General features: G+C 48.8%; 205 protein-coding genes and 2 tRNA genes (1 of these 207 running past the window's edge). 104 read left to right on the top strand and 103 right to left on the bottom strand.

Translation table 11 applies throughout. The features are described from left to right. The 4 genes from GWC95_RS12995 to GWC95_RS12980 all read right to left on the bottom strand — a co-directional run. A protein-coding gene (locus tag GWC95_RS12995) for a DUF1573 domain-containing protein (protein ID WP_161819158.1) crosses the window boundary here: on the bottom strand, window positions 1-398 show its 5' portion. The gene continues 88 nt to the left of window position 1, outside the view; only the first 398 of its 486 coding nucleotides appear in the window; it begins with the start codon at window positions 396-398; the stop codon falls past the left edge of the window. Between the two features lie 199 nt (window positions 399-597). Continuing rightward, window positions 598-1131 (bottom strand): hypothetical protein, encoded by a 534-nt coding sequence (locus GWC95_RS12990; RefSeq protein WP_161819157.1) that lies wholly within the window; start codon window positions 1129-1131, stop codon window positions 598-600. Between the two features lie 143 nt (window positions 1132-1274). After that, a complete protein-coding gene (locus GWC95_RS12985) occupies window positions 1275-1799 on the bottom strand; it encodes a DUF2911 domain-containing protein (protein WP_161819156.1) in 525 nt (174 codons plus the stop codon). Window positions 1800-1932: 133 nt separating this feature from the next. Next, complete coding sequence (locus GWC95_RS12980; protein ID WP_161819155.1) at window positions 1933-3567, bottom strand: Na+/H+ antiporter; 1635 nt, start codon at window positions 3565-3567, stop codon at window positions 1933-1935. Window positions 3568-3675: 108 nt separating this feature from the next. Between GWC95_RS12980 and GWC95_RS12975 the strand changes: the two genes are divergently transcribed. Beyond that, window positions 3676-5634, top strand: a complete 1959-nt coding sequence (locus GWC95_RS12975; protein WP_161819154.1) for a glycoside hydrolase family 127 protein — start codon at window positions 3676-3678, stop codon at window positions 5632-5634. 206 nt (window positions 5635-5840) lie between these two features. Then, entirely contained in the window at window positions 5841-6578 is a 738-nt protein-coding gene (locus GWC95_RS12970; protein ID WP_161819153.1) for a hypothetical protein, read from the top strand. Window positions 6579-6725: 147 nt separating this feature from the next. On the opposite strand, the gene GWC95_RS12965 is transcribed toward GWC95_RS12970, so the two are convergent. Continuing rightward, window positions 6726-7088, bottom strand: coding sequence for a hypothetical protein (locus GWC95_RS12965; protein WP_161819152.1), 363 nt, complete (start codon window positions 7086-7088; stop codon window positions 6726-6728). Between the two features lie 98 nt (window positions 7089-7186). On the opposite strand from GWC95_RS12965, the gene GWC95_RS12960 reads away from it, so the two are divergent. The 4 genes from GWC95_RS12960 (at window position 7187) to GWC95_RS12945 (ending at window position 9569) form a co-directional block, all read left to right on the top strand. After that, on the top strand, window positions 7187-8125 hold the full coding sequence (locus GWC95_RS12960; protein WP_161819151.1) for a YihY/virulence factor BrkB family protein: 939 nt from the start codon (window positions 7187-7189) through the stop codon (window positions 8123-8125). A 163-nt stretch (window positions 8126-8288) separates the two neighbouring features. After that, window positions 8289-8708, top strand: coding sequence for a hypothetical protein (locus GWC95_RS12955; protein ID WP_161819150.1), 420 nt, complete (start codon window positions 8289-8291; stop codon window positions 8706-8708). A gap of 222 nt (window positions 8709-8930) precedes the next feature. Next, complete coding sequence (locus GWC95_RS12950; RefSeq protein WP_161819149.1) at window positions 8931-9386, top strand: NUDIX domain-containing protein; 456 nt, start codon at window positions 8931-8933, stop codon at window positions 9384-9386. Between the two features lie 39 nt (window positions 9387-9425). Then, window positions 9426-9569, top strand: coding sequence for a hypothetical protein (locus tag GWC95_RS12945; protein WP_161819148.1), 144 nt, complete (start codon window positions 9426-9428; stop codon window positions 9567-9569). Window positions 9570-9603: 34 nt separating this feature from the next. Here the strand turns inward: GWC95_RS12945 and GWC95_RS12940 are convergent, their stop codons facing one another. Genes GWC95_RS12940 through GWC95_RS12930 form a run of 3 tightly spaced genes read right to left on the bottom strand, consistent with a single transcriptional unit; the run spans window position 9604 to window position 10512 of the window. After that, on the bottom strand, window positions 9604-10125 hold the full coding sequence (locus GWC95_RS12940; RefSeq protein ID WP_161819147.1) for a cupin domain-containing protein: 522 nt from the start codon (window positions 10123-10125) through the stop codon (window positions 9604-9606). Beyond that, the gene (locus GWC95_RS12935) at window positions 10126-10302 is read right to left on the bottom strand and encodes a DUF3606 domain-containing protein (RefSeq protein ID WP_161819146.1); all 177 of its coding nucleotides are present in this window, start codon (window positions 10300-10302) and stop codon (window positions 10126-10128) included. 27 nt (window positions 10303-10329) lie between these two features. Then, window positions 10330-10512, bottom strand: coding sequence for a hypothetical protein (locus GWC95_RS12930; protein ID WP_161819145.1), 183 nt, complete (start codon window positions 10510-10512; stop codon window positions 10330-10332). Window positions 10513-10712: 200 nt separating this feature from the next. On the opposite strand from GWC95_RS12930, the gene GWC95_RS12925 reads away from it, so the two are divergent. Continuing rightward, on the top strand, window positions 10713-11120 hold the full coding sequence (locus GWC95_RS12925) for a VOC family protein (RefSeq protein ID WP_161819144.1): 408 nt from the start codon (window positions 10713-10715) through the stop codon (window positions 11118-11120). Window positions 11121-11129: 9 nt separating this feature from the next. On the opposite strand, the gene GWC95_RS12920 is transcribed toward GWC95_RS12925, so the two are convergent. The 4 genes from GWC95_RS12920 to GWC95_RS12905 all read right to left on the bottom strand — a co-directional run bounded on the left by GWC95_RS12920 (window position 11130) and on the right by GWC95_RS12905 (window position 15189). After that, window positions 11130-11717, bottom strand: coding sequence for a methyltransferase domain-containing protein (locus GWC95_RS12920; protein WP_161819143.1), 588 nt, complete (start codon window positions 11715-11717; stop codon window positions 11130-11132). Window positions 11718-11781: 64 nt separating this feature from the next. Further along, window positions 11782-12963 (bottom strand): DUF1624 domain-containing protein, encoded by a 1182-nt coding sequence (locus GWC95_RS12915; protein ID WP_161819142.1) that lies wholly within the window; start codon window positions 12961-12963, stop codon window positions 11782-11784. A 200-nt stretch (window positions 12964-13163) separates the two neighbouring features. Continuing rightward, on the bottom strand, window positions 13164-14042 hold the full coding sequence (gene dapA, locus GWC95_RS12910) for a 4-hydroxy-tetrahydrodipicolinate synthase (RefSeq protein ID WP_161819141.1): 879 nt from the start codon (window positions 14040-14042) through the stop codon (window positions 13164-13166). A 169-nt stretch (window positions 14043-14211) separates the two neighbouring features. Further along, window positions 14212-15189 (bottom strand): acetyl-CoA carboxylase carboxyltransferase subunit alpha, encoded by a 978-nt coding sequence (locus tag GWC95_RS12905; RefSeq protein WP_161819140.1) that lies wholly within the window; start codon window positions 15187-15189, stop codon window positions 14212-14214. Between the two features lie 119 nt (window positions 15190-15308). On the opposite strand from GWC95_RS12905, the gene GWC95_RS12900 reads away from it, so the two are divergent. Both GWC95_RS12900 and GWC95_RS20070 read left to right on the top strand, forming a co-directional pair. Continuing rightward, window positions 15309-15382: transfer RNA gene (locus tag GWC95_RS12900), tRNA-Asp, on the top strand. Between the two features lie 881 nt (window positions 15383-16263). After that, complete coding sequence (locus GWC95_RS20070; protein ID WP_161819139.1) at window positions 16264-16539, top strand: GIY-YIG nuclease family protein; 276 nt, start codon at window positions 16264-16266, stop codon at window positions 16537-16539. 311 nt (window positions 16540-16850) lie between these two features. Here the strand turns inward: GWC95_RS20070 and GWC95_RS12890 are convergent, their stop codons facing one another. The 3 genes from GWC95_RS12890 to GWC95_RS12880 are packed head-to-tail and all read right to left on the bottom strand — an operon-like array spanning window position 16851 to window position 19423. Next, a complete protein-coding gene (locus tag GWC95_RS12890) occupies window positions 16851-17771 on the bottom strand; it encodes a helix-turn-helix domain-containing protein (RefSeq protein ID WP_161819138.1) in 921 nt (306 codons plus the stop codon). Between the two features lie 31 nt (window positions 17772-17802). Beyond that, window positions 17803-18519 (bottom strand): SIP domain-containing protein, encoded by a 717-nt coding sequence (locus tag GWC95_RS12885; RefSeq protein WP_161819137.1) that lies wholly within the window; start codon window positions 18517-18519, stop codon window positions 17803-17805. Beyond that, complete coding sequence (locus GWC95_RS12880) at window positions 18512-19423, bottom strand: SDR family oxidoreductase (RefSeq protein WP_161819136.1); 912 nt, start codon at window positions 19421-19423, stop codon at window positions 18512-18514. The genes GWC95_RS12885 and GWC95_RS12880 overlap by 8 nt, the downstream gene beginning before the upstream one ends. A gap of 326 nt (window positions 19424-19749) precedes the next feature. On the opposite strand from GWC95_RS12880, the gene GWC95_RS12875 reads away from it, so the two are divergent. Continuing rightward, the gene (locus tag GWC95_RS12875) at window positions 19750-19917 is read left to right on the top strand and encodes a hypothetical protein (RefSeq protein ID WP_161819135.1); all 168 of its coding nucleotides are present in this window, start codon (window positions 19750-19752) and stop codon (window positions 19915-19917) included. 19 nt (window positions 19918-19936) lie between these two features. Here GWC95_RS12875 and GWC95_RS12870 read toward each other — a convergent pair whose 3' ends face one another. After that, window positions 19937-20620, bottom strand: coding sequence for a DUF1345 domain-containing protein (locus GWC95_RS12870; RefSeq protein ID WP_161819134.1), 684 nt, complete (start codon window positions 20618-20620; stop codon window positions 19937-19939). 395 nt (window positions 20621-21015) lie between these two features. Here GWC95_RS12870 and GWC95_RS12865 point away from each other — a divergent pair, with 395 nt between their 5' ends. Beyond that, a complete protein-coding gene (locus GWC95_RS12865; RefSeq protein ID WP_161819133.1) occupies window positions 21016-21459 on the top strand; it encodes a hypothetical protein in 444 nt (147 codons plus the stop codon). A 150-nt stretch (window positions 21460-21609) separates the two neighbouring features. On the opposite strand, the gene GWC95_RS12860 is transcribed toward GWC95_RS12865, so the two are convergent. Both GWC95_RS12860 and GWC95_RS12855 read right to left on the bottom strand, forming a co-directional pair. Further along, window positions 21610-22368: a methyltransferase domain-containing protein gene (locus tag GWC95_RS12860; protein ID WP_161819132.1), complete on the bottom strand. Its 759-nt coding sequence runs from the start codon at window positions 22366-22368 to the stop codon at window positions 21610-21612. 54 nt (window positions 22369-22422) lie between these two features. Continuing rightward, window positions 22423-24696, bottom strand: a complete 2274-nt coding sequence (locus tag GWC95_RS12855) for a DPP IV N-terminal domain-containing protein (RefSeq protein WP_202630288.1) — start codon at window positions 24694-24696, stop codon at window positions 22423-22425. Between the two features lie 121 nt (window positions 24697-24817). Here GWC95_RS12855 and GWC95_RS12850 point away from each other — a divergent pair, with 121 nt between their 5' ends. Next, window positions 24818-25345: a VOC family protein gene (locus GWC95_RS12850; RefSeq protein WP_202630287.1), complete on the top strand. Its 528-nt coding sequence runs from the start codon at window positions 24818-24820 to the stop codon at window positions 25343-25345. 21 nt (window positions 25346-25366) lie between these two features. Here GWC95_RS12850 and GWC95_RS12845 read toward each other — a convergent pair whose 3' ends face one another. The 7 genes from GWC95_RS12845 to GWC95_RS12815 form a co-directional block, all read right to left on the bottom strand. Further along, a complete protein-coding gene (locus GWC95_RS12845) occupies window positions 25367-25786 on the bottom strand; it encodes a response regulator (protein ID WP_161819131.1) in 420 nt (139 codons plus the stop codon). A 49-nt stretch (window positions 25787-25835) separates the two neighbouring features. Further along, window positions 25836-26696: a universal stress protein gene (locus GWC95_RS12840; protein ID WP_161819130.1), complete on the bottom strand. Its 861-nt coding sequence runs from the start codon at window positions 26694-26696 to the stop codon at window positions 25836-25838. Window positions 26697-27007: 311 nt separating this feature from the next. Beyond that, window positions 27008-28804 (bottom strand): NRDE family protein, encoded by a 1797-nt coding sequence (locus tag GWC95_RS12835; RefSeq protein WP_161819129.1) that lies wholly within the window; start codon window positions 28802-28804, stop codon window positions 27008-27010. Next, window positions 28792-29298 (bottom strand): DinB family protein, encoded by a 507-nt coding sequence (locus GWC95_RS12830; protein ID WP_161819128.1) that lies wholly within the window; start codon window positions 29296-29298, stop codon window positions 28792-28794. Before GWC95_RS12830 ends, GWC95_RS12835 begins: the two co-directional genes overlap by 13 nt. Then, window positions 29295-29708, bottom strand: coding sequence for a DoxX family protein (locus tag GWC95_RS12825; protein WP_161819127.1), 414 nt, complete (start codon window positions 29706-29708; stop codon window positions 29295-29297). Before GWC95_RS12825 ends, GWC95_RS12830 begins: the two co-directional genes overlap by 4 nt. Continuing rightward, the gene (locus tag GWC95_RS12820) at window positions 29705-30145 is read right to left on the bottom strand and encodes a YHS domain-containing (seleno)protein (RefSeq protein ID WP_202630286.1); all 441 of its coding nucleotides are present in this window, start codon (window positions 30143-30145) and stop codon (window positions 29705-29707) included. Before GWC95_RS12820 ends, GWC95_RS12825 begins: the two co-directional genes overlap by 4 nt. A gap of 25 nt (window positions 30146-30170) precedes the next feature. Next, a complete protein-coding gene (locus GWC95_RS12815) occupies window positions 30171-30632 on the bottom strand; it encodes a YHS domain-containing (seleno)protein (protein ID WP_161819126.1) in 462 nt (153 codons plus the stop codon). Window positions 30633-30784: 152 nt separating this feature from the next. Between GWC95_RS12815 and GWC95_RS12810 the strand changes: the two genes are divergently transcribed. Together GWC95_RS12810 and GWC95_RS12805 are read left to right on the top strand one after the other, a co-directional pair. Continuing rightward, window positions 30785-31369 carry a sigma-70 family RNA polymerase sigma factor gene (locus GWC95_RS12810; RefSeq protein WP_161819125.1) on the top strand — a complete coding sequence of 195 codons (585 nt, stop codon included), beginning with the start codon at window positions 30785-30787 and terminating at the stop codon, window positions 31367-31369. A gap of 10 nt (window positions 31370-31379) precedes the next feature. Continuing rightward, the gene (locus GWC95_RS12805) at window positions 31380-31649 is read left to right on the top strand and encodes an anti-sigma factor family protein (protein ID WP_161819124.1); all 270 of its coding nucleotides are present in this window, start codon (window positions 31380-31382) and stop codon (window positions 31647-31649) included. 20 nt (window positions 31650-31669) lie between these two features. Here GWC95_RS12805 and mutS read toward each other — a convergent pair whose 3' ends face one another. Next, window positions 31670-34306, bottom strand: a complete 2637-nt coding sequence (gene mutS, locus GWC95_RS12800) for a DNA mismatch repair protein MutS (protein ID WP_161819123.1) — start codon at window positions 34304-34306, stop codon at window positions 31670-31672. A 148-nt stretch (window positions 34307-34454) separates the two neighbouring features. Here mutS and GWC95_RS12795 point away from each other — a divergent pair, with 148 nt between their 5' ends. Beyond that, window positions 34455-34793: a hypothetical protein gene (locus tag GWC95_RS12795; RefSeq protein ID WP_161819122.1), complete on the top strand. Its 339-nt coding sequence runs from the start codon at window positions 34455-34457 to the stop codon at window positions 34791-34793. 196 nt (window positions 34794-34989) lie between these two features. Here the strand turns inward: GWC95_RS12795 and GWC95_RS12790 are convergent, their stop codons facing one another. Beyond that, window positions 34990-36582, bottom strand: coding sequence for a M28 family metallopeptidase (locus GWC95_RS12790; protein ID WP_161819121.1), 1593 nt, complete (start codon window positions 36580-36582; stop codon window positions 34990-34992). A 95-nt stretch (window positions 36583-36677) separates the two neighbouring features. Between GWC95_RS12790 and GWC95_RS12785 the strand changes: the two genes are divergently transcribed. The 5 genes from GWC95_RS12785 (at window position 36678) to GWC95_RS12765 (ending at window position 40375) form a co-directional block, all read left to right on the top strand. Continuing rightward, window positions 36678-37214, top strand: a complete 537-nt coding sequence (locus tag GWC95_RS12785) for an RNA methyltransferase (RefSeq protein ID WP_237722151.1) — start codon at window positions 36678-36680, stop codon at window positions 37212-37214. A gap of 95 nt (window positions 37215-37309) precedes the next feature. Continuing rightward, window positions 37310-38266 (top strand): UbiA-like polyprenyltransferase, encoded by a 957-nt coding sequence (locus GWC95_RS12780; RefSeq protein WP_161819120.1) that lies wholly within the window; start codon window positions 37310-37312, stop codon window positions 38264-38266. 34 nt (window positions 38267-38300) lie between these two features. Continuing rightward, the gene (gene ruvX, locus GWC95_RS12775) at window positions 38301-38711 is read left to right on the top strand and encodes a Holliday junction resolvase RuvX (RefSeq protein ID WP_161819119.1); all 411 of its coding nucleotides are present in this window, start codon (window positions 38301-38303) and stop codon (window positions 38709-38711) included. A gap of 156 nt (window positions 38712-38867) precedes the next feature. Beyond that, complete coding sequence (gene def / locus GWC95_RS12770; protein ID WP_161819118.1) at window positions 38868-39446, top strand: peptide deformylase; 579 nt, start codon at window positions 38868-38870, stop codon at window positions 39444-39446. Next, window positions 39446-40375 (top strand): hypothetical protein, encoded by a 930-nt coding sequence (locus tag GWC95_RS12765; RefSeq protein ID WP_161819117.1) that lies wholly within the window; start codon window positions 39446-39448, stop codon window positions 40373-40375. Before def ends, GWC95_RS12765 begins: the two co-directional genes overlap by 1 nt. A gap of 4 nt (window positions 40376-40379) precedes the next feature. Here GWC95_RS12765 and GWC95_RS12760 read toward each other — a convergent pair whose 3' ends face one another. The 5 genes from GWC95_RS12760 to GWC95_RS12740 all read right to left on the bottom strand — a co-directional run bounded on the left by GWC95_RS12760 (window position 40380) and on the right by GWC95_RS12740 (window position 46140). Further along, window positions 40380-41396, bottom strand: coding sequence for a hypothetical protein (locus GWC95_RS12760; protein WP_161819116.1), 1017 nt, complete (start codon window positions 41394-41396; stop codon window positions 40380-40382). A gap of 48 nt (window positions 41397-41444) precedes the next feature. After that, entirely contained in the window at window positions 41445-43292 is a 1848-nt protein-coding gene (locus tag GWC95_RS12755; protein ID WP_161819115.1) for an outer membrane beta-barrel protein, read from the bottom strand. Window position 43293: 1 nt separating this feature from the next. Beyond that, window positions 43294-43833, bottom strand: coding sequence for an RNA polymerase sigma factor (locus GWC95_RS12750; RefSeq protein ID WP_202630285.1), 540 nt, complete (start codon window positions 43831-43833; stop codon window positions 43294-43296). Between the two features lie 218 nt (window positions 43834-44051). Next, on the bottom strand, window positions 44052-45161 hold the full coding sequence (locus GWC95_RS12745) for a carboxylate-amine ligase (RefSeq protein WP_161819114.1): 1110 nt from the start codon (window positions 45159-45161) through the stop codon (window positions 44052-44054). A gap of 25 nt (window positions 45162-45186) precedes the next feature. After that, entirely contained in the window at window positions 45187-46140 is a 954-nt protein-coding gene (locus tag GWC95_RS12740) for an ATP-grasp domain-containing protein (RefSeq protein ID WP_161819113.1), read from the bottom strand. Window positions 46141-46308: 168 nt separating this feature from the next. Between GWC95_RS12740 and GWC95_RS12735 the strand changes: the two genes are divergently transcribed. Further along, a complete protein-coding gene (locus GWC95_RS12735) occupies window positions 46309-47121 on the top strand; it encodes an alpha/beta hydrolase (RefSeq protein ID WP_161819112.1) in 813 nt (270 codons plus the stop codon). Window positions 47122-47309: 188 nt separating this feature from the next. On the opposite strand, the gene GWC95_RS12730 is transcribed toward GWC95_RS12735, so the two are convergent. Together GWC95_RS12730 and GWC95_RS12725 are read right to left on the bottom strand one after the other, a co-directional pair. Continuing rightward, window positions 47310-50633, bottom strand: coding sequence for a TonB-dependent receptor (locus GWC95_RS12730; RefSeq protein ID WP_161819111.1), 3324 nt, complete (start codon window positions 50631-50633; stop codon window positions 47310-47312). Window positions 50634-50851: 218 nt separating this feature from the next. Next, window positions 50852-54082 (bottom strand): TonB-dependent receptor, encoded by a 3231-nt coding sequence (locus GWC95_RS12725; protein WP_161819110.1) that lies wholly within the window; start codon window positions 54080-54082, stop codon window positions 50852-50854. 229 nt (window positions 54083-54311) lie between these two features. Between GWC95_RS12725 and GWC95_RS12720 the strand changes: the two genes are divergently transcribed. Then, entirely contained in the window at window positions 54312-55514 is a 1203-nt protein-coding gene (locus tag GWC95_RS12720; RefSeq protein WP_161819109.1) for a bifunctional 3,4-dihydroxy-2-butanone-4-phosphate synthase/GTP cyclohydrolase II, read from the top strand. Window positions 55515-55610: 96 nt separating this feature from the next. On the opposite strand, the gene GWC95_RS12715 is transcribed toward GWC95_RS12720, so the two are convergent. From GWC95_RS12715 to GWC95_RS12705, 3 genes are all read right to left on the bottom strand, one after another. Further along, window positions 55611-56606, bottom strand: a complete 996-nt coding sequence (locus tag GWC95_RS12715) for a PhoH family protein (protein ID WP_161819108.1) — start codon at window positions 56604-56606, stop codon at window positions 55611-55613. A 175-nt stretch (window positions 56607-56781) separates the two neighbouring features. Further along, complete coding sequence (gene rpe / locus GWC95_RS12710; RefSeq protein WP_161819107.1) at window positions 56782-57429, bottom strand: ribulose-phosphate 3-epimerase; 648 nt, start codon at window positions 57427-57429, stop codon at window positions 56782-56784. A 75-nt stretch (window positions 57430-57504) separates the two neighbouring features. After that, the gene (locus GWC95_RS12705) at window positions 57505-58314 is read right to left on the bottom strand and encodes a tetratricopeptide repeat protein (RefSeq protein WP_161819106.1); all 810 of its coding nucleotides are present in this window, start codon (window positions 58312-58314) and stop codon (window positions 57505-57507) included. A 95-nt stretch (window positions 58315-58409) separates the two neighbouring features. Here GWC95_RS12705 and GWC95_RS12700 point away from each other — a divergent pair, with 95 nt between their 5' ends. From GWC95_RS12700 to GWC95_RS12685, 4 genes are all read left to right on the top strand, one after another. Next, a complete protein-coding gene (locus GWC95_RS12700; protein ID WP_161819105.1) occupies window positions 58410-59489 on the top strand; it encodes a TolB family protein in 1080 nt (359 codons plus the stop codon). A gap of 78 nt (window positions 59490-59567) precedes the next feature. After that, window positions 59568-60002 (top strand): hypothetical protein, encoded by a 435-nt coding sequence (locus GWC95_RS12695; protein ID WP_237722150.1) that lies wholly within the window; start codon window positions 59568-59570, stop codon window positions 60000-60002. A gap of 167 nt (window positions 60003-60169) precedes the next feature. Continuing rightward, complete coding sequence (locus GWC95_RS12690) at window positions 60170-62143, top strand: acyltransferase family protein (RefSeq protein ID WP_161819103.1); 1974 nt, start codon at window positions 60170-60172, stop codon at window positions 62141-62143. Between the two features lie 5 nt (window positions 62144-62148). Beyond that, complete coding sequence (locus GWC95_RS12685) at window positions 62149-64155, top strand: acyltransferase family protein (protein ID WP_161819102.1); 2007 nt, start codon at window positions 62149-62151, stop codon at window positions 64153-64155. Here GWC95_RS12685 and GWC95_RS12680 read toward each other — a convergent pair. Further along, window positions 64152-64934 (bottom strand): DUF3108 domain-containing protein, encoded by a 783-nt coding sequence (locus GWC95_RS12680; protein WP_161819101.1) that lies wholly within the window; start codon window positions 64932-64934, stop codon window positions 64152-64154. The genes GWC95_RS12685 and GWC95_RS12680 overlap by 4 nt on opposite strands. A gap of 179 nt (window positions 64935-65113) precedes the next feature. On the opposite strand from GWC95_RS12680, the gene GWC95_RS12675 reads away from it, so the two are divergent. From GWC95_RS12675 to GWC95_RS12665, 3 genes are all read left to right on the top strand, one after another. Then, on the top strand, window positions 65114-66130 hold the full coding sequence (locus GWC95_RS12675; RefSeq protein WP_161819100.1) for a sensor histidine kinase: 1017 nt from the start codon (window positions 65114-65116) through the stop codon (window positions 66128-66130). Continuing rightward, window positions 66127-66834 (top strand): LytR/AlgR family response regulator transcription factor, encoded by a 708-nt coding sequence (locus GWC95_RS12670; RefSeq protein ID WP_161819099.1) that lies wholly within the window; start codon window positions 66127-66129, stop codon window positions 66832-66834. The genes GWC95_RS12675 and GWC95_RS12670 overlap by 4 nt, the downstream gene beginning before the upstream one ends. A gap of 95 nt (window positions 66835-66929) precedes the next feature. Further along, a complete protein-coding gene (locus GWC95_RS12665; protein WP_161819098.1) occupies window positions 66930-67421 on the top strand; it encodes a hypothetical protein in 492 nt (163 codons plus the stop codon). Here the strand turns inward: GWC95_RS12665 and GWC95_RS12660 are convergent. Beyond that, on the bottom strand, window positions 67418-67924 hold the full coding sequence (locus GWC95_RS12660) for a metallophosphoesterase family protein (protein WP_161819097.1): 507 nt from the start codon (window positions 67922-67924) through the stop codon (window positions 67418-67420). The genes GWC95_RS12665 and GWC95_RS12660 overlap by 4 nt on opposite strands. A 73-nt stretch (window positions 67925-67997) precedes the next feature. Here GWC95_RS12660 and GWC95_RS12655 point away from each other — a divergent pair, with 73 nt between their 5' ends. Together GWC95_RS12655 and GWC95_RS12650 are read left to right on the top strand one after the other, a co-directional pair. Continuing rightward, window positions 67998-68693, top strand: coding sequence for a 3-keto-disaccharide hydrolase (locus GWC95_RS12655; protein ID WP_161819096.1), 696 nt, complete (start codon window positions 67998-68000; stop codon window positions 68691-68693). A 73-nt stretch (window positions 68694-68766) separates the two neighbouring features. Further along, window positions 68767-69579 (top strand): hypothetical protein, encoded by an 813-nt coding sequence (locus GWC95_RS12650; protein WP_161819095.1) that lies wholly within the window; start codon window positions 68767-68769, stop codon window positions 69577-69579. Window positions 69580-69604: 25 nt separating this feature from the next. On the opposite strand, the gene GWC95_RS12645 is transcribed toward GWC95_RS12650, so the two are convergent. Both GWC95_RS12645 and GWC95_RS12640 read right to left on the bottom strand, forming a co-directional pair. Continuing rightward, window positions 69605-70117 (bottom strand): DinB family protein, encoded by a 513-nt coding sequence (locus GWC95_RS12645; RefSeq protein WP_161819094.1) that lies wholly within the window; start codon window positions 70115-70117, stop codon window positions 69605-69607. Further along, entirely contained in the window at window positions 70117-71850 is a 1734-nt protein-coding gene (locus GWC95_RS12640) for a S8 family peptidase (protein ID WP_161819093.1), read from the bottom strand. Before GWC95_RS12640 ends, GWC95_RS12645 begins: the two co-directional genes overlap by 1 nt. 314 nt (window positions 71851-72164) lie before the next feature. On the opposite strand from GWC95_RS12640, the gene GWC95_RS12635 reads away from it, so the two are divergent. After that, window positions 72165-72656 carry a CHRD domain-containing protein gene (locus GWC95_RS12635; protein ID WP_161819092.1) on the top strand — a complete coding sequence of 164 codons (492 nt, stop codon included), beginning with the start codon at window positions 72165-72167 and terminating at the stop codon, window positions 72654-72656. Between the two features lie 56 nt (window positions 72657-72712). Here the strand turns inward: GWC95_RS12635 and GWC95_RS12630 are convergent, their stop codons facing one another. The 15 genes from GWC95_RS12630 to panC form a co-directional block, all read right to left on the bottom strand. Next, the gene (locus GWC95_RS12630) at window positions 72713-73894 is read right to left on the bottom strand and encodes an MFS transporter (RefSeq protein WP_161819091.1); all 1182 of its coding nucleotides are present in this window, start codon (window positions 73892-73894) and stop codon (window positions 72713-72715) included. A gap of 97 nt (window positions 73895-73991) precedes the next feature. Next, window positions 73992-74366: a VOC family protein gene (locus GWC95_RS12625; protein WP_161819090.1), complete on the bottom strand. Its 375-nt coding sequence runs from the start codon at window positions 74364-74366 to the stop codon at window positions 73992-73994. Between the two features lie 22 nt (window positions 74367-74388). Then, the gene (locus GWC95_RS12620) at window positions 74389-74571 is read right to left on the bottom strand and encodes a hypothetical protein (protein ID WP_161819089.1); all 183 of its coding nucleotides are present in this window, start codon (window positions 74569-74571) and stop codon (window positions 74389-74391) included. Between the two features lie 35 nt (window positions 74572-74606). Continuing rightward, on the bottom strand, window positions 74607-75473 hold the full coding sequence (locus GWC95_RS12615; RefSeq protein ID WP_161819088.1) for an MBL fold metallo-hydrolase: 867 nt from the start codon (window positions 75471-75473) through the stop codon (window positions 74607-74609). 96 nt (window positions 75474-75569) lie between these two features. Then, window positions 75570-76079 carry a DinB family protein gene (locus GWC95_RS12610; RefSeq protein WP_161819087.1) on the bottom strand — a complete coding sequence of 170 codons (510 nt, stop codon included), beginning with the start codon at window positions 76077-76079 and terminating at the stop codon, window positions 75570-75572. Between the two features lie 99 nt (window positions 76080-76178). Further along, window positions 76179-77705, bottom strand: a complete 1527-nt coding sequence (gene amaB / locus GWC95_RS12605) for an L-piperidine-6-carboxylate dehydrogenase (RefSeq protein ID WP_161819086.1) — start codon at window positions 77703-77705, stop codon at window positions 76179-76181. Window positions 77706-77942: 237 nt separating this feature from the next. Continuing rightward, window positions 77943-78641, bottom strand: coding sequence for a LytR/AlgR family response regulator transcription factor (locus GWC95_RS12600; protein ID WP_161819085.1), 699 nt, complete (start codon window positions 78639-78641; stop codon window positions 77943-77945). Then, window positions 78641-79738: a sensor histidine kinase gene (locus tag GWC95_RS12595; protein ID WP_161819084.1), complete on the bottom strand. Its 1098-nt coding sequence runs from the start codon at window positions 79736-79738 to the stop codon at window positions 78641-78643. The genes GWC95_RS12600 and GWC95_RS12595 overlap by 1 nt, the downstream gene beginning before the upstream one ends. Before the next feature lie 27 nt (window positions 79739-79765). Then, a complete protein-coding gene (locus tag GWC95_RS19905; RefSeq protein ID WP_262886304.1) occupies window positions 79766-79897 on the bottom strand; it encodes a hypothetical protein in 132 nt (43 codons plus the stop codon). A gap of 90 nt (window positions 79898-79987) precedes the next feature. Then, window positions 79988-80803: a 3-methyl-2-oxobutanoate hydroxymethyltransferase gene (gene panB / locus GWC95_RS12590; protein ID WP_161819083.1), complete on the bottom strand. Its 816-nt coding sequence runs from the start codon at window positions 80801-80803 to the stop codon at window positions 79988-79990. Window positions 80804-80950: 147 nt separating this feature from the next. Then, complete coding sequence (locus tag GWC95_RS12585; protein ID WP_161819082.1) at window positions 80951-81847, bottom strand: Ppx/GppA phosphatase family protein; 897 nt, start codon at window positions 81845-81847, stop codon at window positions 80951-80953. After that, a complete protein-coding gene (gene ppk1, locus GWC95_RS12580) occupies window positions 81828-83921 on the bottom strand; it encodes a polyphosphate kinase 1 (RefSeq protein WP_161819081.1) in 2094 nt (697 codons plus the stop codon). Before ppk1 ends, GWC95_RS12585 begins: the two co-directional genes overlap by 20 nt. A gap of 168 nt (window positions 83922-84089) precedes the next feature. Then, window positions 84090-84587, bottom strand: a complete 498-nt coding sequence (gene rfaE2, locus GWC95_RS12575) for a D-glycero-beta-D-manno-heptose 1-phosphate adenylyltransferase (protein ID WP_161819080.1) — start codon at window positions 84585-84587, stop codon at window positions 84090-84092. After that, window positions 84574-85587, bottom strand: a complete 1014-nt coding sequence (locus GWC95_RS12570; RefSeq protein ID WP_161819079.1) for a lysylphosphatidylglycerol synthase transmembrane domain-containing protein — start codon at window positions 85585-85587, stop codon at window positions 84574-84576. Before GWC95_RS12570 ends, rfaE2 begins: the two co-directional genes overlap by 14 nt. Window positions 85588-85743: 156 nt before the next feature. Then, on the bottom strand, window positions 85744-86598 hold the full coding sequence (panC, locus tag GWC95_RS12565; protein WP_161819078.1) for a pantoate--beta-alanine ligase: 855 nt from the start codon (window positions 86596-86598) through the stop codon (window positions 85744-85746). A gap of 105 nt (window positions 86599-86703) precedes the next feature. Here panC and GWC95_RS12560 point away from each other — a divergent pair, with 105 nt between their 5' ends. From GWC95_RS12560 to GWC95_RS12520, 9 genes are all read left to right on the top strand, one after another. Beyond that, entirely contained in the window at window positions 86704-87522 is an 819-nt protein-coding gene (locus GWC95_RS12560; RefSeq protein ID WP_161819077.1) for a glycogen/starch synthase, read from the top strand. A 10-nt stretch (window positions 87523-87532) separates the two neighbouring features. Further along, a complete protein-coding gene (locus GWC95_RS12555; RefSeq protein ID WP_161819076.1) occupies window positions 87533-89017 on the top strand; it encodes a DUF4270 family protein in 1485 nt (494 codons plus the stop codon). Between the two features lie 60 nt (window positions 89018-89077). After that, on the top strand, window positions 89078-90328 hold the full coding sequence (gene metK, locus GWC95_RS12550; protein ID WP_161819075.1) for a methionine adenosyltransferase: 1251 nt from the start codon (window positions 89078-89080) through the stop codon (window positions 90326-90328). An 83-nt stretch (window positions 90329-90411) separates the two neighbouring features. Further along, the gene (locus tag GWC95_RS12545) at window positions 90412-90903 is read left to right on the top strand and encodes a hypothetical protein (protein ID WP_161819074.1); all 492 of its coding nucleotides are present in this window, start codon (window positions 90412-90414) and stop codon (window positions 90901-90903) included. A 2-nt stretch (window positions 90904-90905) separates the two neighbouring features. Further along, window positions 90906-91460: an NUDIX domain-containing protein gene (locus GWC95_RS12540; RefSeq protein WP_161819073.1), complete on the top strand. Its 555-nt coding sequence runs from the start codon at window positions 90906-90908 to the stop codon at window positions 91458-91460. Window positions 91461-91505: 45 nt separating this feature from the next. Further along, window positions 91506-92252: a 23S rRNA (guanosine(2251)-2'-O)-methyltransferase RlmB gene (gene rlmB, locus GWC95_RS12535; protein WP_161819072.1), complete on the top strand. Its 747-nt coding sequence runs from the start codon at window positions 91506-91508 to the stop codon at window positions 92250-92252. 53 nt (window positions 92253-92305) lie between these two features. Next, complete coding sequence (locus tag GWC95_RS12530) at window positions 92306-93208, top strand: hydroxymethylglutaryl-CoA lyase (protein WP_161819071.1); 903 nt, start codon at window positions 92306-92308, stop codon at window positions 93206-93208. Window position 93209: 1 nt separating this feature from the next. Beyond that, window positions 93210-93683 carry a hypothetical protein gene (locus GWC95_RS12525; RefSeq protein ID WP_161819070.1) on the top strand — a complete coding sequence of 158 codons (474 nt, stop codon included), beginning with the start codon at window positions 93210-93212 and terminating at the stop codon, window positions 93681-93683. Then, window positions 93680-94681 (top strand): GSCFA domain-containing protein, encoded by a 1002-nt coding sequence (locus tag GWC95_RS12520; RefSeq protein ID WP_161819069.1) that lies wholly within the window; start codon window positions 93680-93682, stop codon window positions 94679-94681. The genes GWC95_RS12525 and GWC95_RS12520 overlap by 4 nt, the downstream gene beginning before the upstream one ends. A gap of 3 nt (window positions 94682-94684) precedes the next feature. Here GWC95_RS12520 and GWC95_RS12515 read toward each other — a convergent pair whose 3' ends face one another. After that, window positions 94685-95059 carry a hypothetical protein gene (locus GWC95_RS12515; protein WP_161819068.1) on the bottom strand — a complete coding sequence of 125 codons (375 nt, stop codon included), beginning with the start codon at window positions 95057-95059 and terminating at the stop codon, window positions 94685-94687. Between the two features lie 66 nt (window positions 95060-95125). After that, entirely contained in the window at window positions 95126-95734 is a 609-nt protein-coding gene (miaE, locus tag GWC95_RS12510; RefSeq protein WP_161819067.1) for a tRNA-(ms[2]io[6]A)-hydroxylase, read from the bottom strand. A 117-nt stretch (window positions 95735-95851) separates the two neighbouring features. Between miaE and GWC95_RS12505 the strand changes: the two genes are divergently transcribed. From GWC95_RS12505 to GWC95_RS12430, 16 genes are all read left to right on the top strand, one after another. After that, window positions 95852-96940 carry an aminotransferase class I/II-fold pyridoxal phosphate-dependent enzyme gene (locus GWC95_RS12505; RefSeq protein ID WP_161819066.1) on the top strand — a complete coding sequence of 363 codons (1089 nt, stop codon included), beginning with the start codon at window positions 95852-95854 and terminating at the stop codon, window positions 96938-96940. A 5-nt stretch (window positions 96941-96945) separates the two neighbouring features. Continuing rightward, the gene (locus tag GWC95_RS12500) at window positions 96946-97518 is read left to right on the top strand and encodes a pentapeptide repeat-containing protein (RefSeq protein ID WP_161819065.1); all 573 of its coding nucleotides are present in this window, start codon (window positions 96946-96948) and stop codon (window positions 97516-97518) included. Window positions 97519-97565: 47 nt separating this feature from the next. Beyond that, entirely contained in the window at window positions 97566-98882 is a 1317-nt protein-coding gene (locus GWC95_RS12495; protein WP_161819064.1) for a DEAD/DEAH box helicase, read from the top strand. Window positions 98883-99056: 174 nt separating this feature from the next. Continuing rightward, window positions 99057-100307 carry a homogentisate 1,2-dioxygenase gene (locus GWC95_RS12490; protein ID WP_237722149.1) on the top strand — a complete coding sequence of 417 codons (1251 nt, stop codon included), beginning with the start codon at window positions 99057-99059 and terminating at the stop codon, window positions 100305-100307. A 103-nt stretch (window positions 100308-100410) separates the two neighbouring features. Then, window positions 100411-100815, top strand: coding sequence for a hypothetical protein (locus GWC95_RS12485; protein ID WP_161819063.1), 405 nt, complete (start codon window positions 100411-100413; stop codon window positions 100813-100815). A 104-nt stretch (window positions 100816-100919) separates the two neighbouring features. Beyond that, window positions 100920-103736 carry a TolB-like translocation protein gene (locus GWC95_RS12480; RefSeq protein ID WP_161819062.1) on the top strand — a complete coding sequence of 939 codons (2817 nt, stop codon included), beginning with the start codon at window positions 100920-100922 and terminating at the stop codon, window positions 103734-103736. Window positions 103737-103865: 129 nt separating this feature from the next. Beyond that, window positions 103866-104084, top strand: a complete 219-nt coding sequence (gene infA / locus GWC95_RS12475; protein ID WP_026752042.1) for a translation initiation factor IF-1 — start codon at window positions 103866-103868, stop codon at window positions 104082-104084. A gap of 53 nt (window positions 104085-104137) precedes the next feature. Further along, the gene (gene ykgO / locus GWC95_RS12470; protein WP_161819061.1) at window positions 104138-104254 is read left to right on the top strand and encodes a type B 50S ribosomal protein L36; all 117 of its coding nucleotides are present in this window, start codon (window positions 104138-104140) and stop codon (window positions 104252-104254) included. A gap of 68 nt (window positions 104255-104322) precedes the next feature. Continuing rightward, on the top strand, window positions 104323-104703 hold the full coding sequence (rpsM, locus tag GWC95_RS12465; protein ID WP_161819060.1) for a 30S ribosomal protein S13: 381 nt from the start codon (window positions 104323-104325) through the stop codon (window positions 104701-104703). A 183-nt stretch (window positions 104704-104886) separates the two neighbouring features. Beyond that, window positions 104887-105297 carry a 30S ribosomal protein S11 gene (rpsK, locus tag GWC95_RS12460; RefSeq protein WP_161819059.1) on the top strand — a complete coding sequence of 137 codons (411 nt, stop codon included), beginning with the start codon at window positions 104887-104889 and terminating at the stop codon, window positions 105295-105297. A gap of 173 nt (window positions 105298-105470) precedes the next feature. Next, window positions 105471-106076, top strand: coding sequence for a 30S ribosomal protein S4 (gene rpsD, locus GWC95_RS12455; protein WP_161819058.1), 606 nt, complete (start codon window positions 105471-105473; stop codon window positions 106074-106076). Window positions 106077-106195: 119 nt separating this feature from the next. After that, window positions 106196-107197 carry a DNA-directed RNA polymerase subunit alpha gene (locus GWC95_RS12450; RefSeq protein ID WP_161819057.1) on the top strand — a complete coding sequence of 334 codons (1002 nt, stop codon included), beginning with the start codon at window positions 106196-106198 and terminating at the stop codon, window positions 107195-107197. Between the two features lie 99 nt (window positions 107198-107296). Beyond that, entirely contained in the window at window positions 107297-107824 is a 528-nt protein-coding gene (rplQ, locus tag GWC95_RS12445; protein WP_161819056.1) for a 50S ribosomal protein L17, read from the top strand. Between the two features lie 183 nt (window positions 107825-108007). Next, the gene (gene carA, locus GWC95_RS12440; protein ID WP_161819055.1) at window positions 108008-109114 is read left to right on the top strand and encodes a glutamine-hydrolyzing carbamoyl-phosphate synthase small subunit; all 1107 of its coding nucleotides are present in this window, start codon (window positions 108008-108010) and stop codon (window positions 109112-109114) included. A gap of 53 nt (window positions 109115-109167) precedes the next feature. Then, the gene (gene aroQ, locus GWC95_RS12435) at window positions 109168-109590 is read left to right on the top strand and encodes a type II 3-dehydroquinate dehydratase (protein ID WP_161819054.1); all 423 of its coding nucleotides are present in this window, start codon (window positions 109168-109170) and stop codon (window positions 109588-109590) included. Window positions 109591-109703: 113 nt separating this feature from the next. Next, on the top strand, window positions 109704-111239 hold the full coding sequence (locus GWC95_RS12430; RefSeq protein WP_161819053.1) for an ArnT family glycosyltransferase: 1536 nt from the start codon (window positions 109704-109706) through the stop codon (window positions 111237-111239). A gap of 61 nt (window positions 111240-111300) precedes the next feature. On the opposite strand, the gene GWC95_RS12425 is transcribed toward GWC95_RS12430, so the two are convergent. From GWC95_RS12425 to GWC95_RS12415, 3 genes are all read right to left on the bottom strand, one after another. Then, a complete protein-coding gene (locus GWC95_RS12425; RefSeq protein ID WP_161819052.1) occupies window positions 111301-116211 on the bottom strand; it encodes a translocation/assembly module TamB domain-containing protein in 4911 nt (1636 codons plus the stop codon). 73 nt (window positions 116212-116284) lie between these two features. After that, window positions 116285-116953, bottom strand: coding sequence for a hypothetical protein (locus GWC95_RS12420; protein ID WP_161819051.1), 669 nt, complete (start codon window positions 116951-116953; stop codon window positions 116285-116287). A 2-nt stretch (window positions 116954-116955) separates the two neighbouring features. Next, window positions 116956-117453: an RNA polymerase sigma factor gene (locus GWC95_RS12415; protein ID WP_161819050.1), complete on the bottom strand. Its 498-nt coding sequence runs from the start codon at window positions 117451-117453 to the stop codon at window positions 116956-116958. A 173-nt stretch (window positions 117454-117626) separates the two neighbouring features. On the opposite strand from GWC95_RS12415, the gene GWC95_RS12410 reads away from it, so the two are divergent. Continuing rightward, on the top strand, window positions 117627-119528 hold the full coding sequence (locus GWC95_RS12410; protein ID WP_161819049.1) for a beta-N-acetylhexosaminidase: 1902 nt from the start codon (window positions 117627-117629) through the stop codon (window positions 119526-119528). Between the two features lie 92 nt (window positions 119529-119620). Here GWC95_RS12410 and bioB read toward each other — a convergent pair whose 3' ends face one another. After that, a complete protein-coding gene (bioB, locus tag GWC95_RS12405; protein WP_161819048.1) occupies window positions 119621-120616 on the bottom strand; it encodes a biotin synthase BioB in 996 nt (331 codons plus the stop codon). Between the two features lie 60 nt (window positions 120617-120676). Then, on the bottom strand, window positions 120677-121735 hold the full coding sequence (locus GWC95_RS12400) for an RluA family pseudouridine synthase (protein WP_161819047.1): 1059 nt from the start codon (window positions 121733-121735) through the stop codon (window positions 120677-120679). A gap of 192 nt (window positions 121736-121927) precedes the next feature. Between GWC95_RS12400 and lipB the strand changes: the two genes are divergently transcribed. Beyond that, window positions 121928-122635, top strand: a complete 708-nt coding sequence (lipB, locus tag GWC95_RS12395) for a lipoyl(octanoyl) transferase LipB (RefSeq protein WP_161819046.1) — start codon at window positions 121928-121930, stop codon at window positions 122633-122635. A 5-nt stretch (window positions 122636-122640) separates the two neighbouring features. Here lipB and GWC95_RS12390 read toward each other — a convergent pair whose 3' ends face one another. Together GWC95_RS12390 and GWC95_RS12385 are read right to left on the bottom strand one after the other, a co-directional pair. Continuing rightward, entirely contained in the window at window positions 122641-123759 is a 1119-nt protein-coding gene (locus tag GWC95_RS12390) for a hypothetical protein (protein WP_161819045.1), read from the bottom strand. Window positions 123760-123784: 25 nt separating this feature from the next. Continuing rightward, window positions 123785-124678 (bottom strand): 1-aminocyclopropane-1-carboxylate deaminase/D-cysteine desulfhydrase, encoded by an 894-nt coding sequence (locus tag GWC95_RS12385; RefSeq protein ID WP_161819044.1) that lies wholly within the window; start codon window positions 124676-124678, stop codon window positions 123785-123787. 57 nt (window positions 124679-124735) lie between these two features. Between GWC95_RS12385 and GWC95_RS12380 the strand changes: the two genes are divergently transcribed. Then, window positions 124736-125638 carry a glycosyltransferase family protein gene (locus GWC95_RS12380; RefSeq protein ID WP_161819043.1) on the top strand — a complete coding sequence of 301 codons (903 nt, stop codon included), beginning with the start codon at window positions 124736-124738 and terminating at the stop codon, window positions 125636-125638. A gap of 128 nt (window positions 125639-125766) precedes the next feature. Beyond that, the gene (locus GWC95_RS12375) at window positions 125767-126450 is read left to right on the top strand and encodes a TMEM175 family protein (protein ID WP_161819042.1); all 684 of its coding nucleotides are present in this window, start codon (window positions 125767-125769) and stop codon (window positions 126448-126450) included. Window positions 126451-126504: 54 nt separating this feature from the next. On the opposite strand, the gene GWC95_RS12370 is transcribed toward GWC95_RS12375, so the two are convergent. Continuing rightward, window positions 126505-127608, bottom strand: a complete 1104-nt coding sequence (locus GWC95_RS12370) for a S1C family serine protease (RefSeq protein WP_202630284.1) — start codon at window positions 127606-127608, stop codon at window positions 126505-126507. A 4-nt stretch (window positions 127609-127612) separates the two neighbouring features. Next, window positions 127613-128179 carry an RNA polymerase sigma factor gene (locus tag GWC95_RS12365; RefSeq protein ID WP_161819041.1) on the bottom strand — a complete coding sequence of 189 codons (567 nt, stop codon included), beginning with the start codon at window positions 128177-128179 and terminating at the stop codon, window positions 127613-127615. Window positions 128180-128328: 149 nt separating this feature from the next. Here GWC95_RS12365 and GWC95_RS12360 point away from each other — a divergent pair, with 149 nt between their 5' ends. From GWC95_RS12360 to GWC95_RS12310, 11 genes are all read left to right on the top strand, one after another. Continuing rightward, a complete protein-coding gene (locus GWC95_RS12360) occupies window positions 128329-128523 on the top strand; it encodes a hypothetical protein (RefSeq protein ID WP_161819040.1) in 195 nt (64 codons plus the stop codon). Window positions 128524-128989: 466 nt separating this feature from the next. Beyond that, a complete protein-coding gene (locus GWC95_RS12355; RefSeq protein WP_161819039.1) occupies window positions 128990-129871 on the top strand; it encodes a prephenate dehydratase in 882 nt (293 codons plus the stop codon). A gap of 2 nt (window positions 129872-129873) precedes the next feature. Beyond that, the gene (locus GWC95_RS12350) at window positions 129874-131031 is read left to right on the top strand and encodes a pyridoxal phosphate-dependent aminotransferase (RefSeq protein WP_161819038.1); all 1158 of its coding nucleotides are present in this window, start codon (window positions 129874-129876) and stop codon (window positions 131029-131031) included. Between the two features lie 101 nt (window positions 131032-131132). After that, window positions 131133-131972, top strand: coding sequence for a prephenate dehydrogenase (locus tag GWC95_RS12345; protein WP_161819037.1), 840 nt, complete (start codon window positions 131133-131135; stop codon window positions 131970-131972). A 148-nt stretch (window positions 131973-132120) separates the two neighbouring features. Continuing rightward, the gene (locus GWC95_RS12340; protein ID WP_161819036.1) at window positions 132121-133842 is read left to right on the top strand and encodes a DEAD/DEAH box helicase; all 1722 of its coding nucleotides are present in this window, start codon (window positions 132121-132123) and stop codon (window positions 133840-133842) included. A gap of 215 nt (window positions 133843-134057) precedes the next feature. After that, window positions 134058-135041, top strand: coding sequence for a chorismate mutase (locus tag GWC95_RS12335; RefSeq protein WP_394351263.1), 984 nt, complete (start codon window positions 134058-134060; stop codon window positions 135039-135041). A 44-nt stretch (window positions 135042-135085) separates the two neighbouring features. Continuing rightward, window positions 135086-136111 (top strand): 3-dehydroquinate synthase, encoded by a 1026-nt coding sequence (gene aroB, locus GWC95_RS12330; RefSeq protein WP_161819034.1) that lies wholly within the window; start codon window positions 135086-135088, stop codon window positions 136109-136111. A 112-nt stretch (window positions 136112-136223) separates the two neighbouring features. Further along, window positions 136224-137507, top strand: a complete 1284-nt coding sequence (gene aroA / locus GWC95_RS12325) for a 3-phosphoshikimate 1-carboxyvinyltransferase (protein WP_161819033.1) — start codon at window positions 136224-136226, stop codon at window positions 137505-137507. A 78-nt stretch (window positions 137508-137585) separates the two neighbouring features. Further along, window positions 137586-138584: a chorismate synthase gene (locus GWC95_RS12320; RefSeq protein ID WP_161819032.1), complete on the top strand. Its 999-nt coding sequence runs from the start codon at window positions 137586-137588 to the stop codon at window positions 138582-138584. A gap of 97 nt (window positions 138585-138681) precedes the next feature. Then, window positions 138682-138987, top strand: a complete 306-nt coding sequence (locus tag GWC95_RS12315) for a DUF952 domain-containing protein (protein ID WP_161819031.1) — start codon at window positions 138682-138684, stop codon at window positions 138985-138987. A gap of 5 nt (window positions 138988-138992) precedes the next feature. Further along, on the top strand, window positions 138993-139289 hold the full coding sequence (locus GWC95_RS12310; protein WP_161819030.1) for a thiamine-binding protein: 297 nt from the start codon (window positions 138993-138995) through the stop codon (window positions 139287-139289). 21 nt (window positions 139290-139310) lie between these two features. Here GWC95_RS12310 and GWC95_RS12305 read toward each other — a convergent pair whose 3' ends face one another. Continuing rightward, window positions 139311-140327: a hypothetical protein gene (locus tag GWC95_RS12305; protein ID WP_161819029.1), complete on the bottom strand. Its 1017-nt coding sequence runs from the start codon at window positions 140325-140327 to the stop codon at window positions 139311-139313. A 232-nt stretch (window positions 140328-140559) separates the two neighbouring features. On the opposite strand from GWC95_RS12305, the gene GWC95_RS12300 reads away from it, so the two are divergent. Then, window positions 140560-141819, top strand: a complete 1260-nt coding sequence (locus tag GWC95_RS12300) for a septal ring lytic transglycosylase RlpA family protein (RefSeq protein WP_161819028.1) — start codon at window positions 140560-140562, stop codon at window positions 141817-141819. Between the two features lie 80 nt (window positions 141820-141899). Then, entirely contained in the window at window positions 141900-143267 is a 1368-nt protein-coding gene (locus tag GWC95_RS12295; protein ID WP_161819027.1) for an OmpA family protein, read from the top strand. A gap of 97 nt (window positions 143268-143364) precedes the next feature. Here the strand turns inward: GWC95_RS12295 and murB are convergent, their stop codons facing one another. From murB to GWC95_RS12250, 9 genes are all read right to left on the bottom strand, one after another. Next, complete coding sequence (gene murB / locus GWC95_RS12290; RefSeq protein WP_161819026.1) at window positions 143365-144378, bottom strand: UDP-N-acetylmuramate dehydrogenase; 1014 nt, start codon at window positions 144376-144378, stop codon at window positions 143365-143367. Window positions 144379-144380: 2 nt separating this feature from the next. Next, entirely contained in the window at window positions 144381-146819 is a 2439-nt protein-coding gene (gene priA, locus GWC95_RS12285) for a replication restart helicase PriA (RefSeq protein WP_237722148.1), read from the bottom strand. Between the two features lie 166 nt (window positions 146820-146985). Next, window positions 146986-147741 carry a lysophospholipid acyltransferase family protein gene (locus GWC95_RS12280; protein ID WP_161819024.1) on the bottom strand — a complete coding sequence of 252 codons (756 nt, stop codon included), beginning with the start codon at window positions 147739-147741 and terminating at the stop codon, window positions 146986-146988. Between the two features lie 195 nt (window positions 147742-147936). Further along, window positions 147937-148974 (bottom strand): outer membrane beta-barrel protein, encoded by a 1038-nt coding sequence (locus tag GWC95_RS12275; RefSeq protein WP_161819023.1) that lies wholly within the window; start codon window positions 148972-148974, stop codon window positions 147937-147939. A gap of 103 nt (window positions 148975-149077) precedes the next feature. Then, on the bottom strand, window positions 149078-150439 hold the full coding sequence (locus GWC95_RS12270; protein ID WP_161819022.1) for an ammonium transporter: 1362 nt from the start codon (window positions 150437-150439) through the stop codon (window positions 149078-149080). Between the two features lie 228 nt (window positions 150440-150667). After that, window positions 150668-152140 (bottom strand): glutamate synthase subunit beta, encoded by a 1473-nt coding sequence (locus GWC95_RS12265; protein ID WP_161819021.1) that lies wholly within the window; start codon window positions 152138-152140, stop codon window positions 150668-150670. A 78-nt stretch (window positions 152141-152218) separates the two neighbouring features. Then, window positions 152219-156739 carry a glutamate synthase large subunit gene (gltB, locus tag GWC95_RS12260; RefSeq protein WP_161819020.1) on the bottom strand — a complete coding sequence of 1507 codons (4521 nt, stop codon included), beginning with the start codon at window positions 156737-156739 and terminating at the stop codon, window positions 152219-152221. A gap of 173 nt (window positions 156740-156912) precedes the next feature. Beyond that, the gene (gene ispE / locus GWC95_RS12255) at window positions 156913-157731 is read right to left on the bottom strand and encodes a 4-(cytidine 5'-diphospho)-2-C-methyl-D-erythritol kinase (protein WP_161819019.1); all 819 of its coding nucleotides are present in this window, start codon (window positions 157729-157731) and stop codon (window positions 156913-156915) included. 77 nt (window positions 157732-157808) lie between these two features. Further along, complete coding sequence (locus GWC95_RS12250; protein ID WP_161819018.1) at window positions 157809-158405, bottom strand: bifunctional nuclease family protein; 597 nt, start codon at window positions 158403-158405, stop codon at window positions 157809-157811. Window positions 158406-158545: 140 nt separating this feature from the next. Here GWC95_RS12250 and abc-f point away from each other — a divergent pair, with 140 nt between their 5' ends. Beyond that, complete coding sequence (abc-f, locus tag GWC95_RS12245) at window positions 158546-160483, top strand: ribosomal protection-like ABC-F family protein (protein WP_161819017.1); 1938 nt, start codon at window positions 158546-158548, stop codon at window positions 160481-160483. 72 nt (window positions 160484-160555) lie between these two features. Here the strand turns inward: abc-f and GWC95_RS12240 are convergent, their stop codons facing one another. Then, complete coding sequence (locus GWC95_RS12240) at window positions 160556-160990, bottom strand: FKBP-type peptidyl-prolyl cis-trans isomerase (RefSeq protein WP_161819016.1); 435 nt, start codon at window positions 160988-160990, stop codon at window positions 160556-160558. Window positions 160991-161177: 187 nt separating this feature from the next. Here GWC95_RS12240 and GWC95_RS12235 point away from each other — a divergent pair, with 187 nt between their 5' ends. From GWC95_RS12235 to GWC95_RS12225, 3 genes are all read left to right on the top strand, one after another. Next, window positions 161178-162080 (top strand): GLPGLI family protein, encoded by a 903-nt coding sequence (locus GWC95_RS12235; protein ID WP_161819015.1) that lies wholly within the window; start codon window positions 161178-161180, stop codon window positions 162078-162080. Window positions 162081-162205: 125 nt separating this feature from the next. Further along, window positions 162206-163075 carry a GLPGLI family protein gene (locus GWC95_RS12230; RefSeq protein ID WP_161819014.1) on the top strand — a complete coding sequence of 290 codons (870 nt, stop codon included), beginning with the start codon at window positions 162206-162208 and terminating at the stop codon, window positions 163073-163075. A gap of 67 nt (window positions 163076-163142) precedes the next feature. Continuing rightward, entirely contained in the window at window positions 163143-165806 is a 2664-nt protein-coding gene (locus GWC95_RS12225; protein ID WP_161819013.1) for a TonB-dependent receptor, read from the top strand. Between the two features lie 185 nt (window positions 165807-165991). Here GWC95_RS12225 and GWC95_RS12220 read toward each other — a convergent pair whose 3' ends face one another. From GWC95_RS12220 to GWC95_RS12205, 4 genes are all read right to left on the bottom strand, one after another. Continuing rightward, a complete protein-coding gene (locus GWC95_RS12220; RefSeq protein ID WP_161819012.1) occupies window positions 165992-167038 on the bottom strand; it encodes an NAD(P)-dependent alcohol dehydrogenase in 1047 nt (348 codons plus the stop codon). A 71-nt stretch (window positions 167039-167109) separates the two neighbouring features. Next, on the bottom strand, window positions 167110-168369 hold the full coding sequence (locus GWC95_RS12215) for a serine hydrolase (protein ID WP_161819011.1): 1260 nt from the start codon (window positions 168367-168369) through the stop codon (window positions 167110-167112). Between the two features lie 50 nt (window positions 168370-168419). Continuing rightward, window positions 168420-169277, bottom strand: coding sequence for a dienelactone hydrolase family protein (locus tag GWC95_RS12210; protein WP_161819010.1), 858 nt, complete (start codon window positions 169275-169277; stop codon window positions 168420-168422). Between the two features lie 64 nt (window positions 169278-169341). After that, entirely contained in the window at window positions 169342-169602 is a 261-nt protein-coding gene (locus tag GWC95_RS12205; RefSeq protein WP_161819009.1) for a hypothetical protein, read from the bottom strand. 231 nt (window positions 169603-169833) lie between these two features. Between GWC95_RS12205 and GWC95_RS12200 the strand changes: the two genes are divergently transcribed. After that, window positions 169834-170256 carry a hypothetical protein gene (locus tag GWC95_RS12200; RefSeq protein ID WP_161819008.1) on the top strand — a complete coding sequence of 141 codons (423 nt, stop codon included), beginning with the start codon at window positions 169834-169836 and terminating at the stop codon, window positions 170254-170256. Between the two features lie 275 nt (window positions 170257-170531). Here GWC95_RS12200 and gcvP read toward each other — a convergent pair whose 3' ends face one another. Both gcvP and GWC95_RS12190 read right to left on the bottom strand, forming a co-directional pair. Then, complete coding sequence (gene gcvP / locus GWC95_RS12195; RefSeq protein WP_161819007.1) at window positions 170532-173405, bottom strand: aminomethyl-transferring glycine dehydrogenase; 2874 nt, start codon at window positions 173403-173405, stop codon at window positions 170532-170534. A 179-nt stretch (window positions 173406-173584) separates the two neighbouring features. Further along, on the bottom strand, window positions 173585-174562 hold the full coding sequence (locus tag GWC95_RS12190) for a sterol desaturase family protein (RefSeq protein ID WP_161819006.1): 978 nt from the start codon (window positions 174560-174562) through the stop codon (window positions 173585-173587). A gap of 127 nt (window positions 174563-174689) precedes the next feature. Between GWC95_RS12190 and GWC95_RS12185 the strand changes: the two genes are divergently transcribed. Beyond that, the gene (locus tag GWC95_RS12185; RefSeq protein ID WP_237722147.1) at window positions 174690-175190 is read left to right on the top strand and encodes a YkgJ family cysteine cluster protein; all 501 of its coding nucleotides are present in this window, start codon (window positions 174690-174692) and stop codon (window positions 175188-175190) included. Here the strand turns inward: GWC95_RS12185 and GWC95_RS12180 are convergent. The 4 genes from GWC95_RS12180 to folK all read right to left on the bottom strand — a co-directional run bounded on the left by GWC95_RS12180 (window position 175180) and on the right by folK (window position 178631). Beyond that, window positions 175180-176067, bottom strand: coding sequence for an MBL fold metallo-hydrolase (locus GWC95_RS12180; RefSeq protein WP_161819005.1), 888 nt, complete (start codon window positions 176065-176067; stop codon window positions 175180-175182). The genes GWC95_RS12185 and GWC95_RS12180 overlap by 11 nt on opposite strands. Window positions 176068-176158: 91 nt before the next feature. Then, on the bottom strand, window positions 176159-177394 hold the full coding sequence (locus GWC95_RS12175; RefSeq protein WP_161819004.1) for an MFS transporter: 1236 nt from the start codon (window positions 177392-177394) through the stop codon (window positions 176159-176161). Between the two features lie 73 nt (window positions 177395-177467). Then, a complete protein-coding gene (locus tag GWC95_RS12170) occupies window positions 177468-178100 on the bottom strand; it encodes a deoxynucleoside kinase (protein WP_161819003.1) in 633 nt (210 codons plus the stop codon). A gap of 36 nt (window positions 178101-178136) precedes the next feature. Further along, window positions 178137-178631, bottom strand: a complete 495-nt coding sequence (gene folK, locus GWC95_RS12165) for a 2-amino-4-hydroxy-6-hydroxymethyldihydropteridine diphosphokinase (protein WP_161819002.1) — start codon at window positions 178629-178631, stop codon at window positions 178137-178139. Between the two features lie 59 nt (window positions 178632-178690). Between folK and sppA the strand changes: the two genes are divergently transcribed. The 3 genes from sppA (at window position 178691) to GWC95_RS12150 (ending at window position 182160) form a co-directional block, all read left to right on the top strand. After that, the gene (gene sppA, locus GWC95_RS12160; protein ID WP_161819001.1) at window positions 178691-180445 is read left to right on the top strand and encodes a signal peptide peptidase SppA; all 1755 of its coding nucleotides are present in this window, start codon (window positions 178691-178693) and stop codon (window positions 180443-180445) included. 91 nt (window positions 180446-180536) lie between these two features. Beyond that, window positions 180537-181643 carry an ABC transporter permease gene (locus GWC95_RS12155; protein ID WP_161819000.1) on the top strand — a complete coding sequence of 369 codons (1107 nt, stop codon included), beginning with the start codon at window positions 180537-180539 and terminating at the stop codon, window positions 181641-181643. Between the two features lies 1 nt (window position 181644). Next, entirely contained in the window at window positions 181645-182160 is a 516-nt protein-coding gene (locus GWC95_RS12150; RefSeq protein WP_161818999.1) for an SRPBCC family protein, read from the top strand. Between the two features lie 73 nt (window positions 182161-182233). Here GWC95_RS12150 and bioA read toward each other — a convergent pair whose 3' ends face one another. Further along, the gene (gene bioA / locus GWC95_RS12145) at window positions 182234-183502 is read right to left on the bottom strand and encodes an adenosylmethionine--8-amino-7-oxononanoate transaminase (protein WP_161818998.1); all 1269 of its coding nucleotides are present in this window, start codon (window positions 183500-183502) and stop codon (window positions 182234-182236) included. Window positions 183503-183770: 268 nt separating this feature from the next. Here bioA and GWC95_RS12140 point away from each other — a divergent pair, with 268 nt between their 5' ends. Then, a complete protein-coding gene (locus GWC95_RS12140; RefSeq protein ID WP_161818997.1) occupies window positions 183771-184328 on the top strand; it encodes an RNA polymerase sigma factor in 558 nt (185 codons plus the stop codon). Further along, window positions 184318-185769: a hypothetical protein gene (locus GWC95_RS12135; RefSeq protein WP_161818996.1), complete on the top strand. Its 1452-nt coding sequence runs from the start codon at window positions 184318-184320 to the stop codon at window positions 185767-185769. Before GWC95_RS12140 ends, GWC95_RS12135 begins: the two co-directional genes overlap by 11 nt. Before the next feature lie 30 nt (window positions 185770-185799). On the opposite strand, the gene queG is transcribed toward GWC95_RS12135, so the two are convergent. Further along, window positions 185800-186729, bottom strand: a complete 930-nt coding sequence (queG, locus tag GWC95_RS12130; protein ID WP_161818995.1) for a tRNA epoxyqueuosine(34) reductase QueG — start codon at window positions 186727-186729, stop codon at window positions 185800-185802. A gap of 94 nt (window positions 186730-186823) precedes the next feature. Between queG and GWC95_RS12125 the strand changes: the two genes are divergently transcribed. From GWC95_RS12125 to GWC95_RS12110, 4 genes are all read left to right on the top strand, one after another. Beyond that, a complete protein-coding gene (locus GWC95_RS12125) occupies window positions 186824-187240 on the top strand; it encodes a hypothetical protein (RefSeq protein ID WP_161818994.1) in 417 nt (138 codons plus the stop codon). A 111-nt stretch (window positions 187241-187351) separates the two neighbouring features. After that, window positions 187352-188260 carry a transglutaminase-like domain-containing protein gene (locus tag GWC95_RS12120; RefSeq protein ID WP_161818993.1) on the top strand — a complete coding sequence of 303 codons (909 nt, stop codon included), beginning with the start codon at window positions 187352-187354 and terminating at the stop codon, window positions 188258-188260. After that, entirely contained in the window at window positions 188257-188820 is a 564-nt protein-coding gene (locus GWC95_RS12115) for a hypothetical protein (protein WP_161818992.1), read from the top strand. Before GWC95_RS12120 ends, GWC95_RS12115 begins: the two co-directional genes overlap by 4 nt. Then, window positions 188820-190718, top strand: coding sequence for a DUF3857 domain-containing protein (locus GWC95_RS12110; protein WP_161818991.1), 1899 nt, complete (start codon window positions 188820-188822; stop codon window positions 190716-190718). Before GWC95_RS12115 ends, GWC95_RS12110 begins: the two co-directional genes overlap by 1 nt. 44 nt (window positions 190719-190762) lie before the next feature. On the opposite strand, the gene GWC95_RS12105 is transcribed toward GWC95_RS12110, so the two are convergent. Then, a complete protein-coding gene (locus GWC95_RS12105; protein WP_161818990.1) occupies window positions 190763-191800 on the bottom strand; it encodes a serine hydrolase domain-containing protein in 1038 nt (345 codons plus the stop codon). Window positions 191801-192072: 272 nt separating this feature from the next. Between GWC95_RS12105 and clpB the strand changes: the two genes are divergently transcribed. Both clpB and GWC95_RS12095 read left to right on the top strand, forming a co-directional pair. Further along, window positions 192073-194679 carry an ATP-dependent chaperone ClpB gene (gene clpB / locus GWC95_RS12100; protein ID WP_161818989.1) on the top strand — a complete coding sequence of 869 codons (2607 nt, stop codon included), beginning with the start codon at window positions 192073-192075 and terminating at the stop codon, window positions 194677-194679. Between the two features lie 183 nt (window positions 194680-194862). After that, window positions 194863-195372: a YdeI/OmpD-associated family protein gene (locus GWC95_RS12095; RefSeq protein ID WP_161818988.1), complete on the top strand. Its 510-nt coding sequence runs from the start codon at window positions 194863-194865 to the stop codon at window positions 195370-195372. A gap of 86 nt (window positions 195373-195458) precedes the next feature. Here GWC95_RS12095 and GWC95_RS12090 read toward each other — a convergent pair whose 3' ends face one another. Together GWC95_RS12090 and GWC95_RS12085 are read right to left on the bottom strand one after the other, a co-directional pair. Further along, the gene (locus GWC95_RS12090) at window positions 195459-196250 is read right to left on the bottom strand and encodes an NIPSNAP family protein (RefSeq protein ID WP_161818987.1); all 792 of its coding nucleotides are present in this window, start codon (window positions 196248-196250) and stop codon (window positions 195459-195461) included. 10 nt (window positions 196251-196260) lie between these two features. Then, a complete protein-coding gene (locus tag GWC95_RS12085) occupies window positions 196261-197556 on the bottom strand; it encodes a M20/M25/M40 family metallo-hydrolase (protein ID WP_161818986.1) in 1296 nt (431 codons plus the stop codon). Window positions 197557-197724: 168 nt separating this feature from the next. Between GWC95_RS12085 and GWC95_RS12080 the strand changes: the two genes are divergently transcribed. Together GWC95_RS12080 and GWC95_RS12075 are read left to right on the top strand one after the other, a co-directional pair. Continuing rightward, window positions 197725-198597 carry a DUF4382 domain-containing protein gene (locus GWC95_RS12080; protein WP_161818985.1) on the top strand — a complete coding sequence of 291 codons (873 nt, stop codon included), beginning with the start codon at window positions 197725-197727 and terminating at the stop codon, window positions 198595-198597. A 131-nt stretch (window positions 198598-198728) separates the two neighbouring features. Next, window positions 198729-199961, top strand: coding sequence for a TCR/Tet family MFS transporter (locus GWC95_RS12075; RefSeq protein ID WP_161818984.1), 1233 nt, complete (start codon window positions 198729-198731; stop codon window positions 199959-199961). 173 nt (window positions 199962-200134) lie between these two features. Here GWC95_RS12075 and GWC95_RS12070 read toward each other — a convergent pair whose 3' ends face one another. Then, entirely contained in the window at window positions 200135-201988 is a 1854-nt protein-coding gene (locus GWC95_RS12070; protein ID WP_161818983.1) for a M61 family metallopeptidase, read from the bottom strand. Between the two features lie 266 nt (window positions 201989-202254). Here GWC95_RS12070 and GWC95_RS12065 point away from each other — a divergent pair, with 266 nt between their 5' ends. The 7 genes from GWC95_RS12065 to GWC95_RS12035 all read left to right on the top strand — a co-directional run bounded on the left by GWC95_RS12065 (window position 202255) and on the right by GWC95_RS12035 (window position 208118). After that, window positions 202255-202458 carry a cold-shock protein gene (locus GWC95_RS12065; protein ID WP_161818982.1) on the top strand — a complete coding sequence of 68 codons (204 nt, stop codon included), beginning with the start codon at window positions 202255-202257 and terminating at the stop codon, window positions 202456-202458. 191 nt (window positions 202459-202649) lie between these two features. Beyond that, on the top strand, window positions 202650-203471 hold the full coding sequence (locus tag GWC95_RS12060; protein WP_161818981.1) for a purine-nucleoside phosphorylase: 822 nt from the start codon (window positions 202650-202652) through the stop codon (window positions 203469-203471). Window positions 203472-203575: 104 nt separating this feature from the next. Continuing rightward, window positions 203576-205603: a putative porin gene (locus GWC95_RS12055; protein WP_161818980.1), complete on the top strand. Its 2028-nt coding sequence runs from the start codon at window positions 203576-203578 to the stop codon at window positions 205601-205603. Between the two features lie 104 nt (window positions 205604-205707). After that, window positions 205708-206094, top strand: coding sequence for an HYC_CC_PP family protein (locus tag GWC95_RS12050; RefSeq protein ID WP_161818979.1), 387 nt, complete (start codon window positions 205708-205710; stop codon window positions 206092-206094). Window positions 206095-206240: 146 nt separating this feature from the next. Continuing rightward, window positions 206241-206597: a heavy-metal-associated domain-containing protein gene (locus GWC95_RS12045; protein ID WP_161818978.1), complete on the top strand. Its 357-nt coding sequence runs from the start codon at window positions 206241-206243 to the stop codon at window positions 206595-206597. Window positions 206598-206656: 59 nt separating this feature from the next. Then, complete coding sequence (locus GWC95_RS12040) at window positions 206657-207169, top strand: heavy-metal-associated domain-containing protein (RefSeq protein ID WP_161818977.1); 513 nt, start codon at window positions 206657-206659, stop codon at window positions 207167-207169. Between the two features lie 136 nt (window positions 207170-207305). Next, on the top strand, window positions 207306-208118 hold the full coding sequence (locus GWC95_RS12035) for a hypothetical protein (RefSeq protein WP_161818976.1): 813 nt from the start codon (window positions 207306-207308) through the stop codon (window positions 208116-208118). 24 nt (window positions 208119-208142) lie between these two features. Here GWC95_RS12035 and GWC95_RS12030 read toward each other — a convergent pair whose 3' ends face one another. The 6 genes from GWC95_RS12030 to GWC95_RS12005 form a co-directional block, all read right to left on the bottom strand. After that, the gene (locus tag GWC95_RS12030; RefSeq protein WP_161818975.1) at window positions 208143-209120 is read right to left on the bottom strand and encodes a YitT family protein; all 978 of its coding nucleotides are present in this window, start codon (window positions 209118-209120) and stop codon (window positions 208143-208145) included. Window positions 209121-209255: 135 nt separating this feature from the next. Further along, on the bottom strand, window positions 209256-210455 hold the full coding sequence (locus tag GWC95_RS12025) for an ATP-grasp domain-containing protein (RefSeq protein WP_161818974.1): 1200 nt from the start codon (window positions 210453-210455) through the stop codon (window positions 209256-209258). Between the two features lie 149 nt (window positions 210456-210604). Continuing rightward, a complete protein-coding gene (locus tag GWC95_RS12020) occupies window positions 210605-211441 on the bottom strand; it encodes a type 1 glutamine amidotransferase (protein WP_161818973.1) in 837 nt (278 codons plus the stop codon). A 78-nt stretch (window positions 211442-211519) separates the two neighbouring features. Then, window positions 211520-212638 carry a M42 family metallopeptidase gene (locus tag GWC95_RS12015; RefSeq protein WP_161818972.1) on the bottom strand — a complete coding sequence of 373 codons (1119 nt, stop codon included), beginning with the start codon at window positions 212636-212638 and terminating at the stop codon, window positions 211520-211522. Window positions 212639-212643: 5 nt separating this feature from the next. Then, window positions 212644-213549: a UbiA prenyltransferase family protein gene (locus tag GWC95_RS12010; RefSeq protein ID WP_161818971.1), complete on the bottom strand. Its 906-nt coding sequence runs from the start codon at window positions 213547-213549 to the stop codon at window positions 212644-212646. A 5-nt stretch (window positions 213550-213554) separates the two neighbouring features. Beyond that, on the bottom strand, window positions 213555-214007 hold the full coding sequence (locus tag GWC95_RS12005; RefSeq protein ID WP_161818970.1) for a hypothetical protein: 453 nt from the start codon (window positions 214005-214007) through the stop codon (window positions 213555-213557). 58 nt (window positions 214008-214065) lie between these two features. Between GWC95_RS12005 and GWC95_RS12000 the strand changes: the two genes are divergently transcribed. From GWC95_RS12000 to GWC95_RS11985, 4 genes are all read left to right on the top strand, one after another. After that, a complete protein-coding gene (locus GWC95_RS12000) occupies window positions 214066-215043 on the top strand; it encodes a LuxE/PaaK family acyltransferase (protein WP_161820399.1) in 978 nt (325 codons plus the stop codon). 156 nt (window positions 215044-215199) lie between these two features. Continuing rightward, window positions 215200-215286, top strand: a tRNA-Leu gene (locus GWC95_RS11995). An 861-nt stretch (window positions 215287-216147) separates the two neighbouring features. After that, window positions 216148-216417: a hypothetical protein gene (locus GWC95_RS11990; RefSeq protein WP_161818969.1), complete on the top strand. Its 270-nt coding sequence runs from the start codon at window positions 216148-216150 to the stop codon at window positions 216415-216417. Window positions 216418-216492: 75 nt separating this feature from the next. Then, window positions 216493-216786 carry a hypothetical protein gene (locus tag GWC95_RS11985; RefSeq protein ID WP_161818968.1) on the top strand — a complete coding sequence of 98 codons (294 nt, stop codon included), beginning with the start codon at window positions 216493-216495 and terminating at the stop codon, window positions 216784-216786. A gap of 582 nt (window positions 216787-217368) precedes the next feature. Here GWC95_RS11985 and GWC95_RS11980 read toward each other — a convergent pair. From GWC95_RS11980 to GWC95_RS11970, 3 genes are read right to left on the bottom strand one after another with little or no spacing between them, the layout of a single operon-like run. Next, a complete protein-coding gene (locus tag GWC95_RS11980) occupies window positions 217369-218385 on the bottom strand; it encodes a PorP/SprF family type IX secretion system membrane protein (RefSeq protein WP_161818967.1) in 1017 nt (338 codons plus the stop codon). 38 nt (window positions 218386-218423) lie between these two features. Then, window positions 218424-221378: a T9SS type B sorting domain-containing protein gene (locus GWC95_RS19995; protein ID WP_161818966.1), complete on the bottom strand. Its 2955-nt coding sequence runs from the start codon at window positions 221376-221378 to the stop codon at window positions 218424-218426. Window positions 221379-221417: 39 nt separating this feature from the next. Next, window positions 221418-230588, bottom strand: coding sequence for a cadherin-like beta sandwich domain-containing protein (locus GWC95_RS11970; RefSeq protein ID WP_237722146.1), 9171 nt, complete (start codon window positions 230586-230588; stop codon window positions 221418-221420). Window positions 230589-230686 lie beyond the last annotated feature (98 nt).

Below are 230686 nucleotides of genomic sequence, written 5' to 3'. Positions count from 1 at the left end.
TAAAGTACGGTTGTTGGCGTTGCGGCATTTGAAACGATGGTCACATTTTTAGTGAATGTGCCCGGTGTTGCGGCATTGTAAGTTACTTTGATGTTTGCAGAAGCGCCTGGTTTGATGGGTTCTTTAGGCCATTCAGGTGTTGTGCATCCGCAGCTTCCTGTAACACTGCTGAGTACCAGCGGCGATTTACCCGTGTTCTTGAAATTGAAATTGTACGTAACCGGTGTTCCCTGTGGAATGGTTCCGAAATCGTGCGTATTGTCTTTTTCAGCGAAAGCCATGGCCGCAGCCGTTGCTGTAGCCGGTCTTGCAGTATTTGCCGCTGCTCCATTCTGTGCATTAACATTGATAGCACCTACACCTAAAATCAGCGTCAATCCGAGTAATATTCTTTTCATGTGTTGTAAATTTTGATAAAAGTAAAGGTTTTTCCGGTTCCCAAATCTTAGAAAACGGTTAATTAAGGTTTTTGAAGGCCGAATGGGCAGCAGTGCTGCCGGCAGGGTTACAACTGCCCTCTCCGCCTTAGGATGATCACCAGTGCCACTACAATTGCAACCACGTATACCATGATCGAGCTTGTTTTTGGTAAGGTAATCATTCCTTCCCGCTTCCCCTGAACTGGTGGATGGTTTCTTTGAACAGTATATTGAACGTGGTGAGCGATCCATAGCTGGCCGTTATGTATTGCTGCAGCTCAATTTTCTCTGCGTCTGTAAGCACTTTGTGGGCATTTATCTTCTGTTCAATCAGGCGAAGCCTGTCGCGCACCATCACGATCTTGTGAAAGAACACATCTATCGGTATTTCCTTGCCCTGCAGGCTTTCGTCTTTGGGTTTCAGCAGCATCGTTCCATCGTTCCATTTTGTGGCCATGGGCACGAGCTGGAACTCGTGGAGCCGCTGGGTAAGCACGCTGTCCAGCGCCTGCTCAATATCTGCCAGCGAAACACTACCCGGTGCCGCTCCGCCGCCGGTATTTTCAAGTACGTCCAGCTCCGCATAATCTTTCGCGATGCTTTTTGCGGTATTGGCGGTTTTGAACCAGATCATGTAAAATTCACTGCCTGTTTCTACCACAACGCCCCTTCCATAGTGGGGATGGTTAACTCTTGATCCTACGCCTATCACGTTTTTACGGTTTTGGTATGATTGATTAAATGAATACCGTTGATCGCGGTAACAACAACGGCGAACTAAGATAGCGCAAAAAAAACGGGATACGACCTGTAAAATCGTATCCCGTTATTAAAAAAGAAACCTGTCCGGAAATATTATTTGATACCAACAGGAACCTCTATGTTTTCCCATCCAAGTATAAATCCATCCGGGTTAAACTGGTAAACAAGGCTCTCGCGGAACGCCGCTTTTCTTGGTTTTACGGTTACACGGATCACATCTGCGGTTGGATCGAGTGTAGTGCTTCCATCGCGGTTGATGCCCCATTGGCCGGTTTTTGAATTGAAGATGAATACCCACTCATTCTCATTGGCAATCACATACAGGCTGTATTTGCCCGCAGGTAATTTTTTCCCTTCTACGGTGATGTCTTTGTCTGTTTCAAAAGTGGTTGCCTTGTTCGCGCCCGCTCTCCATACTTTTCCGCCGTAAGGAACGAGATCGGTGCCATAGATCTTCCTGCCTTTAACGGAAGGGCTGTTGTATTTGATCGACAGGTTGGCCCCGTAGATCGTGCCCACAGCGGTTGCTTCCGGACTGGCCTGCGAAAACGATGCGGTGGTAAACAACGACAATGCCAGCGTTGTAAAGAGTACTTTGGTGATGTTTGCGATTTTCATTGGTGTAAGGTTTTGTCTGAATAATTGGTTTTTCATGTTAGCGTCGCTAAAGGTAGCATTTCCGGGCAACAAGCCGGAGCCGTTCATGGAAAAGAGCAGATCACAACAACATTATCTGCGATGGCGCGGTTTTCTAGACGCCGCCTCCCTCTTCTTCCTTTGGAATCTGGAGATCGAGCTTCATATCGTCTATGTCCATGTTGCGTTGCACCTCCTTGATCGCGATATCGCTGTAAGCGCCTTCCTTGTGCAGTTTGATGAGCAGTTCGCGCTGGAACTTTGCGATCTCAAGCTGCGCGTTCTGAACCGGTGTAATGGTTAATGGGGCGGGCTTGTCTTTTCCCTCGTTTTTTTCGTGCAGCCTTATTTCCCTGGAGAGCTTTTCTGCCCGCGCATTGTATTTGTTTTTGAGCGTTGTTTTGGCTTCCGCATTCAATTTCACGGGCAGGTCCCGGTCTATATAATCCATCGTGTTGTGTACAATGTGCAGTTCAAGTTCTTTGGGCTCCCTGTCTTCCGAAACCTCCGGTTTGATCTTTAAAACGCGGATGAGCCAGGGCAGGCTCAATCCCTGTACCACCAGTGTTACAAAGATCACCACGAACGCAAGAAAAAGGATGATGTGCCTTTGCGGGAACGCTTTGCCCGTATGCAGCACCAATGGCAGGGCAAGGGCCGCGGCGAGCGACAATACCCCGCGTGTACCGGTCCAGGCAATGATCATGATGTGGCGCCAGGGAATGGCCTCCACCGGGTCGCCGGCGGTTCTTTTTTTCTTGAAAACATTTGTGGAGAACGCACCCGCAAATACCCAGATGATGCGTACAACAATTGTTACCAGGCTGATCACAACACCATACCCGATCAATTCCTTTGTTGAATAATTGACCACCTGCTTGAGGATCGCAGGCAGTTGCAGGCCGATGAGAATGAAAACAAACCCATTCAATAAAAACACGATCGTATCCCAGATAACCCTTGTGCGCATCCGGGTCTGGTAAGAAAATATTTCTGGTGATCTCCACGAGATGATCAACCCTGCCGTAACAACCGCCAGTATGCCCGATACATGCAGCTCTTCTGCGGTGATGTATGCGAGGTAGGGCGTAAGCAAACTCATGCCTGTTTCTACCAATGAATTGTTCGTGATCTTTTTGTGAACGAATACCAGCAGGTACCCCACCGCAATGCCCGCCGCGATCCCGCCTCCTGCAACGACCAGGAACTGGAGGCTTGCTTCCCAGAAAAGAAAATTGCCGGTAAGCACCGCCGTAAGCGCGTGCCGGTATGCGATGAGCGCCGATGCATCGTTCACCAGGCTTTCGCCTTCGATGATCGTCATTACGCGCCGGTTCAGGTTCAGCCCCTTGATGATGCCTGTTGCCGCAACCGCATCCGTTGGTGAAATGATCGCGCCCAGCAGGAAGGCCAGCGGCCATCCGAAATGGGGGATGAGGTAATGTGCCGTTGCGGCAACAGCAATGGTTGTAAAGAACACTAGGCTGATGGCCAATGCAGAGATGGGCCTGATGTCTGCCTTGAAATCGTGCCACGATGTTTGTGATGCGGCATCAAAAAGCAATGGCGGCAAAAAGATGAGGAAAATGATCTCGGGATCGAGCGCAAGGTCTGGCAGCGCAGGAATAAACCCGATCAACAACCCCGCCACCACCAGCAATATCGGCTGCGGCACCCTGATGCGTTCCACCAGGGCAGACAAACTGATCAGCACAGCCAATAGGAAAATGATGATGTGGAAGTTTTCCATTTAGCTAAAGTTAACACTTCAATGCCTCTTCTCCACACATTTTACAGATGCAGTTGTTCCGCGTAATCTGCGGCAATTCTTTACCTTAGGGCAACTAATCATCATGCCATGAAGAATTGTCTCTTTTTGCTGCTCGGCGTTTCCTGCGTTTTCAGCGTGCAGGCCCAGCATTCACTACAGCATTACCAGAATGTGAATTTTTCGAAAGTCCAGATCACCGACGATTTCTGGAAACCCAAGATCGCTAAGGTGTCTACCGTTACCATTCCTGTCTGTATCGATCAGACCGAAGTAAAAACGCCACGCATCCAGAACTTCGAGATCGCGGCCGGGAAAAAGCAGGGCAAGTTCAAAGGCATTTTTTACGACGATTCAGATGTGTTCAAGGCATTGGAAGCGATGTCTTACTCGCTCAAGAACCATCCCGATGCGGCCATGGAAAAAAAAGCGGACGACTGGATCGACCTGATCGCCGCGGCGCAGCAACCGGATGGTTATATCAACACCTACTACAGCCTGCAGTTCCCTGAAAAAAGATGGACAGACATGAGCATGCACGAAGACTACAACGGCGGCCATCTCATCGAAGCTGCCGTTGCGTATTATGATGCAACGGGCAAAAGAAAATTGCTGGACGTTGCCATAAAATTCGCGAACCATTTCAACTCCCTCTTCGGGCCGGGAAAACGCGATTGGGTTACTGGGCACCAGGAGCTGGAGCTTGCACTGGTAAAACTGTACAAGGTAACCAAAGAAGAAAAATACCTGCGGCTGGCCGACTGGCTCCTCAGCGAACGCGGCCACCAGAAAGCGGTTGGTTATACATGGACAGACTGGAAAGACACGGCCTATGCGCAAGACATCAAACCCGTTAAGGAACAAAAAGAAATTACAGGACATGCCGTACGGGCCATGTACATGTACACCGGCGCGGCAGATGTTGCGGCGCTTACGGGCGATGAGGGTTACATGCATGCGATGAAAGACGTGTGGGAAGATGTTGTGTACCGCAACATGTACATCACCGGCGGAATCGGTTCATCGGGTGGCAACGAGGGTTTTTCGGTTGATTACGACCTGCCGAACGAGAACGCGTACTGCGAAACATGCGCCTCCGTAGGAATGGTTCTGTGGAACCAGCGCATGGGTATGCTTACCGGCGAAAGCAAATACGTAGATGTGCTTGAAAAGAGTTTATACAACGGTGCACTCGACGGGATCTCACTGGCGGGCGATAAATTCTTTTATGGCAATACACTCGCATCTATGGGCAAGCAGGCGAGGAGAGACTGGTTTGGCACGGCCTGTTGCCCTGCCAATATTGCGCGGCTGATCGAATCGCTTGGTAATTATATTTATGGATCGGATGAGAAAAACATCTGGGTCAATCTTTTTGTGGGCAGCAATACAAACATAGCCGTTGGCGGTAAAGAAGTGCCCCTGGCGATGAAAACAAACTACCCATGGGACGGGCGCATAGAGATCGCCATCGATCCAAAACAAAAAACAAAATTCGGCCTCCGCATCCGCATGCCGGGCTGGGTAAACGGAGAAGCGGTTCCGGGCGGGCTTTATAATTTTGAAAACACCGCAAAGAACAATGTCACTGTTTTACTCAACGGGAAAGCTGTGAACTATACCATAGATAAGGGCTATGCCGTCATCGATCGCGAGTGGAGCAATGGTGATAAGGTTACCGTTGATTTCCCGATGGAGATCAAGCGTGTGTACAGCAGGTCGGAGGTAAAATCAAACATCGAACGCGTTGCCATTCAGCGCGGCCCGATGATCTACTGCGTGGAGGGAATGGACAATGCAGGCAAGGCGGTAAACATCGTACTACCCAAAACTGCTGCGCTAACCACCGCCAAACAAACCGTTCTATCAGAACCCGTTGTTACCATACAGGGCGACGCAACCGTACTCACCATTTCAACAAACGGCGACGACGTACGATCAGAAAAAAAGAAAATCACCGCCATACCCTACTACACCTGGAACAACCGCGGCGCGGGACAAATGCTGGTGTGGCTACCGGAGCGGATAGTTGATGTGAAAGTAAACTAACAGTAGAAATTAGGAATTAGGAATTAGTAATTAAGAATTAGGAGTGAGGACTTGAAAATGAATGCAAATCCCCAATTCCTAATTACTAATTCCTAATTAAAAAGTATGGTCGGTTGCACAGAATTGTTTTAAACCAATATCTTCATTGATCATCAATCGTTAAACCCAATTCCTAATTCCTAATTCCTAATTATTAATTCATTACCATGTTTCCAAAATATTTATCCATCTTATGTATCGTTCTTGGTTTCAGCGCTTATGCATCGGCTGGCAGTGAGCCTGTTGGTTTGCAGAAAATGTACAAACAATATGCGGGCAAATGGTACCGCACATTTACGTTCACGCAAACAACGGAACGGTACAGGAACGACAGTTTGCAGAACAAGCAGACATGGTATGAGGCCTGTATTTTCCCGGATAGGTTCAGGATCGATTTTAATGTGCCCGACAGTGGCAATGCCGTTATTTACAAGAACGATTCATCCTACAATTTCCGCCGCGGCAAATTGCGTGCTGCAAGGAAAGAGGAGAACGATCTTATTTTCTTGCTGGGCGGTATGTATTTCTACTCCTATGAAGCAGTTACTGCCAAGCTGAGGTCGCTTGGTTACGATCTCGACAGGTCTTTTGAAACAACCTTCCAGGGCAAACCTGTTTACGTAGTGGGAGCAAACAGCGAAGGAGAAAAAGTAAACCAGTTGTGGATCGACAAAGAAAAACTCTGCGTTGTACGTTTCTTCAAATATGAAAACGGAAGGAAGGAGGAAGGCGTGTTCGAGGACCACATCAAAGCAGGTGCGGGCTGGACAGAATCAAAGGTCAGTTTTTACATAGACGATAAACTTCTCCAAAAAGAATACTACCACAACTTTAAAGCGAACGCGGCATTGGATGAAAAGCTGTTCGATCCAACGCAGTTCGGAAGCTGGCATTGGGTTAAATAGTTGTTGCCCTGCGGTAGGTGTGCGTGGTTTTATAGCTTCGCAGTTGCTTTAAAAAACAAATGCGGTCACGTTGTGAAACGGCCGCATTTGTTTTTTATGTTACTGTGTGCTTTCTAAAAGAATGCATACTGCATAGGATAAGGGCCGCTACTTTCTCGCCAGGAAATTTCCCGGGATCCTCATGCCTTCTTCTTTTGCCAGAACGCTCTGCATCAATTTGCGCAGGGCCTCGGGGAGGATCTGTTTTTCTTCTTCGGTGAGTGGTTGAATGATATCAAAGAATTCGTCTTCGTCGTCATAATAACCAAAATAGAGGTCGTAAAAATCGTTTGGGTGCAGGCGTATCGAGATCTCTTTGTCTTCTTCGTAAATGTGCATTGAAATGATGGCCCATTGGTCATCATCGGTGTAGTCGTAGTGGATCTCAACAGGGTCGGTGTTCACTACGGTAGTCACCAGTTTCTCTATCAGGCTGGCGGAATGGTTTTTCACCAGGTCTTCGTAACTCATATCCATATTTGATCGATTGGACGCGAAATATACGCAGAACCTGATAATTTTTGCCCGATTGGCTGAATCAATCCTATTTTTAGCACGCAAAGCGCCCTATGCGGAAAAATAAAGTCAAAGATATCGCTGCCCAGCTTGGGCTCTCGTTCAGGCTCCTGGTTTCCAACGACCCGCTGCGGCTGGCCGGTGCAACGGCGTTTTTTGCAACGTTTGCCCTGCCGTTCATCCTGATCATCCTTGTCCAGGTGCTCAGCCTTATTTTCAACAGGAGAGAGATCAGTCACGAGATCTTCGTGCGCATGTCGTCCATATTGGGCGAAGAAAGCATGCAGGGTGTTGTGCAGACCATCCGTGGTTTCAGGGGACTGGTAGAGAGCTGGTGGGCCGTTGCGGGTGGTTCTCTTTTTATGCTGTTCGTGGCAACAACCCTTTTTCGTGTGATCCGCAATTCTTTCAATCAACTCTGGATGATCCGCGTAAAACCGGGGCATTCGTTTAAATTGTCTTTGCTGTCGCGCTTCAAATCTTTGCTGCTCATCCTTTTTACAGGTGTATTGTTTGTAACAGGCGTTGTGCTGGAAGCGTTGCAGGTATTGTTTGGAAACTATATTGAGGACCTGGTGCATGGTTCTGGTATTTTCTTCAACGGCATCCTTTCGTTTATCATTTCCATATTCATCACTACCGTCTGGTTCACGATGTTGTTTCATTACATTCCCGATGGAAAATCAAAATGGAAGGTCAGCATGTCGGGCGCGCTGCTCACGAGCGTTTTGTTTGCTTTGGGAAAATTTGTTTTGAAGCGCCTGCTGGTAGACAGCAATATCGACCAGGTATTTGGACGGTCGGGCGCATTTGTGCTCGTGTTGTTGTTTGTGTTTTATTCAGCGATGATTATGTATTACGGTGCGGCATTCACAAAAATATGGGGCGCCTATAAAGGGAAACCGATCAAGCCGCTGCCGCATGCGGAGTTCTACACCTATATGCGCCTGCCCGAAGAGAAGGCTTTGGCGAAGGACGGTATCCCTAAATAACAAGGCAAAATTTTCATGAACCAATTGCTGTACCTTGTGGCAGGCAGTGGTGGAACGCTTTTTTAGTTCATAAGAGCGTGCCGTCCTGCTACTGCACACATTATCCCTCCAATATCCTCCCGGGAAACCCGGTCATCCATTTCTTTATTGTTAAAACAGTTACATGTATCCCAAAATTCATGAGAGCAACGGTGTGCGCATCGACTATTCCAAATCATCTGTACAGATCTTCCCTGCCATCAGGCGGCTGAAAGATTCCAGTGAGCTTTATCTCAAATTCAGCAAGAACCACATCAAAACAATGGCATTGCAGCAACACGCAGAATTGCTGCTGGATTTCGATCTTTGTTTGATCGACAGGGCGATGAACGAAACGATCATACAGCTCTTCGCCATTTTCACCGTTACAAAGAACGGCGGGCCGGTGAACGACTGGCAGTACGTTACCAGCGGAATTGATTTCGCGCGGACGCTTATCGTGGAAGAAATAGAAGAGAAGCAGTGGAAAGACAGGTCGGGCAACCTCATAGATGTGCCTTCATTTTCGCTGAAGCCGGAGGCGATCAATTTTAGTTTTAGTTAGGAGCTAACCCCTAACTAAAACCAAATGCACCGGGCACATTTTTTTGAGCATTCAATTACAACCGACATGCCCCAGTAACCAGTACAGAATAAAAAATACAGCGATGGTACCCAGGCATCCGCCGCCCCATTTGGCAGCGCCCCATCCGGCGAGTAAGGTTCTTAACCAGTTTGGCATTGTTTACAGGTTTGATTATGCTTAGATGTTGTAAAAAACCGTTCCATGAAAAAAAGTGCGGGAATATTGTTGTTCAGGAAGAAGGCAGATTCGATTGAGGTAATGCTCGTGCACCCGGGCGGGCCTTTCTGGAAGAACAAAGATGAGGGTGCATGGTCCATCCCCAAAGGGGAGTTTACGGATGAAGACCCGCTGGCCGCCGCCAGGCGCGAGTTTTTCGAGGAAACGGGTATGGAAGCTGCTGGAACATTCATAGAACTCACACCACTCAGGCAAAAAAGCGGCAAGCTTGTTATGGCCTGGGCGCTTCAGAAAAACATCGATGTGTCCAAAATAAAAAGCAACGAATTTGAAATGGAATGGCCGCCACGCTCAGGGAAATTTATTTCGGTTCCGGAGGTTGACAAAGGCGAATGGTTCAGCACGTCCATCGCAAAACAAAAGATAATACCCGGCCAGGCCGCCCTCATCGATGAATTGCTGGAAAAGCTGCACGCTTAACTGGAACAGTTTTTAGAATCTCTCCCTAAAACCACCAACATGAAAAAGACAGGAGAAGAACAACCACCCAAAGCGTCGCCGTCCAAAAAAGACCTGGCCAATCTTGCAGGAAAAAAAGTAAAAGCCGACCAGGATACAGCATACCAGAACAGCGGCAGGAAAAATAAAAAGCGTGAATCGTAAGCGTAACTGCCGCTGGTTGCAGTTGCGCTTGCGTTCACGCTGCCGGATCGCGCCAGAAATCGACCAGGCCTTTTTCTTTGCCGAATACAGGATCTGTAGCGGGCGGTTTAACTTTTGAAATGGTACGGTCGGTTTTAGGGCGTTCATCTTCGGCGCCGTAGTTCATGTCGTATTCAAGCGCGTCGGGATAGCCGCCAATGCAGACCACATCATTTTCCTTCCCCAGGTTTTTGTGTGCAACGCCTGCCGGTATAATGAGTACATCGCCTTTTTCTATTTCCAGTTTTCGTCCGCCTTTGCCCCCGAGGAGCACCGTTGTCTTCCCTTTGATCACGGCCATGGCCTCATGCGTATTGCTGTGGTAATGATCGTAGGTGAAAATACCTGCGCGCCAGTTGTTGCCCCAACCGTTTTGCCGGAAAAGCTTTTTTACAGCCGTGGCAGCAAACAGTAGCGGAACATTGATCATGTTCCGGTAATGAAGCACCTGCAGTTTTTCATTGTTGGGAAAAACGCCGTTTTCCTTGATGTAATATTTGTGGATCTGCCGCTTCATCTATCCCTGCAATGCCTTCATGATATCGGCGCGCATCGGGCCATACTTTTTAATGGCGTCCAGTACTTCCTGGTGTGTTTTGTTGGGAAACTGCTGGTGCACATATTCTACTTCAGAGGGATCGTTGGCATCAACGCGGATGTCATCCTGGATGCCGGTGTTTTGTTTGTTGTCCATAAAATTGATTTTTAGTTGTTGAAAAAATCATCCCCTGTTCTTCTTCGCCTCGTTGGCCAGGAAGATCAGGTGCATCTCGAGTTTGGGTCGGCCGAATTTCAATTCCTTCGCCATCTTTTTGAGTTCTTCCACGGGAACGCCGTACTTGGCCTCCAGGTCGCGCAAGACTTCTTCACTGATGGGTGCTGGCCGGTAAGTAGACTTTTTCATAAAACGTTATAAGCAAAGGGTTACATATAAAAGGTGAAAAATATATGCCTTTTGCCCGTAGGGGCTATTTTGTAGAAATTCATGCACGTTAGCGCAGGGCGGTATAAATTGTGGGGAACGAGGCTGCGGGGCAGGCAAAGCGACAAAAATCCATAACCGATCCCAAAAGCCTTTAGCTTGCAGCTTAAAGTTTAGCCCGGATGAAACAACACATCACCCATTTCGCGCTGGTTGTAGAGGATTACGATGCGGCGATTGAATTTTATACAAAGAAACTATCGTTCAACCTTGTTGAAGACACGGTTCTGAGCGAAACCAAACGCTGGGTGCTTGTTGCGCCAAAGGGTTCAACAGAATGCTGCATTCTCCTCGCCAAAGCCGCGAACGAAGAACAGCGAAGCCGCATAGGGAACCAGACCGGCGGCCGCGTGTTCCTGTTTCTTCATACAGATGATTTCTGGCGCGACTACAACGCCATTTCCGCCAACGGCATCAGGTTTGTGCGCCCCCCGCAGGAAGAGAGCTATGGAACCGTTGCAGTGTTCGAAGATCTGTATGGTAATCTTTGGGACCTGATCGAACATCGCGCAAAGAATACCGGGAAGTGAATGCAACCATCAGCTTATTTTTTCCCAGAATTTTAAAACCCCGTCTTCCGTTCCTCCAACTTCATGGTAGGAAGGGGGGATCTCGTGCTGCGTGCTGTGGAAAGTGGCCAGTCGCGTGCCGGCCGGCCGTTTACTGAGTTGCCTGTAGAGATAGCGATTGTAGTTGTGGTACAGGTCTTTTGAATAAGGAACATTTGTATCGATCCGATGGCCCTCATCCAGGTTTTCGAAGAAGGCATTGAAAAAATAGAAATGATCGTACCGCGCAAGGTCCGTTTCTTTGAGATTGGCATGTATAAATTCCGCATTGGGTATGCGGAGCGCCTGCTGCGCAGCGTTTGCGGCTTCTACCAGGTTTTTTCTTTGCTCAACGCCAACAAAAAAACATTCAGGCTGGTAGTAGGCAGCTGCCAGGCAAAACTTTCCAGCCCCGCTGCCGATGTCCAATATTTTCTTACCCTTTTCAGCCGCAAGGAATGCCGCTGCTTTTTTTGCAATGTGCAGGGGCGTCCAGTGCATGCTCGCCTGCGTAAGCAATTCAACAGGATACAGTTTGTGAAACTGCTGATCGGAACTGAACCACGGCTGCGTAATCATTATGCAAAATAACAGAACATCGGACAACAAACAACGATCGTGCTATAGACACGATCGTTGCAGGCTACAGGTAAGGCAACCACCAATGGTCGTGCGTGGCCCTGTATCTTCCGTACCATTTGCAAAGCGGGTAGAGGGAGGCCACCACTGCGATCCAGATCAGGTAAGTGATGCCGAGTGAAAAACCAAATTCGTTTGGCCTGAACAGCATAAACCCGCTTCCTGCCTCGGCCATGGTGTATCCCTGGGCGAAGAATACGATCATGCAGAGCAAATGGATCAGTAAGAAATGAAGGAGGTAGTAAAACATCGGCACACGTCCATATACAACGGTGATGTTCATCCAGTTCTTCCTTGCCTTTTCGATCCATGCCAATACGATCAGTGCAGGGCCGATGGTCATGCACGTGTAAAGCAGCGAAGGCGGGTATTTTGATACGTTGAGAAACGATAGCAAGGTTGCGGTTGTGGTTTTCTGTTCTGCCCATGGGAAAAGATCGCCATACACATTGATCCACCTGACAACAACAAAAACAACGATCGCAGAGAGGCCATACGCTATAAGCTTGCGCCTGCGTTTTGCAGCGTCGTAGCCGGGTTTATACAAAGAGCCAAGACAATAACCGAGCAACATAATGCCGGGCCATGGGAGTATAGGATACAACACCATAAAGCTCCTGTTTTCTGCATAGAACCTGAACGATTGCTGGTGCAGTATAGACCAGCCCAGCGGGATCTTTGCCGGATCGGTGGAATTGAAATTGTCGAGCAGGTTATGGCCCGCTACAATGGCCAGTCCCAATACAAACAATACAGGCAAAGGCAGGTAGATCAATGCCGCGAGCAGCAGCATGGAGATGGCGGTTACCCATATCACCTGTAATCCTATAAAATGATACAATGGGTCGAAACTGAATAAGAAATTAAAGATCACTATTTCCAGCACAATGAACCATATGCCGCGTTTGAGCAGGAAGACCGAAAGTTCTTTTTTTGTTTTTTTGATGCCTGCTAAAAACACAGAGGTACCCGCGAGAAAAACAAATACCGGTGCACAGAAATGGGTGATCCATCTCGTGAAAAAAAGCGCCGGTGTTGTGGTGGCGGGGTCGGTGGGATTGCCCGTCATCGCACCCACATGAAAAAAATCACGCACATGGTCAAGCGCCATGATGATCATGATGCTGCCACGGAGGATATCGATCGAATCGATCCTTTTTTTGGAAGGAAGAACTGCCTGCTCCATTTCAGTTGGTTTCCGGTAAAATACAATTAATACAGGGAACCCGCTCGGAATTTTCAATGAATGGCGGGTGATATTCAATAAGCAAATGCCTGGGTTACGCAGCCGGGCGTCACCGGTTTTTGATATGGACGGGGCTGTAATAACAAAAGCCAGGAGATTTCGTCCTGGCTTTTGTTGTAAAATTCTGGCAGAGTAAACGGCTACTTGTTCAAATAAGTTTTTACCCTCGCATGCAGTCCTTCGCTCAAAGGAACCACCGGAAGGCGTACGTTGTTGCCGATCAATCCCTGCTCGGCCATAAACGCTTTTACGCCTGCCGGGTTGTTTTCTGCGAACATGATGTCGTACGCTTCGAGAAGCGTATCGTTTATTTTTTTTGCGGAAGCGAAATCGTTGTTGAGGCTTGCCCGCACCATATCTGAAAATTGTGACGGGAACGCGTTCGCTGCAACGCTGATCACGCCTTGCATGCCGCAGGCGATCTGTGGCAGGGCAAGTGCATCGTCTCCGCTTACCAAAAGAAAATCTTCGGGTATATCGCGAAGGAGCTGCATGCACTGGGCCATATCGCCGCTCGCTTCTTTCATACCGGCGATGTTCGGGAGTTGCGCAAGACGCAGCGTTGTATCTGCGCTCATGTTCCTGCCCGTGCGGCCGGGAACATTGTATAACAGGATGGGTTTCGGCGATTCTGCCGCGAGTACCTTGTAATGCTGGTAAATACCTTCCTGCGAAGGTTTGTTGTAATTGGGGGAGGCGCTGAGTACGGCCACCGCCTTATCGAGGGGGAATTTATGAAGATCGCTGACCAGCTCCGCGGTATTGTTACCGCCGATGCCTACTACAACAGGCACGCGGCCCGCTACTTTTTCGAAGGTATAATTAACAATGTCTAGCTTTTCCTGCTTATCGAGTGTGGGTGTTTCGCCGGTGGTGCCCAGTGTAACCAGGTATTCCACCTTTCCGTTGATCAACGAGTCGATCACTTTACCAAGTGCATCGAAATCTACTTTGTGTTCTGTTGTGAATGGTGTAATCAAGGCAACACCCGTTCCTCTTAACTGTTGTTTTAGCGACATTGCTTTTGGTTTTTTTAATGACTAAATTCTGTCCTCAGGACTTTCTCTTTTACCCAATTGTGGATCTGCAGGGCAAACCACATCCTTGTTGAACTGATGTGAATACATAGCGATTGTTTTAATTGAATGTTGAAAAAAAGGTTTATAAAAATCGATACCGATATTGGTGTTACGCATTCTCCTGCCAGAAGCCCATCTTGCCGTACTTCTCAATCCTGTCGTTAACGCGTTGGGTTGCGTCTTTGCCCTCTACTTCTTTGAGGGCTTTCAGGATGTATGATTTGAGGATATTGGCCGCTTCGGCATAGTCCCAATGAGCGCCGCCCAGCGGTTCGTGAACGATCTCGTCTACGAGCCCGAATCCTTTCATATCTGTAGCTGTGAGCCGCAGTTGTTCTGCCGCTGTTTCTTTTTTATCCCAGCTGCGCCACAGAATGGAGCTGCAGCTTTCGGGCGAGATAACGGTGTACCAGGTGTTTTCCATCATCAATACTTTATCGCCCACGCCAATGCCGAGTGCACCGCCGCTTGCGCCTTCACCGATGATGACAATGATGACCGGGACCTTGAGCCGGATCATCTCGTAAATATTTCTTGCGATGGCTTCGCCCTGGCCGCGTTCTTCGGCCTCGAGACCGGGGTAGGCGCCGGGTGTGTCGATCAGGCAGATAACGGGTTTGCCGAATTTCTCAGCAAGTTTCATCAGGCGCAGCGCCTTGCGGTAGCCTTCGGGGTTGGCCATCCCGAAATTGCGCAGCTGGCGGGCCTTGGTGTTGATGCCTTTCTGTTGCCCGATGATCATCACCGTTTCGCCATCCAGCTGTGCGAAACCGCCAACCATGGCTTTGTCGTCTTTGAAGTTCCTGTCGCCATGCAGTTCCAAAAAATTGGTGCACATGTTGTCGATGTACTTCATCGTATAGGGCCTGTCTGGGTGGCGGCTCAACTGAACGCGCTGCCAGGGGGTAAGGTGGGCGGTGATCTCTTTTCTTTTATCGAGGATAGAAGCTTCCAGTTGCTGGATGGTAGCGGTATAATCGATCTTGGGATTTTTTTCTGCCAGTTTCCTGTTGTCGTCTATCTGCTCGTATACTTCCTTGATGGGCTTCTCAAAATCCAGGAATTGTCTATTGGGGTATTGGGGCATAGCTTCTTGTTGAGGCGGTAAAAATACGGCTTGCAATTTTTTTTTGAAAAGATTTGTTTGAACACAACCGCACCCCTATCTTTGCCGTCCGAAAAACGGGTTACGCCTGTTTGAGGAACGGATTGGTAGTTCAGTTGGTTAGAATGCCGCCCTGTCACGGCGGAGGTCGCGGGTTCGAGTCCCGTCCAGTCCGCGAAAAGCAGCTCTTAATGGGCTGCTTTTTTGTTTTATAGTATTCCAAAGAAATGGGTGCGTTGATTGCACACCCAAAAATATTGTCGGATTTACGAGCCTTACGAGTAATGCCGCGCTGTCATCCCCACAGTACTGTGGGGACGGGTTCGAGTCCCGTCCAGTCCGCGAAAAGCAGCTCTTAATGGGCTGCTTTTTTTGTTTTATGGTATTCAAATAGAGAATGGGTGCGCTGATGCACACCCTAAATATATTGTCGGATTTACGAGCCTTACGAGTAATGCCGCACTGTCATCCCCACAGTACTGTGGGGACGGGTTCGAGTCCCGTCCAGTCCGCGAAAAGCAGCTCTTAAAGGGCTGCTTTTTTTGTTTTGTAGTATTCAAATAGAGAATGGGTGCGTTGATGCACACCCTAAATATATTGTCGGATTTACGAGCCTTAAGAGTAATGCCGCGCTGTCATCCCCACAGTACTGTGGGGACGGGTTCGAGTCCCGACCAGTCCGCGAAAAGCAGCTCTTAAAGGGTTGCTTTTTTGTTTTATAGTATTCCAAAGAAATGGGTGCATTGATTGCACACCCAAAAATATTGTCGGATTTACGAGCCTTACGAGTAATGCCGCGCTGTCATCCCCACAGTACTGTGGGGACGGGTTCGAGTCCCGACCAGTCCGCGAAAAGCAGCTCTTAAAGGGTTGCTTTTTTTGTTTTGTAGTATTCAAATAGAGAATGGGTGCGCTGATGCACACCCTAAATATATTGTCGGATTTACGAGCCTTACGAGTAATGCCGCGCTGTCATCCCCACAGTACTGTGGGGACGGGTTCGAGTCCCGTCCAGTCCGCGAAAAGCAGCTCTTAAAGGGCTGCTTTTTTTGTTTTATGGCATTCTATGTTTATATCATTCAGAGTGATGATGATAAGAGCTTTTACAAAGGGTTTTCGGAAGATCCTCTAAAACGGCTTGTGCAACACAACAATGGGGAATCGTTTTTCACTTCTTTCAAAGGTCCCTGGAAGCTTGTGTATGTTGAACGGTGCCTATCTAAGACAGAAGCATTGAAGCGAGAGAAGAATCTCAAAAAAGCTAGTTTGGAAAGAATACAGGCGTTGATCGCACATCCTAAGAATATTGTGTCGGATTTTACTAAATCTTAAGAGTAATGCCGCGCTGTCATCCCCACAGTACTTTGAGGATTGGTTCGAGTCCGGTCCGCCCTGTAAACAAAAACACATGCTAAGATATTGACATTTAGCAGGTTGTAGTCTAATAGTGACCGGCGTATTATTATATAGTTAAGGAAAGAACCCAGCTAATAGATTTCAATAGTTCGAGATCTTTGGATCATTTTCTTTTATTCGGGGTCTGATGCTTTGGCTTAATGTTTACTGTTTATAATTTCTGTCAGGTTCATTATTTTGATCTTAAGGCGATACAATGGCTAGTGGTAGTGGCTTTCCACCTTCTGTTAGTTAAATGATTGCCTGAATTCTACGGGTGAAATATGTGTCTTTGCCTTGAAAAGCTTGCTGAACGATTGTACATGTTCAAAGCCTAGTTCATAAGCAATCTCGCTGACTGACAGTTGTGTAGTTGACAGCTTTTCCTTCGCTTTTGCTATCAGTTTATCGTGAATATGTTGTTGCGTGCTTTGCCCCGTGAGCACTTTAAGCAAACTGCTTAAATATTTTGGTGAAACATGTAACGTGTCTGCAATGTGCTGAACGGTCGGCAACCCCTTTGAAGTTAAATTATCGCTGTTAAAATAATCTGAAAGCAATTCTTCCAAACGCCCCAGGATCTGGTGGTTTGATTTTTCCCTTGTTATAAATTGGCGGTTGTAAAAACGATCTGCATAACCAAGCAAACTTTCAATTTGTGTGATGATGATCTGCTTGCTGAATTTATCAATATTCGCCTGGTATTCCTGTTTGATGTTCTCGATGATGTGATCGAGTGTCTGTTCTTCCTTGTCTGATAAAAATAAGGCTTCGCTTACCGAATAGTCAAAAAAATCGTACCGCTTGATCGTATTGGCAAGCGGTGTATTCCAAAAGAAATCAGGATGAATGAGCAGCATCCATCCCGACTTCTTTTCAACTGCGCCTTTGTCTGGCTCTATCCTGAAAACCTGGTTAGGCGAAACAAAAAACATAATACCTCCATCAAAATCGTATTGCTGCTGTCCGTATACCATTTTAGCGTTCATTCCTCTTTTGATAGATACCTGGTAGAAATCAAGCACCCAGTTTGTTTCACCTATATTGGCGGGTCGCTGAACGTTGTTGTAATCAACTACGCTGATAAGCGGATGCTCGGGCTGCGCCAAACCTCTCAACCGGTGAAATTCGCCGATTGTTTTTATCCTTTTGGTTTTCCTTTGTTCCATAAAAATGCAAAGTAAAAATTGTTTATCCTGCTTAATGCCAAAACCCATACGATTTTATCTGGCGGCCATCAACGCCATGAGATTTGAGCAACTTTCTCAATTGTACAACAAGGCCTGCACCGCCGACAATATAAAATACGAATTTTTCTTTTTCAGACTGATGTCTCGTGATCAGGTTTTCTGTTTGCCGGAAAATGGTTTGGTCATTGGCAACAGCCTCCAAAGGTAACCACGCACAATTGTGAACAAACTCATCAGCCGTTTGCAGGTCGTTGAAGGAAACAATACCACTGATCATGGCATTATCATCTGCCAATTGCTGCAATGCGCAGAAATGCCCGATGCTTGTTTGATCGCCAAGAAAAACAAGATGTTTGTTTTGGAAAGGAAAATGTTTTGCCATTTCTATTTTCAGGTAATGAAACACGTTGCCTTTTCTTTGTTCAGCGGCCCATAAACTTCCCTGTCCGCTATGGCTTGTATCAATATACAAAGTGCATATTTTATTTTCAATGTCCCAGGTGGCCGGTGTATAATCGGTGTAGTGCAAAGCCGATATCCGGCATTTTATGGATTGTGCGGTCTTCCATTTTGCAAAGTCAACTTTTGGCAGATGAATATCTATTTCGTATAGTTTGCCTCCATTCCACTTTCGTGCCGCTACAATCGTGCCCGACTTAACGAAAAGTTTTTCCACTGCAGATAGCATCGTGTTTTGTGCCGTCTCAGTATATGGAAGGTTATTCATTTTCAGAATGATAAACCTTGGCAAATTCCCTGGCAAAATCGGCCAGCTTTATTTTGCCAAAACGGGGTTGGTGCCGGTAGAAATCTTCATACAAGCTACCATCGCCCTGGCTTCTCTGTAATTCAACAAAGCCTTCTGCAACCTGCCTGTTAAAACCAATTTCCAACCAGTTGTCCAATAATTGCTCATCAGGTATTACTTTCCATTCCAGGTCAGGCTTTCCAATTTCTTTTCCGAGTGCTTTTGCAATTTCATTCGGGGAAACTTCGTCGCTGGCCACATATCGTACTGTTCTGCCCGCAAATGGTTTGTTCATTTCTTCAACAATTACATCGGCAATGTCCAGGGGCGAAACCCAGGGTTCTTTTTTATCGCCGCCGTAATTCGAAACAATGGCGCCTTTGTATTTTATCGACTGCACAAAGGAAAACAGGTTGATGTAAAAGCCGACCGGGCGAATGAACTTGATGGCAACATCATCCGGCAGCTGTTTCAAAATGTTTTCTACGTTGTAATGGAAGATGAGAATGCCAATGCCCTTGTCGGTATGAGCTCCGATGCTGCTCAAATGAATTACTTTTTTTACTCCCGATTGCTCAACCGCTTTTTTGTAGTTGTTGCCAATTTTATTGATAGTAGCAATAAAATCAACCGATTTGTCAAACATATCACCGGCAGCTTCCATAGTTTCCATTAAATAAACAATGTCTGCTTTCGTGAATACTGTTGTTAAGAAATCGGCGTCAAACATACTGCCGATGGCTGCCTTTGCACCAAGAACCTCAATGGCTTCTTTTTTCCCGGCATCGCTGCTGATGACGGTGACCGAATGTCCCTTTTTTACCAGCCCTTCTGTAAGTGGTTTCCCGATGTTCCCAAGAGAACCTGTTAATACGATGTTCATTTTCTACGTTTTAATTTGTTTATGCAAAGTTGCACCGGCTACCAAAAGCAGATTTAGCTGAATGTCTGATTGTTTTAGCCAAAAAAGAAAATTGCAAAATAGTGGGGATGCAGGGAGTATCATTTGTGATATTGACCAATTTCAAGAACTTAAATAAAATTGGTTAAGAGAATTCCAAAGTGCCCAGAACCGTCAAAAACAGGACTAGGCGTTCGAGTGTAGTCCCGCTCAGTTCCCAAAAACCAGCTTCAAGAGCTGCTTTTTGTGTTCTACCTCTTCCATCAAAATTGAAGCATGCTGGCAAGCTTTTTTTTATATGCATGTTTATGAAGTCGCAACTATTCAACAGGTTATTGCTTTTTTGCATCTGCATTTGCTTGCTGAGCAGTTGTGCCGCTGCGGGCAATATGATCCGTTCTTCCTCCTGGCTGGGACTGATTGACCTCGCAGGCGCAGCCGGGATCACGCTCTTTATCCTGCGGGGAAAGAAATAGAAGCAATTCCGTGCTGTGCTCAATTCATCAACGACCCCACGAAATTGATCGTCAGCGCCACTACGAAAGTGTTCAATGCGAAAGAGATCAACCCGTGTAACAGTACGATCCGCCTGATCTTTCGCGAAGAAATTTCCACATCTGATACCTGGAAGGTACACCCGATCACAAATGAGAAATAAGCAAAATCCACATAATCGGGTTTTTCGCTGCCCGGGAACTCTAGGCCGCCTGCAATTTTCGTCTTTTCGTCGCCGTCGCTGTCGTAATACTCGTGCGCGTAGTGAAACGTGAATATGGTATGAACCAGTACCCAGGAGAGCAACATACCCGTGATGCTGGCAACGATCGATAAAGGCTGGCTGTTTGTCTGACCATTGCGGGAGATCATCAGCAGGAGCACAGTGAACATGCTGGCAAAACAGGCAATCAAAACCATGAAGAAGACAAAAGGCGCGCTGCCATCATCACTCATTGCTTTTTTCCGGATCTCAGGTACCGGGCGCGTAAAAATGACGATCCAGTTGGTTATAATATAAGAGAAGGAAAAGACCACCCACAGGATCATTGCCACTACCATAGTTTTCATGTCTTCTTTCGGCAATAAAAAATAAGCGGCCGCGGTGAGCACAAGGCTGAGGGCGATCCGGTGCAAGGGGTGCATGCGCAAAAGGATATTGCGCTGTTCGTTTTTTAAGGCCATGGAATAAAAGTAATGAAAACTGCGGTGGTTTATCCTGCCAGTTCCTGCTAAACCCGAATCGGTTGATCATGCGGCCGGATTTTGCATTTCTGCTTCCTAAGACTTAAAAGGCCGCAGCTGTATTGTTGCGTATGGCCGTTACAACCCAATCAAAAAATCATTATTCCTACACACATGTACAAATAACCGCCGTCCGGCCGTAAGCGATTGCCCCGCATCAAAATGGTAAGCAATTGAGTGTTTAATGCAAAAGACACGGTTTTATCCTCTATTACTTTGAGTAAGCATAAAGGCATCGCAGGATGACATCGTTTCATCGTTCACAAAGGATACCAGTGTTTACACGCTGCTCAGATGGCACGGTCGTAAAAAGGAATAAACCAAAAACAATACATATGCCACCAATCACTTTGGATTATCATGTTGCACAGGGCAGGTATGGGATCACTGCCAACACCAATTTCAATTTTGGAACAACGGGCCTCGGTACCTGCGTAGGTGTTATTATGACCCTCAACAACGGCGATAACATTTGCGGACACATGGATCATTCCTATGAACCCACGCAGGCGCAGCGGGTTGCTTTTGAAATCGCTGTTACTGCTGTATTGAATGGGGTGATACCTCCCGGCGCAGCCGTCTTATCCGTGCACTACAGCACCCCGGGCGGAACAAGGGCCGCACTCTATACCGTGAACGCGATCACAGCATGGTTTGCCGGTGCGGTAAATGCCGGAAACCGCCAGACCATTTACATCAGCGCAGGAGGCGTACAGGCCACCGATGCCAATGTTATTATCGGCGCGAACGCAGTGGACAATGGACCTTTCAGTGTTTAGGTTAAAGGAAGGTATCATGCTAATGGGCAGTACGTATTTCTTCGTGCTGCTCATTAGCAGCCTTTGTGTTTTTTAAAATTCGATGTTATGGTGTAGAGAACGAAGTGTTGGAGCAATGTCCCCTGGAATTTACAAGGCGCTGCCTTTCCTTTAAAACCGCCCCACGATCATCACCCGCTTAAAAGCATACACCATCGGCGCCGCAGAAAAATGTTCTGCGATCCTTTCTTTGAACTGCTTTGTAAAACCTGGCTTCATTTCTTCGTCCAGTCTTTCCATGTAGGGAACCAATGCCGATCCCGAAATAAAATCATAAAGCGTATCAACAGATCGTGCAATGATCGGGTAAACCTTTTGGTAAATCAAAACATCCTTTGCCGCATGGGCATATAACAGCTGCGTGTACTCGTCGAGAGACAAAACAGGCGAGTAGTGGATGTTGTTTTTCAACACCTCATAATACGGTTCTTCGTGAACGAGTTTGTGCAGCAACTGGTTCAGCGCATTTTCTTTCTGTGATGGCATCTGTACGGCGAGTTGTCCGCCGGGCGCAAGGTGTGCAATGAGTTCAGGGAACAATGCCTTGTGATCTCCAACCCATTGCAGTGAGGCGTTGGCAACAATGGCGTCCCATTTTTCAGCGCGCCGCAACTGCGCTTCAACAGATCGCAGCGCGAAGGAGAGATTGGGTTGCGTTGGCGCTTTGGACAGCATTTCTGCTGAATCATCCACTCCCAATACAGTTGATCCTTCAAATTTATCCGAAAGTACTTTTGTCAATTCCCCGGTGCCACAGCCAAGGTCGAGGATCCTCATGGCTGGTTTTGCATGAATGTGCCCGAGCAGGTCATAAAACGGTTCGTATCGTTTTTCTTTGAACTGGTTGTATACATCAGGATTCCACGGCATACATCGGCTTTGCTGCAAAAATACAAATGTGAAGGGAATCCCTGGTGGTTCCATTTATGGTTTAGGAACCGTGATGCGCTGCACCCAGTTCCATTCAGGTGGGTCCACGCCCAATAGATGTTTTACAAAGAAGTCCCTGCGTTTGTGCTCCCCATAGTCGCCACCAAGCGAATGCCCCATCCCCGGTATTTCGATGAAATCAAAATTCTTATTGGCTTTGATCAATGCATTCATGAGTTGTTTGGTTGATGAGGGATCCACGTTCTCATCCATTTCTCCCAATATCAGCAACAGCTTTCCTTTCAGGTTGGCCGCATGCGTTACGTTGGACGATTCTGCATACTGCGGCCCGATGGGATAGCCCATCCATTGTTCGTTCCACCAGATCTTATCCATGCGGTTGTCGTGGCAACCCGATGAAGAAACGGCCACCTTATAAAAATCGGGATGAAACAGCAACGCGCCCATGGAGCTTTGTCCACCGGCGGAGTTTCCAAAAATGCCCACTTTATCAAGGTTCATGTACGGGTATTTTTTTGCCGCGCTCTGCATAAAGGCAATGCGGTCGGGGAAACCGCCGTCTTTCAGGTTTTTCCAGCAAACATCAAGAAAGGCCTTTGAGCGGCCATTGGTTCCCATGCCATCGCACTGCACAACAATAAAACCCAGCTCCGCCAGCTCATGCAGCGAGCCGCGCGAATCTGTTACAAAACTTTTGGGAACAAAAAAGCTGTGCGGGCCAGCGTAGATGTATTCTATCACCGGGTATTTCTTATTCGGATCAAAATTGCTGGGGCGAATGATCATGCCCCATATATCTGTTTTGCCATCACGTGCCTTTGAAACAAATACTTCAGGCAGTTTCCATCCTGTTTTAAGCAAATTGGAAATGTCTGCTGTCTCCAGTTCCATGATGGTTTTGCCATCTGCCGTATTTTTTAAAACGGTTACCGGCGGCGCATCTATCCTCGAATACACATCAACAAAATAATTGTAATCGGGAGAAAAATATGCAGTATGGTTGCCGTTCTCGTGGGTCAGTTCCGTTAGTCCCGTGCCATCGAAATTGATGCTGTAATATTGAATAAAATATGGATCGATGCCTGTAGTCTTTCCACTCGCTTCAAAAATGAGGTTGCGTTTTGTTTCGTCTACCCTCACCACGCGCCTCACCACCCAATCGCCTTTGGTGATCTGGTTTTTTACATTTCCTTTGTCATCGTATAAATACAAATGGTTCCAGCCATCCCGCTCCGAGGCCCATATGGTTTCTTTTCCATCGGCAAGATCGTACCGGTATCTTTTACCGCTGTAATCGATAAAGGTTGCGCTTTCTTCCTTGATGAGATCACGCGTTGCGCCCTTTGTATCGAGCTCCATTACTTTGTATTGCTGGTGGCCGCGCTGGTTGTATTCAAACGATACTGCACGGCTGTCTTTGCGCCACACCGGGTTGGTGAGGTTGTATTGGTCCGCAATGGCCACTGCATTTGCACCGTACGATCTTTTGGATTCGACCGAAAAAACATAAGGTTGTCTTTGCTGCAAAGCGTCGCCCGGTTTGAGGTAATTGCGTGTATGGAGCTTTGGCTGTAATTGATCAAGCGGTGATGATTCGATCAGGTAAACAGGATGCTCTTTTGCAGGGCGGATCTTCGCTGTTGCAAGGTGCCTGGAGTCGGGCGACCATGAAATGAAGGAGGCATAGTATTCGCCGGGCGATCCGTCGAAAGACAGTTGGTATTGCTCCTGTGTATTTTTAGCGGAGCGGATATACACGTTGTTCTCCCTGATAAAAGCGACCCATTTGCCATCCGGCGAATTAACAGGTCTTTCGCCTTGCCCTGTATTGATCTCGCTCCAGGCGCGGTTTGGCCCTGCGTTCCGCGCAGATGCCGGTATTTTTACGGCGGTTGCCTGTTTGGTATCAAGCCTGTAGGTCCAGTTTGAGTCGCCGATCGTAAATTTTATTTCCTGGTCGCCGAGCGTAATCTCCTGGAAAGGCAGCTCGGCGGCATTTGTTTTCCTGCCGGCGCCTGTTAATGCTGCAGCCAGTTCTGCGGGATCGTAAACAGGCTGTTTTGTTTTTTGCTGTACATCTACTTTGATGAATTCTTTTCCGCGGGTTGTTAATGTGCTGTACAGCAGAACGCCGTTTGTCCATTTCACACCATCTGCCGCTCCCAGGATCTTGTTTTCCTTCAACCCGTTCATAGCTTCGGCGCGCTGGTAATCGCGCAGGGTGCCTTGCGCCACTGTTTTTTTTGCAGGAAGGATGGCTGCGGTAAAAACGGCAGCACAGGTAAGCAGGGTGATCGTGCGTTTCACGGTAGAAAGAATTGGTTGGATGTAAATTACTGCTACGGGTGTTGGCGTTGATGCAGTTATTTCACTTAGTATCCTCGTATTTTAACCTTCTGTCTTAATTTTATCGCCAAAGCACCTGCACATGAAAAAACGAATTGTTACCACGATGGTACTGCTTGCAACCTTCTTCCTGGGTTTCGGGTTCAACTCGATGTTTGTTAGAAAGGGCCATGAAGAGCCGTTGCCCAAGCGGGTAACGGGTATCGGCGGGATCTTTTTCAAATGCAGGGATCCAAAGAAAATGCGCGAGTGGTACAAAACGCATCTCGGCCTGCAGACCAATACATATGGTGCCGTGTTTGAATGGAAACAGGCCACCGACAGCACCCGGAAGGGTTTCACACAATGGAGCCCGTTTGCGGAAACAACAAAGTATTTTGACCCCGGCACGCGCGATTTCATGATCAACTACCGCGTGGCGGATCTTGAGAAACTGGTTGCGCAACTGCAACTGGAAGGCGTAACCATCGCCGATAAAATTGAGACTGTAGAATACGGCAAATTTGTTCACATCATCGATGTGGAAGGAAACAAGGTAGAGCTGTGGGAGCCCAACGATATCGAGTTTGACAAACTCGGCAAAAAGATCGGGGCGGTAACAACGAAGTAGGTTGTATGCTTTGGCTTGCAGCTACAAGGTTTTAAAATTGACAAGATCGATCACCAGGTTGAGCGAGTCCATCGACAGGGAGTTCGACAACTGGAAAGGTTTTGAAATATACCCGGCGATGTTCAGATGCCTGAGTTGTTTTGCATCGGGCCTTTTTCCTCCCCTGGATAAAAAGAAACATTTGATCTTTTTCCATGCTGCGTTCTGCCGGATCTCGGTAAGCACCTCAACGCCGTTTTTATCCGGCAGGTTAATGTCCATCAGCAGCACGTAAGGCAGTTTCCCTTCTGCGTCGTCTTTCTGTAAACAGCGTATCACTTCGCCTCCACTGGTTACATGGGTGAGGGAATAGTTCACTTTTAATTTGTCGAGCGCCCACCGCACTTCCGTGGCGTCTGCGGTGTCTGCGTCGGCGAGTAATATTTTGATTGGCGTCAACATGCGGGCGGGCTTGGTTGTCGTTTGGTTTTTATTTTCACCAGGTTTGCGTTCAAAGCGAGGGCCGGTACAATGTTCCCGGTTCGTACCGGGATAGTTTTGAGAACGGCCTCAGCAACCTTCTCCAGAAGTGCCGGAAACCGAGGTAGGGCAGGCGTTTGGCCGTCATCAATACGTCTGCATTTACCCTGCCTGCATATTCCACAAAACTCTGCTCCGGGTTCATGCTGCGTTTGATGCAATTGCATTCAACCTGTATGTTGCCAGCTGCTTTGAGGATCTTCAATGTATCCATGATAAAAGAAAACTGCGGGCTGTTGTCGTTGTTGTCTATGGTAATGAGATGGATCTTCACCTTGTTGTTCCTTGCAACGGGGTAAATGGTTTTGAGCCTGGTTTCTGGTACAAATCCTGTAACCGGTATCACGATGTTTTTCCACTCATTTGTGCCCGGGGCCGAGGAAAAGAGGGTCATTACCTGGCAGGGACTGCGGCGCATCACCGTTTCCAGCGGGTCGTTTTTGAAGATCGTCCACCAGCGTTGTTCAGGCGGGCGGGTAAGGGCAACCATGTCAACTTTTCTTGCGGTGGCGGCAGAGAGTATGCAGCCCGCCCAATCGCCACAACACACTTCGCCTGAAACAGGAATGCCATACGAAACCTGGAGGTTTCTTTGCCATGTTTTGAGCAACGCATCTTTGTGATTGATGTTTGAAACAAATGAGTCCGTACAAAAAAAACGGTTGAGCAATTTGCCGAACGAAATATTTTCAGCATCCGCCACATGAAGCAGCAGCAGCGCTGCGCCATGGTCCTTTGCGAGCCCTGCTACCTGCCTGGCCATCGCAAGCGAAACCTGGTCGAGGTTTACCGGGAGCAGGATCCTTTTTACAATGGGGGCGCTTTCGTTCATATGGTTTGCTTTCAAAGGGTAAAACTAAAATCGCCTGCACAGGGGCCGTTCAATCTGAATACCATTGGAAAAAAGGCTGCCGTTTCTCAACGACAGCCCGCGGGGGGATAAGTGTTATGCTTATAGAGCTGCACATGGGAAAACATGCCACTCATCCCCAGTCATCATTAACCAAAACCGGTAGCCATAAACCTTGTATGAGGGTCAGTGATACCCGGTACATATTACTGAGGTACAAAAGAAAGAAGAATTGGTTTGAAATGGGTTGGATGGAGATTAGAATCAGATTAGAATGAAGGAGCCGAAGCCCGTCATTCATGGATCTCCAGCAGCCTGCGGTGGCGCGCGTGTTCTTTCAGCATTCTCAAACCTTCCGATGTTTTCATAAAGCGAACACCCGCTTTCTTTTGGTTGCGCATGCCGATGCGGTAAAGGATGTTCCAATGACGTACGATCTCTTTCCATGCAAAGAACAGCGAATGTTTGGGGTCGTAGATATGGGTGGGTTCACTTCCTGCGCCGTTGAGTTCGATAATGGAGAAAAATTTGCCGTCGCAGAGTTCTTCCCAGCTGCGGTATTTGATATCCAGCCTGCCATAATAGAAACCCGGGATCTGACTGCACAGCTCATCGATCGTGTTCTGCAGTTTTAGGGTGGCCTTATCGCTGAGGTCTGTAAACTTCGCGCCGCGGCAATGATTGCCATAAGGCACGAGTTGTTTTGATTCGCCCGCGGGCAGGATCGTTTGCAGCATGGCCCCGTATTGTTTTTTCATCACCGGCCATTGCAGGAAGAACCGGTTTTCTTTTTTGATCAGCATTTCAATGGTTGAAGTACCATCTCCCGTTACCCCAAGCAATTCTTTGCCAACGATGCCCGAGATCCTGCCTTTGCTTTCCCCGGGAATCCTGTAGTAGAAGATCCCTGCTTCACAGGGGTAGTCGATGAATTCCTGCAGCAGGAAATCGATGCGGTTGTTGTTGCGGTATTCCATAAGGTCGTCATCGCTGTGGAGCAGCTTAACGCCTGTGCCGCGTTCGCCGATATCCGGTTTCGCGATGAGCGGGTAGGTAGAAAAATATTGGGTTCTTTTTTTAAGCAGCGCATCAGGTGTCTCGTTCATCGGCACAAACAACGTGGAAGGATACGATGTTCCGGGCAGCAACGCATAGATCCGGCTTTTGCGCTCAAGGGTGAATCCTGCATTCTCTATTCCGGGGTTGGCCGTACTGAAAAAAAAGAAGGAACGGGCGCGTAGGCTCAACCACAACCAATACACGTACAATGGGCCGTAAACGAAGTGGAAGGGCCAGTATTCCCAGCTAAAAAATACGATCGCAGTTCTTCTCAGCCGGTAAGAAACCTGATTGAACAGGCGCTCTTTTTTGGTGAGGTCTTTTTTAATTGCAATGGCCGATGAAACTTCGAGCCCTTCAACAAGGTCCGAATAAGTCATGCCTGCTTTACCGGGTTTTATATGAATGGAAGTGATGCTTACCGTGCGCATCCCGTTCTCCCTGTTGATCACGAGGCCATTGCGTTGATCTTCCTGCCCGGCAAACCTGTGGAAACGCGTAATCTTTTTTGTATCCATTGTTGCAGCCCCATCTGTAAACTTTCGGAACCATTGTTCCCTTTGCGCTTTTGCCGCTGCATCGTATAAAGTTACCGACGACCATATCTGCGCCGTTGATGCGTTCAATTCGGCAAGGTGTTTTTCCACGCCATCCCATCGAAACTCAAAGAGTTTTGTGCCGGTGAGCAGTACCAGTGTGAAAGGTGCGATCCCGCATAGATCTTCTGCACGGAGTTGTTCAACCGGTTGTGCCGAAGCGATCAACCTGGAGAACACAATGCCCCTGCTCTCGCGGTACGGCGGCGCGGGTTCATGCCTGGTAAACGCGCCGTTGAGCAGAACCGCTGCATCCCCGTTTTCTTTCACAGCGATCCAGCTTCCACCCGCGTCTCCATCTGCCGGGCAAAGGATATTCGTTCCATTGACGCACACCGTGGACGGCGGTACGGCTCGCCGCCTCGTCACTTTCTCATCGCGGTTTGATGTGATGAAAAAGTTGTTGCCATCGGGTATGAAACTTACTGTACACATGCTTTCCTGTATTGGATGGTAGACGCCGCAACCCCAAAATCCTCATCCAGCACGATCGAAGAAATCGCGTGCACACCAATCCTGATAAACGCCATGTGGTGTACGGCATGTTCCAGGTTGTACAAGAGTTCGCGGTCGTAGTTCGTATCAACCGTAAATGTGTTCTGTGACATTGCATCACATCTGCTTATAAGTGTAAGCGGTTTGTTGTTCTTCTCAATGTTTGCAACGATATACTGTAATTGTAGTATCGCAGATTCACGGTCCGTTTCAATGAGCCGGTCCCGTGGTCTTGCGTCGTAGTTTAAGGTGCCTGTTTCGTATTGCGTGATCAGTGTGAGGTAAAACCCGAGTATATGCCTGGTGTGCTGGCCTATGCTTGCGCCCGATAGAACATCCAGCGAAGTTGTATACTGGGCGCACGACAATTGTGCAAGCAACGATGCAGTTTGCGTAAGCAAAGAAACGATCGGGGTAGTTATATCGTTTTTCATGCGGTTGTATGTGTTTTGGTAAACGGTTTCGGAAGACGGTGTCTCTGTACCAACAACAGCGTTGCACAACAGATCCAAACGATGAGTGCATAGGCGAAGAGCAGCCCTTTGTCGTTCTGAACTTCAATACCCAAACGCGTGATGTGAAAGAACAGTGCGCCGCTCATCAATGCCAGTCCCATTGCCGCACCGTAAACGGCGGTGGCAGGCAGCAGGATCAGGACGGAAGCGATGAGCTCCATTACGCCCGTACCTATTCTTCCCCAGGGTTCCATGCCGATGGTAGAAAAAACATAGCTCGATTCAGGGGCCGCGGTGAATTTGAAGTAGAGGGTTTGTAACATGATCACCGCCGCAATCGTTTTTAAAACCCATAGTGCGATTTTTTTTGTTGAAGTTGTAGTGCTCATGGTTTTTGGTTTTTGATCTCTGGCCATTGTTTGTCTGCCTTCTCAATCAGGGTTTTCTGGTCTTTCATCCACATCTCTTTTACCTTGTTGTTGTAGTTGAAATAAAGCTTTCCGTCAACGATCGTCCATGTATCTGTTTGCGTTGGCGATTTGTGCCCCGCGGCTGTACCGTATGCGCAATAGCCGCCATACTGGGGGCAAAAGGTTTCCGGACTGGCTTTAAAAGCTTCCAGGTTTGCCTTACTCGAAAAGAGCCATTGTACATCTTTCCAGGTATACGAAAGGGTATCGTTCCCCTTCATGGGCATCGACGATTTAAAGAAGGCAACGGGATCGTAACCTTTGATGGCCTTGCCATCGGTTGCGAATATCTCCTGGTGCTGTGCGTGCACCGCGGCGGATAACATAAGGGCGATGGCTACAAGTAAATGTTTCATAAAGAATAATTGAAGTGTTTAAAAATCAGGGATTGAATCTGAGCCAGTTTTTGTCGGCTTTTGCTTTTAAAGAGGTTTCGTCTTTATTCCAGTCTTTGAGTGTGTTGTTAAAAAAGCGATTGTAAAAGAGGTATAATTTGCCATCAACGATCTTGAACGTTTCCGGGTCCACCGCCACTTTTTCTCCTTTGGCGCCCATGGCGTAGGCGCACCATCCGCCGTATTGCGGCTCATACCGGGCCGGCGATGCCTTGAAAAGGTCACGGTTCTGGACAGTACTGAATTGATAGGTAACACCGTTGTAAACAAAACTTACGGCACTTTTTCCCTCTACCGCCTTACCCGATACAAAATAGGCAACAGGGTCGTAGCCATCGATGGCCAGTCCTGACCTGGTAAGGTTATAATTACCGTAGCTTGTTTTCTGCGCCGATGCGGCCATTGCGCACCCCATCAGCAGGAAAAGGAAGAGGAATGTTTTTCTCATAAAAAGTATTTAGATAGCAACTGTTTCCGGTTTGGTCGTAAAGGTTTTTCATACCTTACAGGAAAAGAAAAATATTTGTAAGGTTTGATGGGCGGTTCCGTCCAATGGTTATAACCACACAACGGAACCCCGGTTACAAGATGGGTATGCTTATGGAAACAAATACCGCGGCAGGATCGGAGAAAAACGCTGCACAACCGGAGCATTGGGTAGACAGGTATGCCGACTACCTGTTCCGTTTTGCCATTACCCGCGTAAGGGATGCGGATACGGCACAGGATCTGGTGCAGGAAACTTTTTTGTCGGCACTTGAGAATGTTTCGGGTTTTGAGGGCCGCAGTACAGAGGCAACCTGGCTCACGGCCATCCTGAAAAACAAGATCATTGACTGGTACAGGAAGCAGTCATCGGGCCTCGCCAATAAAACGGAATCACTCGAGCCTGTAAACAGCGATGATTATTTTGAAGCGGATGGCCACTGGAAAAATGAGCACCGGCCCAAAGCATTCGGGCTCGCCAGCGATGCTGTTACGGGAAAGGAATTTACGCAGGTACTGCAACGGTGCATGCAAAAACTTCCCCCACTCTGGTTCGCCGTTTTTAACCTGAAGCACATGGAAGATGAGACGTCGGAAAATATATGCCGGAACCTCCGGATCACACCCGCCAATTTCTGGGTCATCATGCACCGTTCAAAGCTGAACCTGCGTGCCTGTCTTCAGAAGAACTGGCTTTAAAAAAAACAAAATGCCAACATTAAAACAGATCGCATACAATTGTAAAAAAGCCACGTTTCTCATCGAGAAAAAACAGGAGAAGCGCCTCAGCGTGTCAGAATACCTGCAATTGCGATACCATCTCACCGGCTGCTCCGTATGCAGGCTTTACCGGCAACAAAGTGAAATGATCAGCAGGGTACTCCGGCAGCGCCCCTTTTACCCGGATACCGTTGAAATGGTAGCTGATACTGCATACAAACAAAAGCTGAAAGAGATGATCGCGGGATTCCGAAACTGATAAGTTATGCGGGCCGCGCTTTATTTCAACATGTTTTTTATTTCATTCAGCTTCATCAATGCCTCTACAGGCGTAAGACGGTTGATGTCCATTTCGGTCAGCATCTTTCTCATCTCTTCAAAAGTTTGCGAATGTGCATCGAAGATGGAGAGCTGCATTTTTGGCTCAGCTAATTTTTTGATGTTCTGCGCGAGATTTTTATCTGCAACCGGTGTCCCCGTTTGTGGCGTGTCGTCTGTTTGGCCCGACCTGTCCTCCAGTTGTTTTAAGATCTCGTTCGCCCTGTCTATCAGCGAAGGTGGCATACCCGCCATTTTTGCTACGTGGATACCGAAGCTGTGCGTGCTTCCGCCGCGTGCCAGTTTACGAAGGAAGATGATCTTGTTGCCAACTTCTTTATTGGTAACATGGTAGTTCTGCACACGGGGCAATTTTTCTTCCAGTTCGTTCAGTTCGTGGTAGTGCGTGGCAAACAATGTTTTTGGTGCGGCAGGGGAGGCGTGTAAATGTTCTACAATGCTCCAGGCGATGGAAATGCCATCGTAGGTGGAAGTTCCGCGCCCGATCTCGTCGAGTAGGATCAGGCTGCGTTGGGAGATGTTGTTGATGATGCTTGCGGTCTCATTCATCTCCACCATAAAAGTAGATTCACCGCCGCTCAGGTTATCGCTTGCACCTACCCTTGTAAATATTTTATCGGTCAATGGAACGCGGGCCGCTGCGGCGGGAACAAAACTGCCCATATGCGCCATCAGGGTGATCAACGCTGTTTGCCGCAGTATCGCACTTTTACCGCTCATGTTCGGCCCCGTTAAAATGATCAGTTGCTGGTCGGCTGGATTTAGTATGATGTCGTTTGAAATGTATGCTTCGCCCGCAGGCAGGTTCCTTTCAATAACGGGGTGCCTGCTGTCTTTCAATTCAAGCTCAAAGCCGTTGTGCAGTTCTGGTTTTTTGTAGTTGAAGAGGATCGCATTCTCTGCAAAACAGATGAGGCAGTCGAGTGTTGCCAGGATGTTCCCGTTTACCTGTATGGGCGCGATGTAATCCTGCAGTGCAAGCAGGAGCTGGTCGTACAAACTCAATTCTATAGCCAGTATCCTGTCTTCCGCGCCGGTGATCTTTTCTTCGTATTCTTTTAATTCCGGTGTGATGTAGCGTTCCGCGTTGGCGAGTGTCTGTTTGCGGATCCATTCTGCGGGCACTTTGTTTTTGTGCACATTGGTTACTTCAAGGTAATAACCAAACACATTGTTGAAACTGATCTTGAGAGAAGAGATGCCCGTCTTCTCCGATTCCCTTTGCTGTATGGTAACGAGGAACTCTTTGCCACCCGTGGAAATATTGCGCAGCTGGTCCAGTTCCGCATGTACGCCTTCTTTGATCACCCCGCCTTTGCTGGCCGCAACCGGTGGGGCCTCGTTTATTTCGGCGAGGATCTTTTCAACGATCGTATGACAGCCATTCAACGCCTCTGCCAGCCTTTGCAAATAAGGGTTCTCAACCGAAGCGCATGCCTGTTTGATCAGTTCTGTATGCTGCAATCCCTTCGCGAGGTGGATCACTTCGCGTGGATTTATTTTTTTCATGGGGATCTTGCTCACCAGGCGTTCTATGTCTCCACATGCTTTGATGGCCTGCGCCAGTTGTTTGCGCAGGTCGGTCTGCAGAATAAGAAAGGCCACTGCATCCAGCCGTTCGTTGATCCTGGCAACGTCTTTCAGTGGAAAGATCATCCACCTGCGCAGCAAACGCGCGCCCATGGGGCTAACGGTATTGTCGAGCACTTTCAGCAGGCTGTTGCCATTGTCAATACCGGTATTCAGTAATTCGAGGTTCCGGATCGTAAAGCGGTCCATCCACAAAAAATCTTCGCGCTCCATTCTTTGGATGGAGGTGATGTGTTGAAGATTGGGATGCTCTGTTTCTTTCAGGTAATACAGGATGGCGCCGGCGGCGGTGATGCCGTGGCTCATGCCTTCGATGCCGAAACCTTTTAGCGAATGTGTCTGGAAATGTTTCAGCAGGCTCTCGGTTGCAAAAGCCTCGTCAAAGATCCAGCTTTCCATCGTATAGGTATAGAACCTGGGGCCGAAAACCTCTTTGAAATGTTTCTGGTAACTGCGCTGGTAAATTACTTCGGCGGGTTTGAGCCCCTGCAACAGTTTGTCAATGTATTCCTCATTGCCTTCGGCGATGAAAAATTCACCCGTAGAAATATCGAGAAAAGCGATGCCTGTTTCTTTTTCTGTAAAATGAATGGCCGCTAAAAAATTATTACTGTTGTGTTCGAGCAGTTTGTCGTTGGTGGCAATACCCGGCGTCACCATTTCGGTAACACCGCGTTTTACAATGCCTTTAACCGTTTTGGGGTCTTCGAGCTGGTCGCAGATGGCAACGCGGTACCCGGCTTTCACCAGTTTGTGCAGGTAGGTATCCATTGCATGGTGCGGGAAGCCGGCCAGTTCGCTGGAAGATGCGGAGCCATTGTTGCGTTTGGTAAGTGTGATGCCCAGCACTTTGGAGGCGATGATGGCATCTTCCCCAAATGTTTCGTAAAAATCGCCCACGCGGAACAACAGGATGGCATCGGGATATTTCTGTTTGATGGCCCTGTGCTGCTGCATCAGCGGTGTATCGGCGGTGGCTTTTGACATGGATGGCAAATATAATTACTGGCGCGCCGCCTTGTCATGCTATTTCTCTTTTGGGGAAAAATGACCCCAGAATCTTAAAAAATGCCGTGGATGGGTTTTGCATAAGCGTATTAATCACAAGTAAATCATTCACCAAACTCATCAGACTATGAAAACTAAATTGTATCTGCTCGGATTAGCAGTAATGCTCAGTCTTGGATCTCTCACCTCTGTTAACGCTGCCAACGGCTCTACCAAAGAAGAGGTAAAGGCTAAAGTGGCCACCATGACTACCGAACAAAAAGAAGCGCGTGTGAAAGAGATCAAACTCCGCGTGGAAGAGATCCGTCACATGGACAAATCAAACCTGAGCCGCGCAGAACGCAAAGAGCTCCGTTCCGAACTCCGCGCCATGAAGTATGAGGCCAACTCACTCGGCGGCGGCGGTGTTTACCTGTCATTGGCAGGGATCATCATCATCATCCTGTTGTTGATCCTGATCCTCTAAAGCAGTCCGGACTTATTTGCTACACAAAGCGATAAGCAAGATCAATACAAAATATTACTCCTGAAAAACCAAGAGGCTATCACCGTAAAGTGATAGCCTCGCTTTTTAATTAGGAATTAGGAATTAGGAATTAGGAATTAGGAATAAGGGATCGGTAGTTATAAATTCCTAATTTCTAATTCCTAATTCCTAATTATCAAAATCCTGTTTGTGTTCTGGGTTTTGGCATTTCTTTTCTTGGTAATTTCTGGTCGCGTTGCGCGGCGTTGTAAACGAAGGCGGCAACGATGGTGGAGATCTGTTTCAGGTCTGCTTCGATCAGGTGGTCGTATACGTCCATGTTGCTGTGGTGGTTGCGCGAATCATATTCGATCGGGTCCTGGATGAACTGGAAGCCTGGTAAGCCTACCGCGTCAAACGACTGGTGATCGGTTCCACCCGTATTGCTGATGGTAACCGTTTTGGCGCCCAGGTCGTTGAAAGGGGCGAGCCATGCCTGGAAGATATCGCGGCACTGCTCATTGCCCTGGAGATAAATACCACGTATTTTACCTGTTCCGTTGTCGATGTTGAAATAGGAAGAGAATTTCTCATGCGCCGGGGTGGTTGTCATGGTAGCGGGATCTGCAAATGTCTTTTTCACATAACCCCTCGACCCGAGCAGGCCCTGTTCTTCACCGCTCCACAATGCTATGCGGATGGTTCTCCTGGGTTGTACGCCGAGTGTTTTCAAAATCCTCATCGCTTCCATCATTACAGAAGAGCCGGATGCATTGTCTGTTGCACCGGTGGCTGTTTGCCATGAATCGAGGTGTGCGCCCAGCATCACCACTTCGTCTTTCAGTGCAGGATCGGTACCAGGGATCTCTGCAATCACGTTATAGCCCGTAAGGTCCTGTGTCTGGAATTTGGTTTTCACATCCACATCCAGTTTTACCGGTGCGCCTGCTTTTGTTAAACGGAGGATGGTGTTGAAATCTTCGATCCCCAATACAATGTCGAGGATGTTTTCAGGATCACCCTTTTTGTAAACGCCACCGCCTTGTGCAAATACGGTTCCGTCGTGGCTCCGCGCGGTTCCATTGCTCAGGATGCCAACGGCGCCGTCTTTGATGGCCATTTCTTTGAAGAGCACCAGCGCTCTTTGCGCGGCGCGGACAGAGTCCTGGTTAAAGTTGCCGAAGCGCCCGCCACCGGGGCGTCCGCCTGCACCGGGTGTTACCGGTTTTTCATCGGCCATTTTCTGGAGCTCGGTCTCTTCGTAGCGGCGTGCATCTGCCTTGAAGCTGATGTTGTAAACCGGCATTACCGCAGGCTCCATAATGATCAATTTGTTTTTCAACTGGCCACGGTAGGCTTCTATGCTGGTACTGTCTTTCAAAGGTTTTACGAGAACAATCTCTGCGCTTTTCAGACCTTTGGTTCCCGCTGTCCATGCTTTTACATATGCAGGCAGTGGTTTATAATAAGGAGCGGTGAGGGCCACATAACTTTTCTCCAGTTCCCATCCCTTGCCAAATTCGCCCCATGGGTCGATGGTTGCGTTTTTAACGCCCCAGCCCTCCAGTGTTTTCTTCGCGTAATTGGCAGCGCGCATAAACCCGGGGGAGGCGGTGAGCCTGTTACCGCTTTTATCGGTGAGGTTGAAAGCGATTTCCATGACCTTGGAATTTTCGAGGCCTTCCTGGCGGATCTTCTGCATCATGGCAGCGTCCACCTTTTCTTGCGCCTGGCCTGCAAACGGCATCATCGCGGCCAGTATGGCGGCGAACGGAGTGAGTTTTCTCATGTGTGTGGTAATTTGGTTTTTGGAATCGACAAAATAATCAATTTGACCCAATCTGCCGTGCGGATTTTATGAGTGGATGAGTTTACCTTCGCACCATGCGAAAACTGACAATGGAGGAGCTGGGCAGGATGTCGGTGGATGAATTCAAGCAGGCCGGGAAGAACCCGGTGATGATCGTACTAGACAATATCCGCAGCATGCACAACGTCGGCAGCGTGTTCCGTACCGCCGATGCTTTTCTTGCCGAAGGCATCTGCCTCTGCGGCTATACCCCGCAGCCCCCGCACCGCGATATCCATAAAACAGCGCTCGGGGCAACCGAAACCGTAGACTGGCTGTATTATCCCACAACCGTGGAAGCCGTTCAGGCGCTCAGGCAAAACGGTTACAAAATTTATGCAATAGAACAGGTGGAAAAAAGCATTTCACTGCAAAAATTCAAACAGGGCAACGAAAAAACAGCCATCGTTTTCGGGAACGAAGTGGAAGGAGTAGACGAAGAAGTGATCAGCCTATGCGATGGCTGCATAGAGATCCCTCAGCTGGGAATGAAACATTCCTTGAACATTTCTGTTGCAGCAGGGATTGTTTTGTGGGAAATGGTAAGGGAAAAATTAAGCATTACGAATTAGGAATTAAGAATTGAAAACATAAACCCGTAATCGGCCGTACAACTTTGGCAATCTAAATTCTTAATTCCTAATTACTAATTCCTAATTAAATTGTTATGTCGACAGTAAAGAAATATTTAAGTCTCGTCAAATTCTCCCACACCATTTTTGCATTGCCTTTTGCGATGATCGGGTTTGTGTTGGGGGTGGCAACTTTTCGCCCGCCGGGAAACTTCAACCCAACGATAGCGGGGGCGGCCGGCCATTCTGCGGAGACCGGGGGCTGGCACGTAACGTTGGGTCCTACCTGGCAGGAGATACTTGTCAAATTATTGCTGGTGCTGGTTTGTATGGTAACGGCACGGAGCGCTGCAATGGCGTTTAACCGTTACCTCGACAGGAGTTTCGACGCCAAAAACCCACGCACCGCCATCCGCGAAATACCTGCGGGCATAATTTCAGCAAACAGCGCATTGCGTTTCGTGATCCTGAACTGCATCGTGTTTGTTGTGGCCGCGTACCTGCTCAATACGGCGTGTTTTTATTTGTCGGCCGTTGCCTTGTTCGTGATCCTGTTCTACAGCTATACAAAACGCTTTACCGCGCTTTGCCACCTGGTATTGGGATTGGGATTGTCGTTCGCGCCCATCGGCGCCTACATTGCGGTAACGGGTGTTTTTGCATGGCTGCCCATCCTCTTCTCACTGGCCGTGATCTTTTGGGTAAGTGGGTTCGATATTATTTATGCCTTGCAGGATATCGAGTTCGACCAGTCGCAACACCTCTATTCAATACCCGCCGTATTGGGAAAACCAAGGGCGCTGCGTGTATCGGAACTGCTGCACGTACTGAGCGCCGCCTGCGTGATCGCGGCGGGCGTGTATGGCCATTTTCATTTTTTGTATTGGATAGGGATCGCGGTATTCATCGGCATGCTCATCTACCAGCATTCCATTGTAAAACCAAACGACCTGTCACGGGTAAACATCGCTTTTATGACGGCAAACGGCATCGCCAGCGTGGTATTCGGCGTATTGGTGATCGCAGATGTTTGGGTAGGGAACTGGAGTTGATCGTAATTACAAATCACAAACAAACAGCTAAACAATGGCAAGGATCATCTGCATAGATTATGGTGGAAAACGGACGGGGCTGGCCGTTACTGATCCTTTGCAGATCATCGCCACTTCGTTAACCACCATCGAAACCAAGGAACTCATCCCGTTCCTCAAAAAATATTTCCAGGAAGAACAGGTGGAGCTCATCCTGATCGGCGAGCCGCTCAATCTTGATGATACGGATACACATGCAACGCCGTTGGTACGAGCGGCCATCATTAAATTACAGAAAGAGTTCCCTGCCATACCCATCCGGAAAGTAGACGAGCGCTACACCTCCAAACTCGCCTCCCGCGCCATGGTAGAAATGGGCATGAAGAAAAAAGACCGCCGCGTAAAGGGCAATGTTGATATGATCGCGGCAACAATGATGTTGCAGGAGTTCCTGCAGCAGCGCTGATATTACCTGCCCGGCACTTTTGAATGAACTGGTTTGTTAAAAATAATTTCGCCCTTCCTCTTACTGAGGCAAACCTTGGCGCTTCGGGCCCGAAGCGTAAAACTGGCCGCTCAAAACTCACGGCTATGGCGTATTTTCGCGGCTCAAATCAAACGCATGATATTTCCCATTGTTGCCTATGGCGCAGCAGTTTTACGCAAGGTGAGCCAGGATATTACACCAGACTATCCAGGACTGAAAACATTGATCGATGATATGTGGGAAACCATGTATGCGAGCAACGGGGTAGGACTGGCCGCCCCGCAGATCAACAAAGACATCCGTTTGTTTGTGATCGACAGCCTGCAGATCTTCGAAAACCTTGAAGACGATGAAAAAGGCGTATACCCCGATGCGCCCGGTGTTAAGCAGGCATTCATCAATGCCCATGTATTGTCGCTGGATGGAGAGGAATGGGCCTACAACGAAGGCTGCCTGAGCATACCCAAGATCAGGGAAGACGTGATGCGCGCAGAGAGCGTTACGCTGCAGTATGTAGACGAAAACTTTGAACCGCACACCAAAACATTCAACGGCATTACCGCGCGTGTGATATTGCATGAGTACGACCACATCGAAGGCAAGCTGTTCATCGATTACCTGAAACCGCTGCGCAGGAAAATGTTGCAGGGGAAACTGAACGACATCAGCAAAGGCAAAGTGAAGATCGATTACAAAATGATATTTCCCAAATAATGAAATGTGCAATCGTTGTGGCGTGCCTGTTGTTATCGGCGCACGCTTTCCCGCAGAATAAAGATACGACCGTGATCATCGATGAACACAGGTTCACATTGAGCGAAGTGATCGTGCGTAATAATTTCAATTACAAAACACTGCTCACGCAGATCAAGGAAGACACTACTTTCTACAAAGCTTTCCGAAACCTGCGTATCCTTGGCTTCACGTCTTTCAACGATATTCAGATGAAAGACAAAAAAGGCGCCGTTAAAGCGTCCCTGTTCAGCAAAACAAGGCAGAACCATGTGGATGGCTGCCGCACAATGGATGTGCTGGAAGAAAAAGTGTTTGGCGATTTTTACGATAAAAAGAAAGACTTCAACTACATAACACCCGAACTGTATGCGGGGCTCTTCTTCACCAAAGGGAAAATCTGCGGCGAAAACAACATTGTAAAAGGCCGCACCATGACACTGAGCGATAAGAGCGGGATGGAAAAACACAAGGAGCAACTGAAAATGCTGTTCTTCAACCCAGGAAAAAAAATTCCCGGCATCCCCCTCATCGGCAACAAACTGGATCTCTATGATGAGAGCGCACACAAACTGTACGATTATAAACTGGATGTGGTAGAGTTCCACGGCACACCCACCTACCTGTTTTCCATCACGCCAAAAGAAGAAAATACAAAAAGCGACAGGATCGTGGTTGACCAGATGGTTACCTGGTTCGATATGAAAACGCTTGAAGTGCTCGCACGCAACTACTCGCTCAGCTACAAGGCCGGTGTATACGATTTTGATGTGAGCATGGAAGTAGAAATGACCAAGTTCCAGGGCCTTACCGTTCCAAAGATCCTGCGTTACCGCGGAGACTGGGATGTGATCTTTAAGAAAAGGGAAAGAGGCGTATTTACAGCAACTTTGTTCGACTTTAAAAGATAGGCGTTTACAGCGTGTTCAGGTAAGCAACAATATCCTTCAGGCTTTTCTTCTCCGGTTTCAACGTGTGGTGCGTAACAGTGGCCACGCTGCCAACATTTTCTATGCCCAGGTAAAAATCGCCCCCAATCTTGGAAATGGATATAAGCTTTACGGCAATGCCTTTGGGGATGTTTTCTGCATAAAAAGAACGCGACGGGAAATCCCCATGCATGTTCACCACCGTTTTCTGGTTGGCAAACACGGCAAATACAGCTGTATTCTTGTTGGTAAAATTGGGTGATAGAACAGCGGTTACCTTTGTCCTTGGAACGGTACTGTCTATATAACGCTCCGCGGAGATCCAGCGCAGGTTCTTCGAATTCATTTCATAGCCATAGAACGACGGGATCAGCGGGTTGGTGCTGGGCTTGTTCCATGTGTTGAGCGCCGTAGTGTCTGTATCGCGCACCCAGCTGAACGAGGTATCGATGCCTTTGACGAGAACAGGGTTGCTTTCCTTTCCATAAAAGCCCTGCATTTTTACCTTGGCGCTGTCTGTGTCGAGAAACCGTACTTTAACGGTATTGCCCTGTACAAGTGAAAGCTCCTTTCCCTCTTTTGTAACACGAATGAACAGCCCGCCGCCACTCTGCAGTATACTTCCATTCTCTGTTGTGGTGGGTTTGAAGAATTTAATGAAATCGCCTTTCGATTTGAGCAGGATCACCTCGAGTTTTACCTGTCCCGCCGACGGGGCTGATGCCCCCGGCGCCGTGCATGAATTGGGTTTGAACTCAACATCAAGCGTATCGCCGTAATGAAGGCTGGCCCCGGTGGTTGCGTTGAACGAGTCTATGATAAGGTTCGGTGCGAGCAGGTCGAAGAGGTCGTTCACCGCTGCGGTAATGCCAACATGCCTCACCCATACGGTATCGTTGAGCGGGCTGTTGGGGTAAACCGTGAAATTATCAGACAGTTCTTTGTTGCACGATGTGAACAGCAACGTGAGCAAACAAGCGGTGATAAAAAATAGTTTCTTCATAAAACGGTACTGCTTATTAGATACAGGCTCAACACTTTCCGTTGCCTGCTATTTCCTGTTTAAATTGAACCGCAAACCCAGCTGTAACCCGCCTACACTCACGCGCTGTTTAAAACCCGATTGAGCGGTACTCATGTCCGACAAATTATACCTGAAATACGGTTCGGCAAATAGGTGAAGGTCGTCGCTCAGCCTTTTTACAATGCTTACGCTGCCGGTCAAACCCAGGCCGATGTTCGACCGGTAAATGCCATTGCCATTCTTGTTCAGCGGCACATTGGCGAGCGTACTGTCGAGCACCATTCCCTGGTACCACGAAGTAATGTTGAACACAACGCCGGCGTTGATGCCGATCTTCAGGTCCTCGTCCCCAAACTGGTAACCTACCGTAACCGGAATATCGAAGCTGCGGTAACGGTTCTTAACGGTGTTGGTTTTGAAGCCGGCTGTCTGCAGGATGCTCGTGTCGTTCACGATCACCGTATCTCCCGGCGCTCTTATGATGGTGCGGACGGTTACCACCGTAGTCGTTTTTACTTCGTTCTCCGTGCGGTAAACATATTGTTCGTTGCCCTGCGAATATTGCAAACCCGCTTTCAGTAAAATATTATCGGTGATCGGTTTTACCAGGCGAATGCCCGCGGTATACCCGATACGCGAACGTTCTGCGCTGTCTTTCTTCAGCATATAAGTGGGAGATGCAGATACATTGCTTACGGATTTGAAAGCGATATCAGGCGATAGGTAGGTTTCAAGGTACCAGTCGGTGTTGATGCCTTTGTCCGAAGGACAAATGATCACGCTTTTAAACTTGTGGTTGCCCGCAAACAATTGCTTATTGGAAAGATCGGCCAGGCTGAATTTTGCCCTCGAAATGATGGATGCTTCGGTATAGCCGGGTTGATAAGGTTCGATAACGGGGTCATACTTGTTTTCATTGCCCGCAACCGCCGTTCCTTCGTTTTTCGTGATACTGCTTTGGATATTCGCCAGCACTTCGTTGGGATTGGCAGAAATCGCTCCGGCCTTGTTCACAGGAGGCGCAAAACGCAAACCGGTGGGGGAGTTGGGAATTGTTATGGAATGGCCTGCGGTATTTTCTGTATTACCCTTTGTATTGTTGTTTTGACCCGGTTGGTCCAGGTCGTTGTTCACCCTCGATGTACTTTCTGCCGCTGAGCGGTTGGATGGAACAGCAGGGTGGACATTGTTTTCTACCGAAGACTGCCCCGGATTTGCAACAGGCGGAACGGCAACCGTGTTATTGTTAGCTGGTCGATCCGGCGGGGATGGTTCACTTGTGCTTTTGTTTGCAGACTGAACCAGTGTTGGATCCGCGTTTTGTTTTTTACCGGAGAAGAAAAAATAAGAGCCCACCGCCCCGGCTGTCAACAAGGCCAGGATCAGTACGGCAGCAGCCGGATAACGGAACCACCAGAAGGCAACGCGGTCGTCTTCGTCGTCTTCCGGTTTTACTTTTTCCCAAAGGCCGGCAGGTACGGGCGCTTCTGCATCCCTGAGTTTGCCTGAAACAAAAGAGTCGAACTGGCCATCAGCCACCTTGTCCCACAAACCTCCCGGAACAGGCGCTTCGGCAGGCTGTAATTTGTCTGCGATAAAGGAATCGAATTGCCCGTCCGTGATCTTTTCAAACAATCCCTGCGGAACGGCGGCCGTATGGTCCTTGAGCGAGTTGCCAATGAACTGGTCGAACTGCGCATCTGCTATTTTCTCATACAAACCTTCGGGAACGGGTGCGATATGGTTTTGAAGTTTGCCGCCGATGAACTGGTCGAACTGACCCTCCGCCACTTTCTCCCAAAGGCCTGCGGGCACGGGCGCCGCATACTCATTGAGTTTGTCGTTGACGAAATCATCAAATTGGCTATCGTTCATTCTATACAGCAACTTTTTGCAATTGTAGGATTTGTTGTTGCAGCATCTTCCGCGCCTTTACCAATTGGCTGCGGCTGGTGCCGGGTTGTATGTTCAGCATCACGGCGATCTCCTCATGGCTGTAACCCTCGATCGCATTGAGGTTGAACACGAGACGGTATCCATCCGGTAACCCGCTGATGAGCCTCATCAGGTCTGCCTCGCCCAGGTGCGTATAGGCCTGTGCGTCTATCTGCGGTGCGTGCTGGCTGTTGTCGTCTATGTCTTTAAAATGGAGTTTTTTCCGCTCCAGGTGGCGGATGGCGGTGTTAACCACGATCCTGCGTATCCATCCCTCGAAAGCGCCCTCAAACTTGAACTGGCCGATGTATTGAAAAACTTTGATAAAGGCATCCTGCAACATGTCTTCTGCTTCCATACCATCATTGGCATAGCGCAGGCAAACGCCCATCATCTTGCCGGCATACCGGTCAAACAGCATGCGCTGGCACCTGGCATCTTTGTTGATGCAGCCCTTGATCAATTCGTACTCTTCGCTCAAAGTGAGTGTATTAGTTTAGGCAATAGATAGATACCGCAGCAAGTTACTCCGTTGCCCTGTGATCTCAAAAAGCCTGTTATTTTTTAGCCGGGCCGGTAACCGGGGCCTTTGGTGCTTTTCGGATCTGGCACGAACCAGCAACTTTTCTCAAACGGGGCTCTATTTTAATTACTAATGTATGTGATGTTTATTTAATTAAAAGGCCGGGGACTGAACTCTTACACCACCAGGAACTGGTCGTGAATATAATCCACCACGTTTACCAGGCTCCCTGTTCTTTTGAAAACCTCCAGTTGCCTGTCTGCGCCGGTACCTGTTTCGAAGATCTTGGCCACGTAGTTGATGATGTGCCGGCTTCCGAGTTCATCCACCACATCGTCTACGAAATCGAGCAGTTCGTAAATGAGCGCCCGGGTATTCACTTCGGTTTCTTTACCGAAATCGATCAGTGTTCCGTCTATGCCATAACGGCTCGCGCGCCATTTGTTTTCATTGATCAGGGAGCGTGAATAGATCATGAAGTTGAGGTTCTGGTTACGCAGCTTGTAGATTTTTGCGCTGATGGCCTGGAACAGGGCGGCGATGGTGATCGTTTCGTTGATCGTCATCGGCACATCGCAGATCCTGAATTCTACCGTGTTGAAAAAGGGGTGAACACGCAGGTCCCACCAGATCTTCTTCGCATTGTCTATGCAGTTTGTTTTGATCAGCAGGTTCACATAACTCTCGTAGGCTTCGATGTTCTCAAAATAATCGGGGATGCCCGTGCGTGGAAACTTGTCAAACACTTTTGTACGGAACGATTTGTATCCTGTTTCCCTTCCTTCCCAGAAAGGCGAATTGGTGCTCAGTGCATATACGTGCGGCAGAAAATAACGCGCCGTATTGGCGATGTGGATGGCCATACGCCTGTCTTCCATGCCCACATGCACATGCAGGCCAAAAATGAGGTTGCTTCTTGCGGCTTCCTGTAATTCGTTCACGATCTCGTTGTAACGAACATGGTCGGTGATCAGCTGTGTTTCCCAATGGCTGAAAGGATGTGTTCCGGCGGCGCCGATCCACAGGCCAAGATCCCCGGCTATCTGCGCAATATTGCCGCGCAGCGAGGCTACATCCTTGAACGCTTCCTCGATATTGGCGCATATATCCGTACCCACTTCCACCACGGCCTGGTGCATCTCGGCTTTTACCTTGTCTTTGAGGATCTTTTGTCCCTCCTGCACGATCCGCTGCTCATGGCTTTTCAGTTCCCTTGTTTTGGGATCGATGACCATGTATTCTTCTTCTACGCCAAGGGTGAAATGTTGGTAGTTGATGTTTCCCATGTGTTGCTTTGAGCCGTTAGCTGAATTAATAAAGTTTCTTTCCCCCTGCACTCCGCTTTACATACTCGCCCCAGGTAAGGTTGTCTGCCCCGGGAACATTTGCCTGTGCTTTTTCGATGGCGAAGGTTGCTGCGGTTTCTACTACCCAGTCGAAATTCTCCTGGCCCACGCTCTTGAGGTCCGCATCCGGCGCGGGATTACAGAAGTCGATCGCGTAGGGAACGCCATCGCGTACGGCAAGTTCCACGGTGTTGAAATCGTAGCCGAGGTAATTGTTGATGCGCAGCACGATATCGGTCATTTGCTTGAGCCTCGCTTCCGAAGGTTTGAAATCCGCCACGTAACGCAGGTGGTGTGGGTTGCGCGGTTCGTACGACATGATGCGCACATACTTTCCGCCAATGCAATAGCAACGGTAATATTCTTCGAAGATGATCTCTTCCTGGAGCATCATAATGAGCTGGTTGGTCTCTGCATGCTTGTCAAAGAAATCATCCATGCTGGTGAGCTTGTATACGTTTTTCCATCCGCCCCCGGCGAAAGGTTTCATGTATGCCGGGAAGCCAACATAGTTAAAGATGCCATCCCAATCGAGCGGGTAGGCAAGATTGCTGAACGATTGATCGGTGGTATCGGGCGGTAGATCGCGCGATGGCAGGATCACGGTTTTGGGAACAGGCACGTCGATCTTTGTAGCGAGACAGTTGTTGAAAAATTTTTCGTCCGCGCTCCACCAGAAAGGATTGTTGATCACCGCGGTGCCGCAAAGGGCGGCGTTCTTCAGGAATGCGCGGTAGAAGGGAATGTCCTGGCTGATCCTGTCCACGATCACATCATACCCACTCGGCTCGCCCTGCATAACTTTGTCGATCCGAACCGGCTCCGCTGTAATGCCATCGATATTCTTACTGTTGATCCTTTCAACAAAGGCCATTGGAAAACTTCTTTCCTGCCCAAACAGGATGCCGATCTTTTTCATAAATAATAGTTTGATGAAGAATGGTGCTAAATGATGTAACCGTTTTCAATTTAACGAAACTGTGTTGAAATAAAAAGGTGTGCCAGTAAAATTGTTTTTGCAGACAGGTAAACCTGCGATTCACTGCCCACCACTCACTTTCCCCCTTTTCCGTTATTTTTGAGATCTATGACCGAAAGCAAGACAACACTCTCTTCCGTTGTGGTAGAGCAATGTACCATCAGTTCTGAATACCTGGAGCGTGAAGTGATTGTTGATGTGTACCTGCCCTCCGCAATGGCCAGTCCTGAACAGTTGAGCCTTTTACTGATCAACGACGGACAGGATCTTCTCCAGATGCCATTCGATGAAATTCTCGACGGCCTCATCACCCGGCAACAGATAGAACCTTTGGTCTGTGTGGGCATACATTGCGGCCCCGACAGGAAAATGGAATACGGTACCGCTTATTCAGCTGATTTCAAGGGCCGCGGTGCGAAAGCAGGGTTGTACAGCAAGTTTATTTTTGAAGAGTTGCTGCCTTTTATACGCAGGGCCTACAATACGCCTTCATTCAAAGACAAATCATTTGCAGGGTTCTCGCTGGGAGCATTGAGTGCGGTTGATATTGTTTGGAACCATGCCAGCGAATTCAGCCGCGCCGCTTCGTTCAGCGGATCGTTCTGGTGGCGCAGGAAAGGGTATGATGAGGGGTACAACGATGAGCAGGACAGGCTCATGCACCTGCAGGTGCGCAAAGGAAACTTCCATCCCTGGCTCCGTTTCTTCATAGAATGCGGTACAGAAGATGAAACCGCAGACCGCAACAACAATGGCGTGATCGATTCCATCGACGATGCGCTTGATCTTATTTTCGAACTCAAATCAAAAGGCTATACCGACGAACACATCAAATACCTCGAACTCGAAAACGGCAAACACGACGTGGCCACCTGGGCAAAAGCGTTTCCCGCGTTTTTGAAATGGGGGTGGGGGATCTGAGTTCCGGACCCTAAACGTTTTTATAAACAAACAAGCCTGGTCGATCCGACCAGGCTTGTTGTTTTCTTTATGTCCGGCACGAACTTACGGCAACGGAGCACTCAAAAAAAAGAACCCCGGTCAGCATTGACCGGGGTTCCTTTTTATTCAAGACTCAAACAAGGCCCGTAAATACCGGGCTTCCTGTTTTAGAACAGGTATTTGAAGCCCATCTGGATACCCCATGTAGTTGAGGTAGAGTTAACGTTTACAAAGGTCCTGTCAACCAACTGGCTTACAGTTGCTCCCTGCGGAGTGTAAGTAGCCAATGTGTATTGAGGAACACCCGCAGTTACAGAAGCCACGGTAAGTGGGTTGTTTACTACGTATGATTTTCTGATGCCCCAGTTGTTGTTCAACAGGTTCAGGAAGTTAACCACTGTAAGGTTGAATTGCAGTGTGTTTTTGTATTTACCAACATTGGTAAAGATATCCTGGAGGAAGTTGAAATCAACCCTGTGGTAGAAAGGATACAATGCACCGTTTCTTTGTGCGTTCTCACCCCTGTGTTTGCTCAGGTAAGGATCTTGTGTAATGAATTTCTCGAAAGCAGCAACCTGGTCAGCTGCGCTGAACGCAGGCGTTGTTCCTGAAGCGGCTTTTGGAGCAAAGTTCATTTCTGATGTGTTCTTAGGGATGTAAAGGAGGTCAGCAGTGTTACCATCGTTGTTCAGGTCGTTCGCGTATTGGTAAGTGTAACGGCCCTGCGTATTTCCTTCGTAGAAGAAGGAGAAAGTAGAAGCAAGGTGTTTCAGGTATTCAACACGGTAAGACAAAGAAGCTACGATACGGTGAGGTACTGCGAACTGTGAGTTGTAAGACTCCAGGTCGTTCTGTGTACCAACGTTCTGGTTACCGGCCCAGATGGATGCGGCCTGGCTACCAGGGTTGGCGGTAACATCAGATGCAACTGCATAGGTGTAAGCCAATGATCCGTAGAATCCTTTTGTGAACGCTTTTGAAATGGCTGCTGTGATCGAGAATGAATAGTTCTTGTTTGTGTTCTCAAGAACAGTTGCATTTGTGATCGCAGAATTGATCCTTCTTACCGCTGCACTGCTGCTGCTGTAGTAAGGACGGGTTACGCCCGGTGCCAGTGTAATGGTAGCATCAGGGTTTTTCTGGTTTGCGTTACGCATGATAGGATCGTTCAAAGATTGTGTGAACAAACCTTCGATGGTGTAAGACCAACCTTTTCCAAGCTGCTGGTCGATCGCAATGTTTGTGCGCCATACCTGCGGGAACTTGAAGTTTTTATCCAGTACAGCAAATGTACCTGGCGCTACCGTACCCACTGTTTTAGGGAACTGCGCAGGGTTCAGGCTGCTGTTGTAGAAAGGATTGTATGCTTTTGGATCGGGGTTGAACAGGAAGTTGTTCAGGTCAGATGTTGCAGTAACCAATGCGCCGAATGTGTACATCGCACTTGTTGATGGCATGTTGGTGAGCAATACATACGGTACGCGGCCTGTGAATATACCTGAACCACCACGGATGATCTGGCTCTTGTCTCCATTAACATCCCAACGGAACGATGCTCTTGGTGCATAGTAGTTGGTTGCTTTTGGCCACCTGCCTGTAGAATACTGCGCAGGGTTTCCGTTGCGGTCTGCAAAAGTAAGCGCTGCGATAGCCGGGTTGTTGAGTGGTTGCGTAGGATAAACCGGAACATCGATCCTCAAACCATAAGTGAGTTTGAAGCGTGGGTTGATGTTGAATTCGTCCTGGATATAACCACCGAGCTGACCGATCTTCAGGTTGGCTGAGTAAACCGCATCTTCTCCCGGTACCAGTGAATAGTTGATAGAGAAAAGTTTTGGAGCCCTGTTGTTGATGAAATCATCCAGTGATCCATAAACATAATAACCTTGTGAACCCGGCATGAACATGTTACCTACTCTCTGGTACTCGTAAGTTGCACCTGCAGTGATGGTATGTTTGCCTGCGAAATAAGTAAAGTTGTCTGTGATATTGAATACATCATTGATAACATCGTTGTTGTTACCGTTGAATGGTTCGTTACCCGCCGCCATATAGTTCACCTTGCTGCCCGCTGTTAAACCGAGGATATCGATGAACGGGAAGTTCATGCCGTCGTGTCCTTTGGTGCTTGCAATTTTGGTGAGTGTAGTGATGAACTGGTTTGCGAATTTACCATTGAAGTTACTGTTCAACTCCAATGAATAGCTTCTAACCTTGTCTGTTGTTTTGTAGAAAGAATTGGCAAAGCTCATCGCCTGCGCTCCAAAACGGTAAGAACCGATGTATGAAACGATGGCCGACTGGCTGTTTGCACCATTGATACCACCGCTACCGCTTGGTGGTGTATAGCCTGTAGCCTTGAAATCGCTGAATTTCGCAGTCAGCTTGTGCTGGTTGCTGATGTTCCAGTCGATCTTAGCAAGGATCTTGTGGTTTTTTGTTTCGTTAGCGCCGAAGTTGTCGTAAGCACCGGTGCTGTAACCATATTTGGTTTGCAGGTAGTTAGACAGTTTCGCCAATGAATCGATAGGCACATTTGAAGTGGTACCGTTGCCTGATCCTCCTTTCGGAGAGAAGGTTACGCCCGGTGCAGAGCCTGTTTCCTGCTCGCCGGTAATGAAGAAGAACAATTTGTTTTTGATGATCGGTCCGCCTACAGTAGCACCGTAAATTTTGTTGCTTGTAGTTGCAGGTGCAGCCAGTTTGGTGCCCGCTACGTTGAGACCGTTGTAATTCTGGTTACGGAAAACAGTGTAAGCACTTCCATGGAAAGTGTTGGTACCGCTTTTCGTGATCGCATTGATCGATGCACCTGTGAAACCCGATTGTTTAACATCGTAAGGAGCGATGTTAACGGAGATCTCCTGGAACGCATCCAATGAGATCGGGTTACCACCACCTGGCAACGCGTCGGTGTTCAAACCAAAGTTGTTGTTGAGGTTTGCACCATCAACGGTTACGTTGTTCATTTTACCGTCACGTCCGGCAAAACTGTTTCCGCTTGCCTGTGGCGTAAGACGGGTAAAGTCTGTAATGCTCCTGGAGATCGTAGGCAATGTGCTCAGTTGCAGTTGACCGATATTGGTAGAAGTACCGATCTTTTCAACGGCTGCCCTTCTTTTTGTTCCCAATACTACTACGGCAGACAATTCTGTTGTGCCGTCTTTCATTTCAGCATTAACGTCGTAAGTTGAACCCAGCGGGATGGAAAAACCGTCCTCTACAAAGGTTGTTAAACCTACATACGAAATTGTCAAGGTGTAAGGACCACCCGCACGCAGACCCGGCAAATTGAAGGATCCACCCTTTTTACTCACTGTGGTGTAGGTTGTACCAGACGGGATGTGCACTGCCTTTACCGACGCTCCTTCGAGGCCCTGCCCCTTGGAAGTTACGGCTCCGGCGATGGTACTCGTGGTAACCTGCGCCATTGATGCCATGGCCATCAGTAAAGCCGGCAGCATCATTAAAATTCTCTTTGTAATTCGCATAAAACATAGTTTTAGATTTTGCAAATATGAGGCATCCGCACGGCTTAAACAGGCATTTTCGAAAATATTGTTAATTTGTTCATAATCCTGCCCGCGAATGGGGATTAATTGGTGATAAAACAACGTTTTCTCATGCCTAATAATCCGGTAATAGTTGTCCCGGTACTGCTTTATGCTAAAAATGTTTCATGTGTTTACTGCGTGGTAATGCGCTAATGTCAAAATAACAATCTGATACCCAATCTGCCGTTCCAACGTGCACTATAGGCAGGGGTGGTTGAAAGACTGGCGGTCCATTTTTCCTTCAATTCCGTCGTGGCATTAAATTTGAACTGCGGCACTGTTGCGCCCGCGCCTGTATAGCCGGCAAAATCCAGCAGCGCCACCTGGCCGTTGGGCTGGAAATACCTGCGGCCCCAATCCCTGTTCAGGAAATTGGTGAAGTTGAAAAGATCGAAACTGAGCTGGAGGCGGCACTTGTCGCCGGCTACCTTCAGCCGCAGGTCGTATAAGATCTTCAGGTCTACCACATGTTCAAAAGGCATCCGGCTCCCGTTCCGCTCTGCGTAATTGCCGCGGCGGCTTTTCAGGTAGCCATCGTTTTCGATCAACCGGTTGAACGCTTCTTTTTGTTGGGCCGGCGTATAAACCGTTCCATTGACCGTATTCGGAAGAAAAACGGCGCCTGCCAGTTCTTCCGCCGTTGGAACATAGATCAGGTCGTATGCCCCAAAGGCTCCATCATCCCTTGTCATACTTCCATCGTATACATAACTCACCGGTGCCCCTGATTGCCCGTTGTAGGTAAACGAACAGGTGGTCGACGCCCCGCCGTGCCTGCCCCGGAACACGCGGCTGAAGACCGCGAATACCCTATGGCCCGGGCTGAAATCAGAAACGCTTCGGGTAAGAAAGTTCCGGCCATTGACCGTTTCCATCGTTCGCCATTGGGTGAGGTTTACCGAGCTTGTTCCTTCATTGTTTACGTAGGAATGCCCAAAATGATAACTGATATCGGCTTTCCAGTTGTGCCCGGGTAAACCCACCAGGCCAAAGCTGAGGTCATATGCATAGCCGGTTCTTTCTTTGTTGTTTCCCAAAAGGATCGCATAATCGAAAGGATTCGATCCGCCTGCTTCCAGCCCGATTCTTGCATTGTTCACATCCGGATAAATAAACCGCCTGTCCGGCCCTTCCGCCGTGCCAACGGGCGGCAGCAGGTTCAGGTTGGTGTATCTGATCTCGTTGATGTTCTTGCTGAACATAAGCTCCAACGATGTGGTCCAATCGCTCCATTTTTTCTCCGCTGCCAGCGACACCCTGAATAATTCCGGCATGCTGAATTTTTCCGAAATAAGATTGAGTGGCTCCTTGTTCCCGGCACTGTTGAAATCTCTGGGCGTCCATTGACGAAAAGGATCCGGACGGAACCTCATCTTGCCGAGTTGCGAAAGGCTCGCAGAGAACCCGCCGATAAAAAGCCCGTTGTTGTTGTACACGCCCCCCGGCCAGGCCAGGGGCAGCCGGCCTGAAAATATGCCCGCACCACCACGGATGGCAACCGCGTGTTTTGCATCGCGGTAGCTGAAACCGATTCTCGGCGAAACAGACAAGGGTATGTTTATTTGTGCGCCCGACAATGCTCCTTCCGTGTCCCAGTATTTGGCGATCTGCTGAAGCGCCACATCGTTTACATAGTCGTTGCGGGCGGGAGCGGTTAAGAACAAATGTTTATCGAACCTGATCCCATAATTCAATACGAAATTTTTAAAGCGCAACTCATCGTTCACAAACACCGCTGTTCGCAAAACAGAAAATGCAGCGCTGGCCATGGTTTGATCGGCATTGATATTATCCACGAGCGAAAAACCCAACTGGTACGCGGAAGGATGATCGTTTGTCAGAAAATCACCGGGCGATGAATAGGTATAGCTCCCAAAACTGTTCTGTATAAATGCGTTCCTGATGCGGTTGTGTTCGATGTCAAAACCCGTGGTGAGCAAATGTGGCCCCGCATTGAATTTAAATTTGTCGGCAACACCCAGGTTGCTTTGAATCAGCTGGTTGATCGTTGAACTGTTGTCGGTTCCAAACAGGATCGCACCCTCGCCATCGTTGATACGAACGCGGGGAAAGGGCTTATCCAGCGGCTCCCTGTCGTCGTTCACTTTTGTATACGTAACGAGCAGTTTGTTGGCCGTGCTTTTATTGAAACTGCTTTTCCATTCCAGGGAAACCGAATTTGTTCCGGAAAAAAATGCATATCCATCGTTGCTGAAATGAATGGTGTTTTCATTGCCTGCATTTGCATTCATGCGTTGTGCGTAGGTGTAACGGTGGCTTACCGACAGGCTGTTTCTCCAATTGATGTTCCAGTCGAGGCGCATGACCACGCGGTCTGCATTCACCGTTTCCGGGTTATCGAGGAAGCTGCCGGGATCGTAATGGTAACTTGCTTTGACCGTGTTGGCAAGGATGTTCAGCAACCGTATGTCTTTTGTGTTCCCTTTGTAGCGGTCGAATAAAAATGGCTGGGAAAATACCTCGCGCTGTAATTCGATGTTGGCGAAATAGAACAGTTTGTTTTTAATGAACGCTCCCTGTGTGCGCCATCCGTATGTTCCCGAAAAAAAAGTATTCAGTTTCGCCGCATCCTTTTTTTCGCCGACAGGCGTTTTCCCCGACAGGTCCCTGTTGCTGAAATAATGATACACCGAATTTTCTTTTTGATTCGTTCCCGATCTTGTTGTTGCGTTAATGGCCGCACCGGTAAAATTTCCCAGCGATGCATCATATGGTGTGAGGGCTACCTGGAACTGCGCAATTGCATCGGCAGGTAAGATCGAAATGCCTGCCTGCCCGCCATTGGTTCCCGATGCTGCCAATCCAAACACATCGTTGTTGATCGCACCATCAATGTACATGGCATTGTAACGGTTGTTTTGCCCGGCAAACGAAATGCCACCTTCGTTTCCCGCAGACAAGCTTGCCACCGGGATGCTGCGCAGTTGTTCGTACATGTTCCGGCCGGGCAAAAGATCCATCTTTTCCCTTGTAATGACCATGCCGCTGTTCCTGTTTTGGTGTGCAGCCGAAACAGTGACCTCCTTTAATACAGTCACATTTTGCTTCATCACGAAATCAACTGTTGTTTCTTCGCCCAGGTTTACGGTGATGTTACTGCGCACCTCTGATTTATGATTTACAAAAAACACCTCAGCGGAATAGCCGTTCCCCGGCGACACATCGGGCACAAAGAAATTTCCTGTCTTGCCTGATGTTGAAAAATAAAGGGTTCCCGTAGCGCCGTGTTTGATCCTGATGGATGCTCCCTGCAAGGGTATCCCGTTTTCGGCTTTTACTTTTCCGGCGATACTGCCGCCTGTTACCTGCGCACGAACGCATGTGATCAGCAACAAAAAAATGATGGAAGATAAAATGGCTCGCATACAGATATTTCAATACGCTAAGAAACCAGGATATGCAAAGCCGCGTATTGCGTATTTAACGCAGAATGGGGGGTGAAAAAGCGGTTTTTTTGGTAGTGGCAGACCGAATCACCAGCTTTTGCAGGGTCCGAACAGAAACAGGCCGTCGACTTGCGTTATTGGTAAAATTCCCGGTCAGCACACCTTATATAACCCTTCGGCTGTAATTTTGCCGGACAAACAGGAACCTATGTTAGATAGAATTGAAGATGCGATTGATGATATCCGCAATGGTAAAATGATCATAGTGGTAGACGATGAGGACCGTGAGAACGAGGGCGATTTTATCATCGCCGCGCAGCATTGTACACCCGAGGTCATCAACTTTATGAGCAAAGAGGGTCGCGGCCTCATCTGCGCCGCGCTTACCGAAGAGCGCTGCAAAGAACTGCAGCTCGACCCGATGGTTACTTCCAACACTTCCTTGCATGAGACCGCTTTTACCGTTTCGGTAGACCTTATAGGGCAGGGAACCACCACTGGTATTTCGGCGCAGGACAGGTCAAAGACCATACAGGCGCTGGTAAATCCGCAAACCCATCCATCGGAACTGGGCAGGCCGGGGCATATCTTCCCGTTGCGTGCAAAAACGGGTGGGGTGCTGCGCAGAACAGGACATACAGAGGCGGCGGTTGATATTCCGCGTCTTGCAGGACTGCAACCCGCGGGTGTGCTAGTGGAGGTGATGAACGAAGACGGAACCATGGCGCGTTTGCCGCAGTTGCTTGAGATCGGGAAGCGGTTCGGCCTGAAAACCGTTTCCATCAAAGACCTGATCGATTACCGTTTGAAACTCGATTCATTGATCGAAGAACTGGTGCGGGTGGATATGCCAACCAAATGGGGCCATTTTACCCTGGTGGCCTTTAAAGAAAAAACAACGGGCGCAGAACACCTTGCCATGGTCAAAGGCACATGGGCAGAAGACGAAGCGGTGTTGACACGCGTTCACAGCAGTTGTTTTACGGGCGATATCCTCGGCAGTTTCCGTTGCGATTGCGGCGAGCAGCTTCACAAGGCCATGGCCATGGTAGAAGAAGAAGGGAAAGGGGTGATCCTTTACATGAACCAGGAAGGAAGAGGCATTGGCCTCATCAACAAACTGAAGGCATACAAACTGCAGGAAGAAGGCATGGACACCGTAGAGGCCAACCTCCACCTTGGTTTTGGCATGGACGAAAGAGATTACGGCGTAGGTGCACAGATGCTGCGTTATCTCGGTGCCAATAAATTAAAACTGATGAGCAACAACCCGCGCAAACGCGCCGGTTTGAAAGGATATGGATTGGAGATCGTTGACATTGTTCCGATCGAAGTTCATCCCAATTCGCACAACCTGAAATACCTCGAAACAAAAAGAGATAAACTGGGGCACGAGATCCTGGGTGAATAAAATTGGATCATAGATCATCCAAAAACAACAAGGCCCGGCAAACAAGGTTTTTGATATACTTGTTCCCGGGCCTTGTTTTATGTTACTTTATGCAGGCTACCTCCTGTAATTGTTGTTGTGGTTACCCTGCGCTTCTTCGTTCTCGCTTTCTTTCTCGTACGCTTTGATGATCGCTTTTACCAACCTGTGACGTACCACGTCTTCTTCCGTCAATTCGATATGGGCAATGCCATCGATGTGTTTGAGGATGCGTGTTGATTTTTCAAGCCCGCTGCGCATGTTTCTCGGCAGATCCACCTGCGTGGGGTCGCCGGTAATGATGGCCTTGGCATTGGCGCCGATACGCGTCAGGAACATTTTCAGCTGCAGGTCGTTCGTGTTCTGCGCCTCATCAAGGATGATGAACGCATTGTCGAGCGTACGGCCGCGCATATAAGCCAGCGGGGCGATCTCGATGGTGCGTGTGCTCATATAATAGCCGAGTTTGTCGGCAGGTATCATATCGTCCAGCGCATCATACAAAGGGCGCAGGTATGGGTCTATCTTTTCTTTCAGGTCGCCGGGCAGGAAACCAAGGCTTTCCCCCGCTTCTACCGCCGGGCGGGTGAGGATGATCTTTTTAACCAGCTTGTTCTTGAGGGCCCTTACGGCCAATGCCACGGCAGTGTACGTTTTGCCCGTACCTGCGGGCCCGATGGCGAACACGATATCGTTGCGGTCAACGGCATGTACCATTTTCTTCTGGTTCTGTGTGCGGGCCCGAACGGTTTTTCCATTCGGACCGAAAACGAGGATGTCGTTGGGATTGCGGTCCACGAAATTGTCAACCGTTTCTGCATCGTCGCCACCAAGGATCTGTTCAAAATAGTTCTCGCTCAGGTGGCCATTTCTTTCGAGGTACTGGATGATGAGGTCGATCTTTTCTTTTGCTGTTTCTATTTGTTCGGGAGCCCCGCTCAGTTTTAATTGTGTCCCGCGGGAGAGGATCTTTAACAGAGGGAATTTCTTTTTCAGCAAATCTAACTTTCCGTTGTTTACGCCAAAGAATTCGATGGGATTAACGGACTCGAGGTTAATGATGGTTTCTGTCAATCTGTTACGGTTTAGTGATTGAATAAGAGCTTGCAACTTCTATTCCAAATTTAATTGAAGCCCTATATAAAATCCTAATACTTCTTATGCACAGGTGTGGAAAGGTATATATGCATCTTCAACGCTGAAGATCGACGAGTATTAGGCTCCCCCTTCCAGGAATAGCCGTTCTTTATTACAGCTTTTTTAACGCTGCAATTGTGGCAGCAGGGTCTGCCGATCTAAACACCGTATTGCCCGCTACCAGTACATCTGCGCCCGCAGTAAGAATGGTGGATGCATTTTCCAGCGTAACACCGCCATCGATCTCGATAAGGGTTTTGCAACCCCGTTCGCTGATCATGGCCCGGAGCGTCTTTATTTTTTCCAGGGTATGAGGAATGAATTGTTGTCCGCCAAAACCGGGGTTCACACTCATCAGGCACACCAGATCGATATCGTGTAAAATATCACTCAGCAGGTGAACGGGGGTATGTGGATTTAATGCCACACCTGCATTCATGCCCAGTGCTTTTATTTGCTGCAGGTTCCGGTGCAGGTGCGGACAAGCCTCGTAATGAACCGTAAGGTTGTGCGCGCCGGCTTTTTGAAACGCTTCTGCATAATTGCCGGGTTCGAGGATCATCAGGTGAACGTCGCAGACCTTGGTAGTGGCCTTGCAAACCCTTTCTATTACCGGGAAACCGAAACTGATATTGGGAACAAAGCTCCCGTCCATTACATCCAGGTGCAGCCAGTCGGCCTCACTGGCATTGATCATGTCACAATCTTTCTGGAGATTCAAAAAATCGGCGCTCAGGAGCGATGGGGCAATAATGGGCATGTGCAAATGTAAACTGGAAAATCTGTTCGTGGAAATTTTGGAAAAGGGAACACGGATTTCAACCGCTTTTTCCCGTTACTGCGCGGCGCCCAATCTTTTCAATGCTTCCCCAGCCTCTGTGAGCTTCGGATCCAGCGCCTGTGCGCGTTGGTAATTGGCGATGGCCTCGGTACGCCTGTTCATGGACTCGTAGCATTTGGCCATCCAGTAATAGGCATCGGGATAGGTGTTCCGCACCGTTGACAGGGTTTGAAAAACCTGCAACGCTTCAGGGATCTTTTTTGATTCATAAAAAAGAAACCCTTTTTCCATATACGCTTCCGAATAACTGTAGTCGTTCGCTATACAGGCATTGAAAGCATCCATCGCTTTTTGCTGGTTCCCGGTTCTTGCATAATAAACACCGCTGATGAAATGGGTATGCGCCGTGTATTCCCTTCCAATGCGCAGCGAGGCGATCTGTTTGCACAACAGGAGGGCGATCGAATCTTTTCTTTCCGCCAAAAGATTTGCTGCACCCAGCATCGCGTCGGGCGAGGGGTATATGCGGATGGCATAGCGGTACGATTTCAATGCGCCGGTGGTGTCGTGCGCATTTTCCTGGAGCAGGGCCTTGCGGTACCAGAGGCCGTAATTAAGACTGTCTTTTTTGATCAGCGGGTCCATCTGGCCCAGCGCCTGCCTGTACGCACCCAGGCTATCGAGTGCATCCACCAGGCGGAGGCGAAGCCCGGTGCTGTCGGGGTGTTGGTCAACATCCGTAAACAATTGCCTTACGGGTGCCGGCATCTCTTCTTTGGCCAGTGCATCGGGCGGGGTATTTTTTGATTCGTTCTTACAGGCTATGAAAAACACCAGTAAAAACACGGGCATCCATGTTCTCATCCTGCAAAAATAAGAGGGGAGAGGGGTGTGATGACATTTTTTTGACGAAAGACAGTTTTCACACACTTACTTTTGCCGGATATTAACATACAGCTATGATAAAAGTACCTCTCCTGATCGCCTGCCTTATCGCCGGCATCGTTTCCGTTTCCGCACAGGCAAGAACGGAAGACTCTGTTCATTTTGCCGGTGAAAAACATTTCAGGAACATCACGCAACTGACCTTTGGCGGCGACAATGCCGAAGCCTATTTCAGCTACGATGGCAAATACATCATCTTCCAGCGCACCAACCCGAAAGAAGGGGTGAATTGCGACCAGATCTTTATTGGCAAGCTGCCAACCAAACCCGGTGAAAAATTTACGTACAAAAGGGTAAGCACCGGTAAGGGCCGCACCACCTGTGCGTATTTCCTGCCCGATGGCAAACACATCATCTTTGCTTCTACCCACAAAGGCGCAGATACCTGCCCGCCTGTGCCCGACCGCGCCAAATATGGCAACAAGTACATCTGGCCCTTGTACGATACCTATGATATTTTTATGGCCGATCTGAACGGGAAGATCATCAAACAGATCACTACGGCAAAAGGTTACGATGCAGAAGGAACCTTGTCGCCCGACGGAAAAAAAATGATCTATTGCAGCGATAAAGACGGCGATCTCGATCTCTATATCATGGACCTCGCCAGCGGGAAAGAAAAAAAGATCACCAACGCGATCGGTTACGACGGCGGTGCGTGGTTCAGCCCGGATGGCAAAAAGATCGTTTGGCGCGCCAGCCGCCCCACCACGGCTACCGAAGTGAAAGAATACAAGGAGCTGCTTGCAGAAGGAATGGTTGCCCCCACCAATATGGAAGTATGGGTGGCGGATGCCGATGGACAAAACGCAAAACAGGTAACCAAACTCGGGCAAGCCAACTGGGCACCCAACTTTACGCCAGACAGCAAACACATTATTTTCTGCAGCAACCACGAATACAAAAGAGGGTTCCCATTCAACATGTACCTGACCGACCTGGATGGGAAAGGACTTGAAAAAATAAGCCGTGATAAAGGCTTTGATGCCTTCCCTATGTTCAGCCCGAATGGTAAGAAGATCATCTTCGCATCAAACCGGAACAATGGTGGAACCAGGGATACGAATTTGTTTATTGCAGATTGGGTGGAGTAACGCGATTCGCGAATAAACATTATCTTTCTAACTAAATCAACTCTTATGGATACAGGATTATTACACTTACATAACCTCATGCGCTGGGTAATTTTGGTATTGCTGCTCGTATCGATCTTTAAGGCGCTTTCGGGGTGGCAGGGCAAAAAAACATTTTCGCCGGGCGATAAGAAAGTGTGGCTGTTCACGATGATCAGTGCACACATTACCTTACTGGTCGGTTTGTACCAGGTAACCTTCGGGCGGTATGGGTTTACCAAACTTCCCGAAGGAACAAACATCATGAAAGAAAAATTCTACCGTTTCTTTCTTGTTGAACACCCGGTAGGAATGATCATCGCCATCGTACTGATCACCCTCGCACACGGCATGTCGAAAAAAGCAGTGCCGGATGAAACCAAATACAGGAAAGCATTTTTCTACCTCCTCATCGCACTCATCGTTATCCTCGCCACCGTTCCATGGCCATTCCGCGAAGTAGTAGGAAGACCGTTGTTTCCGGGCATGAATTAGAACAAACAGCAGGAACTAAATAATTAGGAATTAGGAATTAGGAATTAGGAATTAGGAGTTAAGATTAAGAATTGGGAATTATCAATAATTATTAATTATTAATTCCTAATTCCTAATTATCCAGTGTTGATTTGACTTGCTATTAACAGTACCAAACAAAAACAGCAATGAAATACAGACCCGAAATTGACGGTTTGCGGGCGGTTGCGGTTGTTGCGGTTTTGCTTTATCACCTCGATGTTCCATTTGTTCCGGGCGGGTTATTGGGGGTTGATGTTTTTTTTGTGATCTCGGGTTACCTCATCACATCCCTGCTTCTCGCCAGTGTTGCGGATAACACTTTCTCGGTAGCCGGTTTTTATGAACGCAGGGCGCGGCGCATATTGCCCGCGTTGGTACCTGTATTGATCTTTACAACAGCCGGCGTTTGTATCATCTTTAATTATTACGACAGCCAGACCTACGCAAAGAGCCTTGTTTCCGTTTCTGTTTTCTGTTCCAATTTTTTCTTCTGGAAAACCACGCATGGTTATTTCGGCATGGATGCACTGCAGATGCCATTGCTGCATACATGGTCGCTGTCTATTGAAGAACAGTTCTACCTCGTATACCCGTTGATCATCACCGCAGGTTCCCGTCTGCTGAAGGGAAGATTTATCAAACGGTTGCTCCTGCTTCTTTTTATACTTTCCCTCTCGGGCTATCTCTGGCAAATCAAACAGGATGCGAACACGGCTTTTTACCACAGCCTGCTGCGCTCCTGGGAGCTGTTGGCGGGTGGTTTGCTGTCTGCGGGTATTCTTCCAGCACCTGTTAAAACCTGGGTCGCATCGGTTGCCGGTATGGGAGGGATGCTTTGCATCGTTGTTGCCTGTGTACTGTTTGGCAGGATACCGGGTTCGAGCCTCTTTAACCTGTTGGCGGTAGTAGGTGCCTGTGGCATTGTTTATGGATCGCTGTTTGCAAAGAATTTTGTTTCTGCTGTTTTATCCAGCGGTTCCTTTGTGTTTACAGGAAAGATCTCTTATTCCCTTTACCTCTGGCATTGGCCGCTTGTGGTGTTTGCGCGGTTGCTGGCGCCTGGTGATTTTTCAACGCCCATAAAAATAGGTGTTGGCGTTCTGTCCTTTCTGTTGTCGATGCTATCTTATTATTATGTTGAGCAACCATTCAGGAAAAAGAACGGGGTTGTAAAAACAAGGAAGAAAACATTGGGCGCCGCTGTTGTGGTGCTGCTTTTAACCGGACTAACCGGGTTTGCCCTGTCAAAGCCCGGCGCCTTCTTCAAACAATCGCCCACAGATCTGATGTTCCGTGAGGTGAAGGAAGACCCGCGCTGGGATTCCATTGCGGAACTGGGCAGGACAGCAGTGGCCAACCCCGATGTTATGCCGGTTCCGTATGCGGTAGGCGACACAAGCGCGCCCGCAAATTTTTTGGTTTGGGGAGATTCGTTTACCATCGCGCTTGCTTCGGGTGTCGATTCTGTTTGCGGCGGCGCAGGTAAACATGGGTATGTTTTGTGTTTCCCTTCCACGCCACCGCTGCTCGGTATCCAGTTTGAACCTGTAAGAACAAGTGCGTTCATGAAACTGAACAACCATGTTCTTCACTTCATCAAACAGCATCCTGAAATAACTACGGTTGTGCTGCATGCGAATTGGCTTGCCTTTTTCGCGAACCTCGGCCAGGCTGCAAAAATTGTTGATGCGAAGGTGTACGGACTTGAAAAGGCAGACAAGCCTGGAACATTGCCAGGTGCTAAAATGTTCAAGGCATCGATCCGTTTTACAGTTGACCAGCTTATAGGGCTGCATAAAAAAGTGATCGTTGTTACTGCCATTCCCCATGCGCCCAATCCTTTCAGCAAAGTAACCATCCAGCCGCGCCTGTTCAACAAAGAAATAAATGAATTTGGTGAAAGCGTGCAAACATTCAACCGGCAAAACCAGGACCTATTGGCTTTTTTCAGATCGCTCGCTTCAAAGGACCTGGAGGTATTGGATGCCGCGGAATGCCTTAAAGGCGCAAACAAATACATACTCGAAAAAAACGGCCACCTGCTTTACCGCGACGAAGTTCATTTGTCACGCTTCGGCGCGTATGAACTGGCAAAGAAGTTGCAGCCATCGTTACCCTGAGCATTATGAGCAAGACTACCCAACAGACCATTACCAACTACAGGCCCGAGATAGACGGGTTGCGCGCGGTTGCGGTGCTTGCGGTTGTTTTGTTCCACTTTCATGTTCCCATACTTCCCGGAGGGTTATTGGGTGTGGATGTTTTTTTTGTGATCTCCGGCTACCTGATCACACAGCTGTTGTTGACCGCAATCGACAACAAAGATTTTTCGATCGCGGGATTTTACGAGAGGCGTGCGCGACGCATATTGCCCGCGCTGTTTGTTGTAACGGTATTCACTTCCGTTGGCGCATTTTTGATATTCAGCAGTTATGATTTTCATGCGTACAACAACAGCCTTTCCAGTCTTTCTATTTTCAGTTCCAATTTCTTTTTCTGGAAAAGCACACGCGGCTATTTTGGTGCAGATGCGCAGGAAATGCCATTACTTCATACCTGGTCGCTATCTGTGGAAGAACAATTCTACCTTATTTACCCACTCATCGTTGCAGGCGCCAGGAAATTTCTTTCACCGCGTTTTTTTAAGGCGCTGCTTGTATTTCTTTTTATCGTCTCCCTCGGTGCCTATTCCTGGATGGTTCAGCGTGATGGCAACGAGGCATTTTACAACAGCCTCTACCGTTTCTGGGAGCTTCTTGCAGGCGGAATGATAGCAGCCGGGGTGGTTCGTTTGAAACGCACAAACCGTTTGCCGGCAGTGGTTTCCGCAGTTGGCATTGGCTTGATCCTTTTCAGTTTTATGGGATGGGGTAGTGGGCCGTTCAACTTTCTTTTTTCAATCATGGCTGTTGCCGGTGCAGCCTGCATTTTATTGGTAACCACAAACCATAAGAATCCCGTAGCGTTTTTACTGGGCACGCGCCCCTTTGTTTTTTTGGGTAAGATCTCTTATTCTCTTTACCTGTGGCACTGGCCCCTTATCGTTTACGCCGGGTTGTTATCGTTGCGGCCGCTTACATTTATGGGCAATGCGATCATCGGGGTTGTATCGTTGCTGCTTGCATTTCTTTCTTACCGGTACATAGAGCAACCTTTCAGAAGACCCCATCCTGTGTTGAAAAGCAGGCGCGCCGTTTTGTGTGCCGCAATGTTGGTGTTGCTGGTAACGGGGGTAGGTGGGTTAGTATTATCGGGTTACAAGGGATTTGAGAAAAGATCCGCCGCCGACCGAATGCTGGCGGAAGTACTAAAAGAAAAGTTTTGGTTAAAGATGCTGAAACAAAACAATGTTGTTGCAAAAGATTCCGCCATTTCAGTAGCCGTCCGCATCGGCGATACATCGGCAGTTCCTGCGGTTGCGATCTGGGGCGATTCTCATGCGCAGGTGCTGGCCGCGGGTTTTGATTCCGTTAATCGTTCACCCGGTAACAACGCAGGCTATGTTTGTTGCTACCCGTCTATGGCTCCCTTGCTGGGTGTGAAAAAAAACGGCGATAGTTCCAGGTTTGTGATGAACAACCGCGTCTTCCATTTTATCAGCCAACACGAAGAAATCAAAACAGTAGTGCTCAATGCCCGTTGGCTGACCTATTTTTTAGACAGGAGCAACCAGCGCTTCAACACCAGCAGGGAAGCGTTGGCGTACGAGCAGGCGGATTCGGCAAACAGCAAGGGACTGCAAAGTAAAAAGATGTTCAGGGCAGCGTTGCGTTTTACCATTGATGAATTGACAAGGTTAAAGAAGAAAGTGATTATTGTGGGGCCAGTTCCGGAAATCCCAATGCCGTTTAACAACCTGATGATCCATGCCCGGTTCTATAAAAGGAGCCTGAACGATTTTGCCGGCGATACAGCCACGTTCGAGAACCACAGCCACGAACTCGCAACGTTTTTCAGATCGCTGGTCAGCGATAACGTGAGCGTTTTCTTTCCTGCGCCTGTGTTCCATAACGGCAATCGTTTTGCGATTGAACAAGACGGACATCTTCTCTACCGCGATGGCAACCACCTTTCGCAAATTGGTGCGTTTGAAGTTGCCAGGCGGCTGCAAACGCTTATCGACCGGCATTAATTGCTGAAGGGCATTTTTACTTTGTACCTGAACCGCCCGCCAAACTCCTGCACAAGCTGAAGCACTTCTTTTGTTTTTTTGCTGATGTAGAATACTTCGTGGTTCCTCACCCTGTCGTTCGTTTCGTGTTCAAGCGTCCAGCAATCGATCTGTTGCCCGTCGTAACCAGGGAGGGTTGCGCTGCCTGTTACTTTGTAATAAACAAGCTTGGGTTCCGGGAAACCGGGATCGTAAAAATTGATCGCAAACGTTGTATTGTTTTTGTAGGGAAGGATCGGAAATACTTCCAGGTCAAGGTGCCAGTCGAGCGTATATTCTGTAAGCGCTTTTTCAAATGCCATGCGTCTTCTTTTGTTGGCGGTAGCCGTATCACTTGCATCAGACAATTTTCCTTCGATCTTCATTTCTTTTTTCAGGAAGTCGAACGACAGGTTCCCCTGCGCTTTCGACCATGCAGCCTGGTACAGCGGTGAGAAATCTTTTTTGTCGCAAACCGTATACACCGTATGGATCACCGAATCGTTGTTCTCCCATTCCTGCGTAACGCTGATGGCATCCCGCCCTTCGTACCTGGTAAGGTCTATTTTTCGGCTCCACAGCTGGTAGCGGCTGCGGGTGCTGTCTTTCCCCATTTTAAAATACACCAGCCATCGGTGCATACCCGGTTTTAGTACCGCGGTATTTACATCGGAAGGTTTGATGACCAGCGTATCGTTTTTTTGCGCCCTTATGGTAAAGCTGCAGAGAAATCCAAACAGTATCAGCGGAAGTGTTTTCATGGTGTGTTGTTTGCCTGCAAAAATGCGAAACCCGGCGCCGGTTTCCCTGGCTATTCAACCAAACGGTTTTGTTTTTCAATTACCCTGAATACTGCGCAAAATGCTTTCATCCATTGAAAGAATACCCTATTTTGTTTAAATATTCATTTTTACGAACGCTTACAAATTAGTTTTGGCTTATGGCGATGAGGAGAAAACCGTTATCACTTGCATTCATCCAGTGGATCATCTGGATCGTATTGTTTGCGATACATGTATTGTCGCTGCTGCCCTACGATCCCCTGCTGCAATCGATGTTGTACTCTTCCATCAGCATTTCGATTTACCTGCTGATCATTTATGGCAACGGTTCTTTCCTGTTGCCTGCGTTGTACGATAAAGGGCATAAAGTTGTGTACATCTTACTGGTGGCGATACTTATTCCTGTTGTTGCATTTCTCAGGTTCTACATCAACTTCTATATCTACAATACTTACTTTGCAGAGAAGCCAACACCTTTCCGGTGGTCGCTGGTAACGTCGTCGCTCATCACGGTCATCCTTGTTTACATCAGCAGTGTTTTGTTCAATATTGCGATCAACTTCTTCCGCCTCAAGCAAAAGCAGGAGCAATTGCAAAAGCGCCATACGGAAACGGAACTGAACTTACTGAAGGCCCAGGTGCAGCCTCATTTTTTATTCAACACGCTCAACAATATTTACTTTGTTGCCCAGCGCGAGTCGCCCGCTACGGCGCTGTTGCTGGAACAACTCTCGCAGATCATGCGTTATTTTGTGGATGAGGCGCCGAAGGACCGCATCAGCCTTTCCGCAGAATTGAGTTTCATCAAAAGCTACATCGAACTTGAAAAAATGCGGATGCGTTACCCGTTGCAGGTTTCCATCCGCGAGGAGATCCCCGATGGTGTGCTGGTGCCCCCCATGCTGCTCATACCGCTCGTGGAAAACGTGTTCAAACACGGGGTAGATAAATTGCGCAGCGATAATTTTATCTCCATGCAACTATCGGTTCAAAACGAACGGCTCATTGTTGTTGTCGAGAACCCGGTGGTTCCGTCAGCATCTCCAGTAAACCAAAACGGCACCGGCTTGCGCAACCTGAACAGCCGGCTCAAGCTTTTATTTGATAAGGATTATTCCCTGCAGACCGATACCGAGGGCCCTGTTTTTCATGCACAATTAAACATCCCGCTATGAAAAATATTACCTGCATGATCGTGGAAGACGAGCCGAACGCAATGAAGCTGCTTGAGGATTACACCGGTAAAATTCCTTTTCTCCACTTATCCGGCAAATGCTACGATGCGATGGCCGCGGTTTCTTTCCTGCAAAACAATACGGTGGATGTTATTTTTCTCGACATCAATATGCCATCGCTTACCGGTATCGAGATGGCTGCGATGATCCCCAAGGACCAGAAAATTATTTTCACTACCGCTTATTCAGAATACGCGCTGGATAGTTTTGAATACCATGTAGTGGATTACTTATTGAAGCCCATCACCTTCAAACGTTTTATGCAGGCGGTTAACAAGCTGCAGTCGTTCATGCAGGCCGAACCCGAGGAATCAGAAACCAGCGCCATGCCTGGGTTCCTGTTTGTGAAAAGCGGTAAGCAGGTGCACAGGATCGAGTATGCCTCGGTTTTCTATCTCGAAGCATTGAAGGAATACATAGCGATACATACACCCAAAGAAAAGATCCTCGTGTACAAGCGAATGAAAGACGTGGCCGAAGTATTGCCGCCGCAGTTTGTGCGCATACACAACTCGTATATCGTAAACCTGCAGCACATCAGGAACATCGGCTCGAACATGGTTCAAATCAACGAGCAGCGACTTCCTGTGAGCAACAGTTACCGCGGGTTGTTTCAGCAAAGGATCAGTGAGCGGATGTGGTGAGCAGGTTTTTGGCTTCGGGTGATTTTTCGCGGTTTATTCCTATACAACAAAAAATATGGGCTGCGGCCCGCGGCTAACCTTTTAAAAAAAATCGCATGTCTCAAACCAGGCCAACCAACCCGATCCTTACTGCAGTGCTTGTTGCGGGCACCCTCGATATACTCGGTGCGTTCACGCATTTTTACCTTGTGCGGCACATGAACCCTGCGCCGGTTGTTTTAAAATACATCGCAAGCGGCGTGTTTGGCGCCGATGCGATGAAAGGCGGTGCGGGCATGATGGCCATTGGCCTGCTGTTTCATTACATCATCGTGCTGGGCTGTGTGCTTGTGTTTTATGGGTTGTACCCGCGTGTAAGTTTGATGCGTTTCAACAAATGGATCACGGCCGTGGTTTATGCCTTGCTTGTATGGGTTGTTACCAACCTCGTTATCGTGCCCCTGAGCCTTGTGAAGCGCGGGCCGTTCAACCTGCAGCACGCGTTGATCGCAATGCTGATCCTTGTTCTGATGATCGGCATTCCCATCACTTTTATTGTTGGAAATTATTTTGATAAGAAGGCCCGGCTCAAAAGCGCTTCGCATTAACCCATCGATGAGCGGGATCCCAACTCCACAATTTCGCAGTTCGTCATATTGCTGCCATCTACCACAAAACGGATCAGCGTTCTAACCTTGTGCCAGCCATGGTTGCCTGCTGCGCCGGGGTTCATGTGAAGACAGTTGATCTTATCATCGTACACCACCTTAAGGATATGCGAGTGCCCGCTGATGAAAAGCTGCGGTTTGTGTTGCTGCAACAGCAACCGTGCCGCCGGGTTGTACTTCGGCGGGTAGCCGCCAATATGAAGCATCAATACTTTCACGCCCTCGCATTGCCAGGCAAGCGATTCGGGGAAGGCACTGCGTATGTCGTTTCCGTCGATGTTGCCGTATACGCCACGCAGCGGCCTGAAGGCGCTCAAAGCATCGGCGATCTTTGCGGTTCCCAAGTCGCCGGCATGCCAGATCTCATCGCAATTTTCAAAATGACGGAATACCGCTTCGTCGAGAAAATTGTGTGTATCCGAAATGAGGCCGATCCTTTTCATGAGCCGCTAAGTTATCAGTAAAAGCATTCAATACTGCCTAATTATTTCTAACTTCCGGCTATAAACGCTTTTTATGAAGAACCGATTGGCCCGCCGTATTCTTGTTTTGGTTTTTGCAGGATGTATTTCGTTCCTGTTCTCAGATGCACAAAAACTCGCGAAAGGGTGGAAGCCCCTGTTCAATGGAGTTTCACTCAAAGGATGGAAAACGTACCAGGGTAAGCCCGCCGATTCGTGGCTGGTGAAAGATGGAACGCTGTACAACAAAGGCAACAAAGACCCGAAAACGTTGCATGCAGATCTGATCACAGAAAAACAGTTTGGCGATTTTGAGGTTGCGTTCGACTGGAAGATCGCGCCCGGCGCAAACAGCGGTTTTTTGTATATGGTAACGGAAGAATTCGCCGCATCTTACCACAGCGGTCCGGAGTACCAGCTCATCGACGATAAAGGTTATCCTGCCAAGCTTGAAGAATGGCAGAAAACCGGCGCCAACTACGCGATGGAGCCGCCCATGGTAGATGCAACAAAACCTGCAGGTGAGTGGAACCACACAGTGATCAAAAAGAGCAAGGGACATATTGAGCATTGGCTCAACGGGAAAAAAGTGGTTGCCTACGATCTCTGGAGTGAAAAATGGAAAGAACAGAAAGCCGCTGGTAAATGGAAAGATACACCGGGTTATGGTATGTCTGAACGCGGGCATTTTGCGATACAGGACCATGGCGGAGAAGTCTGGATCAGGAACATGGTGGTTAAAGAACCTTAAACAACGATCTGACACATACCTTTAAATAGAAGTAGCCTTGCGCACGACTCATCAGCCGTAAGACCAAACACCCATGAAATTTTTTGCTTTACTTATACCCGCCTTCTTTCTTTTTTCCTGCTCGGGCACGCGCAGGATGGATTGGCCGGTGCGGAGCAGCGATGCAGCCACAGGGGCCACGCATTTTTACGAACAGGTGGCGGCTTCCAAATGGCGCGAGCGCGATTCGCTGGCGAAGATCGAGATCATGGGAGGCAACATTCCTTCTTTCTTACGGAAATTCGTCAGGGTTAATACAGAGATGACCGACAGCGCCACGGGCAAAACGATCCGCGCGCATTATTTTGTTGCGCCCGATTACCTTGCCCTGGGCACGGACGAAGATTGGGCGCGCATTCCGCTCACACCCATGGCCGCCCAGGTGATCGCCGACAGGTTTTCCTGTTTTCTTCCCACCCGTAAAATGGTAAACGATATTTACGCGCAGGCGAAAGTAAAACTCGCACCTGTTCCCATGTATGCGTTCCGCGACAGCTCGGTTACCATGTGGCAGCATCATCTCATCATCGAAGGGCAAAGAAAAGGAAGGAAGGGATTGATCGCCGGTATCAAGAAAGACGTTGTTCTCTCGGGCAAAGTTTCCCGCGACACCAGGCCCGATCGCGAAGCCATTTATGGTTGGCACAAACTTGATGGAAAACCCATACAGCCCTTGTACACCGGGCATATCAACTGGTGGGTGGATTACAGTCACGGTATCCGCCTTGTATACAAAACCATCTGGGTTGATGGCAAGGCAATGGATTACGCAGAGGTATTTAAACACCCTGTGTATAGTAAACTGGTCTGTGACGAAGAATGGTGCGATTTTGTGAGATACCCGTGAGCAGGGTTTACCAACTTACCCGCAACTAACCCAGATATCTTTCTTCGAGGATCTCCTTGTGGTGCAGCAGGTGTCCAAATACCACATAGGCAATAGCTTTGGCAGTTACCTTGCTGTTGTTTGAGGTGCCCACTTCATCGAATTGCTCATCGCTCAGCGAATTCAGCAACAGGTCCGTTGATTTTCTTACCGCGGTAAATTCTTCTTTGAGGTCTGAAAGAGATCTTTTGTCTGCCTGTGAAAATTCGGCATAGGCGTTTTCGTCGAACGAGGGCAGGGATGTTTTTTCTTTTCGTGCGATGCACATTAAGCGGTAAGAAAAAACACGTTCCGCATCGATCAGATGCTGGAGTACTTCTTTGATGGTCCATTTGCCGGGAGCATAGGCATGGTCTGCTTTTGCTTCGGGCAGGGAAGTATAGAACTGATTGAGCGCAACTGAATACTTGTTGATCGCTTCGGAAATGGTTTCGGTATTTACTTTGGAAATATAACCCGCGAAGTAAGCAGGGAAATCTGTTTCGGCCGGTCTTGCCATTATTTTTTTGTTTTGGTTGTTGTTTTTTGCGTAGCGGTATTTGCTGCGGGTGGTGTTGGTTTCGCGGGTGGCTCGGTAACCGTGCTCGCGAACCTTGCCGCATCCGCATCTACCACTGCCTGGTATGCGTTGATGATACCACCTGTTTTACTCAACAGGCTGAATGGAAACTCTTCAGATTTTGATCCCGGTTTGATGCTGATCACCGTTGCATCGGGTTTGATGGTAGATTCTTCCAGGATCTTTTTCACCTGTACCGCGGTAAGGTCGGGATAGTAAGAGCGCAACAGGGCCGCAACGCCTGTTACGATCGGCGCTGCCATACTGGTTCCCTGTAGGTTGCCATAATGGTTGCCGCCCGGGAACGTTGAATAGATGCGTACGCCCGGCGCAAACACGTCTACTTTCTCTTTCCCATAGTTACTGAACTCGGCAGTGATGCTGCCGGATATTTTAGGGTCACCGCTTGCGCCAACATTGATAAAATTGGTGGCATTGGTGCGCCATTGTTTTAAAAAACAGTTGGGATAGTTTTCCTTCACATCCACATCCGTACTTTCATTGCCCGATGCATGAACGATGAGCACATCGTGAAGCTCGGCGTATTTAACGGCGCTGTCTACCCATCTTTTTTCGGGTGAGAAATATTTACCGAAACTCATGTTGATCACTTTCGCGCCATTGTCTACCGCGTAGCGGATCGCAAGCGCTACATCCTTGTCGTATTCATCTCCATCCGGTACCACGCGCAGCATCATGATCTTTACATTATCGGCGACACCATCCACGCCAATGCCATTGTTGCGCACGGCGCCGATCAATCCGGATACATGCGTTCCGTGTTTGGAACTATTGGCCGGCCCCATCACATCGCTGTTGCCGTAGAACCTGTCTGCAAGATTGTAGTAATCGTCGTGTATGATCTCCGCCCGCGGATCAAACGGATTTTCCCTTGCTTCGATGGCGGCTTTTTGTCCTTCCACTTCTTCTTCAATTTCTGAAATGATGGTCACGTTCTTTTCTTCGCCATCCACTTTCATGAATTTCATGAACTTAAGATAACCCAGCTTGGCCTCGCGCCCCTGCCTGGTTTGCGGAACGAACTGTTCCAGCTTGTTCACTGTATATTCTTCAACACCCATTTCCCTGCACAATACGAGGTTGTGGCGTTTCAACGCTTTGGCCGTAACCTCAGCATACAGGAGCTCTACGCGCTCATCCATCGGGTCTTTGGAGCCGATCTCTGCGCAAACCTTTTGCCAGAGGGTGTATTGATCCTTTTCAGGAGCGGGGAGTGAAGGGGTATCGATCTGTTTTCCTGCAAACTTTAATTTAAGGCGGTTGTAGATCCTTGTTTTTTCATCGGGTGCGCGGCTCACATCGCGGCCATCTTTTCCGCCGAGAAAATTCCATCCGTATACATCGTCAATATAACCGTTGCCATCATCGTCGATGCCGTTTCCGGGAATCTCTTTCGGGTTGCGCCATAATACGGGTCTGAGGTCTTCGTGCGTGGTATCAACACCCGAATCGAGCACGGCAACGATCACGGGTTTGCCCGCTTTGTGTTTTTCCTTGAGAAAAGTATAGGCTTTGTTGATGCTGATACCGTAATAGGAATCCTGCGAATAATCGCGTAAATGCCACCCATTGGTAGATTCGTTCTGTGCATTACCCTCACTGAAAAAAAGTGGCAGGGCCACTATGGCTAAAACAATCCCACGATGCATCATTGTGTAAATGTATTTTCTATGCTTACAAATTTCCGTAATGATAATGATTATTTAATCGTGGGAAAAGAGTTTTATGAAAATCTTAGGAGCTGTTGTAAGTTATTGATTTTCATATGATTGACTGATGGAATGCTGCATTACACGATTTATGCTCATTTCTATAAGCCCGGCACCTGGCAACGAACATCCCCGTTAACGAATTCTTAAAAAAATAATCCGTGGTTGTAAATGCCGCCCCTTGGCACATACTTTTTAGGATTGTGGTTAGAACCTGTGCGAGCGGGTAAGATTCAGTAAACCTAAAAAAATCCTTTATGAAAAATCTAATGAACGTCTTTACGAAAAAGAGTTTCCTTGCAACGATCGCTGTTGCTACTGCAATGTTTTTTACCAGCTGCACAAAAGAAGATGCAGGCATAGGTGCTTCCGTTACTTTCTCTTTGAACAGTACCGCATCTGGTTCGCAAACGGTTCCTGCGAGCAGCAACGGCAACGGGCAGGGTACGCTCACCGGTACGTACAATTCTGAAACAAAAGTGGCAACCTATACTACCACCTGGAGCAATCTGAGCGGCGCTCCGATCAACGGTGCATTGTTTGCGGGTGCTGTGGGACAAATCGGTACTTCCATCACCACATGGTCATTCGGCTCGGGCCTTACCGGTTCAGGAAGCTATTCTACATCCACAACCCTGAATGCAGAACAGGAAGCGCAACTGTTGGCGGGTAATGCCTATTTTATCCTCACCACATCGGCAAACGTAACGGGTGAGATCCGCGGCCAGATCACGGCTACAAGGCAATAAGCCTGGTGCGTTTTCATTAAACAAGAGTTTTTAAGGCTGCAGGTGTTGCACCGGTTTTATTCCGGTTCGATGCCTGCAGCTTTTCTTTTGTAGAACAGTGCAAGCAAACCAAACAAAGGTCCTGGCGCGAGCATGAGGTAGATGTAGACTGCATTTGATTCTTTCATCAATGCCTGGATCACCTGGATGCTCACGATCGTGATGGCGAAACCGAGGCAATTGATAATGGTTAGCGCGGTGCCTCTCGATTCGCCGGGTGCATTCTGGGCAACAAGTGTTGAGAAGAGTGGGGAATCGGCTGTTGCCATCATTCCCCATATCAACAAAAAAGGCACCAGCAACCATACGGGTGCGTACAGCAGCACCAATGGAGACAACAGGCAACACAATCCTGATGAAAACAGGGCCAGCCCCGCAACATTCCTCGTATTGAATCTTTGTGACAACAGCCCGCCGCTTGCGCAGCCTATGCTTCCAATGCCGATCACTAAAAATGCGATGAATGAAATATTAAGATCGGTTCCGGGATGGTAACGCAGATAGGTGGCAACCATCACAGGGATGAATGCCCAAAACGTATACAGCTCCCACATATGCCCGAAATAACCGAATGCTGCGCCGCGAAACGATGCGTTTTTGAAACCGGATAAGAATGCGGTGAGCCGTATTTTCTGCCCGGGCTTCCGGTGCGGGCCATTGGGTACGAACAACAACATGCAAGCGCCGCCCACCAGCGATAAAACAGAGGTTGCGTATAAAACAGATCGCCACGGCAGGTGAAGTGTAAAGCTTTTGAGCAGGTGCGGAAACGCGGTGCCCAGTACAAGCGCGCCCACCAGGAAACCCAATGAGCGGCCCAATCCTTTCTGAAAATGATCCGAGGCGATCTTCATGCCAACGGGGTAAATGCCTGCGAGAAAAAAGCCGGTGAGAAACCGGAACACCAGGAGAGCGCTAAGGGAAATGCCGTCCATACTCATACCCGCATTGCACAACGAGGCCGCAATGGATGCCGTGAAAAAAACATGAACGGGAGAGAAACGGTCGGCAATGGTAAACACGGCAAACGCAAGGGTTCCCGTAATAAAACCGAGCTGAACGGCACTGGTGATGTGGCCGAGAAACGTGGGTTCTATATGATAACGCTGCGCGATATCGGGCATGATGGCATTACCCGCAAACCACAAGGAAGTGCAGAGGAATTGCGAGATCACTATAATAGGTAAAACTCTTTTCATGGATGGTGTTTTGGTTTGTTCCATTCCGGTCGTTGTTCAATCGCAGGTTTGCCGATACGGATATTGTTGCAAATGACTATACCGTTCGATGAATGGGTTATCCTTTTTCCTGGATGGGTTGCCCAAAGCGCAGTGTATGCCCATCTGTGTCGGTCACATAAAACTCACGCATGCCCCAGGTCTGGTCGATGGGTGATTGGTGAACGGGCGATCCTTTTTTACCCGGTTGTTGCAGTCCGCGTCCCGTGTATTTTGCAAACAGCGCGTCTACATCGTTTACAAGAATATTGATGATGATACTGGTGCTGCCATCAAATCCGCACAACTGCATTTCCATCCCGTTATTGATGAGCGTGACAACGGGGTCGGTTGCCTTGTTGTTTGCGTATTTCAAAGTAAAGTCGAGCACATGGGTATAAAACTGCAGCGACCGTTCGGGGTCGCTGCATCGTAATATGGGAATACATTTCATTTGTAATGATCTTGTGAGAGGCTCAGGCTGCTTTCCGCTTCTTGAAGAACCTTGTTATTTCCTCTGCGGCCCATCCCGCGCTTACGCCTATCGCCGCATTCCATATCGAATCGGTTGAAGAAAGTCCGAAAACGTAATGCATCAATAAATATACACCTGTACCAACGATCAGGCAGGCGAGCATATAAGCGATCACATTTTTCATGGAACAAGGATTTGGTTATGGTTAAAGTTAAGCAATCATTTTTTCTCTGTCAACAATTTCACCAGCATTCCAAGGTACTGGTCTGTGGTTTGTGCGCCGCCGCTGCCCAGGGCATCGTATTTGGCCAGCACTTTTTCCGTTCTCATCTGTTCGAGCGTTTTCCCGTTCCTGAGGTTTGTTTCCACGATGGCGATGGTTTCTTTCAGCATCGCCGCATAGTCTGCAAGGTCCCTCATCGTTGCCAGTGCGCCATGCCCCGGCACTACGTGCGCGTCGGGTGGGATCTGCTGTAACAATTGATCGATCGATGACACCAGTTGCCTGATGTTGCCCCCGCCCTCTGCATACACCGCGGGAAACATACCGAAGAAGAACATATCGCCGAGGTGCAGCACTTTTGATCCGGTAAAATAGATCGCGGCATCGCCATCGGTATGGCTGTAGGGGAAATGGATGAGCCTGATGTCTTCGCCATTGAAACGGATCGTGAGGCTGTCTGAAAAAGATACATGCGGCAACAGGGCTTTCGAGGAATTGTTCCTGATCAATCTCGCGGCCACGTTCCTGTGTGCAACAATTACCGCCGACTCCCTGAAACCGGAATTGCCCTGTATGTGATCGCCATGGAAATGGGAATTGAGAACGATGCGCACCGGTTTGGCCGAGATGGTTGCCAGTGTGGCCCTGAGCCTGGCCGACATCATGGCGTACATATCATCGGCAAGCAGGATGCCATCCTCACCAATGGATGCGGTAACATTGCCACCGCCAAATCCATTGACGCAGTCGATGAAATACAGGTTGCCATCAATCTTCCTGATCTGTGTTTTGATGGAGTCATCAGCGCTTTGCGCATAAGCGATCTGCACGCCCAGGCATAGCACCAGCATCATCTTTTTCATAGCAGCGTTTTAATTGCAACGGGAACGGGCAATTAACGAAGAAGGTTTCCTTGCCATGCGATTATTACATGAGTGGTAGGCGGTACGGTTATAACCCTAATCTTTATGCAGGGCCGCGTAGATCCGGTTGAGTTGCTGTGCATGCCGGGTTGAATGCGCCATGATAAAGGTGATGGCCTCTATGCCCGTAAGTGTGCCCAATTTTGGCATGGAGAACGCGGTATACGTGCGTTCGAGGTCGATCTCCGCGGCGAGCGACTCGATCGCTGCGCGATTGCTTTTCAGCGCCTCGTAGATCTCGGTTTTGTTCTTCGGCTCACCTGTTGGCAGGATGAAGTCGGGCGATTTCAATTGCGTGGTAAAATCAAGAAAGATATGATTCAATATACCCGCCTTCTCGTCAACCGGCCGGTCGGTGGCAATAGATTCGCCTTTCCATACGGCGGGCATGCCTGTTTCGGCCTTTAAAATATGTTGCGCAACCTGGCCGGCTGTCCAGCTCCCTTCAAAAGGAACCTGGTTAAATTGCTCCTGGGTGAATTGTTGAACGGCCGCTAAAAAAGCCGTCGTATTGGTGGAAAGTGCTGCGAGGATCTGGTCTTTCATGGTGATTTAATTAGGACATAAAATTATTTCACCGCGTGTAAAAGCAGGGGGTGTGGCGCGACAATCTACGGGTCGTTCACGACAATCACGGATCTGTTGCTAGCTCAAATCGAATTTGATCCCTTGTGCCAACGGAAGTTTGTCGCTCCAGTTGATGGTGTTGGTTTGCCTGCGCATATACGCTTTCCATGCGTCGCTTCCGCTTTCTCTTCCGCCGCCGGTTTCTTTTTCTCCGCCAAAGGCGCCGCCTATCTCTGCACCGCTTGTGCCTATGTTTACATTGGCGATACCGCAGTCGCTTCCTGTGTGTGAAAGGAATTGTTCTGCTTCGCGCATATTGAGTGTCATGATAGAAGAGGAGAGTCCCTGCGGCACACCATTCTGCAGGGCGATGGCCTCGTCGATGGTTTTGTATTTCATAAGGTAAAGAATGGGCGCAAAGGTTTCGTGCTGAACGATCGGGAGATCATTGTTTGCTTCTGCGATGCATGGTTTTACATAGCAGCCGCTTTCATACCCATCACCACTCATCACACCGCCATCCACGATAAAATTACCGCCCTGTTGTTTGCAGGCTTCGATGGATTGCAGGTACATATTCACCGCATCCGTATCGATCAAGGGCCCTACATGGTAATTCACATCCAGTGGGTTTCCTATCCGCAGTTGCCCGTAGGCCTTTACGAGTTTCGCTTTGAACGCATCGTAAACATCTTCGTGGATGATGAGCCTGCGCGTGGTGGTGCATCGTTGTCCTGCGGTACCCACCGCTCCAAACACCGACCCGATCAATGCCATGTCGAGGTCGGCATTTTTGGATATGATGATGGCGTTGTTGCCACCCAGTTCAAGAATGGACCTGCCGAGGCGTGCTGCTACCACGGCGCTCAGCGCTTTGCCCATGCGTGTGGAACCGGTTGCGGATACCAGGGGAATGCGGGTGTCGTGGCTGATCCATTCGCCTACCTCTCTTCCGCCTTGTACCAGCACGTTAACGCCTTCGGGTACATTGTTCTTTTCAAAAACACCTGCAATGATGGTTTGCACGGCAATGCCGCACAATGGTGTTTTCTCGCTAGGTTTCCAAACGGTAACATTGCCGCAGACCCACGACAGCGCGCTGTTCCAGGCCCATACCGCTACCGGGAAATTGAACGCGGAAATGATACCCACGACGCCCAGCGGGTGCCATTGCTCATACATCCTGTGTGCGGGCCGCTCGCTGTGCATGGTGAGGCCGTAGAGCTGGCGTGAGAGCCCCGTGGCAAAATCACATATATCGATCATCTCCTGTACCTCGCCATAACCTTCCTGGAGGCTCTTTCCCATTTCATAACTCACAAGTTTGCCGAGTGGTTCTTTGTTCGCGCGCAACGCATCGCCCACCTGTCTTACGATCTCTCCACGTTTCGGCGCCGGCCAGGTGCGCCATTCTGCAAATGCTTCCTGCGCTTTTGCAATGGCAGCGTCGTACGAGGGCCTGTCGGCCGCTGTTACCGATCCGATTTTTTTACCATCTACGGGCGAAAAGGAATCGATCGTTTCGCCATTGCTGTTGATCCATTGCGTTCCGGTAGAAACACCGGCGTTGTTGGAGGAGATATTGAGGTGGTTCAGAAATTCCATGGGGCAAAGGTAGGGAGTTTGGCGTTGAGAACCGGTAGTAGCCACGGGCTTGATTTTCTGCAAAGAGCCCAGGTGCTGCCCATAAAAAAAGGTATTACAACGGATGGGAACATCCCTGTAATACCTATTTCAAAACCTTGCATGAAACATTTATGAAAAAATGATCCTCACAAATTTATTTTCCTGTTGGCCCAAATGCAAACTATATAGGCGAGCAGCGCATCTTAATCGGGGAAATCATTTTGTTTTTGACAACGCAAGCAGTTGATCGTATACCTGGCTGTAGCTGCTGCCGATCGGGATCTCTTTGCCTGCCGTCCAGAGTTTGGTTTTACTGAACTTTTCTATTTTGGCCAGCGGCACGATGAACGACCTGTGTACCCTTACAAAATCGCGCGCCGGTAGTTTTTCCTGTATGCTCTTGAGTGTCATTAAGGTGAGTACAGGATTGGGTTTGATGTAAATCTTGATGTAATCGTCCAGCGCCTCTATCAGTTCTATGTCTTTCAGGTTGATCTTCATGATCTCGTAGTTCACCTTCACAAAAATGGAGTTGAGCTGCAGTTCCTGTGTGCTCAGGAACTCGAGGTATTCATTGGCTTTGTAGCAGGCCTTTAAAAAGCGGTCGTATTCAAAAGGTTTCAGCAGGTAATCAACCGCATCCACGTTAAAACCCTCGGCCGCAAAATCCTTGTAGGCGGTGGTAAAGATCACCGGCGGTTTTTGTGTGAGCCCTTTATAAAACTGCATACCGTTGATGTCGGGCATCTGTATGTCGAGAAAAAGAAGATCCACCTGGTTATCCTGCAGGTATACTTTCGCTTCGTCTGTATTGGTGAACGTCTTTTCCAGTTTGAGGAAAGAGATCTTGCTGCAGTATTCGTTGATCAACTGCAGTGCTAAGGGTTCGTCGTCAATGGCTATACAATGTATCATCAGGCTGTTTCTATCTCTAATTGAACGTTATAGTAATTGTTTTTTTCCGTTGTGATCAGCTTGTGTTTGTCGGGATACATCAGCTCCAGCCGGCGTTTCACATTGTTGATGCCGATGCCTGTATTTTCCATCAGGTTGTTTTCCGACGGAACAACATAGTTTGCAGAGGTGAAGATGATCCTGCTCCCTTCTGTTTTTACCAGGATGCTGATGTTCGACGATTCCTTCGTGCTCACCCCGTATTTAAATGCGTTCTCCACAAAAGGAATGAACAGCAACGGCGCCACCAGTAAATTATCGATGCTTCCTTCTGTTGAAAAATTGAGCACCACTTTGTCTGTGAGGCGCACTTTCTGCAGGTCGATAAAGTTGTGAATGAAATCCACTTCATTGCTCAGCGGCACATAATCGCGTTGTGTTTCCGTAAGAATATAGCGCATGATCGCAGAGAGCTTCATTACCGCGGGCGCTGTTTTTTCGCTTCTTACCACGGCAAGCGAATAGATATTGTTCAATGTGTTGAAAAAGAAATGCGGGTTCACCTGCGATTTCAGGAACGAAAGCTCCGTGTTCAGTTTTTCGTTCTCTGTTTCTTTGCGGTTCTGCTCTGTTTTTAACCAGCGCTGGATAACGGATATGGATGTTCCTACGGTGAAGATCAGCAAAAACAGGATCGTGTTGTAAGCCTCGCTGCCCGGTCTTTGCCCGCCGCGCATCGCCCCATCCAATGGATATTTGCCCTTGTACAGCGGGTTTTTGATGTATGGCCTGTTGGCCGGGTTAAAAGGTTCCGGTTCGGCAATCAGCGTAGCGATCTGTCTTGGCGCATACAAAAAGATCCAAAGACAAACGGCGATCGACAAAATATAAACCCACCATCTTTCCTTTACCAGGAATTTTGGTATGAGGAACATGGTATTGATGTAGTAAAACAATACCAGGAAAACATTGGTTGTAACGATCGATGCGATGGTATGGTTGCTGATCGTGAAATTGCTCATCCTTGGGTAAAAGACGAGGTAGGGTAAAGTAAAAAAGCAGACCCACGCCGCTATGTGCGCGATCAGGGTTACAATTTTTTTGTTGTCGTTTCTCAAGAACCTTGTGTTTTAAAAATTCATCAATCAAAAATTCATCAGGTGTTTTGTCCAGATGTGGATGTTCTTTGTTGAATCCTGCTGGCGCAACGGGTGCGCCATTGTCTTCGTTGAAATACAGGCGATAGCCAGCACCGCCAATGGGATCAGCTTTCTCATGTTGCAGTAGTTTAGGTCAAAACTAGTTAAGCGTTACGTACGCGGAATCACAATATGGGTGAACGTTGCGGTCTTATCGGTGAAAAAAAATCAATACGATTCGCCCTCATTGGGGAAGTCGTGCGATTTTACGTCCCTGATGTATTGCTGTACCGCGCCTGTCACCTGTTGCTCTAAATTAAGGTATTGGCGGAGGAAACGGGGCTTGAATTCGTTATTAATTCCCAACATATCGTGCATCACCAGCACCTGTCCGTCGCATGCATTGCCGGCCCCAATCCCGATGGTGGGAATGGCCAGGCTCGTGCTCACTTCGCGTGCCAGTGCGGCCGGTATCTTTTCAAGCACTATGGCATAGCAGCCGGCTTCCTGTAGCAGGAGCGCGTCTTTGCGGAGTTTCTCTGCTTCCATTTCTTCTTTGGCGCGAACAGTGTAGGTGCCGAATTTGTAGATCGATTGGGGCGTGAGGCCGAGATGCCCCATTACCGGTATGCCTGCGCTCACGATGCGCCTGATGCTGTCGATCACTTCTGCTCCGCCTTCCAGTTTTACCGAATGGCCATTGGTCTCTTTCATGATGCGGATGGCCGAAGCGACCGCTATATCGGGATTGGATTGGTAAGAGCCAAACGGCAGGTCTACCACCACCAGGCTCCTGTCGATGCCGCGTACCACGCATTGCGCATGGTAGATCATCTGCTCGAGCGTGATCGATAAAGTGGTTTCGTTGCCGGCCATCACGTTGCTGGCGCTGTCGCCCACAAGCACAACATCGATGCCTGCTTTATCAAACAATCTTGCGAAGGAATAATCATAAGCGGTGATCATGGAGATCTTTTCCCCGGCCGCTTTCATTTTCAGCAATGTGTTGGTGGTGATCTTTTTTACGTCTTTGTGTGTCGACATTTGAATTGTTTTGAAGCGTGGAAGAATGTTGAATATGGTTCTGCGTTAGAATAAAACATATTCAAATGCCGGTGTAAAATTAGCAATAAGATTTGTTTTACGAAGAACGATTCGGTTCCGGGGTAAAAAGGAGGGTGCCGGCCGTTTTTAAGAAGTAATTCCTTTTGCCGAGAGTTCGGAATACAGGTGTTGTATCAGGCCATCTGCCAAACCGATCTTGGGAACATAGATCTCATCCGTATCGGCCCAGCGCATTGCATTGATGTAGATCAACAGCGCCGGAACAATTACATCCGCCCGGTCTTCGCGCAACTTGTAAACATTGATGCGGTCCTGCAGCGAGTAGCTTGAAAATTCCTTGTAATAATCACGCAGTATGTCCAGGCTCAGCGGCTTGCCGTCTTTTTTCTTGCTCAGCGAAAAGATCTTGTTGATGTTGCCGCCGGTTCCGATGGCGATGATCTTTTTGTAGCCCCTGGTTTTGCTTTTGATGAAATCTTTCATCTCGTTCCACTTGTTATCGGTCACCATGTCTTTCAACAGGCGTATCGTTCCGATGTTGAACGATTGTTTGAAAACCAGTTTCCCTTCTGCGAAAAAAGTAAGTTCGGTGCTGCCGCCGCCCACGTCGATGTACATGTAACTGTTGTCAACGTTCATGTGTTCGGCAATATGGTTCTCGTAGATGATGGATGCTTCAAGCTCGCCGCTGATGATCTCGATCTCGAGCCCGGTTTCAAGTTTAACCTTGCGGATGATGTCTGCGCTATTGGCTGCATCGCGCATGGCGCTGGTGGCACAGGCGATCACGTTCTTCACGTTGTATGCATTGATGAGGTGGCCATACGCTTTCATCGTCTGCAGAACCATGCCGCGTTTTTCTTTGGAGATTTCCCCTTTTTCAAACACGTCAAAACCCAGGCGAAGGGGCACTCGAACGAGGTTGAGTTTGTTGAACTGGGTGATGCCCTCGTTGTCCTGTGTCACTTCGGTGATCAATAACCTTGCTGCGTTGCTCCCGATGTCAATTGCTGCTAACCTCACTGTTCGCTGTGTTTTTCTTGTACAGGTATTGATACGTTTCTATTTGGGAACGCACCTTCTTTTTGCCGGTGGAAGGTACATAGTTGTTGGATAACTCATTGTCAAGGATCCTCGCCTTGATGTTATCTCTTAATTGAATGTGGATAATATCTTTCAGCTCCGCGCAGATGGCCGGGTCCGTTACCGGTACGGCGGCTTCTATGCGGTGGTCGAGGTTGCGAACCATCCAGTCGGCGCTGGAGATGTATATTTTTTCCTTGCCCAGGTTGTGGAAGATCATTACCCGCGCATGCTCGAGGTATTCGTCTACGATGCTGATGGCCGATACTTTGCCTTTTGTTTTTTTCGGGTGCAATACCGCGCAGAAGATGCTTCGTATGATCATCCTGATTTCTACGCCTGCCTTGGCGGCCTCGTTGAGTTTATGGATCAATGTGGCATCGCTCAGCGAATTTACTTTCAGCGTGATGGAGGCTTCCTTACCCAGTTTTGCGTGTTTGATCTCGCGGTTGATGAGCGCGATGAGCGATCGGCGCATGCTAACCGGGCAAACCATCAGCGTTTTGCACATGCGCAGTTGCTGCGGACCGGTTTTCCAGTTCTCTATGGCGCTGAAGATGCGGTTGATATCGGCCATGATGTTCCGGTTGGCAGTGAGCAGGCAATGATCCCCATACACCATTGATGTTTTTTCATTGAGGTTGCCCGTGCTTACAAAACCGTACTGTATCGTTTTGTTTCCTTTTCTTTTTTTGATGATGCAGAGTTTGGCATGCACTTTCATTTTATCTACGCCCAGCAATACCTTTACGCCTTCTTCCTCAAGGATCTTTCTCCATTCGAGGTTGGCTTCTTCATCAAACCTTGCTTTCAGTTCCAGCATCACTACTACTTCTTTGCCGTTGCGGGCGGCATTAACCAGGGCATTGATCACTTTTGAATTGGAGGCCAGGCGGTACGCCGTTATTTTTATGGAACGCACATCCGGATCGATCGCCGCTTCGCGCAGCAGGTCGATCACGGTGTTGAAAGAATGGTAGGGAAAATGCAGCATCACATCCTGTTTCGTGATCACGTCTGTAACGCGTACCGACCTTTGTAAAATGGGATGTGTAAACGGTGTGCGTCTTGTGCTTTTGGTATCAAACACATCCGGGAAATCCATGAAATGCCTGAAGTTGTGGATGCGGCCGCCGGGTATCAGGTTGCTTTTCCTGTTCAGGCTCAACCGCCTGATGAGGTATTCGAGCAGGCCGGCATCCATTTCTTTGTCGTACACAAAACGTACCGGCTTTCCCTTGCGCCTGTTCTTTACGCCTTTCTCTATCCGTTCCACAAAACTTGTGCTTACATCGTTGTCGATATCGATCTCCGCGTCTTTTGTAACCTTGAAAATGTGCGCGGCAAATGAATGGTAATCGAAATAAGAAAAGATGTGCGGCAGGTTAAACCTGATCACATCTTCCAGGAGCATGATCTGTTTTACATTGTTCTTCGAAGGAAGCAGTATGAACCGTCCCAGCGCCTTGGCGGGCACTTCTATCAATGCGTATTTCTGTTCGTAAGCTGAATGTTTCCTGCGCATCACCACGCCGAGGTAAATGCTTTTGTCGCGCAGGTATGGCAGTTGCGGCAACGTCTCTATCATCAACGGGATGATATTGGAGCGCACCTCCTCATCAAAATATTTTGTAACAAATGCTTTTTGCTCCCGGGTCAGGTGTTGTTCGTCTACCAGTATGATCTTTTCTTTTTTCAGTTCGCCCAGGATGCCTTCCCAGATGCGGTTGAATTCGTTTTGCTGCTGGAGAACGATGGTCTGGATCTGGTCGAGTATATCCTGCGGATCCTCTTCGAGGTGCATGTTGAGTTTTTTCTTTTTCTCCGAGAGCTCAACCATCCTTTTCAAAGTGGCCACACGCACACGGAAAAATTCATCGAGGTTATTGGAGAAGATCCCCAGGAAACGGATCCGTTCTTTCAGCGGAACGCTGGGGTCGTTCGCTTCCTGCAAAACCCTTGCATTGAAGCTGAGCCAACTGATGTCGCGCTGAATAAATATTTTTTTCGACATGAGAGAAACGGGTTGGAAATTTTGTGATCGCTTTCCGCAGTTGCGGATGAAAATGTACTTTGATTGCCTTCTTTCAAATATAACGCAAGGCTTTCTTCTTCAATGTTAAGTTTGTATGTAGCATCGCTTCGGTTGCAACAAATACGTATTCGAAAAACAGTATGTTCTTCAGGAGAACGACGACTTGATCTGCTGTATGATGCCGGTTGTAGAAAAACCTTCCACGATCGGGTTGATGACAACGCGCCCGCCATTGGCGATCACTTCTTTTGAACCCACGATCGTTTCAATCGTATAGTCTCCGCCCTTTACCAGCACATCCGGCAGCACGGCCCTGATGAGTTCGAGCGGGGTATCTTCCTCAAACACTACAACTGCGTCTACAATGGCCAGGCTGGCCAGCAGCAATGCCCTGCTGTGTTCGTGGTTCACGGGCCGCTCCGGGCCCTTTAAACGTTTGGTGCTGCTGTCGCTGTTGATGCCCACAACCAGGTAGTCTGCTTCTTTGGCGGCCTGCGACAAAGAAAAGATATGCCCTTCGTGAAGGATATCGAAGCACCCGTTTGTGAAAGCGATGGTTTTATTGGTAACCCGCCAGGAGGCAAGCTGCGAACGCAATTGCGGGAGCGTGAATATTTTTTTTTCGATTGCGTTAACGGCTTTCATTTGTTTTCTGTTTGTTGTAAAAAGGCAATAACCCCATACACACGCCGCCTACTACCAATACGATGATGCATTGCGCGAACCATTGCAGCGTTCCGTTTGCAATACCGATCGGGTAGGGGATGCCGTTTTGCTCAAGCACCTTGGCGAGGAGAAACGCGTAGGCGCCGATGCCGCCGGGTGTAAGTATCATACCGATGCTGGCAAAAGCCAGGCAGCTCACCGCTTCTTTAAAACCGAGGTCGGTTGTGCCATCCGTTGCGTAAAAGCCGATGTAGGTGCCAAGTATGTAAAGGGCCCAGATGGAAGCGGAATAGACAAAGAATGCGCCTTTGTGTTTTAATTTTCGCGCGGTGATCAATCCTTCCCAAACACCGGCCACAATGGTTCTGATCCTGCCCAACAGTGTTCTCCATTTCTTTGTAGCGATGAGGTAGATCACGTAAACGGCAACAGCTAGTCCTGCGGCCGCCATCGCGATGATCTTCCACATGGCCATGGGTGCATCCGTATGTTCGGGACGAAGCGATTTTACGTGCTGGTAGCTGCCGGTAACCACATCGAACTGGAGGATAAGGGCCAGGGCGAAGATGAGGCCGAGGCAAAGCACATCGAACGCACGTTCGGCAACGATGGTGCCCACAATTTTTTCTGCCGGTACCTTTTCATATTTCGCCAGGATGGTGCATTTTAATACTTCGCCCAAACGCGGCACGGCCATGTTGGCGAGGTAGCCGATCATAACGGCGAAAAAAGTATTTCGGAAAGAAGGGGTGTAGCCCATCGGCTCCATCAGAATTTTCCAGCGCAGCGCGCGGAGGATGTGGCTGGAGCAGAGGATCATAAAAACGGGGATCATCAGCCAGTAATGCGCATTGGCGAGCGACTCCTTGAACTTACCCCATTCATCATCCGGGATCTGGTGAAGGCTCCACCAAACCAGGAAAACACCAAGGCCCAGGAAAAACGAATACTTTACTATAGCAAACAGCCTTCTTTTCATACCGATGGATTCAGGGGCAAGTTAAGTAATGATGGTGAATGAATTGTTGGTGGCGAGTGGTGGGCCGTAAATTGTGAGTGGGTTGGCAGTCCGTTACTCTTTGTGCCCATTAAAACAACCTTAATGTGCCGGGGCCACGCATCACCAACCGTTTGTTTATTCACTGCTCACGATCATATTATCGATCAACCTCACCCCGCCAATAAAAGCGGCCACCAGTGCAACGGTTTTTGTTTTGCCGTTCCAGGTAACGATCTCTTCCAGCGTTTCGGCATCGGCGATGGTAACATAGTCGATAGCAGAGAAGCCGGCGTTGATGAGTTGCTGCCTCGCCGTTTCAACCAACGGTATTACAACACCGGGCCGGAGGTTTTGTTTGATGTAAAGCAGGGAACGATAGATGGCCGTGGCCGCTTCCTTGTCTTCTCCGGATAAACGCATGTTGCGGCTGCTCATCGCAAGACCCGACGGCTCGCGGAGCGTGGGAACGAATTGGAGCGCTATGTTCCATCCCGACAGCGCCACCAGTTTTTTGATCACCATGCATTGCTGGTAATCCTTGCGCCCGAGGAAAAGCGTATCTGGCCGCACGATTTCCAGTAACCGGTGCACCACCTGGCAAACACCCTGGAAATGGCCGGGCCTGTATTTTCCCTCGAGAATGGATTCGAGGTAGCCGAGATCGAATTTCTCACCGGTGGCGGTGCCGTTTGGATATACCTCGCCCACCGACGGAAGAAATACGATATCGCACCCGGCTTTCTCAAGCAGGAGGAGATCCTGGTCGAGCGTAACGGGGTACCTGGCGAAATCCTGCGGGTCGTTGAACTGCGTGGGATTGACAAAAATGCTGCAAACTGTAATATTAGTATTTTTCTTGCTTTGATCAACAAGGCTGAGGTGCCCGGCATGCAGCGCGCCCATGGTTGGCACGAAACCGATCGAAGATCCGCCTGTGCGCAGTTTTTCGAGGTGGTTGTGAATGTCGGGGGTCGTTTTAAATAGGATCATCGGGGTGCAGATTTGGGCAAAACCCTGTGAATGGTTGCATTTCGGTGCAATTTATGTACCTTCGCCAACTCATTTTCCAGCATCGTGCTAAAATTCACGTAACTAATGTCAACAAAGAAAAGAATTTTATTCATTGCTACAGAGATGTCGCCGTACCTGGAACTTACGGAGTTCGCCGAGGTGATCAACAAGCTGGCGATCAAGAGCAATGATAGTGGATTGGAGGTAAGGTGTATCATGCCGCGTTTCGGAGTGATCAATGAAAGAAGGCACAGGCTGCACGAAGTGGTAAGGCTTTCGGGGATCAATGTATCGGTTGACAACGACGATTACCCGCTCCAGATCAAGGTGGCCTCTCTACCCAATGCCCGTTTACAGGTATATTTTCTGGAGAACGAAGATTTTTTCAAGCGGAAACAGATCTTCCACGATGATAATGAAGAATGGTTCGAGGATAATATCCTAAGGACGGTATTTTTCTGTAAAGGCGCGCTGGAAACCGTTAAGAAATTCGGATGGCCGCCGGATATCATCCATTGCAGTGGATGGATGACGGCGCTGATCCCTGCTTATATTAAAACGGCCTATAAAAAAGAGCCTGTTTTCAGCAACAGCAAGGTCATTTTCACCATTGGCCAGAATACGTTCAAAGAGAAGCTGGGCAACGATTTTGTGCAGAAAGCGATCATCAATGGAAACATCAAAGAGAAAGACCTCGAGGTGTTCAAAGACGGTACCAACACGGCCATGTTCAGGGGCGGGGCAGCCTTTGCGGATGCGATCACCTTTGGCGCCGATAAAATAGAGAAAAAACTCGTAGAAGAATTCGCAAAAGTGAAAGGCAAAAAGGTAGTTCCTTTCAAAGGTTGGGATTCTGATTTAACAGAGTATTTAGAATTGTACAACGACCTTGCGGGCAAGTAATTACTAACACATGCATTCATTTTTTACGCTGCGTAGAATCTTTTTCCTGGCCATAATTTCCCTTGTTGTTTTTACGGGCTGTACGCGCATCAATTCTACTGATATTGGCGCCGGGTTGATTCCTGCCATCGATGGCGTTGTTACAAAAGATACCTTGCTTGATGTAATTACCGATACGTTCGAAGACACCGATTCTGCACGCGTTTACAGCAGCGATAACATGATGGTGGGTTCTATCACCAACGACCCGCTTTTCGGGAAATCGAAAGCTTCCATGTATTTCCAGCTCGAGCCGGCTTATTTCCCGTTTTACATTCCCGGGCACAAAGACAGCCTGAAAGTGGATTCGGCCGTTCTTTGCCTCAGCTACAAAGGTGTATTCGGCGATTCGCTCACACCACTCACTTTGCGCGTGTCTGAAATAGCGCAAAGCACACCGATCAATTTATTGTATTCCTATCCTGCCAACTATCCCTTTAACCCTGCTTTCCAAACCGTATCGCCGCTGGCCCCGCCAAAAGTGATCGATGTGCGCAGGCTGGGCGATTCGGTGAACAACCGTTTCGAAGCAACCCATTACCAGATCCGCATCAGGCTGAACAGCGCGGTGGCAGACCGTTTCCTCAAGGCATACGATTCAACCAACGCATATAAAACGGATTCTGCCTTTAAAACCTATTTTGCAGGCTTTGCCCTTACAGCCGATGTAGGCGGCGCGAATGCTTTGCTGAAGATCAACCTTGCAGATACAAACACCAAGCTCCAGCTGTATTACAATACCGCGTCAACCGGCGCACTGGTACGTGATACGAACGTGGCAAAATTTGTATTCAGCTCGGGTTATTGCGCATTTGCGAATGAAGTGAGCCGCGACAGAACGGGCAGCCAGATGGCGGCACATGTTACCACAACCTCCAAACCAGACTCGCTGGTATATGTGCAAACCTCGCCGGGAACTTACGTACGCATCAGGGTTCCGGGACTGCAGAGTTTGTCGAACAGGATCATTCACCGGGCCGAACTCATCGCAGAACAGGTTCCGGACGATGCCAACCCGGTCATCGACAAATACATGAATGCACCAAGGTACCTGCTGCTTTCGCATTACGATTCGGCTACCAAGAACAAGAGAAACATCCCGAACGACTATGTGATTGGCCAGGACGGGAACCCGAATATTTCCACGTTTGGTGGATTTAAGGTGGATAAATCGATCCAGGGCTACGACAGGGTTGCTTCCTATAATTTCGACCTCAGCCGTTATGTGCAGGGGGTTGTAACACGCAAGGACACTGCATTTACATTGCGCTTGTCTGCGCCTTCGAACGATTCGCTGTCTTATGCATCACCGTACCCTACAACGGGAACAACCAGGTCTGTGCTTTACCTTTCTCCAAACATCGGAAACGATATAGGGGATGGAAGGGTCCGCCTGGGAGGCGGTACGCATTCAAGGTTCAGGATGCGTTTGCGGGTTATTTTTTCACGTATCTGATAAGATATTGTGACCTGTTACCCATTGTCCTATATTTGCACCCATTAAATTTAAACTTATATGCCTTATTTGTTCACTTCTGAGAGCGTATCTGAAGGACATCCGGATAAAGTTGCCGACCAGATATCAGACGCTTTAATTGACAATTTCCTTGCTTTCGATGCACAGTCAAAAGTAGCCTGCGAAACATTGGTTACAACCGGGCAGGTTGTGCTTGCCGGTGAAGTAAAATCAAAAGCTTATCTCGACGTGCAGGAAATAGCCCGCGGTGTGATCCGTAAGATCGGCTACACCAAAAGCGAGTATATGTTTGAAGCGAACAGTTGCGGTATTTTGTCTGCCATCCACGAACAGTCGGCAGACATCAACCAGGGTGTTGACAGGAAGAAAAAAGAAGAGCAGGGTGCCGGCGACCAGGGTATGATGTTTGGTTATGCAAGCAATGAGACCGACGACTATATGCCATTGGCGCTCGACCTCGCGCACAAGATTTTGATTGAGCTTGCAGCTTTGAGAAGAGAGAACAAAGCGATCAAATACCTTCGCCCGGATGCAAAAAGCCAGGTAACGCTTGAATACGATGACAACAACAGGCCCGTTCGCATTGATGCGATCGTGGTGTCTACACAGCACGATGATTTTGATACCGAAGCGAAGATGCTTGCGAAAATCAAAGAAGACATCGTGAACATCCTTATCCCGCGTGTAAAAGCGAAGTATAAGAAATACGCGAAACTGTTTAACGACAAGATCAAATACCACATCAATCCAACAGGTAAATTCGTGATTGGCGGGCCGCACGGTGACACAGGCCTGACCGGCCGCAAGATCATCGTGGATACCTACGGAGGCAAAGGAGCGCACGGTGGCGGGGCATTCAGCGGAAAAGATCCGAGCAAGGTAGACCGCTCTGCAGCCTATGCAACGCGCCATATTGCCAAGAATCTCGTAGCCGCAGGTGTGGCGAGCGAGGTGCTGGTTCAGGTTTCTTACGCGATCGGTGTGGCACAGCCAACATCCATCAACGTAAATACATACGGTACGGCGAAAGTAAAAATGACAGACGGCCAGATCGGTAAACTGGTAGAGAGCATCTTCGATATGCGCCCTTACTTTATCGAGCAACGCCTCAAACTGCGCACACCGATCTACAGCGAAACAGCAGCTTACGGACACATGGGCCGCAAGAACGAAGTGGTTGAAAAAACCTTCACCAATCCCGAAGGAAAAACAAAAAAAGTAAAAGTAGAACTGTTCACATGGGAGAAACTCGACTATGTAAACAAAGTGAAAAAAGCATTCGGGCTCTAATAACCCTCGAAAGCAATAAAAAAACCTTCCGCCCATCAGCGGGAGGTTTTTTAATTTTAGGGAAGTAACCAAAACCGGTATCTATGAAAAAAGACATCACGGTCGCTACTTTCGGTTTTGTGATCATGCTTGTGATCATGCGTTTCAACGGGATGGCACTTGTTACACCGATCAGCCCTCGCGCGATCATAGACCTGGAATTTGCCGATACGCCACAAAGGGTGGCTGCTTTGTTGTCGCACTGGGATCTCACATCAGTGAAAATGAACATCTGGCTCGATTTTGTTTTCATCGCTTCCTATGTCTATTTTTTGTTTGTGATGGCGGAACGGTTTTCGCTTAAATGGCGGGAGGATCATTTCATGCGGCAGGTTGGACTGTTTCTCTCGAGGGCGTCCATTGTTGCGGGTATGTTTGATGTGGTAGAAAACCTGCTGATGCTGCAAACCATCGCCGGGAATTATACAACGCTGTCCCTGCAACTCACCTTTTACTGCGCCGCTTTTAAATTCATACTGATCGGCGCCGTGTTTTTGTATTTTATCGTTTCGGTACCAGCCGGAATCAAAAGATAATCATGATGGAAAAAAATCCCTGGGTGATCAATGGAGAAAAAACCGTGTACGACAATCCATGGATCAGTGTAACGGAGTACGATGTGCTTAACCCGGCCGGCAACAAGGGCATCTACGGAAAAGTTCATTTCAAGAACACCGCGGTGGCGGTCATTGTATTGGATGATGAACAGAACACCTGGCTCGTTGGCCAATACCGTTTCACCCTCAACCGGTACAGCTGGGAAATTCCGGAGGGTGGCGCGCCATATGGAACGAGCCCGCTCGAGGGCGCAAAACGCGAACTGATGGAAGAAACAGGCCTGCATGCATCCAACTGGAGATTGCTGTTCAACATGCATTTGTCTAATTCAGTGTCGGACGAAATTGCTTTTATCTATCTCGCCACAGGGCTCACACAACACGCGGCAGAGCCCGAAGAAACCGAAGACCTGGCCGTTCAGAAGATCCCTTTCAACCGGGCTCTCAGTATGGTTGAGAATGGAACGATCACCGATTCCATGTCGGTTGCCGCAATTTTGAAGGTGCAGCTGATGATGATCACGGGAGAGCTGTGAGAGAACGCCCGCAGCCCGAACCCCCTTCCTCCGTATCTTTGCCCCATGCCTGTTAAACAAAACGCATTGGTGATCGGGCGCCAGCCATTGGTGGAGGCGCTGCAGTCGGGGAAAGCCATCGATAAGATCCTCTTACAGAAAAATGCAAGCGGTGAGGTGATCAGCAGCATCCGCAAATTATCGAGAGACCACAACGTACCCATCCAGCTTGTGCCGGTAGAAAAACTAAATGGCCTCACCCGGGCCAACCACCAGGGCGTGGTGGCTTTTGTGGCGCGGGTGCAGTACATGGACCTGCAGCAGGTGATCGACCACGTGGTGTCTGAGGGCGCATCCCCTTTGTTCTTAATGCTTGATGGTGTTACGGATGTAAGGAACATCGGCGCGATTGCACGGAGTGCGGTGTGCTGCGGGGCGCAGGCCATCATCATTCCCGACAAAGGCGTAGGCGCACTGAACGAAGAAGCCATGAAAAGCAGCGCCGGCGCACTCGAACAGATCCATATCTGCCGTGTGAACAGCCTGCTGAAAGCGGTAGATACCCTGCACCTCAATGGCATCAAGGTTTTTACCAGTGAAATGCGCGCCGAAGAAAATGTTTTTGAACTTCCTTTCACCGATCCCTGTTGCATCATCATGGGCGATGAAGGCAAAGGCGTACAACCACACCTGGCCAAAGCCGCGGATCATTTCTTCAAGATCCCTATGGCGGCATCATTCGATTCGTTCAATGTATCCGTGGCAACAGGGATCATCCTCTACGAAGCAATGAAGCACAGGATGGGGAAGTAGCTTTTGCGATTGATCTTTTGATAGATGGATAAACACAAATATTGCAATGCCGCATGACGACGTACAATACATCACCCTCAACCGACGACTCACGATCATCATACAACGATATTCAACTCGTAGAGTGCCCGCGTGATGCAATGCAGGGATGGCCACACCTGATCCCTGCCGCGCAGAAAATTGAATACCTGGATGCATTGTTGAAAGTTGGTTTTCACACCCTGGATTTCGGAAGCTTTGTTTCGCCCAAGGCGATCCCGCAGATGGCGGATACAAAAGAGGTGATCGCAAAACTGGACCTGCACAACACGCATACAAAACTTCTCGCCATCGTTGCCAACACAAGGGGCGCGGCCGATGCTGTGGTTTACGATGAGATCAGTTACCTGGGCTTTCCCTTTTCTTTGTCGCCCACCTTCCAGATGCGCAACACCAACAGCACCCTGGAAGAAAGCGTGCAGCGTGTAGACGAGATACGGGAACTTTGCCTGCGGAACAATAAAGAGCTTGTTGTTTATTTAAGCATGGGTTTTGGAAATCCTTACGGTGATGCGTACGATGCATCCATCCTGTTGAAATGGGCCGGCGAAATGATCGCAAAAGGGATCCGGATCATTTCACTCGCCGATACCGTAGGACTCGCAACCCCGCAACAGATCAGTGCCGCTCTCGAAACGCTGGTTCCGGCATACCCGGATGCAACCATCGGCGTGCATCTCCATTCCACGCCGCAGAACTGGGAGGCAAAATTGCAGGCAGCAATCGATGCAGGTTGCAAACGTTTTGATGGTGCGCTCAAGGGCATCGGTGGTTGCCCCATGGCGCAGGACGAATTGGTAGGGAACATGGATTCTGAACTGATGGTTGCTTATTTTGAAACAAAAGGATTGCTGCAAGGGTTGAACAAAGATGCATTGCACAAAAGCCTCCAGCTCGCAAACCGGATATTTGTATAGTATGTTGATCAACTTCAAAAAAAACAGTGGTGCTCACCACGCGCTTTCCTATACGCGCGATGATGGCAGCGTTACCTGGATGCAGGGAGACGGGTTCCTGGTACAGCACGACCTCACCCATTACACCATAGAAACTGTTCTCGGTTACAAAACCGCTTTCAACGGGATGCTGAATATGGGAATGGACATCAAAGATTTTGAGGACAAGGCGAAGCGCGACAACATGAACCTGACCGCAGAAGCCGTGTATGCAGAAAATCTTGCGAACCTTTTCCTGCTGGGAACAAAGCAGGGAAATTTTGAGGATTTCAATGCCGTTCAGCAGGCATCCTTTGTTTCATTCGGCGGGCAATTTGATCCCGTCACACTTTCACACGACGAGATAGAACAGGTACGGTTGCGGCTGCGCGGGCTGCTGCAGCAATGGAACGAGCTGCCCGAGGGAGAAACATTAACACTTACATTCACTGCATGAAATTCCATTACGAGTTCGATATCAAGAAGGCGCCGCACCCCATCCGGCACCCGCAACAGCTGATGTTGGTGGGCTCGTGCTTTACCGAGAACATCGGGGAGAAGTTGCGCAGGCACAAATTCAATGTGCTTGAGAACCCGAATGGCATCCTGTTCAACCCGGTTAGTGTGACCGAGGCGATTGAAACTTACATCAACAACACCATCATTGCCGAAACAGATCTTTTCCTGCACAACGAAACCTGGCACAGCTGGAAGCACCACAGCCGTTTTTCCGGCATCACTGCGCAGGAGGCGGTGGATAAGATCAACGCGTCTACCAGTGCAGCACACCAATGGCTCAAACATACGGATCATCTTTTGCTCACCTTGGGCTCTGCCTGGCTGTATACGCTAACAGGCGAAGCGCCCAATGCCGTTGAAGGCAGCACGGCCGCCAATAACCACAAAGCGCCCGCCGCATGGTTTCGCAAGCGGTTGATGAGAGCCGAAGAAGTGGTTTCGCTTTTTAATAACCTGCTTGAAAAATTGCGCGCATTCAATCCTGAACTGCAGCTCATCTTCACGATCAGCCCGGTACGGCACCTCCGCGAGGGCGTGATCGAGAACAACCGCAGCAAAGCGGTTTTGATACAGGCCGTTCACGAACTGGTTGCACAACATGGCAACACCTATTATTTTCCCGCTTACGAACTCGTGATCGATGACCTGCGCGATTACCGTTTTTATGCAGAGGATCTTGTGCATCCCAACTACCAGGCCACGCAATATGTCTGGGAAAAATTTACAGAGGCCTGTATGAATACAGATACAAAAGACCTGATGAAAGAAATAGCCGAGATCAACCTCGCTTTTCAGCACAAACCCTTCAACCCTCTGACCAGCCAGCACCTGCATTTTTTGAAATCCTATCTTACAAAAACAAAAGCGCTGCAGGATCAACATCCTTACCTCGACCTTAAAAATGAGCTGCATTATTTTGAAACCCATACGCGTTGAACATCACCAAAGACCCGCTTCATCAAACACTTCAAAATCATCGAACAAAACCTCGACCTGCCTTAAAAAATCCACGACGAGCTGGTGAACAGCGGGGCCCGCATAGGCGGTCTTGCAGAACGACTGCATATAACGTTCATCATCGAACTCAAACCTTAACGATTCACAATCCTTGCCCATGTTGATGATCAAGGCTTTCACCGGCCCCTTGTAAACAGACAATGCGCCATGCTTGACGCGGATGAGATCGTGTTCGTCTACATCAAAAACAACAAACTGCAGTTCATGCGCCACGATAAAATGCTGCGCGGCAACCACGAGTTTGTTGAACGACCGCTCCGTTTTCAATTTTCCCTGGAAATGTATGGTAATACCCATGCAACTGATTTTCGTCCAAAATTAGATGGAACAAAAACCGTCGCCTAGCGTATTAATACCTGATTTTTAGTGTATGCGATCACCGCGTACTTCTATCTCTTTCATGATCTCCGTTTCGTACGCGAGCCATTCTTTCCAGCGTTTGCGCACTTTTTCCTTGTCGAGGTAAGTTTCTGCGAGATCAATAAAAAGGGTGTAATGCCCCGCTTCGCTTTCCATAAAGCGGCGGTAGAAATTGCGCATGTAAGCATCCGGCAAACCCTCGCTTAATCTTTTGAAGCGTTCGCAGCTGCGCGCTTCTATCAGCGCCATTGTTAAAAGATGATCGAGTAATCGTTCTTCGGGGTGACCGCCTTTTTTCTGAAACCCGATCAGCTTGTTTACGTATTCATCTTTGCGTTGCTTGCCCAGTTTGAGTTTTCTTTTTTTCAGCTCATTCAGCACCAGCCTGAAATGCCCCCATTCTTCGGTTACGATAGGAGCGAGTTCGGTCACCAGTTTTTCCCTGTCAGAATACCGCTGTATCAAAGTGATGCAGGTAGTTGCCGCCTTCTGCTCGCAATAGGCATGGTCGGTAAGGATCGCTTCCAGCGAAATATTCGCAAGGTCAACCCACCGTGGATCTGTGGGCAGCTCCAATCCCAAAATGCTTTTTGTATGTTCTGATAGTTCCATGGTAAGAGGGCCGTTCGTGAGCCGCGGCGCAGGGCGCCTTTTTGTTTGAAACAAAGTTACTATAAAAACCCCGCAGCCCAAGACGCACGGCTCGCGGCTAATAATTAGCTTTACACCATGTACCCCGACCAGTTCCTTCAAAAAAAACTAGACGAGCGCAGGGCCGATCGTTCCCTTCGCAAACTGCGGTTACCCGATGGCAAATCGGATTTCTGTTCGAACGATTACCTGGGTATTGTTCACAACCGTCTTTTGCAAACCACCACTGAATCCCTTGTAAGCGGGTCGGGTGGCTCGCGGCTGCTGGCGGGAAATTATGCAATGATCGAAGAAGTGGAAAAGCACATCGCCGCTTTTCACCAGGCCGAAGCCGCTTTGGTGTTTAACTCGGGTTACGATGCAAACACCGGCCTGCTCTCTTCGGTTCCGCAGAAGGGCGACACGGTTTTGTACGATCATCTTTGCCATGCCTCCATCCGCGACGGTATCCGTCTCTCTTTTGCGAACGCTTTTTCTTTTGCGCACAACGATCTTGACGACCTGCAGAAAAAAGCTGCATCAAAAACAGGAACGCTTTTTATCGTTACCGAATCTTTGTTCAGTATGGATGGCGATCTCTGCCCGCTCGGCGCGCTGGTTGATGTCTCGAAAAAACTCGGTGCACACCTCGTCATCGATGAGGCGCATGCAACCGGTATCATCGGGCAAAAAGGAGAGGGGCTCGTGCAGCAGCTGCAATTGCAGGATGCTGTTTTTGCCCGCATGCATACATTCGGAAAAGCCTGTGGGTGCCATGGTGCGGTAGTGCTGGGGTCAAACGCGCTGCGCGAATACCTGGTAAATTTTGCACGGAGTTTTGTTTTTTCCACGGCATTGCCGGAGCACAGCATAGCGTTTGTAAAATCTTCGTATGGTATTTTTCCTTTGCTGAATGATGAGCGCGCACACCTGCGGAAACTGGTAGCCGTTTTTCAATCGGCTGCAATGCGTTACGAAAAGCTGCCCTCGCAAACGCCTATCCAGGCGGTGATCATCCCGGGTAATGAAGAGGTGAGAGCAGTAGCGGAAAACTTGCAGGCGAATGGATTTGATGTGCGGCCGATCCTGTATCCCACCGTTCCCAGGGGAAAAGAAAGATTACGCATCGTGCTCCATGCATTCAATACGATTGAAGAAGTGGAAAAGCTAACCACGCTACTGAAATGATTTTTATGGATACAGCTTATTTTGAGGACCAGTCTTTCGATAAAAAAAATTTTACCGAAGCACCGCTGCAGCCGGGTGAATATGAAAGCTGCACATTCACCAATTGTAATTTTTCAGATGCCGATCTTTCGGGCATCCGGTTCTCGGCATGCACGTTCAATGGTTGCAACCTGGGGATGGCGAAATTGGTGAAGACCTCTTTCCAGGATACTGTTTTCAGAGACTGCAAACTCCTGGGACTGCATTTCGATCTCTGCGATGGATTTTTGTTTACCGTATCTTTTGAGAACTGCATGCTGAACCTTTCTTCTTTTTATAAACTGAAACTGAAGAAAACAAATTTCATCAACTGCACGCTACAGGAGGTGGATTTTACAGAGGCCGACCTGGGCAACGCTGTTTTGAAGGACTGTGATCTTTCGCGCGCTGTTTTCGACAATACGGTTTTGGAGAAAGCGGATCTGCGGGGGTCTTATCATTTTTCGATAGATCCTGAGCGCAACAGGATCAGGAAGGCCAGATTCTCTGTTGGCGCCATCGCGGGCCTGCTCGATAAATATGAGCTTGATATAGATTGACGCGGCGCAATCTCCTTATCCGCTTCGCTTTTTAGTATCTTTGCGCCATGCCAACCATACCATCGATATTGTCGTCGCTCGATATTGCTTCCCTCAATGCCATGCAGGAAACTGCCTCCGCCACCATCGCAGAAAAAAACGAAGTACTGCTTTTGGCGCCTACGGGGTCGGGAAAAACGCTTGCGTTCCTGTTGCCCATTTCGCAATTGCTCAAAGAAAACGGGAAGCAGGTGCAATGCCTTGTACTCACACCTTCGCGCGAGCTGGCGATACAGATAGAACAGGTCTGGAAAAAAATGGCAACGGGCTTTAAGGTGAGTTGCTGTTACGGCGGCCACGATATGCAGACCGAAATACAAAACCTCGCAGAACCACCCGCGCTGCTGATCGGAACGCCCGGCCGTATCGCCGACCACATCAAACGCGCAACCTTTTCCCGCGAAGCGGTGCGCACATTGGTTTTGGACGAGTTCGACAAATCGCTTGCGCTGGGGTTTGAAGAAGACATGTCCTATATATTCCGTTCACTGGAAAAATTGGATAAAAAAATATTTGTGTCGGCAACGGCAACTGTAGACATCCCTGCATTTGCAGAAGTATCGGATGAACTGACCGTGCTCAACAACATGGATGAAACCAAAAAGGAAGCGGCGCTGACCTTGCAGTTGGTGGTATCTGAGGAGAAAGACAAAGTGGATCGCCTTGTTGACCTGCTTGCTTATATCAACAGCGAACCCGCCATTGTTTTCTTTAACCACCGCGATGCAGTAGAACGTGCCTCCACCCTGTTAAGGGAAAAAGGGATCGAATGCGGCGCATTTCACGGGGGCATGGAGCAGATGCAGCGGGAGCAGGCGCTGATCCAGTTCAGGAACGGGAGCAACCGTTTCCTGTTAGCAACAGACCTTGCCGCGCGCGGGCTGGACATTCCTGAAATGAAGCATGTGATCCATTATCACCTACCCTCCACCGAAGCAGAGTTCACCCACAGGAACGGGCGCACGGCAAGGATGGAAGAAACAGGAACGGCATACCTGCTGGTGCATACCGAAGAACAACTTCCTGGTTACATCCGCCAAAAACCGGGAGAACTGGAGGTGCCGCACCATGCGAAACTTCCCAAACCGGCAGAATGGGTAACGGTGTACATCAACGGCGGAAAGAAGGACAAGCTCAATAAAGTGGACATCGTGGGTTTTCTTTCGCAAAAGGGACGATTGGAGAAACACGAGATCGGGCTGATCATCGTAAACGACAGGAATGCTTTCGTAGCCGTTAAAAAACACAAGATCAAGACCCTGCTGCCCCTGGTTCAGAATGAAAAGATCAAAGGAACGAAGTACAAGATCGTTGTTGCCCGTTAATTCGATAGAGGGTATCTTTTTTTGTGAAAAATTACACGGGCCCATTCGCGATCCACTGCCCGTTATTGCCTAACTTTAGGTTACACCCGCTTGCCATGCCCTTCCATAGAAACTTCACATATTGGATAGACAAACGTGTCTGGAAATATTATTTCCTGATGGTATCCCTGCAACTTGCTTTTAGCGGGCGTTAAAGCCAGTATCGACGAGAGATGGCTGCGCAGCAGCAGCAGCAAAATATTATTACGGATCATCAATCACCAGAAAATGCCTCATTACCATACCGCAGGCACCATTCCGCACAAACGGCACACACAGTTCCGTAAACCGGATGGGAGCCTTTATTCAGAACAATTGTTTTCCACCGAAGGTTTCAGCAACGATTATTCCTTGCTGTACCATACCTACCCGCCCACGCAGATCATCCATACGGATGAGCCGGTGAATGTGGCGCCAAAAGTGGCGGAAGAAAAAATGCTCAAACACAGGAGCTTCGAGGGCTTTAACATCAAACCCGAAAAAGACTTTTTGCAAAGCCGCAAGGCGGTGCTGGTAAACAACGATTGCCACATTGTTCTGGCAGCGCCGCAGGAGGGCATGAAAGATTATTTCTACAAAAATGCAGATGCAGACGAAATGATCTTCGTACACGAGGGCAGCGGCAAACTGACCACACAATACGGCGAGCTCGAATTTGCTTACGGCGATTACCTCGTTATTCCGCGGGGTACGATCTACCAGGTTCATTTCAACGATGCGGATAACCGTTTGTTCATCGTGGAGAGTTTCAGCCCGATCCGCTATCCCAAACGGTACCTCAGCAAATACGGGCAATTGCTCGAGCACGCGCCCTATTGCGAGCGCGATATCCGTGTTCCGAAGCACCTGGTTACAAAAGACGAGGCGGGGGATTTTCTCATCAAGACAAAAAAGAAAAGCGTTTTATACGGATTGCATTACGCACACCATCCTTTTGATGTGGTGGGATGGGATGGCTGCTGTTATCCTTATGCCTTCAGCATCCACGATTTTGAACCCATTACGGGGCGCGTGCACCAGCCGCCGCCCGTGCACCAGACATTCGAGGCGAACAATTTTGTGGTGTGCAGTTTTTGCCCGCGCCTGTACGATTACCATCCCGATGCGATTCCCGCGCCTTACAACCACAGCAACATCGACAGCGATGAAGTGTTGTATTATGTGGATGGCGATTTCATGAGCCGCAAAAATGTGACCCGCGGTATGATCACGCTGCACCCCGCCGGCATTCCACACGGCCCGCACCCCGGCGCAGTGGAAAAAAGCATCGGCAAAAAAGAAACACAGGAACTCGCCGTAATGGTTGATACGTTCCACCCGCTCCAGCTTACACAGGAAGCGCTGGAGATAGAGAACGAAGGATACACAATGAGTTGGGCGGAGTGAAAGGAAACGACCACAGGGTTGGGCGTAAAACCATTTTAACCCGGGCTCCCAATGTTTTTCTAAAAAAAAATCCTAACTTCTCATTCTAAAAATCTATTGCCATATGATCAAATTCAGCGACATCAAGATCGGAGACTATCTGCGTGCGGAGTATGAAGGGAAAATGTGGGAAGGTGAGGTGGTCCGGTTGAACGGAGATGAAAAACAGGTTTGCGTGCAAACCGAGGTACAGGAGTTCTGGTTCTCTACCGATCACCTGTATCCCATCGAACTCACAGAAGAGCAGGTGCTCAAACTCGGTTTCCAGAAACAGGATAACGAGGATGGCTCGGCAAAATACATGAAGGGTTCATTCCGTATTGTAACGCCTGTTAATGGTGATTTTTCGCATATGGAAATGTGGTACCGCGAAGACAGGCGCCACAACCCCGATGTTCATTATGTGCACCAGTTGCAGAACCAGTATCTCGACATGACCAAGATCCATCTTACCAGCGACCCGATGTAGGGAAATTCATAATTTTTAAAAGACGCCTCAGCATTGGCGTCTTTTTTGTTTACAGAAGCGGGAGTAGTGAGATTGCCCTAACTTTAAACAAACCGTTTGCCCGCATGAGACAAGGCTTCCTGTTCGTTATCTTTTTTGTTTTTGCTGTTTGTAACCTGAATGCCCAGCAGTTTGGTGGTAACCCGTCGTCGGTAAAATGGATGCAGGTCAATACAGATACGGTGCGCGTGATCTTTCCGCAGGGATACGATGCAAAGGCGCAACGCATCGCCAACATCATTCATTCGCTTCAGCAAAACCATTCGCATTCCATCGGCGACAAGATCAGGAAAGTGAACATCGTGCTGCAGCACCAGGCGTTGTTCTCGAACGGCTATGTAGGATTGGCGCCGTACCGCAGCGAGTTCTACCTTACGCCTTTACAGGATCCCTTTCAACTGGGCGCCAACAACTGGGCCGACCAGCTCGCCGTTCACGAATTCAGACATGTGCAGCAGTACAGCAATTTCAACAAGGGCCTCTCCAAACTCGCGCATATCCTTTTAGGGGAACAGGGGCAGGTGGTGGCCAATGCCGCTTCGGTTCCCGATTGGTTCTTTGAGGGCGATGCCGTGTTCAACGAAACAAAACTGACACAGCAGGGAAGGGGTACGCTGCCGCTTTTTATCAGCAACTATCAATCGCTATACATCGCCAACAGGCAATACAGCTACATGAAAATGCGCAATGGTTCGCTGCGCGATTTTGTGCCGGATCATTACGACCTCGGTTATTTACTGGTGGGATATGGAAGGAAGAAATACGGCGAAGACATCTGGCGCAAGATCACAGACGATGCATCGCGTTTCAAACCATTGGTCTATCCTTTCCAGGGAGCGGTAAAAAACAATACGGGCGTTTCCTTCACACAATTTGTGAACGACGCGATGCAATATTACAAACAGCAATGGGCGCTTGTTCCAACCGTGCAGCCGCAATGGATCACCGCGAAAGCGGAGCACGATGTGGTAAATTACCAGTATCCGTACCGTGCCGGAAATGGATCGTTCATTGTATTGAAGAACAGCAGGCGACAGGTGCCGGCTTTTTACAGGATCAGTGAGAACGGGAAAGAAGAAAAGATCGCCGTGAAAGATATTTCGCCCGACAACTATTTTTCTTACAACAACGGGAGGATCGTTTACGCAGCCTCACAACCTGACCTGCGCTGGGGCAACCGCGAATTCAATTCCATCCGTGTGCTGGATGTGGCCACCGGCGAACAGCAGACCGTGGCAAACGGCACCAAATATTTTTCACCCGATATTTCGCGCGATGGCAAAAACATCATCGCGGTTGAAATGGATCCGCTCTCGGGCTCACGCATCGTACTCATCAACCAACAGGGAATCTTGTTCGACTCATTGCCCCGGAGCGGTATCGTTTTCTCTCACCCTAAATTTGCTGCGGATGATGCCCATTATTATGTTGCGTCGAGAAATGCAGGCGGGCAAATGGCGCTTGTTAAATATTCGCTGCGCGATAACGGGGCAGGAGAGATACTGGTGCCCCTATCAAACCGCCTCATCGGTTTCCTTAACGTGCAGAACGATACACTGCTCTTCACCACAACTTACGAAGGCAAAGACGAGCTCTGGGCGATCGTGGACGGGAAAGAAAGAAAGGGGCCGTTCAGGCTGGCTTCTTATGCTACCGGTATTTACCAGGGGCTGCTCAAAGACAGTACCCTCATCGGCTCGGCATTTACCGCAGATGGCTACCGCCTCGCGGCCTTCAAACCCCTGTGGCAGCGTGTGGATATCAAGGACGAACTGAAGGAACGGTACCTCAACAATGTTTTCAGCAACGATGTTTTCTCCCCACGCGAAAAAGCGATGCTTGATAGTTTGCCGCAGCACCAGTACGATGTTTCCAAATACCGGAAATCGCACAACCTGCTGAACATACACAGCTACCGGCCCTATTATGAGCCGCCGGAATACTCTTTTACTTTATACGGGCAGAATGTGCTCAACACGCTTCAATCGGAACTCGCTTACACTTATAATGAGAACGAGGGAAGCCACAAAGCAGGCTACAGCGGCATTTATGGCGGAAGTTACCTGCAGCCATTGTTCGGCATCAGTCATACCTGGAACCGTACCGGGCTGTACCGTCCCGATACCACCGTACACTGGAACGAACTCGCGGGTTATGCCGGGCTCCAGTTGCCGCTGAACCTTTCGGGCGGTAAGCAGTACCGGTACCTTACCCTCTCATCTACCTACAACCTGAACCGGGTAAAATGGACGGGCATAGGCAAGTCCCTCTTCCGCGATGCGGATATCCAGTACCTGCAAAGCAGGATCTCGTTTACTTCGCAATCGCAGAAGGCGGCGCAGCAGATCTACCCGCATTTTGCGCAAAATATTTTCCTGCAGTACCGGAACATCGTAAATCAATACAAGGGTCACCAGTTCCTGGCGAGCGGCGCCCTGTATTTCCCGGGGCTGATGAACAGCCACAGCATCGTGCTTACCGCGGCGTTCCACAGCAGGGATACCTTGCAGCAGTACCTGTTTGCCAACAACTTCCCGTTTGCAAGGGGCTATTCCGCCGTCGATTTCCCGGATATGTGGAAACTGGGGGTGAACTACCATTTCCCGGTGGCATACCCCGACTGGGGTTTTGACAACATCGTTTATTTCCTGCGTGTGCGCTCCAATGTCTTTTTTGATTATACGGAAGGAAAGAGCCGCCGCACCGGCATGGTAACCCCGTTCAGAACGGTGGGCACTGAGCTGTTCTTCGATACGAGGTGGTGGAACCAGCAGACGGTTACTTTCGGGTTAAGGTATAGCCGATTGCTCGACAACCAGTTCCGTGGTGCAACCAACCCGGATGTTTGGGAGTTCATACTGCCGGTAAACCTGTTCAATTAACCGGTTTTTGCGTAGATTTGCCCTTAAACGGGCGGAATTGCAAGGTGTTTTCCACATTTTTCTAATTTTTTTCCACTAATTTTTCTTATTCCGGCTGTATTGTAATATCTTTGCAGCCCCAAAAATCGTATGTCGAAACAACCACTGATCAAACAAGATGGCGTAATTCTGGAAGCCCTGAGCAATGCTATGTTCCGGGTGAAGTTGGAAAACGGTCATGAAATACTGGCCACCATCTCAGGTAAAATGAGGATGCACTACATCAGGATCCTGCCTGGTGACAAAGTGGGAGTGGAGATGAGTCCGTACGATTTGAGCCGGGGCCGTATTATATTCAGGTACAAGTAATAATAAGCGATCCACCTTGCCTTGGCCGGGATGGGTAATAAAAAACAGAAAAAATGAAAGTTAGAGCTTCCATTAAAAAACGCAGCGTTGATTGCAAGATCGTGAAAAGAAAAGGCAAGTTGTTTGTGATCAACAAAAAGAACCCACGCTTCAAACAGCGCCAGGGATAATTGAAAAGCGGCAGGTACAGGTTACAGGCTGCAAGTAAAAACGTACAGTAATAATTTAAAATAAAACTATGGCTCGTATTGCCGGTATTGATTTACCAAAAAATAAAAGAGGAGAAATCGGTCTGACCTATATTTTTGGTATTGGCCGTTCAACTGCACAATATATTCTTGACAAAGCAGGTATTTCTTTCGATAAGAAAGTAAGCCAGTGGAATGATGATGAGCAGGCTGCTATCCGTAACATCATCAACTCTGAGTTCAAAGTGGAGGGTGCTTTGCGCAGTGAGGTTTCAATGAGCATCAAACGCTTGTTGGACATCGCCTGCTACCGTGGCCTCCGCCACCGTAAAGGATTGCCTGTTCGCGGACAGCGCACCAAAACCAACAGCCGTACCAGGAAAGGTAAACGTAAGACGGTTGCAGGTAAGAAGAAAGTTGCGAAGAAATAACAACAGCAATTAGCAATTGGTAGTCAAGAATTAGTAATTAAAGGAATTCATAATTACTAATTCTTAATTACCAATTGCTAATTCAATATAAATCCGGAAGCTTGGATCGCTCGAAAAGGGCAGGAGAGTACCCGGTTCCCCTAGTGGGATTTCATTTTTTAAAGACTACCTCAAAAAACAAACATGGCTAAACCACAAAAAGCGCAGAACAGTGCAAAAGCTGTTGCGAAGAAAAGAATTGTAAAAGTAGACGCAGCTGGCGAAGTTCGTATCTCTGCCACTTTCAACAACATCATCATCAGTTTTACCAACAAGTCTGGCCAGGTTATCAGCTGGAGCAGTGCGGGTAAAATGGGTTTCAAAGGTTCTAAAAAGAACACTCCATACGCGGCACAGATGGCAGCGAGCGATGCAGCCAAAGTTGCACTCGATGCGGGCCTGAAAAGAGTTGACGTATTTGTAAAAGGACCAGGTTCAGGACGTGAAGGCGCTATCCGCTCGATCTCCCAGTCAGGTATCGAAGTAACTTCTATCAAAGACGTTACCCCCCTGCCACATAATGGCTGCCGTCCACCGAAACAACGTCGTGTATAATAAATAGCAATTAAGAATTAGGAATTAAGAATTAGGAATTAGAAATTAAGAATCCGTAACTACAAACCCAATTATTAATCACTAATTCCTAATTACCAATTATAAAGGGTGGGTTATCAATTTTAGATTTTTAAGATAAGCCGCCGTCATTAAAAAATCGCAAAACAAAAACAATGGCACGTTACACAGGTCCTAAGACCAAAATTTCAAGAATTTTCGGAGAGCCTATCCTGGGCAATGGCAAATGGTTGGGTAAGAACAGCAACCCTCCGGGCCAGCACGGTGCGGCTAAAAAACGCAAAACATTAGGCGAGTACGCACTTCAGTTGCGCGAGAAACAAAAAGCGAAATACACTTACGGTGTACTTGAGCGCCAGTTCCGCAAAACATTTGAAGAAGCACAGCGTTTGAAAGGTGTTACCGGTGAGAACCTGATCAAATTGCTCGAGGCACGCCTCGACAATACCGTTTTCCGCCTGGGCTTAACAGCGAGCCGTCCTGAGGCGCGCCAGCTCGTTAACCACAAACACATCCAGGTGAACGGAGAGATCATGAACATTCCTTCTTACCAGTGTAAAGCAGGTGATATCATCACATACAAACCAAAAAGCGGTGATAATTCAGCAGTAACCAGCAAGAGCCGTGGCAAGAATCCTAAGTTCAGCTGGCTCGACTGGAACGAGGCTGAAAAGAAAGGTACGTTCATCACTTACCCAGAGCGTGAAAGCGTTCCTGAGAACATCAAGGAGCAGTTGATCGTCGAGTTGTACTCTAAATAGTGGGTTGTGAGTAGTGGATGGTTGGTCAGACTTACCATTCACTACTTACCACTGACTCATATATTTTCCTTTTCGCTTCGTGTGGGTGAAAAGACAAACAAGTAAAAACAAGTTTTAATATGGCCATATTAAGCTTTCAGAAGCCCGATAAGATCGTTTTACAAAAAGCAAATGATTTCGAAGGACAATTCGAATTTCGTCCGTTAGAGCCAGGCTTCGGTCTGACCATCGGTAATGCTTTACGCAGAGTGTTGTTGAGTTCATTGGAAGGATACGCACTTGTAGGCATTAAGATCGAAGGTGTTGACCACGAGTTTGCAACCATCAAAGGCGTAACAGAAGACGTTACGGAGATCATCCTCAACCTGAAACAGGTTCGTTTCAAAAAACATGTTGAGCACGATGTTGCCAACGAAAAGATCACATTATCCATCAAAGGCCGCACCGAATTTACTGCAGGTATGATCGGTGAACTGTCACAAAACTTCCAGGTGATGAACCCTGAGTTGGTGATCTGCACCATGGATACCACTTCTAAAATGGATATCGAACTTACCATCGCCAAAGGCCGTGGCTATATCCCTGCAGAAGAGAACAAAATCAAAGATTCTGTATTCGGATACATCGCGATCGATTCTATTCACACACCGATCAAGAACGTTAAATACGCGATTGAGAACTACCGTGTGGAACAAAGAACAGACTACGAGAAACTGATCCTCGATGTGGCTACAGATGGTACCATCCATCCTGAAGACGCTGTTAAGCAGGCATCACGTATCCTGATCCAGCACCTGATGATCATTACCGATGAAAACATCACTTTCGATAACAAGGAAGACAAGAAAGAAGATGTGGTTGATGAGCATGTATTGCAACTGCGCAAAGTATTGAAAACACCACTCGAAGACCTCGATCTTTCTGTGCGTGCGTTCAACTGCCTGAAAGCAGCGAAGATCAACAGCCTGAGCGAGCTCGTTCAGTACGAGCAGGAAGACCTCATGAAATTCAGGAACTTCGGCCAGAAATCACTTTCTGAGATCGAACAGGTTCTGACCGAAAGAGGCTTGAGCTTTGGAATGGATCTGAATAAACTTGGACTGGATAATTTAGACAATTAATAAACAACAGCCGCCCCCGAAACCGGTGGTTCCGGACAGGCTGGATTCAATCACATCTTGTAATTCCTGACACGGTACAAGATCTAAAAACAAAAAGTCATGCGTCACGGAGACAAAATCAACAACCTCGGCCGTAAGAAAGCACACAGGGTTGCTTTATTGCAGAACCTTGCGAGCCAGCTGATCACACACAAACGTATTGTTACCACTCTGGCCAAAGCCAAAGCGCTGAGAACATATGTTGAACCGCTGATCACCAAAACAAAGAAAAACGAAAACGCGCTCCAGATCAGCCACAACCACCGTTTGGTGTTTGCTGAGCTCCAGGATAAAGCGGCGGTGAAAGAACTGTTCACCGTAGTAGGGCCAAAAGTAGCGAGCCGCCCGGGTGGTTACACACGTATCCTGAAATTAGGGATCCGTCCGGGTGACAATGCAGAAAAAGCAATGATCGAACTGGTAGACTTTAACGAGATCTACGGTAAGGGCGTTGAAAAAGCAGCAGAACCCGCTAAGAAAACCCGCCGTGGCCGCGCTCCTAAAAAAGCAGAAGCCGCAGCAGAACCGGCAGCCGAAGCAACACCGGCAGCGGAAACGCCTTCAACAGAAGAAAAAGCAGGCGAATAAAAATGAAAGATTTCTAATTGATAAAAAGGCAAAACTGATTGGTTTTGCCTTTTTTTTAAGCCCTGCAGCAAGAGAACAGGATCAGGCCAGGGAGCTCACCCTTTTCTTCTGCGGGCGGTGGAAAAAAATATACAGCAATTAATCCAGGATGAGTTTTTTTTGCAATCGAAACCCAATAGAACAATGACCCAATCCAATCAACCAGCGATCTTATTATTAGCAGACGGACATGTATTTTACGGGCAGTCGTTCGGCAAGTCCGGAACGGCAACAGGCGAGATCTGTTTCAACACCGGCATGACGGGCTACCAGGAAGTGTTTACGGACCCCAGTTATACCGGGCAGATCCTGATCATGAACAACGTGCACGTAGGGAACTACGGTGTGAAATCTGTAGATGTGGAGAGTTCAGGTGTGAAGATCCGCGGATTGATCGCGCGCAATCTTGAAGAGCAGTTCAGCCGTTTGATGGCAGAGGGTGATCTGAATGAGTACCTCAAGGCAAACAACATCGTAGCCATCGAAGGTGTTGATACAAGGGCGCTGGTTGCGCACATCCGCACAAAAGGCGCGATGAACTGCATCATCTCCACGGAGATACTGGATGTTGAACAACTCAAAAAAGAACTCGACAAAGTGCCCGATATGGATGGCCTCGAACTGGCCAGCACCGTAAGCACCACGGAAGAATACGAACTCGGCGATGCAAACGCCCCGCTGAAAGTGGCGGTCCTCGATTACGGCGTGAAGAAACACATTCTCGAGTGTCTTGTATCAAGAGGCGCCCATGTTAGGGTGCACCCTGCGAAAACAAGCATCAGCCGTTTGAAAGAATTTAACCCAAGCGGTTATTTTATCTCCAACGGCCCCGGCGATCCGGCGGCAATGCCTTACGCGGTTGAAACGGTGAAAGAGATCCTGAAAGAAAACAAACCGGTTTTCGGTATCTGCCTTGGCCACCAGTTGCTCGCGCTCGCCAACGGCATCCCTACCTTTAAAATGCACCATGGACACAGGGGGTTGAACCATCCTGTAAAAAACATCATTACCGGGCAATGCGAGATCACAACACAGAACCATGGCTTTGGCGTGGATCCTGAAGCGGTACGCAACCATCCGAATGTTGAGGTAACGCATGTGAACCTGAACGACGATTCCATTGAAGGGATCCGTTTAAAAGACAGGCCCGCCTTCAGCGTACAATACCATCCTGAAAGTACACCAGGGCCGCACGACAGCCGCTACCTTTTCGATCGCTTTATCGAGATGATCAACGAGTCGAAAAACTAAGTTCTTTGCGCTTTTGGAAAGTTTTAAACTTTCCAAAAGCGTATCTTAGACGCATGAAAATCGCCATCATCAACGGTCCCAATCTTAACCTCCTCGGTAAAAGGGAGACGGATATCTACGGAAATATGCCGTTTGAGCAATTCCTCGAAACATTACGGTCGCAGTTTCCCGGTGTGGATTTTCATTACTACCAAAGCAATATAGAAGGGGAGCTTATCAATGAACTGCAGCGTGTAGGATACGATCACGACGGGATCGTTCTGAACCCTGCGGGATATACACATACCTCCGTGGCCATCGGCGATGCCATCGCGGCCATCAAGGCGCCTGTTGTGGAAGTACACATCAGCAACGTGCATGCGCGCGAAGACTTCAGGAAATTATCGCATGTGTCGGGCAAATCTGCCGGCAGCATTTTTGGATTGGGATTGAAAGGATATGAATTGGCAATTCGTTGGCTGATGGATCGCCCGTAATACCTGGTTTCGGCATAATTTTGGAAAGTGCAACGGGAAATTTTGAGATCCGGTATTTCAGAAGCGCTATCCAACCGCCGCGGCGGATCAACCACTAAATCCTGCATTCCCTGATGAACCAACAGTATTCTAAAAAAGTCCTCTGGTTAATACTGATCGTTTCCCTACTGAAACTGGTCACCGCCTCGCTGATCGAATTAGGGAACGATGAAGTGTATTACTGGACCTATGCTGTTCAACCCGACTGGAATCATTTTGACCATCCGCCCATGGTAGGATGGATGATCCGCCTCACCACTTTCAATCTTCATTGGGTATCGGAAGTTTCATTAAGGCTCGGCGGTATACTGTGCGCGGCCCTTTCAACCTGGTTCATTTTTAAAACGGGCAAACTCATCGGCAACGAGAAGGCCGGGTGGTATTCGGCGCTTGTGTACAACTGTTCCGTTTACACGGGTGTGATCGCCGGGTTGTTCATCATGCCCGATTCGCCGCAAATGCCATTCTGGACCGCATCGCTTTACATCATGGCGCATCTCTTCATCAGGAACGATGAAAACAAATTAAGCACCTGGCTGATACTGGGATTGATGATCGGACTTGCAACCCTTTGCAAAGTGCACGGACTGTATTTATGGGCCGGCTTTGGCTTGTTCCTCCTGCTCACAAGGGCAAAATGGCTCCTCAACTGGCGCCTGTATGCAGCGGCATTTGTTACGCTGCTCTGCGTATTGCCCATTGTGTACTGGAACGTGATCAATGATTTCATCACCTACCGTTTTCATTCGGGCCGCGTAACGCATACCACCATTCAATGGGATATGCTGGGAAGGGAGATAGGAGGTGAGATCATTTACCAGAACCCCGTGGTGTTTGTTTTGTTATTGATCGCTTTTGTAGCAATGCTCCGCAAACGCATCCGTTTCAACAGGAAGAAAGCGTCTACCTGGCTGCTGTGCATGAGTGTGCCGATGATCCTTCTGTTCTGGGGTGTGGCGCTGTTGAACCCCACATTGCCGCATTGGAGCGGTCCTGCCTATATACCTTTGTTTTTTGTGGCGGGCCTGTACCTCGAAAAAAGATCGCGCCATGTGTTCCCCGGGTTTATAAAAGTTGCAGGTGTGTTGATGATCCTAGTACTCATCGCCGGTGTTGCATTGGTGCGCCTCTCGCCCGTAAATTTCGGGAGCCATGAAAAAGCAAACTACGGCGAGTATTGCCCTACACTCGATCTCTCGGGCTGGAAGGACCTCAGTAAAACATTTGCCGCCGAAGCAAGGGCAGACATCGCAAGCGGCAGGATGAAAAACGATGCGCCGATCCTCGTCAACAAATGGTTCCCGGGCGGGCACATCGAATTTTATACGTCGAGGGAAACCGGCTTGCGTGTGCTTGGTATTGGCGCGTTGGAGGACATTCACAAATTCGCATGGCTGAACAAAGAACGCGCACCGTTGAAAAAAGGAGACGATGCCTATGTGATCGTTCCTTCCAACCTGCCCATGGATGTGGGCGAAATTTATGGGAAACATTTTACTTCGGTAAGTTCATACACCATCAACCAGAGAAGAAATGGCGGCGTGGTGCGGTATTTTTATGTGTACAGGTTGAAGGATTGCAAACAACCTTTCGATGATGTGATCCGTTGATGCCCGGGATGTTGGTTGTGCAAGCTGCACATCACCCGAAGCCGATCACAAAAGATCCCCGTTATTTCTTAGCGCTGTCTGCAGGCCCCTTGAACTCAACGTCTTTCTCTTTTCTTCCAAAGAACTTTTCAAAATCTTTCCGGTAAGAAATACTCACACCCTGCCTGTTGCGCCGGCCGAAGCTGCTTCCGCTCAGGTCGAGGCTGCTTTTGTTGAATACGATCAGGCGCAGTTTTTTATCCTTCGTTAAAACGAACACGATGTTGATGTTGGGCAACCATTGCGAGTTCCCGTTCTGTATGGCAGACGAAGCGCCGATGTTGAAATCGATATCGCTGCCAAGCGTAACAATGATGTTGTCGTTGGCAAACGACTTCACAAATTTCAGGTCCACCCGCGTACGGTCGAGTTTGTTCCCGCCTGCGGAGTAATCGCCGGCGCTTGGATTGAGCAGGCTGGAACTGCTGTAGATACTGGTTCCTACATCAAAACGCAAACTTTTATCACCCGTTAATTTGAACAGCATGTTCGAGACCACCTTGTTGATGCCCTTGCTCAGGTATTGCGACAATGTATTCACACCGATGGAGGTGATGTTGTAGGCATTTGTTCCGTTGCTTGTATTTGCCTGTGCGCCGCCCGGTGGTGCGAAGGAGTTGAAGAGGATCAGGAACGCAACCTGGTTCAGGATCTCGTTCTGGTCCCTTTCAAGCCGTGTTAAGTATTGCGCAAACTCGTTGTTAGATTTAACGGTGCTTCCCTGCGGGAAATCGAGTTTGAAAGTGATCTTGGGATGATCCAGTTTTTCGCGCAGCTGCGCGATCACATAAACATCACCGCGGTAGCCCTGCACCTCGGAAAGGTTCAGACCGCTCACCAGCTCACTCAAGCTTACACGCTCTGCGGTGTATTGCGCATCAATGTGTATGTCTGCCTTGAACGCATCTCCCGACCATTCAATGTAATTGCCTGCACCGGGTAAAAGCACAAACGGTTTGCGGATGAAATTCTGGAAATTGAACACATAATCCCCGCGGTCGATATTGTAGCGCCCGCGTATGCTCAACGGCTCTATGGTTCCCGAGATGATGTGCAGTTTGCCATTACCCACGGCCCTGATGGCCTCACCGGCATCCGCATCGAGGATCACGTCGATCATCACGTTTTCATTTGCCGTAACGTTCAGGTCAACCGTCAGGTTGAAATCGTTGCCGCTGCTTTGTTTCACCATCTCCGTACCGTATTGCTTGAACACGATGAAATCTGCTGCGCCGCTTTCGCGGTTGATGGAGTTGGGAATGAAAATATGCGAGCTGTCGTTCGCCTCCGCTACGATCGTGAGTTTGGCATCGGTTTCCGGCCCGCGGAGCTTTAATGTAGAAACCCTGCCAATGGCCTTGCCATAAAACTGCTGGTTGTCTGTGGCTTTGGTATCGATCAGCAATAATTTGGGAGAAGTGAGGTCAAAGTCGAACGACATGTTCTTAAATCCTTTCTCCGTCAACTTACCTGTAATGGTGCCCACGTTTTTATACCTGTCCTTTACATTGAATCGCCCAAAATCAATCCCGTCTTCCATAAAATTGATATCGGCAGAATCGATCGTATAGTATACCTGCGTGAAGTTTACTTTCATGCCTGCATTGCGCAGCTTGATCTTCCCGAAAAGATCCGGTGCATTCAGGTTACCGCTGATGCGCAGGTTGCCCGTTGCATAGCCGGTGATGTTGCTGAAGATGCCCGATAAAAATTTATGAACGATATCGATCTTCGAATTCGCGAGCTGGATATCTGTGGAGAAAGGCTTCCCGGTTGTGTCTTTCGTATTGTAACTTCCTTTGGCGCTGAAGCGGTAACCGTCGTTTGGTGATTCGATCGTAAACGGTATTGCCCCGGTAATACTATTGAAATCGGCTTTGATGTTTACCAGTCCAATCGAGTCATCATCGAGCCTGAACTGTTCTGCTTTCAGGTCGGTTGTGGCATGAAATGATTTCCCGGTAAGATCATACAAAGTTACCGTTCCCGTGGTGAGCCCCTGCAGCCTCGGGTTTTTGAAGAAGAGCGAACTAAGATCGCCGAGTACTACATCTTTTAATTTTACAGCCAGGTTGTTGGTTTGTTCCCCGTTGGCGGCCGGCACACTTTCTACAGAGATCTCCTGGAACCCCTGCGTGAATTTTACGTTCTGCGCCGTAACCAGGCTGTTCCTGAAATTGAGCTCGCCCAGTTTGTCGATCGTCCATTTCTTTTCATTCAGTACAAACGACGAAGGGCGGAACTGGATCCGCACGCCATCCGATAAAGTATATACGTCTGCATACAGGTCTGCATCGTTCAACGTATTGTCGGCGCTTGTTTTTACCGATACTTCTGAATGATCGTTGTACGATTTGATGTTCAGTTTCGTATTAGGGAAACGGATGCTGTCGCTGAGCTGTATGCTTGCGATGTTGCCGGTTAACGACAAAGTATCGATCGTTCCGCGCCCGCGCAGGTCGATGCCTGTAAAGCTATAATTGTCGTAAGAACCATTCGGGATGCTTGCCGTAACGGCCAGCTGGTTTGCACGCGTATCAACCGACCCTTTGATGCTTGCATCGTTGAAACCGTATAATTTTTTATCGAGCAATTGCAGGTAGGGCTCTATGTTACCTGTGTTAAGTACGAACGAGAAAGCCTGGTTCTGCGGTACCGATTTGGGTTGTTTGATGTAAGTAGGGTAGTAACGCGTAAGAAATGCCTGGAAACTGGCAGGCAGCTCAACGATGTTGAACTGGCCCTTGATGGTAGCATTGAAATCATTACTGCCCAGGTGAAGCAATTTTGCCGAGTCTTCATAACTGGATGCCAGGTTCAATGAATCAAAGCTCAACCTTGTGGCTCCTTTCTTGATGGTGGCGTTCAGGAACTTTGCGGTGCCCAGGAAATTGTCGATGGTGGTTCCGGTAAAGTTAACGTCCAATAACCCGGTGAGCTCCAGTGAATCTTTTGTAAGGTTCAGGGCGCGCAGGTTCGAGTTCACAAGGTCGCCCAACACGTTGAAGCGCGGCAGGTCCTGCGAGAAATCGATCTCTATGTTACTGGTAAAATTCAGGTTCGGATCGTCGATCTTTACTTCACCGTTGAAATATTTTTTCTGGAAGGTTCCGTTTGTTACGATGTTCGTATAATTGTACTTCTTGAATTCAAGCGATGAGATCGTCCCTTCAAGCGTTGTTTTCAGCCGGTCAACGGTAAAGCTCGTGCCAACAATCTTTCCTTTAAAATCGACGAGCCCGAATGAACTGTCGTTCAGGAATTTCCCGATGTTGAAGCGGTTCGTTTCTATCGCACCGGTATACACGGGATCCCCTTTGCGAGGCAATTGTAAACTGATGTTTGTTTTTACACCACCCAGCTGCGTACTGAATGTACCGGCCGTTACAAAGTTCTGTATGGTTCCGTTGAAATTACCACGGTAAATGATGTTGCCCAACGCCGCAAGGTTGGGAGAGGTTACGCCCTTTAACGATGGGATGAATGTGCCCAGGTCGAAATAGTTTGTTAACAGGGTGCCGTTGTCCAGGTCTATCTTTGTTTTGTCGATATCCGGCAGCCCTTTCATTTTCAGATTACCATTGATCTTTGTTGTGGCGCCGATCTTTGCAGAGAGGTTCGCAACAGAGAAGTCCTCCACCGTTCCCAAAAATCTTCCGCTCAGCAGTACCTCGCGTTTCCATGTTTTAAGATCTCCCGCAAAATAGGCGATGTCATCGCTGTTTACACGTGCGTTGCTGAAGTTGGCATCCATCACCACCGCGCTGATGTAATGGCCGAAGTCTTTGTTGAAATCCCTGAACTTCATCGCGTAGTAGTTCGTCAGCCGGCTTTTATTGGTCTGCAGGTCAAGCTTGTCCAGTTCCATGATCTGCGGCGTGAGCCTGAAGTTTGTTTTCAGTTTTTTGATCTCAAGGCCGCACCTGTCTTTCATGGAAAGATCAATGTTCGCCCGCAGGGTATCTTTTACAAACCGGATGTTTTTTAAGGTGCCGGTGAGTTTGGTCAATTCGATATGGCTTCCATCAAACCCTTCTGCTGGTTTTTCTTCGTTGCCCTCCAGAAACAGGTTGCCGTTGCTGATGCTCAGGTTCGCAAGACGAACGGCGATATCTCCCGTGTTGAAATACATCTCGCCCTTTTTAACGGCCACCGCTTTCTTTTTGTGATAAAGCGAATCGTTGCGGAGCGGTTTGAGGCTTTGGATGCGCACAAAGGGTTTGTCGAGCTCGAGCGAATTGATCACGAAATCTTTTTTCTTGAAATCGATGGACTCTGCATCGAGCAAGAGGCTGCGTGTGAATATATCCATCACTTCCCCGGCCCAAAGGTCATTTTTAATGAAACGGACGTTCTTGAAGTCAACCTTTTTTAAATTGAGATCGATCTTCTTGCCCGATTTCTTTGAAGGCTCAGGTGAGGCGAAGTAATCGAGTATGAAATCATAGTTCCACGTCGAATCCTTCAACCGTTGCATTTTTACAATGGTGTTCTCCAGTCCCGCGTATTTCAGAACCGCTTTTTCTTTGAGGAAAAACCAGTCGGTGATCCGTACTTTGAACTCACCCGCATAAAGAATGGTGTCTTTCTGTTTGTCGCGAACCAGCACCCCTTCCATATTCAGGCGGTTGAAGAAGGAGAAACTCACGTTTTTGACGCGGACCTCGGTTCCAAGTGATTTGGACAAACGCGTAGTGGCGATGCCTACCAGCCAGTTCTGAACCAAATCGGTCTGGATAGCGATGAAGACCACTATGATGAGGGCAATGATAATAAGAAGGGTACGTCGTAATATTTTAAAGAAGCGCTTCAGAAGGTCCTGGGTTTGTTTGGTAAAAATACGTATTCGCGTCCGTAGGGCAAATACAATACCAAACTCGTTGGATCGGGCATATTGGGTATTGATATCGGGGCCGGGGCCCGGATCGTTCATCCAGGCGCCGTAATCCGGCGGATGATCCGGAATGCTGTCTTATGATAAAAAACGGGGCGTCCTGCCGGGATGGTCACACATCTTTTCTGAGCAACTCTATTTCTTCGAGGAAAGCCATCGACCTTACCACGTTTCTCAACTCCGGCCCGGCCATCATAATGGCGCGCACCCATTTTTTGTGCATGTTCTCAACGCGAAGGTTCCGGTACAGGTAAACAGCGAGCACAACGAACAGCAGGGTAATGGGGAAGGAGATGAGCCAGAACGAGGCGCCGGTTGAAATGAATTCCGGGCTCCACCAGAAGGTGGTGTAAAAGGGCATCTGCAGCCAGAGCACCCGTATGCTGCGGAAAGTGGACGTTTGCAGGCGGGCAAGTTTTTCCTGCGCGGCAACAACACTTTCGTTGTAATCGATGCTGTTGATGATGGCCGTGTGGCGGATGTACACGATCACCGCATACAAGGAAAACAGGGCGATGGCTGCAACAGAAACACAAAAATAAGGGTTGACAAAACCATTGCCCCAAACGAGCACGCCAAGAAAAAGCACCCATACAATTCCCAGTAAGACCGCGAATACATTGTGTATGGCAAGTGCCCGGAGTTTTGAAGCCGCTTTTTTCTGCTGGATCTCTGCGAAACAGCGGAGGTTCAGCGCCCAGGACTGGGCATTGAGCAATTGTGCGTCTGCCAGCTTCTTCTCGTAAGAAAACCAGAGGTTTTTTAATTCAAGATCTTCCATGGTTATTTTTTTGCGTTTAAAAATTTCTGTTTCAGTTTTTCTTTGATGCGGCCGATGCTGGTGGCCACATTGGTTTCTGTGATGCCCAGTATCCCGGCGATCTCCCTGTAACTGTGCGATTCGAGGTACAGCAGCATCAGCGCTTTCTCCAGTTCCTTCAAACCGTGTATAAACGTTTGCAACCGCCTGAGGTCCTCATCCTCTTCTCCGTTGTGGTCGGCAATAAATTCCTCCTCGCCGGTGAGCGAAACGGTGTTGCTGCGTGCACTTTTCCGGTAAAACGAGATGGCAACATTCAACGCGATCCGGTACATCCAGGTCGAAAAACGCTGGTTCGCATCGTAGCGCGCAGCCGAACGCCAGAGCTGGTAGAGGATCTCCTGCGCAAGGTCTTCGTGGTCCGCCCTGCTTTTGCAATAAGAATGGCAAACCTTGTAGATGATCGCTTTGTTGTCTTCGATCAGTTGCAGGAAGGCCTCTTTTTCGGCAGGTGTTTGCATCGGGTGGTTGGGTGTTTGTATATGATTCGCGGCGGGTGAAGTAAAATCACAACTTTCATAAGTTTTATTGCAAAAACGGGTGACAGGAAATGGTCAAATACGATCCGTTCCAACATTTCCCGGCCCCGAGTTTTCAAAATCGTATTTTAGCCTCCCTAAATTTAGCCGTCTCTATGAAACGCTTAGCCCTTGCCGCAGGAATTTTTAGCTGTCTTTTTTCTTTTGGACAGAACAACATTGCCATTATCCCGGCGCCGGTATCCATGGTAGCGGGTGCGGGCAATTTTACACTTCCCCGGAATATTATCATCGAAGCACCGTTCGATGCCGGTTTGAAACAGGTAACAGCGGTGCTGAAAGAAAGGCTCTCTGTTCCTACCGGGAACAAAGTGACCATGGGTAAAGCCAATGCCACGATCCGCCTGGCATTGACCGGTGATGCGAAAATGGGCAAGGAGGGATATGCACTGTCTGTAACCACTAAAAACATCACCATCAAAGCCAACCAGCCGGCAGGATTGTTTTACGGTGTACAGACATTGCTTCAACTCTTCCCCAAAGAAATAGAAAGCGCAAAATTGGTGAGCGGTGTTAAGTGGACGGCGCCGGTAGTGGAGATCAATGACAGCCCGCGTTTTGGCTGGCGCGGATTGATGTTCGATGTTGCCCGCCATTTCTTTACCAAAGCCGAAGTAAAGCAGTTCATCGACGATATGGTGCGTTACAAATACAACCTGCTGCACCTGCACCTGACCGATGACGAGGGATGGCGCATCGAGATCAAAGGGCTTCCGAAACTTACGGAAGTGGGTGCCTGGAACGTAAAGAAAACAGGTTATTTCGGAACCTTCTCGCCACCGGCGGCGGATGAACCAAAAGATTACGGCGGCTTTTATACGCAGGACGACATCAGGGAGATTGTTCAATATGCAAAAGAACGTTTTGTAAATATTCTGCCCGAGATTGATGTTCCCGGCCACAGCCTTGCAGCCGTTGCATCCTATCCTGAACTGTCATGTACCCCAGCAGCGAATACTTACCGCGTACGCTCCGGCGAAGTGATCATGGATTGGTCGAGGGGCGCGCCGCCCATCGCCCTGGTAGACAATACGCTCTGCCCGGCCAACGAAAAAGTGTACGATTTTCTTGACAAGGTAATGACGCAGGTTGCGCAGCTGTTTCCGTTTGAATACATACATGTGGGTGGCGATGAGTGCCCGAAAAATTTCTGGGAAAAGAACGACCAGATCAAGGCGCTGATGGTGCGTGAGAACCTGAAATCGATGGAAGAGGTGCAGAGCTATTTTGAAAAACGCCTCGAAAAGATCGTTGAATCAAAAGGCAAGAAATTCCTTGGTTGGGACGAGATCCTCGAAGGTGGCCTTGCCCCGAGCGCCGCGGTAATGAGCTGGCGCGGCGTTAAGGGCGGTATCGAAGCCGCAAAAATGAAGCATGAGGTGGTGATGAGTCCAACCACGTATGCCTACCTGGATTACATGCAGGGAGATGTTGTGATGGAACCAAGGATCTACGCCTCGCTGCGTTTAAAGAAAACATACGAGTTTGATCCGTTGCCGGAAGGAGTAGACAAGCAATACATCAAAGGCGGGCAGGCAAACTTATGGTCTGAGCAGATCTACAACATGCGCCACGCCCAATACATGCTCTGGCCGCGTGCGTTCGCCATTGCAGAAAGCGTTTGGTCGCCCAAAGAAAAAAAGAACTGGAACAATTTCTTCTCACGCGTGGAAAAACATTTCGAGCGGTATGATGTTGCCGAGAAAAAATATGCACCCAGTGTGTATGAACCGGCTTTCTCTATCAGCAAAGGGGCCGATAGCCTGTACCACATCGCGCTGAACAAGGAAGTGGATGCGGTGGACCTGTATTATAGTTTTGACAATTCATTCCCCGACCGGTTTTACCCGAAGTATACAGACAAACCCATCACCATGCCGAAAGATGCGGTGAACCTGCGTGTTGCTTCCTATATCGGCAACCGCCAGGTGGGAAGGATCGTTACCATGCCTGTTGCGGAAATGCAGGCGAGAACAAGGGTAGTGGTAAAAAAATAGAATCGCCGGTAAGGTGTATCAATAAAAATGGGAGCAGGATCTTTTTGTAAGCGATCCTGCTCCCTTGTTTTTTTAGCCATGTTTCGATCGGTCTATGCTTCGATCATCTCGCTCAGGTATTGCTTTTCTTCTTTGAAGGCCTTGCGTGGCTTGAGCCCGAGTAATTCGAACATTGCATTGTCTGCGTCAAATCCCGGGTTGGCTGTAGTCAATAGCTTATCACCTGCAAAAATGGAGTTCGCGCCCGCCATGAAACAGAATGCCTGTTCGGCAACGCTCATATCGTTCCGGCCCGCGCTCAGCCTCACCATTGTTTTTGGCATCAGTATCCTTGCCGTTGCTATCATGCGTACCATATCCCATATATCCACTTTTGTATTGTTCCCAAGCGGCGTTCCCGCAATAGGCACGAGTGCGTTGATGGGTACGCTCTCCGGATGTTCGGGCATAGTGGCTAGCGTATGGAGCATCTTGATCCTGTCTTCATGCGTTTCACCCAAACCAATGATGCCGCCACAGCAAACCGTAACACCGGCTTTGCGCACGTTGTCAAGTGTTTCGAGCCTGTCGTTGAAAGTACGTGTGGTAATGATCTCGCTGTAATGTTCCTTGCTGGTATCGAGGTTGTGGTTGTATGCATACAAACCTGCATCTGCCAAACGCTGGGCCTGGTATTCGGTAAGCATCCCGAGTGTGCAGCATACTTCCATGCCCAGTTCATTAACGCCTTTGACCATATCGAGTACGCGGTCAAAATCGCGGTTGTCTCTTACCTCTCTCCAGGCCGCGCCCATACAGAAGCGCGTACTGCCGGCGTCTTTTGCTTTTTGGGCGTAGGATAGCACGTCTTCTTTTTTCATCAATGCCTGCACATCAACACCCGTGTTGTAGCGGGCCGCCTGCGGGCAATAGGCGCAGTCTTCACTACATCCGCCCGTTTTAATGCTCAGCAAGGTACAAACCTGTACCTCGGCAGTATCGTTGTACTTGCGATGCAGCGAGGAGGCGCGGTACACGAGCTCGAGCATCGGCATATCATATATGTCTTTTATTTCGGGTAGGGTCCAGTTGTTCCTGATGTCTGACATTTGTTAAGGATTTTGGTAAGGCAAATATAGGGAACGGGCTCGTGTTCATTTGCTGTTACCCTAAATATCGTTCTTACGGGAGCTGACGTATGCCCGCCATTTCTCGATCACACGCGCCATATCATTCGGCAGGTCCGACTCGAACATGATCTCTTTCTGCGTTACGGGATGAACAAAGCCCAATGTCTGCGCATGCAGGGCGCAACGCGGGCATGCTTCAAAACAGTTGTCTACAAACTGTTTGTACTTTGAATAGATGGTGCCTTTGAGGATTTTATCTCCGCCGTATTCCCAATCGTTGAACAATGTATGGCCAATGTGTTTCATGTGCACACGGATCTGGTGGGTACGGCCGGTTTCAAGTACGCACTGCACAAGCGTAACATAACCGAAGCGTTCGATCACCTTGTAATGTGTAACGGCATGTTTGCCCAGCTCGCCCTCGGGATAAACGGTGAAGGTCTTTCGCATGGTCTCATGCCTTCCCACGTGCCCGGTGATGGTGCCGGTGTCCTGCTCCATATCGCCCCATACGAGCGCAACATATCGGCGTTTTACCGTATGACTGAAGAATTGTTTGGCAAGATGCGCCGCGGCCTCGGGTGTTTTGGCGAGAACGATAAGGCCGGTTGTATTTTTGTCGATCCTGTGTACAAGGCCAAACCTTGGCAACGCATCCTCATCAATATTGGGGTTTTGTTTTTCCAGGTGATAGGCCACACCATTCAGCAAAGTGCCGCTGTGGTTGCCCACGCCGGGATGCACCACCATATTGGGTGGTTTGTTGATAACTAGGATGGCTTCATCTTCATAAACAATATTCAGCGGAATATCTTCCCGTTTCAGCGTAGTGTATTCGGGGTTGATGAGGCTCATCACGAGAATCTCATCCGCAGCCCTGATCTTGTAGTTGCTTTTAACGGGTTTGCCGTTCACCGTTACAAAACCTGCCTCGATGCCCTGCTGCACCTTGTTGCGCGTGGCGCCTTCTATATGACGCTGCAGCCATTTGTCGATGCGCTGCGGCTCCTGGCCACGGTCAATCACAAAAGTCCGCCGCTCATATAAGGTTTCGGAAGGCTCTTCTGAAAACGGTTCCAGCTCTGATTCGTCCTGCATGCGGCAAAGATAAGCGTTCGGAACAGGAGTTTGAAGCCCGTGCAAACGGTTGACCGCTAAAACGCGCAGATTGGATGACCCGCCGGAAACGCCCGGGAAAACAACGACCGAACAAACCCTGTATAAACTTTGTTTAACTGGTACGATCTGATCAGTTCCCAACTCAAAACACGTAACACTTACCTTTGCCGCATGCAAGTATTGTTTCAAGACCTCGGCAGGCGCCGCTACAAGGAAACCTGGGATTACCAGGAGGAGCTGCTGAAAAAGAATGCAGACATCAAGGCGGCACAGCGTTTGGCCGGGGCGGATGGAGTGGAAAGCCCAACCATCAACCATCTTTTGTTTGTGGAACACGACCCCGTGTATACATTGGGCAAAAGCGGAAAAGATACACATGTACTGATCGATGAGTCACAGCGCTCTGAAAAAGGCATCGAATATTTTCACATCAACCGGGGCGGGGATATTACTTTTCATGGCCCGCAGCAACTGGTAGGTTATCCCATACTCGATCTCGAAAAATTCAGGACCGACCTGGGCTGGTACCTTCGCAGCCTGGAAGAAGTGATCATTTTAACAATGGCGGAATATGGGTTGCAGGGCGACAGGAGCCCGGGAGAAACCGGCGTTTGGCTCGATCCGCATACAAAAGGCAAAGAACGCAAGATCTGCGCCATGGGCATCAAATGCAGCAGGTGGATCACCATGCACGGTTTCGCATTCAACGTGAATACCGATCTCGACTATTTTAATTTTATCGTGCCCTGCGGCATACAGGACAAACAGGTTACCTCCCTGCAAAAAGAACTGGGAAGGGAAGTGCCGATGGAAGAAGTAAAAGAAAAAGTAATGCGCAACTTTGAAAAAGTGTTCGGGTGCGAATTGCGTGTGTCCTGAACCTTTCAATTCGAAAGATAGAACCTGTTCTTTTCCTTCAGCTTATCATCCTCAAACAATTCAAAATTAAACCAGCCGGTATGTACAAATTCGGTTTTGTCGAGGATGAATTCGGTTTCTTTAACAGACTTGATGCGGAATACCTCTGACCCGTCTTCCTCGTAAAAAATAATATGGTAACGGCGCTGTTTGGCGAGCGGTAAATAAATGGTAAGGAACCCTTTGCTGTTTGTAAACACGTATTGCGACGGCCTCCAGGCAAACCTCGGCATGAACGGGTGGATCTCTACACGGTTGTTGTCTTTCGCAAACAATGTATCCTTCGTGCGTGTAGACATTGAATCCTTGAAATTTTTATACAGCGTCACATCGATCTGCCTGATCAGGCTGTCGTTGCGGTAAATAAAAACGGTACCCCTTGGAATCGGCGTAAACGGGTGGATCTGGGTGCGCGATGGGTCGATCGCCACCAACGTATCCTTTGTATATTCATTGATCGAATCGCGGAAACGCGCATACGCTTTGCGGTCCAGCTCGGCCACCAGCATGTCTTTCTGGTATACCCGAACCATGTCTTTGCTGGCATTGTTTTGCGCAGGTTTCCATTCCACATTGTTCGCATCCATGCGGCGCAGGGCATCCTTTGCTTTCAGTACCGAATCCCTGAACCGCTGGTATTCTGGGCGCGTGAGCCGGAACAATAGTGTTTTCTTCAGGTAAATATTGGTAAGGTCCTTGGGTTTTTCGAGCGATGATAAAGGCGTTTCAATAACCGCCGGGGTTGTTTCTACCATTACGGCGCGGGTGAAGAAATAGGCGCCGCCCTGGATCACATAAAAAATACGGTAATAAGCTTTTCCCGGGATGGGTTTGTTGTCGAGAAAGCCATTGTTCACCAATTCCGGCGAGAGTGCGGAAAAAATGGTACGGAAATTCCGGCTGCTGTCGGTTGAGCGTTGAACGGCGAGTTGAATACAGTTGCCTTCCGGGCTGTACCAGCTCACCTGGATCTTGCCTCTTGTCAATTCCCTCACATTAAGATCCGGCAGCGGGTTCTGTGCACGGGCGGTGCCCGCTGTGAACAGAACGGCCAGGAGTACGGCAAACTTTAAAACTGACTTCATCACTGCAAATATAAAATCTCAAAACTTATAAAAAAGGTAATGTACCGGGCGGCAACGAATGATTACCCTGCAATCCGCCACTATGCACAAGCAAAATCCGCGCCCGCATTGGGAAATGATTTTTGAGGAGCATGTCCCTCGCCGCAAAAAGCAGTTTTGAAGTATAAACGATATCTGTTGGAAGCTGTTCTGTTTCCCACAACCCGATCATAAACCGGATCAGTTCTGCCGGGTGCCTCGCATAACCACCAAAATGATAATCGTGGTTGATGGAAAATGGCTGGTGCCGCTGCCCGCTGCCCAACAAGGAACGTATTGCTGCCTCAATGCCGGAATTGTTTTTGAGCACGCTGATGCCCATGATGTTTTGCCCTGGCAATGCGGCCCGCACCAAACCCGATAACATCGTGCCCGTTCCCACGGCGCAGAGGATATGCGTGTAAGAAGAGGTATCTGCGGAAGACAAAATACCGGCCGCCCCTTTCGAACCCAGTTCGCCGTAGCCGCCCTCCATGATCCAGTAAATGCCGGGATCTGGATGGGCGTTGATAACCGATGCTTTGTCGCGGTACGTTTCGCGGTCCACAAACGATAGCTTCATCCCGTAAGCCGCAGCCTGTTGCAGCGTTTCCGCACGCGCCACCTGCTGGTCACCACGAATGAATCCAATGCTTTGCAGCCCGGATGCCTTTGCGGCAAATGCGGCAGCAACGATGTGGTTAGACCAGGCGCCGCCGAAAGTGGCAATGGTATTTTTCTGCTGCGCGATGGCATCCTGCAGGTAGAATTGCAGTTTGAACCATTTGTTTCCCGAAACAACGGGATGGATGCGGTCGAGGCGCAGCACATCTACGGGCATATCTTTTGCAGAGAAGCTGCGCAGGCGCTGAACGTTGATATTTTGTAGACTTTCCTGCATTTCAATGTTTGAGAACCCGGCGCAAACAATTAGCTTCGCAATTCTTAAAAATACAATATGAAACCAACACTCGTGATATTAGCGGCCGGAATGGCCAGCCGTTACGGAAGCATGAAACAGATCGAATCTTTTGGTCCCGGTGGCGAAACTATAATGGATTATTCAATTTACGACGCGATCAGGGCAGGATTTGGCAAAGTCGTTTTCATCATCCGTGAAGAATTCGCTGAGAATTTCAAGGCCATCTTCGAACCTAAATTGAAGGGACGCATCGAAACCGATTATGTTTACCAGTACCTCGAAGCGTACACCGGCGGCAGAACCATTCCCGCGGAGCGCACCAAACCATGGGGTACGGCGCATGCCGTTCTTTGCTGCAAGGGAAAAGTAAATGAACCGTTCGCGGTGATCAATGCCGACGACTATTACGGCCGCGATGCATTTGTAAAGGCCTACGATTTCTTAACCAAAGACGTAAACGAAAAAACATACAGCATCATCGGCTATGAACTGAGGAACACCCTGAGCGATAACGGAAGCGTAAGCCGCGGTGTATGCGATGTGGATGCGAACAACAACCTTACCGACATCAACGAGCGGACCAGCATATTCCGCAATGCAGACGGGAAGATCACGTATGAAGATGCAAATGGGCTCCATGAGGTTTCGGAAGACAGCCTTGTGAGCATGAATTATCTCTGCTTTGCGCCGGGCTTTATAGACCTGTGCGAGGAACAGTTTGGTAAGTTCCTCGACGAACATGGCAACGAACCCAAGGCAGAGTTTTTCCTTCCGCTTGCGATGAAACATTTTATCGAATCGGGTAAAGGCGATGTGAAGGTGATCCCTACTTCTGCAAAATGGTTCGGCGTTACCTATAAAGAAGACGCCCCGGGCGTGAAAGCAAGTGTGGAAGCACTGGTGGCCAAGGGAGAATACCCGGCGCAGTTATGGCGTTAAACATTTTGTGGTACTGATCTATTGTAATCAATGATTTCTTGAAGAGAGGCCCGGCCTCTCTTTTTTTTATAAAAAAACACAACAAACTCTTCGCTTGTTGTATTTTCATTTTACAAAACAAGAACTGTATGTCGCACCCATCCCACGACCTGTTTGAAAACCGGAAACAATTTCAACTCGAGCGGCTGATCTTATTCAGCGATGCAGTTTTTGCGATCGCGATCACTTTGCTGGTGATCGAGATCAGGGTGCCGCAAATCGAACATTCTTCCGATACCATCGCCGATCTTTCACACGCGTTGAAGGAGAAGGGCCCCGAGTTCTTCGGGTTTATACTCAGCTTCGCCGTGATCGGGCAGTTCTGGACCAACCACCACCGTTTGTTCGGCCAGGTAAACGGCTATAACAATACATTGCTCTGGCTAAACCTTCACATGTTGTTCTGGATCGTGCTGGTGCCTTTCACAAGCGGCTTGAACTCGCATTACGGTGGGTTGCACATGGTATGGACGATCTACAGTTTCAACCTGTTCATGATCGCGCTTGCGCTTGTGTTTCTCTACAGGTATGTAAGCAGCCCGAAACGTAACCTTTCAGACCTTGCACACGATGCCGAAGCAAGAAAAACGGCGCGTTACAGGGGAGTAAGTGTGGCGCTGGTGTTTCTAGCGGGCGGGTTGATCGCTCTTTTGCCGCAGGGTTCAAAATGGGTATTCAATGTTTCGCATTACATCTACTTCCTGATACCGGTTGTGCTGATCCTTGTGAACCGCGCATCACGGAGAAGGATCAGAAGGGCCGCAAAAAAATAACCCCGGTCAAACTGAACGGGGCCATTCTATATAATCAACTGTAATGATTCGCTGTTAATCGTTGTATGCTTTCACATAGAACACGCAGTCTTCCACTTTGGCGATCTGCTGCTTCCTGTCCACACCCCTCAAATAAGAACGTGTAGGCATTTTGATCTTTTTGAGGGTGCTGTCGTTTTCATCACGCAGATCCTCGATCATGCGGTAAATGTTTTTCGATTTGATCGCGAAGGCAACACCTTCAGCCTCTGCCTGGCGCGTGCTGATGATGCCGATCACTTCACCGCTGTTGTCGAAAACCGGTGCGCCTGAATTGCCCGGGTTGGCGCTGATCTGTACCTGGTAGGAGAGCGTGTCTCCATTAAAACCGGTTCTTGCGCTCACGTATCCCTCACCGTACACGATATCGTTGCGCGGGTAACCGAGCGTGAAGATGCCTTCGCTCAGGTCTACACTCGATTTACGGATGCCGTAAGGGAGCGATTTCATCTGCACATATTCCGCATCGCTGATCTTTAAGATCGCGAGGTCCTTTTGTTTATCGATGCTGATGATGGAAGCCTGGAACGATTGTCCCTTGCTGTTCACCACCACGGCTCCCGTTCCTTTCAATACGTGTGCATTGGTAACGATGTAACCTTTGGTATCGATCAGGAAGCCTGAACCGCCACTCACGAAAGTGATGTTCTTTGGCGTTTTCTTTGCTGATTTCGCGTCTGCTTTCAGGTAACCCAGGGTACCTTTTACGGCGTTCATTTCCCTGCTCAGCTGTTCGAGCTGGCTGTTGCCCACCGGTGCGAAGTAGACCATCAGCCCGCTGATCACCAGTGCGATCACACCACCCACAGAAGCTGCGATGGCGGTAACGCGTTTGTACTTGTTCCAGAGCTGGATCACCCTTCCTTTGGTGGTAAGCTCGCCGCCCTCGTTGATCTCGCCGCGCCCGAGGAGCTTGGCGTGTGTAGCCTGGAGGCTGTTCTTGAGGTTGCGGTGAACAGAATAAATATCCATCTGGTGAAGGAACATGCTGTGTTCAACAACCATCTGGTCTATTTCAGGCGTATTTTTCCTGAGCGTTTCAAAATAGGCGCGCTCGGCAGCATCCATATCGTTGCTGAGGTACCGTTCGATCGCTTCCAAGAGTAAAATGTCGTCCATGATATTAGTCTCCAATATTATATTGCGAGAAGAACAATTTCTTCAAACGCATCAAACATTTGTATTTCTGGTTCTTTGCATTGTCGGCATTGGTGTATCCAAACTCCACTGCCAGTTCCTGCATCCCCATTTTTTTTATATAATATCCTTCCAGTAAACTTTTACAGGGCTCCCCCAGGCTGTTCATCGCGCGGTCCATGATGGCGAATTCGGCGTTCCTTTTTTCATGCATCTCGATGTCTTCTTCCACCGCTACCGTTTCTTCGATGTTTTCCATTTTCCCCATGTACCTGCCCATCTGCTGCAGTCTTTTGAGCCAGAGCCGCCGGCAGATCGAGTACACATAGGTCTTGATCTGGCTGGTAAGCACGAACGAATCGCTTTGCGCCTTCTCGTACAGGGCGATCATCGCTTCCTGGAAAATATCCCTTGCATCGTCGTAAGAGCCGTTGTTATTGAGAATAAAAGCCTGAACCATCGCAAAATTCTCCTTGTAGAGCGTCTCAATGGCCTTTGAATCGTTCAGTGCCAGTCCTTTGAGCAATGCTTGTTCTGTTGTATCAGCTTTCACTATCGGTTGTGCATTTAATACGTGGAAGTGGGTAAAAGTAACCCAAAAAGCCCCTTAAAATAAACTTTAAAAAAATTTCCAGGTTGCCGGGTTACCTTTTAGCTCCACCCGGTATTAAGTTTAAATTCACTCACAAAAAACAAAACAAAATGAAAAAGCTGTTATTTGTATTGGCCCTTGGCGCAATCGTTGCTTCTTGCAACTCTGGTAAAAACGAAAACGCTGCTGCTGACTCTGCAAGAGTTGCCGACAGCCTGAAAGCTGCTGCTTCTAAAGATTCAGCAAATGCTGCTCAAATGGTTCCAGATTCATTGAAAGGTGCAGATACTACTGCAAAACACTAAGAATTTTCAGAGCGAAGTGTAGAGTGATATGAGGTGGACCTTGCTTGCCGGTCGTACACAGCTTATTCAAACTTTTTTCATATGGCAAGCAATCGTTAGAGGCCGCTCCGTTTCCACGGAGGGGCTTTTTTTTTGCCCGGCGCTCCCGTGCAGTCTTTGGCCTGGGTAATCTAATCTGCCGAAGCAATATCCGGGTTAACTAACGTTAGCTTAATTTTTTTTGGCGGGAATGATTTTGCAACTACATTTGAACTCATAATGAAAACAACCATCGCAAATACTTTCTACTTTTTCTTTTATTACTTCTTTGAAAAAAGAAGCCGGGTAGTATTTGCCAAAGCATAAAAAAAGCTAAAAACAAATTGAGAATCCCGGCCCGAAAGGCCGGGATTTTTCGTTTGGGCCATGAACAGCGGATCAAAGGCCCGTAGAAACAAGAACGGCAAACCACAAACAAAACCAAAACATGACGCCTGCTTCCAACAACGAACATCTTCCCGGTAATCCTGCAAAAGGAGGCGGTATCTGCATCCAGGGTTACGAGGGTTCTTTTCACCAGGTGGCCGCGCGTTATTTTTTTGGCAAACAGGTTGACGTAATCCCTTGCGATACTTTTCGCGAACTGGTTAAGGTTTCTTCGGATAAAAAATTAGCCGCGGGCGGCGTGATGGCCATCGAAAACTCCATCGCCGGCAGCATTTTACCCAACTATAACCTGCTGCAGAAAAGCAACCTTAAAGTGGTAGGCGAAGTCTATCTATCCATCAGCCAGAACCTGATGGTGAACCGCGGGGTGAAACTGGACGACATCAAAGAAGTGCACAGCCACCCGATGGCGATCCTCCAGTGCCTCGATTTTTTGGAGAAGAACGAATGGAAACTGGTTGAAACAGAAGACACGGCGCTCAGCGCAAAACACATTCACCGCAACCGCAGCAAACACGCGGCAGCGATCGCCAGCAAACTCGCAGCAGAATTGTACGAGATGGACATCGTCGCGCCGGATATCCAGACGATGAAGAACAATGTTACGCGCTTTCTCGTACTGCAAAGAGAGAAAGAAGCAAAAGAGGTAGAGAACGCAGACAAGGCCTCTCTTTACTTCCAGACAGATCACTCAAAGGGGATACTGGCCAAAGTGCTGACCATGATCGCCGCCGGCGGCGTAAACCTCAGCAAACTGCAGAGCATGCCCATACCGGGCAGCAATTTCAAATACGGTTTCTACGCCGATATGGAATTCGACTCGCGCAGGCAACTCGATAAAGTGATGACATCGATCGCATCGCTTACCAACAACGTTAAAATGTTCGGCATCTATAAAAAAGGAAAAGTTGTAAAAGGATGATCATGAAAGTAACCACTTCCAAAAGACTCGACGGCATCGGCGAATATTATTTTTCGCAGAAGTTAAGGGAGATCGATGAGCTGAATAAGCAGGGCAAAAACATCATCAACCTTGGTATTGGCAGTCCAGACCTGCCGCCACACCCCGATGTTGTAAAAGTGCTTGCAGAGGAAGCCGCCAAGCCCAATACCCACGCTTACCAGAACTACAAGGGCTCGCCTGTGTTGCGCAAAGCGATCGCCGGCTGGTATGAAAAATGGTACGAAGTTTCACTGGATCCTGATACGGAGATATTACCGTTGATCGGGAGCAAAGAAGGCATCATGCACATCTGCATGACTTACCTGGACGAGGGCGACCAGGCGTTGATCCCGAACCCCGGCTATCCCACTTACAGCAGCGCGGTGAAACTGGCGGGCGGTACAGCGGTTCCCTATGAATTGAAAGAAGAAAACGGGTGGGCACCGGATTTTGATGCGCTCGAAAAAACAGACCTCAGCAAGGTAAAGCTGCTCTGGGTAAATTACCCGCATATGCCAACCGGCCAGGCGCCAACGAAAGCATTGTTCGAAAAGATCATCGCGTTTGGAAAAAAACACAATATCCTGGTTTGCCATGATAATCCTTACAGCTTCATCCTTAACAAAAAGCCGGAGAGCCTGTTGTGTATGGATGGTGCGAAAGACATTGTAATAGAATTGAATTCATTGAGCAAGAGCCAGAACATGGCAGGATGGCGCGTAGGAATGCTGTGTGCGGCCAAAGAAAGGATCGATGAGATCATCCGTTTCAAAAGTAATATGGACAGCGGCATGTTCCTTCCCGTACAACTCGCGGCAGCAACGGCTTTATCGCTTGGGCAGGAATGGTACGATCACATCAATTCAATTTATGCCGAAAGAAGGGAAAAGGTTTTCGAACTGCTCAGCCTGCTCAAATGCGGATTTTCAAAAACACAGGTTGGCATGTTCGTATGGGCAAAGATCCCGTCTACTTACAAAGATGGTTATGCGCTGAGCGATGAAGTGCTGTACAACTCGAACGTATTCATCACCCCCGGCGGAATTTTCGGTTCTGCCGGAGACCAGTATATACGCGTGAGTTTGTGTGGAAGCGTGGAGCGGTTTGAGGAAGCGAAAACGAGAATAATTAGTAATTAGGAATTAATAATTAATAATTGCTAGTTATTACGGCGATGAGAAACAAAAGTAAAAATCAAATCCAATTCCTAATTCCTAATTACTAATTCCTAATTATACAGATGGACATAACAATAATCGGTACCGGCCTCATCGGTGGTTCAATGGCGATCGCATTGCGTGGGGCGGGTTTTGCGGAGCGGATCATTGGCGTGGATGCCAGTCCGGCGCACGGTGCAAGGGCATTGGAGTTGGGGTTGGTGGATGAGTTGCTTCCATTGGAAGAAGCGGTTGCACAGTCGGGGCTCGTGATCCTTGCAACACCCATCAATGCCGCAGAAACGTTGTTGCCGCAGGTGATGAAGCTGGCAGGTAAACAGGTGGTAATGGATGTGGGCTCTACCAAGAAGATCATCTGCGAAGCCGCATCCCGGAACACCAACCGCGGCAGGTTTGTTGCCACGCACCCGATGTGGGGAACGGAATACAGCGGCCCGGAAGCAGCGGTCAGGGGCGCTTTCACCGGAAAGGCAACCGTGATCTGCAATAAAGAAGACAGCGACGCAGATGCCGTGGAGCTGGTTGAAAAAGTATATGGATTGCTGGGCATGCACATCGTATACATGAATGCGGCCGACCATGATGTGCACGTGGCGTATGTGAGCCATATATCGCACATTACCTCGTTTGCCCTGGCCAATACGGTGCTGGAGAAGGAAAAAGAAGGCGATGCCATTTTTGAACTGGCGAGTGGTGGTTTTGAAAGTACCGTGCGCCTGGCAAAAAGCAACCCGGCCATGTGGGTGCCCATCTTCATGCAGAACAAGGAAAATGTGCTCGACGTGCTCAACGAACACATCGCGCAGCTCAGGAAGTTCAAAGCGTGCCTTGAAAAGGAGAATTATGAATATTTACAGGAATTGATAGAAAATGCAAACGGCATCAGGAGAATTTTAAAGTGATCGGTCGCAAATCGTGGCCCGGGAATGAACAATCGGCAATATTGGAGTTTCCTTACCGATCAACGGCCTGCGATCCGCGGAAAAGCTTGTCACCCGTGGCTTGCAGCTTGTGCCTTTAAAACAGTACCTTTGCCGCAAATTTTAATACATGACGACATTTGAAGCGTTGGGAATTGATGCTAGATTGATTCAGGCAACGGATGAGTTGGGGTATGTGAACCCGACTCCGATACAGGAACAGGCAATACCGGTATTGCTGAGCGGCACCAGGGACTTTATAGGCCTGGCGCAAACAGGAACAGGAAAGACAGCCGCATTCGGCCTGCCTTTGCTGCATGTGATCGACGCAGCGGCCAAGCATCCGCAGGCGCTCGTGGTTTGTCCCACAAGGGAACTCTGCTTGCAGATCGTAAAAGAAATCGAGCTCTTTAAAAAATACATGACTGGTGTTTCGGTAGTGGCTGTGTATGGTGGCGCTTCTATCGGTTTACAGATCCGTGACCTGAAAAGAGGTGTGCAGATCGTAGTGGCTACACCGGGACGTTTGATCGACCTCATCGAAAGAAAGGCGATCAACCTGGGCGAAATAAAATACGTGGTGCTCGATGAGGCAGATGAGATGCTGAACATGGGTTTCCAGGATGATATCGAATTCATCTTAAAGAACACGCCACAGCGCGAAAGCACATGGCTGTTCAGTGCCACCATGCCACCGGAGATCAGGAAGGTGAGCAAGAAGTACATGAACGACCCGAAAGAAGTAACGGTAGGCAAAGTGAATACCGCGAACAAGAACATCGATCACCAATACTATGTTACCACGGCGCAACACCGCTATGAAACATTGAAGCGGATCATCGATTTCAACCCGGGCATTTATGGTATCATCTTCACAAGAACAAAAATTGACGCACAGGAAATTTCCGAGCGTCTGACCAGGGAAGGATACGATATCGACGCATTGCACGGCGATCTTACGCAGCAGCAGCGCGACCGCGTAATGGGCCAGTTCCGCGACAAGAGCCTGCAGTTGCTGATCGCCACAGATGTGGCGGCACGTGGTATCGATGTACAGGGCATCACGCATGTGATCAACTACGAGTTGCCCGATGATGTTGAAGTATATACACACCGCAGTGGGCGTACGGGACGTGCAGGTTTGCAGGGGATCTGTATCTCGATCGTTCACGCGAAAGAGATGTACAAATTCAAACAGATCGAACGCATCAACAACTCGCAGTTCCATAAACTGGATATACCAAGCGGAAAAGATGTGTGCAGGAAACAGTTCTTTGCGTTTATGGATAAGTTGCTGTCGGCCGACATCAGCCACGGCGACTATGAAACATACGTTCCCATGCTCGCGGAAAAATTTGCAGAAGTGAGCAAGGAAGATGTGCTGAAAAGGGTAGCCGCAATGGAGTTTGACCGTTTCCTTAAGTACTATGAAAATTCAGAGGACCTGAATGTAAGGGAACGTTCCAAAAAAGATTTCAACGAGCGCGGAGACACAAAAAGAAGGGACGACAGGAGCGACAGGCAAGCGGGCGGACGTGGAGACAGCCGCAAGGAGTATTCACGCGGCGGTGGTGGTTACAGCCGTTTGTTTGTGAACCTGGGAACAAAAGACGGGTTCTTCAAGGCAAGTTTCTTACAGTTCATTCTCGATATGAGTGACCTTAAGAAAGACGCGCTGGGCAGGATCGATATGAAAGACATGAACAGCTGGATCGAGATAGAAAAAGGCGCGGCACAGCAGATGATCCGTTCACTCGATGGCAAAAGCTACAAAGGAAGAAGGATCAGGATGAACGATGCGGACAGCGGCGGACCGGCAGGATTTTCGAAAAAACCGAGAAGAGGAGAATAACTGTAATTAATAATTAGTAATTGATAATTAGTAATTACTATGCCTGTTTTTATTACCAGGCGCGAACTCCAAACTCAATTATTAATTATTAATTCTTAATTACTAATTATTATATGGAACAAGCAATCGAACAGAAAACACCAACAGCGGACTTGCTGAAAAAGCGCCCGCTCATCATTTCGGGGCCGTGCAGTGCGGAGACCGAAGAACAGGTAATGCAAACGGCCATGCGTTTGGCGGCCACCGGCAAAGTAGACATCCTTCGTGCAGGGATCTGGAAACCACGTACCCGCCCCGGCAGTTTCGAGGGCATTGGTACCAAAGGTTTGCCATGGTTACAGCAGGCAAGAAAAGCATCAGGGCTTCCTGTTGCGGTTGAAGTGGCCACCGGCAAACAGGTAGAGGACGCATTGCATTTTGATGTGGATGTTTTGTGGATCGGCGCGCGTACCACGGTGAACCCGTTCAGTGTACAGGAAGTGGCGGATGCGTTGCGTGGCGTAGATGTGCCGGTGCTCATCAAAAACCCCATTAACCCGGATCTTGAATTGTGGATCGGTGCGATGGAACGCGTACAGAAAGCCGGCATCAAAGATGTAGGGCTTATACACCGCGGCTTCAGCTCATACGGAAATACAGAATACAGGAACGCACCGATGTGGCACCTCGCCATCGAAATGAAGCGCCGCTACCCCGAACTGCTGATGATCAACGACCCTTCACACATCTGCGGCCGCAGGGATATACTGCAGGAAGTGGCGCAGACAGCGATCGATCTTGATTTCGACGGATTGATCGTAGAGAGCCACATAGACCCAGACAATGCGTGGAGCGATGCCAAACAACAGATCACACCAGAAGTACTGGGAGAAATGATCAGCAACATCCGCTGGAGAACAGAAGACAGCGCATCGGAAGAATACCATGCCGCACTCGAAAAACTCCGCCAGCAGATCAATAACCTCGACGATGAACTGATGCAGATACTCGGGCAGCGCATGAAGGTTGCAGAGAACATCGGTAAGTATAAAAAAGACAACAACATCACCATCCTGCAAACAAACCGCTGGAACAGCATTCTCGAAAGGGCGTTTGCAAAAGGAGATAAACTGGGACTGAGCAAAGAATTTGTGACCAAGTATTTCGATGCGGTTCACATGGAAAGCATTAACCACCAGAACAAGATCATGAACAGCTAAAACCCTTCCAACCCCTCACCAGGGTGGAGGGTTGTTACGAGATCATGAAAAAAAAGAGCTTCTCCTTTTCTACTGCCTCTGTTGATTATTTTTTTGATGCTGATTTTTCTTACCTGGAAAAATTGGCATCAAAAGAATCCACCGTGGTAATTACAGACGACCATGTCTTCGCGAAGCACAAAAAGAAATTCAAGGGCTGGAACACGATCGTTCTCAAACCAGGCGAGGAATACAAAGTGCAGCAAACGGTGGATGTGATCATCGACCAGCTGATTGAAATGGGTGCCGACAGGAAAACAACACTTGTTGGTGTGGGCGGGGGCGTGGTTACAGACATAACGGGCTATGTGGCGGGCATTTACATGCGCGGCATCCGTTTTGGCCTCGTACCCACTTCACTGCTCGCTATGGTAGATGCATCGATCGGCGGGAAGAATGGGATAGATGTAGGTGTGTATAAAAACATGGTGGGACTGATCAGGCAGCCATCGTTCCTCTTGTATGATATTTCTTTCCTGCAGTCGTTGCCCAGGAACGAATGGCAGAACGGGTTTGCAGAGATCATCAAGCATGCGTGCATCAAAGATGCCGCAATGTTCAGGCACCTGCAACAGCATACATTGGCTGATTTCCGGAAAGACAAAAAACTGCTTGCGGCGCTGATCCAGAAAAATGCACTGCTCAAAACCAAAGTAGTAGTGGCAGATGAGTTTGAACAGGGCGAAAGAAAACTGCTTAACTACGGCCACACACTCGGCCATGCCATTGAGAACATGTACGAGTTAAGTCATGGACAGGCGATCAGCATCGGTATGACGTATGCTGCGCTGATGTCGCAGCAGCTCAAACATTTTTCCGGGGCGGAAGAGGTCATTGCACTTCTCCACAAATACGGCCTTCCAACCTATGCCGAATTCGACGGAAAGCAGGCGTTCAAGGTGCTGATGAAGGATAAGAAAAAAGACAATGTAAGCATCAATTATATCCTGTTGCAAAAGATAGGGAAGGGGGTGATACAACCGCTCCTGCTTGTTCAGTTACAGGAATTGTTGCGTTCAGATTTCAAATGAGTTATTGTGTGATCGGGGGGAGGCCATAAGAAATGCAAACCTCAACGGTTGATGGTCCCCGGGTGATTGATCATTTGCGATCCAATCTATAAATCATATTTGACCAGACATTATGGTAGTCACGATACATCCCTCACAGCTTTCAGGCACCATTCACGCAGCGGCCAGTAAAAGCAGTATGCAGCGGGCATGCGCGGCGGCGCTGCTTACACCGGGTGAAACCGTTTTGGTAAACCCGGGCAAAAGCAATGACGACCTGGCTGCCATCGATGTGATACAGAAACTTGGCGCATCCGTTGAAGAAGATGCGGATGGAAACCTGGTGATCAGGTCTGCCGGCATCGATCCTAAAAACAACGAAGTGAATTGTGGAGAGAGCGGGCTCGGTATACGCATGTTTACACCCATCGCGGCGCTCAGTAAAAAACAGATCACACTCACGGGCAAAGGCAGCCTGCTCACACGGCCGATGGATTTTTTTGATGAGATCCTGCCAAAACTTGGTGTAAAGGTGCAGTCGCAAAACGGCAGGCTCCCCCTGCAGATACAGGGCCCCCTGCAACCGGCCGATATTGAAGTAGACGGCTCATTGAGCTCACAATTCCTGACCGGCCTGCTGATGGCCTATGGCGCCGCGGGCGCCGATGGGGTTGCCATAACGGTAAAGGATCTCAAAAGCAAACCTTACATCGACCTGACCCTGCAGGTGATGAAACATTTTGGATGGGATGTGGTGAACCACAACCACGAACGTTTCTCTTTCAATGGTAACAAGGCACAAAAGGCAGCTGTTCAGAAATATACAGTGGAAGGCGATTGGAGCGGCGCGGCATTCCTGCTCGTAGCGGGTGCCATCGCGGGGCCCATCACAGTAAAAGGGCTGGATGTGTTTTCGACGCAGGCCGACAAAGCCGTGTTACAGGCGCTCATGGATTGCGGCTGCGTTTTATCCATCGAACCCGGCCAGATTGATATCGGGCCGATGCCCTCGTTGAAAGCGTTTCATTTTAATGCGAACGATTGCCCGGACCTGTTTCCACCCCTCGTTGCCCTCGCAGCGTACTGCGATGGAACAACGGTGATCGAAGGAGTAAACCGCCTCACCCACAAAGAAAGCAACCGCGCCCTCACATTGCAGGAAGAGTTTGCTAAATTGGGGATCGAAATAACGCTGCAGGACGATCTCATGCTTGTAAAGGGCGGCACCTTATTAAAGGGGGCCACCACGCACTCGCACCACGACCACCGCATCGCCATGGCATGCGCGGTGGCCGGATTGAGGGCCGGCGGCAACGTAACCATAGAAGAAGCAGACGCGATCAATAAATCATACCCTGATTTCTATGAGCATTTGAAGAAATTAGGAGCGAAAGTGAGTGTAATTACTAATTACTAATTGGTGGGGAAAGGGGATTAGTTACTGATAACAAACAAGCCGACAACCACAAAAACGACAACCACAAAAACGACAATCTTGAACAATTTTGGCCGCATATTCCGGGTTACTATTTTTGGCGAATCGCATGGTGAGTGTGTGGGGGTAACGATTGATGGTTGCCCGGCAGGACTGCCATTAAGCGCAGAAGATTTTCTTGTTGACATCGAGCGCCGGAAAGGTGGCGTTCAGCGGGGAACCACGCCACGCAAGGAAGACGATGTTCCGCTGTTTAAATCAGGGCTTTTTAATGGCCACACCACCGGTGCACCACTGACCATCCTTTTCGAAAACAAAAATACCCGTAGCGGCGATTACGAAAAGCACCGCGCAACACCCCGCCCCGGGCACGCAGATTTTACGGCGCATGCCAAATACGGCGGGTTTGAAGATTTCAGGGGCGGCGGGCACTTCAGCGGAAGACTTACCGTGTGTCTTGTTGCCGTGGGGGTAGTAGCCAAGAAATTGTTGAAAGGAATTAATGTAGCATCAACCATACTGGAGATCGGTGGCGAGGCCGATCTTGAAAAAGGACTCGATAAAGCCATCGAGGCCAAAGACAGCATTGGGGGAATCGTGGAATGCAGGGTGAATGGGCTGCCTGTTGGACTGGGAGAGCACTTCTTCGACTCGGTAGAATCCCTTCTTGCACATGCGGTTTTTGCCATACCGGCGGTAAAGGGGGTAGAATTCGGGGCGGGTTTCGCGGCAGCCAGGATGTTCGGCGTGGAACACAACGATGCGATCGAAGATGAAACCGGTAAAACCAGGACCAACCATGCCGGCGGCATAGTAGGCGGCATCACCAATGGAAATGAACTGGTATACCGCGTCGCCATCAAACCCACTTCATCTACACCCAAAGAACAGAATACCTGGAACAGCGAAACCAACCAGGTGGAACCATTTTCGGTCAAAGGCCGCCACGATCTCTGCATCGCCCTCCGCGTTCCGGTGATTCTGGAAGCCGTTACGGCAATGGTGCTGGCAGACCTGATGCTGCTGGCGCAGCGGATCAAACCGGTGATGGAGCGTTAACCGTAAACGGGAGCCCTAAATGAAGAATCGGGATCTTTAATCGATTTCGTTCTCACACCGTTCCCGCACAATAATTTATCACAACTCAAAAACACAAATGGAATCAGATTACATATACCACATTACCACCCGCGAACAATGGGCGGAAGCGCAGCAACTGGGTCATTACGACTCCGATACTTTGGCAACGGAAGGATTCATCCATTGCAGTACCGAACCACAGGTAGCCGGGGTACTTGAAAGATATTACAAGGGCCGGACCGGTCTGCTCAAACTCAAAATCGAAAAGAGCAGGGTGGAGCGTCCGCTGATCTTTGAACTGGCCGGTTCCATCAACGAAGTTTTCCCACACATCCATGGCGCGCTGAACCTCGACGCGGTGGTTGAAGTAACAGAATTGTAACCATTATGCACCAGTATATCGTAAACGCGTCCATCCAGATCCTGCCGGTTGTACAGGACAGGCACCCCTACGAATGGGTGGACGAAGCTATTGCCATCATCCAAAACGCCGGCATTAAATACGAGATCGGCCCTTTTGCAACCGTAGTAGAGGGTACATATGAAGAAGTGATGAAGGTGATCAATGCCGTGAACGAACACCTCTTCAACCGCCATTGCAACGAATGGATCACCAGCATCCAGCTACAGATAAGGAGTGGCGGTGATATAACGGGAGATGAGAAGGTTGAAAAGTTCAGGTAACCTTGTTTCTTTAATTGAGTATCAGTTGGTTGATGGTAGTATAAGATCCTTATAAACCCTTTCGCCCCAGTATTCGTACCCCGCTTTCCGGGCATAACGCGTGCCGGCGAGCACTGTGTGAATAAACCCGTTCCTGGCTACCTGTTCGGTATGATAGATTTTACCTTCTTGATTGGTTTTCAATCGAATGTCGATTCTATTTGATAATGCGCTGTAATTTATAAAGCTCGTATCAGTCGTGCTGGTAAACGGGAAGGATTCGTTTAATTTCCGCTGCATCATTTTGCTCCTGTACCAGGTGCCGCCTGCGGGACTAACCAGTGGTTTGCCGTTGTAGATCACCACGCTGTCGTTGTAGGCCAGTACAGACAGGTAGTGTTTTTTGGACGACCTGAGCCAGTTCGCCAGTTTAGCGCTGTGGAGCGAATCTTCGTAACCGTAGTCGCTGTCAATAAATGCGATCCTTTCTACCTGGTCGGGGATCCGTTCAACCGCATCGAGATAGCCAAACAGGAAACTGCCGCCGCCGCTGTGGCTGTTCAGCATTACTTTCGGTTTGTACGCCGCAAAAATACCTGTAATTGAATCCACGATCCGTTTGATCTCCTGCGGCCCGTCTGGCCGTTGCCTTTTCCATGCCGGCCAGCTTTTGAGTTCATTTGCCAGGTAGGCAACGATCACGTTGTGGTTGGCCATCTGTTTCCTGATGTACCTGGTTTGAGCGGCAATGTGCTGGATATCGTAGTGCCAGTCGTCTCCGGCTTCCATCCGTTTACCCATGGTCCACTCAATGCTGTTGCCGTTGGGAAGGGCGAAGAAGATCACTAAGGTTTGCTTTTTGGGATCGGGACGATGGTCGGAGCCCGGCAGATTGATCTGGATCACGGTCTTGTTAACCGGGTTGTTGATCGTAATGTTGCTTTCCGGAGCTATATCATTGAGCGTGCCCATTCCATCGGCACGTTCTTTTTGGGCAAATGACATGCTGGCAACAAAGAAAAAGACGAGCGAAAGAAATAGATGGGACGTTCTGGTCAAGAAAAAGTAATTATAATTTCAATAAAATATGCTAACATGTTGATTTTTATGCATTTATATCGTATTAATTAAGGTTTAATTTCAAATTTTATTCCATTCTTGGCATAGATTTTGGCAATGGAGGCGGGTTTGAAGCTGGAAAAAAATATGCTTGAAACCTGTGTTTTGCATAACGGTTTGGTTATTTTACCCGGTGATCGATACCGCCCCTGGCGTGACAAATTACAAATTCATGATGAAAAAGCTTATCTGCCTTATTGTTTTTCTTTCCCCGGTGCTGGTAAGTTTCGGACAACGGGAGGGCAAAGCCGGGAGAAAGGATTCGGCCGTGGTAGATACCCTTAGGCCGGAGGCTTTCAAGGTATCGGGCAAACCGGTTTCCGGCAACGCGGGCATATACGACCTCGATTTTGACGGTTCCAAAACCGCATCCGGGGAAGCCTTCTTCAACATCCGGCTCACCGCGGCAAGCAACGATTTTGACCTGAATTCATGGGTAAAGGTGACCAATCCCAAAAACAAGAAATATACGATCGTACGGATCAACGACAGGCTATCCTCCAGGCAAAAGAAAAAAGGGATAAAGATCAACCTCAGCCATGAGGCCGCTAAAGAACTTGGAATAAAAAATGAATCGACCTTTAAAGTAAAAATTGAGTTGATCACCATAAACGACTCTTCTTTCTACGAAAACAGGGTTTACCCAGACCTGGTAAAGGATTCAATTCCCAAAACAGATTCACTAACGCCCAATACTTTTGAGCCGTACGGAAAGGCGGTCAACGGTATCGCGAGTTTCTACAGTTATAACCTCGACGGTTCAAAAACCGCTACGGGCGAGCGGTATCGCAACGCCCTGCTCACTGCAGCAAGTAATCATTTCAAACTGAATACATGGGTGTTGGTGACCAACCTTAAAAACAAAAAATCGGTGATCGTGCGGATCAACGACCGGATGCACCCACGTATGAAAAGAAAAGGGCGGGTGGTGGACCTGAGCAGGGAAGCTGCCCGGCAGCTCGACTTTATGAGCAATGGCCTGGCCAAGGTTAAAGTGCAACCCATTCGTTTTGTGTTCTCACCCGAAGTAAAGGAGCAGCTGGACAGCGCCAAAGCTGCGGGCGATTCGGTTAAGACAGCAACCGATTCTACGGGAAAAGCGATGGAAGACGACGACGACTCGGTAACAGGCATCGCCAGCTTTTACAGTTCCAACCTCGATGGAACCAAAACAGCAACGGGCGAACGCTACCGGAACAGCAAACTCTCGGCGGCGAGCAATCATTTTGACCTGAACACCTGGGTTCGTGTAACCAACCTGAAAAACAACAAGTCGGTTGTTTTGCGGATCAACGACAGGATGCACCCGCGCATGAAAGAAAAAGGAAGGGTAGTGGATCTGAGCCGGATCGCAGCATCGAAACTGGGCTTTATCAAAAGCGGGTTAACAAGGGTAAAAGTAGAGCCGGTAGAAAAAGGAACGGTGAACTAAACGTGAATATAAACTTATCATAATTTCTTAAAATTCAGATACAGAGCTTACTTTTGTTTCCTATTACTAAAACTCGCATTATGAAGAAAATCATCTTTTCCCTGATAGCACTTGGTTTGTCAGCCGGAGCTTTCGCCCAGACAACCTTGCCCAGCTATAAAAAAAGACCGTCACTTGGATTAAATTTCTTTTTTAAAGACGTTACCACCGCGAACCTGATCACACAAAACTCACTCGGCGTTGTTTTATCGAACAAACAATGGGCGAAATTGGGTGATATGGCCCCGGGCGTTTCGCTCAGTTACTATAATGGCATTACGGATAAGATCGATTTCGTTACCACATTGGGTGGATCTTTCACCAAATTTCCATTTTCAACAGCATCGGGTATCACACCATCTACCAACAACAAATTTTTGCTGGAGGCAACTGCCGGTGTAAACCTGAAACTCCTTCCGGATAATTACGTGGTTGTTCCTTACGCCCACATCGGTATCGGCGCCTCTATGTACGCCGGCACTTATTTCGCGGCTTATATCCCAACGGGTCTTGGCCTCCAGTTCAACCTCGGCGAAGAAACCTTCCTGAATGCGATGTTTGGATACAACAACAAAGTATCGGCTACATCCATCAACCATTTCAATTATTCGATCGGGGTCTCTTCTCCTTTGTCTGACAAAAAAGAACCCGTAATAGTTACCCCGCCACCACCACCGGCACCGGTTGTTGTGGAAGCAGATACAGATGGCGATGGTATTGTTGACAGCAAGGATAAATGTCCGACCGTTGCAGGTACCGCCAAATACGACGGCTGCCCTGTTCCGGATACGGATGGCGATGGCATCAACGACGAAAACGACAAATGCCCTACCGTAAAAGGCTTGCCTGAATACAATGGCTGCCCTGTACCAGACCGCGACAAAGATGGCATCAACGATGTTGACGACAAATGCCCTGATGTTCCGGGTGTTGCACGTTACCAGGGTTGTCCTATTCCTGACCGCGACAAAGACGGTATCAACGATGAGGAAGACAAATGCCCGGATGTTCCAGGTGTAAGGGAAAACCAGGGTTGCCCTATGGTGAAAGAAGAAGTGGTTAAGAAAGTAAACACGAGCGCTAAGAATATTTTCTTCCAGACCAACAGCGCTAAACTGTTGCCAAAATCTTTCCCTGCATTGAACGCAGTGGTTGCGATCCTGAAAGAAGATGCTGCTTTGAAACTCGATATCGAAGGACATACAGACATCACCGGTGGTGACAAGATCAATGTTCCTTTGAGCAAGAACCGTGCGAAATCTGTTTACGATTACATCGTTTCACAAGGAATCGATGCTTCAAGACTTAGTTCAGAAGGATTTGCTTCTTCACAACCGATCGCAGACAACAAAACTGCTGCCGGCCGCGCCCTCAACCGCCGCGTGGTGATGAAACCAAAATATTATTAATCGAGCTGGATTAGTAGATGCGAAAAGAGAGCCGTTTTTGGCTCTCTTTTTTTGTTATGACGGTAAACGGATCGTTCCCATCCGATCAAGATCGCGATCACACGATATTGACCTCGCGTTCCAACGCGATGCCGAATTTCTGTTGAACGCTGTCGATGATTCTTTGTGAGAGGGTAAATATTTCATCGCCCGTTGCCTTTCCGTAATTGACCAGTACCAGCGCCTGTTTATCGTAACAACCCGCATCGCCCTCGCGGTAGCCTTTCCACCCGCATTGCTCGATGAGCCAGCCGGCGGCGGTTTTAACCTGGTTGCCGGGCGCAGGGTATCCGGGCATCGAAGCAAAACTTGCTTTCAGCAGGTCAAATTGTTCCTGCCCGATCACGGGGTTTTTGAAAAAGCTTCCTGCATTGCCGATGATCTTAGGGTCGGGGAGTTTGCTGGTCCTGATGTTGATCACCGCACGTGAAATGTTTTCGATAGACAATTCTTCCACACCCATCTTCTCCAGTTCCTGCTCAATGGCGCCATATTGTGTGTTGTAAACCGGTTGTTTGCGCAGGCGGAACGTAACGTTGAGTATTACAAACCGGTTGCGGTATTTTTTCTTGAATACGCTTTCGCGGTAGCCGAACTCACAATCGACGAGACTGAATTTCTCAAGACTGCGGTCGTTCAGGTGCCACGCTTCAAGTTCATGAAAAACGTCTTTGATCTCAACGCCATAAGCGCCGATGTTCTGCATTGGCGAGGCGCCAACATTACCCGGCACCAGGCTCAGGTTTTCCACGCCTGCATATTGGTGGGCGATGCAATGCTGCACAAACCCGTGCCAGTTCTCGCCGGCGTGGGCGCGAACATAATAATAGTCTGCATCTTCACCGGTCAGTTCAATTCCTTTCAATTCGTTTTTTAATACCAGTCCGTCAAAATCGTTGCGGAATAAAATATTGCTTCCGCCGCCGAGTATGAGCAAAGGTTCTTTTTGTGTTGAAGAGCCGGTTAACAGTGCCAGCTCATCCACGGAAGAAAAACATGCATACCGCCTGGCAACGGCATCGATGCCGAACGTGTTGTAGGGTTTGAGTGATATGTTTTTTTCTATCTGCATGGTTACACGGGATCTACATCCGGAAGGATGGTAACGCCCCTGTATCTTTTGTTTGACTGGATGATCACGATCTGCTGTTGTATCTCTCTCTTGCAAAGATTGATCCGGGCCGCGTCTTTCGGGAGTTTGATCAGTATTTCCCAAAGGTATTGGTTCCGCACCCGGTCAACCACGGGCTGTGCCGGTCCGTTACATTCGTTGCCAAAATCCTTTTTGAGTCCCTGCATCATGATGTTGGCCGCTTCTTCTGCAATGTGTTTTTCTTTGTGTTTGAAGATCACCTGTATCAACCGTGTGAACGGTGGGTAATCGAACTGTTTCCTGTTCGCAAGTTCGAATTGGAAGAGTCTTGTAAAATCGTGCTCCTTCACAAACTGCAAAACGGGGTGCATGGGGTTGCTCACCTGTATCAGTACCGTTCCTTTGCCATCCCTGCGGCCCGCGCGGCCGCTTACCTGTTCCATCAACTGGAACGCGCGTTCGTTGACGCGGAAATCGGTAAAGTTCAATATGCCGTCTGCATCGATGATGCCTACCAGGTTCACATGCTCAAAATCGAGGCCTTTCACCACCATCTGTGTGCCCACTAAAATATCGATCCGCTGCTGTTCAAACAATTTAATAAGTGCATCGTGGTCGTTCTTCCCTTTTACGCTGTCGTAATCCATCCTCGAAATCCTCGCATTCGGAAAAGCTTCCGCCACCAGTTCTTCGATCTTTTCCGTTCCAAAATTTTTCTGGTTGAAATTATGACTGCCGCAGGCCGCGCAGGTATTGATCACCGGGTACGATGTGCCGCAATAGTGGCACGCCAGGCTGTTCTTTGCCTTGTGATAGGTAAGCGTAACATCACAATGCCTGCATTGCGGTATCCACCCGCAGGTGCCGCAGATAAGGTATGGAGAATAGCCCCTCCTGTTTTGAAAAAGTATGACCTGCTTCTGTTGCTGAAGCGAGGTATCGATGGCGGCGATCAGCGAGGGCGACAAAGCAACCTTCCCTTTATCCTGCGCAGGAACTTTTTTGATATCGATCACCGAGATCTGTGGAAGTTCTACCTGGCCGTAACGTTCATCGAGCTGCACCAATGCATATTTCTGTTGCGTACAGTTGTAATAACTTTCGATGGAAGGCGTGGCGCTGCCCAGTAAAACACGGGCGTTGTTGAGCGATGCGTAGTAGATGGCCGCATCCCTGGCATGGTAACGCGGGGCGGGATCCTGTTGTTTGTACGAGGCATCGTGTTCTTCATCGGCAATGATCAGCCCAAGGTCTTTGAACGGAAGGAACAACGAAGAACGGGCGCCAAGCACAACTTTTGTTTCGCCGGTTTTTACTTTGTTCCAGATCTCAACCCGTTCGTTGGGATTGAATTTGGAATGATAGATGGCAATGTACCCGCCAAAATGTTTCTGCAGCCTGCGTATGATCTGCGAAGTAAGAGCAATTTCAGGCAGCATGTACAGAACCTGTTTTCCCTGCGTAATGCAGGCTTCAATAAGTTTTGTGTATACCTCTGTTTTCCCGCTTGCCGTAACGCCATGCAGCAGGCAAACCTGTTTTTCGCTGAAGCCCTGCTGCACTTCGTCGAAGGCTTTCTGCTGCGCGGCAGACAGGGTAAAATCGATCTGGATATCCCTTGGCAGCAAGCGGATCCGGTCCGTGGCCCTTTTCTCCAACACCAGGATGTTCTTCTCGCACAAACCTTTCAGCTGCGCCGCTGTTGCATTTGATTTTTTGAGAAGCTTCGGCTGTGTTACTTCTCCTTCTGTTTTTACAAGGTGAAGATAAGAGAGCAGCAACTCCATTTGCTTTGGCGCCTTGCTCCAGTTGTTGAGCAGGTCGGCAAGCTCGTCTTCATTGTTGTATTTGGAGTGAAGCGTAACAAAGGTTTCTGTTTTTGACCTGTATTTTTCTTTCAGTTCTTCCCACACATGACAAACGCCTTTCTCGATCAGTTTCTTGATCACGGGATAAACGTTCGAAGCATCCAGCAATTGCTGCACCTCGTTCAGCCGCAGTTCTTTTTTCAGTTCCAGCGCTTCCGCAACAACATATTCGGAGTCGGTGAGATCGCTGAAATCGTAGCTTCTTTCTTCGTTCCAGATCAGTATGCTTTCGCTCGACAGTTTCAGGTTGGCGGGCATCGCGGCCTGCATTACCTCGCCTTCGCTGCACATGTAGTAGCGGGCGATCCATTGCCAGAGATCGAGTTGCTGCGGGTATACAACCGGCTCGGTATCGAGCACATTGAGGATCTCTTTCGGTTCAAATTCCTCTGGCTTTTTATCGAGCATCTTTTTTACGATGCCGGCATATCGCTTGTTCTTCAGCTGCACTTCCACACGCACACCCGGCTGCACGGCAGCCTGCATCTGCGCAGGCACGGCCCAGGTGTAGTTTTTCGGGAGGAAAAGAGGTATGATAACTTCGATGAACAAAGGAAAAAACAAGTTAAGACGGTAAAAATAAGTAAAGTTGCACCGCCGCCCTCGAACGATGGTAACTTTTAACCTGTGTTAAGGATTGGGAGTGCCTGTTGTTAAGCATTATGCACAGCTTCAATAGAAAAGTATCTGAACATCGCATCACCTTATGCGATCGGGCTCAATTCCCATAGGTCCTGTACCTCCGCAACCCTTCCTCCATGATCCGGTGTACCTTTTCCTTCAACCACTTTACATCTTTCAACGTTAACCCTTCTACCGGCACTTCTTCGAGGTATACCACGCGGTTGATGCCCGGTGTTAATACGAACAGGCTTCTGTAATGGAGCCTGTCGATCGTGTCGGGAAACAGGAGTGGTTTGATGGGTGTCTGTGTTTCTATGGCAATACGGAACGCGCCATCGTAAAAATCTTTGAGCGGTTTTGGGGTCTCATTGAAAGTTCCTTCGGGAAAAATAAAAATAGAAATGTGGTGCCTGAGTGCCGATTTCAAAGCGCGCACACTCTTTGCACGCGTTTCGGAACTGCTGCGGTCCACCAGTATCACCGCCGCACGGTAGATCCATCCGAAAACGGGAACCCTGGTCATCTCCGCTTTTCCCAGCACGCGGATGGGTTGGTGCGCAATGAGAACAATGGGAGGGATGTCCATATACGAGATATGGTTGCATACAAAAATGTACTGCCGCGACCTGTCGTGCGGCTGTTCATAAATTTCCCTGTGCCTGATGCCGACCAGGAAGTACCAGGCCGTTCCCCATGCGCGGCAGAGCTGGTAAATGATGTTTCCACCACGTATTTTCCCGAGCAGCAGTGAAAGCAAAACAAAAGGCACCACCACAAACATCAACGCAACAAAAAGCAGTAGAGCGTATACACAATAGATCCATTGCAACGGGCGGAGGATGCGTTTCATGGCCCGAACTTAGGATTTTTAAGGGAGTTGTGCACGGTGAAGCCGAGTGACCGGTAAAGGGTGATGAGATTTTGTTTTGATCCGGCGCGCTGCCGAAACAAACAGGCACCCCGGAGGATGCCTGTTTTCTCTCATGTATAGCCTAAATTCTTGTTCAATAAGCAATGTTTTGGTTTGCTTTGTCTTCGTGTTACATCAGAACCTGTAAACTGCCGCCAGTATAAATGCGCCGTTGCTTTTTGTAGCGGTACCGTCGCCTTTCTGGAACACGGCATTTTTTGCTGCGTCGATCCTGAATTCGGGTATGATGGTGAGGTTGTCGATCTTTATGTTGCCTGAAAGAGTGGTTGCAAAAACTTTGTTCACGCCGAGTACGGGTGAGAGTTTGCGGTCGTCGAAATAATCGGCGCGCAGCGTGAGGCCGAACATAGAAGTGGGATCGTAGTTGAGGTACAGCGCATGCGCTTTCCAGCTTGAATTTGTGGTGCCGATCTTACTAGTCTGGATGGTTCCATCGTATGCAATGTTGAACTGACTGCTGAGTGTTCCCATCAAAACAAGATCAAACTGCGAAATACCGGTGCCTCCCTGGAAATTCAGGTAAGCCTTCAGCTTGTCGTTCTTGGTGGCCGTACTGAATTGGGCGATCACCATTTTTACACCGTTGGGTGCGCTTACGTAATCGGTGGGATTGGCAACACCGATCATCATCGCGCTTTTCCCGCCCAAAGATATATCTGCTTTGATGCCGGTATGGAAGAACGGGCCGTAAGAGAAGCCGTACGACATGCTGTAATTGCGGTTTGCATACGCATCGAGCAATTCATAACCGACGTGCGTGGCCCATTTTCCCAGCGTAAATTTTACGGAGGATGACGGCGCGTAGCTAACAAAAGCCTGTTTTACCGCGGTGAGCGTGGTGCCTACATCGTTGTAGGAAAACTCCTGCGCCCTTCTTCCAAAACCGAGATCGGCTGTGGCTGAAACTTTGCCCACCGTGTGTTCTACTTTAATAGACGCCATGCCGAGCTCGAAAGAATTCTTTGAATTGGTAAAGCTGGTCAGGTTGTTGGTTGCCGTGCCCGGCGGATCGCTGAACGGGAAACGGTAATAGGCATCCACCGATCCTGTAAAAGTGGTGACCGATTTTTTGGACGAATCCGTTTGTGCATCAACATCGGCCGGCTGAAAGGCCAGGAATCCGATGCATACTGCTGAAATTTTCTTTAACATTGCAATGGGTTTTATGATTAACAAATAGGTACAGCCTTTAAACCTGGTCAGAGGTTTATCAAATGGCTGTACCTTTTTAGTAGGAGTTGAGGCCGGGAGCCGGTTAAGCTACCTGCGGTGTCCTTCCATATTTCTCATCGTGCTGCGTAGCGTCGAGCCCGATCGCTTCTTCTTCCGTGCTCACACGAAGCGGTAAAATAAGGCCGATGAATTTGAAGATGAGGAACGATACCGTGAAGCTGTATACCACAACAATGATCAACGCTTTCAGTTGGGTGACGAAGAAAGCCGTTCCGCCATACAGCAGCCCGTCTGCGCCGGCGCTGTTTACGGTTTTGGTGGCGAAGATGCCCGTCATTAACATACCAACCATACCGCCGATACCATGACATGCGAATACATCCAGCGGATCGTCGATCGATGTTTTGCTCTTGGCAGAAACGGCCAGGTTAGAAACGATGGCCGCTGCAAAACCGATGAAGATACTCTGCGGCACGGCAACAAAACCTGCAGCCGGCGTGATGGCAACAAGGCCAACAACGGCGCCTATACAGAAACCGAGTACGGATGGCTTTTTGCCGCGTACCACGTCGAAGAACATCCATGAGAGACCGGCTGCTGCTGCTGCGGTATTGGTAGTGGCGAAGGCAGATACGGCGAGCGCGTTGGCGCCAAGGGCCGATCCTGCATTAAATCCGAACCATCCGAACCAGAGCAAACCCGTTCCGATCAAAACATAAGGGATATTGGCCGGTGGAACTTCCTTGTGCTCGAGGTGCGACTGGCGCTGCTTCAATACCAGCGCCCCCGCCAATGCCGCGCAACCTGCCGAGATGTGAACCACGGTACCACCAGCAAAGTCGAGCACACCCCATTTGAAAAGAAATCCTTCCGGGTGCCAGGTCCAGTGTGCGATGGGAGCATACACCAGCAAACTGAACAATGCAATGAAGAGGATATAAGCTGTAAAACGGATGCGTTCAGCAACAGCGCCCACTACAAGGCCCGGTGTAATGATCGCAAACATCAACTGGAAAAGGGCGAACAATCCCAATGGAATGCTCGGCGCCAGGCTCCATGGCGCACCGGAGATCACGCCTTTGAAGAACAGGTGGGTGGAAGGGTTACCGATCACGCTCAAACCACCAACCCTTACCGGGTCGCCGAAGCAAAGGCTGTAACCAATAAAAACCCAGAGAATACTTACCACACCGGCGGCCACCACGCTTTTGATCATGGTAGAGATCACATTTTTGCGGTGAACCATCCCGCCATAGAAAAAAGCCAATCCGGGCGTCATCAGGAAAACGAGCGCAGTGGCCACAATGATCCATGCGATGTCGGCTGAATTGTATGCTTTTGCCTCATCAGCATAAGCCGTAAAGGAAGGAATAAAGATGGCCCCAATCGATACGGCCATCAGCACAATAAATGGTGCCGCCTGTTTGATTGTCATTTTTTGCATGCTCTAGGTTTTGGTTATTAAATACAAGAAAATAATAATATTGAATTATTTTATGTAAAATACTAAAAAATCAACTAACAATTGTTCAAATTATTAACATTTTATAATAATATATATAATATCTAAAATTGGCCTTGTTTCATTTGAAATTGTTCAAAATGTTAGTTTTAGTCGTAAAACAAAAAGCCCGCCTTCGGAAAAGGCGGGCTTTTAATGTATATATTTAAATTATATGCTTATCAAATAGCTTTTGTCTTTGGATTCGAGCACGGAACTGCCCATCAGGTATTCGTCTACTTTACGTGCACACTCACGTCCCTCGCTGATGGCCCAAACCACCAGCGATTGTCCGCGGCGCATATCCCCGGCGGTAAAAATCTTCTGGATATTGGTCTGGTAAGATTGGTCGTTTGCTTTTACATTTCCCCTTTCGTCCAGGTCTATGTCCAGCTGCTTCAGCAGGCCATCGTGTTGCGGGTGCACAAATCCCATCGCCAGCAATGCCAGTTCGCAGGGGATCTCCCGCTCACTGCCCGCCACTTCTTCAAATTTTGCCGGGCCTCCGTTAGCGGGTGTTTTCCACGAGAGATCAACCACGCGAAGCGCCTTTAAGAACCCGTTCTCATCACCAATGAACGCTTTGGTAGCTATGGCCCAATGCCTGTGTGCGCCCTCTTCGTGTGATGATGTTGTTTTCAATACCATCGGGTAGGTTGGCCATGGCATCGCATGGGTCCTGCTTTCTGGCGGTTTGGGCATTAACTCAAACTGCGTCACTGATGCTGCGCCGTGGCGGTTTGACGTGCCCACGCAATCGCTTCCCGTATCGCCACCGCCGATCACCACCACGTTCTTCGCGGTTGCAAAAATGGGTTCGCCTTCTACCGGTCGCTCGCTCACCCTTTTGTTCTGCTGTTTCAGGAACTCCATGGCAAAATGCACGCCTTTCAGGTTCCTTCCTTCGATGTCAAGATTGCGCGGTATGGTTGAACCGCCTGCAAGTACCACTGCATGGAACTCCCTCAGCAGGTCATTGATGCTTACGTTGCCGCCCACATTCGAATTGCATTTGAATACGATGCCTTCCTCTTCCAGTAACGCGATCCTGCGGTCGATCACCCATTTTTCCAGTTTGAAATCAGGGATGCCGTAACGCAGCAGTCCGCCAGGGGCATCGTCCCTTTCATACACGGTAACGTGGTGCCCGGCATAATTCAGCTGCGCAGCAGCGGCAAGTCCTGCAGGGCCCGACCCGATCACCGCAACTTTTTTCCCTGTGCGCAGGTTTGGTTTGCGTGGTTTTACAAATCCCTTATCGAATGCGATCTCGATGATGTGCTTCTCTATTTCCTCTATGGTAACAGGCGGTTGGTTGATGCCCAGCACGCATGAGCTCTCGCAGGGCGCAGGGCAGATCCGCCCCGTAAACTCGGGGAAATTGTTGGTGGCGCTGAGGATATCGTATGCTTCCATCCAGCTCTTGCGGTATACCGCATCGTTGAATTCGGGGATGATGTTTCCCAGGGGGCACCCGCTGTGGCAAAACGGTACCCCGCAGTTCATGCACCTTGCAGACTGCTCATTCAGTTTCTGTTCCGGCAGCCGCTCTACAAATTCATTGTAATCCCCGATGCGTTCTTTCGCCGCACGTTTTGCCGGAAGCTCTCTTGTGAATTCCAGGAATCCTGTTGGTTTGCCCATGTGTCGTTGTTGTGTGGTGAATGGTGTTTAAGCTGCGTGCCCTGTGCCTGGTAAAACAATGCGCATGGCACGCAGCTGCTATCGTGAACTTACTTTCGAGTACTGGCCCGAAAGCACTTTCTTATAATCTTTCGGGAACACCTTGATGAAATTCTTCAGCTGGTTCTCAAAATCATCCAGTACAAACTTTGCAACGCTGCTTGCCGTGTATGCATAGTGTTTGGTGATCATGTCGTGCAATTGCTGCGCATCCTGCTGGTCCAGCGGGTCGAGGTCCACCATCTCCTTGTTGCAGAGTGCATGGAATGTTGCATTTACATCGTACACATAAGCGATGCCGCCGCTCATGCCCGCTGCGAAATTCCTGCCCGTGCTTCCCAGTATCACGGCTGTGCCGCCGGTCATGTATTCGCAGCCATGATCGCCAACGCCCTCTGTTACCACGTTTGCGCCCGAGTTTCTTACGGCGAATCGTTCACCTGCTTTTCCCCTGATAAAGGCTTCGCCCGATGTGGCGCCGTAAAACGCGGTATTGCCAATGATGATGTTCTCTTCCGGATGGAACGATGCCTGCCGCGATGGATAGACGATCAGTTTTGCGCCGCTCAGTCCTTTCCCGAAATAATCATTTGCATCGCCTTCCAGTTCGAGCGTTACTCCCTTTGTATTGAATGCACCGAAGCTCTGGCCCGCGGTTCCGTTGAAAGTGAAATGTATCGTGTCTTCCGGCAGTCCTTCTGCCTTGTATATTTTTGTGATCTCGTTCGACAGGATCGTTCCCGCTGTCCTGTCCGTATTTTTTATCGGGAAGGAGGCAGACACGCGCTGTTTTTTCTCCAGCGCAATTTTTGCCGCTTCCAGTAATTTCCAGTCGAGCACCTCTGCAATGCCGTGATCCTGTTCTTCTGTGTTGTACAACGATGTTTCGAACGACGGCTCTTTGTACAGCACACCCGATAGATCAAGCGTTTTGTATTTCCAGTGGGTGATGTCGTCGCGCATCTCCAGCGAATCAACCTGTCCCACCATTTCTTCTATCGTCCTGAAACCGAGTTCTGCCATGATCTCCCTTAACTCTTCTGTAATAAAGCGGAAGAAATTGACAACATGATCCGGGTCGCCCGTAAAACGGCTCCTCAATTCCGGGTCCTGTGTGGCCACGCCAACCGGGCAGGTGTTCATGTGGCACTTGCGCATCATGATGCATCCTTCCACGATCAGCGCTGCTGTTGCAACGCCCCATTCTTCGGCGCCCAGCAAAGCTGCGATGGCGATGTCGCGGCCGGTTTTCATTTGCCCGTCTGCCTGCACCACAACGCGGCTGCGCAGTTTGTTTTTTACGAGTGTCTGGTGTGTTTCTGCAAGACCGAGCTCCCAGGGCAATCCTGCGTGTTTGATGGAACTGATGGGGGAGGCGCCTGTTCCGCCATCGTGGCCGGAGATCAGCACCACATCTGCTTTTGCTTTTGCAACCCCTGCCGCTATGGTTCCCACGCCGGCTTTTGAAACAAGTTTCACATTGATGCGTGCCGCGCGGTTCGCGTTTTTGAGGTCGAAGATCAACTGTGCAAGGTCCTCGATGGAATAGATGTCGTGGTGTGGCGGAGGTGAGATCAAACCAACACCTGGTGTGGCGTGCCTGGTCCTTCCGATCCATTCATCCACTTTATGGCCCGGCAACTGTCCGCCTTCGCCGGGTTTTGCGCCCTGCGCCATTTTGATCTGCAGTTCATCCGCTTCGGTAAGGTATAAGCTTGTAACACCAAATCGTGCAGAGGCAACCTGTTTGATCGCCGAGCGCATCGAATCGCCATTCTCCATTTTTTCAAAACGAACCGGGTCTTCTCCACCTTCACCCGTGTTGCTTTTTCCGCCGAGGCGGTTCATCGCGATCGCGAGTGTGGTGTGTGCTTCCCAGGAGATAGAGCCGAACGACATGGCGCCGGTTGCGAAACGTTTGTAAATGTTTTCTGCGGCTTCCACTTCGTCTATCGAAACCGATGGCCGCGTACGTTTAAAACGGAACTGGCTGCGCAGTGTGCATGCTTTTTCGCTTTGGTCGTTTACAAGCTTCGAATATTTTTTGAAAGTTGCATAGTCGTTCGTCTTCGTTGCATGCTGCAACAGGTGAATGGTTTGCGGGTTGAACAAATGGAACTCGCCTTTTCTTTTCCATTGGTAAATACCGCCAACGGGGAGGCGGTCAACGGGAATTTCTTTTTTACTGAACGCGAAGAAATGTTTGGCCAGGATCTCTTTTGCGATCTCATCCAGCCCCATTCCCTGAATGCGCGAGGTGGCGCCGGTAAAGTATTGATCAACCACCGACCTGTTCAGTCCTATGATCTCGAAGATCTGCGCGCCCTGGTAAGATTGCAAAGTGGAGATCCCCATTTTGGAAAATACTTTCAGCAACCCCTCGTTCACTGCTTTTACATAATTCTTTTTGAGCTGGTCGGCATCAAGATCGGTGCGCAGTTTATCGCTCAGTTTCATATCGCGTATCGACGACAATGCGAGGTATGGATTGATCGCCGTGGCGCCAAATCCGAGCAGGCACGCAAAATGGTGCACTTCCCAAACATCGCCCGCTTCTACAATGATTCCCACCTGCCCGCGGTAACCTTTGCGTATGAGGTGATGGTGCACTGCGGCCGTTGCCAATAAAGAAGGGATAGGCGCGTGGTCGGAGTCGATGGCGCGGTCCGTTAAGATGATCACTTCAAAACCATCTTCAACCGCATCAACCGCGTAGCGGCAAAGACGGTCGAGGCCCGCTTTCAATGAACCCGGGTTGCCATTGGCGCGGAAATAGGTCTGCAATGTTTTCGCCTGGAAAATACCGGTATCAATGCTCCTGATCTTTTCCAGCTCGTGGTTGTTGAGAACGGGATGTTTCAGTGCCACACTATGGCAGGCCAATGGATCTTCCACCAGTAAATTGCCATTGCTGCCCGCGAAAGTGGCGAGCGACATCACCATTCGTTCGCGTATGGGATCGATAGGAGGGTTGGTTACCTGTGCAAAAAGCTGCTTGAAATAACTGCTGAGGTGCTGCGGCTGCTCGCTCAATATCGCAAGCGGCACGTCTGTACCCATAGAGCCGATCGGTTCTTTACCGTCGAGGGCCATCGGTGCGATGATGGTATCGAGGTCCTCGGTTGAGTAGCCAAAAACTTTCTGGTATTTGAATACCTGGTCGCTTTCAAGGTGCGTGAACATCACGCGCGGTTCGGGCAATTCTTCCAGGCGGATCTTGTATTTGTTGAGCCATTCTGCATACGGTTTCTGCGAGCAGATGGAACGTTTCAGGTCATCATCGCTGATGATCTTTCCCTGCTCCATATCCACCACGAACATTTTGCCCGGCTGCAGTCTTCCTTTTTCTTTGATCAGCGATGGATCGATGGGCAATACACCTGTTTCCGATGCCATGATCACACGGTCATCGTGCGTAACCGCATAACGCGAGGGGCGCAGCCCGTTCCTGTCGAGCGTTGCGCCAATTATTTTTCCATCTGTGAACGAGATGGAAGCGGGGCCGTCCCAGGGCTCCATCATACAGGCATGGTATTCGTAAAACGCTTTCTTCACCGGGTCCATCTGCTCGTTGCCATCCCATGCTTCCGGGATGAGCATCATCATCACGTGCGGAAGCGATCTGCCGCTGAGTGTGAGCAACTCGATCATGTTATCCAGGCAGGCAGAATCGGATTGCCCGCCGGTAACGATGGGCAACAGCATGTCCATTTCTTCTTTTGTAAAATAGGGAGAGGTAAAACCTTTCTCACTGGTGCGCAGCCAGTTCAGGTTTCCCTGCAGCGTGTTGATCTCGCCGTTGTGTGCGATGTACCGGAACGGTTGTGCAAGCTTCCAGGAAGGGAAGGTGTTCGTTGCAAACCTCGAGTGTACGAGGCCGAAAGCGGATACTACTCTTTTATCGCTCAGGTCGGGAAAATATTTCCGTACCTGCATGCTGGTGAGCTGGCCTTTGTAGATTAATGTTTTGTAAGAAAGCGATGCAATGTAAAAACCGATCTCGTCCTTTTTTACGGTGTTGCTGATGGTGTGTGATGCGTAATTGCGGAGTATGAATAGTTTTCGTTCAAATTCATCGGGATTGGTAATATGGTCGGGACAGGCAACAAACACCTGTTCCATGCAAGGTTCAACAGAAAGCGCGGTAGGGCCGATGTCTTCCTTGTTAACCGGAACTTTCCGGTAAGCCAGGATCTCGAGCCCCAGTTTCTCAGCGGCGCGGTTGAAGATGTCGCGGCACTCTTCGCGCAGGCTGATCTGTTTGGGAAAGAAGACCACGCCAACACCGTATTTACCAAAGGCAGGCAACTGAACGCCTGATTTCAAACATTCGTCGAAGAAAAACTCATGCGGCACCTGGAGCATGATGCCGGCGCCATCGCCCGTATTTACTTCACAGCCGCAGGCGCCGCGGTGCTCCATGTTTTCGAGAACGGTCAATGCATCGGCAATATGCTGATGCGATTTGTTGCCTTTGATGTTTGCCACGAAACCTATACCACAGGCATCGTGCTCAAAGGAAGGGTCGTAGAGCCCTTCGCTGGGTTGGGGAACACGCATGTACAATCGAATTTAATCAGGAATAAAATCGGCAGGCAATCGCGTTGTAATTTAGGAAAAAATCAACGTTTTGGGAAATAGAATTTTCAGAAATTGTCCAGATGTGTTGATAATTATCAAAGAAATATCTACTTTATTAGAAAATTTCAATCGATTAATACTAACGGTTGTTATTATATATAATATACTCTCCAGGTAGACTGTACCGCAAGAGCCGGCCTGTTTTCTTTACGGAACAGGCCGTACACGGTGCTTCCGCTTCCTGTCATGGATGCATATACCGCACCCTTCTCATACATTTCTTTTTTGATGGATGCGATCTCGGGGTGTGCGGCGGCAACTCCTTTTTCAAAATCATTCACGAGCCATTCTTTCCATTCTTCCACCGCGAGGCGGATGATGTCTGAAACCGGGCGCTGCGGTTCTGCGGGCGTAATATTTGAGAATGCAAATGCAGTGGAAATATGGATGTTGGGGTTAACCAGCACCAACCGGTATGCTGAAAGATCGAGCGCTACCGGTTCCAGTTTTTCTCCGCGCCCCGTGGCAATACAGGGCTTGTTGAGAATAAAGAACGGGCAATCGCTGCCGAGTTGAAGCGCGTAACCGAGCAGTTGCTGCTCGCTGAGGTTGAGCGCACAGAGTTTGTTGATCAGCATCAAGGCAAATGCGCCATCCGCACTACCACCGCCGAGCCCTGCACCCATTGGGATGACCTTGTGCAGGTGCATATGAACGGAAGGCAATGAAGGAAAATCTTTTTTGAGCAGGTTCCAGGCTTTCACGCAAAGATTGTCTGCGGCATCGCCTGCAACGGCTAACCCGGTACTTTCAAATAAAACGGGTGAACTGCTTTGCGGCAGCCTGATGGCCTCAAGGGCATCTTTCAGACCCACCGGGTAGAAAACGGTTTCTAGGTCGTGGTACCCATCCGCCCTTTTAGCCGTGATGTTAAGGCCGAGATTGATCTTGCAGTTGGGGAAATTGAGCATGGGTATAAGCTAAGCGCTGTGAGCCACCGGCTCTGTATGAATTAAAAAACGCGTGGCCCGCAGCGCACGGCTCAAAACTATTTTCTCTTATTGATCTCATCCCTGATAGAGATGGCCCTGATGTAATCTTCCTGCTCAAGCACATTGTTCAGCAATGCCTGGAGCTCCTCGAGGTTCATGCTCGACAATCGCTCGCGGCCCGTTTCCTCGATGCTTACGCCTTCGCTCTCGCGGTCCTCATTCTTGATCTTTTTCTCGCCCCCGTCTTCCATAAGGATGCCCGCATTTTCGAGAATGTGTTCATAGGTATACACGGGGCAGCCAAAACGCACGGCAAGTGCCAGGGCATCGCTGGTGCGGCTGTCGATCTCAACGGTATCGTTCTCTGTAAAACATACCAGTTTCGAATAAAAAATACCTTCCTGAAGATCGCTGATGATGATCTCCTGCAATTCAACACCAAAAGCGTTCATGAAATTCTTCATCAGGTCGTGCGTGAGCGGCCGGCTAGGCTGCATGTGTTCGAGCGCCACGGCAATGGCCTGCGCCTCAAAACCGCCGATCACGATCGGCAGGCGGCGCAACCCGTTCATTTCGCCCAAAACCACGGCATACGAATGGGTTTGCGTAATGCTGTGCGACAGGGCCACTATTTCCAGTTCGATCTTTTTCATAGATACCGCGAAAATACTAAAACAGTTTGAAGTTTGAAGTTTGCGGCAGGGAGTTGTTAAAAGTTTAGGGATTTTGATCTTTCGCTGATTTATCCCGCTGCAAACACCCAACTCAGGGCGCCAAACTGTATTTTCGCGCCATGCATTATGTTTCGGCTGAAGGACTGACAAAAAGTTATGGTATCAACCCTCTTTTTAGGAACATTTCGTTCCACATCAACGAGGGCGACAAGATCGCGCTGATCGCGCGCAACGGGGTGGGGAAATCCACATTGCTGCGGGTATTGAATGGGGAGGAGACGGTGGACGAGGGTAAGATCTTCATCCACAAAGACGTAACCGTTGCCCTGTTTGAGCAGGACCCGAAATTTGATGAGACCAAAACGGTGCTCGAGAACATCTTTCACACCAACCACCCCGTGCTCAACGTGATCCGCGAATACGAGCTTGCGAGCGAGAGTGAGGATGGCGAGGCGATGGCCGAGCTGTTCGGTAAAATGGACGACCTCAACGCTTGGGAGTTTGAAGTTAAGGTGAAGCAGATCCTCACACGGCTCAATATACACCACCTGGAGCAGCCTGTGAGCGACCTGAGCGGCGGGCAACGCAAACGCGTGGCGCTTGCCAAGACATTGATCGATATCGGCTTCGATCACAAGCATACTTTGCTGATGATGGATGAGCCCACCAACCACCTTGATGTAGAGATGATCGAGTGGCTGGAGAATTACCTCAACCAGGAAAACGTTACGCTGCTGCTCGTTACGCACGACCGGTATTTTCTCGATGCGGTGAGTGAAGAGATATGGGAGCTGGAAAGGGAGAACATGTATGTATACCGCGGCGACTATGAAAATTACATGGAGAAAAAAGCGGCGCGTTTGGAAAGCGAGCAGGCAAGCATAGACAAGGCAAAGAACGAATACCGCAAAGAGCTGGAATGGATGCGCAAACAACCCAAGGCGCGCACCACCAAAAGCAAGAGCCGCCAGGATAATTTTTACGAGGTAGAATCGCGCGCCAAACAAAAGATCGAAGATGCACAGGTGCAGTTGCAGGTTAAAATGAGCAGGCTGGGAGGCAAAGTGGTGGAGATGAAAAAAGTCTACAAGAACTATGGCGATCTCCAGGTGCTTAAGGCATTCGATTATACATTCAGCAAGGGAGAACGCATTGGCATCATAGGTAAGAATGGGGTGGGAAAATCTACGTTCATGAACATGCTGCAGGGCCTCGAGCCCGTTACCAGCGGGAAAATAAACATAGGGGATACGGTTGTATTTGGTAATTTTTCTCAGACAGGGTTGGTGATCAAGGAAAACATGCGCGTGATCGAATACGTGAAGACCATCGCGGAAAATTTCCCGCTCGCCAACGGCGGCAGCCTCAGCGCGGCACAGTTCCTCGAACTGTTTTTGTTCTCGCCCGATAAACAGTATACCTACCTCAATTCACTAAGCGGCGGTGAAAGAAAACGGCTGCAACTGCTGACCGTTCTTTTTGCAAACCCCAATTTCCTCATCCTTGATGAGCCCACAAACGATCTCGATCTGCCAACGCTCGCCGTACTGGAAAAATTTCTCGAAGAATACCAGGGCTGCGTGATGATCGTGAGCCACGACCGTTATTTCATGGACCGCCTCGTTGACCACCTTTTTGTTTTTGAAGGCGATGGCGAAGTGCGTGATTTCCCGGGCAACTATACCCAATACCGTATCTGGCTCAAAGACAATGAAAAGAAAGACAATAAATGGGATGCGTTGCAGGAACGCAAAAGCAAAGGCGAGACCACGGAATCTGTAGTGGTAAACCGTGCCTCATCAACCGCGACTGCCAGCACCAATAAAGCGGCCGCTGCCCCTAAAAAGAAAATGGGCTTTAAAGAAAAGCGCGAGTTCGAGCTCCTCGAAAAAGAAATGCCAGAGCTTGAAAAAGAAAAAGCGGCCATCACCGAACAAATGGGAGCCGGCAACCTTGGGTTCGAAGAACTTCAAAAATTAAGTGAGCGGATCATTGTGATCGATGGCCTGTTGGCGGAAAAGGAAATGAGATGGCTCGAGTTGAGCGAGATGGAATAACACAAGCAGGAGACCGGCAGGTTCTGAAACCGTGGATGCGATTTCAAAACCTGCCCGTTTCCCAACTATGATTTAAACAAAGCTGATCAGCTCCACATCAAAGATCAGCGTACTGTTTGGCCCGATCGCAGCGCTTACCTGCCTGTCGCCATAACCCAGGTGCGGTGGAATAAAGAACCTCCATTTGCTCCCGGTAGGCATGAGTTGTAAACCTTCCGTCCATCCTTTGATCACCATATTCAGTGGAAACGATGCCGGCCTTCCTCTTTGTACAGAACTGTCGAAGATGGTGCCATCGATCAGCGTGCCGTGGTAATGGCAGGTCACTTCGTTGTGCGCCAAAGGTTTTTCGCCTGCGCCATGGTTCAGGACCTCATATTGCAAACCGCTTGGCAGTGTTGTTACGCCGGGTCTTGTTTTGTTCTGCTCTAAAAAATCCTGCCCTGCTTTTAAATTCGCTGCGGCTTTTTCTGCTTTCAGTTGTGCCAGTTGATCTGCTACGCCCATGTTGTTTGTTTTTTTACAAATATAAACAGAATACAGCCATTCGTAGTTGATCGCTGGTTGTAAGATGATACGCCGGTTACAAAGAACCGCACCTGTCGATGCATTCCCCATTAACCTTCCTTAACCTTAAATACATTCTTATTAACATGCATGTGTTGTAGTTTCATCTTATATCTAAAACACAGCCATGAGAAAATTAATGTTTACCACTTTTTGTTTTTTGCTGATCACCTGTGCACATGCACAGCAGGATTCAGCGTTCGCCACCGTGAAATACAAGCTCACGCACATCAGCGATACCACCTGGCCCGAAAATCCACAGATCACCAATTACATTCTTTATTTAGGAAAAAACTTAAGCAGTTACACCAACTATGATCGTGAGCTGGCTATGAGCAAGGGTGGTGGTAACGTGATCTCGGGTGGCACCATCAGTTCGCTTGGCGCTGTTGCGGTAACGGCAACCAATATTCCTGCATCGGGGGCAAGAGGTTCGTCCAGTAGCCAGGCAGAAATGATCGCATCGATGGGTAATATTTACAGGAAGCTGAACGAAGGGAAAATGGTGAATATGGAATACACCTACGGACAATTGTTTGCCGTGGAAGACAACCTGCCGGAGATCAGCTGGACCATTTCGCAGGATACAAAAGAGATCATGGGACTGCAGTGCCAGAAAGCGACCGCCGATTTCCGGGGCCGTACTTACGAAGCATGGTTTTGCGCAGCATTGCCGTACATGAACGGCCCGTGGAAATTGAATGGGTTGCCGGGTTTGATCATCGAGGCATCCGACACAAAGAAAGAAGTGGTCTTCAGTTTTGTTGGGTTTGAGAACCTGGAAGAAAAAAAGCCGATCGGGATCTCAACATTGGCATCGAAAGCATCTCCCAAAGAATTCAAACAATACAAGGAAGCGCTGGAGAAAGACAGCAAGGCAATGGCCGGAAGCTCGGTTACCTCCGGCGGTATGATCACCGTTCGCGGAACGCTTGCAATGGGCGCCGATGGAAAACCACCACGCTTCCGCCAGATGAACAACCCGATAGAAAAAGAAACGAAGAAAGAAACGGCACGGGGAGACAAATAATAACAACACCAACAGATCCGCAACCGGCCATACATCAATCCCAAAAAGGAAATAACTAAAAAAATAGTTTATTAACTAAAAAAATAGTTTTAAGTTTATTTATTATTTACTTAAAACAACCAGCTATGCTTAGGGTAATCGTTTTTTTTCTTGGATTGATCGCGGCGTTTTCTGCAGGTGCGCAGATCAACGATACGGCATTTGCCGCTGTCAGGTATTCTTTTGTTTACCTGTCTGACACAACGATGCCCCCTGAAACAGAAAACATGATACTCCTGCTTGGTAAGAACACAAGCTTGTACAAGAGTTACGACCGCATGTTCTCCGATTCGGTGATCAAGGCCCAGATGGAATCTTACAAAAATGCGCCGCCCGGAACCCCTATGCAGTTAGGTATGGCGGGGATGAAGAGAGGCAACGGTTCCGCAGTATACAAAGACGTTGCGAACAACAGGATGCTGCGCCAGGAAAATTTCATCAAAGATTACATCATTGATGATGCCATGCCCGCCATCAACTGGAACATGGCATCTGAAACAAAAAACATCCAGGAGCTCGTGTGCCAGAAGGCAACAGGTTCTTTCCGCGGCCGTAACTACACTGCCTGGTTTACCACACAGTTGCCCTACAGCAACGGCCCATGGAAACTGGGTGGTTTGCCGGGGTTGATCGTTGAAGCGTACGACGATGAGAAGCAGGTTGTTTTCAAATTCGAAAGTTTTGAGAACGTGGGCCATCGCAAAATCCCGATCGCATTGCCCGCGGAACATGTTCGCGCAACGGCGAAAGAATACAAACAGCTCCGTGAGCTTGCAGACAAAGACCGCGAAGGATTTATGAAGAGCCGCATGGCAGAAATGCAAAACAGCAATGCAACCGCCGGCAATATTTCCGGCGGAACCATCACCGTTGTTGGCGGAGGCTCGAGAGCAGGCGGCGGTGGGTCATCCAAAAGAAGGGTATTGAACAACCCGATCGAAAGATCAGAAAACTAAACCAACTGCCTGTACCCGCGCCGTAAAAAATACCTGCGGCAACAGCCGGCAGCTAAAAAAAACAAACATGCAGCAACCAAAACGCACCATACCACTACTTGCCGGTTTACTCATTGCGTGCTGTGCGCATGCACAGATCTCTGTAAGTGGTTCTGTCAGGGATAGCCTTGGCAAACCCTTACAGGCAGTGAGTATCACACTAAAGAAATCGAACGGGATCATCCTGTCGTTTGCCATTACCAATGCAAATGGTGCATACCGGTTGCAGCATGCTTCAGCCTCCGTAAAAGACACGCTTGCGATAGAAGCGAATGCGATCGGGTATAAGAAACAATCCGTTGATATTGCCACTGCAACACAGGTTGCCGACTTCAGGTTAAAAGAGTCTGTTACCAAACTGCCCAACGTAACCGTAAAAGCGGCGCCTTTGCGCAAGGAAGGCGATACACTAACCTATGATGTGGGTTCTTTCTCCAATAAACAGGACCGCACCATCGGCGATGTGATCAAGAAACTGCCCGGTGTAGAAGTGGCCGAGAACGGGCAGATCTCTTACGAGGGAAAACCGATCAACCGGTTTTACATCGACGGGGATAATTTACTGGATGGCAGGTATAACATTGCCACGAAAGGCATTCCGAATGATATGGTCGCAAAAGTGCAGGTGCTCGAAAACCACCAGCCAGTTAATGTGCTGAAAGACCTGGTGAAGAGCGACAATGCCGCCATGAACCTTGTACTCAAAGAAAAAGCGCGGCTGAAAATAATGGGCACGGGCGATGCTGCTGCCGGTCTTCCCGATGGCTACAACTTTACCGTGAACACGATGCTGTTTCAGAAACAGGTGAAGTTTATGAACTACATCAAGATGAACAACATTGGTGTTGACCTCGGCGATGAAACCATCAATCACTTCGGGGGCGCGGGCGGCCCCACGGCGCCAAACCTGGTGAGCGCCGGCGGTGCGGGCAACCCGGATCTTTTAAAGAAGCGTTATCTTTTTAACAACGCCGGATTGGTAAACGTCAACGATCTCATCACCCTGAAAAAAGACCTGCAGTTAAGGGTAAATGCGTTTTATTCGTGGGACAGGGTTTACCAGAACTCTGAATACAGGTCTTCTTACTTCGGTTTGAACGATACGATCCGTTATGCAGAAAAACAAAATGCGCGCACCACAAGCAATACATTCAACACGCAGTTTACGCTCAATGCAAACCGGAAGGATTATTACCTGAACAATGTAACGATGCTGGAGAACACGCCTACCGCGGTGTTGGCAGGTATACAGGCAACATCCAACAACAACATCAACCAGCAGTTGAACGGAACCATCACCAATGTTTCCAACCGTTTCAACCTGATCAAAAAAACAACGAATGGTAAATTCCTCGAAGCCTATTCATTTCTGAACAAGATCAACAACCCTGCAACCCTGTTTGTTACACCTGGATTGTATGCCGCTGAATTCAACCACAACGTGCCTTTTACAGGGCTGGAACAGTTTGCCGCCGTGCCTTCTTTTTTCACGGAAGAGTACGTGAGTTTTGGAAAAGCCTCACCGAAATTTCAGCAACAGTACCGTGTAGGTTTCAATTACCTGGGGCAGGACCTGAATTCGGAACTGGATGCGCAGCAGGTGGGAGGTTCAAAGAACATTGTGGCCGATAGTTTCATCAATCGCCTCGATTACAGCAGGCTGAAGGTTTACGTGCAGACCGATCTTACCTACACCACGCCAAAAATGATGTTGCGTTTGATATTGCCGGTTACTTACCAGGATACAAGGTACAGCGGCCGTGTTGTACGCAATCACGCAAACGATTTTCCCATCACACCCATTGTTCAGTTGAAATACAATACAGGGAAGGAGTCTTACCTCAATTTCGGATACACTTACGGCAACACGTTCGGCACCATCAGTTCTGTGTACGACAGCTACATTATGCGCAGCTACCGTAACTTCTACACCAATGGAAATTTATTGAACGAAAGCAGGAGCCATAATTTTTCCGGCGGTTATGTGTTCAAGAATACGTTGAAGATCTTTTTCTTTTCTGTTAATGCGGGTTTGGCCTTCAGTTCCGCCAACACGATCTCTGATGCGCAGATCAGCCCGGTGTTGCAGCAGTCCAGATTCATCCCGTTCAACAACGACTCGCGCAGTTACCAGGCATCGGCTGCCATCAGTAAATATATTTTTCCTTTGATGACAACGATAACAGGCAAGGTGGGTTGGCAGGAGTCGGTCTCCAACCAGTTGCAAAACGGTGTATTGCTGCAAACAACGTTTGATAATTACGCGTATTCGGTTAACCTCAACACAAAGTTCGCAACATGGATGAACATGAGTTACAACGGAACCTACAATACCTATGGAAGCAAGCCTGCGGGTGTGAACCAGGTAAAGAGCAATTCATCACCGAAGGTGCAGCGGTGGCAGCATGAACTGGCAACTAATTTTACGATCACACCGGATTTTTATTTCAGGGTGAGTGGTGATCATTACCAATACCATGTGCCCGGCTCGCAAGACAACAACTTCACTTTTGTGGATGCGGCTTTTACTTACAAACTCAATAAATGGAAAACCGACCTTGAACTATCACTTACCAACCTCACCGGTAAAGACACCTACAGCAGCGCATCCCTCAGCGCCAACAGCATTGTTGAAAGCAGCTACAGGATCAGGCCAAGGATGGCGATGGTGAGGTTTTATTTCAGATTCTGAATTAATTAAGAATTAGGAATTAAGAATTAAGAATTATTGTTCGCAGTTAAGCTTAAATACGGCAATTCCTATCCTATTTATCAGTTGCGTTTTCTCGTGTTTTGTCTGGATAACAAAAAAAGGCCGTGCGTAAAAACCACGGCCTTTGACTTATAAATTCCTAATTCCTAATTACTAATTCCTAATTATTTCAGTGTTGTTGTATCAATCACAAACCTATACCTCACGTCTCCTTTCAGCATTCGTTCGTATGATTCGTTGATGTTTTTTATGTCGATGACCTCAACATCTGAAACAATGTTGTTGTCTGCGCAGTAGTCAAGCATCTCCTGTGTTTCCGGTATGCCACCGATGAGAGAGCCGATGATGCTTCGTCTTTTCATGATCAGGTTGAACGCGGGTACTTCGGATGGTTTGGGCGGAATGCCCACTACGATCATTGTGCCATTGGTGCGCAGCATATCCAGGAACGGGCCGTACTCGTGCTGCGCAGAAACGGTATTGAGGATGAAATCGAAACTGTTCTGCAGTTTCTTTACCGTGGCCTTGTCGGTTGTGAGCGCAAAATGATGTGCGCCGAGTTTTTTTGCATCCGCTTCTTTTGATGGCGAGGTGCTCAGCATGGTTACTTCCGCACCAAATGATGCCGCGAATTTAACGGCCATGTGGCCCAGGCCGCCAAGACCCATTACGCCCACTTTGTGCCCTTTGCCAACGCCAACATGCCTCAGCGGCGAATACGTTGTAATACCCGCACACAGCAGGGGCGCCACGCCGGCAAGCGATAGTTTATCCGAGATCTTCAAGGTATATTTTTCGTCTACAACGATCTGTGTGGAATAACCGCCATAAGTTGGCGCACCCGTTTCCCTTTCGCGGCTGTTGTAGGTGCCGGTCATGCCTTTGTCGCAATACTGTTCAAGCCCTGCCTCGCAGTTTGAACAAACGCGGCAGGAATCGATAAAGCAGCCCACGCCGGCCAGATCGCCTGCCTTGAATTTTTTCACATGTGCGCCAACGTTCGTAACGCGGCCAACGATCTCGTGGCCCGGAACCATCGGGTAAATGGAGCCGCCCCATTCGTCGCGCACCTGGTGAATATCGGAATGGCAGACACCGCAGTAAAGAATTTCGATTTGGACATCGTGCGGCCCCGGGTCGCGTCTTTCGAAATTAAAAGGGCCGAGCGGGGTTACTGCATCCTGTGCTGCGTATGCTTTTGTTGGTATCATAGTTGTGTGGTTTTTAAAGGGAACAATTTAAGCCGGATTTTGTTTACGCAGCAACGGTTGCCTGCATGATTTTATTCATGGTCTGCCCTGTAATCTATCCTGAATTTTGAAAGATCGGGTTTGTGTGCGCGCTTCCGGTTTTGGTCGTACTGCAGGATGATCTCCCCAACCTCTTTGAAAAACGGGTAACCGATCTCTTTATACTCATATTTGTCATCGTTCAGGATCCCATCCCTGTTCACATAGATCACTGCGCTGATCATGAATTCCGTATTCGTGTCAAAATCGACGATGTATTCTGAGTCGGTCAGGTAACCATACGACCAGCCGGGCTTGTTGAAGATGCGGATATTGGGCGGCGGTTTTTGTTTGGTGGCTTTGTAGAGGAAGAATTTGCAATAGCTGTCGAAAAACTCTGTAGGACTGTACCCCGGTTTTTTACTTTCCGAAGGGAGTTCAGACATGTATCGAAGTAAAAACCGTTCATCGTCCTTTGTAAGGTTGAACCGTTTTTTTGCAGGAACAGATTCGGGGAACAAAACGGATTGCAACAATTGCTGCAGGTCTTCCAGTGGAAGATTGTTGTGCTTCGTAAAATCCATCGGTGCATTGATGAGCGAATCGTTGCGGTCGAAATGGCCCTTGCCTACGAGTATTGTCTTGCTGTAATCAAATGCAATGGGATTGTAGGCGGCAGGCTGGGTGTAGATCGTTTTTCCATTTGAAACAAAACGGATCGCGTTGGTGTTGCGGTTTTGTTCCTCTGTTGCGGTAACAAACCGGCGAACGATCCGCACATCATTGTATCCTTTTTTCCAGAGGGATGTATTCAGCTTTTCCTGCCCGGCAAATTCATACAGGCGGTTGTAAGCATCGTTATCGCTTACAAGAAATATTTTCTTGATGTAATTGGCGATGGAAGGAAGCCCGGTTCCGGAGGAAGTGTCGGTACGCACCGCCGTTTGCCCGTTGAACGAGCTGTCGGTGATCATGGTTGTATACCTGTTCACCCCATCGATCCCCATCTCATTCAGTTTCTCGAGCGCAACCAGCGCCGTGGGCAGTTTAACGGTGGATGCAGGGTTGTAGTAACGGTTCCTGTCAACATTCAGAAAATGATGTTTGAAGGAAGCCTTGTTCTTTTTGTCCCGGTTGATCTCCGTGTAAATGACCTGGTACTGGAAACTATCAGGGTTGTTCAATACGTGTTTGAGCAGGGGAGACGCCTTGTCCATCAGCAGTTCTTTCAGCCACTGATCTGATTTCTGTGCAAACAGGTTACATGCGATACAGCTGAGAAGAAAAAGAACCAGTGTTTTTTTCAGATCCATAAGATTCTATTGGAAGATAATAAGGAAACAGGCAACCCACGGCTCAAAAATCATTTCAGGTTAACCTCGAAAAAGTCCAGCGTGCTTTTCCATGCGTGCAGCGCTGCGTTTGCGTCGTAGCGTGCCGCGGAGGTATTGTTGTGGAAAGCATGGTTAACGCCGGGGTACATGATGAGTTCATATTTCGCGCCCGCTTTTTTCAGGGCCTCTTCGTAAGCGGGAATGCCGGCGTTGATGCGTTCGTCGAGACCCGCATAATGCAGCAGCACCGGCGCTTTTATTTTTGGCACGTCTTCCGCTTTGGGTTGCGCTCCATAAAACGCAACGGCGGCGTTGAGGTTGGGAACGTGTACCGCGAGTTGGTTGGCAAGACCGCCGCCCCAGCAAAAACCAACCACGCCAACTTTGCGGTTGCATTCTTTTCTTGCGCGGAGGAAGTCGACCGACTTGAAAAAATTGGCGAGGTTCTTTTTTGGATCGAGTTCGCCGATCTGTTTCCTGGCTTCGTCTTCGTTGGGCGGGGTGCCGCCGTTTTCAGACAACGCGTCGGGCGCCATTGCGAGGTAGCCGGCTTTGGCGGCGCGGCGCGTAACGTCTTTGATATGTTCTGTGAGGCCGCGGTTTTCGTGTATTACGATCACGCCACCCATGTTCATTTTCTTTTTGGGTTTGGCGGTATAGGCAAATAGGGTTGCGCCATTTGCTTCGTAAGAGATGGTTTCGGTTTCAAGGTCTTCATCATCTTCCGCGATGGTGGCAGCTTTGGCATAATTCGATTCGAGCAGCGGGGTGATGGCCAATGCCATTGCCATGCTGCCGGTGATCAATGCAAGGCGTTTCAAAAACACTTCGCGGCTCAGCGGTTTGTGGGTGTACTCGTCGTAGAGGGAAATGATGCGTTGGTCCATGGAGTTGGGTTAAGCGTTTTTAGATCCCTTAAAGATAACGATACTCCAGGCTTAAAACCAATGCTCATGCCCGGCCTCTCAAAACATGTGCGGCCTCAACCAGTTTTTCCAGTTTTTCATACATGCTGAGTATGGCCGAGCGTTCGGAGGAAGAAAGCTCTTTGTGGTAGGTGCCGGTTACCGTTACTTTCAGCCAGGTCCAGAGCAGTTGGCGAACGTCATCAAGATCGGCGAAATCGAAAAACTCATCGATCACCAGCATCGGATCCTTTGTTTCGGCCGCATTGAGCGCATGAAGCGGCGGCCCATTCTTTTGAGAAGGCATACAGGTTTTTATTAGCGGGGAACTTGCCTTACGATACAATTGCTGCACTGTTCGTTTGCCTGTGCGTATTAATAACCCCGTGAAAAAAGCAGGCAAATCAGGTATAAACCTTATTGCTCGGTTTATACGAAAAAACGTATTTCGTAATAGCTTAATTGATGAGACAAAATTCAGGAAAGGCTATCAATCGGGCGAAAAATAATCACCTATTTTCTAACGTATTTATACCTAATGAGACTGATCGAACGCATTCAACAATACCTTGCGCACCATTCCATATCGGCGTATGAATTTGAACACAGTTGTGGTTTATCCAATGGCTATTTGGGCAAACAACTCAAAGGGAAGGGGTCCGTCGGGTCCGATATCCTGGAGAAGATCAAAAACAATTACACCGACCTCAGCCTTGTCTGGCTGGTAACGGGCAAAGGCAAAATGCAGCTCTCCGTTCCTCCATCAGGCATGCCCGATGCGGTTTCGGAGCTGAACGAGGAACAGCATATTTATTTCACTTCTAAAGACGAAGTGATCAAGCTGCTCAACAAACAGATCGCCAAACTTGAGGCGACCATTGTCGACAAAGAAAAGATCATTGCGTTGCTGGAGGGCCAATCCAAACAGGGTGGCGGCGCTGTGGTTAAAAGAACGGGATGATCTTCCCAACTGCGTTTCGCTGAACGATCCTTTCCCGCGCTTTCGATGTTGAGGTAAGGTCAGGGAAGTTGTTTTGTATTACCGGCCGGATTTTGGAGCCGGTTGGTATGCAGGTCGCTTTTGCCGTTCCCCCCAAGACCTCCAACTTCCTACTTACTTTCTCGCCGCAAAGCAGGGGAGGATCGCCCAGTGGCGCGCAGCGGGCACAGGTCAAAAAAAAGCTCCTGCATACCATGCAGGAGCTTTAATACGCGTTTGTTTATAAAAGGATCTTTCTAATTCTCGGCATACGAAGAAGTAGGCTCGCAGGTACAGATCAGGTTCCTGTCGCCATGCGTGTTGTTAACCCTTGCCACGCTCGGCCAGAATTTATTCAGCGTTACATAATACAACGGGAACGCCGCTTCCTGGCGGGTGTAGGCATGTTTCCAATCGTCTGCGCAGACAACGGCCTGTGTATGCGGTGCATTTTTCAGCGGGTTGTCGGTCTTGTCCGATTTGCCGTTCTCAATGGCCTTGATCTCTTCGTAAATGGAAATCAAAGCGTCACAGAAGCGGTCGAGCTCGGGTTTGTCTTCGCTTTCGGTGGGCTCGATCATGATCGTTCCCGGAACAGGGAAGCTCATGGTTGGCGCGTGGAAACCGTAATCGATCAATCGTTTTGCCACATCTTCCGCTTCAATACCCACGCTTTGTTTGAACGGGCGCAGGTCCACGATAAATTCGTGCGCACAGGTGCCGTTGCTTCCTGTGTAGAGGATCTTATAATATTTCTCCAGTCTTGCTTTCATGTAATTCGCATTCATGATTGCAAATTCGGTTGCCTGCCTGATACCGGTGGCGCCCAGCATTTTAATGTACCCGTAACTGATCAGCAAAATGCTTGCAGAACCATACGGTGCGGCGCTTACCGCCCCCTTGCCTGCAAGTGAAACATGGCCCGGCAGGTAGGGAGCAAGTTTATCGTTCACACAGATCGGCCCCATGCCGGGTCCGCCGCCTCCGTGTGGAATGGAAAAGGTTTTGTGGAGGTTGAGGTGACAAACATCCGCGCCGATCATTCCCGGGTTGGTCAATCCCACCTGGGCGTTCATGTTGGCGCCATCCATGTAAACCAATCCGCCATTGTCGTGGATGATCCTGCAAATGTCTTTGATGGTTTCTTCAAACACACCATGCGTAGATGGGTAAGTAACCATCAGGGCGCCTAAAGTGTCTTTGTATTGTTCCGCTTTGGCTTTGAGATCGGCCACATCGATGTTGCCTGCTTCATCGCATTTAACGATCACTACTTTGAAGCCCACCATTACGGCACTCGCGGGGTTTGTTCCGTGTGCGCTGATCGGGATCAGCACTACGTTCCGGCGTTCTTCTTTTCTTGCGGCATGGTAATCGCGGATCGTGAGCAATCCTGCATATTCGCCCTGTGCACCGCTGTTCGGTTGCAGGCTGCAGGCGGTAAAGCCGGTGATCTCGCAGAGAAAACGGTTCAGTTCATCTATGATGTGTTGGTATCCTTCTGTCTGGTTGGCCGGAACAAACGGGTGGATGCCGCCAAATTCGGGCCAGCTCACCGGTATCATTTCACTGGCTGCGTTGAGTTTCATGGTGCAGCTTCCGAGGCTGATCATGCTTGTGTTCAACGAAAGGTCCTTGTTCTCCAGCTGTTTCAGGTAGCGCATCATCTGGCTCTCGCTGTGGTGCGTGTTGAAAACAGGATGTGTCAGGAACGCCGACGTTCTCTTCAGCGCACCCGGAATGGTTGTCGCTGTAGGCTCCAGCTTGCCTGCTTCCAGTTGGTGGCCGGCATTCTTTTCTGTCAGCGCCTCAAAAATGCGGATGATGGTATTTGCATCTTCTACCGAAGTGGTTTCGTCTATTGTAATACCCACCGTTCCATCTTCAAAATAACGGAAGTTGGAATGGTATTTCTCCGCCATGGTTTTCAGTGCGGCAGCGTCTACATCTTTTATTTTCAAGGTATCGAAGTAAGCCCCATTGCTTTGGGTGATACCGAGTTTTGCAAGGCTCTCTGCAACCGCCTGCGCCAGTACATGTATGCGTGTTGCGATGTTCTTCAATCCCTGCGGGCCATGGTACACGGCATACATCGCCGCCATATTGGCGAGCAGCGCCTGCGCCGTACAAATATTAGAAGTTGCTTTTTCGCGTTTGATGTGCTGCTCCCTTGTCTGCAAGGCCATACGCAGGGCCCGGTTGCCCTGTGCATCAATGCTCACGCCGATCAGCCGCCCGGGCATGCCGCGTTTGAAATCGTCTTTGGTTGCAAAAAATGCTGCATGCGGCCCGCCAAAACCCATCGGCACGCCAAAACGTTGGGCAGAACCAACGGCAACGTCTGCACCCAGTTCGCCGGGTGAGGTGAGTAAGGTTAACGCGAGCAGGTCTGTGGCCATGATCACCAATCCATCCACCGCGTGCACTTTGTTGATGAATGCGCGGTGGTCTTCTACAGAACCATTGTCGTTCGGGTACTGCACGATCGCGCCAAAATAAGTTTCATCCAGTTCTGCCGTTTTGTAGTCGCCATACACCAGCTGAACCCCGATGGGTTCTGCACGGGTGAGGAGCACATCTTTTGTTTGCGGGAAAACATGGTTGTCTACAAACAGTTTCGGTTTGCTGATCACATCGGTTTTATTGATGTGGTGAAAGATCATTGCCATTGCCTCTGCGGCCGACGTGGCTTCATCGAGCAAGGATGCATTGGCGATCGGCAGGCCGGTCAGGTCGGTAACCATCGTCTGGAAATTCAACAGGCTCTCGAGGCGCCCCTGGGAGATCTCCGCCTGGTACGGCGTGTATTGCGTGTACCATCCCGGGTTTTCGAAGATATTCCGGAGGATTACGCTTGGGGTGATCGTTCCGTAATAACCCTGCCCGATGAAATTTTTATATACTTTATTCTTAGCCGCCACTTTTTTCAGCTCCGCGAGGTATTCGAACTCGCTGACTGCAGCCGGAACATTCAGTTCATTTTTGATACGGATCGATGCCGGAACGGTTTTGCTGATCAGTTCGTCCAGCGATGCTACACCGATGGTCGGCAGCATTGCTTGGGTATCTGCCTCGTTCGGGCCGATGTGCCTGCCCTGGAATTCTGTGGATTGCTGTTCAAATAGATTCATATTCAAGTGTAGGGTTTGAGGTTATTTACCGCTCTGAAGGACGCCCCCGAAGCCGCAAAATCAATAAATCGCCGCAAAGGTAAGCTGATATAACAGGATAATAAAGGTTTTGTTGTGGCTGGGGATAGCGTGTGGAGTGGCTATTGCCAAACCGCTGCCAGGCGTTTGCTGCGGTATCCCTACAACGCGGTCTTGTAATCCAGGAAATTCGCGCCTTCGTCAACCACCCCTGGCACCTGGCCGGCGGTTCCCGGCTCCGGGTTCAGTACAACCGCTTCTTCTTCCCTCATTTCCCCGCTTGTCATCCTGCTTCCATCATGGCTCCAGCCGGGTTGACCAAGCAGGTAACGCAGGCGTGATTTCAGGGTGATGCCTTTTTGCGTGGTGTCTTGCCAGATCTGTTTCCATTCATGAAAGATGATAGACACGGCGTTGGGTGCATTTATGTTCTTGGTGAGGCCGTAGGCGATGGGCTGGTATTTTTCTGCCGGCAACTCGGGCTGGAAAGTGCCGAAAAGCTTGTCCCAGATAATCAGGAACATGCCCATGTTGCGGTCGAGGTACTTCGGGTTCGAACCGTGGTGCACGCGGTGGTGGGAGGGTGTTACCAGGATGTACTCAAGCCATCCCATTTTGTGGATCAGTTCGGTATGTACAAAAATGCCCCAGATCTGCGTAGCAGAATAAACAAACACGATGTCTACGGGTCTGAAGCCTAGCAACGCAAGCGGGATAAAATAAATGAAACGGTACAGGGGCTGGAACACAGAAGACCTGAACCCTACCGTAAAGTTCATGTAGGTGCTGCTGTGGTGCGTAACATGAACGGCCCAGAAAAGCCGGATGTGGTGATCGAAACGATGCAGCCAGTAATAGACCATGTCTTCCAGCAACACCAGCAACACCCAATACAGCGCCACAGATTCTATGCCTATCCATCTTCTTTCATAAAAATACTGCAGTACCGCCAGGTAAACCACCCTGAAGGCAAGATCAAGCCCGGAGTTCAGCAGCATAAGGTACACATTGGCCGCAGTATCTTTCAGCGTATAGCTTTTTCGATGCTGCAGGTGCGTCAACAGCAGTTCCAGCCCGATGATGATGATGTACACGGGTGTGGACAGTAGGATAAGCCATTGCTCTTTGATCGCGTCCATAGTAGGTGTGGAGAACGAGGCGTTTGAAGCCAGAACCGGGCCGGGATGATATATGCCGGGCTCCTAATTCTATTCTTCTTACCTTGCCCGCACAAAATAACGCGTTTGCCCGCACATAACCCATCAATTGAATGTTAAGTATCGTATGAGCGAAGTGAATTTAGATCATTGGGAGAAAAGAAGCGCTGAGCACCAGAAGCTTTACAAACAGTTCCTACAGCGGGCCGATAAGAACAAGGTGCTCAAACAATTGCCCTCCCTGCACGAAGAGGCTTTTGAAAAGATCGACTGCCTCCAGTGCGCCAATTGCTGCAAGAACTATTCGCCCCGTTTCAAAACACCCGATATCAAGCGCATCAGCAAGTTTTTAGGGATGAAGGAGGGCACGTTCATCGAAACCTATCTAACCCTTGATACCGAGGGCGATTATGTTGTGCGCTCAAAACCCTGCCCTTTTCTTGGTGCGGATAATTTCTGCAGTATATACGAAGCAAGGCCGTCTGACTGTCACCGCTTCCCTTATACAGATGAAGATGTGATCATCAAACGGCCCGCGATCACGCTGAAGAATTCAACGTTCTGCCCGATTGTTTTCTATGTACTGGAAAACCTGCGCGTTACGAAGTAAGCTCGTCGTATGCCGCAGTAAATACCCTTTCCGCGCCGCTGTTTGGCCAGCTGATGCCCGGTATGTCCTTGATCTTGATGATCTCTTCCCTGGTCTTACCCGCCTTGATCTGCTCACTCGTGAACGCGAGCAGTTTCGTAAGATAATCCTCGAATGCTGCGATCTCCGCCTTGCCGCCGGTTACATTGTCGGGGTTTCCCGCATGGCCAAAAATGAACAGTGTATCGTTGTTGAATGTTTGACGCGTTTTCTGTAAAACCTGGATCCAGTTCTTTATGCTTGCGCCCGCGCTTCTGTCTATATAAGGCGGAAGCTGGTTGAATACCAGGTCGCCCATATGCGCGATGTTTGATTTTTCAAAATGGATGATCGCATCGCCATTGGTATGCGCGGCCCCAAAATAATACGTGCGGATGCTTTCGTTGCCGATCTTTTGCTTCCAGGTATCGCCAAAGGTCATGTCCTGGTACAATTGCCTGTCGGCCGTTTTTTCCGTTACACGTTTGTAATTGGCAAGGCAGTTCTCGTGCCCAACCACATGCTCGGCCAGTCCCTTGAACGCGATGTTTCCCCCCGTATGATCGCCATGGTGGTGCGTGTTGATGAGGAACTTAAAGGGTTGGTCTTTCAGCTTTTTCAGTTCACTGATCGCATGCTGCGCCGAATCTGCGAATTGTGAATCGATCACTACGTAACCGTCGGGCGATTGGTAAAAACCAATGGTACCGCCTTTCTCTGAAAAAATGCCCACATCGCCACGGAGCATCTTGATCTTGTAGGCTGGCTGCTGTAAAAGCGTTGCAAAAATTTCTTTGGATGAAAGCGCCATCAACCCGGCCGTTAAACCGGTTGTGCGCAGGAACGAACGACGTTGCATAGTTGTGTGGTTTTAGGATAAAACGGGACAAGCAAGTTACGACCGAAAACTGCGTGTTGTGCAAACATCTCATAAAAAATCCTGCACCAACCTAATACTCCATCTTCCGCAGGCTAGGCGCCTTGAACCAGGTGGTTACCACCACCAGCAGGGTCATGCAACCGCCAAAGATCACGGAAGGAACATTGCCGAGCAATTGCGCAGAGATGCCGCTTTCAAACTGCCCCAGCTCATTGCTGGAATTGATGAACATGGAATTAACGCTCGAAACCCTCCCGCGCATGTGGTCGGGCGTTTTCAGCTGCATAATGGTACCGCGGATCACCACGCTGATCCCATCCAGCATTCCACTGATCATCAGCGCGGCGAAGGACAACCAGAAATTGCGCGAAACGGCAAAAATAATGATGCACAATCCGAAGCCGCCCACCGCATACAATAATTTCATGCCCTGCTTTCGCTGGAGCGGGAACAGGGTCATCAATATCACGATGCATACAGAACCTATATCGGATGCTGCATTGAGCCAGCCATACGCCACCGGGCTCACTTTCAGGATCAGCGCCGTGTATACGGGGATCATCGCCACCGCACCGCCGAACAACACCGCAAAAAGATCGAGCGAAAGCGCGCCAAGCAGCTCCTTGGTTTTGAAGACAAACTGGAGACCCTCTATTACACTGTCCCATGTTTTCTTTTCACCTTTCACATTCAGCGCCGGCTTTTTCTTAAGCTGGTACATCACAAAAAACGAAGAAAGGATCAGCAGGCAGATGCATACCAATGTGTTGGTGATACCGGCATAGGCAATCAGGAACCCGCCTGCCGCATGGCCCGTAACAGAAGCTGAGAGCCATGTGCCCTGGTTCCAGGTAGTGGCATTCTGCAGAATGGGTTTGGGAACGATGCTGGCAAGCATTACATTGAAGGTCGGACCCGTAAACGCACGGATCACGCCGGTGAAAAATACGGTGATGTAAATGCAGACAGCGATCCAGTGCGAGGTTAACCTTTCCGCGGTGAACGAGGTTGACAACACAAGGAAAACAAGCGCTGTTGTCAAATACAGGGCCACGCCCCTCAACAATATTTTTCTTTTTTCACTGATATCGATCACATGGCCGGCATACAGGGCGAAAATAAAGGCCGGTAAAAATTCAGACAACCCGATGATGCCGATCGCGTACGCTTTTGAAGTAAGATGAAAGATCCACCAGTTGAGCAAGGTACTCATCATGCGCAAACCTGTGATGAACAGAAAACGCCCCACCAGCAGGTTTCTGAATTCCGGGATCCCTATCGATGCGAATGGGTTGTTTTTTTCCATTTGGGGCTACATGCTTTTTGAGTTGGTGTTTTCCTTAAAAGCCCAAAGCCTGCAGCTTAAAGCTTTGGCTTCATTACGGCAAACTGAAATAATGTTGCCCGTCGTCGAAATCTTTTTCCAATGCATCGAGCACCGTCTGGAAATGTTTTTCATTCCCCAGGAAATCCGCATTACTCGCATCGATGAAAATGGTTTTGATGTTGTGTTGTTTGATGTAACTGGTATAGGTTTCCTGTATGTTGAACAGGTACTCATCGGGGATCGACTGCTCATACGAACGGTTGCGTTTCCGGATGTTTGCCTGCAGTTTCTGCACCGGTGCATGCAGGTAGATCAATATATCAGGGAATGCAAGTTGCTGGTGAATGATGTCGAACAACTTCTGGTACAACCTGAACTCTTCCTCCGGCAAATTCACTTTTGCGAACAAAAGGCATTTGGTGAACAGGTAATCCGAAACGGTCACACTTTGAAACAGGTCTTTCGTATGCACCATTTCTTTCAATTGCTTGTAGCGTTCTGCCATAAAAAACAGTTCGAGCGGAAATGCGTATTGTTCCGGGCTCTCGTAAAATTTAGGCAGGAAAGGGTTGTCTGCAAATTCCTCCAATATCAACCGTGCGTTAAAATGTTTGGCAAGCAGGTGCGTTAAAGTGGTTTTGCCAACGCCGATGTTCCCTTCAACCGTAATAAAATGGTGTTTCATGAATGTTTCCTCGATGATGGTCAAAATTAACCGCCATCAACCAGCGTGCGCTGATTTTTTTTGCACATCCAGCGGGTCGGTACATTCTTCCAGTAAACGGGCGATGGTTTTGTGTAAAACGGGGTGTACAATGCCCGCCGCTATTTCGTTCAGCGGCAACAGCGCAAACCTCCGCTGCGGCAATGCCGGATGGGGCAATGTTAATAACCTCCCCGAAATTACCAGCTCATCGATCAGCAAAATATCCAGGTCTATGATGCGCGGGCCCATCTTCATGGTCCTTCGCCGCCCCATCTGCTCCTCTATATCCAGTAACTTTTGCATCAGTGCCTCCGGCTCGAGCGTGGTTTCCAATGCGAGCGCCTGGTTGTAAAAAGAAGGCTGGTCCTCCACTCCCCAGGCGGCCGTTTCGTAAATAGAGGAATAATGAACGATATTGCCGCAATATTCATTGATCAGCCCGGTTGCCTGTTGCAGGTAACCCGATCGGTTACCCATGTTGCCGCCTATCAACAAATACGCCGTATGCATAAAACGAGGGGGATGGTCAGGACAAATATCTTTAAATTCAACATCAATACCCGAACCGTATGAAGCAATTCTTCAAAATATTTTTTGCCACCCTTCTCGCGCTGATCATTTTTTCGGTGATCGGCATATTTGTATTGATCGGTGTGATCTCCAATGCCGCATCCGAAGAAAAAGTGATCGTAGGAAACAATGCCGTGCTGGTACTCGATCTCTCCAATAACTTTAAGGAACAGGTAGAACACAGCCCTTTCAATTTTCTCAAAGACGGCGACAACGAACCGCCTTCCCTTTATGAAATGGTGCGATTGATCCGTCATGCAAAATCAGACTCTGCCATCAAAGGCATCTATATTTTGTGCGACAACAATGTGAACGGCTATGCCGCAAGCGAAGAATTGCGGAAGGCGTTGCTTGATTTTAAAACGGCTAAGAAATTCATGATCGCCTACGGCGAAACGATCACCCAAAAAGGATATTACCTGGGCAATGTAGCGGATAAGATCTATTGTCACCCGCAGGGTGGATTAGACTGGTCCGGTTTTGCCGTAAACCTTTTGTTCTTCAAGGGTACACTCGATAAACTGGAGATACAGCCACAGATCTTTTATGCAGGCAAGTTCAAAAGCGCCACCGAGCCGCTGCGCGAAACACAGATGACCGAAGCGAACCGCCTGCAAACCGCGGTCTGGCTGGGCGACCTGTACAGCGAGTTCCTCAATACCGCCGCTGCCGCAAGAAAAACAGATACCGCAAAACTCAGGTCGCTCGCCGTGAACGGAACGATACAAACGGCCCATGATGCGTTTACAAATGGATTGGTAGACGGGTTGCGCTACGATGACCAGCTGAAAAAAGAGTTACTTGCCAAACTTAAGCTCGGCGACCGCGACAGGATCAATTTTGTGACCTTCGGAGACTATGCAAAATCGGCTGATTATAAAAATTACAGCGGCGATGGAAAGATCGCGTTGATCTATGCAGATGGCGATATTGTTTCGGGAAGCGGCGACGAAGGGCAGGTGGGCAGCGATGAATTCAGGAACATCATCCGCAAGGCGCGGCTCGATGAAGAGGTAAAAGCGATCGTGTTCCGTGTAAACTCACCCGGCGGAAGCGCGCTGGCGAGCGATGTGATCTGGCGCGAAATCACACTTGCGCGAAAAACAAAGCCCGTAGTGGTAAGTATGGGCGATGTGGCCGCATCGGGCGGTTATTATATTTCGTGTAATGCAGATTCGGTTTTTGCAAATGCCAATACCATCACGGGATCGATCGGTGTGTTCAGCATCGTACTCAATTACCAGTCGTTCCTGAAAAACAAACTGGGCATTACTTCCGACCGTGTAAAAACAGCGCCTTATGCAGACATGGGTAACGGAGACAGGCCGCTTACCGAAACCGAAAAAAGGTTCCTGCAGGCGGGTACGGATTCGATCTATGCCACGTTCAAAACACGTGTATCGGAAGGAAGGAAAAAAGACACGGCTTATGTGAGCAGCATTGCACAGGGAAGGGTGTGGACCGGCGCGCGTGGGCTCGAAGCCGGCCTTGTAGATAGAATAGGAACACTACAGGATGCGATCGATTGCGCTGCGCGGATGGCTAAAATAAAGGAGTACCGTTTGAGGGAATACCCGGAGAAAAAGTCGTTGTTTGAAAGGATCATGAACAACTACAAACGGTCTGTAAAAACGAAAATGATCAAGGAAGAAATAGGGGAGAGTGAGTACAAGACCCTGCAGGAGCTGAAGAACATAAAACAGATGATTGGCACCACACAGGCGAGGATGCCGTTTAAGATCGATCTCAATTGATTTGCGTTCGTTTCAATCGACAACAAAAAAAACAAAATAAAATCCGGCCCAATCCACAAACCTTATAGTTTTGTTGCACAATCAGACTGCTATGAAAAAGGAGTACAGCCAGTTCAGGGCCATGATGGCCATTACGAAAGGGAGTTTACTGGGGATTTTCAGGAGCCCATCGGCTGTGGTGTTCAGTATTGCGTTTCCATTGATCTTTATATTGGTATTTGGTTTCATCGGGGGTGGAAGCAGGATCTCGCTCAATGTGGCGTTTGATAAAAATACCGATACAACCAATGAGATATACCCTGCACTGCGCGGAATAGCCGGCCTCAACATTGTAAACGAATCCGACGCAGAAGTAAAGGAAGACCTTGAACGCGGAAGGGTAACGGCGATCATAAAGATTGAAAAGTCCGGGTTGAGCAATCCTCCCTATAAGATCACGCTGGTAAGTTCAGAAGCGGTGAACCCGCAGAACCTGCAGGTGTTGCAATCAATCCTGAATGCCCGCATCGCAAACATCAACCAGCGGTTGTATGCAGATGCGCCAACGGTGGCAATGATCAGCAACGAGATCAAAAAAATACCAGGAAGAATCTACCGCACGATCGATTTTATTTTACCGGGACAGCTTGGCTTTTCTCTGCTGAGTTCAGGCGTGTTTGGTGTGGCGTTTTTGTTTTTCAACCTGCGGCAGCAGCTGGTGTTGAAACGGTTTTATGCAACGCCCATCAAGCGTTCGTATATTGTTTTGGGCGAGGCGCTGAGCCGGGTCATTTTCCAGATGCTTACAGCGGTGATCATCATCGGCGTAGGGCATCTTTTCTTCAAGTTCACGCTGGTGCATGGTTTGCAGACCTTTCTCTCGATCATGACGCTGAGTTTTATTGCACTGATCCTGTTCATGGGATTTGGTTTTATCGTCAGCAGTATCGCAAAAAACGAAAGCACCATCCCGCCATTTGCCAACCTCATCACGTTGCCGCAGTTTTTGCTGGCGGGAACTTTTTTTTCGATCGAGGCCTTCCCATCGTGGTTGCAACCGATCTGCAAGGTGTTGCCGCTAACGCATTTCAACAACGCGATGCGCAACATTGCCTTTGAGGGCGCGAGCCTTGCCAGTTGCTGGAAGGAGATCGGCATTCTCGGCATCTGGGCAGTAGTGGTATATGCCGTTGCATTTAAAACATTCAAGTGGGAATAAAATGATAAAACTGCTCAGGCTCGTATTCTTTAGTATCGTATCGCTTTTTGCGATCGCGTCGTTTATCGGCTTGCTGCTGCCTTCGATGGTGCTGGTGTCGCGGGCGGTAAATGTTTCCGCGCCCAGGGATTCCATTATGCCTTACCTGGAGAGCATTGAACAATGGCAGGAATGGATGGATGGAATGAAACAATCCCCATCCATCAAAATAAGCTCGCCCAGGCATGCCGAACTCGCCGGAACGACCGTAGACATTACAAGCATAACCGATACCACCGTTGTTTCAACCTGGAAAACAAAAAGCGGCAACACGCAGCTCAGTACGGTTCATGTGATCGGCGATTCCACGCAGAAAACAATGATCGTGCAATGGCAGTTCGAACAAAAGATCAAATGGTACCCATGGGAAAGGTTCGGATCGATGATGAACGACAAGATCCTCGGTACCATGATGGAGACAAACCTGAACAATCTCAAAGCGCTCACCGAAAAGACAGGCAACAGCGTGGTGCGCTAACTGTGTCAGTCGCTGACCGTCAATCGTGAAATGAAATACCGAATGCCGGCCCCTTGCATCCATTGCGCCATGCTTACCAATCCGTCTCCACAACCGACCCCAATACCTCGTACACTTTCTCCAGTTCTTCCCCGGTAATGCAATACGGTGGCATGATGTATACCGTGTTGCCCAGTGGTCGCAGGTAAACACCATTGTCCATGGCCATTTTTGTAATGGAAGAACTGATGTTGTTCAGGTATTCGTCTTTTCCTTTTGTGATCTCGAATGCGAGCAGCGTGCCCAGGGTTCTTACATCCTTGGTATTGGCCCGGTCCTGCAGTTTGCCCGCGAATGCGCTGTTCAACCTCGTGATGGCATTGATCCTTTCAAAACAGCCTTCTTTTTCCAGCAGGTCAAGGCTGGCCAGCGCTGCTGTACAGGCCAGCGGGTTTGCAGTAAATGAATGGCCGTGAAAAAATGTCTTGTATTTATCGTCGTTTACATAGGCCTCGTAGATCCTGTTGGTACACGCCGTTACGCCAAGGGCCATTGTTCCACCGGTGAGGCCCTTGCTCAGGCAGATGATGTCCGGTTTCTGCGAGAGGTATTCGCTGGCAAAAAGTTTGCCGGTGCGCCCGAATCCCGTCATCACTTCGTCTGCAATGCAGATGATGCCGGCGTTTTTAACCGTGGTGAGTAATTCATCCATCCATTGCGCATCATACATCTTCATTCCGCCCGCGCCCTGTACCAATGGTTCATAAATAAAAGCCGCAGTTTCCGATTGGTGCTGTTGAATGATGCCTTTCAGCGAAGCGATGTTATCGGCAGTAGGTACATCGATAAAGACAACTTCAAACAGGTGATCGTGGAACGCGAGGGTGAACACGCTCCTGTCGCTCACGCTCATGGCGCCGAATGTGTCGCCATGGTAGGCGTTTGTAAACGCGATGATCTTCCTGCGTTTCTTTTCTTCCCTGTTCCACCAGTATTGAATACTCATTTTAAGCGCCACTTCTGTGGATGTGGAGCCGTTGTCGCTGTAAAAAATCCTCGTAAAATCACCCGGCAACAAGGGCAGCAGGCGTTCTGCGAGCCGTACGGCGGGCTCATGTGTAAAACCGGCAAAGATCACCTGCTCGAGCTCCAGTGCCTGCCTGTATATTTTTTCGGCGATGTAGGGATGGGCGTGTCCATGCAAGGTGACCCACCAGCTGCTGATGGCATCGATGTAACGGCTCCCGTTTTCAGCAAACAGAATACTACCCGATGCTTTGGTAATGGGCACGGGGGGGAGCATGTTTTTTTGCTGCGTGAAGGGGTGCCAGATCACATGCTGGTCTCTTTCGGATAAACTCATGGTGCAAATGTAACGGGTATCGGCATGCGGTGGCTGCGGGTTGAGGGCCCGGAGCATCGGGTTCAGGAAATTGCCGCTCCGGCCACTGCGCGGGATTCCGCTCGATCGCTCGCCCATATTAAAAAACGACCTGCCGCCACGGCCATTCATCGTTCATCCATCTGTAGGGTACAAACGGCCGTCAACCACCTAATTTCGCCGGGAATTTATTTGACAGGGTGCAACGGTACATGGCCGCACTGTGTCAAGAGAACGAAGACCACGCACGATGGACCAACAGAAACTGGTAAAAGAATGTTTACGCAATAACCCGGTTGCCCAAAAGCAGCTCTATGAGTTATATGCAGAAAGCATGCTGGGCATCTGTTACCGCTACACCAAAAGCATGAATGATGCGGAGGAGGTGTTGCAGCAGGGGTTTATCAAGGTCTTTACCAACCTTCACCAGTATAAAATGGAAGGAGAATTGGGGGCATGGATCAGGCGGATCATCGTAAATACAGCCATCAATTACCTCAAACGCAAACCGCGGTACCAGCTCGACCTCAGTTTCGAAGACAGCCATCTTCATCCCGTTACCAGCCACGAACCGGAGATGAAACTCAATATGCAGGACCTGCTCAACCTTGTGCGGCAGTTGCCGCCGGGCTACCAAACCATTTTCAACCTGTGTGCAGTAGAAGGGTATACGCACGTGGAGATTGGCAAGATACTCGGCATCAAGGAAAGTACGAGCCGCTCGCAATACGCAAGGGCGAGGGCCCTGCTGATCAACTGGCTGGAGAAATATTCGGAGAACGAAAAAAAAGATAGTTATGGCAGATAAATCTTTTGAACAACGGGTTCGCGAAGAACTCGGTTCGCTGAAGATGCGTCCCGATGAGGCGGTATGGAAAAACGTGGAAGCCGGTCTCCACAAAGAAAAAAAACGCCGCTGGCTGGTGTGGGTATTGTTGTTTGCCGGCCTGGGCGGCGGAGCATTGTGGTACGCATTGAATGAACAGGGATCCTTTGGAACAAAAGAAGAACAAAGAGCAGGCCAGGAGAAAGTATATGCAGCGGATCAAAAAAACAAAACAGGAAACAACACCGGGACAGAAGATAAAACAGCGGCCATAAAGGAAAACGGGGAAACCAAAGCAGGATACGATTCTAAACAAGCGCCCGGACAGAAAATAATCATCGAAAAAAATGTGATCGCTTCCATCAGGCAAAAACAAAGAAAACAATTTGCGGAACGGAAAGTAGAAGCTGCTTTTAAAAACAAACGGTTACAAACATTTACAAGCGTTTCTGGAACGGATAAACCAAAGGCGCACAAGGCTGCGAGTATCCGCGGCGAAAAACCATCTGATCCCGATGCAGTAAAAGGGCAACAGGACGCCAACACCAGTCGAAACGATGTTGTTTCTGCCGGTGTTAAAAATGATATGGCCACCTCGTCCGAAAAAAATATTTCAGGCAATCCAGGTGCAGCCAACCCGGTTTCCGGGCCGGAAAAGGGCAATGCGCCAACCGTACCAGGTGATACCGCTGCATCAACAAAAACAACAACCGCAAAAAAAGAAACGAGGAGCAAATGGCAGTTCAGCATTGCAGGTGATATCGGCCGGAGCGCGCTGGTAAACGGCTTGTTTGCGAATTCCACTGCATCAAACCCATCCAATGCAAATCCGTCTCCGCCCAATACGGCCCCGGGTAACGGAGCAACAGCAGGAAGCAGCAGCGCCCCCGCAGTTCGAAATGCTTTTGGCTTCGGGCTCCGCATGGAAGTGGGCAAAGCATTGAACAAAAACCTGGACCTCCGTCTTTTTGCCGGTTATTCCCTGCTGCAAACCGCTACCAAAACAGGCCGCCGTTACAGCATCGCTTCTGTATTTCCTTCCGGGTTCTATTATGCCAATACAGACAGCGCTGTGTACACAAACCGTTATCACTATGTCTCCTTAGGTGCAGAATTATCCCACTCTTTCAAACTGTTCGGCACCACTGCGCGATGGAAGTTTGGCGGCGGACTGGATTATCTTTTCGCAAGCAACGCCCTGCATTACGATTATTCCACCGGCGTATTGTACAAGAACAACGACCTGCTGCGAAAAGCACAACCGTTCCTATCTACCGGTATCGATGTTGCAATCGGAAAGAGACCTTTTATGTACGTGGGCCCAACGCTCCAATACCAACTCAGGAGCCTCGGCTCGGAAACATCCGATCACCTGTTGTTTGGTTCTTTGCGGTTTTCGTTTGTTGTTCCTAAGAAGAAATAGCAGGGCACTTCGTCGTTTTTTTTGAGCAGGCTACTGGCTGATAAAAGAAAGATTGCGTTTGATGCCTTCAAATTTCGCGCGTTTCAAAGGCGAATGTTTGAAAACGGATCTGAAAGTTTCTTCCGTCATTTCCTCCCATTCTTTGGTGGAAAGATCAAGTATTTCAGGAATGGGTGCGAACTGCATTTCATTGTGCGGTTTGGAGAAGCGGTTCCATGGGCATACATCCTGGCAAACATCGCAGCCAAACATCCAGTTGTTGAATTTACCTTTCAATGCATCGGGTATCAATGCATCTTTGAGTTCGATGGTGTAGTAGCTGATGCATTTGCTGCCGTCGACTATTTTGTTGTTGAGGATCGCATCTGTAGGACAAGCATCGATGCATTTGCGGCAGCTGCCGCAGAAATCTTTTGCGAAGGAGTCATCGTACAGCAATTCGATATCCACGATCAGTGTGGCGATAAAATAAAAAGAGCCGCTCTGTTTGTTGATCAGGTTCCCGTTTTTCCCCACCCAACCCGCACCGCTTTTAACGGCCCAGGTTCGCTCGAGCACGGGCGCTGAATCAACAAACCCTCTTCCCTGTATCTCGCCGATCTCTTCATTCAGCACACTTAAAAAATGCCGGAGCTTTGCACGGATCACTTCGTGGTAGTCTTTGCCGAACGCATATTTGGCAATGTGCGGTGCGGCTTCCGACTGCTGTTCACCCGGGAAATAATTCTGTAAAAGCGTGATCACTGATTTGGCACCGGGCACCAGTTTGCGCGGATCCACCCGGAGGTCGAAATGGTTTTCCATGTACTGCATCCCGCCGTGCATGCCCTGGCTGAGCCATTGCTCAAGACGGCGCGCATCGTTGTCGAGCTGTTCGGCTTTTGCTATCCCGCAATAAGAAAAGCCCAGTTGCCGGGCTGTATTTTTTATGATAGCGGTATTTTTTTCGGGATGGCTCAAAATTTCCTGTTCCCAACGGGGAACATAATAGTAAAAATAAGATATTATTGTTGTACGGTTTCTCCGGAACCGTATCCACCACCAAAACTACTATATGAAGAAATCCCTTATGGCAATCGCCAGCCTGTTCATTATTACGTGCCTGTTCTCGCAGGATGTCAAATACGGGAAAATTACCCCCGCCGACTTCAACGTAACATCTCCCGTTATCGATTCAGGGTCAGATGCTGTAGTCATCTCCGATATCGGCACTTCAGAATTTGAAGGAAATACCAACGGCTGGTTCTCGGTCATATTCAAACGGCACGCGCGCGTCAAGATCCTCAATAAAAATGGATTCAATGCCGCCACAGTTTTCATACGGCTCTATTCGAACGGAAAAGATGCCGAAAAACTACAGGACCTCAGAGCCACTACCTACAACCTCGAAAACGGTGCAGTGGTGCCGGTAAAAATGGAAAACAAAAGTGTTTTTGAAAGCAGGTTGTCGAAAACATGGATCGAAAAGTAATTTACATTACCGACCATCAAAGAAGGATCGATCATTGAGTACACGTATACGATCCAGTCTGATTTTATTTTTAATCTCCAACCCTGGGAGTTCCAGGGAAAATACCCTGTGTTGTACAGCAAGTATGAAGTGAGTATTCCTGAATTCTTCGGGTATGTTACGCTGCTGCAGGGATATCTTCCGTTTGCAGACAGGAAAACAGGACGGAGGAACGTAAACTTTTCGGTGACTTCGAGAGACGATGCTACAAGCTCTGCCAGGCAGAGCCTGAGCAGCGCTGTGGACGACATGACCTGGGTAATAAAAGATGCCCCGGCAATGAAAGAAGAGAGCTTTACAACAACGATCGATAACCACATCACAAAGATCGAGTTTCAGCTTGCGCAGTACCGTTTTCCAAACCGTCCTTACCAGGATGTGATGGGAAGCTGGGCCAAAGTGAATGAGACGCGCATGGAGCGTGAAGATTTCGGATCATTCAAACGCAACAATGGCTGGCTTGATGACGATATGAAACTGATCACCAAAGGCGCTGCCACGGCAGAGGAAAAGGCCAGAAAGATTTATGCCTATGTTCGCGACAACTTTACATGCACCGCATACGGCGGCACATTGTTGAGTGATGGTGTTTCGCTGAAAGATGTGTTCAAAAAAAAGAGCGGCACCACGGGCGATATCAATCTCCTGTTACTTGCCATGCTGCGCCACGAATCGATCACCGCAAACCCGGTACTGGTAAGTTCGCGCTCGCATGGGAAGGCACACCCGATCTACCCGCTGATGGATCGGTTCAACTACCTGGTTTGTGAAGCAAAATTCGGCGACACCAACACCGTTTACCTGGACGCGTCGCACCGCATGCTCGGGTTCAATAAATTGCCGGAACTGTGTTACAGCGGGCTTGCTTATACACTCGGCGACCTGCCCGCACCCGTTTCACTCGATGCAGATTCATTAACGGAAGAAGAGGTCACCAACCTCATCATCATTAATGATGATAAAGGATTTGTAGAACAATGAATAAAACATATGGCGACCGCGGGTCGTACCGCATGCGCGAGAAAATGGCAAAGAGCACGAAAGAGGAGGTGCTTAAAACCATTGCGGCAGCGTTGCCCGGGGAAGTAAAGGCAAGCAGTCTTGTAATAGATTCACTCAGATCGTACGATGAGCCATTTTCGTTGAGTTATGATCTGAAATTTGATTTCACCGAAGACGTGGTGTATTTCAATCCATTGTTAGGCGAGGCGATGAAGAAAAATCCATTCAGCTCTGCAAGACGGCTTTACCCGGTGGAGATGCCTTCAAAAATGAATGAAGTGTATATATTGAATATGGAGATACCGAAAGGGTACGCGGTAGATGAAATGCCCAAATCGGTTCGGTTTAAATTAAATGACACCGATGGTATGTTTGAATACCTGGTGTCGAAATCGGCCGAACGCCTGCAGATGCGTTGCCGCATAGCCCTCAACAAAGCGAATTTCGCCAACGAAGATTACGAATCACTGCGCGAATTCTTCTCTTTTGTGATCCAGAAACAGGGTGAACAGATCGTTTTCAAAAAAATCAAAAGCTGATGCGTTTTGCAATTGTAACGGGATTGTTGTTTTTGTTTCTGCCGGCCGGCGCGCAGAACTATGCCGTGGCGCTGATACCGGATTCGCTTATCAAGGACGCCAATGCGGTAAAACGGATGGAAGAGATCCGTGTAACGATGAAATCGCTCGACAAAGTCATCGTTAAGCGCCATTACGCGATCACCATCCTGAACGAAAAAGGCGATCGGTACGCACAGTACCAGAACAATTACAGCAGCCTCGAAGGGTTGAGTGATATCACGGGTAGCCTATATGACGCCTCCGGTAAAAAGATCCAGTCTGTAAAAAGAAAAGACATCATGGATGTTCCTGTTTCAGATGGCGCGAGCCTGATGAACGACGACAGGATTAAGGCGCACAATTTCTATCACCGGCAATATCCTTACACCATCGAGTACGAAGACGAGCAGCAGGCGAGGGGCAGTTTTTTTCTTCAGAACTGGCACCCCGTTCAAAGTACCTCCTACGCAGTGGAGCAAAGTCGTTACATCGTGGAGATCCCTGCAAATTATACATTGCGTATACAACAGAAGAATTCACCTGGCGACCCCGTTACCGTAAAAACCCCAGCGCTCACTTCCTATACATGGGAGCTGAAAAATTACAAAGCGGTTCAATCAGAAATCTATGGCCCGCCGATCAGTAAAATCGTTCCTTATGTGAACATCGGCGCAAGCGATTTTTCTTTTGGGGGATATACCGGTAACATGAATACCTGGCTCGATTTCGGAAAGTTCAACACAACGCTGGCAAAAGGCCGTGATGTATTGCCCGATAATGTAAAGAAAGATGTGCATGCATTGGTAGATGGCGTTGCTGATAAAAATGAAAAGATCGTAAGGCTCTACAATTACATGCAGGGCAATACAAGGTACATCGGTATACAACTCGGTATTGGCGGATGGCAACCCTTTGATGCGAAGTATGTGGCCACTAATAAATACGGCGATTGTAAGGCGCTTTCGAATTATATGGTAAGCCTGCTGAAAGAGGCAGGCATCAAAGCCAATACAGTGTTGATCTATGCCGGCGAAGGTGTCCGGGAACTGCAGGAAGATTTTCCACTTTCTTCTTTCAATCATATGATCGCCTGTGTGCCAGGCGAGAAAGATACCACCTGGCTTGAATGCACCAGCCAGACCCAGTCTGCCGGTTTCATGGGTAGCTTTACCGGCGGCCGGAAAGCATTGTTGATCGATGAGGATGGCGGTCATGTGGTTAGTACCCCCACTTACACCGCCGAAGACAACCTGCAGATGCGCAGCATCAATGCAGTAATAGACGGCGCCGGAAACCTTGTGGTAGATGTGAATACGCGTTTCACCGGCGAACAGCAGGAGCTGCAGCACCAGCTCATCCACGATGCAAATGCCGAACAGCGGGAGAAATACCTCAATTCAGTATTGGGATTGCCTACCTATAAAGTTGACAAATCTGAATACAAAGAAATTAAGGGCCGTCTGCCGGTGATCGATGAATACCTCCGGATCTCATCTCCTAATTTTGCAACCGTTTCTGGAAAACGGTTGTTTGTAGAACCCAATCTTTTTAACAAATCAACCCGCAGGTTGCCTGCTGAAGAAAAAAGAAAATACCCGATCGAATTCAGATCGGCATACAAGGATGTAGATACCATCAACATCAGCATGCCCGAAGGGTATGCGATTGAGTCGCTACCCAAAGATGTGGAGATCGCCAATTCATTCGGCCACTACAGCATGTGTTACAAAGTAGCCGGGAACAAAATAGAAGTGATCAGGGTGCACTCCATCAACAACGCAACGCTCGCGGCCGATGCTTATCCCGAGCTCGTGAAATATTATGATGCGATCTACAAGGCTGACAGAAACCGCATCGTTTTTGTGAAGCAATTGTGATTCCATAATTGGCTGCGACCACGGCTCAATGGTTGGGTCGCAGCCTATTTACATTGCGTTACAGGCAACTGCGCATCAAGCATCGATTTAATTTCCATCCACAAATTTCTTTTTTCATCGCCCAGGTCTCCTTTGGTTACGATCACCAGCGAATAGCCGCGGCATTTGTCGATCATCGTCCAGGTACCCGCTAGTCCCGGCACCGCGAGCACTGTGCCGATGTTGTTTTCGTTGGCTTCAACGATCCAGTTGCCCAATCCATAATTGTATCCTTCACCGGCTTTCGGTGCGTATTTGATCATAGCGGGTGTTGTGTAAATGGTTTGCATATCCGTAACCGCTTTTTCGCTGAGTATTGTTTTGCCGTTGAATGAGCCCTTGTTCAGCAGCATCGAAAGGAAATTGGTAAGGTCATAGGCCGTTGACATACCGCCTGCAGCCGGGTTTACCGCTCCGAAGCTGGAAAATGAAGTATTACGCATCATCAGCGGCCGCGTAATGCGCTCCTGCATGAGTTGCTCGAAACTCCTTTTGGTGATCACTTCCAGCACACGCCCTGCAATGGCATATCCGATATTGCTGAAGCGGAACTCGAGCCCCGGGTTGGATTGGATTTCTTTTTTAGCAGCATACTCTTCCACTTCTTCCTGCAGGGAGGCGTATTTTTTTCTACCGAACAGGTTCGACAAACGAACCGGCTCTGATTCAATACCTGTTAAATGTGCAAGACAATCTTTGATGGTAATGTATCCCTTTGAATATTTTGAAAAGAATGGAAGATAGGTGCTCACTTTATCGCCCAGCGAAATTTTCCCCTGGTCAACAAAACTCATCACCAGCGCCGCCGTCAGCCACTCACTTACCGCCGCAACCGGCACCTGCGTTTTGGTATTGAAATCTGTTCCGATGTTTTTCTGGTATATGATCTTTCCATCTTTCCAAACCAATGCCGATACAAAACCGCCCAGGTCCTTTTTTGCGTCGTCCAGTTTCTTATCGATCGCGGGGAAACTCATGAGTCCTTCGGGAATCTTATTCAACTGTGCATCTGCAAACTGAAAGAATAGCAGGAAAATCAACACAGCACTGACTTTTAAGCAGTTGGAACAAATTTTTGCGGACATAGTTACAGGGATTTTTGGGTTGGATTGTGTTTTGCAATGGGTTTAAAGATATTTGAAAAAACGCTACAATTTCCGGTTGCCACAGATTTCACGGATTTACACAGATGAACGTTCCGGTACAAAATAACCTAAAAAAATCTGTGTAAATCCGTGAAATCTGTGGCAATAAAAAATGGACACAGAAACAGACACAGAAGCACACACAGAAACAAGTACAAACACAAAACGATATGAACCTGAACAACTATACCATCAAAGCCCAGGAAACCATCCAGGCGGCCCAGCAGGTTGCCTATAACCATGGTAACCCGAACATTGAAACAAACCACCTTCTCAAAGCGTTGCTGGCTGATAAAGACAGCACGGTGGAGTTTCTCTTAAAAAGAAACAACGTTAACACTTCTTTCACCGAAACGAAGGTGGACGAAGGCATCGAAAAACTCCCCAAAATACAATCCGGCGAGCCCGCACAGAACATCAGCCGCGACCTGAATAATGTGTTGCTCAAGGCAAACAGCGCCCTGAAAGAATTCAAGGACGAATTCATCAGTCCCGAGCATCTGTTGCTTGCAATACTGCAGGTGAATGATGACACCTCGAAAACGCTGAAAGCTGCCGGGCTCACAGAAAAAGGGTTGATCACGGCGATAAAGGACCTGCGCAAAGGCAATACGATCCAGTCGCAGACCCAGGAAACGCAATTCAACACGCTCAACAAATATGCGAAGAACCTGAATGAGCTGGCAAGACAGGGCAAGCTTGACCCTGTGATCGGCCGCGACGAAGAGATCAGGCGCACGCTGCACATTCTTACACGCAGAACCAAAAATAACCCGATACTGGTGGGCGAACCCGGTGTAGGTAAAACAGCGATCGTAGAAGGGCTCGCCATGCGGATCATCAATGGAGATGTGCCGGATAACCTGCGCTCGAAAAATATTTTTGCACTCGACATGGGGCAACTCATCGCCGGTGCTAAGTACAAAGGAGAATTTGAAGAAAGATTGAAGGGTGTTGTAAAGGAGGTGCAGGACAGCGACGGGGAGATCATTCTTTTCATCGATGAGATCCATACCCTGATCGGCGCCGGGGGCGGCGATGGGGCGATGGATGCCGCCAACATACTGAAACCCGCACTCGCACGCGGTGAACTGCGGGCCATCGGTGCAACCACGCTGAACGAGTACCAGAAATATTTTGAGAAAGACAAAGCGCTCGAACGCCGGTTCCAGAAAGTGATCATAGACGAGCCAACGGTGGAAGATGCGATCTCTATTTTACGGGGGTTGAAAGACAGGTATGAAACGCACCATCATGTACGCATAAAAGACGAAGCGATCATAGCAGCCGTGGAACTTTCTACACGATATATGACGGACCGTTTTTTGCCTGATAAAGCAATAGACCTGATCGATGAGAGCGCGGCGAAACTCCGTCTTGAAATGAACTCCATGCCGGAAGAACTGGACCGCCTGGAAAGGCAGATCCGCCAGCTCGAAATTGAACGTGAGGCGATCAAAAGAGAGAACGACGAAGCAAAGCTGAAAGAACTCAACATCCTGATCAGCAACCTTGCAGTGGAAAAAGATACGCTCAAATCGAAATGGAAACAGGAAAAGGAACTTGTAGAAAAAGTACAGAGCGCAAAAGCAGGAATTGAACAGCTGAAGCAGGAAGCCGACCAGGCCGAACGCAATGGCGAATATGGAAAAGTAGCTGAGATCAGGTACGGAAAGATCAAGGAACAGGAGAAGCTGATCAGCGAGATCACGGCGCAGATAGAAAGTTCTACAGACAAACGTCTGTTGAAAGAGGAAGTGGATGCAGACGATATAGCCGCGAATGTGGCAAAAGCAACCGGTATACCCGTTGCCAAAATGTTGCAGAGCGAACGGGAGAAACTGTTGAACCTGGAAGAAGAGTTGCACGAGCGCGTGGTTGGACAGGAAGAAGCCATCACCGCGGTAGCCGATGCGATACGCAGGAGCCGCGCAGGATTGCAGGATCCAAAAAAACCGATCGGTTCCTTCATATTTCTCGGAACCACCGGTGTTGGTAAAACGGAACTGGCAAAAGCACTGGCCGATTACCTGTTCGATGATGAGAGCATGATGACGCGCATCGACATGAGCGAATACCAGGAAAAACACACCGTTTCACGCCTGGTAGGAGCGCCTCCGGGTTATGTTGGATATGATGAAGGCGGCCAGCTCACCGAAGCCGTGCGCCGCAAACCATACAGCGTTGTACTGCTGGATGAAATTGAAAAAGCACACCCTGATGTATGGAACATATTGTTGCAGGTTTTGGACGACGGCCGGCTTACAGACAACAAAGGGCGCGTGGTGAATTTCAAGAACACGATCATCATCATGACCAGCAATATCGGAAGCCACCTGATACAGGATGCTTTTGAAAAAGTGAACGAAAAAAATGTAGACGAGGTTACCGATAAAGCAAAATCAGAAGTGATGGCTTTGCTGCGTCAAACGATACGTCCGGAGTTCCTGAACCGTGTGGATGAGATCATCATGTTCAGCCCGCTGATGAAAAAGCAGATCGAAGGCATCGTGAAGATACAGTTGGAGGGACTGAAACATTTGGTAGCGACAAACGGGATCAACCTGAAATTCAGCGATTACCTGCTCGAGTTTTTAGCAGAGCAGGGTTACGATCCGCAGTTTGGTGCAAGGCCCTTGAAAAGGCTGATCCAGAAACAGATTATTAACGCGCTGAGTAAAAAAATATTGGCAGGCGACATTGACAAAACAAAGACAGTGTTGGTAGATGTGTTTGATGGAGTTGTTGTTTTCAGAAATGAAGACGACAACAAGTGAGTGTGATGTGTGAATGGTAAAGGGTTCGGATTTTTTTCCGGGCCCTTTTTTATTGCCACAGATTTCACGGATTTACACAGATGAATGTTCCGGTACAAAACAACCTGAAAAAATCTGTGTAAATCCGTGAAATCTGTGGCAACAACGATGCTCGAAATTCACCCATTTTCCCGAAATTGAACCATGATCAGATTCACCGCAACCATCCGCAAATTTGATGAACAGGGAGAGAAAACCGGCTGGACGTACATCGAGGTTCCCCAGGATCTCGCGGACCAGCTCAAGCCCAACACCAAAACATCCTATCGCGTAAAAGGAAAACTCGATAAGCACAGCATTGCCGGCGTTGCAATGTTGCCGATGGGTGCAGGCACATTCATCATTCCCCTGAATGCAACCATGCGCAAAGCGATCGGTAAAAAGAAAGGAGCGATGCTGGATGTGCAGCTCGCGGTAGACAACATGCCTCTTCAACCACCACCTGGTTTCATGGAATGTCTTGCCGACGAGCCCCAGGCCAAAGCATTTTATGAATCCATGAAGTTATCCCACCGTAATTATTTTATCAAGTGGATGGGCGGCGTAAAATCGGAGGCGGCGCAGGCAAAAAGGATCGCGCAGGTTATTACAGCGCTTTCCCGGGGACAGAATTTTGTTGAGATGATCAGGAGCGCGAAAGCGGCGCGGCTTTAAAAAAAGAAGACAAGGATCGGGAAAACAGGTGTTGCAAAAGCAACTGTTTTCCCGATCCTTGTCTTCCGCTTCTTGTATACTTGTCGTTACAATTCCGAAAACTCCGCAGGATTCAAAAGGATGGTCTCGTTCCTCGAAACTGTGTTCAGGTATTCGGGAACTACTTTCAACTTCATCCATTCAGGATCTTCTCCAAATTTTTTCCAGTGTTCGTCCCGGTCTGCCTTGTTGTTGAAACTGGTCATGTACATGAGATTGGGCATACGGCTTCCGGCGATCACTTCACCATAAAATACGGCGTTGAAATTGAGCCGTTTAAAAAGTGCGATCTCTCCGCCTGCATTGAACATTTTTACTTTCTGGCGATACAATCGCTGCGTAGCCGATTCATAGCTCCGCAACTCATACACCCTTTCTGTTTTGTTTCCGCTGAGCGATGGAATATTATAGGTCGGCATCATTGGAAATGCTTTCAATACCATGGACTCTGTTCTTACAAATGTGGGTGCATTGAAGGCGGCATCTAAAAATGCATTCGCGCCTTTCAGCTTTGCATCGGTCATGGTCAATTCTTCGATCATATTCAGATCCTCCAGTGACCGCAGCGGGATGAACAGGTAAACACGTTTGTCAACAGCCGTATCGTTGCCGATCGGGTGGTACACACCTGTTTTCCCGATGCCCGCCCGATGCAATGCAGGGATGAAGTCGTCCTTTAAAAAATTTTCTACCTGTGCCACCTGCTCATTGGAAGCTACACGAAAGAGTTTGATCTCATAATAACTCCGGTTGTCGGGCGCCGTTTTTTCATTCGCAAAAATCGCGGACGATAAAAGCAGCGATAAAAAGGCCAGGGCAATTCTTGTTTTTTGTATCATGATTTTATTTTTAGTCAGCATTGATCAATCGGTAAATCAAAATGGCCGCTCGTTGCGCAAGCACCGGCATTTCTTTTAGGTTGATGGTTTCGCCCGGCGCATGCGCACCACGGCCCGAAGCGCCAAGCCCGTCGATGCAGTCGAGGTATTGCGCAACATAGGAAACATCGCCCGCACCCCTTGAACCCGGGTCGCCGGCACGTGTGGGGCCGAGTCCCATGGCACGGCTCACACTGTCGATCACCCGCAGTATGCGGTTGTTGCCCTCGGTAGGTTCCATCGCCGGTATACCGTTATGGAAACTGATCTGCGCCTTTGTGCCGTTCAGGTTTTGCGCAACGATGGCCCTCATTCTTTCACGCGCACTTTCTTTTTGCGCCTCGGTAAGAAAACGCAGGTCGCCGGTTACCATTACTTCGGGTGAAATAATATTGGTCTTTCCCGAAGCTTCGCCTTTCGAGTTTGCGTCATCGTATTTCATATCGGAGCCACCCAATATCAATCCGGGGTTGAACGTAAGGTATTTTTCTTTGGACAGTTCTTCCCTGAATCCATTCAGGATGCGCGAGGCTTCGTAGATGGCGCCATACCCCGCGCCGGCGCTGAACACGCCCGATGAATGGCCCGTTTTTGCGGTCACATGTAATTTCCAGCCGCTCGTTCCCCGGCGTGCCGTGGCAACGGATGTAAGGCTGGTAGCGCCCTCGAACGCAAGCGCCACATCACAATTTTTGGCGCGGTTGATAAAGTCTGCACGGCTGACGGTATTGGGTATGCCCGCTTTCTCTTCATCGCCGGTAAAGTAAACGGTGATGTTGGCGTTGTTGAGCAGGTTCAGCGACTGCAATGCCTGCAGCGCGAGGATCACGATCACGTCGCCGCCTTTCATATCGTTCACACCTTGGCCGGTGGCGGTGGAATCATTTAGTTTTTTATAAGGGGAGAAAGGAAGATCGGGTTCGAACACGGTATCGAGGTGGCCGATGATGAAGATCTTTTTTCCTTTTTTGCCTTTCCGTGTTGCCACAAGATGCCCTGCGCGTTGCAGTGAATCGGGCAGGTTCACCCATTCTGTAACAAACCCGGCTTTTTTGAATTCGCGCGCAAAAACATCACCAACTTTTTTTACGCCTGCCTTGTTAAGCGTTCCACTGTTGATGTTTACCGATTCAGCAAGCAGCTTTTCGGCATCAGGTGTGTGGAGGTTGATGAATGAAACGATTTTTTTTTCCGTATCGCTCAATCCCTGCCCGAAAATACCCTGGCAGGCAAGCAGCGTGCAAATAGCGGGTAGTATCTTTCTCATAGGGCAATTTAGGGGAAAAACGGTTTTGAGCCGCAGGGTTTTGGCTTCGGGGTTAGAAACCTCACGCCGCCGGTTTAACAAACCCTTAAACACCCGCAGCACAATTCTTGATCCGGAAACCAGAAGTTCGATACATGGCGCGACTGTTACTTAAAAAACCAAGATCCAATGAAAAACAAACACACCCTCCTGGGCCTCGCCATGGCCCTTGCCGTTGTATGCTTCACGGCATGTAAAAAAAACGACTCGGCCGGTGCTGAAGTGGCTGCCGGCAAACAACAGTTATCACTTTATTTAACGGATGCACCTGGGCTTTTCGACCATGTATACGTGGATATCAAATCAGTGAAAGTGCTGGTGGATACAAGTAAGGATACGCGCCGCCACGACAACGAAGACTGGGACCGCCGCGGTTCAAACGACCGCAAAAACGACTCTTCGTTTGTTTGGGAAGAGCTCAGCATCAGGGCGGGCGTTTACGATATCCTCAATTTCAGGAACGGCGTAGATACTTTGTTTGCATCGAATACGATCGTAAACGGATCGATCCGTTTGATCAAGGTTGAATTGGGTACGAACAACTCGGTGGTAAAAGACAGCGTAACCTATCCTGTTTCATTGCCGTTGGGCGACAAGAATTATGTGCTGATCAAACTGAGGGGAAATGAATGCGAAGAATTTGTTCCGGGCAGGCGGCGCCTCTGGCTCGATTTCGATGTGTCGCGCTCGGTGATCGTGGATTTCCGCAACCAGTTCTTCCTGCGCCCCGTGTTCCATTTCTTTACAGTGAGCACAACGGGTAGCATTGCGGGAAGGATAGAGCCGAAAGACGGTTTCCCGGTCGTATCCGTTTACAATTCGGCAGATACGGCGTATGCGCTTCCGGACAGGAACGGTAATTTTAAATTACGGGGATTGAAAGAGGGAACCTACACTGTTTTTGTAAATGCATCCAATGGTTACAAAGACGCAACGATCGGAAATGTGGTGGTAAAAGCGCCTGGCGAAACATCCGTGGGAACCATCAAGTTGTCTAAATAACGTTCCCATAATTGATATTGTTTAAAAAAGAGAGTAGCGATACTCTCTTTTTATTTTTATCGAAATAAGCCCTGTTTTTTTTCGTTTTTCGCTCAGGAAAACCCCATTTTGCAGTCTAATCCACACAGACCATGGCAACAAACCGCAAAGCCGCGATGGGCTTTATCTTTATTACATTATTGATCGATATCACCGGGTTCGGCCTCATCATACCCGTGATGCCGCAACTGATCGAAAAGCTGTTGGGCGTGGCAGACAACAGCAAGGCCTCATTGTACGGCGGCTGGCTCACTTTTGCTTACGCGATCATGCAGTTCCTGTTTGCGCCAGTACTTGGTAACCTGAGTGATAAATATGGAAGAAGACCGGTATTGCTTTTTTCTTTGCTGGGATTTGGCATCGATTATCTTTTTCTTTCCTTCGCACCTTCTATCGGGTGGCTCTTTGTTGGCCGCGTGATCGCCGGTATTACGGGGGCAAGTTTTACAACGGCTTCTGCATACATTGCCGACATCAGCACAGCCGAAAACCGTGCACAGAATTTCGGGATGATCGGCGCTGCTTTCGGTATTGGCTTTATTCTTGGCCCGGCACTGGGCGGTTTGCTGGGAGAACTTGATCATCGCGTACCTTTTATCGTTGCTGCCGGGCTCGCCCTGCTCAATGCGGCATACGGGTTCTTCGTGTTGCCCGAATCGCTCGACAAAGCGCACCGCCGCCCTTTCGAATGGAAGCGCGCAAACCCGGTTGGCGCCTTGCTGCAGCTGCGTAAATATCCGGCGGTTATGGGATTGATCGGGTCGCTGATCCTGGTATATATCGCTGCGCACGCGGTGCAGAGCAACTGGAGCTTTTTCAACATCGAAAAATTCAAATGGACACCGAAGATGATCGGCATCTCACTGGCCGTGGTTGGTTTGCTGGTAGGTGCGGTGCAGGGAGGGCTGGTGCGTATTGTGATCCCGAAAATCGGGAATGAAAAAAGCGTGTACATGGGATTGGCACTGTACGCCCTTGGCATGTTGCTTTTTGCATTCGCCACACAAAGCTGGATGATGTTCGTGTTCCTCGTTCCTTATTGCCTGGGCGGAATAGCGGGGCCGGCTTTGCAGTCCATCATCTCCGGCCACGTTCCGCCAAACGAACAGGGCGAGCTGCAGGGGGCGCTTACGAGCCTGATGAGCCTGACCTCGATATTCGGCCCTTTGCTGATGACGGGCCTGTTTTCCTATTTTACAAAATCAACCGCGCCTGTTTATTTTCCAGGCGTCTCATTCCTGGTAGGAGCGATCCTCCTCATCGCAAGCGCAATATGGGCCTACGTTGCGCTGAAGGAAGAAAAGGCGCATATGAACGAACCGTAGGTACTCCCTCGCAATTCCTATCAAATAACATAAACAAAAAGCCCCTGGTTTACATACCGGGGGCTTTTTGCAAGAGACAATTTGATGGGTGAGTTCTTATGAAGATCAGTATTGTTGATCGTCTGAGCTGTTGTTGATCACCTGTGCTGTTGTTGGTCGCCTGACCAACAACCCTATTTCGCTTTCGATGTGAACCAGCTATCCCTGATCTTCTGCATTTCCGCCGTTACCGTTTTGTTTGTGCTTTCAACAGGAACCAACGTCACACCGGTTTGTTCTTTCAACACAAGCGTTGTTGTTTTTTCTACGCCGCGATGCTTGTAGGTAACTGTTACTGCATCGCCCGGTTTTTTGCTGTTCACGAATTTGGTTACATCTGCCTGGCTCTTCACATCGTTGCCATCGAGTTTAAGGAGTTCATCGCCGGTATCGAGGCCCGCTTCGTAGGCGGCAGTTCCGCGTGTGGTATTTCTTTCGATGGTCAGTTTTTCTTCCGAAGAAGCATTCCCACTGATTGTTCTGCCGCCAAAACCGCCACCGGTAAAAATGCCCATGGTGGCTTTGCCCGCGTTGGGGTTTTTGATTTCGTATCCTGCCTTCGCCATCAGCGAGGCGTAGTCGATCTGCTCATGCCCGTTGATGTATTTGCTGAAAAAATCGCCTGCAAATTTTGCATCGGTGATGCCCGCGAGTGTTTCCTGCATGGTAGCAACGGTGTAGGGGATCTCGGTTTTGCCAAAACGCTTCCACATCGCCTGCATGAATGCATCCAGCGTTTTGTTGTAACGGGTCTGCAGTTCAAGATCAAGCGCCAGCGCTATCAATGCGCCGTATGTATAATACGATGTGAACATATTGCCGTAATTGTTTTTGTCGATCGATACGGCAGCATCAACAAAAACGGCGTGGTTGCTGGCTTCTACAGGACTGTAAAATTTCGCGCCCGGGCTGTTCATTTTTGTATTGATCAGGCTGGCGGCCGTATTCAGGAAACTGCTGCTGCTTTGCAGGCCAGCGCGGGTGAGGAGCAGTCCGCCGTAGTACTGTGTAAACCCTTCTGCGCACCAGAGCTCATTGCTCATGTTGCTTTTTTCGAAATTGAAAGGTTCGAGGGTTTTAGGGCGTATGCGTTCCACGTTCCAGTTGTGAAAATATTCGTGGGAGAAAACGCCGAGCAAACGGTCGGCATTGAACCCGTTCATGGTGGTGGTGATCATGGTAGAGTTCCGGTGTTCCATTCCGTCGCCGCTCACGTAAGGGTTGGCGCCGGCGATGAAGGTATAGGAGCCCCAGTCGTATTTGGGGAACTCTCCAAACACGGCTTTTGCTTCGTTTACGATCTTCTTCACTTTATCGGCCAGCTCATCGGCCTGTGCCGGCGTGGCGGCAGATTCGAGCGCAATGCGGAACGTATAGTTTGCTCCGTCGGGGTTTTGTGCGGTCCACTGGCGAATGGTCTGGTCGCCGATCTTGGTAGGACTATCCATGAAATATTGCAGGTTGGGCGCTTTGAAGCCATTCGGCTCTGCATCCGGAGCCAGTTGGGTGGCAAATACGCCCTTGTTTTCTTTGGGCAGGTCAAAACGGATGGAGATCGGTGCATTGTCGAGCCCCTTCATCCACATAAAAGTGGCGGGCATGTTGAGGTGGATGCTTTCCGGGTCGATGCCAACGTAGGTGCCATCGGCATGGTTACCAAAAAGGGTATAGCTTACGGTAATGGTGCCGGTATGTTTCGGAACCTCCCATACATCGCCATCGATGCGGTTTATTACCAGTGATTTACCGGTTTGGTCTTTCGCGGTCACATCATACACATTCTTACCGAACTCATGCGTTGCGTAACGGCCGGGGGAGGAGCGGCTCATTTTGAACACGGCGGGTTTAGGCGCGATCCCCGACACGGTCAGGTCAATACGCGCTTCGTGGTGAACCGCGTTGGGAAACGACATCTTATACGCTACTTTCTGTGCCGAAACGATCAGCACCAAAAAAAGCGAAAACGAAAAGCAGGCAATTTTTCTCATGAAATGATTGTTTGTGGATAGATCGCTAAATTAAGGAGTTTGGAGCGATGCGTTTGGCGCAACGGTGGTGAAATCGGGTAAAATGGGATAAAATAAGGTTTCCCAAACTGTATTATGCCTATTCCCGCTATTTTAACACATTGCGCTCAGTCACAGGCTGATCAGCGCTACTCTAACGCGCCTTTAACAACACACCTGCATTTTTATTAGGAACGAAAGCATAAAATGGCTAACTTTGCGCCTTAATAAATTTACAATTTTTACAAATGGACACACAAATCACAGGAACTGTAAAGTTCTTCAACGAAGAAAAAGGTTTTGGTTTTATCAAGCATGATAACTCTAACAAAGAAACTTTTGTACATGCAAATGGCCTGGTTGACCAGATCGAAGCGAACGACAAAGTAGTTTTTGATGTACAAGAAGGACGTAAAGGCTTAAATGCCGTTAACGTTAAACGTTTAAGTTAATAACTGAACATCTTAACCTGATATAGGCCATTCAGCTCGCTGAATGGCCTTTTTCTTTGCCGGAACGAAGGGGCCGCCAACCGGGTCGTTTCCATTGGATGCTCTCTTAATTTAAAAAAGCCCGCAGCTCACAGCCGATAGCCGCAGCTTTTACCACCCCCGTCGTTATATTTGCTGCTTAATACATTCACATGTCAGAAACAATGCAACAGTTACAGGAAACCGTCGCTTACATACGCGGCCTGGTATCCGGAGAAGCCAAAACAGGGATCATTTTGGGCAGCGGGTTGGGAAACCTTGCCAACGATATCAAAACAGAAATAGAAATATCCTACAACGATATCCCGCACTTCCCGGTGAGCACCGTGGAAGGGCACAAGGGCAAACTCATTTTTGGTGAACTCGGCGGTAAAAAAGTATGGGTGATGGGCGGCCGTTTTCACTATTACGAGGGATATACGCCGCAGCAGGTTGCATACCCGGTAAGGGTAATGCGTTTGCTGGGTGTGGAAACACTTTTACTCTCGAATGCCGCAGGCGGTGTACAGGATGGTTTCAGGATCGGCGACCTTATGATCATCACAGACCACATCAGCCTCTTCACCGTAAACCCTTTGCTCGGGAAAAACGAAGAAGCACTGGGCACACGTTTTCCTGATATGAGCGAGCCCTACAGCAAAGCGCTCATCAAAAAAGTACAGGAGATAGGCAAACAAAACAACATCGAACTCAAACAGGGCGTATACCTGGGTGTAACCGGCCCCACCTTCGAAACACGCGCCGAATACAAACTCATTCACATACTTGGCGGCGACGCAGTGGGCATGAGCACGGTACAGGAAACCATAACCGCGGTGCATTGCGGAATGAAGGTATTCGGTATCAGCGTGATCACCGATCTCGGCATCCGCGAAGAAGAAAATACCATCACACACGAAGAAGTATTGCAGGCAGCGAAAGATGCCGAGCCAAAACTCACTTTGTTGTTTACAGAACTCGTGAAATCTTTGTAGGGCGCGATTGAAAGGTTATAAAAACGAATGGTGCTCCTGTTCACGATCAATGATTCACGGATTTTTTAACTTCGGGTTTACTTTATTTATCTCACATTCACCCCATGCTTCTACAGCTACTCAAAAAAATGCCGGTCGTTCTGCTGCTGCTTTTGGGCAACCGCGCATTGGCGCAGGTACAGTTGCGCGGAACCAACGGGGCTGTGGGACAGCGGCCACAGGTGGGCTATGATGCGCAGGGGCGGCCGATCAAGAAAGCCGGCGGACAGGATTCGTTGCAGCGGCGCGACAGGAACGCGGATTCGATCACGATCTTTTTTAAGTACTACGATTCTTCCAGGCTACGCACAATCGATTCTTCGATCAACGATTTTACAACGCGTTTCCCCTTGCCGTATTATTACCATTCACTTGGGAACTATTCCACCGCATCCCAATCCTTTTTTTTCAATCCATTGATGAAGGCCGGGTTCGATGCGGGTTTCCATCAATACGATATCTATGCCTTCACTTTAGAAAACACCAAACTCTACCAAAGCACACGACCCTATACAGAGCTGGCCTATGTGTTGGGAAGCAAGGCCGAGCAACTGGTGAACGTGCTTCATACGCAGAATAAAAAAAGCAATTTCAATTTTTCACTCGAGTACCGGTTTAACAACGCGCCCGGTTTTTTAAAAACGCAGAACGCGAGCCAGAACAACATGCGGTTCGTGGCACATTACCAGACGCTGAATAAAAAATACGAGGTCTCGTTCATTTATATTTCCAACAAGAGCGCCTCTTCCGAAAATGGCGGGTTGCAGAGCCCGTCTAAACTGGATAGCCTTGCACTGAACGATCCATACGAACTCGAAACACGACTGGGCCGCCCGGGCAGGGCATTGCGCAACCCGTTCAATACAACGGTCAATACTGGCAATACGTACAAGAATTCAAACCTGGTTATACAACACCATTACGACCTGGGCACAAAGGATTCGCTGGTTACGGATTCTGTTACGTACCGCCTGTTTTATCCGAGGTTCCGAATCGAACATATTTTGCGTATCGGTTCAAGTAGTTACCAGTTCCTGGACAACTTTCCCGATTCAACCAACTATGCGCGGTACTTCAACGCGGTGCCGGGCGGAACAACGGTGCGGTATTACGACGCATGGAACGAGCTGAACAACGAGTTCAGCCTGATCTCGTTCCCGCAAAAAAACAACCTGGCCCAGTTCCTGAAAGCGGGTGTGGCCATTCAGAACCTGAAAGGCACATTCGACACAACATCTACCACAAGGTTGTACAATTTCTCGGTACTTAGCGAATACCGCAACCGCACACGCAACCAGCTTTGGGATATTGAGGCGAAAGGACAGTTTTACATCACCGGCTTTAACTCGGGCGATTACGAAGCCTACATCAGCATGCAGCGGATGCTGGGCCGCAAGCTCGGCTACCTGCGCATCGGGTTCCAGAACGTGAACCGTTCACCTTCGTATATTTTAAACCCGGCAAGCAGCTTCCCGGTTAAAAACCGCGGGTCGTATGCAAAAGAAAACATCATCCGTTTCTTTGCATCGTACGATCACCCGAAGGGGTGGAAATTTGGCGGGGAATATTTTGCGGTAACGAATTACATGTATTACGACAGTTTCTTTTCTGCCAAACAACACGCAACACTGTTCAACGTACTGCACCTTACCGCCGAAAAGAAATTCAAGCTCGCGCGCTACTGGAACCTGTATACAGAAATCCATGTACAGCAGGCGCCGGGGCAGGATGTGCTTAATATTCCAACCGTACTGACCCGCAACAGGCTCGCGTTTGAGGGGAACTTTGCAACCAATCTCTTTTTGTCTACAGGGCTGGAATTGATCTACAATACGGCTTACAAGGCCGACAATTATTCTCCCTTCATCGGCCAGTATTTTGTACAGAACACGTCAACGATCAGTAACCGGCCAACCATCGACGCGTTTGTTCATTTCCGCATCAAAAGTTTCAAAGGGTTTTTCCGCCTGGAAAACCTGAATACGATCAACCTGAAAACAGGATCGTTTAACAAACTCAATTTCGCCGCCGACAAATATCCCTATACCGGCCTGTGGTTAAGGTTCGGGCTTTGGTGGAATTTTGTGAACTGACGGTTACAGATCTGGATATGCATGTCACGGCGATCCCATAGCGGTTAACCGGGTTTAACATACAAACCGTGCCTCCAAACTAAAAAACCACCTACATTTGTAACATGAAACGCCCGGCAGTATTCTTATTGGCACTCATTTACCTCGCCCTTTCGAGTGGTGTGGTGATGAATATCCATTACTGCATGGGTAAGATCAGTTCGGTGAAACTGCAGACCTGGACACCAGGCTCATGTGTTTGTGGTAAAAAAGCAAAATCGAAATCAGGGTGTTGCAAAACAGAACTGAAAGTGGTAAAGATGCAGGACGCGCAGAAAATCGCGCAGGCCGATCATTCGCTCCAGCTCGCGGTTGCTGTATTGAGCACCAATTCGAACTTGTTGCAGGCGCCGTTTTACAACGCTTCATCAACCATCATCCCGGGTGAACATTCCCCACCTTTGCGCTCGCGGCAGGATACTTACCTGCAGAATTGTGTTTTCAGGGTCTGATACTCCATTTGTTAAGACAGCTATTGGTTTGTAACCAGTTCCTGTAAAATTGCCGTGGCCCTTTTTGCCTGCGTGCAAAGCATTTTATTGAACCCTATTCCGGAAACCCTTCGCCGGTATTTCTTTCAAATTTAAAAACACAAAAAATGAAAACACAATCAATCATACTCGCTATTGTATTTGTATGCAGCGGATTATTTACCAATGCACAAACCGCGGCTACCAAATCTGAAAAAATAAAAGTTTGGGGCAATTGCGGCATGTGCCAGAAACACATCGAAAAAGCGGCTAAGGAAGCTGGGGCCAGCAAAGCAGCCTGGAACAAAGACACGCACATCCTTACCGTTAAATACGATGCTGCAAAAACAAGCAACAAACAGATCCAGGAAGCCGTTGCCAAAGCAGGTTACGATACAAAGGATCTTACAGGCAACGACCTGGCTTACGAAAAACTCGATGAGTGCTGCAAATACGATCGCAAAGCATCAGAGAAAAAACAGTAACCATTAAATGCTGTGGGTTGCGGGCCTCGCCTGCAGCCCTTCGCTCAAAAAAATAATTGATGAAAAATATATTGATCCTGTTCCTGCTCGGGTTTTCATTGCAGGGCAGTGCACAGATAAAAAATGCCACGTTACAGGCAAGTGGCCTCACCTGCGCCATGTGTTCAAAAGCGGTGTACAAGGCGCTGTCGGGCGTTTCCTTTGTTGACAAGGTGAGCGCAGACATTGAAGGCTCTTCTTACGACCTTACTTTCAAGCCCGGCGCAAAAATAAATCTCGACGCATTGAGCAAGGCTGTTGTAGATGCCGGTTTCTCGGTGTCTAAACTGAAAGTAACCACAGAATTCAATAACACGAAGATCCAGAACGATGCGCATGTATCTCTGAACGACCAGTCGTTTCATTTCCTCAATGTAACACCGCAAACATTGAGTGGAACAAAAACGGTAACGGTGGTTGACAGGAATTTTGTTTCTGCCAAAGACTACAAAAAGTTCAGCAAACTTACTTCCCTGAAATGTTACGAATCCGGAACAATGGAGGGGCAGCGGATCTATCACGTTACGTTGTAACCTTTTTGAAAGTGCTGAACTTTTCAGCAACCGTTCAGCAAACTGTTTACGCATCAATACGCATATGCATGGCGGGATTGCACTGGCCTGAATCAGTGTGATCCCGCGCTGCATACCTGCGTTCATTAATATTTATATGAACAGACTAATTGTTTTTGTACTTGTTTTATTGTCTTCAACATTATCTGCGCAGGAGCTGTATGTGTTCTCGGAGCCTGCGAGCAATATGCCTGCGCATTCCATTTCATTGAAACAGACGGCGAAGGTCCTGCGGAACAGATACAGTGGTAATACAGAGAGCCGTCATACTTCCGAAGTGATGTGGGGCGTCAACAAAAACCTGATGCTGCATGGGGCCGCAACGTTCTCCGACATGTATTCGTCAAACCTGCGGTGGGAGAGTGCGCGCGCATACGGCAAATACCGTTTTCTTTCAAACGACGGCATGTATTCGCATTTCAGGATGTCTGCATTTGCGGAAGCATCCGTGAGCCGCAACAATGCGATGTACGACGAGCTCAGCATCGACGGCGATCAGGGCGGTATACAGGCAGGCATCATCGCTACGCAGTTGCTGCACAAACTTGCGTTGTCTGCCACGCTGGGCAGGACAGAGGTACTGCAATCAAGCAGGTGGGATAAAAGCAGCACGTTGTCCGTTCCGTATTCTGCGTATACTTATTCTTTATCAGCGGGATACCTCGTGCTTCCGCGGAAATACACGAGTTACGACCAGACCAACCTAAACCTGTATGTTGAGTTATTGGGGCAGCAGACAACCGGTGTCAGTAAATATTACATCGATCTCGCACCTGCGGTGCAATTGATCTTTAGCAGTACCGCGAAGCTGAATGCGGGCTACCGTTTTCAATTGGGAAGCGACATGAGAAGGATGGCCGCTAACAGTTGGCTGCTGAGTTTTGAGTGGACCTTCCTGAATGTAAAATAGCGGGTCTTTGTTGCCTTAGGTTGGTTAATGTTTCAGTGATCGCTTCTTGATCATGCCGCCTTTCGTGTCTTTCACACTGTGCATCACCACGAAGGCATTGGGGTCTATTTTGAGGATCTCGGTATTAAGCTTGTTTAATTCGAGACGTGTGATAACGGTGTAAATAATGTCAACATCATTTCTCTCGCCATGGCTTCCAAACCCGCGCTTCCCTTTGTAAACAGTTAACCCGCGGCCCATTTTTTCAATGATCATCATGCGGATCTCGTTGCTGTGCGAAGAAACGATGGTTACGCCCGTGTATTCATCAATACCTTCAATAACAAAGTCGAGTGTTCTTGATGCAACCAGGTAGGTGATCATCGAATACAAAGCTGTTTCGATGGTGAGCAGCCAGGCTGCAGCGGAGAAAATGAAGATGTTGAATACGATGATGATGTCGCCGATGGTAGTGCCGATCTTCCGGCTTATGAAAATGGCGAGCACCTCCGTGCCATCGATCACCGCGCCACCCCTTACGGAAAGGCCGATGCCCGCACCAAGAAAAAATCCACCGAATACCGAGACCAGGAGCTTGTCGTGCGTTACTTCCGGAAAATGTACGAACGCAACGCAAAGGGAAAGCCCGGTGATGGCGATGGCTGTTTTTACGGCAAATGCTTTACCGATCTGTTTGTATCCAAGAAAAACAAAAGGAATGTTTACGAGGAGCAATAAAATATAGATCGGTGTTTGTGTTACTTCGGAAACCAGCAGCGAGATACCTGTTGCGCCACCATCGATGAAATTGTTGGGCAGCAAAAAACTTTCAAGGCCAAACGCCGCACATCCTATGCCTGCGACCATCAGCAAGGCATCTTTTATACCACGAAATACATTGATCTTCAATTCGCGGTAAGCTTTTGCCAGCGCGTATTGCGAGTAGTCGTTAATATACGTGCCGCCTGATTCTTTCGGGCGCAGTATGGTCTCTGTAAGAATTTTGGTCCAGAATGAATTCATCGCTTTAAAAATACAAATTTTGAAGCGAATGGTCTTGTTTTTAACATTTGCGATGCGCAGATGTTAACCGCAATCCGGAGATATTGTTTTCAATTATTATTTATACCAGCGTGGTTGTGCCGTGTTACCTGTTATTCAATCTTCCTCGAAATAAACAAGGCTGCCACCCACCCATTCTTTGTCTTTGTTGTAGCGCACACCAATCATTTTTCCCTTGCTTAAACGCGCGAGGTTGTTGGTGGCGATGGGTCTTGGTTCGCCGTCTTTCCAGAAATAAAAAATGCGGATCTCTACTTTTGCAGGAACATCCGGAGTGGGAATGATGTCGGCGTATTTTACTTTACGCTGCAGGATCCAGTTGTGGGGATCGGTAACTTTATCAATGTCGGCCTGCGTTACATCGATCACAACCCCTTGCCCTGCGAAGGAGAACAATGGTTTCAACACATAATTCCCGAGATCGGAAGGCATTTCCCTGATCTTATCAAGGAACCATGTTTTGGGAACATAAGGATGATCGATGAACGGTAATGTGTATTTGCTGATCCTGTAAAACCAATTGGGATGCGGTACCCATTCAACATCAAGATCGCTGAGCAGTAATTTTCCTTTCTCCTGTATTTCGGGCGATTGCTGTTGCAGGTCGTCGAAGATGATGCGGTTGTAAATTCTTTTTACGGGGATCTGCTCTCCGTTTTTTGTGTAGAATAGTTTTTTTCCTTCCTGTACCAGTTCTGTAAGACAAACAACGGGAATGCCTGTATAATCCGTGGTACAGTAAAAATCGATCTTTGTTTTTTGCTGGTGTGGTAATAGCTCGAGCAATATCACGTGTTCGGGCTGGTGTGTGCCGAGTATGACTTCTTTCAGAAGCGAAATGTATTTTTCTTTGTTGAAGCCGTTCAGGTATGATGAATATCCTGCGGGAACATCAAAATGTTTACGGGTGATCTCGTCCTGGAAAACCTGGTAGGCGAACAGGGTAGGGAAGCCCTGCATTTCGATGAGCTGCGGTTCGTATTCGCCGTTCTCATTTTCGCAGATCCCAAAATCGAATGCGATGAAATGGGTGTGGTCGTTCTCGTTTGGAACACGCACGTCGTCAGGGATGGCGTGCGAGGTCAGCGTTTTAAAATTGTATTGTGTGATCACATCTACAATACTTTCGCAGGCAGAAAGAATCTTGTGTTTAAAGGACCTGTCAACAAAAACCGGTGTTTCCGCTACGCGGAACTCGATGGCACCGGGATGTTGCTTGTTGAGGTCTTCAAGGTAGGCATTGTATCTTTCTGTGGTGAATGTATCGTTGAACTGTTTCCTTAATTCTTTTACCATGATCTCGGGTTTTGATCCGGGGTTAAATGATTTCAGTGTGATGCTGTTCGATAGCAGAAGATACATCATCTGTGCAAACAAATCAAAATCGATGGCCACAGATTTCACGGATTCACACAGATGTCATTTGTGTGTGGGGTGTGCCGGCTTCATGGATGGGTTACAAGTTCTCCGACCGCATAGTTCAGGAAATTGGGAAGCACGTGCTGGTAGGTCCACATGATCTTTTCCGGGTCCTGTAACTGTTCCACCATGCTTTGCCATTTGCTTTCGCCATGGTTCTCGATCACGGTTTGTTTTTTGTCTTCGCGCTGCAGGTACATGCTCATACCTGTAGCATCGGCTTCCGGGTGAAACTGTGTGCCGAGGAAATGATCGTTGAAACGGATGGCCATCACGGCTCTTTCATAAGGCACATGCGGGCGGTTCTTTTCGATGGCGAGCAGTTTTGCGCCCATTTCCCTGAGCCGGGAATGATCGGGCTCGATTACCTGGTAATCGCGGCTGTCTACGCTGTAGAAAGGATCACGCAGCCCTTCAAAAACCGGTTCCTGTTTTCCATCCGCCAGCATGTGTATCGGGAACACGCCAAAGGCGGTAGATACGCGTTTGCACACCGTACCCACCTGGTAATACCTGCACGCAAGCTGGAAGCTGTGGCAGATAAAGAACACATGTTTTTTAGGAAACCCTTCCACGCTGTTGTTCCATTCTTCCATCGAACGGAGCCAGCCGAAATAACTGTTCTCCCATTCGCTGCCCTCGCTTTCGAGCGGTGAGCCGGGGCCGCCGCTGGAGATATAAATGTCATAAGAAGTATCGGGTACTTCCAGTGCAAGTCTTACGTTGAACTCATCGTACACCAATTCAAACTGGTTCTGCTGCGCCCAGTGTTCCAGTATCTCACGTATACAACGCATGCCCTGGTTGGCCTGTCCTTCGTAAAGATCCAGTATAGCGATGCGTATGTTTTTCTGATCGGTCATTTCGGATTGGTAATGGTTAATCGGCAAACAATGATTAAAAAGGCAGGCCATCTTTAACCATCCATTGCCATTATTGAATCAAAAGTAGCTAAGGTTTGTTTTGGGTGTAAGTGCCAGTAAGGTCTGGTACATCAGTTTGATCGTTTGTTCGATATCGCTTTTGTGCAGCATTTCCACCGTGGTGTGCATGTAGCGCAGGGGGATAGAAATGAGTACCGAAGGGCAACCGTCGTTTGCATAGGCAAAACTATCGGTGTCGGTTCCGGTGCTGCGGCTGAGTGTGCGGGTTTGAACGGGGATCTTGTTTTTCTCGGCCGTATCCTGCACCAGCTGCAGGAGCTTGTTGTGAATGGCCGGCGCATACGCGAGCGAAGGGCCCTTGCCACACTGGATATCCCCCTCTACAATCTTGCTGATCAAAGGGGTGCTTGTATCGTGTGTCACATCCGTAATGATGGCAACATTTGGTTTGATGCGCCGCGCGATCATTTCCGCGCCGCGGAGGCCGATCTCTTCCTGTACGGCATTTACTACGTATAATCCGTATGGTAATTTCTTTTTGTTGTCTTTCAGCATACGCGCCACTTCCGCGATCATGAACCCGCCTACCCGGTTGTCGAATGCGCGGCCGATGAGGTAGTCGTATGCGAGTTCATCGTATCCCTCTTCATATGTTACCACGGAGCCGATGTGGATACCGAGCGCCTCCACTTCCTTTTTGGTGCGGGCGCCGCAGTCGAGGCAAAGGTTGTCCACTTTCGGCTGTGGTTCCTTTGTATCGGGATTACCGAGCCTGGTATGGATCGCCGGCCATCCGAATACCGCTTTAACCGGCCCTTTCTTGCCATGGATCCATACCCGTTTTGCGGGTGCCACCTGGTGGTCAACCCCGCCATTGCGTTTGAGGTAGATAAGGCCCTGGTCGTTGATGTAGTTCACAAACCAGCTGATCTCATCTGCATGCGCTTCTATTACTACCTTGAACGGTGCTTCGGGATTGATCACGCCCACCGCGGTTCCGTAAGGGTCTGAGAAGATGTTGTCTACAAAGGGCCTTACATATTCCATCCATAATTTTTGTCCGCCGCTCTCAAAGCCAACAGGAGAAGGCGTATTGATGTAGTTGCGGAAAAAATCCATTGCCGTGTTGGAAAGGATCGACTTCGGTTTTGCGCCGGTATTCTTTGATTTTGCCATGGTTCTTATTTTATGAGTGTAATGCCAATGCTACCGCAGATCGCTTTAACCAGCATCAGTCCGTCAATGATTGCAAGATAATAGAGAATGCTTTTACGGCGGTGCATGGAATAGGCAACAATTATCAACAATATAAAAGGCAAAGTGTTGATGAGGATGCGCAAAAACGGGAAATCGCGGATGATGCCGAAAAGGATAAAGGTGCCGAGGCCGATCAGCGACAACGGTATCAGTATGTAAAAGATCGTTTTTCGCAACCCATACCTTACTACGAATGTTTTCAGCTGCTGGTTGTGATCGGCCGCGTAATCCTTGATATCAAACATGATGCAAAGCATGGTGATATACATAAAATTCTTAATAAACAGCAGCAGGGCGATCAGATCGGGTTTATATACCGCGTGTTGCTCGATGCTGCTGAACACAACCGGGTAGGTGGTAACGCATCCCGCCCATACAAACCCGATCACGAAAGGTTTGAGCCACCCGTTGTTGCGCAGGCTGTGGGTAGACCTGTTGGGTGAGGCGCTGCCATAATACAACGCGGCCACAACGGGAAACACGGCGATCAGCGCCCACTCCTGCAGGTCAAGGTGGCTGATGGCGCTCCAGTTGGCGGTTAGCAACCGGTATCCCGAGCCGATCACAAAAACGGTAAGAACGGCCTGCGACCAGCGCAGCAAGCCCCTCTTCTCAAAATACCATTGCGCGCGCAGGTTGGTAGTATGGGCAGAAGGTTCTGCAATGTAGGCATGCGTATAATACAGCACCGTTGCACAGAAAACAAAGAAATAGTAGGTAAAACCGTTCAGCGCAGCGTGCTGCTGCAGGCTTGCTTCAACCGAAAGGGCAACAGCGCAGATGCCGTAGAAATAATTGCCGAAGAAAAGAAAACGGGTGGCTTCCTTCAATCCATTTATTTTAACAGGATAATGTTTGGAGATGTGATGGTATCGCTGATGTTATTGGCCTTGTCTTTGAGCCAGAATTTGAAAACAGCCGTATCCGCCTTGTTCGAGCAACCTGCCATACTTTCGTAGCCGGTGATGTTTGTATTGTAACCGTAGCCGATCTCCAGTATCCCTTTCAGGTTCGAAGTAGGGGTGAAGCTGGGAACCCGGTTTTTGCTCAGGAATTGTACGCCCTGCTGTGTCGGGCATACCTTTGAAATCTTCTGAACATAAAGCGTGTCCTGAATATCGCCTTCCTTATCGGTAAATTCGATCTCGAAAAGAAGCAGTCCACCGGGAGATATTGATGTAGAATTGGTGCTTTTGATGGTGATGTGCGGCTTGCTGTTGTAGGTGTCTTTGCTGCAGCCATAAAACATCGCCGCAATTGCCAATACTATCAATATTTTTGTCTTCATTCTTTTCACTTTCTATTCAAATTTAGTTAAAACATTACAATACATAGCTGTGCAGCAGATGGATGTTAACAATATTTTCTCTCTACCAAACGAAGATGGTGCGTTTATGGATGCCTGTATCCGCACTTTCCGCTTTCAATATGCCGAAAACCCGGTATACAGGCAGTGGTGCGATCTTACCGCTGTCTCCGAACCAATGACACCGGCGTCCATCCCTGCGTTGCCTGTTTCTTTTTTCAAAACTCATGCGGTTACCACCACGTCCTTTGTTCCTGCTACTGTTTTTGAAAGCAGCGGCACCACGAAAACCAATACCAGCAGGCATCTTGTAAAAGATGTGTCGGTTTACCGGGACAGTTTTCTCAAGGCTTTTTCGATGTTTTATGGTGCGGTGCAGGATTGGTGCATCCTCGGCCTGCTGCCCTCTTACCTCGAGCGGCAACATTCCTCACTTGTAATGATGGTGGATGAGCTCATCCGCCGCAGCGGCCACGCTGCCAGCGGTTTTTACCTGGATGAGCACCAGAAACTGGCCGAAACACTGGCCTTGTTGGAGTCGCAGCAGCAAAAGACGCTGTTGATCGGCGTTACATTCGGATTGCTTGATTTTGCCGCCGTGCACCCGCAGCAACTCAGGTCAACCATCGTCATGGAAACCGGCGGTATGAAGGGCCGCCGCAAAGAACTCACGCGTGCGGAAGTGCATGGGTTGCTGGGCAAAGGGTTTGGGGTTGAAAAGATCCATTCTGAATACGGCATGACCGAACTGCTCAGCCAGGCCTATTCTGCTGGCGACGGAAGGTTTGTTTGCCCGCCATGGATGAAAGTGCTTGTGCGTGACGAAGAAGACCCGCTTTCGGTAAAACCCACCGGCCGCGGCCTGTTACAGGTGATCGACCTCGCCAACCAATACAGTTGTTCTTTTATTGCAACGGAGGATGTTGGGGTGGTACATGAAGACGGCAGCTTCGAGGTATGGGGAAGGCTGGATCACAGCGATGTAAGGGGGTGCAGCCTGCTGGTCACCAATTATTGATTTCCCGGCGATCGTCATTTTTTTTCCGCAAATCCGCCCTGATCGCCCTGAAAAATAGCATCTCCACGAAAAACCTGCTTAATCTCTTTGCTTTTCATTCCGATCTCCTATATTTGCAGCCCTGAATTAATTATCACCCGGTAATTAATAATCGAGGCCCAGGTGGCGAAATTGGTAGACGCACTGTGTTCAGGTCGCAGCGTTCGCAAGGATGTGCTGGTTCGAATCCAGTCCTGGGCACCACAAAGGAAAGGTTAATCGCCTTTCCTTTTTTTATGCACAGATCTTCGGAACAACAGGCCAGGATCGCGGGATTTACAACTACCGTTGTTCCTTCAAAAAAAAACATGATCTCTTCATTCTCCGCAAAGTGTCCTCTCCGCAACAAAAAACAACAAACCTGTTCCCCGCAAATGTCTCCCAACGGGGACTTTGCGGTCGGGGTGCTGCACATTTGCTCTTAATATTGAAGGTGCTTACATTCGTGATTGCGTTGATGAATGATAAACGCGTGCTGCGCAAAGTCCCCGTTGGGAGACATTTGCGGCGAACTGTCGTGACTAATGATTGGTTGGAAAGGACACTATGCGGAGAATGACAAAACCAGATGTTCATTCTCCGCAAAGTGTCCTCTCCGCAACAAAAAACAACAAACCTGTTCCCCGCAAATGTCTCCCGCAGGGGACTTTGCGGTCGGGGTGCTGCACATTTGCTCTTAATATTGAAGGTGCTTACATTCGTGATTGCGTTTACGAATGATAAACCCGTGCTGCGCAAAGTCCCCTGCGGGAGACATTTGCGGCGAACTGTCGTGACTAATGATTGGTTGGAAAGGACACTATGCGGAGAATGAATATGTTTTTGCAATGAGAGAAGGAACAATATACGTTTACTCAAATAAAGGGGTCGTGGCTACAATTCCTTTATCCACATTTAAAAAGTAGAATTAATGCGTGTCATTCTATTACTAACGATGGTGTTTAACAGTATCCTGTCATTTGCGAATGAAGGTGAAACAACTGATATTTATAAGCGCTCTTTACTGTTGTATTTGTCCAACGCTAAAGTTGATACTGTATATATACTTAAATGTTTCGACATGAAATGCCCTCAAAAGTAGGGCGGTTTCAAATAGTAGATTTTGAAAATTCCAAAAGTAATCTTGTAAAAGACAAGGGTGCCATTCATGCCATTAAAATCATGCCTATGGAGATTAATAAAGGAGTGATTGAAATTACTTTAGTTGATTTTTTAATCAGCGATGAGAAGGGAGAACGTATTCTGGTTAATTCAGGTAGTCAAACGTTTAGTTACAAATACAATTCAGCTAACAAACAATATGTCTTAATTAACAAAACCAGACACTCTTTTTAAAGTTTGAATATTAAACAATCAATTTCAGCCACCTCATAAACGGGGTGGTTTTTTTATGCCCATAAATCAACAACTATGAATACAGAAAACCCAAACTGCTTCGTGTATGAGGCAGGAGAATTAAAGATTGAACTGTTAGGGGGTGTAAGGATAGATACTCTTGACAGGATGAGAGTTACGATGAAAGTAACGGTAGTTAACAGGAAACACAAGCAATACATGGACAACGAGGAATTGGCAGGATTATCAGTCAGGCATAATTTGGATTTGTATAATGACATGCAAAATCCGGCCGCCCAGACCACTTTATTCCGGAGCAAAGTGACCATTTATTTTGCTGGCGAACTTTTGCTGGAGCCTAATGTGTAATACGCGTACAATCAATAACTTTAATTCCGGTAAGCCTGAGTCTCTTTCCACTGGACAAAGTGGGCAGCGGGAACCGGACAAGCCTGCTCACTTTCACCGGATTTTGCAAAATGGCATCAATAATCAAAATTATGGGAATGTTTTTTGACTACTTGTTTTACATGATTTGCCAGATGTATGACAAATCCATTAAAAATAATTCCGAATCAATATCAGCTGGAATTATCGGAGGATTGCAAGCATTCAATATCCTGACATTTGGATTGTTGATTTCATTTTATTATGAAAACAAGTTAATAATATCCAATCCTTTTACCATTGTATCCGTAATATTGGTTTTTCAGGTGATTACATACATACGATATCTTTATAGAAAAAATCACTCTTATGAAGTGGTTGAACAAAAATGGGAGACAAAACCAGATGATTGGAAAGTGCAATATAGGATATATGGTTTAGCATATGTTCTTATCAGCATAGTATCGTTCATTGGGCTGTCTATATATATTGGAACTAAAAACTACGATATTTAATTAACTAACAATAAGGTAGCCTCTCCACAACGAATTTTTTCAAACGATGCTAATAGATGAAACCTCCGCCAGATTGGCCACCATGTTTCTTCCCGAAACGCAACGCAAAAGAAAGCTCGATGCTTTGCACGGCATTGTACGCATTGCGCACATCGGAATTAACAACATCGTAAGAAATGCCAAACAACCATGTCTTGGATTCGATGCCTGCATAAGGATAAAATGAATCCCCGAAACGGTTCCACACACCGAGGTTGATGCTTTCAATGGTATCATCTTTTGTATGCATCTTATACAGTGCCCCGAGTGTAAAAATGGTATTGTTTCCCTGGATGTCTGTAAGCGTGCTGAAATGTAATTCGTCTTTACTGGCCATGCGTGTAAATACAGATCCCTGTATGTTGTAACGCATCGGTACCTTATATGTGCTTCCGTTGTATGTGCCTTGTGTAGGACTGCTCAGGTGAAAAGCCGCGAAACCCAATGCATAACCGCCTTTGGGCTTGTTGCTGCTCAAATGCGCGCCAATGTTCATATCAAAATAATTGGCCGATAATACATTTACAGGATCGCCCGAACTTACACTGCGCTGGAAACCCATGCTGCCAAACTGCGACTGGAAAGTGAATTTGCTTGCATCGAGCATTCGGTTGGCGAACGAACCGGTCATGCCTATTCCAAGTTGCTGGCTTCCATCACCGGAAAGGGCGATGTTGTATGCGATCGATGCATTGATGAAATTGTTTTTCAGCAGGCCCGAATTAGAGGCATCGCTGAGCATGGAAAGACCGAGTCCCCAGTTGCTGTTGCCCGTTGTTCCCGCATGAAAACTTTTTTCAAGTGAAACGGCGGTTGTTGTAAAAGGCGCGATCGTGCCTCCCCACCATTGTGCGCGGTACGTGCCGATGGCGCGCCAGTTGTCTACGCCTTTGCCTGTTAATGCCGGGTTCACAGATGAAGGTGAACTGAAATATTGTGAAAAGTGTGGATCCTGTGCTTTACCGGTATTACACACGAATACCAGTAAAACGATCGACATGCAGTGCAATAGGAAATTCTTTTTCATACGTAATTTTTAGAACGTTTGATCATCATTTTGTTGTTCTACCTCAATAAGGTTACCGTACCCTGCTGGGCCACCGTGAAGCCATTGCGGTGCATTCCCTCCATGGTCCACACATAAGTATCCAGTGGCAGTGGCTGGTTATTCAGCTTGCCATCCCATCCTTTGGTCGGATCCGTTGTTTCAAATACTTTTTTGCCATTGCGGTTGAAGACCCTGAAATAACGCAGCTGCGTGATATAGATGGTGTTGGCATAAAGAATATCATTGATGCCGTCTCCATTCGGGGTGAATACCGAAGGCACGTAGATAAAATTATCAAACACTTTAATCAGCAAGGTATCCACGGTTAAGCAACCGGAAGCCGCAGTGATGTTGATGTTGTAAGATCTTTCCGCATTAATGGAAACGATCGGGTTGCTGATCGTTGAATTGGAAAGGCCGGTTGGTGGTGACCACTGGTAGCTTGTTCCAATGTTCCTTGCCTGTAACGTTACGGGTTCTGCGACCATGATGCTCATTGTTGGCATGCGGATGGCCGCAACCGGTGCAACAACAGGAATTACCTTTGTAACACTGTCGGCAACAGAGGGGCACAATTGCGTAGAAACTTTCAACTTCATATTGTAATTGCCCACTGCAGTATACGTGAATGATGGCGCAACCGCTGTGGATGTATTGCCCAGGTTATCGCTCCACAAATAATTGAGTGCGATGTTGCCTGTAACAGTAGATGTATTGTTGAAGGCGATGGCCTTATTCGTACAATAACTATCGAATGTATAAGCAGCAACAGGAGTTGGTACAACATTCACCGTAACCGTTACCGGTAATGGGCCGGATGATGCACCGAGACTATTGGTTCCCATGATATAATAAGTGCCGGAAGTGGTAACCGCAGCCGGTGTGGTAAGCGCAACCGTTGCAGCTGCATCGTTGAAATAAGTAAAGGTCAGGCCGCCATCGCTTCCCGCTGTTACTGCAGAAGCAGTGAGATCAACCGTTGACGGTGCACATACCGGTGCGGGATTGTTGATGGTTACACCTATTTTCCCGATCGTATATACCTGGCCCGTAGTAAACGCCGCATTGGAAATATTTCCGGCCGCATCTGTAATGCCCGTACCGGTAGCTTTCAGGTCGAGGCGAATGGTTCCGTTACCTGAGCCCGTATTTACCACCGCTGTATAAGTAGTTCCCGTTCCGGTGAGTGATGCGATGGATGTTCCGGTGACGAATGTAGAAGTGGTTAATGTAAAATCACCCGCGTCCACACCCGTAACCGGCTCCGTAAACGTAATCGTATACTGCACGTTAGCGGCACCGCTCGGCGATGGGTTCGCACGTGTGATGCTGGCTATTGTTGGCAATGTTCTGTCGTAAGTAACCGTCGTGTTTCCCGTGGTCGCAGTGGCAACTACGCCAATGTTTCCAACCGCATCTGTAGAACCGATGGTGAAGGCAATATCGCCTTCGGGATCGGTGGCTTTGAGGGTATAGGAACCTGTCCAGTTGTTGCCCGTCGTATTGGTAGGCGTGATCAGGTTGCCGGCAATCGTTGCAGTTGCCGTTACGATGGGCTCGCTTGCTGTGAAATTCAGTGTTACGATATCGCCCGTTTTCGCAAGTGTTGTATTTGCATTGTTTGAAGCGATGGATACCGTTGTCATTACAGGAGGCGTTTTGTCGATCGTTACCACCTGCCCTGCAAAAGGAAGTGCGTTGCTCAGTCCAGGCAGGAGCCCGTTGCTGTTCGCCATGTTCAGTGTGAGGTTACCGCTTCCTGCAGAACCTGTGTACACGGTAACGTTCCATGTGGTGCCGCTTCCCGTTACCGCTGTAATGAATGGATTGGCGATCGTACCCGTTGTGCTTATCGAGAAATTAGCGATCCCGAGGCCGGTCATCGCCTGCGCAAAAGTAACCGTATAATTTACGAGGTTGATATTCGTAACCGCATTGCCCGTTCGGTTGATAGACGACAATGGCCCGAGTGTGGTAAACGTTTGTACCGCACCATAATTGGTGGTAGCCAGGTTGGTTGCATAAGCGCGCACCGAATACGCGGTAGCGGGTTGGAGACCCGTTATCGCCTGCGCAAACGTACCGAGGCCGGCGCCGATGGCTACCTTGGTGTCAGCGATGGTAGGTGTGCCTGATCCTGCAACATATACAATGCCTCTTTCCGAAACAGGGGATCCCCCGATATTCGTCACATTGCCGCCCAGCGTTGCGCCATTACCCGAAACGGCAGTGGCCCCGGTGGTGCTTACGGATGCACCCGCCGGTATAAAGCTGAACGTATTGCCATAAGCCGTTCCCGCCGAATTGACCGCATAGGCGCGTACATAATATACGGTGCCCAGCGCAAGTCCGCCCAGGGTTTGTGTAAACGTTCCCGCACCCACACCCATCTGTATTTTGGTATCGGTCACAGTAGGTGTGGTGCTTACTGTAGAATATACGACGCCCCTTTCCGTTACCGCCGCTCCTCCCGAAAAGCTGATGTTGCCGCCGATGGTGGCCGTTGTATTGGTAATGTCTGCAATCTCCGCCGTAGTGAGCAGGGGTGGAACCGGGTTGGTGGTAAAGCTCACGACCGCCCCATACGCGGTTCCGACCACATTGGTGGCATAGGCCCTTACGTAGTACAAAGTACCGCCGGTCAGTCCTGTAACATTCTGCGAGTACACACCGGTACCTGTTCCGATCACAACTTTGGTATTGCTTAGCGTGGGTGTTGGGTTAACGGATGAGTACACGATCCCTCTTTCGATCACGGCGGCGCCGCCATCAGCGGTTACGTTTCCACCCGCGGTTGCAGATGAAGCGGTAACAAGGGAGATGGCCCCGGTGGTTACAAAGGGAACCAATGTATCAGTTGCAACAGGTACGGGCGGTTGTGCATGCGCCTGCAACTGTATCAGCATTAGTGTACATAGAACGAACAGCGATCTGAACACTGCATTTCGTATGACCGTATTGGATTTTTTCACTAGCTAGGCTTTTAAAATTCTTGTATATCGTTTCTTTTGTTATTCTTTGATTACCTGTTTGGTTGTCCTGCCCGCATCATTGATCACTTCCACAAAGTATGAGCCTGCGGCAAGATCCGGCGCCTGGATCCTGATGGTGGCAATACCCGGCGCCCCGGTTGCTGTTTTAACAACACGTCCCAGCATGTTCACCAACCGGACTTTTGTTGTGCTGGTTGCTGAAACAGCGCTTCTTCCGAGCTGGATGATCAATTCATCTTTGAACGGATTCGGCATGAACCTGATGTTATCCTGCACATCTGTAACCGGTGCCGTTACCTGTTTGGCGAAATTGACCGCCAGTTCAAAACGGTTGTTTCCTTTGCTCGCTTCTTCTGCGGTGATGGCAAATGAATACCCGTCGTTCACTTTCTCAAGCGGTGTTTCCGTGTTGAGCAGTTTATCTCTCAGGAACAGGCGCACATTCGATGGCATATCGTACGCCACCACTTTGATACGGAACGATGCATCCACTACCTGTGTATTGATACCCAGTGGGATGATCTCTTCGCGACTGAATGAATCGCTTCTTGAATCGATACAGAGATTGCGTTTGTCTGAAGAGATGCTGTAGAAGTCGAACAATTCATTGTTCAGTTTCAATCCGTCATACACATCTGTACCGGCAGAACCTGCTTTGTTGTCCCAACGCAGCTTGATGTCATCCCATGTTCCGCGTTTGTTTTCTACCTGCAGTGTAAGTTTCGATGTTTTGCCGGAACCCATTATGGAGATCGCTGTTTTGTCAACCGCTTTGCTGGCCTCATCGAACCTTATCACGTTACCGGCTGCTTTCGCCTGTACAAAGAAGGCACCGAACGGTGGAATGATGATATCGGTACTTCCATCATTTGTGTATGCATCCATACCACCTCTCATTTCCTGGTTGGGCGTATTGGAGATACCTGCGTTCTTGGAAGGATTGAACACGTAGATGGTATTGACCACACCGGTAGCTGAATTGTTGGCAGATAAAAGCCCGCCGCCATTGCTTTTCAGCGACCTGATATTGATCGGTGCGGCATACGGATTGCCAACAAGGTTGAACGATGAATTGGTTGCATTAACGCCCAGCACATAATCGTTCAATGTTCCCTGGTTCAATGTTCCGGTAACATCTGCTGCGAAAGCCGTCGGCTCATCGGCGGTTGTATAAGAACTGAGTCCCTCGGTTCCTTTACCCCTCACAAGTGCCATGATACCACGCGCCACAGACCACAACGGCGTTGCTGCCGTATTAGGTGCCATGGTTAAAGGTTTCTGGTAGAATGCAGGTGATGCAGCTACTGAATCGTAATACAATACAGAAGGGCCTGAGTAACCCAAACCAGAGACGAAACCTCCGCCGTTACCGGTGATCGCGAAATTATCGGTCAGTTGGTTAAGTCCCATTGGCGCGTTGAATGGATGTCCCAATCCCCTGAAACCACGTTGGCCCGTTAACCATCTCTGTGCCGTAACCTGTCCAACAATCGCCGAACCCGCAGGGATCGCACCCACACTTGCCGTACCGCTTGCCGTAGAAACCAGTACCAGGTTGTTGCCTGTATTCAGGTTACCCGCAGTGATCTTGAGCAGACCCGTAAGGCTTTGCGTATTGCCCGCGCCCGGCGCGATAGACAATTGTGTCGGATTGTTAACCGTGAGGTTACTGATCGAACCCGTACCGCTCAGGGTTTGTGCAAGCGTGCCGCCGAAGGTAAGCGCTCCCGTACCCGAGATCGTTCCGCTGTTGACGGCATTGCCCAATACCTGCAGCCCGCCTGTAATGGTAAGACCTGCATTTGCATTGATCGTTAAATTATTAACTGATTCATTACCTGTGATGACCGGTAAGGTATTCGCATTGGTAACCACCGCTGATTTTGTACTGCCTGGAACGCCATTGGTCCAGTTGGCCGTGTTGTTCCATGCATTGCCCACATTGCCTGTCCAGCTTGTTCTCGGTTTCGTTATGGTAATGGTATAAGCATTCGTAGTAACGCCATCCGCCGCGGTTACAGAAATTGTGATGAGGGTGATATCGTTTGTTACATCAATTCCCTGAACCGGTACACCACTTGTAGCCGTGAGGCCATTCACTTTAAGCGTTGCAGAAACCTCTGCTGCCGTAACGGTAAGTGCAAGCGTATTTATTGTTTCTCCGATCAGCGCTGCATAATTGGTTGTGGTACTTGTGAATACAGGAGACAATGTACCTGTACTCATCGTGATCGATACAAGGTTGGTATTGGTTGATGCACCTGATGCGCGAGTCACAACAACCTGGTATGCTTTGGATGTGATTCCATCCACAGCCGTTGTTCTGATGTTGAGCGTATTGGCGCCAACGGTGAGTGAGATCAATCCTGAAGGACTGCCGCTTGTAACCGTGATTCCATTTACGGTAACCACACCCGTTACATCTGCCAGGGTAGGCGTAACCGTGATGCTCGATGTTCCGTTCGGCACGGTAGAAGTATAATTCAGCGTTGCCGGTGTAAACGTAGGAGCGAGTACGCCTGTACTCAGCCTCAGTGAGGAAAGTTCAGCATTGTTGCCTGCGGCGCGTGTAACGACCACCTGGTAAGTGCTCTTCGTAACACCGTCCTGCGCCGTTACTACAACATTGATCGTATTCGATCCTATTGCAAGACTGATAGAGTCTGATGCAGTCCCGCTTGTAACCGTGATTCCATTCACTTTAACCGTAGAGCTAACTTCAGCCGTTGTAGGCGTCACCGTCATGGATGTTGTTCCGAACGGTACGGCCACTGTGTAGTTAAGCTGGCCCGGCGAGAAAGAAGAACTCAGCGTACCACTGCTCACCGTGAGTGAAGCAAGAAGGGAATTGACATTCGGCAAACGGGTAACCGTTACTTTATAAAGTTGTGATGTAACACCATCCGCCGCGGTTACCGCGATATTGAATACATTGCCGCTACCCACGTTCAGGGACAGAGCGCCCGAAGGAGATCCGCTGGTAACTGTGAGGCCATTGACCACGATCGTAGCAGAAACATTCGCTGCCGTTGCAACTGCTATTGCAGTAAGCGTGGCATTGGATACCGTTGCTGTATAGTTCAGCACACCAGTGCTGAATGTTGGACTGATCGTGCCGGATATCAGGCTGAGTGCCGACAGGCCTGCATCGGATGATACGGCGCGTGTAACATTGAAGACATACGTTTTCGTTGTTACGCCATCACCTGCCGTAGATACCACCGTGATCGGATTTGTTCCGATGGCCAGTGAGACAGGCAGCGATGAAGTTCCGCTCACAACCGGATTGCCATTCACCGTAACCGTTGTACCCGGTACGTCTACGGTTGGTGTTAAGGTGATCGAAGTTACCAGGTTACCTACGCTTACATTGTAGCTGGTGGTAGACGCTGCAAACACAGGCGTCAACGTGCCATTGCTCACCACTACTGATGAAAGGTCTGCATTAACTGATGGGATCACCTGCAGGTTTCCGTTCACATAACTGATCACATAGTTGCCCGCCGTGAATGTTCCACCCGCAGCGCCAGATGGCGTGATAGGGTAGTTGCCCACCGTGGCCGCTACCGCTGCACCCACACTCGTGAATGCGACAGAACCAACGGTTTCGCCGTTGAGTAAACCTGTAGGTGTGAAGGCCGTACCGGTAAGGTTCGCCAGTGTATGGAAATTCTTCGTGACGTTTCCTGCAGTAATACTCAGCGCCGCAGGGTTGATCGTGATGTTACCACGTACATAAACAATATTGTAATTGGTTGATGTAAAGGTCCCGCCTGTTGCAGCAGAAGGGATGACCTTGTTGGTGTACAAGCCAACCGGGTCGGTAGTGGTATTACCATTTCCTCCGCCGCCCTCATAAACGATCGTAATCGAACCGATGGTTTCTGCATTCACCAGTCCTGTAGACGTAAAGGCAGTAGAGCCCGCGCCACCGGTGAGTGTGGCACCATACGTTTTGGCCACGTTTGTTGCCGTAACGGTAAGCGCCGCAGCATTAACGGTGAGGTCACCCGCGATGTAACTTATCGAATAGTTATTGGTATTGAATGTTCCGCCGGTTGCAGCTGAAGGTGTGATCTTACCCGCGTACACGGCCACAGGATCCGTTGCCGTATTACCGTTGCCTCCGCCTGCGGTGTATGAAATCGTAACGCTACCGATGGTCTGTGCATGTACAAGTCCCGACGGAACAAAGGCCGTAGAACCGGATACGCCAGACAATACTGTGCCATAGGTTTTACTTCCATTGTTCGCAGTAACCGTTACTGCTTTTTTGGCAACATTGCTCGATGTGGTTGCTATGCTTTTGTTGACCGCGCTCGTACTTGTTGCAACCACGTTTCCTGTATATGTTCCGAAGGCGGTGCTATCGCTCAGTCTTACATAAACCGTTGTTGATGCAATGCTTCCCGCTCCACCTACTGTGATCGGGATGCCTTGCCCTGCATACCCTGTTGTGCCGCCTGCTGTTTGTGATACTTCATATCCGGCGGGCGGTGTTATAAGGATACCCGCAACCATGTTGGCACCGGAAACTGTAAACGTTGCCGGTGTTGCTGATGCGGTACCATATACCGTATTCACCGCTCCGAGTGTGCCCACGATGGTAATGGTAGGCATACCGCTTACGGTAACACCGTTGGTGATGTCTGCAACGGTTACCGCCGCATCGGCGCCTGATGCCCAGTCTTCTGCAGCGGCCAGGTTATAGGTTGTTGCATCTGTAGAAGCCGTTCCGTCTTTGTTGAGCAATGCATTCACAGCAGCTTTATCCGCCGTGTTCAGCGTTACAAAGAACGAGGTGGCCGAGTTGAGGTCTACAGAACCGCTGGTTAACTGGCGTGTGCCGCCGGCTTCACCGGTGAGGGTGAGTTTGGTAACATCGATGTCGTTGTTTGCTCCTGTGAGTTTCAGTAAGTCTGTTCCTGTAACCGCCAGTACGCCCGTAACAGGATCGTAGACCGCAGAAGTGATCGTTGGTACGGCAACAGCGCTTACTGTAACCGCATTGCCTGTAAGATCAGCAACCGTTAGAGAGGCGTCCGCGCCAGCGGCCCAGTCCTCAGCCGCAGCGAGGTTATAGGTAACGCCGCTTGTGCCGGAGCTGCCATTTTTATTCATGAATGCATTCACCGCCGCTTTATCTGCCGGGTTAAGCGTTACACTGAATGACGTGCCGTCTGTGATCTCCACATTGCCCGTAGTAAGGGCGAGGGAAGCTTCACCCGTGAGGGTGAGTTTACCAATGGTGATATCGTTCGCAGCGCCTGCATTTCTCACGAAGCCCGTTCCTGTTACACTAAGCACGCCTGTAGATGCATTGTATGCAGCAGAAGTGATCGTTGGCACCGCCACATTGCTTACAGTGATGCCATTGCCTGTAGCATCAACAGTCGTTACCGATGCATCCGCTCCGCGGTTCCAGTCTTCGGCGGCTTCCAGGTTATAGGTTGTTGCATTGGTTGACGCGGTACCGTTTTTATTGATGATCATATTCACCGCGGCCCTGTCCGTGGCGCCGAGTCCCAGTGCAAATGAAGTTGGTGAAAGCAGTTCTGCATCTATTGTATTCGACGTAAGGGTATAAGTCAAACCTCCTTCTCCCACAAACTTGAATTTGGTTGCATCGATGTCATTTCCTGCCCCGGATTTAGAAAGGAGCGCCGTACCTGTTACGGTGAGCACGCCCGTTGCCGCATCATAAACAGATGAAGTGATCGTTGGCACCGGCACACTGCTTACAGTGATGCCATTACCTGTCAGGTCTGCAATGGTCACGCCTGCATCAGCGCCCGCGTTCCAGTCTTCAGCAGCAGCAAGGTTATAAGTCGTGCCACCGGTTGAAGCTGTGCCGTTGTTGTTGAGCAGGAGTTCAACACCTGCCTTATCTGTGGCGCCCAACGTTAATGCAAACGAGGTTCCTGATAAGATATCCACGTTCGCTGTATTTGAAGTAAGCAGGTAAGTTGCGCCGCCCTCACCGGTAATGGTGAATTTGGTTGCAATGATGTCATTGGCAGGATTGAATATTTTAAGGAAGCCTGTACCCGTTACGGTAAGCACACCCGAAACAATATCATAGGCCGCAGCGGTAATGGTTGGTACCGGTACGTTGCTTACAGTGATTGGATTGCCTACATTGTCTGCAATTGTCAAAGCCGCATCGGCACCGCTGTTCCAGTCTTCAGTAGCGCTAAAGTTATACGTAACCAGACCTGTAGAAGAAGTTCCTGCTTTATTAAGGATCTTGGCAAGCCCTATTTTGTCTGCAGCGTTTACTGTTACGGCAAACGAGGTTCCGTCGATGATCTCTGCGCCAGCAGTAGTAAGTGTATAACCAGCTTCGCCCGCGAAATTGAACTTGGTGAGGTTTATATCATTGGACGCGCCTGATGATTTCAGGAAGCCTGTTCCCGTTACTGTCAATACACCTGATGTTGCATCGTATGTTGCTGATGTGACCGTTGGTATGGCCACACCGCTTGCCGTTACCGTGTTGGTAGGGTCCGCGATGGTTACAGATGCATCCGCACCGCGGTCCCAGTCTTCATTGGCGATGAGGTTGTAAGCGGTTGCGCCGGTAGAAGCCGTACCATTTTTATTGATGAATTCATTGACCTTGGCCCTGTCCGCTGTACCGAGTACCATTACAAATGATGTAGCGGAAATGATCTCTGCATCCGGTGTTGCGCCGGTGAGGGTAAACATTGCGCCGCCTTCACCCGCAAACGTGATCTTGGTTGCATCAATGTCATTGGCTGCGCCGGATTTTGCAAGCAGTCCCGTACCTGTAACAGTCAGGATACCCGTTCCTGCGTCATACAATGCAGAAGTGATCGTTGGTACCGGCACGCTGGTTACAGTAATCACATTGCCGGTAAGATCAGCCACATTCACTGTTGCATCAGCACCGGTGATCCAGTCTTCTGCAGCTGCGAGGTTGTATGTGGTTCCGCCTGTTGAAGCCGTTCCATTGTTGTTCAATAACAGATCCACGGCGGCCTTATCCGTTGCCCCGAGGGTAAGGGTGAATTCGGTTGCCGACAACACATCGGCATTTGCAGTATTCGAAGTAAGCGGATAAGTACCACTGCCTTCGCCCGTAAAGGTGAATTTAGCTGCATCGATATCATTCGCTGCACCGGTAAGTTTAACGAACCCGGTTCCTGTAACGGTTAACACACCTGTGACCACATCATAGGCCGCAGAAGTAATAACCGGCGTTGGTACATTAGACACTGAGATCGGGTTGCCGGTAAGGTCCGCAATCGTAACAGCAGCATCTGCACCGGCCGCCCAGTCTTCTGCAGCTGCCAGGTTATAGGTAGCGCCACCGGTTGATGTTAACCCGGCTTTATTGATGATGACATTAAGGGCCGTCCTGTCTGCCGCGCTCAAAGTAACAGCAAACAATGAACCTGAAAGGATGTCCACATTCGTTGTATGCGCGATGGTATAAGTCAGGTTGTCTTCCCCTGTAATGGTCAGTTTGGCAAGGTCGATCTCATTACCTGCGCCAGCCAGTTTAAAGAGTGATGTACCGGTTACGGTAAGTACACCCGATGTTCCATCATAGAGCGCCGATGTAATGGTTGGTACTGCTACATTACTTACAGTGATGCCATTACCCGCAAGATCCTGGATCGCGGCAGGAGCACCTGCGCCTGCGTTCCAGTTGTCAAGCGCCCTCAGGTTGTAGGTTGTGCCGCTGGTAGAAGTGGTGCCGTTTTTATTAACCAAGGCATCCACACCGGCTTTATCCATCGCTCCCAATGTAATGCTGAAGCTGGTGGATGAAAAGATGTCTACATTAGCCGTTGCCCCCGTAAGTAAATAACCAGTGCCCTCGCTTTCGATGGAAAGTTTTGTTACATCGATGTCATTGCCACTGCCTGTGAGACTGAGTATGCCCACGCCTGTTACCGCAAGCACACCTGTTGTTACATTATAAGTGGCGGAAGTAATGGTAGGTACCGGAACGTTGCTTACAAAAAGGGTAGTGGTGGCATCTGCAATGTTTACACCTGCATCAGCACCTGCGTTCCAGTCTTCGGCGGCAGCGATGTTATAAGAAGTGCCTCCTGTTGAGCTGAATCCATTGCTGTTCAATATTTCTTTCAGTGCAATTGCATCTGCCGCGCCTATTGTAATGGTGGCGCTGGTTGCGTTGTTGATGTCAACATCAGCTGTAGCGGAAGTCAATGTATAAGTATTTCCACCTTCACCCGTAAAGGTGAATTTGGTGGCGATGATTTCATTCGCTGCATTTACCAGTTTCAGGAATCCTGTACCCGTCAAGATCAGCGAACCCGTAGTGCCGGTAAACGCCAAGGTTGCCGATGCAATAGATGGTGTAAGCGGATTGGATACGGTAACTGCACTTGTAACATCGGCTATCGTAAGACTCGCATCCGCGCCAACGTTCCAGTCTTCAAGGGCAGCCAGGTTAAACGCGGCACCTCCTGTTGCGGTTGTTCCGGTTTTGTTCATGAATGTATTTGCAACGCTCATATCCGCTGCCGATAATTGCACAACGAAGCTTGTGGTTGATGTTACATCAACGCCACCACCCATCGATGCAGTCAGCACGCGCGACTGGTTTCCTTCTCCTACCAGTAAAAGATTGGTCAGGTTGATGTCATTGCCCGCGCCGGCCAGTTTCAGGAATCCGGTACCGGTTACGGTGAGCACACCACTGTTTGCATCGTAAAGTGCACTGGTGATAGTAGGGAGGGCCACATTGACTGCAGTGATTGGTGAAGTAGCATCCACGATCGTCACAGCTGCATCAGCACCCGCGTTCCAATCTTCCGAAGCGACCAGGTTATAAGTAGTGTTGCTGGTAGAAGTCGTACCATTTTTATTGATGATCAGGTTCACACGGTCCTTATCGGTAGCGTTAAGCCCGATGGCGAATGTTGTTGCATCTACGATGTCCGCGCTGTTGCCAGTAAGTGTATATGCACCGCCCTCGCCAACAAATGTGAGTTTGAGTGCGTTGATGTCGTTGTTAGAACCTGAAGCGGACAGGAATCCACTACCTGTTGCTGTCAGCACACCTGTTGCCGCATCATAAGAAACCGATGCAATGGTTGGTACCGCTACATTGGAAACGGTGATTGGTGTAACCGCATCCACGATCGTCACAGCTGCATCAGCGCCTGCGTTCCAGTCTTCCGAAGCGATCATGTTGTAGGCAATCGTGTTGGTAGAGCTGTTGCCATTCTTATTAAAGATGAGGTTGATGGCGCTCTTGTCTGTTGCATTGAGCCCGATGGCAAAAGTTG

Source organism: Sediminibacterium roseum, assembly GCF_009939005.1.
Lineage (GTDB): Bacteria > Bacteroidota > Bacteroidia > Chitinophagales > Chitinophagaceae > Sediminibacterium > Sediminibacterium roseum.
Note: the sequence above shows the minus strand (reverse complement) of the source record. Positions and strands in the feature narration are given on the sequence as shown.

Coding starts and splice junctions, on each gene's coding strand:
- GWC95_RS12985 (WP_161819156.1), bottom strand. CDS start 1,799: ATGAAAATCGCAAACATCACCAAAGTACTCTTTACAACGCTGGCATTG.
- GWC95_RS12980 (WP_161819155.1), bottom strand. CDS start 3,567: ATGGAAAACTTCCACATCATCATTTTCCTATTGGCTGTGCTGATCAGT.
- GWC95_RS12975 (WP_161819154.1), top strand. CDS start 3,676: ATGAAGAATTGTCTCTTTTTGCTGCTCGGCGTTTCCTGCGTTTTCAGC.
- GWC95_RS12970 (WP_161819153.1), top strand. CDS start 5,841: ATGTTTCCAAAATATTTATCCATCTTATGTATCGTTCTTGGTTTCAGC.
- GWC95_RS12965 (WP_161819152.1), bottom strand. CDS start 7,088: ATGAGTTACGAAGACCTGGTGAAAAACCATTCCGCCAGCCTGATAGAG.
- GWC95_RS12960 (WP_161819151.1), top strand. CDS start 7,187: ATGCGGAAAAATAAAGTCAAAGATATCGCTGCCCAGCTTGGGCTCTCG.
- GWC95_RS12955 (WP_161819150.1), top strand. CDS start 8,289: ATGTATCCCAAAATTCATGAGAGCAACGGTGTGCGCATCGACTATTCC.
- GWC95_RS12950 (WP_161819149.1), top strand. CDS start 8,931: ATGAAAAAAAGTGCGGGAATATTGTTGTTCAGGAAGAAGGCAGATTCG.
- GWC95_RS12945 (WP_161819148.1), top strand. CDS start 9,426: ATGAAAAAGACAGGAGAAGAACAACCACCCAAAGCGTCGCCGTCCAAA.
- GWC95_RS12940 (WP_161819147.1), bottom strand. CDS start 10,125: ATGAAGCGGCAGATCCACAAATATTACATCAAGGAAAACGGCGTTTTT.
- GWC95_RS12935 (WP_161819146.1), bottom strand. CDS start 10,302: ATGGACAACAAACAAAACACCGGCATCCAGGATGACATCCGCGTTGAT.
- GWC95_RS12930 (WP_161819145.1), bottom strand. CDS start 10,512: ATGAAAAAGTCTACTTACCGGCCAGCACCCATCAGTGAAGAAGTCTTG.
- GWC95_RS12925 (WP_161819144.1), top strand. CDS start 10,713: ATGAAACAACACATCACCCATTTCGCGCTGGTTGTAGAGGATTACGAT.
- GWC95_RS12920 (WP_161819143.1), bottom strand. CDS start 11,717: ATGATTACGCAGCCGTGGTTCAGTTCCGATCAGCAGTTTCACAAACTG.
- GWC95_RS12915 (WP_161819142.1), bottom strand. CDS start 12,963: ATGGAGCAGGCAGTTCTTCCTTCCAAAAAAAGGATCGATTCGATCGAT.
- dapA (WP_161819141.1), bottom strand. CDS start 14,042: ATGTCGCTAAAACAACAGTTAAGAGGAACGGGTGTTGCCTTGATTACA.
- GWC95_RS12905 (WP_161819140.1), bottom strand. CDS start 15,189: ATGCCCCAATACCCCAATAGACAATTCCTGGATTTTGAGAAGCCCATC.
- GWC95_RS20070 (WP_161819139.1), top strand. CDS start 16,264: ATGGCATTCTATGTTTATATCATTCAGAGTGATGATGATAAGAGCTTT.
- GWC95_RS12890 (WP_161819138.1), bottom strand. CDS start 17,771: ATGGAACAAAGGAAAACCAAAAGGATAAAAACAATCGGCGAATTTCAC.
- GWC95_RS12885 (WP_161819137.1), bottom strand. CDS start 18,519: ATGAATAACCTTCCATATACTGAGACGGCACAAAACACGATGCTATCT.
- GWC95_RS12880 (WP_161819136.1), bottom strand. CDS start 19,423: ATGAACATCGTATTAACAGGTTCTCTTGGGAACATCGGGAAACCACTT.
- GWC95_RS12875 (WP_161819135.1), top strand. CDS start 19,750: ATGAAGTCGCAACTATTCAACAGGTTATTGCTTTTTTGCATCTGCATT.
- GWC95_RS12870 (WP_161819134.1), bottom strand. CDS start 20,620: ATGGCCTTAAAAAACGAACAGCGCAATATCCTTTTGCGCATGCACCCC.
- GWC95_RS12865 (WP_161819133.1), top strand. CDS start 21,016: ATGCCACCAATCACTTTGGATTATCATGTTGCACAGGGCAGGTATGGG.
- GWC95_RS12860 (WP_161819132.1), bottom strand. CDS start 22,368: ATGCCGTGGAATCCTGATGTATACAACCAGTTCAAAGAAAAACGATAC.
- GWC95_RS12850 (WP_202630287.1), top strand. CDS start 24,818: ATGAAAAAACGAATTGTTACCACGATGGTACTGCTTGCAACCTTCTTC.
- GWC95_RS12845 (WP_161819131.1), bottom strand. CDS start 25,786: ATGTTGACGCCAATCAAAATATTACTCGCCGACGCAGACACCGCAGAC.
- GWC95_RS12840 (WP_161819130.1), bottom strand. CDS start 26,696: ATGAACGAAAGCGCCCCCATTGTAAAAAGGATCCTGCTCCCGGTAAAC.
- GWC95_RS12835 (WP_161819129.1), bottom strand. CDS start 28,804: ATGTGTACAGTAAGTTTCATACCCGATGGCAACAACTTTTTCATCACA.
- GWC95_RS12830 (WP_161819128.1), bottom strand. CDS start 29,298: ATGAAAAACGATATAACTACCCCGATCGTTTCTTTGCTTACGCAAACT.
- GWC95_RS12825 (WP_161819127.1), bottom strand. CDS start 29,708: ATGAGCACTACAACTTCAACAAAAAAAATCGCACTATGGGTTTTAAAA.
- GWC95_RS12820 (WP_202630286.1), bottom strand. CDS start 30,145: ATGAAACATTTACTTGTAGCCATCGCCCTTATGTTATCCGCCGCGGTG.
- GWC95_RS12815 (WP_161819126.1), bottom strand. CDS start 30,632: ATGAGAAAAACATTCCTCTTCCTTTTCCTGCTGATGGGGTGCGCAATG.
- GWC95_RS12810 (WP_161819125.1), top strand. CDS start 30,785: ATGGAAACAAATACCGCGGCAGGATCGGAGAAAAACGCTGCACAACCG.
- GWC95_RS12805 (WP_161819124.1), top strand. CDS start 31,380: ATGCCAACATTAAAACAGATCGCATACAATTGTAAAAAAGCCACGTTT.
- mutS (WP_161819123.1), bottom strand. CDS start 34,306: ATGTCAAAAGCCACCGCCGATACACCGCTGATGCAGCAGCACAGGGCC.
- GWC95_RS12795 (WP_161819122.1), top strand. CDS start 34,455: ATGAAAACTAAATTGTATCTGCTCGGATTAGCAGTAATGCTCAGTCTT.
- GWC95_RS12790 (WP_161819121.1), bottom strand. CDS start 36,582: ATGAGAAAACTCACTCCGTTCGCCGCCATACTGGCCGCGATGATGCCG.
- GWC95_RS12785 (WP_237722151.1), top strand. CDS start 36,678: ATGCGAAAACTGACAATGGAGGAGCTGGGCAGGATGTCGGTGGATGAA.
- GWC95_RS12780 (WP_161819120.1), top strand. CDS start 37,310: ATGTCGACAGTAAAGAAATATTTAAGTCTCGTCAAATTCTCCCACACC.
- ruvX (WP_161819119.1), top strand. CDS start 38,301: ATGGCAAGGATCATCTGCATAGATTATGGTGGAAAACGGACGGGGCTG.
- def (WP_161819118.1), top strand. CDS start 38,868: ATGATATTTCCCATTGTTGCCTATGGCGCAGCAGTTTTACGCAAGGTG.
- GWC95_RS12765 (WP_161819117.1), top strand. CDS start 39,446: ATGAAATGTGCAATCGTTGTGGCGTGCCTGTTGTTATCGGCGCACGCT.
- GWC95_RS12760 (WP_161819116.1), bottom strand. CDS start 41,396: ATGAAGAAACTATTTTTTATCACCGCTTGTTTGCTCACGTTGCTGTTC.
- GWC95_RS12755 (WP_161819115.1), bottom strand. CDS start 43,292: ATGAACGATAGCCAATTTGATGATTTCGTCAACGACAAACTCAATGAG.
- GWC95_RS12745 (WP_161819114.1), bottom strand. CDS start 45,161: ATGGGAAACATCAACTACCAACATTTCACCCTTGGCGTAGAAGAAGAA.
- GWC95_RS12740 (WP_161819113.1), bottom strand. CDS start 46,140: ATGAAAAAGATCGGCATCCTGTTTGGGCAGGAAAGAAGTTTTCCAATG.
- GWC95_RS12735 (WP_161819112.1), top strand. CDS start 46,309: ATGACCGAAAGCAAGACAACACTCTCTTCCGTTGTGGTAGAGCAATGT.
- GWC95_RS12730 (WP_161819111.1), bottom strand. CDS start 50,633: ATGCGAATTACAAAGAGAATTTTAATGATGCTGCCGGCTTTACTGATG.
- GWC95_RS12725 (WP_161819110.1), bottom strand. CDS start 54,082: ATGCGAGCCATTTTATCTTCCATCATTTTTTTGTTGCTGATCACATGC.
- GWC95_RS12720 (WP_161819109.1), top strand. CDS start 54,312: ATGTTAGATAGAATTGAAGATGCGATTGATGATATCCGCAATGGTAAA.
- rpe (WP_161819107.1), bottom strand. CDS start 57,429: ATGCCCATTATTGCCCCATCGCTCCTGAGCGCCGATTTTTTGAATCTC.
- GWC95_RS12705 (WP_161819106.1), bottom strand. CDS start 58,314: ATGAGAACATGGATGCCCGTGTTTTTACTGGTGTTTTTCATAGCCTGT.
- GWC95_RS12700 (WP_161819105.1), top strand. CDS start 58,410: ATGATAAAAGTACCTCTCCTGATCGCCTGCCTTATCGCCGGCATCGTT.
- GWC95_RS12695 (WP_237722150.1), top strand. CDS start 59,568: ATGCGCTGGGTAATTTTGGTATTGCTGCTCGTATCGATCTTTAAGGCG.
- GWC95_RS12690 (WP_161819103.1), top strand. CDS start 60,170: ATGAAATACAGACCCGAAATTGACGGTTTGCGGGCGGTTGCGGTTGTT.
- GWC95_RS12685 (WP_161819102.1), top strand. CDS start 62,149: ATGAGCAAGACTACCCAACAGACCATTACCAACTACAGGCCCGAGATA.
- GWC95_RS12680 (WP_161819101.1), bottom strand. CDS start 64,934: ATGAAAACACTTCCGCTGATACTGTTTGGATTTCTCTGCAGCTTTACC.
- GWC95_RS12675 (WP_161819100.1), top strand. CDS start 65,114: ATGGCGATGAGGAGAAAACCGTTATCACTTGCATTCATCCAGTGGATC.
- GWC95_RS12670 (WP_161819099.1), top strand. CDS start 66,127: ATGAAAAATATTACCTGCATGATCGTGGAAGACGAGCCGAACGCAATG.
- GWC95_RS12665 (WP_161819098.1), top strand. CDS start 66,930: ATGTCTCAAACCAGGCCAACCAACCCGATCCTTACTGCAGTGCTTGTT.
- GWC95_RS12660 (WP_161819097.1), bottom strand. CDS start 67,924: ATGAAAAGGATCGGCCTCATTTCGGATACACACAATTTTCTCGACGAA.
- GWC95_RS12655 (WP_161819096.1), top strand. CDS start 67,998: ATGAAGAACCGATTGGCCCGCCGTATTCTTGTTTTGGTTTTTGCAGGA.
- GWC95_RS12650 (WP_161819095.1), top strand. CDS start 68,767: ATGAAATTTTTTGCTTTACTTATACCCGCCTTCTTTCTTTTTTCCTGC.
- GWC95_RS12645 (WP_161819094.1), bottom strand. CDS start 70,117: ATGGCAAGACCGGCCGAAACAGATTTCCCTGCTTACTTCGCGGGTTAT.
- GWC95_RS12640 (WP_161819093.1), bottom strand. CDS start 71,850: ATGATGCATCGTGGGATTGTTTTAGCCATAGTGGCCCTGCCACTTTTT.
- GWC95_RS12635 (WP_161819092.1), top strand. CDS start 72,165: ATGAAAAATCTAATGAACGTCTTTACGAAAAAGAGTTTCCTTGCAACG.
- GWC95_RS12630 (WP_161819091.1), bottom strand. CDS start 73,894: ATGAAAAGAGTTTTACCTATTATAGTGATCTCGCAATTCCTCTGCACT.
- GWC95_RS12625 (WP_161819090.1), bottom strand. CDS start 74,366: ATGAAATGTATTCCCATATTACGATGCAGCGACCCCGAACGGTCGCTG.
- GWC95_RS12620 (WP_161819089.1), bottom strand. CDS start 74,571: ATGAAAAATGTGATCGCTTATATGCTCGCCTGCCTGATCGTTGGTACA.
- GWC95_RS12615 (WP_161819088.1), bottom strand. CDS start 75,473: ATGAAAAAGATGATGCTGGTGCTATGCCTGGGCGTGCAGATCGCTTAT.
- GWC95_RS12610 (WP_161819087.1), bottom strand. CDS start 76,079: ATGAAAGACCAGATCCTCGCAGCACTTTCCACCAATACGACGGCTTTT.
- amaB (WP_161819086.1), bottom strand. CDS start 77,705: ATGGAATTTCTGAACCACCTCAATATCTCCTCCAACAACGCCGGTGTT.
- GWC95_RS12600 (WP_161819085.1), bottom strand. CDS start 78,641: ATGATACATTGTATAGCCATTGACGACGAACCCTTAGCACTGCAGTTG.
- GWC95_RS19905 (WP_262886304.1), bottom strand. CDS start 79,897: ATGAGAAAGCTGATCCCATTGGCGGTGCTGGCTATCGCCTGTATTTCA.
- panB (WP_161819083.1), bottom strand. CDS start 80,803: ATGTCGACACACAAAGACGTAAAAAAGATCACCACCAACACATTGCTG.
- ppk1 (WP_161819081.1), bottom strand. CDS start 83,921: ATGTCGAAAAAAATATTTATTCAGCGCGACATCAGTTGGCTCAGCTTC.
- rfaE2 (WP_161819080.1), bottom strand. CDS start 84,587: ATGAAAGCCGTTAACGCAATCGAAAAAAAAATATTCACGCTCCCGCAA.
- GWC95_RS12570 (WP_161819079.1), bottom strand. CDS start 85,587: ATGAAAAGAAGGCTGTTTGCTATAGTAAAGTATTCGTTTTTCCTGGGC.
- panC (WP_161819078.1), bottom strand. CDS start 86,598: ATGATCCTATTTAAAACGACCCCCGACATTCACAACCACCTCGAAAAA.
- GWC95_RS12560 (WP_161819077.1), top strand. CDS start 86,704: ATGTCAACAAAGAAAAGAATTTTATTCATTGCTACAGAGATGTCGCCG.
- GWC95_RS12555 (WP_161819076.1), top strand. CDS start 87,533: ATGCATTCATTTTTTACGCTGCGTAGAATCTTTTTCCTGGCCATAATT.
- metK (WP_161819075.1), top strand. CDS start 89,078: ATGCCTTATTTGTTCACTTCTGAGAGCGTATCTGAAGGACATCCGGAT.
- GWC95_RS12545 (WP_161819074.1), top strand. CDS start 90,412: ATGAAAAAAGACATCACGGTCGCTACTTTCGGTTTTGTGATCATGCTT.
- GWC95_RS12540 (WP_161819073.1), top strand. CDS start 90,906: ATGATGGAAAAAAATCCCTGGGTGATCAATGGAGAAAAAACCGTGTAC.
- rlmB (WP_161819072.1), top strand. CDS start 91,506: ATGCCTGTTAAACAAAACGCATTGGTGATCGGGCGCCAGCCATTGGTG.
- GWC95_RS12530 (WP_161819071.1), top strand. CDS start 92,306: ATGACGACGTACAATACATCACCCTCAACCGACGACTCACGATCATCA.
- GWC95_RS12525 (WP_161819070.1), top strand. CDS start 93,210: ATGTTGATCAACTTCAAAAAAAACAGTGGTGCTCACCACGCGCTTTCC.
- GWC95_RS12520 (WP_161819069.1), top strand. CDS start 93,680: ATGAAATTCCATTACGAGTTCGATATCAAGAAGGCGCCGCACCCCATC.
- GWC95_RS12515 (WP_161819068.1), bottom strand. CDS start 95,059: ATGGGTATTACCATACATTTCCAGGGAAAATTGAAAACGGAGCGGTCG.
- miaE (WP_161819067.1), bottom strand. CDS start 95,734: ATGGAACTATCAGAACATACAAAAAGCATTTTGGGATTGGAGCTGCCC.
- GWC95_RS12505 (WP_161819066.1), top strand. CDS start 95,852: ATGTACCCCGACCAGTTCCTTCAAAAAAAACTAGACGAGCGCAGGGCC.
- GWC95_RS12500 (WP_161819065.1), top strand. CDS start 96,946: ATGGATACAGCTTATTTTGAGGACCAGTCTTTCGATAAAAAAAATTTT.
- GWC95_RS12495 (WP_161819064.1), top strand. CDS start 97,566: ATGCCAACCATACCATCGATATTGTCGTCGCTCGATATTGCTTCCCTC.
- GWC95_RS12485 (WP_161819063.1), top strand. CDS start 100,411: ATGATCAAATTCAGCGACATCAAGATCGGAGACTATCTGCGTGCGGAG.
- GWC95_RS12480 (WP_161819062.1), top strand. CDS start 100,920: ATGAGACAAGGCTTCCTGTTCGTTATCTTTTTTGTTTTTGCTGTTTGT.
- infA (WP_026752042.1), top strand. CDS start 103,866: ATGTCGAAACAACCACTGATCAAACAAGATGGCGTAATTCTGGAAGCC.
- ykgO (WP_161819061.1), top strand. CDS start 104,138: ATGAAAGTTAGAGCTTCCATTAAAAAACGCAGCGTTGATTGCAAGATC.
- rpsM (WP_161819060.1), top strand. CDS start 104,323: ATGGCTCGTATTGCCGGTATTGATTTACCAAAAAATAAAAGAGGAGAA.
- rpsK (WP_161819059.1), top strand. CDS start 104,887: ATGGCTAAACCACAAAAAGCGCAGAACAGTGCAAAAGCTGTTGCGAAG.
- rpsD (WP_161819058.1), top strand. CDS start 105,471: ATGGCACGTTACACAGGTCCTAAGACCAAAATTTCAAGAATTTTCGGA.
- GWC95_RS12450 (WP_161819057.1), top strand. CDS start 106,196: ATGGCCATATTAAGCTTTCAGAAGCCCGATAAGATCGTTTTACAAAAA.
- rplQ (WP_161819056.1), top strand. CDS start 107,297: ATGCGTCACGGAGACAAAATCAACAACCTCGGCCGTAAGAAAGCACAC.
- carA (WP_161819055.1), top strand. CDS start 108,008: ATGACCCAATCCAATCAACCAGCGATCTTATTATTAGCAGACGGACAT.
- aroQ (WP_161819054.1), top strand. CDS start 109,168: ATGAAAATCGCCATCATCAACGGTCCCAATCTTAACCTCCTCGGTAAA.
- GWC95_RS12430 (WP_161819053.1), top strand. CDS start 109,704: ATGAACCAACAGTATTCTAAAAAAGTCCTCTGGTTAATACTGATCGTT.
- GWC95_RS12425 (WP_161819052.1), bottom strand. CDS start 116,211: ATGAACGATCCGGGCCCCGGCCCCGATATCAATACCCAATATGCCCGA.
- GWC95_RS12420 (WP_161819051.1), bottom strand. CDS start 116,953: ATGGAAGATCTTGAATTAAAAAACCTCTGGTTTTCTTACGAGAAGAAG.
- GWC95_RS12415 (WP_161819050.1), bottom strand. CDS start 117,453: ATGCAAACACCTGCCGAAAAAGAGGCCTTCCTGCAACTGATCGAAGAC.
- GWC95_RS12410 (WP_161819049.1), top strand. CDS start 117,627: ATGAAACGCTTAGCCCTTGCCGCAGGAATTTTTAGCTGTCTTTTTTCT.
- bioB (WP_161819048.1), bottom strand. CDS start 120,616: ATGTCAGACATCAGGAACAACTGGACCCTACCCGAAATAAAAGACATA.
- GWC95_RS12400 (WP_161819047.1), bottom strand. CDS start 121,735: ATGCAGGACGAATCAGAGCTGGAACCGTTTTCAGAAGAGCCTTCCGAA.
- lipB (WP_161819046.1), top strand. CDS start 121,928: ATGCAAGTATTGTTTCAAGACCTCGGCAGGCGCCGCTACAAGGAAACC.
- GWC95_RS12390 (WP_161819045.1), bottom strand. CDS start 123,759: ATGAAGTCAGTTTTAAAGTTTGCCGTACTCCTGGCCGTTCTGTTCACA.
- GWC95_RS12385 (WP_161819044.1), bottom strand. CDS start 124,678: ATGCAGGAAAGTCTACAAAATATCAACGTTCAGCGCCTGCGCAGCTTC.
- GWC95_RS12380 (WP_161819043.1), top strand. CDS start 124,736: ATGAAACCAACACTCGTGATATTAGCGGCCGGAATGGCCAGCCGTTAC.
- GWC95_RS12375 (WP_161819042.1), top strand. CDS start 125,767: ATGTCGCACCCATCCCACGACCTGTTTGAAAACCGGAAACAATTTCAA.
- GWC95_RS12370 (WP_202630284.1), bottom strand. CDS start 127,608: ATGGACGACATTTTACTCTTGGAAGCGATCGAACGGTACCTCAGCAAC.
- GWC95_RS12360 (WP_161819040.1), top strand. CDS start 128,329: ATGAAAAAGCTGTTATTTGTATTGGCCCTTGGCGCAATCGTTGCTTCT.
- GWC95_RS12355 (WP_161819039.1), top strand. CDS start 128,990: ATGACGCCTGCTTCCAACAACGAACATCTTCCCGGTAATCCTGCAAAA.
- GWC95_RS12350 (WP_161819038.1), top strand. CDS start 129,874: ATGAAAGTAACCACTTCCAAAAGACTCGACGGCATCGGCGAATATTAT.
- GWC95_RS12345 (WP_161819037.1), top strand. CDS start 131,133: ATGGACATAACAATAATCGGTACCGGCCTCATCGGTGGTTCAATGGCG.
- GWC95_RS12340 (WP_161819036.1), top strand. CDS start 132,121: ATGACGACATTTGAAGCGTTGGGAATTGATGCTAGATTGATTCAGGCA.
- GWC95_RS12335 (WP_394351263.1), top strand. CDS start 134,058: ATGCAAACGGCCATGCGTTTGGCGGCCACCGGCAAAGTAGACATCCTT.
- aroB (WP_161819034.1), top strand. CDS start 135,086: ATGAAAAAAAAGAGCTTCTCCTTTTCTACTGCCTCTGTTGATTATTTT.
- aroA (WP_161819033.1), top strand. CDS start 136,224: ATGGTAGTCACGATACATCCCTCACAGCTTTCAGGCACCATTCACGCA.
- GWC95_RS12315 (WP_161819031.1), top strand. CDS start 138,682: ATGGAATCAGATTACATATACCACATTACCACCCGCGAACAATGGGCG.
- GWC95_RS12310 (WP_161819030.1), top strand. CDS start 138,993: ATGCACCAGTATATCGTAAACGCGTCCATCCAGATCCTGCCGGTTGTA.
- GWC95_RS12300 (WP_161819028.1), top strand. CDS start 140,560: ATGATGAAAAAGCTTATCTGCCTTATTGTTTTTCTTTCCCCGGTGCTG.
- GWC95_RS12295 (WP_161819027.1), top strand. CDS start 141,900: ATGAAGAAAATCATCTTTTCCCTGATAGCACTTGGTTTGTCAGCCGGA.
- murB (WP_161819026.1), bottom strand. CDS start 144,378: ATGCAGATAGAAAAAAACATATCACTCAAACCCTACAACACGTTCGGC.
- GWC95_RS12280 (WP_161819024.1), bottom strand. CDS start 147,741: ATGAAACGCATCCTCCGCCCGTTGCAATGGATCTATTGTGTATACGCT.
- GWC95_RS12275 (WP_161819023.1), bottom strand. CDS start 148,974: ATGTTAAAGAAAATTTCAGCAGTATGCATCGGATTCCTGGCCTTTCAG.
- GWC95_RS12270 (WP_161819022.1), bottom strand. CDS start 150,439: ATGCAAAAAATGACAATCAAACAGGCGGCACCATTTATTGTGCTGATG.
- GWC95_RS12265 (WP_161819021.1), bottom strand. CDS start 152,140: ATGGGCAAACCAACAGGATTCCTGGAATTCACAAGAGAGCTTCCGGCA.
- gltB (WP_161819020.1), bottom strand. CDS start 156,739: ATGCGTGTTCCCCAACCCAGCGAAGGGCTCTACGACCCTTCCTTTGAG.
- ispE (WP_161819019.1), bottom strand. CDS start 157,731: ATGCTCAATTTCCCCAACTGCAAGATCAATCTCGGCCTTAACATCACG.
- GWC95_RS12250 (WP_161819018.1), bottom strand. CDS start 158,405: ATGAAAAAGATCGAACTGGAAATAGTGGCCCTGTCGCACAGCATTACG.
- abc-f (WP_161819017.1), top strand. CDS start 158,546: ATGCATTATGTTTCGGCTGAAGGACTGACAAAAAGTTATGGTATCAAC.
- GWC95_RS12240 (WP_161819016.1), bottom strand. CDS start 160,990: ATGGGCGTAGCAGATCAACTGGCACAACTGAAAGCAGAAAAAGCCGCA.
- GWC95_RS12235 (WP_161819015.1), top strand. CDS start 161,178: ATGAGAAAATTAATGTTTACCACTTTTTGTTTTTTGCTGATCACCTGT.
- GWC95_RS12230 (WP_161819014.1), top strand. CDS start 162,206: ATGCTTAGGGTAATCGTTTTTTTTCTTGGATTGATCGCGGCGTTTTCT.
- GWC95_RS12225 (WP_161819013.1), top strand. CDS start 163,143: ATGCAGCAACCAAAACGCACCATACCACTACTTGCCGGTTTACTCATT.
- GWC95_RS12220 (WP_161819012.1), bottom strand. CDS start 167,038: ATGATACCAACAAAAGCATACGCAGCACAGGATGCAGTAACCCCGCTC.
- GWC95_RS12215 (WP_161819011.1), bottom strand. CDS start 168,369: ATGGATCTGAAAAAAACACTGGTTCTTTTTCTTCTCAGCTGTATCGCA.
- GWC95_RS12210 (WP_161819010.1), bottom strand. CDS start 169,277: ATGGACCAACGCATCATTTCCCTCTACGACGAGTACACCCACAAACCG.
- GWC95_RS12205 (WP_161819009.1), bottom strand. CDS start 169,602: ATGCCTTCTCAAAAGAATGGGCCGCCGCTTCATGCGCTCAATGCGGCC.
- GWC95_RS12200 (WP_161819008.1), top strand. CDS start 169,834: ATGAGACTGATCGAACGCATTCAACAATACCTTGCGCACCATTCCATA.
- gcvP (WP_161819007.1), bottom strand. CDS start 173,405: ATGAATCTATTTGAACAGCAATCCACAGAATTCCAGGGCAGGCACATC.
- GWC95_RS12190 (WP_161819006.1), bottom strand. CDS start 174,562: ATGGACGCGATCAAAGAGCAATGGCTTATCCTACTGTCCACACCCGTG.
- GWC95_RS12180 (WP_161819005.1), bottom strand. CDS start 176,067: ATGCAACGTCGTTCGTTCCTGCGCACAACCGGTTTAACGGCCGGGTTG.
- GWC95_RS12175 (WP_161819004.1), bottom strand. CDS start 177,394: ATGGAAAAAAACAACCCATTCGCATCGATAGGGATCCCGGAATTCAGA.
- GWC95_RS12170 (WP_161819003.1), bottom strand. CDS start 178,100: ATGAAACACCATTTTATTACGGTTGAAGGGAACATCGGCGTTGGCAAA.
- folK (WP_161819002.1), bottom strand. CDS start 178,631: ATGCATACGGCGTATTTGTTGATAGGCGGCAACATGGGTAACCGATCG.
- sppA (WP_161819001.1), top strand. CDS start 178,691: ATGAAGCAATTCTTCAAAATATTTTTTGCCACCCTTCTCGCGCTGATC.
- GWC95_RS12155 (WP_161819000.1), top strand. CDS start 180,537: ATGAAAAAGGAGTACAGCCAGTTCAGGGCCATGATGGCCATTACGAAA.
- GWC95_RS12150 (WP_161818999.1), top strand. CDS start 181,645: ATGATAAAACTGCTCAGGCTCGTATTCTTTAGTATCGTATCGCTTTTT.
- bioA (WP_161818998.1), bottom strand. CDS start 183,502: ATGAGTTTATCCGAAAGAGACCAGCATGTGATCTGGCACCCCTTCACG.
- GWC95_RS12140 (WP_161818997.1), top strand. CDS start 183,771: ATGGACCAACAGAAACTGGTAAAAGAATGTTTACGCAATAACCCGGTT.
- GWC95_RS12135 (WP_161818996.1), top strand. CDS start 184,318: ATGGCAGATAAATCTTTTGAACAACGGGTTCGCGAAGAACTCGGTTCG.
- GWC95_RS12125 (WP_161818994.1), top strand. CDS start 186,824: ATGAAGAAATCCCTTATGGCAATCGCCAGCCTGTTCATTATTACGTGC.
- GWC95_RS12115 (WP_161818992.1), top strand. CDS start 188,257: ATGAATAAAACATATGGCGACCGCGGGTCGTACCGCATGCGCGAGAAA.
- GWC95_RS12110 (WP_161818991.1), top strand. CDS start 188,820: ATGCGTTTTGCAATTGTAACGGGATTGTTGTTTTTGTTTCTGCCGGCC.
- clpB (WP_161818989.1), top strand. CDS start 192,073: ATGAACCTGAACAACTATACCATCAAAGCCCAGGAAACCATCCAGGCG.
- GWC95_RS12095 (WP_161818988.1), top strand. CDS start 194,863: ATGATCAGATTCACCGCAACCATCCGCAAATTTGATGAACAGGGAGAG.
- GWC95_RS12090 (WP_161818987.1), bottom strand. CDS start 196,250: ATGATACAAAAAACAAGAATTGCCCTGGCCTTTTTATCGCTGCTTTTA.
- GWC95_RS12085 (WP_161818986.1), bottom strand. CDS start 197,556: ATGAGAAAGATACTACCCGCTATTTGCACGCTGCTTGCCTGCCAGGGT.
- GWC95_RS12080 (WP_161818985.1), top strand. CDS start 197,725: ATGAAAAACAAACACACCCTCCTGGGCCTCGCCATGGCCCTTGCCGTT.
- GWC95_RS12075 (WP_161818984.1), top strand. CDS start 198,729: ATGGCAACAAACCGCAAAGCCGCGATGGGCTTTATCTTTATTACATTA.
- GWC95_RS12070 (WP_161818983.1), bottom strand. CDS start 201,988: ATGAGAAAAATTGCCTGCTTTTCGTTTTCGCTTTTTTTGGTGCTGATC.
- GWC95_RS12065 (WP_161818982.1), top strand. CDS start 202,255: ATGGACACACAAATCACAGGAACTGTAAAGTTCTTCAACGAAGAAAAA.
- GWC95_RS12060 (WP_161818981.1), top strand. CDS start 202,650: ATGTCAGAAACAATGCAACAGTTACAGGAAACCGTCGCTTACATACGC.
- GWC95_RS12055 (WP_161818980.1), top strand. CDS start 203,576: ATGCTTCTACAGCTACTCAAAAAAATGCCGGTCGTTCTGCTGCTGCTT.
- GWC95_RS12050 (WP_161818979.1), top strand. CDS start 205,708: ATGAAACGCCCGGCAGTATTCTTATTGGCACTCATTTACCTCGCCCTT.
- GWC95_RS12045 (WP_161818978.1), top strand. CDS start 206,241: ATGAAAACACAATCAATCATACTCGCTATTGTATTTGTATGCAGCGGA.
- GWC95_RS12040 (WP_161818977.1), top strand. CDS start 206,657: ATGAAAAATATATTGATCCTGTTCCTGCTCGGGTTTTCATTGCAGGGC.
- GWC95_RS12035 (WP_161818976.1), top strand. CDS start 207,306: ATGAACAGACTAATTGTTTTTGTACTTGTTTTATTGTCTTCAACATTA.
- GWC95_RS12030 (WP_161818975.1), bottom strand. CDS start 209,120: ATGAATTCATTCTGGACCAAAATTCTTACAGAGACCATACTGCGCCCG.
- GWC95_RS12025 (WP_161818974.1), bottom strand. CDS start 210,455: ATGGTAAAAGAATTAAGGAAACAGTTCAACGATACATTCACCACAGAA.
- GWC95_RS12020 (WP_161818973.1), bottom strand. CDS start 211,441: ATGACCGATCAGAAAAACATACGCATCGCTATACTGGATCTTTACGAA.
- GWC95_RS12015 (WP_161818972.1), bottom strand. CDS start 212,638: ATGGCAAAATCAAAGAATACCGGCGCAAAACCGAAGTCGATCCTTTCC.
- GWC95_RS12005 (WP_161818970.1), bottom strand. CDS start 214,007: ATGAAGACAAAAATATTGATAGTATTGGCAATTGCGGCGATGTTTTAT.
- GWC95_RS12000 (WP_161820399.1), top strand. CDS start 214,066: ATGGATGTTAACAATATTTTCTCTCTACCAAACGAAGATGGTGCGTTT.
- GWC95_RS11990 (WP_161818969.1), top strand. CDS start 216,148: ATGCCCTCAAAAGTAGGGCGGTTTCAAATAGTAGATTTTGAAAATTCC.
- GWC95_RS11985 (WP_161818968.1), top strand. CDS start 216,493: ATGAATACAGAAAACCCAAACTGCTTCGTGTATGAGGCAGGAGAATTA.
- GWC95_RS11980 (WP_161818967.1), bottom strand. CDS start 218,385: ATGAAAAAGAATTTCCTATTGCACTGCATGTCGATCGTTTTACTGGTA.
- GWC95_RS11970 (WP_237722146.1), bottom strand. CDS start 230,588: ATGATCGCTTCGGAAGACTGGAACGCAGGCGCTGATGCAGCTGTGACG.